This window comes from Serratia sp. AR11 (assembly GCF_056376275.1).
In genome coordinates this window covers 3,855,743-4,081,327 of sequence record NZ_CM150739.1, presented here as the reverse complement: position 1 = coordinate 4,081,327, position 225,585 = coordinate 3,855,743, and the positions used below count along the sequence as shown (strand labels likewise).

At 55.8% G+C, this 225,585-nt stretch carries 209 protein-coding genes, 7 tRNA genes, 1 pseudogene and 1 riboswitch (2 of these 218 only partly in view); of the genes and pseudogenes, 113 read left to right on the top strand and 104 right to left on the bottom strand.

Annotated features, from left to right (window positions below):
* Nucleotides 1-689, top strand: partial view of a glutamine-hydrolyzing GMP synthase gene (guaA, locus tag ACSOSI_RS19210; protein WP_012146303.1) — the 3' portion only. 889 nt of this gene lie to the left of the window's left edge; 689 of the gene's 1,578 nt are visible here — the last part of the coding sequence; its start codon lies off the left edge, out of view; its stop codon occupies nt 687-689.
* 176 nt (nt 690-865) lie between these two features.
* Complete coding sequence (locus ACSOSI_RS19205; protein ID WP_476705965.1) at nt 866-1,405, top strand: GNAT family N-acetyltransferase; 540 nt, start codon at nt 866-868, stop codon at nt 1,403-1,405.
* 11 nt (nt 1,406-1,416) lie between these two features.
* Here the strand turns inward: ACSOSI_RS19205 and ACSOSI_RS19200 are convergent, their stop codons facing one another.
* Entirely contained in the window at nt 1,417-1,791 is a 375-nt protein-coding gene (locus ACSOSI_RS19200) for a winged helix-turn-helix transcriptional regulator (protein ID WP_476705964.1), read from the bottom strand.
* Between the two features lie 126 nt (nt 1,792-1,917).
* Between ACSOSI_RS19200 and ACSOSI_RS19195 the strand changes: the two genes are divergently transcribed.
* Nucleotides 1,918-2,751: an enoyl-CoA hydratase/isomerase family protein gene (locus ACSOSI_RS19195; protein ID WP_476705963.1), complete on the top strand. Its 834-nt coding sequence runs from the start codon at nt 1,918-1,920 to the stop codon at nt 2,749-2,751.
* Nucleotides 2,752-2,827: 76 nt separating this feature from the next.
* Here ACSOSI_RS19195 and ACSOSI_RS19190 read toward each other — a convergent pair whose 3' ends face one another.
* Together ACSOSI_RS19190 and ACSOSI_RS19185 are read right to left on the bottom strand one after the other, a co-directional pair.
* Entirely contained in the window at nt 2,828-4,612 is a 1,785-nt protein-coding gene (locus ACSOSI_RS19190) for a hybrid sensor histidine kinase/response regulator (RefSeq protein WP_476705962.1), read from the bottom strand.
* Nucleotides 4,609-5,241 carry a response regulator transcription factor gene (locus ACSOSI_RS19185; protein WP_261131447.1) on the bottom strand — a complete coding sequence of 211 codons (633 nt, stop codon included), beginning with the start codon at nt 5,239-5,241 and terminating at the stop codon, nt 4,609-4,611. Before ACSOSI_RS19185 ends, ACSOSI_RS19190 begins: the two co-directional genes overlap by 4 nt.
* A 177-nt stretch (nt 5,242-5,418) precedes the next feature.
* On the opposite strand from ACSOSI_RS19185, the gene ACSOSI_RS19180 reads away from it, so the two are divergent.
* Both ACSOSI_RS19180 and ACSOSI_RS19175 read left to right on the top strand, forming a co-directional pair.
* Nucleotides 5,419-5,733 carry a lipoprotein gene (locus ACSOSI_RS19180; protein ID WP_012146296.1) on the top strand — a complete coding sequence of 105 codons (315 nt, stop codon included), beginning with the start codon at nt 5,419-5,421 and terminating at the stop codon, nt 5,731-5,733.
* 218 nt (nt 5,734-5,951) lie between these two features.
* The gene (locus tag ACSOSI_RS19175) at nt 5,952-8,972 is read left to right on the top strand and encodes an autotransporter outer membrane beta-barrel domain-containing protein (RefSeq protein WP_476705961.1); all 3,021 of its coding nucleotides are present in this window, start codon (nt 5,952-5,954) and stop codon (nt 8,970-8,972) included.
* Nucleotides 8,973-8,994: 22 nt separating this feature from the next.
* On the opposite strand, the gene rluF is transcribed toward ACSOSI_RS19175, so the two are convergent.
* The gene (gene rluF, locus ACSOSI_RS19170; RefSeq protein WP_476705960.1) at nt 8,995-9,795 is read right to left on the bottom strand and encodes a 23S rRNA pseudouridine(2604) synthase RluF; all 801 of its coding nucleotides are present in this window, start codon (nt 9,793-9,795) and stop codon (nt 8,995-8,997) included.
* Between the two features lie 198 nt (nt 9,796-9,993).
* On the opposite strand from rluF, the gene ACSOSI_RS19165 reads away from it, so the two are divergent.
* The 4 genes from ACSOSI_RS19165 (at nt 9,994) to ACSOSI_RS19150 (ending at nt 11,870) form a co-directional block, all read left to right on the top strand.
* Nucleotides 9,994-10,302, top strand: a complete 309-nt coding sequence (locus ACSOSI_RS19165) for a YcgJ family protein (protein ID WP_454889964.1) — start codon at nt 9,994-9,996, stop codon at nt 10,300-10,302.
* 49 nt (nt 10,303-10,351) lie between these two features.
* Entirely contained in the window at nt 10,352-10,699 is a 348-nt protein-coding gene (locus tag ACSOSI_RS19160; protein ID WP_476705959.1) for a TonB family protein, read from the top strand.
* A gap of 404 nt (nt 10,700-11,103) precedes the next feature.
* A complete protein-coding gene (locus ACSOSI_RS19155; RefSeq protein ID WP_476705958.1) occupies nt 11,104-11,463 on the top strand; it encodes a TonB family protein in 360 nt (119 codons plus the stop codon).
* A 17-nt stretch (nt 11,464-11,480) separates the two neighbouring features.
* Nucleotides 11,481-11,870, top strand: coding sequence for a colicin E1 family microcin immunity protein (locus ACSOSI_RS19150; RefSeq protein WP_476705957.1), 390 nt, complete (start codon nt 11,481-11,483; stop codon nt 11,868-11,870).
* A 14-nt stretch (nt 11,871-11,884) separates the two neighbouring features.
* Here the strand turns inward: ACSOSI_RS19150 and ACSOSI_RS19145 are convergent, their stop codons facing one another.
* Entirely contained in the window at nt 11,885-13,582 is a 1,698-nt protein-coding gene (locus ACSOSI_RS19145) for a colicin-like pore-forming protein (protein WP_476705956.1), read from the bottom strand.
* 388 nt (nt 13,583-13,970) lie between these two features.
* Here ACSOSI_RS19145 and ACSOSI_RS19140 point away from each other — a divergent pair.
* Nucleotides 13,971-14,279, top strand: a pseudogene (locus ACSOSI_RS19140) (Tn3 family transposase); the annotation flags it as partial.
* 10 nt (nt 14,280-14,289) lie between these two features.
* On the opposite strand, the gene ACSOSI_RS19135 reads toward ACSOSI_RS19140, so the two are convergent.
* A complete protein-coding gene (locus ACSOSI_RS19135) occupies nt 14,290-14,739 on the bottom strand; it encodes a winged helix-turn-helix transcriptional regulator (RefSeq protein WP_476705955.1) in 450 nt (149 codons plus the stop codon).
* A 95-nt stretch (nt 14,740-14,834) separates the two neighbouring features.
* Between ACSOSI_RS19135 and ACSOSI_RS19130 the strand changes: the two genes are divergently transcribed.
* The 4 genes from ACSOSI_RS19130 (at nt 14,835) to ACSOSI_RS19115 (ending at nt 19,253) form a co-directional block, all read left to right on the top strand.
* Nucleotides 14,835-16,070, top strand: coding sequence for an MFS transporter (locus ACSOSI_RS19130; RefSeq protein WP_218217426.1), 1,236 nt, complete (start codon nt 14,835-14,837; stop codon nt 16,068-16,070).
* 115 nt (nt 16,071-16,185) lie between these two features.
* On the top strand, nt 16,186-16,893 hold the full coding sequence (locus ACSOSI_RS19125; protein WP_017893664.1) for a UTRA domain-containing protein: 708 nt from the start codon (nt 16,186-16,188) through the stop codon (nt 16,891-16,893).
* 9 nt (nt 16,894-16,902) lie between these two features.
* A complete protein-coding gene (locus ACSOSI_RS19120) occupies nt 16,903-17,880 on the top strand; it encodes a sugar phosphate isomerase/epimerase family protein (RefSeq protein WP_476705954.1) in 978 nt (325 codons plus the stop codon).
* 107 nt (nt 17,881-17,987) lie between these two features.
* Entirely contained in the window at nt 17,988-19,253 is a 1,266-nt protein-coding gene (locus ACSOSI_RS19115; protein ID WP_112348643.1) for an MFS transporter, read from the top strand.
* A gap of 41 nt (nt 19,254-19,294) precedes the next feature.
* Here the strand turns inward: ACSOSI_RS19115 and ACSOSI_RS19110 are convergent, their stop codons facing one another.
* Nucleotides 19,295-19,720 (bottom strand): GNAT family N-acetyltransferase, encoded by a 426-nt coding sequence (locus ACSOSI_RS19110; protein ID WP_261429595.1) that lies wholly within the window; start codon nt 19,718-19,720, stop codon nt 19,295-19,297.
* A gap of 68 nt (nt 19,721-19,788) precedes the next feature.
* Nucleotides 19,789-19,880: riboswitch (TPP riboswitch) on the top strand.
* Nucleotides 19,881-19,916: 36 nt separating this feature from the next.
* Here ACSOSI_RS19110 and thiM point away from each other — a divergent pair.
* The 3 genes from thiM (at nt 19,917) to ACSOSI_RS19095 (ending at nt 22,053) form a co-directional block, all read left to right on the top strand.
* Nucleotides 19,917-20,711, top strand: a complete 795-nt coding sequence (gene thiM / locus ACSOSI_RS19105) for a hydroxyethylthiazole kinase (protein WP_261429597.1) — start codon at nt 19,917-19,919, stop codon at nt 20,709-20,711.
* Complete coding sequence (gene thiD, locus ACSOSI_RS19100; RefSeq protein WP_099062633.1) at nt 20,708-21,508, top strand: bifunctional hydroxymethylpyrimidine kinase/phosphomethylpyrimidine kinase; 801 nt, start codon at nt 20,708-20,710, stop codon at nt 21,506-21,508. Before thiM ends, thiD begins: the two co-directional genes overlap by 4 nt.
* An 86-nt stretch (nt 21,509-21,594) precedes the next feature.
* The gene (locus ACSOSI_RS19095; protein WP_112348646.1) at nt 21,595-22,053 is read left to right on the top strand and encodes an inhibitor of vertebrate lysozyme family protein; all 459 of its coding nucleotides are present in this window, start codon (nt 21,595-21,597) and stop codon (nt 22,051-22,053) included.
* Between the two features lie 85 nt (nt 22,054-22,138).
* Here ACSOSI_RS19095 and gutQ read toward each other — a convergent pair whose 3' ends face one another.
* From gutQ to ACSOSI_RS19015, 16 genes are all read right to left on the bottom strand, one after another.
* Entirely contained in the window at nt 22,139-23,110 is a 972-nt protein-coding gene (gutQ, locus tag ACSOSI_RS19090; RefSeq protein WP_112348647.1) for an arabinose-5-phosphate isomerase GutQ, read from the bottom strand.
* Complete coding sequence (srlR, locus tag ACSOSI_RS19085; protein WP_099062630.1) at nt 23,103-23,876, bottom strand: glucitol operon DNA-binding transcriptional repressor SrlR; 774 nt, start codon at nt 23,874-23,876, stop codon at nt 23,103-23,105. Before srlR ends, gutQ begins: the two co-directional genes overlap by 8 nt.
* Nucleotides 23,877-23,959: 83 nt before the next feature.
* The gene (gene gutM / locus ACSOSI_RS19080) at nt 23,960-24,316 is read right to left on the bottom strand and encodes a transcriptional regulator GutM (protein ID WP_112348648.1); all 357 of its coding nucleotides are present in this window, start codon (nt 24,314-24,316) and stop codon (nt 23,960-23,962) included.
* A gap of 52 nt (nt 24,317-24,368) precedes the next feature.
* Nucleotides 24,369-25,148, bottom strand: a complete 780-nt coding sequence (gene srlD / locus ACSOSI_RS19075) for a sorbitol-6-phosphate dehydrogenase (RefSeq protein ID WP_112348649.1) — start codon at nt 25,146-25,148, stop codon at nt 24,369-24,371.
* Between the two features lie 10 nt (nt 25,149-25,158).
* Nucleotides 25,159-25,521 carry a PTS glucitol/sorbitol transporter subunit IIA gene (srlB, locus tag ACSOSI_RS19070; RefSeq protein ID WP_099062627.1) on the bottom strand — a complete coding sequence of 121 codons (363 nt, stop codon included), beginning with the start codon at nt 25,519-25,521 and terminating at the stop codon, nt 25,159-25,161.
* Nucleotides 25,522-25,547: 26 nt separating this feature from the next.
* Nucleotides 25,548-26,528: a PTS glucitol/sorbitol transporter subunit IIB gene (srlE, locus tag ACSOSI_RS19065; protein WP_476705953.1), complete on the bottom strand. Its 981-nt coding sequence runs from the start codon at nt 26,526-26,528 to the stop codon at nt 25,548-25,550.
* A gap of 15 nt (nt 26,529-26,543) precedes the next feature.
* A complete protein-coding gene (gene srlA, locus ACSOSI_RS19060; protein ID WP_004941528.1) occupies nt 26,544-27,092 on the bottom strand; it encodes a PTS glucitol/sorbitol transporter subunit IIC in 549 nt (182 codons plus the stop codon).
* 266 nt (nt 27,093-27,358) lie between these two features.
* Nucleotides 27,359-28,408 carry a class I fructose-bisphosphate aldolase gene (gene fbaB / locus ACSOSI_RS19055; RefSeq protein WP_085118187.1) on the bottom strand — a complete coding sequence of 350 codons (1,050 nt, stop codon included), beginning with the start codon at nt 28,406-28,408 and terminating at the stop codon, nt 27,359-27,361.
* A 306-nt stretch (nt 28,409-28,714) separates the two neighbouring features.
* Nucleotides 28,715-29,401, bottom strand: a complete 687-nt coding sequence (locus ACSOSI_RS19050; RefSeq protein WP_476705952.1) for a GntR family transcriptional regulator — start codon at nt 29,399-29,401, stop codon at nt 28,715-28,717.
* A 127-nt stretch (nt 29,402-29,528) separates the two neighbouring features.
* Nucleotides 29,529-31,001, bottom strand: a complete 1,473-nt coding sequence (locus ACSOSI_RS19045) for a mannitol dehydrogenase family protein (protein WP_476705951.1) — start codon at nt 30,999-31,001, stop codon at nt 29,529-29,531.
* 57 nt (nt 31,002-31,058) lie between these two features.
* Nucleotides 31,059-32,348 carry an MFS transporter gene (locus ACSOSI_RS19040; RefSeq protein ID WP_012146274.1) on the bottom strand — a complete coding sequence of 430 codons (1,290 nt, stop codon included), beginning with the start codon at nt 32,346-32,348 and terminating at the stop codon, nt 31,059-31,061.
* Nucleotides 32,349-32,436: 88 nt separating this feature from the next.
* Nucleotides 32,437-33,453: a Zn-dependent oxidoreductase gene (locus ACSOSI_RS19035; RefSeq protein WP_476707283.1), complete on the bottom strand. Its 1,017-nt coding sequence runs from the start codon at nt 33,451-33,453 to the stop codon at nt 32,437-32,439.
* 14 nt (nt 33,454-33,467) lie between these two features.
* Nucleotides 33,468-34,682 (bottom strand): D-mannonate dehydratase ManD, encoded by a 1,215-nt coding sequence (gene manD, locus ACSOSI_RS19030; protein ID WP_259191043.1) that lies wholly within the window; start codon nt 34,680-34,682, stop codon nt 33,468-33,470.
* A gap of 181 nt (nt 34,683-34,863) precedes the next feature.
* Nucleotides 34,864-35,781: a lipid kinase YegS gene (gene yegS / locus ACSOSI_RS19025; RefSeq protein ID WP_476705950.1), complete on the bottom strand. Its 918-nt coding sequence runs from the start codon at nt 35,779-35,781 to the stop codon at nt 34,864-34,866.
* A gap of 486 nt (nt 35,782-36,267) precedes the next feature.
* On the bottom strand, nt 36,268-37,620 hold the full coding sequence (trhP, locus tag ACSOSI_RS19020; RefSeq protein WP_112364037.1) for a prephenate-dependent tRNA uridine(34) hydroxylase TrhP: 1,353 nt from the start codon (nt 37,618-37,620) through the stop codon (nt 36,268-36,270).
* 178 nt (nt 37,621-37,798) lie between these two features.
* Complete coding sequence (locus ACSOSI_RS19015) at nt 37,799-38,137, bottom strand: YegP family protein (protein ID WP_112364038.1); 339 nt, start codon at nt 38,135-38,137, stop codon at nt 37,799-37,801.
* Nucleotides 38,138-38,489: 352 nt separating this feature from the next.
* Between ACSOSI_RS19015 and ACSOSI_RS19010 the strand changes: the two genes are divergently transcribed.
* Together ACSOSI_RS19010 and ACSOSI_RS19005 are read left to right on the top strand one after the other, a co-directional pair.
* Complete coding sequence (locus ACSOSI_RS19010; protein WP_012146268.1) at nt 38,490-38,753, top strand: antitoxin; 264 nt, start codon at nt 38,490-38,492, stop codon at nt 38,751-38,753.
* A 2-nt stretch (nt 38,754-38,755) separates the two neighbouring features.
* Nucleotides 38,756-39,142, top strand: a complete 387-nt coding sequence (locus tag ACSOSI_RS19005) for a type II toxin-antitoxin system VapC family toxin (RefSeq protein WP_012146267.1) — start codon at nt 38,756-38,758, stop codon at nt 39,140-39,142.
* Here ACSOSI_RS19005 and baeR read toward each other — a convergent pair.
* The 6 genes from baeR to ACSOSI_RS18975 are packed head-to-tail and all read right to left on the bottom strand — an operon-like array spanning nt 39,139 to nt 50,115.
* Entirely contained in the window at nt 39,139-39,855 is a 717-nt protein-coding gene (baeR, locus tag ACSOSI_RS19000) for an envelope stress response regulator BaeR (protein WP_041418654.1), read from the bottom strand. The genes ACSOSI_RS19005 and baeR overlap by 4 nt on opposite strands.
* Nucleotides 39,855-41,237, bottom strand: a complete 1,383-nt coding sequence (baeS, locus tag ACSOSI_RS18995) for an envelope stress sensor histidine kinase BaeS (RefSeq protein WP_012146265.1) — start codon at nt 41,235-41,237, stop codon at nt 39,855-39,857. Before baeS ends, baeR begins: the two co-directional genes overlap by 1 nt.
* A complete protein-coding gene (mdtD, locus tag ACSOSI_RS18990; protein WP_476705949.1) occupies nt 41,234-42,667 on the bottom strand; it encodes a multidrug transporter subunit MdtD in 1,434 nt (477 codons plus the stop codon). Before mdtD ends, baeS begins: the two co-directional genes overlap by 4 nt.
* A gap of 10 nt (nt 42,668-42,677) precedes the next feature.
* Nucleotides 42,678-45,758 (bottom strand): multidrug efflux RND transporter permease subunit MdtC, encoded by a 3,081-nt coding sequence (gene mdtC, locus ACSOSI_RS18985; RefSeq protein ID WP_476705948.1) that lies wholly within the window; start codon nt 45,756-45,758, stop codon nt 42,678-42,680.
* Entirely contained in the window at nt 45,755-48,874 is a 3,120-nt protein-coding gene (locus ACSOSI_RS18980; RefSeq protein WP_476705947.1) for an MdtB/MuxB family multidrug efflux RND transporter permease subunit, read from the bottom strand. The genes mdtC and ACSOSI_RS18980 overlap by 4 nt, the downstream gene beginning before the upstream one ends.
* Nucleotides 48,874-50,115 carry an MdtA/MuxA family multidrug efflux RND transporter periplasmic adaptor subunit gene (locus tag ACSOSI_RS18975; RefSeq protein ID WP_261131470.1) on the bottom strand — a complete coding sequence of 414 codons (1,242 nt, stop codon included), beginning with the start codon at nt 50,113-50,115 and terminating at the stop codon, nt 48,874-48,876. The genes ACSOSI_RS18980 and ACSOSI_RS18975 overlap by 1 nt, the downstream gene beginning before the upstream one ends.
* A 270-nt stretch (nt 50,116-50,385) precedes the next feature.
* Here ACSOSI_RS18975 and ACSOSI_RS18970 point away from each other — a divergent pair, with 270 nt between their 5' ends.
* On the top strand, nt 50,386-51,339 hold the full coding sequence (locus ACSOSI_RS18970) for an aldo/keto reductase (RefSeq protein ID WP_476705946.1): 954 nt from the start codon (nt 50,386-50,388) through the stop codon (nt 51,337-51,339).
* Nucleotides 51,340-51,344: 5 nt separating this feature from the next.
* On the opposite strand, the gene ACSOSI_RS18965 is transcribed toward ACSOSI_RS18970, so the two are convergent.
* From ACSOSI_RS18965 to yegD, 3 genes are read right to left on the bottom strand one after another with little or no spacing between them, the layout of a single operon-like run.
* Nucleotides 51,345-51,854 (bottom strand): P-loop nucleotide/nucleoside kinase family protein, encoded by a 510-nt coding sequence (locus tag ACSOSI_RS18965; protein WP_261148457.1) that lies wholly within the window; start codon nt 51,852-51,854, stop codon nt 51,345-51,347.
* Nucleotides 51,848-52,411: a GNAT family N-acetyltransferase gene (locus ACSOSI_RS18960; protein ID WP_476705945.1), complete on the bottom strand. Its 564-nt coding sequence runs from the start codon at nt 52,409-52,411 to the stop codon at nt 51,848-51,850. Before ACSOSI_RS18960 ends, ACSOSI_RS18965 begins: the two co-directional genes overlap by 7 nt.
* A 48-nt stretch (nt 52,412-52,459) precedes the next feature.
* Nucleotides 52,460-53,812: a molecular chaperone gene (gene yegD / locus ACSOSI_RS18955; RefSeq protein ID WP_012146257.1), complete on the bottom strand. Its 1,353-nt coding sequence runs from the start codon at nt 53,810-53,812 to the stop codon at nt 52,460-52,462.
* Between the two features lie 166 nt (nt 53,813-53,978).
* Between yegD and alkA the strand changes: the two genes are divergently transcribed.
* Entirely contained in the window at nt 53,979-55,475 is a 1,497-nt protein-coding gene (gene alkA / locus ACSOSI_RS18950; protein WP_329908744.1) for a DNA-3-methyladenine glycosylase 2, read from the top strand.
* Nucleotides 55,476-55,480: 5 nt separating this feature from the next.
* On the opposite strand, the gene ACSOSI_RS18945 is transcribed toward alkA, so the two are convergent.
* The 3 genes from ACSOSI_RS18945 to ACSOSI_RS18935 form a co-directional block, all read right to left on the bottom strand.
* Entirely contained in the window at nt 55,481-55,831 is a 351-nt protein-coding gene (locus ACSOSI_RS18945; protein WP_012146255.1) for a DNA-binding protein, read from the bottom strand.
* Nucleotides 55,832-56,095: 264 nt separating this feature from the next.
* On the bottom strand, nt 56,096-57,529 hold the full coding sequence (gene mgtE / locus ACSOSI_RS18940; RefSeq protein WP_476705944.1) for a magnesium transporter: 1,434 nt from the start codon (nt 57,527-57,529) through the stop codon (nt 56,096-56,098).
* Nucleotides 57,530-57,719: 190 nt separating this feature from the next.
* Entirely contained in the window at nt 57,720-57,899 is a 180-nt protein-coding gene (locus tag ACSOSI_RS18935; protein WP_012146253.1) for a YfgG family protein, read from the bottom strand.
* Between the two features lie 398 nt (nt 57,900-58,297).
* Here ACSOSI_RS18935 and ACSOSI_RS18930 point away from each other — a divergent pair, with 398 nt between their 5' ends.
* The gene (locus ACSOSI_RS18930; protein WP_476705943.1) at nt 58,298-60,517 is read left to right on the top strand and encodes a GGDEF domain-containing phosphodiesterase; all 2,220 of its coding nucleotides are present in this window, start codon (nt 58,298-58,300) and stop codon (nt 60,515-60,517) included.
* 33 nt (nt 60,518-60,550) lie between these two features.
* Here the strand turns inward: ACSOSI_RS18930 and ppx are convergent, their stop codons facing one another.
* Both ppx and ppk1 read right to left on the bottom strand, forming a co-directional pair.
* The gene (gene ppx / locus ACSOSI_RS18925; protein ID WP_012146251.1) at nt 60,551-62,101 is read right to left on the bottom strand and encodes an exopolyphosphatase; all 1,551 of its coding nucleotides are present in this window, start codon (nt 62,099-62,101) and stop codon (nt 60,551-60,553) included.
* A gap of 10 nt (nt 62,102-62,111) precedes the next feature.
* Nucleotides 62,112-64,175: a polyphosphate kinase 1 gene (ppk1, locus tag ACSOSI_RS18920; RefSeq protein WP_012146250.1), complete on the bottom strand. Its 2,064-nt coding sequence runs from the start codon at nt 64,173-64,175 to the stop codon at nt 62,112-62,114.
* Nucleotides 64,176-64,569: 394 nt separating this feature from the next.
* Here ppk1 and ACSOSI_RS18915 point away from each other — a divergent pair, with 394 nt between their 5' ends.
* Genes ACSOSI_RS18915 through pstB form a run of 3 tightly spaced genes read left to right on the top strand, consistent with a single transcriptional unit; the run spans nt 64,570 to nt 69,234 of the window.
* Nucleotides 64,570-66,744, top strand: coding sequence for an ABC transporter permease subunit (locus ACSOSI_RS18915; RefSeq protein WP_476705942.1), 2,175 nt, complete (start codon nt 64,570-64,572; stop codon nt 66,742-66,744).
* A complete protein-coding gene (gene pstA, locus ACSOSI_RS18910) occupies nt 66,741-68,393 on the top strand; it encodes a phosphate ABC transporter permease PstA (RefSeq protein ID WP_115184052.1) in 1,653 nt (550 codons plus the stop codon). Before ACSOSI_RS18915 ends, pstA begins: the two co-directional genes overlap by 4 nt.
* Nucleotides 68,394-68,421: 28 nt before the next feature.
* Nucleotides 68,422-69,234 (top strand): phosphate ABC transporter ATP-binding protein PstB, encoded by an 813-nt coding sequence (gene pstB / locus ACSOSI_RS18905; RefSeq protein WP_012146247.1) that lies wholly within the window; start codon nt 68,422-68,424, stop codon nt 69,232-69,234.
* Nucleotides 69,235-69,312: 78 nt separating this feature from the next.
* Here pstB and speG read toward each other — a convergent pair whose 3' ends face one another.
* Entirely contained in the window at nt 69,313-69,867 is a 555-nt protein-coding gene (gene speG / locus ACSOSI_RS18900) for a spermidine N1-acetyltransferase (RefSeq protein WP_012146239.1), read from the bottom strand.
* A 144-nt stretch (nt 69,868-70,011) separates the two neighbouring features.
* On the opposite strand from speG, the gene relB reads away from it, so the two are divergent.
* Both relB and ACSOSI_RS18890 read left to right on the top strand, forming a co-directional pair.
* Nucleotides 70,012-70,206: a type II toxin-antitoxin system RelB family antitoxin gene (gene relB / locus ACSOSI_RS18895; RefSeq protein ID WP_012146238.1), complete on the top strand. Its 195-nt coding sequence runs from the start codon at nt 70,012-70,014 to the stop codon at nt 70,204-70,206.
* Nucleotides 70,207-70,209: 3 nt separating this feature from the next.
* Nucleotides 70,210-70,479 carry a type II toxin-antitoxin system RelE/ParE family toxin gene (locus ACSOSI_RS18890; protein ID WP_476705941.1) on the top strand — a complete coding sequence of 90 codons (270 nt, stop codon included), beginning with the start codon at nt 70,210-70,212 and terminating at the stop codon, nt 70,477-70,479.
* Nucleotides 70,480-70,529: 50 nt separating this feature from the next.
* Here ACSOSI_RS18890 and purN read toward each other — a convergent pair whose 3' ends face one another.
* Both purN and purM read right to left on the bottom strand, forming a co-directional pair.
* On the bottom strand, nt 70,530-71,168 hold the full coding sequence (gene purN / locus ACSOSI_RS18885) for a phosphoribosylglycinamide formyltransferase (protein WP_017893633.1): 639 nt from the start codon (nt 71,166-71,168) through the stop codon (nt 70,530-70,532).
* Nucleotides 71,168-72,205 carry a phosphoribosylformylglycinamidine cyclo-ligase gene (gene purM, locus ACSOSI_RS18880; protein ID WP_115184932.1) on the bottom strand — a complete coding sequence of 346 codons (1,038 nt, stop codon included), beginning with the start codon at nt 72,203-72,205 and terminating at the stop codon, nt 71,168-71,170. The genes purN and purM overlap by 1 nt, the downstream gene beginning before the upstream one ends.
* Before the next feature lie 255 nt (nt 72,206-72,460).
* On the opposite strand from purM, the gene upp reads away from it, so the two are divergent.
* Nucleotides 72,461-73,087 (top strand): uracil phosphoribosyltransferase, encoded by a 627-nt coding sequence (gene upp / locus ACSOSI_RS18875; protein WP_017893631.1) that lies wholly within the window; start codon nt 72,461-72,463, stop codon nt 73,085-73,087.
* Nucleotides 73,088-73,149: 62 nt separating this feature from the next.
* Complete coding sequence (gene uraA, locus ACSOSI_RS18870; RefSeq protein WP_112362991.1) at nt 73,150-74,442, top strand: uracil permease; 1,293 nt, start codon at nt 73,150-73,152, stop codon at nt 74,440-74,442.
* A gap of 50 nt (nt 74,443-74,492) precedes the next feature.
* On the opposite strand, the gene ACSOSI_RS18865 is transcribed toward uraA, so the two are convergent.
* Both ACSOSI_RS18865 and ACSOSI_RS18860 read right to left on the bottom strand, forming a co-directional pair.
* Nucleotides 74,493-74,741 (bottom strand): GlsB/YeaQ/YmgE family stress response membrane protein, encoded by a 249-nt coding sequence (locus ACSOSI_RS18865; RefSeq protein ID WP_006316897.1) that lies wholly within the window; start codon nt 74,739-74,741, stop codon nt 74,493-74,495.
* A gap of 29 nt (nt 74,742-74,770) precedes the next feature.
* The gene (locus ACSOSI_RS18860) at nt 74,771-75,286 is read right to left on the bottom strand and encodes a hypothetical protein (RefSeq protein ID WP_012146232.1); all 516 of its coding nucleotides are present in this window, start codon (nt 75,284-75,286) and stop codon (nt 74,771-74,773) included.
* 227 nt (nt 75,287-75,513) lie between these two features.
* Here ACSOSI_RS18860 and hda point away from each other — a divergent pair, with 227 nt between their 5' ends.
* Nucleotides 75,514-76,215, top strand: coding sequence for a DnaA inactivator Hda (gene hda, locus ACSOSI_RS18855; RefSeq protein WP_026142482.1), 702 nt, complete (start codon nt 75,514-75,516; stop codon nt 76,213-76,215).
* A gap of 51 nt (nt 76,216-76,266) precedes the next feature.
* Here hda and arsC read toward each other — a convergent pair whose 3' ends face one another.
* Nucleotides 76,267-76,620 carry an arsenate reductase (glutaredoxin) gene (gene arsC / locus ACSOSI_RS18850; RefSeq protein WP_476705940.1) on the bottom strand — a complete coding sequence of 118 codons (354 nt, stop codon included), beginning with the start codon at nt 76,618-76,620 and terminating at the stop codon, nt 76,267-76,269.
* Nucleotides 76,621-76,640: 20 nt separating this feature from the next.
* Nucleotides 76,641-78,104, bottom strand: a complete 1,464-nt coding sequence (bepA, locus tag ACSOSI_RS18845) for a beta-barrel assembly-enhancing protease (protein ID WP_012146229.1) — start codon at nt 78,102-78,104, stop codon at nt 76,641-76,643.
* Between the two features lie 348 nt (nt 78,105-78,452).
* On the opposite strand from bepA, the gene ACSOSI_RS18840 reads away from it, so the two are divergent.
* Nucleotides 78,453-78,995 (top strand): RrF2 family transcriptional regulator, encoded by a 543-nt coding sequence (locus ACSOSI_RS18840; RefSeq protein ID WP_017893627.1) that lies wholly within the window; start codon nt 78,453-78,455, stop codon nt 78,993-78,995.
* Nucleotides 78,996-79,142: 147 nt separating this feature from the next.
* Nucleotides 79,143-80,351 (top strand): NAD(P)/FAD-dependent oxidoreductase, encoded by a 1,209-nt coding sequence (locus ACSOSI_RS18835; RefSeq protein ID WP_476705939.1) that lies wholly within the window; start codon nt 79,143-79,145, stop codon nt 80,349-80,351.
* Between the two features lie 45 nt (nt 80,352-80,396).
* Here the strand turns inward: ACSOSI_RS18835 and ACSOSI_RS18830 are convergent, their stop codons facing one another.
* The gene (locus tag ACSOSI_RS18830; RefSeq protein WP_017893625.1) at nt 80,397-80,858 is read right to left on the bottom strand and encodes an Lrp/AsnC family transcriptional regulator; all 462 of its coding nucleotides are present in this window, start codon (nt 80,856-80,858) and stop codon (nt 80,397-80,399) included.
* Between the two features lie 193 nt (nt 80,859-81,051).
* Between ACSOSI_RS18830 and ACSOSI_RS18825 the strand changes: the two genes are divergently transcribed.
* Together ACSOSI_RS18825 and ACSOSI_RS18820 are read left to right on the top strand one after the other, a co-directional pair.
* Entirely contained in the window at nt 81,052-81,669 is a 618-nt protein-coding gene (locus tag ACSOSI_RS18825) for a LysE family translocator (protein ID WP_135345086.1), read from the top strand.
* Between the two features lie 167 nt (nt 81,670-81,836).
* Entirely contained in the window at nt 81,837-82,907 is a 1,071-nt protein-coding gene (locus ACSOSI_RS18820; RefSeq protein WP_017893624.1) for an AI-2E family transporter, read from the top strand.
* A gap of 49 nt (nt 82,908-82,956) precedes the next feature.
* Here ACSOSI_RS18820 and bcp read toward each other — a convergent pair whose 3' ends face one another.
* Both bcp and ACSOSI_RS18810 read right to left on the bottom strand, forming a co-directional pair.
* Complete coding sequence (gene bcp / locus ACSOSI_RS18815) at nt 82,957-83,421, bottom strand: thioredoxin-dependent thiol peroxidase (RefSeq protein WP_012146223.1); 465 nt, start codon at nt 83,419-83,421, stop codon at nt 82,957-82,959.
* Between the two features lie 2 nt (nt 83,422-83,423).
* Nucleotides 83,424-84,029: a glycine cleavage system transcriptional repressor gene (locus ACSOSI_RS18810; protein WP_197724626.1), complete on the bottom strand. Its 606-nt coding sequence runs from the start codon at nt 84,027-84,029 to the stop codon at nt 83,424-83,426.
* A gap of 110 nt (nt 84,030-84,139) precedes the next feature.
* Between ACSOSI_RS18810 and dapA the strand changes: the two genes are divergently transcribed.
* From dapA to ypfH, 6 genes are all read left to right on the top strand, one after another.
* A complete protein-coding gene (gene dapA, locus ACSOSI_RS18805; protein WP_012146221.1) occupies nt 84,140-85,021 on the top strand; it encodes a 4-hydroxy-tetrahydrodipicolinate synthase in 882 nt (293 codons plus the stop codon).
* A 16-nt stretch (nt 85,022-85,037) separates the two neighbouring features.
* A complete protein-coding gene (bamC, locus tag ACSOSI_RS18800) occupies nt 85,038-86,090 on the top strand; it encodes an outer membrane protein assembly factor BamC (protein ID WP_017893621.1) in 1,053 nt (350 codons plus the stop codon).
* A 126-nt stretch (nt 86,091-86,216) separates the two neighbouring features.
* Complete coding sequence (purC, locus tag ACSOSI_RS18795; RefSeq protein WP_012146219.1) at nt 86,217-86,930, top strand: phosphoribosylaminoimidazolesuccinocarboxamide synthase; 714 nt, start codon at nt 86,217-86,219, stop codon at nt 86,928-86,930.
* 164 nt (nt 86,931-87,094) lie between these two features.
* The gene (gene ypfJ / locus ACSOSI_RS18790; RefSeq protein ID WP_012146218.1) at nt 87,095-87,961 is read left to right on the top strand and encodes a KPN_02809 family neutral zinc metallopeptidase; all 867 of its coding nucleotides are present in this window, start codon (nt 87,095-87,097) and stop codon (nt 87,959-87,961) included.
* A 201-nt stretch (nt 87,962-88,162) separates the two neighbouring features.
* Nucleotides 88,163-90,175: a tRNA(Met) cytidine acetyltransferase TmcA gene (locus tag ACSOSI_RS18785; protein ID WP_476705938.1), complete on the top strand. Its 2,013-nt coding sequence runs from the start codon at nt 88,163-88,165 to the stop codon at nt 90,173-90,175.
* Between the two features lie 117 nt (nt 90,176-90,292).
* On the top strand, nt 90,293-90,982 hold the full coding sequence (gene ypfH, locus ACSOSI_RS18780; RefSeq protein WP_476705937.1) for an esterase: 690 nt from the start codon (nt 90,293-90,295) through the stop codon (nt 90,980-90,982).
* Between the two features lie 153 nt (nt 90,983-91,135).
* Here ypfH and ACSOSI_RS18775 read toward each other — a convergent pair whose 3' ends face one another.
* Genes ACSOSI_RS18775 through ACSOSI_RS18760 form a run of 4 tightly spaced genes read right to left on the bottom strand, consistent with a single transcriptional unit; the run spans nt 91,136 to nt 93,484 of the window.
* The gene (locus ACSOSI_RS18775; protein ID WP_012146215.1) at nt 91,136-91,321 is read right to left on the bottom strand and encodes a YpfN family protein; all 186 of its coding nucleotides are present in this window, start codon (nt 91,319-91,321) and stop codon (nt 91,136-91,138) included.
* A gap of 2 nt (nt 91,322-91,323) precedes the next feature.
* Nucleotides 91,324-91,998: a M15 family metallopeptidase gene (locus ACSOSI_RS18770; protein ID WP_476705936.1), complete on the bottom strand. Its 675-nt coding sequence runs from the start codon at nt 91,996-91,998 to the stop codon at nt 91,324-91,326.
* Nucleotides 91,995-93,122 (bottom strand): succinyl-diaminopimelate desuccinylase, encoded by a 1,128-nt coding sequence (dapE, locus tag ACSOSI_RS18765; RefSeq protein WP_012146213.1) that lies wholly within the window; start codon nt 93,120-93,122, stop codon nt 91,995-91,997. The genes ACSOSI_RS18770 and dapE overlap by 4 nt, the downstream gene beginning before the upstream one ends.
* Nucleotides 93,119-93,484 carry an ArsC family reductase gene (locus ACSOSI_RS18760; RefSeq protein WP_017893617.1) on the bottom strand — a complete coding sequence of 122 codons (366 nt, stop codon included), beginning with the start codon at nt 93,482-93,484 and terminating at the stop codon, nt 93,119-93,121. The genes dapE and ACSOSI_RS18760 overlap by 4 nt, the downstream gene beginning before the upstream one ends.
* Nucleotides 93,485-93,713: 229 nt before the next feature.
* Between ACSOSI_RS18760 and ACSOSI_RS18755 the strand changes: the two genes are divergently transcribed.
* Nucleotides 93,714-94,139 (top strand): GNAT family N-acetyltransferase, encoded by a 426-nt coding sequence (locus tag ACSOSI_RS18755; protein ID WP_012146211.1) that lies wholly within the window; start codon nt 93,714-93,716, stop codon nt 94,137-94,139.
* 90 nt (nt 94,140-94,229) lie between these two features.
* On the opposite strand, the gene ACSOSI_RS18750 is transcribed toward ACSOSI_RS18755, so the two are convergent.
* The 4 genes from ACSOSI_RS18750 to yncE all read right to left on the bottom strand — a co-directional run bounded on the left by ACSOSI_RS18750 (nt 94,230) and on the right by yncE (nt 98,533).
* A complete protein-coding gene (locus ACSOSI_RS18750) occupies nt 94,230-94,661 on the bottom strand; it encodes a GNAT family N-acetyltransferase (RefSeq protein WP_112362999.1) in 432 nt (143 codons plus the stop codon).
* Nucleotides 94,662-94,672: 11 nt separating this feature from the next.
* A complete protein-coding gene (locus ACSOSI_RS18745; RefSeq protein ID WP_017893615.1) occupies nt 94,673-95,152 on the bottom strand; it encodes a tetratricopeptide repeat protein in 480 nt (159 codons plus the stop codon).
* Between the two features lie 130 nt (nt 95,153-95,282).
* A complete protein-coding gene (locus ACSOSI_RS18740) occupies nt 95,283-97,454 on the bottom strand; it encodes a TonB-dependent siderophore receptor (protein WP_476705935.1) in 2,172 nt (723 codons plus the stop codon).
* Nucleotides 97,455-97,462: 8 nt separating this feature from the next.
* Complete coding sequence (gene yncE / locus ACSOSI_RS18735) at nt 97,463-98,533, bottom strand: 7-bladed beta-propeller protein YncE (RefSeq protein WP_476705934.1); 1,071 nt, start codon at nt 98,531-98,533, stop codon at nt 97,463-97,465.
* Between the two features lie 394 nt (nt 98,534-98,927).
* On the opposite strand from yncE, the gene ACSOSI_RS18730 reads away from it, so the two are divergent.
* Together ACSOSI_RS18730 and ypfM are read left to right on the top strand one after the other, a co-directional pair.
* Nucleotides 98,928-100,967, top strand: a complete 2,040-nt coding sequence (locus tag ACSOSI_RS18730) for a TonB-dependent receptor domain-containing protein (protein ID WP_476705933.1) — start codon at nt 98,928-98,930, stop codon at nt 100,965-100,967.
* A gap of 238 nt (nt 100,968-101,205) precedes the next feature.
* The gene (ypfM, locus tag ACSOSI_RS18725) at nt 101,206-101,265 is read left to right on the top strand and encodes a protein YpfM (RefSeq protein WP_112349006.1); all 60 of its coding nucleotides are present in this window, start codon (nt 101,206-101,208) and stop codon (nt 101,263-101,265) included.
* 120 nt (nt 101,266-101,385) lie between these two features.
* Here ypfM and acrD read toward each other — a convergent pair whose 3' ends face one another.
* Nucleotides 101,386-104,523: a multidrug efflux RND transporter permease AcrD gene (gene acrD / locus ACSOSI_RS18720; protein WP_017893611.1), complete on the bottom strand. Its 3,138-nt coding sequence runs from the start codon at nt 104,521-104,523 to the stop codon at nt 101,386-101,388.
* Between the two features lie 282 nt (nt 104,524-104,805).
* On the opposite strand from acrD, the gene ACSOSI_RS18715 reads away from it, so the two are divergent.
* A complete protein-coding gene (locus ACSOSI_RS18715) occupies nt 104,806-105,084 on the top strand; it encodes a winged helix-turn-helix domain-containing protein (protein WP_115184066.1) in 279 nt (92 codons plus the stop codon).
* A gap of 26 nt (nt 105,085-105,110) precedes the next feature.
* Here ACSOSI_RS18715 and narL read toward each other — a convergent pair whose 3' ends face one another.
* On the bottom strand, nt 105,111-105,743 hold the full coding sequence (narL, locus tag ACSOSI_RS18710) for a two-component system response regulator NarL (protein ID WP_012146202.1): 633 nt from the start codon (nt 105,741-105,743) through the stop codon (nt 105,111-105,113).
* Between the two features lie 162 nt (nt 105,744-105,905).
* Nucleotides 105,906-107,588, bottom strand: coding sequence for a nitrate/nitrite two-component system sensor histidine kinase NarQ (narQ, locus tag ACSOSI_RS18705; RefSeq protein WP_012146201.1), 1,683 nt, complete (start codon nt 107,586-107,588; stop codon nt 105,906-105,908).
* Nucleotides 107,589-108,137: 549 nt separating this feature from the next.
* On the opposite strand from narQ, the gene napF reads away from it, so the two are divergent.
* The 6 genes from napF (at nt 108,138) to nudK (ending at nt 113,215) form a co-directional block, all read left to right on the top strand.
* Complete coding sequence (gene napF, locus ACSOSI_RS18700; protein ID WP_476705932.1) at nt 108,138-108,635, top strand: ferredoxin-type protein NapF; 498 nt, start codon at nt 108,138-108,140, stop codon at nt 108,633-108,635.
* The gene (gene napD, locus ACSOSI_RS18695; RefSeq protein ID WP_012146199.1) at nt 108,625-108,891 is read left to right on the top strand and encodes a chaperone NapD; all 267 of its coding nucleotides are present in this window, start codon (nt 108,625-108,627) and stop codon (nt 108,889-108,891) included. Before napF ends, napD begins: the two co-directional genes overlap by 11 nt.
* Complete coding sequence (gene napA, locus ACSOSI_RS18690) at nt 108,888-111,374, top strand: nitrate reductase catalytic subunit NapA (protein ID WP_261097760.1); 2,487 nt, start codon at nt 108,888-108,890, stop codon at nt 111,372-111,374. The genes napD and napA overlap by 4 nt, the downstream gene beginning before the upstream one ends.
* A gap of 55 nt (nt 111,375-111,429) precedes the next feature.
* The gene (napB, locus tag ACSOSI_RS18685; RefSeq protein ID WP_012146197.1) at nt 111,430-111,879 is read left to right on the top strand and encodes a nitrate reductase cytochrome c-type subunit; all 450 of its coding nucleotides are present in this window, start codon (nt 111,430-111,432) and stop codon (nt 111,877-111,879) included.
* Nucleotides 111,880-111,890: 11 nt separating this feature from the next.
* Nucleotides 111,891-112,508, top strand: coding sequence for a cytochrome c-type protein NapC (gene napC / locus ACSOSI_RS18680; protein WP_012146196.1), 618 nt, complete (start codon nt 111,891-111,893; stop codon nt 112,506-112,508).
* 131 nt (nt 112,509-112,639) lie between these two features.
* Complete coding sequence (nudK, locus tag ACSOSI_RS18675; RefSeq protein WP_012146195.1) at nt 112,640-113,215, top strand: GDP-mannose pyrophosphatase NudK; 576 nt, start codon at nt 112,640-112,642, stop codon at nt 113,213-113,215.
* A 49-nt stretch (nt 113,216-113,264) separates the two neighbouring features.
* Here the strand turns inward: nudK and ACSOSI_RS18670 are convergent, their stop codons facing one another.
* The 5 genes from ACSOSI_RS18670 to cbp21 all read right to left on the bottom strand — a co-directional run bounded on the left by ACSOSI_RS18670 (nt 113,265) and on the right by cbp21 (nt 118,761).
* Complete coding sequence (locus ACSOSI_RS18670) at nt 113,265-113,687, bottom strand: helix-turn-helix domain-containing protein (protein ID WP_476705931.1); 423 nt, start codon at nt 113,685-113,687, stop codon at nt 113,265-113,267.
* Nucleotides 113,688-113,802: 115 nt separating this feature from the next.
* Nucleotides 113,803-114,351, bottom strand: coding sequence for an urease accessory protein UreE (locus ACSOSI_RS18665; RefSeq protein ID WP_165366710.1), 549 nt, complete (start codon nt 114,349-114,351; stop codon nt 113,803-113,805).
* Nucleotides 114,352-114,986: 635 nt separating this feature from the next.
* Nucleotides 114,987-116,981, bottom strand: coding sequence for a transketolase (tkt, locus tag ACSOSI_RS18660; RefSeq protein WP_261131506.1), 1,995 nt, complete (start codon nt 116,979-116,981; stop codon nt 114,987-114,989).
* Nucleotides 116,982-116,998: 17 nt separating this feature from the next.
* Complete coding sequence (tal, locus tag ACSOSI_RS18655; RefSeq protein ID WP_017893603.1) at nt 116,999-117,949, bottom strand: transaldolase; 951 nt, start codon at nt 117,947-117,949, stop codon at nt 116,999-117,001.
* Between the two features lie 218 nt (nt 117,950-118,167).
* The gene (gene cbp21, locus ACSOSI_RS18650) at nt 118,168-118,761 is read right to left on the bottom strand and encodes a chitin-binding protein/chitosanase CBP21 (RefSeq protein WP_218216890.1); all 594 of its coding nucleotides are present in this window, start codon (nt 118,759-118,761) and stop codon (nt 118,168-118,170) included.
* A gap of 405 nt (nt 118,762-119,166) precedes the next feature.
* Here cbp21 and ACSOSI_RS18645 point away from each other — a divergent pair, with 405 nt between their 5' ends.
* Nucleotides 119,167-120,108, top strand: coding sequence for a LysR family transcriptional regulator (locus ACSOSI_RS18645; protein WP_012146189.1), 942 nt, complete (start codon nt 119,167-119,169; stop codon nt 120,106-120,108).
* Between the two features lie 97 nt (nt 120,109-120,205).
* On the opposite strand, the gene chiB is transcribed toward ACSOSI_RS18645, so the two are convergent.
* The gene (gene chiB / locus ACSOSI_RS18640; protein ID WP_476705930.1) at nt 120,206-121,705 is read right to left on the bottom strand and encodes a chitinase ChiB; all 1,500 of its coding nucleotides are present in this window, start codon (nt 121,703-121,705) and stop codon (nt 120,206-120,208) included.
* Nucleotides 121,706-122,001: 296 nt separating this feature from the next.
* Here chiB and ACSOSI_RS18635 point away from each other — a divergent pair, with 296 nt between their 5' ends.
* The 5 genes from ACSOSI_RS18635 (at nt 122,002) to maeB (ending at nt 126,132) form a co-directional block, all read left to right on the top strand.
* The gene (locus ACSOSI_RS18635; protein ID WP_012146187.1) at nt 122,002-122,328 is read left to right on the top strand and encodes a phage holin, lambda family; all 327 of its coding nucleotides are present in this window, start codon (nt 122,002-122,004) and stop codon (nt 122,326-122,328) included.
* 10 nt (nt 122,329-122,338) lie between these two features.
* Nucleotides 122,339-122,719 carry an L-Ala D-Glu endopeptidase ChiX gene (gene chiX / locus ACSOSI_RS18630; protein WP_476707282.1) on the top strand — a complete coding sequence of 127 codons (381 nt, stop codon included), beginning with the start codon at nt 122,339-122,341 and terminating at the stop codon, nt 122,717-122,719.
* Nucleotides 122,716-123,099, top strand: coding sequence for a hypothetical protein (locus tag ACSOSI_RS18625; RefSeq protein WP_476705929.1), 384 nt, complete (start codon nt 122,716-122,718; stop codon nt 123,097-123,099). The genes chiX and ACSOSI_RS18625 overlap by 4 nt, the downstream gene beginning before the upstream one ends.
* Nucleotides 123,080-123,253 (top strand): Rz1-like lysis system protein LysC, encoded by a 174-nt coding sequence (gene lysC, locus ACSOSI_RS18620; RefSeq protein WP_037424075.1) that lies wholly within the window; start codon nt 123,080-123,082, stop codon nt 123,251-123,253. Before ACSOSI_RS18625 ends, lysC begins: the two co-directional genes overlap by 20 nt.
* A 599-nt stretch (nt 123,254-123,852) precedes the next feature.
* Nucleotides 123,853-126,132 carry an NADP-dependent oxaloacetate-decarboxylating malate dehydrogenase gene (gene maeB, locus ACSOSI_RS18615; RefSeq protein WP_012146184.1) on the top strand — a complete coding sequence of 760 codons (2,280 nt, stop codon included), beginning with the start codon at nt 123,853-123,855 and terminating at the stop codon, nt 126,130-126,132.
* 69 nt (nt 126,133-126,201) lie between these two features.
* Here the strand turns inward: maeB and mmuM are convergent, their stop codons facing one another.
* The gene (gene mmuM / locus ACSOSI_RS18610) at nt 126,202-127,140 is read right to left on the bottom strand and encodes a homocysteine S-methyltransferase (protein WP_476705928.1); all 939 of its coding nucleotides are present in this window, start codon (nt 127,138-127,140) and stop codon (nt 126,202-126,204) included.
* Nucleotides 127,130-128,539, bottom strand: coding sequence for an S-methylmethionine permease (mmuP, locus tag ACSOSI_RS18605; protein ID WP_012146182.1), 1,410 nt, complete (start codon nt 128,537-128,539; stop codon nt 127,130-127,132). The genes mmuM and mmuP overlap by 11 nt, the downstream gene beginning before the upstream one ends.
* 192 nt (nt 128,540-128,731) lie before the next feature.
* Between mmuP and ACSOSI_RS18600 the strand changes: the two genes are divergently transcribed.
* The 5 genes from ACSOSI_RS18600 (at nt 128,732) to ACSOSI_RS18580 (ending at nt 135,071) form a co-directional block, all read left to right on the top strand.
* A complete protein-coding gene (locus ACSOSI_RS18600) occupies nt 128,732-129,586 on the top strand; it encodes a ChaN family lipoprotein (RefSeq protein WP_476707281.1) in 855 nt (284 codons plus the stop codon).
* A gap of 98 nt (nt 129,587-129,684) precedes the next feature.
* The gene (locus tag ACSOSI_RS18595; protein WP_476705927.1) at nt 129,685-130,485 is read left to right on the top strand and encodes an energy transducer TonB; all 801 of its coding nucleotides are present in this window, start codon (nt 129,685-129,687) and stop codon (nt 130,483-130,485) included.
* Nucleotides 130,486-130,560: 75 nt separating this feature from the next.
* Nucleotides 130,561-132,696: a S9 family peptidase gene (locus ACSOSI_RS18590; RefSeq protein ID WP_476705926.1), complete on the top strand. Its 2,136-nt coding sequence runs from the start codon at nt 130,561-130,563 to the stop codon at nt 132,694-132,696.
* 195 nt (nt 132,697-132,891) lie between these two features.
* Nucleotides 132,892-132,945, top strand: a complete 54-nt coding sequence (locus ACSOSI_RS18585) for a hypothetical protein (protein ID WP_371257926.1) — start codon at nt 132,892-132,894, stop codon at nt 132,943-132,945.
* Between the two features lie 122 nt (nt 132,946-133,067).
* Nucleotides 133,068-135,071: a TonB-dependent receptor domain-containing protein gene (locus ACSOSI_RS18580; protein ID WP_476707280.1), complete on the top strand. Its 2,004-nt coding sequence runs from the start codon at nt 133,068-133,070 to the stop codon at nt 135,069-135,071.
* Between the two features lie 17 nt (nt 135,072-135,088).
* On the opposite strand, the gene ACSOSI_RS18575 is transcribed toward ACSOSI_RS18580, so the two are convergent.
* The 3 genes from ACSOSI_RS18575 to amiA all read right to left on the bottom strand — a co-directional run bounded on the left by ACSOSI_RS18575 (nt 135,089) and on the right by amiA (nt 137,433).
* Nucleotides 135,089-135,544 (bottom strand): YaiI/YqxD family protein, encoded by a 456-nt coding sequence (locus ACSOSI_RS18575; RefSeq protein ID WP_004947732.1) that lies wholly within the window; start codon nt 135,542-135,544, stop codon nt 135,089-135,091.
* A complete protein-coding gene (hemF, locus tag ACSOSI_RS18570) occupies nt 135,544-136,464 on the bottom strand; it encodes an oxygen-dependent coproporphyrinogen oxidase (protein ID WP_476705925.1) in 921 nt (306 codons plus the stop codon). The genes ACSOSI_RS18575 and hemF overlap by 1 nt, the downstream gene beginning before the upstream one ends.
* Before the next feature lie 69 nt (nt 136,465-136,533).
* Complete coding sequence (gene amiA, locus ACSOSI_RS18565; protein ID WP_112362325.1) at nt 136,534-137,433, bottom strand: N-acetylmuramoyl-L-alanine amidase AmiA; 900 nt, start codon at nt 137,431-137,433, stop codon at nt 136,534-136,536.
* Nucleotides 137,434-137,638: 205 nt separating this feature from the next.
* Between amiA and ACSOSI_RS18560 the strand changes: the two genes are divergently transcribed.
* On the top strand, nt 137,639-138,064 hold the full coding sequence (locus ACSOSI_RS18560; RefSeq protein WP_012146174.1) for a GNAT family acetyltransferase: 426 nt from the start codon (nt 137,639-137,641) through the stop codon (nt 138,062-138,064).
* A 43-nt stretch (nt 138,065-138,107) separates the two neighbouring features.
* Here ACSOSI_RS18560 and ACSOSI_RS18555 read toward each other — a convergent pair whose 3' ends face one another.
* Nucleotides 138,108-138,506 (bottom strand): YgiW/YdeI family stress tolerance OB fold protein, encoded by a 399-nt coding sequence (locus ACSOSI_RS18555; protein ID WP_012146173.1) that lies wholly within the window; start codon nt 138,504-138,506, stop codon nt 138,108-138,110.
* A 175-nt stretch (nt 138,507-138,681) separates the two neighbouring features.
* Here ACSOSI_RS18555 and ACSOSI_RS18550 point away from each other — a divergent pair, with 175 nt between their 5' ends.
* The 10 genes from ACSOSI_RS18550 (at nt 138,682) to ACSOSI_RS18505 (ending at nt 148,547) form a co-directional block, all read left to right on the top strand.
* A complete protein-coding gene (locus ACSOSI_RS18550; RefSeq protein ID WP_012146172.1) occupies nt 138,682-139,146 on the top strand; it encodes a DUF2919 domain-containing protein in 465 nt (154 codons plus the stop codon).
* Between the two features lie 133 nt (nt 139,147-139,279).
* On the top strand, nt 139,280-139,864 hold the full coding sequence (locus ACSOSI_RS18545; protein ID WP_153859522.1) for an RpoE-regulated lipoprotein: 585 nt from the start codon (nt 139,280-139,282) through the stop codon (nt 139,862-139,864).
* A 167-nt stretch (nt 139,865-140,031) separates the two neighbouring features.
* Nucleotides 140,032-140,931, top strand: a complete 900-nt coding sequence (locus ACSOSI_RS18540; protein WP_012146170.1) for a Dyp-type peroxidase — start codon at nt 140,032-140,034, stop codon at nt 140,929-140,931.
* A 201-nt stretch (nt 140,932-141,132) separates the two neighbouring features.
* Nucleotides 141,133-142,155 carry a sulfate ABC transporter substrate-binding protein gene (locus ACSOSI_RS18535; protein ID WP_261277629.1) on the top strand — a complete coding sequence of 341 codons (1,023 nt, stop codon included), beginning with the start codon at nt 141,133-141,135 and terminating at the stop codon, nt 142,153-142,155.
* The gene (gene cysT, locus ACSOSI_RS18530) at nt 142,155-142,988 is read left to right on the top strand and encodes a sulfate/thiosulfate ABC transporter permease CysT (RefSeq protein WP_012146168.1); all 834 of its coding nucleotides are present in this window, start codon (nt 142,155-142,157) and stop codon (nt 142,986-142,988) included. The genes ACSOSI_RS18535 and cysT overlap by 1 nt, the downstream gene beginning before the upstream one ends.
* Nucleotides 142,988-143,863 carry a sulfate/thiosulfate ABC transporter permease CysW gene (gene cysW, locus ACSOSI_RS18525; protein WP_476705924.1) on the top strand — a complete coding sequence of 292 codons (876 nt, stop codon included), beginning with the start codon at nt 142,988-142,990 and terminating at the stop codon, nt 143,861-143,863. The genes cysT and cysW overlap by 1 nt, the downstream gene beginning before the upstream one ends.
* The gene (cysA, locus tag ACSOSI_RS18520; RefSeq protein ID WP_012146166.1) at nt 143,853-144,941 is read left to right on the top strand and encodes a sulfate/thiosulfate ABC transporter ATP-binding protein CysA; all 1,089 of its coding nucleotides are present in this window, start codon (nt 143,853-143,855) and stop codon (nt 144,939-144,941) included. Before cysW ends, cysA begins: the two co-directional genes overlap by 11 nt.
* Nucleotides 144,942-145,445: 504 nt before the next feature.
* Nucleotides 145,446-146,327, top strand: a complete 882-nt coding sequence (cysM, locus tag ACSOSI_RS18515; RefSeq protein ID WP_261131531.1) for a cysteine synthase CysM — start codon at nt 145,446-145,448, stop codon at nt 146,325-146,327.
* A gap of 211 nt (nt 146,328-146,538) precedes the next feature.
* On the top strand, nt 146,539-147,219 hold the full coding sequence (locus ACSOSI_RS18510) for a response regulator transcription factor (RefSeq protein WP_476705923.1): 681 nt from the start codon (nt 146,539-146,541) through the stop codon (nt 147,217-147,219).
* A gap of 5 nt (nt 147,220-147,224) precedes the next feature.
* Nucleotides 147,225-148,547 carry an ATP-binding protein gene (locus ACSOSI_RS18505; RefSeq protein ID WP_112362337.1) on the top strand — a complete coding sequence of 441 codons (1,323 nt, stop codon included), beginning with the start codon at nt 147,225-147,227 and terminating at the stop codon, nt 148,545-148,547.
* 75 nt (nt 148,548-148,622) lie between these two features.
* On the opposite strand, the gene crr is transcribed toward ACSOSI_RS18505, so the two are convergent.
* The 5 genes from crr to cysZ all read right to left on the bottom strand — a co-directional run bounded on the left by crr (nt 148,623) and on the right by cysZ (nt 153,523).
* On the bottom strand, nt 148,623-149,132 hold the full coding sequence (gene crr / locus ACSOSI_RS18500; protein ID WP_012146162.1) for a PTS glucose transporter subunit IIA: 510 nt from the start codon (nt 149,130-149,132) through the stop codon (nt 148,623-148,625).
* Nucleotides 149,133-149,181: 49 nt separating this feature from the next.
* A complete protein-coding gene (gene ptsI, locus ACSOSI_RS18495; RefSeq protein WP_476705922.1) occupies nt 149,182-150,909 on the bottom strand; it encodes a phosphoenolpyruvate-protein phosphotransferase PtsI in 1,728 nt (575 codons plus the stop codon).
* Nucleotides 150,910-150,955: 46 nt separating this feature from the next.
* Nucleotides 150,956-151,213, bottom strand: a complete 258-nt coding sequence (gene ptsH, locus ACSOSI_RS18490; RefSeq protein ID WP_004936458.1) for a phosphocarrier protein Hpr — start codon at nt 151,211-151,213, stop codon at nt 150,956-150,958.
* Nucleotides 151,214-151,608: 395 nt separating this feature from the next.
* The gene (cysK, locus tag ACSOSI_RS18485) at nt 151,609-152,577 is read right to left on the bottom strand and encodes a cysteine synthase A (RefSeq protein ID WP_012146160.1); all 969 of its coding nucleotides are present in this window, start codon (nt 152,575-152,577) and stop codon (nt 151,609-151,611) included.
* 184 nt (nt 152,578-152,761) lie between these two features.
* The gene (gene cysZ, locus ACSOSI_RS18480; RefSeq protein ID WP_099063640.1) at nt 152,762-153,523 is read right to left on the bottom strand and encodes a sulfate transporter CysZ; all 762 of its coding nucleotides are present in this window, start codon (nt 153,521-153,523) and stop codon (nt 152,762-152,764) included.
* 221 nt (nt 153,524-153,744) lie between these two features.
* Here cysZ and zipA point away from each other — a divergent pair, with 221 nt between their 5' ends.
* The 3 genes from zipA (at nt 153,745) to ACSOSI_RS18465 (ending at nt 157,058) form a co-directional block, all read left to right on the top strand.
* Nucleotides 153,745-154,743, top strand: coding sequence for a cell division protein ZipA (gene zipA / locus ACSOSI_RS18475; RefSeq protein WP_476705921.1), 999 nt, complete (start codon nt 153,745-153,747; stop codon nt 154,741-154,743).
* 78 nt (nt 154,744-154,821) lie between these two features.
* Nucleotides 154,822-156,843: an NAD-dependent DNA ligase LigA gene (gene ligA, locus ACSOSI_RS18470; protein ID WP_115184114.1), complete on the top strand. Its 2,022-nt coding sequence runs from the start codon at nt 154,822-154,824 to the stop codon at nt 156,841-156,843.
* Nucleotides 156,843-157,058 carry a DUF3820 family protein gene (locus ACSOSI_RS18465; protein WP_261277627.1) on the top strand — a complete coding sequence of 72 codons (216 nt, stop codon included), beginning with the start codon at nt 156,843-156,845 and terminating at the stop codon, nt 157,056-157,058. The genes ligA and ACSOSI_RS18465 overlap by 1 nt, the downstream gene beginning before the upstream one ends.
* Before the next feature lie 34 nt (nt 157,059-157,092).
* Here ACSOSI_RS18465 and ACSOSI_RS18460 read toward each other — a convergent pair whose 3' ends face one another.
* The gene (locus ACSOSI_RS18460; RefSeq protein WP_115184115.1) at nt 157,093-158,085 is read right to left on the bottom strand and encodes a bile acid:sodium symporter family protein; all 993 of its coding nucleotides are present in this window, start codon (nt 158,083-158,085) and stop codon (nt 157,093-157,095) included.
* Between the two features lie 95 nt (nt 158,086-158,180).
* On the opposite strand from ACSOSI_RS18460, the gene ACSOSI_RS18455 reads away from it, so the two are divergent.
* The 3 genes from ACSOSI_RS18455 (at nt 158,181) to ACSOSI_RS18445 (ending at nt 160,677) form a co-directional block, all read left to right on the top strand.
* Nucleotides 158,181-159,101, top strand: a complete 921-nt coding sequence (locus tag ACSOSI_RS18455; protein WP_012146154.1) for a LysR family transcriptional regulator — start codon at nt 158,181-158,183, stop codon at nt 159,099-159,101.
* Nucleotides 159,102-159,221: 120 nt separating this feature from the next.
* The gene (locus ACSOSI_RS18450; protein WP_017893580.1) at nt 159,222-159,983 is read left to right on the top strand and encodes a hypothetical protein; all 762 of its coding nucleotides are present in this window, start codon (nt 159,222-159,224) and stop codon (nt 159,981-159,983) included.
* Nucleotides 159,976-160,677: an RES family NAD+ phosphorylase gene (locus ACSOSI_RS18445; RefSeq protein WP_476705920.1), complete on the top strand. Its 702-nt coding sequence runs from the start codon at nt 159,976-159,978 to the stop codon at nt 160,675-160,677. Before ACSOSI_RS18450 ends, ACSOSI_RS18445 begins: the two co-directional genes overlap by 8 nt.
* Before the next feature lie 21 nt (nt 160,678-160,698).
* Here ACSOSI_RS18445 and ACSOSI_RS18440 read toward each other — a convergent pair whose 3' ends face one another.
* Together ACSOSI_RS18440 and ACSOSI_RS18435 are read right to left on the bottom strand one after the other, a co-directional pair.
* Nucleotides 160,699-161,175, bottom strand: coding sequence for a FlxA-like family protein (locus ACSOSI_RS18440; RefSeq protein ID WP_476705919.1), 477 nt, complete (start codon nt 161,173-161,175; stop codon nt 160,699-160,701).
* Between the two features lie 59 nt (nt 161,176-161,234).
* Complete coding sequence (locus tag ACSOSI_RS18435; RefSeq protein ID WP_476705918.1) at nt 161,235-161,783, bottom strand: nucleotidyltransferase family protein; 549 nt, start codon at nt 161,781-161,783, stop codon at nt 161,235-161,237.
* Nucleotides 161,784-161,923: 140 nt separating this feature from the next.
* On the opposite strand from ACSOSI_RS18435, the gene ACSOSI_RS18430 reads away from it, so the two are divergent.
* Together ACSOSI_RS18430 and eutC are read left to right on the top strand one after the other, a co-directional pair.
* On the top strand, nt 161,924-163,309 hold the full coding sequence (locus tag ACSOSI_RS18430; protein ID WP_476705917.1) for an ethanolamine ammonia-lyase subunit EutB: 1,386 nt from the start codon (nt 161,924-161,926) through the stop codon (nt 163,307-163,309).
* Nucleotides 163,306-164,097 (top strand): ethanolamine ammonia-lyase subunit EutC, encoded by a 792-nt coding sequence (gene eutC, locus ACSOSI_RS18425; protein ID WP_476705916.1) that lies wholly within the window; start codon nt 163,306-163,308, stop codon nt 164,095-164,097. The genes ACSOSI_RS18430 and eutC overlap by 4 nt, the downstream gene beginning before the upstream one ends.
* Here the strand turns inward: eutC and ACSOSI_RS18420 are convergent.
* On the bottom strand, nt 164,076-165,035 hold the full coding sequence (locus tag ACSOSI_RS18420) for a LysR family transcriptional regulator (protein ID WP_012146147.1): 960 nt from the start codon (nt 165,033-165,035) through the stop codon (nt 164,076-164,078). The genes eutC and ACSOSI_RS18420 overlap by 22 nt on opposite strands.
* Before the next feature lie 379 nt (nt 165,036-165,414).
* Here ACSOSI_RS18420 and budA point away from each other — a divergent pair, with 379 nt between their 5' ends.
* From budA to ACSOSI_RS18405, 3 genes are all read left to right on the top strand, one after another.
* Nucleotides 165,415-166,194, top strand: a complete 780-nt coding sequence (gene budA, locus ACSOSI_RS18415; protein ID WP_012146146.1) for an acetolactate decarboxylase — start codon at nt 165,415-165,417, stop codon at nt 166,192-166,194.
* 39 nt (nt 166,195-166,233) lie between these two features.
* Nucleotides 166,234-167,919: an acetolactate synthase AlsS gene (gene alsS, locus ACSOSI_RS18410; RefSeq protein WP_115184119.1), complete on the top strand. Its 1,686-nt coding sequence runs from the start codon at nt 166,234-166,236 to the stop codon at nt 167,917-167,919.
* A gap of 139 nt (nt 167,920-168,058) precedes the next feature.
* The gene (locus ACSOSI_RS18405) at nt 168,059-169,654 is read left to right on the top strand and encodes an ABC transporter substrate-binding protein (RefSeq protein WP_126501797.1); all 1,596 of its coding nucleotides are present in this window, start codon (nt 168,059-168,061) and stop codon (nt 169,652-169,654) included.
* Between the two features lie 52 nt (nt 169,655-169,706).
* On the opposite strand, the gene ACSOSI_RS18400 is transcribed toward ACSOSI_RS18405, so the two are convergent.
* Entirely contained in the window at nt 169,707-171,986 is a 2,280-nt protein-coding gene (locus ACSOSI_RS18400) for a TonB-dependent siderophore receptor (RefSeq protein ID WP_261097802.1), read from the bottom strand.
* A 348-nt stretch (nt 171,987-172,334) separates the two neighbouring features.
* On the opposite strand from ACSOSI_RS18400, the gene fes reads away from it, so the two are divergent.
* The 3 genes from fes to ACSOSI_RS18385 are packed head-to-tail and all read left to right on the top strand — an operon-like array spanning nt 172,335 to nt 177,863.
* Complete coding sequence (fes, locus tag ACSOSI_RS18395; protein WP_261277621.1) at nt 172,335-173,705, top strand: enterochelin esterase; 1,371 nt, start codon at nt 172,335-172,337, stop codon at nt 173,703-173,705.
* Entirely contained in the window at nt 173,680-173,886 is a 207-nt protein-coding gene (locus ACSOSI_RS18390) for an MbtH family protein (protein ID WP_017893570.1), read from the top strand. The genes fes and ACSOSI_RS18390 overlap by 26 nt, the downstream gene beginning before the upstream one ends.
* A gap of 32 nt (nt 173,887-173,918) precedes the next feature.
* Complete coding sequence (locus tag ACSOSI_RS18385; protein WP_476705915.1) at nt 173,919-177,863, top strand: amino acid adenylation domain-containing protein; 3,945 nt, start codon at nt 173,919-173,921, stop codon at nt 177,861-177,863.
* Between the two features lie 73 nt (nt 177,864-177,936).
* Here ACSOSI_RS18385 and ACSOSI_RS18380 read toward each other — a convergent pair whose 3' ends face one another.
* From ACSOSI_RS18380 to fepD, 3 genes are read right to left on the bottom strand one after another with little or no spacing between them, the layout of a single operon-like run.
* Nucleotides 177,937-178,740, bottom strand: coding sequence for an ATP-binding cassette domain-containing protein (locus ACSOSI_RS18380; protein ID WP_218216869.1), 804 nt, complete (start codon nt 178,738-178,740; stop codon nt 177,937-177,939).
* Complete coding sequence (gene fepG, locus ACSOSI_RS18375; protein ID WP_476705914.1) at nt 178,737-179,762, bottom strand: iron-enterobactin ABC transporter permease; 1,026 nt, start codon at nt 179,760-179,762, stop codon at nt 178,737-178,739. Before fepG ends, ACSOSI_RS18380 begins: the two co-directional genes overlap by 4 nt.
* Nucleotides 179,762-180,835: a Fe(3+)-siderophore ABC transporter permease gene (gene fepD / locus ACSOSI_RS18370; protein ID WP_261131555.1), complete on the bottom strand. Its 1,074-nt coding sequence runs from the start codon at nt 180,833-180,835 to the stop codon at nt 179,762-179,764. Before fepD ends, fepG begins: the two co-directional genes overlap by 1 nt.
* Before the next feature lie 135 nt (nt 180,836-180,970).
* Between fepD and entS the strand changes: the two genes are divergently transcribed.
* Nucleotides 180,971-182,239: an enterobactin transporter EntS gene (gene entS, locus ACSOSI_RS18365; RefSeq protein ID WP_012146136.1), complete on the top strand. Its 1,269-nt coding sequence runs from the start codon at nt 180,971-180,973 to the stop codon at nt 182,237-182,239.
* On the opposite strand, the gene fepB is transcribed toward entS, so the two are convergent.
* Nucleotides 182,226-183,185: a Fe2+-enterobactin ABC transporter substrate-binding protein gene (gene fepB / locus ACSOSI_RS18360; protein WP_476705913.1), complete on the bottom strand. Its 960-nt coding sequence runs from the start codon at nt 183,183-183,185 to the stop codon at nt 182,226-182,228. The genes entS and fepB overlap by 14 nt on opposite strands.
* A gap of 198 nt (nt 183,186-183,383) precedes the next feature.
* Between fepB and ACSOSI_RS18355 the strand changes: the two genes are divergently transcribed.
* Genes ACSOSI_RS18355 through dhbA form a run of 4 tightly spaced genes read left to right on the top strand, consistent with a single transcriptional unit; the run spans nt 183,384 to nt 187,845 of the window.
* Nucleotides 183,384-184,592, top strand: a complete 1,209-nt coding sequence (locus tag ACSOSI_RS18355; RefSeq protein ID WP_411226870.1) for an isochorismate synthase — start codon at nt 183,384-183,386, stop codon at nt 184,590-184,592.
* Nucleotides 184,593-184,600: 8 nt separating this feature from the next.
* Complete coding sequence (locus tag ACSOSI_RS18350) at nt 184,601-186,229, top strand: (2,3-dihydroxybenzoyl)adenylate synthase (protein ID WP_476705912.1); 1,629 nt, start codon at nt 184,601-184,603, stop codon at nt 186,227-186,229.
* Between the two features lie 3 nt (nt 186,230-186,232).
* Nucleotides 186,233-187,087, top strand: a complete 855-nt coding sequence (locus ACSOSI_RS18345; protein WP_115184127.1) for an isochorismatase — start codon at nt 186,233-186,235, stop codon at nt 187,085-187,087.
* Nucleotides 187,087-187,845: a 2,3-dihydro-2,3-dihydroxybenzoate dehydrogenase gene (gene dhbA, locus ACSOSI_RS18340; RefSeq protein ID WP_476705911.1), complete on the top strand. Its 759-nt coding sequence runs from the start codon at nt 187,087-187,089 to the stop codon at nt 187,843-187,845. Before ACSOSI_RS18345 ends, dhbA begins: the two co-directional genes overlap by 1 nt.
* Nucleotides 187,846-188,091: 246 nt before the next feature.
* On the opposite strand, the gene ACSOSI_RS18335 is transcribed toward dhbA, so the two are convergent.
* The 4 genes from ACSOSI_RS18335 to ACSOSI_RS18320 form a co-directional block, all read right to left on the bottom strand.
* Nucleotides 188,092-188,167 (bottom strand) — tRNA-Lys (locus ACSOSI_RS18335).
* Between the two features lie 7 nt (nt 188,168-188,174).
* Nucleotides 188,175-188,250 (bottom strand) — tRNA-Val (locus ACSOSI_RS18330).
* 39 nt (nt 188,251-188,289) lie between these two features.
* Nucleotides 188,290-188,365 (bottom strand) — tRNA-Val (locus ACSOSI_RS18325).
* 40 nt (nt 188,366-188,405) lie between these two features.
* Nucleotides 188,406-188,481 (bottom strand) — tRNA-Val (locus ACSOSI_RS18320).
* Nucleotides 188,482-188,773: 292 nt separating this feature from the next.
* On the opposite strand from ACSOSI_RS18320, the gene gltX reads away from it, so the two are divergent.
* From gltX to ACSOSI_RS18305, 3 genes are all read left to right on the top strand, one after another.
* Nucleotides 188,774-190,183 (top strand): glutamate--tRNA ligase, encoded by a 1,410-nt coding sequence (gltX, locus tag ACSOSI_RS18315; RefSeq protein WP_017893563.1) that lies wholly within the window; start codon nt 188,774-188,776, stop codon nt 190,181-190,183.
* Nucleotides 190,184-190,443: 260 nt separating this feature from the next.
* Nucleotides 190,444-190,519 (top strand) — tRNA-Ala (locus ACSOSI_RS18310).
* A 60-nt stretch (nt 190,520-190,579) separates the two neighbouring features.
* Nucleotides 190,580-190,655: transfer RNA gene (locus ACSOSI_RS18305), tRNA-Ala, on the top strand.
* A gap of 144 nt (nt 190,656-190,799) precedes the next feature.
* Here the strand turns inward: ACSOSI_RS18305 and ACSOSI_RS18300 are convergent.
* Entirely contained in the window at nt 190,800-191,987 is a 1,188-nt protein-coding gene (locus ACSOSI_RS18300) for a NupC/NupG family nucleoside CNT transporter (RefSeq protein WP_012146129.1), read from the bottom strand.
* 378 nt (nt 191,988-192,365) lie between these two features.
* Here ACSOSI_RS18300 and ACSOSI_RS18295 point away from each other — a divergent pair, with 378 nt between their 5' ends.
* Nucleotides 192,366-193,598 (top strand): Nramp family divalent metal transporter, encoded by a 1,233-nt coding sequence (locus tag ACSOSI_RS18295; protein ID WP_476705910.1) that lies wholly within the window; start codon nt 192,366-192,368, stop codon nt 193,596-193,598.
* Nucleotides 193,599-193,819: 221 nt separating this feature from the next.
* Here the strand turns inward: ACSOSI_RS18295 and ACSOSI_RS18290 are convergent, their stop codons facing one another.
* Nucleotides 193,820-194,221 carry a DUF2502 domain-containing protein gene (locus tag ACSOSI_RS18290; protein ID WP_012146127.1) on the bottom strand — a complete coding sequence of 134 codons (402 nt, stop codon included), beginning with the start codon at nt 194,219-194,221 and terminating at the stop codon, nt 193,820-193,822.
* Between the two features lie 230 nt (nt 194,222-194,451).
* Nucleotides 194,452-195,441: an L-glyceraldehyde 3-phosphate reductase gene (gene mgrA, locus ACSOSI_RS18285; RefSeq protein WP_112363867.1), complete on the bottom strand. Its 990-nt coding sequence runs from the start codon at nt 195,439-195,441 to the stop codon at nt 194,452-194,454.
* A gap of 247 nt (nt 195,442-195,688) precedes the next feature.
* Here mgrA and ACSOSI_RS18280 point away from each other — a divergent pair, with 247 nt between their 5' ends.
* Complete coding sequence (locus ACSOSI_RS18280) at nt 195,689-197,350, top strand: alpha-keto acid decarboxylase family protein (protein ID WP_476705909.1); 1,662 nt, start codon at nt 195,689-195,691, stop codon at nt 197,348-197,350.
* Here the strand turns inward: ACSOSI_RS18280 and ACSOSI_RS18275 are convergent.
* On the bottom strand, nt 197,326-198,216 hold the full coding sequence (locus ACSOSI_RS18275) for a LysR family transcriptional regulator (RefSeq protein ID WP_476705908.1): 891 nt from the start codon (nt 198,214-198,216) through the stop codon (nt 197,326-197,328). The genes ACSOSI_RS18280 and ACSOSI_RS18275 overlap by 25 nt on opposite strands.
* Before the next feature lie 99 nt (nt 198,217-198,315).
* On the opposite strand from ACSOSI_RS18275, the gene ACSOSI_RS18270 reads away from it, so the two are divergent.
* Nucleotides 198,316-198,768: a multidrug/biocide efflux PACE transporter gene (locus tag ACSOSI_RS18270; RefSeq protein ID WP_012146123.1), complete on the top strand. Its 453-nt coding sequence runs from the start codon at nt 198,316-198,318 to the stop codon at nt 198,766-198,768.
* A gap of 66 nt (nt 198,769-198,834) precedes the next feature.
* Nucleotides 198,835-199,527 (top strand): aspartate/glutamate racemase family protein, encoded by a 693-nt coding sequence (locus ACSOSI_RS18265; protein ID WP_476705907.1) that lies wholly within the window; start codon nt 198,835-198,837, stop codon nt 199,525-199,527.
* Here ACSOSI_RS18265 and ACSOSI_RS18260 read toward each other — a convergent pair.
* Nucleotides 199,524-200,771, bottom strand: a complete 1,248-nt coding sequence (locus tag ACSOSI_RS18260) for an ion channel protein (protein WP_476705906.1) — start codon at nt 200,769-200,771, stop codon at nt 199,524-199,526. The genes ACSOSI_RS18265 and ACSOSI_RS18260 overlap by 4 nt on opposite strands.
* A gap of 340 nt (nt 200,772-201,111) precedes the next feature.
* Here ACSOSI_RS18260 and glk point away from each other — a divergent pair, with 340 nt between their 5' ends.
* Complete coding sequence (gene glk, locus ACSOSI_RS18255; protein WP_112363913.1) at nt 201,112-202,077, top strand: glucokinase; 966 nt, start codon at nt 201,112-201,114, stop codon at nt 202,075-202,077.
* Nucleotides 202,078-202,140: 63 nt separating this feature from the next.
* Here the strand turns inward: glk and ACSOSI_RS18250 are convergent, their stop codons facing one another.
* From ACSOSI_RS18250 to ACSOSI_RS18235, 4 genes are all read right to left on the bottom strand, one after another.
* Nucleotides 202,141-203,367 (bottom strand): L-lactate MFS transporter, encoded by a 1,227-nt coding sequence (locus tag ACSOSI_RS18250; RefSeq protein WP_012146119.1) that lies wholly within the window; start codon nt 203,365-203,367, stop codon nt 202,141-202,143.
* A 324-nt stretch (nt 203,368-203,691) separates the two neighbouring features.
* Nucleotides 203,692-204,426, bottom strand: a complete 735-nt coding sequence (locus ACSOSI_RS18245; protein ID WP_112363872.1) for a LytR/AlgR family response regulator transcription factor — start codon at nt 204,424-204,426, stop codon at nt 203,692-203,694.
* Complete coding sequence (locus ACSOSI_RS18240) at nt 204,423-206,114, bottom strand: sensor histidine kinase (RefSeq protein WP_112363873.1); 1,692 nt, start codon at nt 206,112-206,114, stop codon at nt 204,423-204,425. The genes ACSOSI_RS18245 and ACSOSI_RS18240 overlap by 4 nt, the downstream gene beginning before the upstream one ends.
* A 109-nt stretch (nt 206,115-206,223) precedes the next feature.
* Nucleotides 206,224-207,471 carry a DUF1479 domain-containing protein gene (locus tag ACSOSI_RS18235; protein ID WP_476705905.1) on the bottom strand — a complete coding sequence of 416 codons (1,248 nt, stop codon included), beginning with the start codon at nt 207,469-207,471 and terminating at the stop codon, nt 206,224-206,226.
* Between the two features lie 188 nt (nt 207,472-207,659).
* On the opposite strand from ACSOSI_RS18235, the gene ACSOSI_RS18230 reads away from it, so the two are divergent.
* A complete protein-coding gene (locus tag ACSOSI_RS18230; RefSeq protein WP_476705904.1) occupies nt 207,660-208,196 on the top strand; it encodes a GNAT family N-acetyltransferase in 537 nt (178 codons plus the stop codon).
* A 121-nt stretch (nt 208,197-208,317) separates the two neighbouring features.
* A complete protein-coding gene (alaC, locus tag ACSOSI_RS18225; RefSeq protein WP_012146114.1) occupies nt 208,318-209,553 on the top strand; it encodes an alanine transaminase in 1,236 nt (411 codons plus the stop codon).
* 233 nt (nt 209,554-209,786) lie between these two features.
* Here alaC and ypdK read toward each other — a convergent pair whose 3' ends face one another.
* Nucleotides 209,787-209,861, bottom strand: a complete 75-nt coding sequence (ypdK, locus tag ACSOSI_RS18220; RefSeq protein WP_112349011.1) for a membrane protein YpdK — start codon at nt 209,859-209,861, stop codon at nt 209,787-209,789.
* Nucleotides 209,862-210,419: 558 nt separating this feature from the next.
* Entirely contained in the window at nt 210,420-210,860 is a 441-nt protein-coding gene (locus ACSOSI_RS18215; RefSeq protein WP_476705903.1) for a type II toxin-antitoxin system HicB family antitoxin, read from the bottom strand.
* A gap of 289 nt (nt 210,861-211,149) precedes the next feature.
* Between ACSOSI_RS18215 and mltB the strand changes: the two genes are divergently transcribed.
* On the top strand, nt 211,150-212,235 hold the full coding sequence (gene mltB / locus ACSOSI_RS18210) for a lytic murein transglycosylase B (protein WP_026142471.1): 1,086 nt from the start codon (nt 211,150-211,152) through the stop codon (nt 212,233-212,235).
* 243 nt (nt 212,236-212,478) lie between these two features.
* Here mltB and ACSOSI_RS18205 read toward each other — a convergent pair whose 3' ends face one another.
* On the bottom strand, nt 212,479-213,630 hold the full coding sequence (locus ACSOSI_RS18205; RefSeq protein ID WP_017893547.1) for a porin: 1,152 nt from the start codon (nt 213,628-213,630) through the stop codon (nt 212,479-212,481).
* A gap of 422 nt (nt 213,631-214,052) precedes the next feature.
* On the opposite strand from ACSOSI_RS18205, the gene ACSOSI_RS18200 reads away from it, so the two are divergent.
* The gene (locus ACSOSI_RS18200; protein WP_476705902.1) at nt 214,053-214,343 is read left to right on the top strand and encodes a hypothetical protein; all 291 of its coding nucleotides are present in this window, start codon (nt 214,053-214,055) and stop codon (nt 214,341-214,343) included.
* A 90-nt stretch (nt 214,344-214,433) separates the two neighbouring features.
* Complete coding sequence (locus tag ACSOSI_RS18195; RefSeq protein WP_026142470.1) at nt 214,434-215,357, top strand: DMT family transporter; 924 nt, start codon at nt 214,434-214,436, stop codon at nt 215,355-215,357.
* A 337-nt stretch (nt 215,358-215,694) separates the two neighbouring features.
* Here the strand turns inward: ACSOSI_RS18195 and dsdC are convergent, their stop codons facing one another.
* The 4 genes from dsdC to ACSOSI_RS18175 all read right to left on the bottom strand — a co-directional run bounded on the left by dsdC (nt 215,695) and on the right by ACSOSI_RS18175 (nt 218,669).
* Nucleotides 215,695-216,624 carry a DNA-binding transcriptional regulator DsdC gene (dsdC, locus tag ACSOSI_RS18190; protein WP_017893544.1) on the bottom strand — a complete coding sequence of 310 codons (930 nt, stop codon included), beginning with the start codon at nt 216,622-216,624 and terminating at the stop codon, nt 215,695-215,697.
* A gap of 185 nt (nt 216,625-216,809) precedes the next feature.
* Nucleotides 216,810-217,349: a DUF2058 domain-containing protein gene (locus ACSOSI_RS18185; RefSeq protein WP_041419001.1), complete on the bottom strand. Its 540-nt coding sequence runs from the start codon at nt 217,347-217,349 to the stop codon at nt 216,810-216,812.
* A 185-nt stretch (nt 217,350-217,534) separates the two neighbouring features.
* Nucleotides 217,535-217,609: transfer RNA gene (locus tag ACSOSI_RS18180), tRNA-Arg, on the bottom strand.
* 130 nt (nt 217,610-217,739) lie between these two features.
* Complete coding sequence (locus ACSOSI_RS18175; protein WP_112363883.1) at nt 217,740-218,669, bottom strand: formate/nitrite transporter family protein; 930 nt, start codon at nt 218,667-218,669, stop codon at nt 217,740-217,742.
* A gap of 251 nt (nt 218,670-218,920) precedes the next feature.
* Between ACSOSI_RS18175 and ccmA the strand changes: the two genes are divergently transcribed.
* From ccmA to ccmI, 9 genes are all read left to right on the top strand, one after another.
* Entirely contained in the window at nt 218,921-219,553 is a 633-nt protein-coding gene (gene ccmA, locus ACSOSI_RS18170) for a cytochrome c biogenesis heme-transporting ATPase CcmA (RefSeq protein ID WP_476707279.1), read from the top strand.
* Nucleotides 219,553-220,212 (top strand): heme exporter protein CcmB, encoded by a 660-nt coding sequence (gene ccmB, locus ACSOSI_RS18165; protein ID WP_012146103.1) that lies wholly within the window; start codon nt 219,553-219,555, stop codon nt 220,210-220,212. Before ccmA ends, ccmB begins: the two co-directional genes overlap by 1 nt.
* A 118-nt stretch (nt 220,213-220,330) precedes the next feature.
* A complete protein-coding gene (locus ACSOSI_RS18160) occupies nt 220,331-221,068 on the top strand; it encodes a heme ABC transporter permease (RefSeq protein ID WP_012146102.1) in 738 nt (245 codons plus the stop codon).
* Nucleotides 221,065-221,301, top strand: coding sequence for a heme exporter protein CcmD (gene ccmD / locus ACSOSI_RS18155; protein WP_261434175.1), 237 nt, complete (start codon nt 221,065-221,067; stop codon nt 221,299-221,301). The genes ACSOSI_RS18160 and ccmD overlap by 4 nt, the downstream gene beginning before the upstream one ends.
* Nucleotides 221,298-221,792 carry a cytochrome c maturation protein CcmE gene (gene ccmE, locus ACSOSI_RS18150; RefSeq protein WP_012146100.1) on the top strand — a complete coding sequence of 165 codons (495 nt, stop codon included), beginning with the start codon at nt 221,298-221,300 and terminating at the stop codon, nt 221,790-221,792. Before ccmD ends, ccmE begins: the two co-directional genes overlap by 4 nt.
* The gene (locus tag ACSOSI_RS18145; RefSeq protein WP_476705901.1) at nt 221,789-223,759 is read left to right on the top strand and encodes a heme lyase CcmF/NrfE family subunit; all 1,971 of its coding nucleotides are present in this window, start codon (nt 221,789-221,791) and stop codon (nt 223,757-223,759) included. The genes ccmE and ACSOSI_RS18145 overlap by 4 nt, the downstream gene beginning before the upstream one ends.
* A complete protein-coding gene (locus ACSOSI_RS18140; protein ID WP_012146098.1) occupies nt 223,756-224,307 on the top strand; it encodes a DsbE family thiol:disulfide interchange protein in 552 nt (183 codons plus the stop codon). The genes ACSOSI_RS18145 and ACSOSI_RS18140 overlap by 4 nt, the downstream gene beginning before the upstream one ends.
* A complete protein-coding gene (locus ACSOSI_RS18135; protein WP_476705900.1) occupies nt 224,304-224,777 on the top strand; it encodes a cytochrome c-type biogenesis protein in 474 nt (157 codons plus the stop codon). Before ACSOSI_RS18140 ends, ACSOSI_RS18135 begins: the two co-directional genes overlap by 4 nt.
* Nucleotides 224,777-225,585, top strand: the 5' portion of a protein-coding gene (gene ccmI / locus ACSOSI_RS18130) for a c-type cytochrome biogenesis protein CcmI (protein ID WP_012146096.1). Its footprint extends 403 nt past the window's final position; the window shows 809 of its 1,212 coding nt (coding positions 1-809); it begins with the start codon at nt 224,777-224,779; its stop codon lies beyond the right edge, outside the window. The genes ACSOSI_RS18135 and ccmI overlap by 1 nt, the downstream gene beginning before the upstream one ends.

Sequence of the window (225,585 nt, the reverse complement as noted above, 5' to 3'; positions counted from 1 at the left end):
CCCTGGCCGGTGTTGACGAGCCGGAAGCCAAGCGCAAAATCATTGGTCGCGTGTTCGTTGAGCTGTTCGACGAAGAAGCCTGCAAGCAATCTGAAGTTAAATGGCTGGCGCAGGGCACCATCTACCCGGACGTGATCGAATCCGCCGCTTCTGCCACCGGCAAAGCGCACGTGATCAAGTCGCACCACAACGTGGGTGGCCTGCCGAAAGAGATGAAGCTGGGCCTGGTCGAGCCGCTGAAAGAGCTGTTCAAAGACGAAGTGCGTAAAATTGGCCTGGAACTGGGCCTGCCGTACGACATGCTGTTCCGCCACCCGTTCCCGGGGCCAGGTCTGGGTGTGCGCGTGCTGGGCGAAGTGAAGAAAGAGTATTGCGACCTGCTGCGCCGCGCCGATGCCATCTTCATTGAAGAACTGCACAAGGCCGATCTGTACAACAAGGTCAGCCAAGCATTCACCGTGTTCCTGCCGGTACGTTCCGTTGGCGTGATGGGCGATGGCCGTAAATACGACTGGGTTGTTTCACTGCGCGCAGTGGAAACCATCGACTTTATGACCGCGCATTGGGCGCACCTGCCGTATGATTTCCTCGGCCGCGTATCCAACCGCATCATCAACGAAGTGAACGGTATTTCCCGCGTAGTTTATGACATCAGCGGCAAGCCACCGGCTACCATTGAGTGGGAATGATTTAGTGGCCGGTCTAGGCCGGCACTAAATAACAGCCATCACATCTAATCCCGCGTAACTGCGGGATTTTTTATGAAGTAAAAGAATTTTATGGAATTACCTGGCGTAGGTTCACAACGCATCTAAACCACAGTACTTTATATCTTTGCATCAGTGACTGGTTTGAAGGAGATTCGATGACGACATTGCCAACACGAATACCGTTACCTGAAGAGCTTTACGCGTCATTAAGGCCGCTGAGATTAGACGATGTTGATGCGTGGTCGGCGTATTTGAGTAAATCTGGCGTGATTGAACATACCAGTTGGGGGGATGTCGGCCCGACCAACCTCGAAAAGTTGATTGCTGACTATGCCGAAGGCAAAGACTCTCTTCGTTGGGCCATTGTGGATCAGAGTGACGGTTTGCTCGGTACGGTTGGGTTGAACGAAATATCCCGCGATCATGGCCGGGCGGAAATTGCCTACGATCTTGACCCGAGCCACTGTGGCCGTGGCTTGGCGACTGAGGCGGCGAGTGCCGTTATTCATTGGGCGCACACCGTTCTGGGCCTTCAGCGTGTTCAGGCTACGGTTCTTGATAGCAATATATTGTCCATTGCCGTCCTGGAGCGAGTGGGCATGCAGCGCGAAGGTTTAATCAGGCAATACCGCCGCGTGCGCGGGCAGGCCCGAGATTATTGGATGTACGCGGCCATTAATCGCGCAGGGAATTGAGGTTGCCAACCTCAATTTTCATCCTGTTGGCTTTGCTCATCATATTTTTTCTGGCAGTCCTGAATCGTCTCCATATTCCCCAGCGTCCAATTAAACAGGATTGCAAACGGCTCCTGTAATGATTGGCCGAGTGGGGTCAGTGAATACTCGACGCCCAGTACCCGCCCATCCAGAACCCTGCGTTTCACCATGCCGTTGCGCTCAAGTTTACGCAGTGTCTGAGTCAGTACGCGCTGAGTGACGCCGCCAAGGCGGCGCTTAATCGCGTTGAAACGCCGTGGCTCGCGAAGCACTTCCAGCACCATCATCGACCATTTATCTGCGATCTGGTCGAGAATGATTCGGCTTGGGCAGTCGGCCCGGTAGATAGGATCTGTCTCGTTCATAGGTATTCTCCAGCATCCCTGGGATGTTTAAAGTGCGTAATTGACCCTAGGTATGCGAAGTATACCATGCGGTGAACAGCACCCAAACCCGCTGCCACTTTATTCCCCACCACCCAGGAAATTGACATGACAGATACAGATTTCGGCAGGCTGAGTATTTCCCATGACCATAGTGTATCGACGATCACGATCGACAATCCTCCGGTCAACGTGCTTGATGTGTCTTTGATGTCGGAGATCAGCCGCTTTCTTGTTGCTGTTCGTGACGATCCGGACACGCGAGTGTTGGTATTCCAGAGCGCAAATCCCGAGTTTTTTATTGCTCATGTCGACATGACCTTAATCGATGAGCCGCACGCTTTCGATGAGCTTGCACGCCATGCTCCAGAAGGCCTTAATCCGTTCCAGGCATTCGGCGAGCTTCTGCGGGAGCAGCCGCAGGTCACGATCGTCAAGCTTGCCGGGCTGGCACGCGGCGGTGGTGCCGAGTTTGTTGCGGCGGCCGACATGGCGTTTGCCGCCGAGGGGTTGGCGGGGCTTGCCCAGTGTGAGGCCTTGATGGGCATCACGCCCGGCGGTGGCGCTACCCAGTATCTGACCAGCCGGATGACGCGCGGTCGTGCGCTTGAAGTGATCCTGGGTGCCGAGCTGATCGACGCCGCTACGGCGGAACGTTACGGATGGATCAATCGTGCATTACCTGCTGCCGAACTCGATGATTTCGTCGATCGGTTGGCTCGCAACATCGCGGCATTGCCCGAGGGCGTTATTGCTGCTGCCAAACAGGCGATGCCTGCACCAGATCTGCGGGAAGGCTTTTATCGTGAGCACGATGCCTGGGCAGGGCTGTTCGCACGGCCCGCAGCAGAAAAACTCATTCGGGGCGGATTGAAGGCAGGTGCTCAAACCCGGATTGGCGAGCGCAACCTTGAGGGCCTGCTGCGCGGCCTCGAGATCTAAAGGAATGCCACTCCTGAAATCGGACCCATGCGGAAACGGAATTCCGGCATGGGTTCACCGGTATAAAGCCGACCGGCTAACTGGCGGCTGCCCATTGCGACAGCAATGCATAGAGTTTCGCGGGTTCCAGCGGTTTTCGCAGTACCAGATAACCTTCCTGCTCGGCCTCTTGCAAAGTGGGTGAGTTAAATTCCCCGCTGACCATGGCACCGCTGGTATCCGGCAGGCGTTCAAACAGCGCTTTCAATATATCGAACCCGCTCTCGCCAGAGCGGAGCCGTTGATCGCACAGCACGGCAAAAGGGCTGAAGCCTTCATCGATAATCGCAAATGCCTCCTCTGCACAGGCCGCACAGCGTACGGTGAGGCCCCAGGTGCTCATCAAACTCGACCAGGCGGAAGTCACCAGTGGGTCATCGTCCACCACAAGGCAGGAACCGTACAGCGGCGCATAGCGGATGGGAGTGAGGCTATTTGAGTAACTGTTTGCGCTTTCTGGTAGCTCGCATTCGCCGTTGTAAAGGGCAAAGCGCATCCAGAAACGGGAACCCTTGCCTTCAACGGATTGCATGCCGTATTTCACCTTCATCAGTTTGGCGCAGCGTGCCACTACCGCCAGCCCTAATCCATGGCCGGCACTATCGATTTTCCACGCCAGCTCAGGGCGATAATAGGGGGAAAAAACTTTGCCTTTCTCTTCGTCGGCGATGCCAACGCCGGTGTCCCAAACTTCAATTAAGCATTCTGCTCCCTGAGGGCGGATGGCTATCAGCACGCCTCCTTTTTGCGTATAACGCAGTGCATTTTGTATCAGGTTAATCAGTGATTGCCTGATGAGTAGCTGATCGCCCATCACATAAATTCGGCGCTTGGGCCGCCATGCCCGTAATGATAATGCCCGGCTGTTCGCCTCTTCGCGAAACAGGGTCATCACCGAGTCGAGCAGCATTCCAATGTCCACATGGGTCGTTGCCGTGCTGACGTTGCCGGATTCAATCTTGCTGAGATCGAGTAAGGAATTAAACATAAGATGCACGGATCTTACGCTTTGCTGCAGATCCAATAGCTGGGGGATGAGCGTGACATCGCGGTTTTTATGGATAATGGCTTCGATCAAAAAACCCATGGCGTGCACCGGTTGACGCAAATCATGACTGGCGGTAGTAAGAAATTGGTTTTTATCCAATAACGCCTGCTCTGCTTCCTCTTTGGCCTGCCTGAATTGCTCCGCAAGACGGGAGCTTTCCTCTTCGAGGCGGGCTTGCTGGATAAAGAATTTATGGGAGCTTAATGCGTGGCGGTAGATGGCGAACCCATAAAGCAGGTTAAGCATCAGCACAATAAGCATGACATCGTTTAATCGCCAGATGATGCCAATATTCAGTATGCTCCAGCAGGAAAAGAAAAACAGGGTAAAGGTGCTAATTATTGGCGTTAAATGTGTTGCGTTGGCCGCAACGATAGCCGCGATACTGATGTTCAATAATAAGAAAAAGTCAAAATTGTTTATTTGTGGCGTGATTATATATAACGAAGAAATACCCAGCCCATGAACGAAGGCAACTTTATTGATATGGGGTAGCCAGCGGCGAAGAATAACGTCCGCATCTTTTTTTATTGTTTCTTTCTTATAGCTGCGATGCCATAACCTGATGGCGACGGCGCAGAACAAATATAAAACTATCCAGAGGGTAATCGGCCATAGGTTTTCACCCAGTAAATAAATCCAAATAGCGAAAGGAATACCAACAAAGGGCACTGCGCTGAAGCTAAATACCAGGCGTATAAATGTATTGTCCAGCAGACGGATTTGCGCACGGGGAGAAATACCATCATCTTGTAAAGATTGAAGTAACTTCATTGTAATGGCCCCGATCTGCCGTGGAGCAGGGTGATCGCCTCTACCCGACTATTCACCCCTATTTTTTTCAGAATATTACTGATGTGCTCTTTAACTGTGGGTTCTGAAATTGAAAGTTGCGAGGCTATTCTTTTATTAGGAAAACCACGCAACATCATGGCAAGCACTTCAACCTGTCGCGGCGTTAGATTTAAATGTTGCAAATGGTTTTGGACGGGCGTTACACCCGTCGCATTATCCTGAGGAAACCATAGTCGATTGTCTGTGAGTGTGGCTACGGCTTTGGCGAATAATTCAGGAGATTCATTTTTAAGCACGAAACCGTGACCACCGGCTGCTCGAACCTTTTGCCATATTTCATTGTTGTCGTCGCCACTGACCACCAATAAGCGAATTTGTGAATAACGTTCATTCATCTCTTTGAGGAATTTAAGCGCCGTGCCATTGGATAGCCAAAAATCTATAACCATTAAACGAGGAGGGCCATTTAGCATAATGTGGCGATAGCAATGATCTTCGTTGGTCGCCATGTGGACATGTTTAAATCGACAATGCGTATTAAGAAAATTGGCGATGCCACTTGCCACCAAAGGATGGTCATCAACGACCAGTGCATACTCCTGTCCCAAAGCTAGCTCCTTCGTATAAACGTATCGGATGGTTCCGGTAATCTCTTATTATCCACCCTCCCTACTTTAGGAGGGTTTTTTCGTTTAGGAAAGAGAAATATATTATGCGGGGATTTGGATAAGATAAAACATAGAGCCATTCAGCGTTTGGATCTGTTTGGTTGAAAAGGATAATTTATGAAGAAACCATTTATCGCTCTGGCCGTTACTTTACTGGTCGCCGGTTGTTCAACGTTGAAAACCGATCAGGCAATACCTTTGCTGCAGGCGGAAACGGCTAAAATGCTGGGTCTGGGCTCATCAGACGAAATTACCGTGACCAATGTTAACGGCGCCCAGCCCGACGCACTCGGTGGACAAAAACTCACTTACCGCGCCACCACTGAAAAAGGGCGAATTTTCGACTGCTCTTCGATGATGATGCCAGGGTTTTTAGGATCTGCGCCATCGCTGACCGCCCCGAGCTGTACCCCGGTTGTCACGCATAAATAATCTCCTGTGGGCGTGAGCCGTGGGGAAAAATCAGTATTGACCCGCAAGCCCAATAAGTTTGGCATCGAGGCGTTAGCGCTGGGGGGCAATAAGCTTGCGTCTCGATGGCAATCAGTTTGTGTTTGCGGCATTACGCACTCTACACCCTCTAATACATTGAATTTTTCATATAAATAATAATTTTGATGGCTCTAAGTTAATTAGGCCGGAGAGAAAACATGAAAGATAAAATATCGCATCATTTAGCGGTAAGAAAACCGCTTTCCAAAATTTACCTCGCACTTTTCTCCGCGCCATTGCTATTGATGGGGTCTGCCGATATGGCTCGGGCCGACGATGTCATATTCGATGGTGAATCCAAAGTGACAGAACCGTTAGCCTACAGCGGGAATGTTTACGTCGGTCGCAATCAAAGTGGAAACCTGTTGATAGATAATGGCCAGGTCGGCGGCTATAACATCAATATCGGCACCCGCTCAGACGGCAAAATTTATGAAAGCCTGGTCACGGTCAGAGGACCTAATGCGGTATTGAGTGCCGTAAACGATCAAAATGTTCTGCGTGGCAGTTTAAACCTCGGCCAGGGGACATTGCGGGTTGAAGATGGCGGGCTGGCCAGTGCGAAAGAAATTATCGTCGGCACTACCGGGGGTTACGACAGCCATTTGAATGTTAAAGGTGCCGGTTCCAAAGTTACCAGCGACAGGCTTGGCATCGGTTTCGGACAGGGCGCGCGTTCCACCCTGCTGATTGAAGATGGCGGGGTGGTGACAACCACGGCCGCCGCCAGAATAGACAGCGGATTCAAGCCTGATGAGGCCGACAAGCTGAACCCCAAAGCCACGGTGACGGGTAAAAACTCGCAGTGGAACATCAGCCAAACGCTCACGGCCAACGGCGATGTGGACGTGCTCAATGGCGGCGTGGTTAACGTCGGCAGCGCGGAAATTGCCGGCGTTTCTGGCTCGCGCAAAACTGCCGAGCTTTATATCGCTGGTGAAGGCTCGCGCTTTACCAGTGCCGGCAGCGTCAACGTGGGAGATTATGGCAACGGCGTGCTGTCGGTGGTGGACGGCGGAACATTCTCCGCCGGGGCTAACGAGCTGCGGTTGGGCGATACCGGTTCCGGTTCGAACAGGGGCGCGCTAATCATCGGCAGCCGCGGCAATATGGATACCGGCACCGGCCTGACCGAACCCACGCTCGGTGCGGCGGGCGGCGCGGGTACGCTCGATGCCCAAACGGTGGTCAATCTGCGCGGTGGGTTGTTCGGCAGCTATGTGTACTTTAACCATACCTCCGACAACTATGATTTCCGCAATAAGATGGTTGGCGAAGGTGAGGTGATCAACACCGCCGGGCAGACGACGCTGAGCGGGGATCTTACCCAGCTTAAGGCGAACGTAACCGCCCGTGGCGGTAAAATCATCATTAACAGCGATATCAATACGCAGCCAGAAGACAGTCCTTTCGACGTGCAGACCCTGAGTGCCGAGAATGGCGGTACGTTGATTCTTAATGCAACAGCCGGTTCTGACGTCAGCAATGGTCTGGGTTACAGCAGTGCTGCGTCAATTAAATCCGGCGGCACGCTGGGCGGCAATGGCACTTTAGGTCAGACAGAAATTCAGTCCGGTGGTCACATTTCCCCTGGCGACGGGAATATTGGCACTCTGACGCTGAAACGCTATCTGAACTTCATTGGTGAATCTTTCTACGACGTTGATATCGCCGGTGATGGCAGTAGTGACAAACTGCTGGTTACGGGGAAAACCACTATCAGCGATCAAGCGAAGGTGCAGGTGACTGCGCTGGACCCGCAAACCAGCTATCAGACCGGCCAAAGCTATCGTATTTTAACCTCGGAAGGGGGAATTGACGGGCAGTTCGCCGAAGCGGTCTCAAAATCTGCGTTCCTGGATGTTGCGCTCAAACACGAGGCTAACGCCGTGGATTTGACGATTGCGCAGAAAGGCGGCGGTGAAAATCCGGGGGGTGAGAACCCAGGCGGCGAGAACCCAGGCGGTGAAAATCCGGGAGGCGAAAACCCTGGCGGCGAGAATCCGGGGGGGGAAAACCCAGGCGGTGAGGGGCCGGGAGAAGGCAGCGGCAAGCCAGGTATTTTCCAGACGGTGGCACAAACCGACAACCAATGGAATACCGCGGGTGCGCTCTCGACTCTGGCGCAAGGTGGCCCTTCATTGGCCCTGTACAACTCACTGTTGTTATTGAGTGCACCCGAAGCTCGTGAGGCATTCAATCAACTTTCTGGTGAGGTCTATCCCTCCATGCAATCTAACCTGATTGCCGGCAGCACCATGCTGTTCAATGTGCTCAATCAGCGCATGTTGCGCGCTTTTGATAACGATACGTTGCCCATTCCGCCATTGGCGATGACGCTGGTTCAACCGGCGCAGGCCGAAAACAGTGGCGTGTGGGGGCAGACGTTTGGCTCATGGGCAAGAAACAGCGGTAACGACAACGTTGGAAAACTCGATGGCAACACCAGCGGTTTCCTGCTGGGGGCAGACCATAAATTAGCGGATAGCAGTGTTCGCGTTGGTGGATATTTTGGTTATAGCCGCGGTGATTATGATATCGATAGCCGCAGCTCCAAGTCCGACAGCGATAATTATCACCTCGGTCTGTATGCCGCAGGGCAGCAAGGCGCTTTCTCGTTACGTGGCGCGTTGGGTTACACCTGGCACCGGCTGGAAAATGAGCGCAACGTTAACTTCGGTAATTACTCGGATCGGCTTAAGGCAGACTATGATGCCGACTCGCTGCTGGCGTTCACCGAAGCGGGCTACCGTTTTGGGCCGTCGGACGCGAACCTTGAGCCATTCGTCAATCTGAGCTACATCCGTCTGCATACGGATAACTTCGAGGAAAGTGGCGGTGCCGCAGCGCTTAGCGTGCGTAATGAAACGATGAATACCTTCTATTCCACGTTGGGCGTGCGCGGTACGGTTGAACTGCCGCAGAACGTCAGTCTTTACGGCTCACTGGGTTGGCAGCATGCCTACGGCGATAAAACCACCTCTTCGCGTATGGCCTTTGCCGGCAGCGATGCGTTTACCACGCAGGGCACCGCGGTTGATGACAACCTGATGGTGGCGGACGTCGGGGTGAGCGTGAAGCTGTCGCGATCCACTAGCCTGGATCTCGGCTATCAGGGGCAATACGGTTCCGATACCCAGGTTAATGCCGTTAATGCCAACATCCGATGGTCATTCTGATTTCTTGATAAATTCGGTTTTGTTATAACGGGGTATCGTTGGGTAACAGATTATCGTTGCCTGGCGGTATCTCGTCTCTCTGTGGCAGGTCTGGGTCCTCAGACGAAGAGTGCTCAAGCAGATTAAATAACTCGGTTCGTTCATCCTCGGTCAAGTCCCGCCATTCGCCCAGTGCTAACCCTTCCAGACTGATGTTCATAATGCGCACGCGCTCAAGTTTGGTGACTTGATAGCCAAAGTATTTACACATACGGCGGATTTGGCGGTTAAGCCCCTGCACCAGCGTAATGCGAAACACCTGCGCAGTTTCCTGCGCCACCTGGCATTTATGGGTCACCTTGCCCAATATCGGCACGCCCGCTCCCATGCCCTGAATAAACTCATCGGTCAGCGGTTTGTCGACGGTGACCAGGTACTCTTTTTGGTGATTGTTGCCGGCGCGCAGGATCTTATTGACCAGTTCACCGCGGTTGGTCAGAAAAATCAGCCCCTGAGAGTCTTTATCCAGGCGGCCGACGGGGAAGGTGCGCTGGCTGTGGTTAACGAAATCACCGATGTTGTTCGGCACGTGTTTACCCATGCTGGTGATGATGCCCACGGGTTTATTCAGCGCGATCAGCACCAAATCTGCATCATTACGCGGCTCTATCCGTTGCCCGTTAACATTCACAACATCCCCAATAAATACCGGCGCACCCACCTCGGCCAGGTTATCGTTGATAAAAACCTTACCCAGTTTGATATAGCGATCGGCCTGACGGCGGGAACAGATACCGCTGTCGCTAATGTATTTATTCAGGCGAATGGATGATTGAGTTGGCATGGTGTCCCCGTAAAACGCGGACTATACATTACCCGGGGGGCATTGCGAAGATTGCTTAAAATTGCACATCGTCAAAGGCCTGTTTTTCATGGCAGTATAGTGCTCCAAATAACGGGCGCTCTGCCATTAAACGAGGCTGACTCATTGAATAAAATAGCACTTTCGTTCTCACTGACCCTGCTGCTTGCCGCATCCGTGATGCCTGCACAGGCGAAGCAAAACTCATCCCTCAAGTCACCGGCATCAGGCGTGTTGTGCGACCGTTATGTCTGTGCGAATGGTACCGATGGCATTTCCCGCCCATTGACCGAAAAGTATCTCGGCAAGAAAGTCGCTAGCAAACTGTCTTCGCAAGGTGAGTTCGACCCGACCGAATTCACCTTTGCCAATGGCATTTTCTGCGATGTCAAAGAGCGACTGTGCCGCGAGGATCGCTACTACGGCGAAGGCGGTAAACGCACCGGCGCCGTTTCCAAGAAATACACCGAGCTGCTTTTCGGCCACTAAACTGCCAGAGCCTGGCAGTTGCACGAGCTAACTTAAGGAGTGAGTTGCAATGATAAAATCTACGGCCAAGGTGATGTTGTTAGTGATTTTTTCGTTATCACTGACGGCTTGCACTGGAACTGGCAGTGAGAAGACCGCTCGAACGCCATCAAATTCAGTAACCGACCCGCAGGAACCACAAACCGATTTTGCCAGGGTTAAATTTGACGTTGATGCAGATGGGCGTGTCCAGAACATTCGCATTCTTGAGTCTCATCCCAGCGGTATTTTTGACAATGAGATGAGGTTGGCAATGCAGAAGTGGCGTTATGAAAGCGGTAAACCTACGAAAGATCTCATTGTTAATATCCGTTTTAAAAAAGAGAGACCGGCAGTAGCAGTAGATGAATCATTTTAGTTTTCTCTGCACGGCTATCGATGACACTCATGAGTTTTACGTCGATGGGGTAACCTCGATATATATCGCGCACAGGATGTCCTGAATGGCTTGGTTATTAAACTGCAGATAAGGGGGATTAGGGTGAATGCTTTTGTGCATCGGTCAGGTTATCTTCCCCGGGTCGTAAGGTGGCGCCAGACTGTTAAGAAGCAGCTTGGCGTTCGGAATATATTGCTCAGTTGGTTGACGTCAGTGGTGTCCACATTCGGCCGACCAGACATGCTGCAAAGCGGCCTTGATTACCGTGATCATCGAGGTACTGAGTTAGCAAAGCAACATGTTAATATCTGTCCTATATTTAATGATGACCGCTGATGAGCGGCCTTATATAAACTGATCATTTTTAATCAATGGATCATCACATGAGACAACATACGTTTGCCGCCATCCTATTGCTGTGCGTGACGCCTGCGCTGGCGCTGGGTGCAGAACCGACCCCCAAAGCGATCAGCAAAACCGCCCCTGTTTATCCTGAACAGGCCCTGTTGAACAAAACCGATGGCGTCGTCAAAGTGAAGTACGATATAGAGCATAACGGCACGGTAAGCCACGTGCGTATTTTGCAGGCTAAGCCCGTCGGTGTATTTGACCAATCAGTGCTGACAGCCATGAAGACATGGCGCTTTGAAAGCGTTCAGCCGGTGAAGAACCGGGAGTTTACGTTTAATTTCACCACCAAACCGCACAACACGATCTATGGCAATGGTATTCCGTTTCGCTAGTCGCCAGCTAAACACGAATGATGACAAGCAAGAAAAATGAAAAAGACCTTATGACCAGGGATGCGCTAATGACCAAAGAGTATTATTGGAAAAGTCAGATTTGGGGAGTGGTCTGTTTTTTTACTGCACTCTATTACCTGTATTCCTTTCAGGACAACGTGGATGTCACACACTATCTGATCATCGCCATCCTGAGTTTCTTGCTGTATCCCTATGCCAAAAAAGGCATTGAAACGTTCGCCTTGCGATTCACAAGTAGTGCATTTTGGCACCGTGGGTTATTCGCCGATACCATTGGTAAAAATGGCGCACTGGTCGTGTATTATGCCTTCTGTTTTGTCATGGCATTGCCGATAGGCATCATTTATCTGTTTGCCCTGTTCATGGACAATAAAAAGGCCGTGTAAACGGCCTTTGTACGTTAAATACCTATCGCTTTGTTGACCTTCTCCATGAGCTTTTCATCTACCAGTACGCTGACCAAGGTCATTATGATGGCAAACCCGAAAAGGCCCAACGGTGTGCCAAGAATAATGCTGTAGGCAAACGCCGTCAGTGCAGTCGCCGACATACCTGCGCCGATGGTCTCTAATTTCACGAAGAACGCCCTAAAGTTTTGCGTTCTGATCGCCTTCGGTAACTCGACGATGAAGACATCGTAGAAATCGATGGCCTTGCCCGTGTAATTGAACGCCTTGCTAAACTTGGCGAGGTTCTGTGCAATATGCTCACGGCGAACCGATTCGAGCGCCTTGGCGACCGCCTCACGATCGGCGACACTGAATTTCTTGTTCAACGAGTCCTTAGACTTTTCAAATGCCTTCAGTGCTTCATCCGCATTTTTGAGGGTTTTACCCTTGGCCGCATCGGCCAATTCTTTTGCCACCTTGGCGGACTGCTCACCAAATTTCTCAGTCAGTTCCTTGTAAAAGTCAGCCGTCGTCTTAATGGCGTCTTTCACCGCATCTTCCTCTTTTTTCTTGGCTTCTGCGGCTTCCCGTGCCTGCCGCTCTGCTCGCAGCGCATTAAGCCGGTTTTCTGCCTCCACTTTTTCTCGCTGAGCCTGTTCAATCCGTTGTTGTGCCGAGCTTGCTACATTCTTTGCCGATTCAATAGCAGCCTTTTGCGCATTGACTTTGTTGCCAGCATCCTCAGCATCACCTCGAGTTTTCGCCTGAGAAGTCTTACCGCCTCGTTTCGATATTGCAATAAGTCGGTCCCATTCTGCAACTAGCACTGGAAGCTGCTTTTCAAACTCAGCGGCACGGCTCTCTGCGCCTGATTTCTCTATATTTGCTGTGTTGATTCGCTGCTGAGCTTCATTAACCTTACGCTGTTGTAACTGCTCATTATTCTGAGCATCCAATTCGGCTTGTTTACGTTTAGCTTCTTCCTCTGCGCGCCGTTTGGTTTCAGCTTCTGCCGCCTTACGTTTTGCCTCTTCCGCGGCTTTACGTTTGGCTTCCTCTTCTGCTTTACGTTTAGCTTCTTTTTGTGCAATATCTTGCTGCTCTTTTTTCCATTGTTGGTACGCATTGGTAAGGGAAGGAACAGTAATATTGGTTTTTCTGTATCCGGTACGGTCATTTCCTTTACCGCCTCCGTTGATCTCATATTTTTGCGTAATTTCGGTCATGACATTGTTGTTATCAAGCCAAAATCCAGGTGGTATTTCACCTCGCCGAACCGCCGTATAGATATTTAGTGGAACGGAATACTCGGCAACCGGGTTTTTACCAGAATAGCGTCCATCCGTGACGCTGGCGTTATTGCCAAAATTCTTTCCGGTCGGTGGGTTTGCGTCCAGTATTGAATTCAGTACGCGGGTCGCGCCGCCCGCACCATCATCCACTAACGATGAATTCTCATAATTCATGACGATACCATTCATCGTGGCCTGGCCCTGGGCATTGATAACCACCTTGCCATATTTGCTGATATTTACATCACCGGGCTTCATTTCAAACCAACTGGTACTTCCGGTACTACCACTGCTGTTATCGTGGCCGCCCGCATTACCACTGGGCCCTGTTGGGCCAGGGCGATCACCCGTTACCGTCATGCTGTCCTCATTGCTCGGGGCAAGGAACTTAAACTTAGTGTTTGCATTAAAAAACATGTGCTACCTCCGTAATTTAATCTGTACGTATGTACAGTGGTTGCAACTTATAGGCAATGTATTCCTGTGACAATACAATGATAGGTATTCTCATTTGTGCAATGTCTGGTACAACATTCATTGAGGATGACGAGTTACTAATGAAAAGTGACCTGTGCCAGCCTGATCCGGAGCTGATGGGCGGGAAATAAACAATGATATGATTATTTAATAATATGCACGTAAATATATCTAATATTAAAATACAAAATTATTAATTTATAATATTTGATATTGTTTATGATGTTATACACAACTATGAATTGTAATATAATTTTAAAGAACAGCCTCTGTGTGGCCGCTTTGAACAATTCCATGGCCGTGACGAGTTTTTGGCGGCGTCGCGGCAGGAAACGCCCGTGATCGTTATCGCGCCAGTGGACTGAGATTGATGAAGGCAGCGATCATCTTGTTGAATACGATATATAGAAAGAGCTATTGGGCACTGAGGTGAAAGGGTATCCAGATTAGTGAACAAAGGGTTTCTCACCTGTCGCCGCTAGGTTGGGAATATTTCAATCTGACAGGGGATTATGTTTGGCGTAATAACGTTAGGTTGGGGTCTGGTAAATATCGGTCATTACGCGCGGTTGATGTCAGTGTGTACAAAAAAGAGGCTTGGCGTGGGATATTTTCCGTTTTCCAAGCGGACCCCTAGTCACAGGATTTCATTCATCACCGACCTTCACCACCAAAGTATTCAGCGGCGTAAGAACCTGCCCGGTGCTGCTGGTCGGCGTCATGCGCGGGATCGGTTGGCGGGTGTCGCTTTCTACCAGCGTTGATTTCGCCTCTTGCGCGTCAAACAGATAATCCTCCCCCCACTGGCGCAGGCCGACGATAACCGGGAACAGGGCGCGCCCCTTGTCGGTGAGAATATATTCCTGATAGGCACTGCCGTCCGAAGCGGGGGCAATCTCCAAAATGCCGTGCGCCACCAGGGTACGTAGCCGGGTGGAGAGGATATTCTTCGCCATCCCCAGTCCCTTTTGAAACTCACTGAAGCGGCGCACGCCGTCGAAGGCATCGCGCACAATCAGCAGCGACCACCAGTCACCAATCACATCCAGCGTACGTGCCACCGGGCACTGTGCATCTTCCAGACTTTTACGTTTCATGGCTTTCCATTCCTGTAGCGATATCTGGTTGCATTATAAAACCTCTGTGCGTAAAGTTCATTGAGTTTAATAATGAAACCACATTGGAGCGAACGATGAGTGATAAAACGCTGGATCCGATTTGTGCCGCGCAGGGCGGAGCGCTGAGTCGCCTGCCTGCGTCGCTGGTGTTATTGCTGGCGGGAGCCAGTGCCTTTAGCGTGGCGAATGTGTATTACGCACAACCTTTACTGGACGCCATTGCTCAGGATTTTCATATCAGCCTGGCGTCGGTGGGCATGGTGATCACCGTCACGCAGTTAGGCTGCGCATTGGCATTGTTGCTGGTGGTGCCGTTGGGCGATCGGGTTAATCGTCACCGGCTGTTGGCGGTTCAGCAACTGCTGCTGATCACCGCACTTTGTGTGGTCGGTTGGGCGAACAGCAGCCTGCTATTACTGGTCGGCATGCTGCTGGTGGGGTTACTGGGTACCGCTATGACCCAGGGGTTGGTCGCCTTCGCCGCCACCTTGGCAGCGCCGCATGAGCGGGGACGGGTAGTGGGTGCCGCGCAAGGCGGGGTAGTTCTCGGGTTGTTATTGGCGCGCACGCTTTCCGGCGCAATGGCGGATATCGGCGGCTGGCGCGCGGTTTACTTTTTCTCTGCGGCGGTAACCCTGCTCCTGTTGCCGGTGCTTGCGCGTCTGTTGCCCGTCCCGCACACAGCGCCTTCAACACTCAGTTATCCGGCGCTGTTGCGATCAATGCTGACGTTGCTGTGGCGCGATCGCACGCTGCAGATCCGCGGCATGCTGGCGCTGCTGATGTTTGCGGCATTCAGCATTTTCTGGAGTGCCCTGGTTCTGCCACTCAGTCAGGCGCCGTTTAATTTTTCACATTCGGTGATTGGTGCCTTTGGTCTGGTGGGGGCGGTGGGTGCGCTGGCGGCGGTTCGTGCCGGACATCTGGCCGATCGCGGTCTGGGGCAGTTGGCAACCGGTATCTGTCTGTTGCTGTTGGTGCTGGCCTGGTTGCCGCTCGGCCTGCTGAGTTACGGGCTGGGATGGCTGATTATGGGCATTGTACTGCTCGATCTGGCCGGACAGGCCATTCACGTGTTGAATCAGAGTCTGATTTTCAGCGCTCATCCGCAGGCTCATAGCCGGTTAGTCGGCTGCTACATGCTGTTCTACGCGGTGGGTAGCGGGCTGGGTGCCTTTGCCAGTACCCACGTATTCGCTCTGGCGGGCTGGTACGGCGTGTGTTGGCTGGGGGCGAGCGTCAGCCTGGCGGCCTTGTTGTTCTGGGGGCTGACGCTGCGTGCCATGCCAGCCTCAAATGCGGCGCATTAGCGGCATCCTTTCGGTTCTGGGACAGGAGTCACATATAAAATTCAGTACCCCCATTGTTTGTCATAATTCACCGCGATACTGTTATGCAATCTGGTTTAAACCAACAAAGTGAGCTATGGAAAACAACTCTACCGTTGAACTGGCCAAGCAAAGGCTTAATGACTGGCTGAGTCAGGGCGCGATAGCCCCTGGCGACAAGCTTCCTTCGGAGCGAGAGCTGGGGGAATTGCTGAACATTAAACGCATGACGCTGCGTCAGGCGCTGCTGTTCCTGGAAAGTGAGTCGAGGATATTCCGTAAGGATCGTCGGGGTTGGTTTGCAGCATTGCCACGCTTTAACTACAACCCCAATTCGTCTACCAGCTTCAAACAGGCGGCCATTGAGCAGGGCCGTTCTCCCTCCTGGGGCTATATGACCAAGGAGCGGGTTTTGACGGCACCGGCGGCCATTTGCGATTTACTGCAGCTTAGTGAAGGGGCGGAGATCTACAAAATCTGTGGCTGGGGAGCGCTGGATAATCACATCGTGTTTTATCACGAAACCTTTATCAGTCCGCGGGTGGCACCCGACTTCATCGAACGCCTGGGTGAGAACTCGTTTGCCGATGTATGGGAAAACGCCTACGGAACCGCGACTCGCACCCATCATTTGGCTTTTAAACCGACCCGATTGTCCGGTGATGCCTGCAAGGTGATGGGCGGCAACGCCAGCACGCCGTCGATTCTGGTAGAGAAGCATCGTGCCGATGCCCAGCGCCGTATCGTGCAGGTGGATATCGAATACTGGCGCTTCGAGTCGGTGGATTTTTTCATTAACTTATAGGTGAACACCATGGATCGCTTAACGGCGGAGAAAGTTCTTCTGCGGGCGCAGAATTTGCCGCTTTATCTGCATGCCTACGCCTTTCATCTCAATATGCGCATGGAGAAAATCCTGCCTGAGGATCTGCTGACCATTGCTCATCAGCAGCAACTGCGCGGCGTGAAAGTGCATGTATTGGATGGGGAAAGTCAGGCGCTTTGCCACGCCGATGATGCCCGCCTTCGCAACTTTGGTGAGCAGGCACAGAGCTATGGGTTGGATATCCATATCGAAACCAGCGCTTCCGACTCGCAGACCATCGATCAGGCGGTGAACATTGCCCTTAAATCCGGTGCCAGTTCGGTGCGCTTCTATCCGCGCTATCAGGGGGCATTGCAGCAAGTGTTGGCGCGTATTGCCGAAGATATTCAGTACATCAAGCAGCGTTATCAGCACAGCGGTCTGAGCTTTACTTTGGAGCAGCACGAGGATCTTAAAAGTCATGAACTGGTTAGCCTGGTTCGGGCGGCAGATTTCCCGCAGCTTTCCCTGTTATTTGATTTCGCCAACATGATCAACGCCAATGAAGAGCCGCTGACGGCATTGGCGGTAATGGCTGAAGATATCACCCAGGTACATATCAAGGACGCACTGATCGTGCGTGAAGATCAGGGAATGGGGCACCGGGCCTGTATTTCCGGGCAGGGGGATTTGCCCTTCCGGGAATTGTTGCTGGGGCTAATTTGCCTGGGCGAAGAACGGCCGCAGGTTACCGCTTATGGGCTGGAGGAAGAAGTGGATTATTACGCGCCGCCATTTCGTTTTAACGGAGAGGGCGATAACCCGCATATTCCATGGCGGGAGATGAGTGAAACCGCGTTACCGGAACATGGGCTGGAGGAACGGCTTAAAAAAGAGGTTCAGGATGCATTAAATCAAATTCACCATGTTCGCACCATTACTGACAGTTTGATAAAGCAAGCCCGGGAGCTGCTAACCCCGGCATAATATAATAAATAAATTTATAAATAACACATTCTCAATGATGTGGAGAGACACTCGTCCCGTCACTGAGGTAACAACACCGCTTATTATTTAATGGCTGTGAGGGGATTATGCTGACTAAAAAAAGATGGGCACTATTTAGCTTGTTGGTCTTATGTGGCGGGACAATATATAAATTACCCTCCCTTAAGGATGCGTTTTATGTGCCGATGCAAGAATACTTTCACCTGAGTAACGGGGAAATTGGTAACGCCATGTCGGTCAACTCGATTGTGACCACCATTGGCTTCTTCTTGTCGATTTATTTCTCCGACCGTCTGCCGCGCCGCTTTACCATGTCGTTTTCACTGATTGCCACCGGCTTGCTTGGTATTTATCTGTCCAGCATGCCGGGTTACTGGGGCATTCTGTTTGTCTGGGCGTTGTTTGGGGTCACCTGTGACATGCTGAACTGGCCGGTACTGCTCAAATCGGTGAGTATGCTGGGGGATAATACCCAGCAGGGGCGGCTGTTCGGCTTTTTCGAAACCGGTCGTGGCGTGGTGGATACCGTGGTGGCGTTTTCCGCACTGGCGTTGTTTACCGCTTTTGGCAGCGGCTACCTTGGCTTCAAGGTTGGGATACTGTTTTATTCAGCGATCGCCATTATCGTCGGGATTATTATTCTGTTAGTGATGAAGGAAAGCCCGGAGGAGAAAACACCATCGAAAAGCGCATTGCCGGTTGATAAAAAACCGGGCATGAGCAGCGTATTAAAAAATAAAACGGTCTGGCTGATTGCCTTCAGCGTTTTCTGTGTTTATGCGGTGTATTGTGGGCTGACGTTCTTTATTCCTTTCCTGAGCCATGTCTATGCATTACCGATTGCACTGGTTGGGGCCTATGGGATCATTAATCAGTATTGCCTAAAAATGGTGGGTGGACCTATTGGCGGGTTGATTGCGGACAAAGTATTAAAATCCCCCAGCAAATATTTATTCTACACCTTTATTATCAGCGCCATTGCGCTGGCATTATTGATCCTATTGCCGCATGAGCAAATGCCGGTCTATCTGGGCATGGCCTGTACGCTGGGATTTGGTGCGGTGGTCTTTACCCAACGTGCAGTGTTCTTCGCACCGATCGGTGAGGCGGGGATTGATGAGGAACACACCGGTGCGGCGATGGCGCTAGGCAGTTTTATCGGTTACGCCCCGGCGATGTTTTGCTTCAGCCTGTACGGCCATATTCTCGATGCCTTCCCCGGACTAACCGGCTACAAGATTGTCTTCGGCCTGATGGGCATGTTTGCCTGCGCCGGGATCATCGTGTCAGGGTTGTTGGTTAGAAATATCCGCGCACGCGGCAAATTGACCCCGGCGGTTTCTGCCGCCTGATTTGAGGACTATGGATGGGCACGGTACAGCATGCCGTGCCCTTACTTGGTCGGCGAGTGCATCAGGTAATAGTCTTCCGCGCCGTCATTGCCGGTGGCGATCGTCCGCCAGCCGTGTTTATGGTAAAACGCCAGCGCCTTCTCATTCTTGACCAGACATTTCAGCGAGCCGGTGGCGGTAAACGTCTGCTCCGCTGCCTGCAACAGCGCGCTGCCGACGCCCAGGGGCGGCAGGTGAGGGTCGACATACAGATTGTGAATAAAGTTATCCTGACGATAAATCGAGACAAACCCCAGTCGCTTTCCCCTTTCTTCCGCCACCCAAATATCCTCGCCCAGTGTCGAACGATCGAAATCTTCCAGTCGGTAATCTTCGGTATCACGCCAGGGGAACGCTGCTTTGCGCGATGCCAGATACAGGGTGCGCAGGAACGGACGGTCGGCTTCCTGGTATTTTCTTATTTGCATGGCGTCTCCTTTTTATTTTTTGACACTATAGCGCGATTGACCTCACCGGCGGCAACCCCAATAATGGCCGTCTTGACTCGGGGTGCCTCTAGGGGCTGAGATTTTACCCGTATTACCTGATCTGGATTATGCCAGCGTAGGGAAGTCTCGGTGCCCCCACCGGTACCCGCCTTCTTGAACGCCGGTTGGGAGGAATATGTTCACTCGACCTGATGCTTTACCCGGCGCTCACGCCGCGGCTTGTTTGACCCAATTTAAACGCCAATCCCCCTTGATTCATTGCCTGACCAACGAAGTGGTGCAGGAACTGACGGCTAACGTGTTGCTGGCGCTCGGCGCTTCCCCTGCGATGGTGGTGGAACCGACCGAAGCGGCACAGTTCAGCCGGCTGGCGGATGCTTTGCTGGTCAATATTGGCACCCTCAATGCCTCGCGGGCCGAATCCATGCTGGCAGCGGTAGAGGCCGCCAATGCGGCGGGCACCCCCTGGACGCTGGATCCGGTCGCCGTCGGCGGGCTGGTGTATCGCACTGCATTTGCCCAGCGTTTGCTGGGGGAAAAGCCGGCGGCGATCCGCGGCAATGCCTCTGAGATCATGGCGCTGAGTGGCTTGCAGGCGAACGGTCGCGGCGTCGACAGCGCTGACGATTCACTGGCGGCGTTACCGGCGGCGCGTGAACTGGCGCGGCTCAGCGGGGCGATAGTGGCAGTGACCGGCGTGGTGGATTACATCACCGATGGCCAGCGTGACTGGGCGGTCGCCGGAGGGGACGTGCTGATGACGCGAGTGGTGGGCACCGGTTGTGCGCTTTCGGCCGTGGTGGCGGCATTCTGCAGCCTGCCGGGCGATCGGCTGGACAACGTAGCCACCGCCTGCCGGGTGATGTCACTTTGCGGTGAGCGGGCGACGCGTGGCGCGGCTGGGCCGGGCAGTTTCACCCCGGCGTTTCTCGATGCTCTTTACCAACTGCGTCCGGAGGATCTGCAATGAAACGGATTAACGCGTTGACCATCGCCGGGACCGATCCGAGCGGTGGGGCCGGTATCCAGGCCGACCTGAAAGCCTTCTCCGCGCTAGGGGCCTATGGCGCCTCCGTGATCACCGCGCTGGTGGCACAAAACACCCGCGGCGTGCAGTCGGTGTATAACATCGAGCCGGCTTTTGTCGCCGCTCAACTTGATTCCGTGTTCAGCGATCTGCGTATCGACAGCACCAAGATTGGCATGCTGGCCAACGCCGACATTGTGCAGGCGGTGGCGGAGCGTTTACGTCACTATCAGCCGTCGTTTGTGGTGCTGGATACGGTGATGCTGGCGAAAAGCGGTGATCCTTTGCTGGCACCGGAGGCGGTGGAGTCGATTCGCCGCGAACTGTTGCCGCTGGTGTCGATCATCACGCCGAACCTGCCGGAAGCTGCGGCCCTGCTGGAATGTGCCCCGGCGGAAAACGAAAGCCAGATGCGTGAACAGGGGCGGGCACTGTTGGCGATGGGCTGCCAGGCGGTACTGATGAAGGGCGGCCATCTCAGCGAAAGTGAAAGCCCGGACTGGCTGTTCAGTGTGGGGCAGGAGCAACGCTTTACTGCACCCCGCGTAGCGACCCGCCATACGCACGGCACCGGCTGCACGCTGTCTGCTGCATTGGCCGCGCTGCGTCCGCGCCACGACGACTGGGCAGGTACGGTCGCTGCCGCCAAGGATTATCTGCAAAAAGCCTTGCAGCAGGCCGATACGCTGGAAGTGGGGCACGGCATCGGGCCGGTGCATCATTTTCACGCCTGGTGGTGAGTCAACTTTTTAGCCGTGCTGTGGTCTGACTAGATTCAGGCCCGGTTTTGGCCGGGTGCGATCGAATTCAATCAAGGGAGAAGGCCATGACAGGACAAAACGCACTTCGCGGCGCCATCTTCGGCGCGTTACTCAGCTTCAGCGTGGGCAGCCTCGCCCAACAGATTGTCACCACTTCGGACGTGATCCAGCAGCCGGGCTATCAGACCAGTTGGCAGAACATGGTGAAGGGGCAGGCCCGTTTACCGGGCTGGGCGCGCAAAGGGGTAGGGACTTCAACCCCGGCGCAAAGCCTGAGCTGGAAGGGCCAGGATTATTTGGTGGGCAATGTGTGCAAGCCCCACGACTGTGCCAACAACTTTATGATGGTGGCGTTTAAAGAAGATAAGTCGCAGGCCTGGGCGGTGCGCGTTGAAGTGGCGAACAAGCCGGAAGCGGTTGATCATCCGAAGAAATACGCCAAATACCAATGGCTGGGCAAGCCGGATGAGGACATGAAGGCGCTGCTGAAACAACAGTTTGAGAATAATCCGGACTGGAAATAAGTGGGCTTTAGCGTCGTACGAATCCCCTCACCCTAACCCTCTCCCAAAGGAGAGGGTACAAACGGGCAAGCATTAGTTAATGCGGTCAGCCGATACCGGCCTGATGCAGGTCGTGCAGGTTGATCGCGCCCACCAGTACGCCATCTAGGTTGACCACCGGCGCGGCGCTAATGTGCTGTTCGTGCAATGCTTCCAGTGCTTCTCCGGCGCGCCATTGTTCCGGCAAACGGTAGCCGGGCCGGGTGATCGCCGGGCTTAATGCATCCTGCAGGCTATTGCCTTTCACCAGCCAGCGACGCAGGTCGCCGTCGGTAAACACCCCCACTACTTTCTGCTGTGCGTCGCACACTGGCACCAGTCCCAACCCGGTACGGCTCAGTTCCAGCATCGCTTCCATCACGTTGGCATTTTCACTGACCTGCGGCAGGCGATCGCCAGTGCGCATCAGGTGATGTACCCGGTTCAGCAGGCGTGCGCCCAGGCTGCCGCCCGGATGCGAGCGGGCAAAGTCTTCGGCGTTGAAACCGCGTTGGCGCATCAGCGCCATTGCCAGTGCGTCGCCCATCATCAGCGTATTGACCGCACTGGAGGTCGGTGCCAGCCCCATCGGGCAAGCCTCACGCTCAACGCTGATGTCCAGCATGCAGGCCGCTGCCTGTGCCAGCGGTGACTCTTTGCCACCGGTAATAGCGATCACCGGGATATTATTCTCCGCCAGTAGCGGCAGGATCAGATCCAGTTCTTTGGCGCGGCCGGAGTAGGAGATAAACACCACCACGTCGTCGGCACCGATCATGCCGAGATCGCCGTGCAGTGCCTCCGCCGGGTGGACGAAGAAAGACGGGGTGCCGGTACTGGCCAGCGAGGCGGCAATTTTTTTACCGATATGACCGGATTTACCGATGCCGGAAATCACCGCCTTGCCGCGGCAGTTCAGCAGCAGTTCGCAGGCGCAGACGAAGTTGTCGTCCAGTCGTGCCAGCAGGCGTTGTGCTTCGGTCAACTCAATTTCCAGCGTTTCGCGGGCAAAGGCCAGCAGGGCAGCGGCGTTACTCATCAAAATCTCCTACCAGAATGATATTGATCCCTTTCGCTTGTAGCGCGGCGAGGTAATCCGGGTTGATGTTTTTATCGGTAATCAGCGTGTCTACGGCGCTCAGGTCGCAGACCACGTTCGGGCTTTTGCGGCCAAATTTTGACGAATCCACCAGCAGGATAATACGGCTGGCGGCTTCGCACATCGCCTTGCTGACGTTATGCACTTCGTTAAAGGTGGTGACACCGGCGTTAAGATCCACGCCGTCCGCACCGATAAACAGCTTATCAAAGCTGAACTGTTGGAAAGCCGATTCGGCCAGGCTGCCGTGGAAGGACGCCGATTTTTTGCGGTAAGTGCCGCCGGGCATCAGGATGGTCTGGTCGTTATCCAGCTCTACCAGCGCATTGACGATATGCAGGCTGTTGGTCATCACCGTGATGTTATTGAACTGCGCCAGATGCGGCACCATTTGCAGCACCGTGCTTCCGGCATCGAAAATCAGCGAGTCGCCGTCGTTGATCAGCTTAATGGCGGCGTAGGCGATTTGGCGTTTCTTTTCGGTATTGATGTGGGTTTTGCGGTCGATGGGCTGGTCGCCATCGTCGCGGCTGAGCACCACGCCGCCGTAGGTGCGGATCACCTCTCCTTCGTCTTCCAGCAGGGTGAGATCTTTACGAATGGTGGTGCCGGTGGTGGCGAAATGTGCCGCCAGGGCATCCACTGCCGTTTTGCCATGTCGCTGCAGATATTCAAGGATAGCGGCCTGTCGCTGCTTTGGTTTCATAGCCCGTCCTGTTCACAAGAGTTGAGCATTTCCCTTCAACGAATAATTCAATATGAAAGGTAATGTCTTTTAATGTGAAAATATCATGATTTAGGGGCAATCGCTAACGATAGTGCTGTCTGGCATGCGCGATCCTCGGGGAAGATCACATCCGGGCGCAGATCCCGCTGGTACAGGCCATGCAGCCGGGCGAGCGACCGAGGCTGGGCAAAAATGGTCAGGCCGCGCATCAACATGCTGCCGCAGACCCGTTGTTCGGTATCGAAGGCCAAAGCCAGCACCACCCGTGGCCGAAAGCGCCCGCCAGAACGTCCGACACCGACGCGGCCCAGTTGGCACAGGCCGTCGAAGGCACGGTTGAAACGCTGGAGCTGCCACCAACCGAGCGCGATTTGCAGCAGCCAGGCCAGTACGGCGAAGATGATCAATGCCTGGGTCATAGTGTTTCCTGTTTATTTTCCCTCTCCAGACGGAGAGGGAGGCGTAACCCAATCAGAACATTACCTGACCGCCGGTGATGTTAATCGACTGGCCCGTGCAATAAGACGCTTTATCGCTGGCGTAAAACAGCAGGGTATTCAGCACGTCCTGGTAATCACAACCGCGTTTCAGCGGCACCTTGTCGGTGTAATATTTTTCAACTTCATCCGGCGCAATCCCCAGTTTTTGTGCGTACTGCGGCAGCAGTGACTGGAACATGGGCGACTTCAGCAGGTTGCCGAGCATCAGCGAATGCACGGTGATGCCGTACTCCGCCAGATCGAGCGCCAGTGACTGGGTCAGCCCGACACCGCCGAATTTGGCGGCGCTGTAGCCTGAGTTGTGCTTGCTACCGACCTTGCCGGACTTGGAGTTGATCTGAATGATGCGCCCGGCAACGCCGTCGCGGATCATCAGGCGGGAAAACTCGCGGGCGCAGAGGAAATAGCCCACCAGATTGACCTGCAGCGAGCGATCGAAATCCCCTAGTGGAAAATCGGTGATCGGCGCGGCCTTGGCGATACCGGCGCTGTACACCAGCAGATTGGCCAGGCCAAATTGGCTATCCACCGCTGCCGCCAGGGCAATGACGCTCTGCTCATTGGTGGCATCGGCCTGGAAACCCTGTGCGCAGCCTGCGCCGTATTGGTCGTTAATCTGCTGCGCCACCTGTCGGGCGTTATCCGCGTTTAAATCGGCTACCGCTACGCGGTAACCCGCCTGCGCCAGTCCCAGGCACAAAAATGCACCTAATGTTTGGCCTCCGCCAATCACTACAGCTACTTCAGACATGGTCTACTCCTTATGCGATAAATTTCAGCGTACTGCCTAACGGGATATCAACCGGCGTGGTACCGGCAACGTGGATAGAACCGGGGAATTCGGCCTGATTTTCCCCGTCAAAACGCACGGTAAGGTGGCCCAGTTCACGCAGATTTTGGCTGGCGACCTCGCCAACGGCGGTAATCGGATAACGCTGCTCCGCCAGCTCCATCCAGCCGCCGGTCTGCAGCTCGCCGAGGGTATTGCCGTGCCGGTGGATGAAGCAAAACTCTTCGATGTCTGCCGGTGCCCCCTCACGGAAGGTGATCAGCATGTCGTCCAGCAATGCATCGCGGGCACTGTCGCCAATTTGGGTGATGGTGGTTTGGAAAATGGTGTTCATAGCTAGCCCCTGGCAGTAAGTAAAAGTTATTGGTAGATGAAGGCCGAGGCGGCCCAGGCGATCAGCACCGTAGGTGCGCCGGTCAGGAAACGCCCGACCAAGACCGAAGGGACACCGACCCGCACCGTGTCCTGCTTGGCTTCCGCCAATGACAGACCCACCGGAATAAAGTCACAGGCGGCCTGCGCGTTAATCGCGAACAGGGCGGGCAGCGCCAGCTGCGGCGGGATATGACCCAGACCGATTTGCACCCCGACCAGTACGCCAATCACCTGAGCGATCACCGCGCCAGGGCCGAGGAACGGCGACAGCAGTGGGAAAGAGCAAATCAGTGCCAGCGTCACCAGGCCAATCGGGCTGCTGGCCAATGGCGTCAGGCCGTGGGCGATAAAATCCCCCAAACCGGAGGCCATGATGATGCCGATCAGCGCCGAGACGAACGCCATAAACGGCAGAATGGTTTTCAGTACCGTGTCGATAGTGTCGCGGCCCGACTGGAAGAACACTGCCACTACCGATCCCATGCCCATGCCGACTTTCGCCAACAGGCCGTCGCTCTGTTCGGTGATTTTTTTGCTGGTGTCGTAATCCCGTCCCTTGAGTTGCGGGGCGGGTGCTGCTTGCGCTGTCTCCGTTGCCGATTCCACCCGGCTGATGTTGCTATCACGTACCCCGGAGACGTAAATATCCTCAAGGATAAATTTCGCCAGCGGGCCAGATTGACCGGTAGCGTGGATATTGACCGTTGGAATACGGCGTTTGGGGTACAGGCCGCAGCGCAGGGTGCCGCCACAGTCGATCACCATGACGCCAATTTCATCGGCCGGCGGTTCACCTTCCTTAAAGCCGTCGACGGCCGGCCAGCCGGTCAGTTCACTAAGCCGATCGACGATTGACGGACGGGTACCGGCAGTGATGTACACCACTTTTTTTCCCGGCTCGATCGGTAACTGCAACGGGCCACCCCAGCCGCTATCGCCTTTCTCAATACGGATATAAGCACTCATGCTGTACTCCACGGATTAAAGTTGCACCTGACGGTCCAGGCGGATGCCCATCTTGCGTTCGAACAGGCTGGTGGTGAGATCGGTTACCCAACCGCGGAAAAAGTTGGTAAACAGCCCGACCAGAAAATAACTCACCGCCAGCGGCCCCAGCGGCAGGCCGAGGGTAGTCAGTCCGCTGGCGATCCCGAGGTAAACGAACAGTTCGCCGGGGTTGATATGCGGGAACAGGCCATTCATCGAGTGGCAGCTGTAGGATGCCGCCGCGTAGTAGCTGGGTTTGTATTTCTCGGGCATAAAGCGGCCGAGGCTGAGGGTCATCGGGTTGCAAAACACAAAGGTGCCGATCAGCGGCAGCAGCAGATAGCGTGAAACCGGGTTCCCCGCACAGCGCTGCGCCAAGCGTTCTATACGTTCCTGGCCAACAAATTTGATCAGCGCGTTCATAATGACCAACAGGCTGATTAACAAAGGTAAAATGCCGGTCACCATGCCGACAAACACTTCACCGCCTTTCTGAAACAGGCCGATAAACCATTCGGCGCCGTGGGTGATTAGCTCAATCATTATTGTTCTCCTGAGATGGAAGGTATGGCCTGGAGCGAATGGCAGCTCTGTCGCCATGGGCCTTACACTAATCACTTTATGGATTAATTTGTTTTAAATAGATCACAGTTTGAAAGATAAATATTTTATTGTGAAAGTTAATTATGAAAGAAAAATAACATTAAAGCGCGGTAGCCGTTAGGCAAGGAGGAAAATGGCAGCAGATTAAGGGCATAAAAAAGCCCGGCGAACCGGGCTGGAGGTAACAGATTTTGCGAGTGACGGGATCAGGCGATGGTGACTTTCTTATCCAGATAGGTGTCCTGAACCGCGTTGATCAGCGCGACACCTTCTTTCATCGATTTCTTGAACGCTTTACGCCCCAGAATCAGTCCCATGCCACCTGCGCGCTTGTTGATGACCGCGGTGCGCACCGATTCCTGCAGATCGTTTTCACCAGCGGCCCCGCCGGAGTTAATCAACCCGGCGCGGCCCATATAGCAGTTGGCCAACTGGTAACGCACCAGATCGATCGGGTGATCGGTAGTCAGCTTGCTGTAGACGCGGTCGTCGGTATAACCGAATTTCACCGCGCGGTAACCGCCATTGTTTTCCGCCATTTTCTGCTTAACGATATCGGCACCGATGGTGGCGGCAATATGGTTGGCCTGGCCGGTGAGATCGGCGCTGGAATGATAATCCACGCCGTCTTTGGTAAAGGCTGGATTACGCAGATAAGCCCACAGCACGGTGACCATACCCAGTTCGTGGGCGCGCTCGAAGGCGCTCGAGATCTCTTCAATCTGGCGGCGTGACTGTTCGGAACCAAAGTAAATGGTGGCACCGACCGCGACGGCACCCATGTTGAAGGCCTGCTCGACGCTGGCATACAGGGTCTGGTCGTATTGGGTCGGATAGCTCAGGGTTTCGTTATGGTTCAGTTTGACCAGGAACGGAATTTTGTGGGCATAGCGGCGCGATACTGATGCCAGCACGCCGTAAGTCGAGGCGACGCAGTTACAGCCGGCCTCAATGGCCAGTTCGACGATGTTTTTTGGATCAAAGTACAGCGGGTTGGCGGCGAAAGACGCGCCGGCGGAGTGCTCAATACCCTGATCGACCGGCAGAATCGACAGGTAACCGGTGCCGGCCAGGCGGCCGTGGTTGAGCAGGTTTTGCATCGAACGCAGAACGGTGTTGGGACGGTTATTATCGATCATGATCCGGTCGACAAAGTCGGCGCCCGGCAGGTACAGATTCTCAGCAGGGATGGTAGTACAGCGGTGTTGCAACAGGTCTTCCGCTTCCTTTCCTAACAACTGCGCAATATCAGTCATGATTGTCTCCTGATTAGCTTCTTCATACACCGACAATAAAAACCATAGGGGATATTTATTCACCGGCGTAGTAAAAAGCGGTGATTGAAGCTGTAAAAACGATAGTAATGAAATCCTGATAGCAAGGAGAAACAATAGATGCGATTGAGAGGAAATGCCATTTGCAAAGCCAAATAGCGGGGGACGATCGCTTAATACCGGTCAGTTAAGCAAAGTTCTGAATAAGAATGTATGACGTTGTTTAAGTGGGCGTCCCCCTCTCCAGAGGGAGAGGGCCGGGGTGAGGGGCTTTTGCGTTGTGCTTGACTATTCGGCGTCGAACCACTCGGTATTTTGCAAAGAGATGGGGGTAATGGAGTAGATCATCTCTTGCAGGTGCTCATGGATGGCACGCTCGGCGGCATCGGCATCCTGCGCTTTCAGCGCGGCAAAAATGCGGTAATGCTGCTGCAGCAGGCTTTCCGGCGGTGATACTTCGCTCAGGCTGAGAAAACGCACCCGGTCCATGGTGGCCTTGATGGTTTCTATGGTCTCCCAGGCTAACGGGCATTCGGCAAACTGGGTAAGCAACTGATGAAATTCATCGTCCAGCGCCAGGAATTCACGCGTCTGCTTGTTCTGCGCCGCCAGCTCCTGACGGTGCAAATTATGCTCCAGCGTCATCAACTGTTCCGGTGTGATGCGTTCCGCCGCGCGACGTACAACAGCGCATTCTACGGCCTGACGGATAAAACGCCCATCGGCTACCCGTTTGGCCGAAATCTTCATCACGAAAGTCCCGCGCTGCGGCAGGATCTGCACCAGTCCGGCCTCCGCCAGCTTGATAAAGGCTTCGCGCACCGGTTGGCGTGAAACGCTAAAGCGGGTGGAAATCTCTTTCTCTGACAACAGCGTGCCGGGGGGAATGGTGCAGTCGACGATGTCCTTACGCAGGAAACGGTAGATTTGCTGATTAACCGGAAGGCTATTGGTGAGGCTGTAGGATTCAGACATGGAGACGATCGGTCATCTGGCTGGGATTCGGATGCCACCATACTAGCAGATTATCTTGCTGCCGCGGCGGATAATTCCTAATGCAGCAACCTAACGCTGAGTGGATTCACCCAGCGTTTTATACAGATCAAACTGGCAGTAATCTGGCCACACTCTCTTTGGCACCCTGCGCTAGCAACGCCAGATAGGCATCGGTTACGGCACTGACGAATCGCGGGTTATCAGGAAGATCGTGGCCAAACACCGTATCAAGCTGCAGCAGCGCCAGCACCCGCGGCGGGCCTTCGTGGCTGTTGCCGACCAAATCGGCGAGGCGTTCACTTAAGGGATCGCTGATCTCAATCGTCCGGCCCTGTTCATCCTTGCCACCGACGTAGCGCATCCAACCGGCGACGCCTAAAGCCAGACAGCTGAAATCGCTGCCGTGCGCCAGATGCCAGCGAATGGCGTCCAGCATGCGCTGCGGCAGTTTCTGCGTGCCGTCCATGGCGATCTGCCAGGTTCGGTGCTTTAGCACAGCATTGCGGTAACGGGCCAGGAGTGAGTCTGCGTATTGCGTCAAATCCAGGTCGTGGACCTGCAGCGTCGGTGCCTGCTCTGCCAGCATCAGGTGCCGTGCGGCATTAACGAAACCTTCGTCCTGCATGCAGTCGCTGATATGCGTATAGCCGGCCAAATAACCCAGATAAGCGAGAAACGAATGGCTGCCGTTGAGCATCCGCAGCTTCATTTCTTCGTAGGGCAGCACGTCGCTGACCAGTTCGGCACCGGTCTTTTCCCATGCCGGACGTCCCTGCGGAAAGTTATCTTCGATCACCCATTGGTGGAAGGGCTCACAGGCGACGGCAACCGGATCGGCGATGCCACCGAGTAAAGCCTCGATGTGTTGTCGTGTTTCCACCGTGACAGCCGGGACAATGCGGTCAACCATGGTTGATGGAAACGCGACCTGTTGTTCGACCCAGGTGGCCAGTTCCGCATCCTGCTGCTGAGCCAACTGGCTGAGCACGTTGCGGGTCACCTGACCGTTGGCCGGCATGTTGTCGCAGGACATCACGGCAAACGCCGGCAGCCCTCGTTCCCGCCGTCGCCGCAGTGCGGCCAGGATCAGACCAGGGGCAGATTGCGGGTGCAGCGGGTGGGCTATGTCATGCTGGATATCAGGATGTTCCGCCAGTAACTGGCCGCTGGCAGGCTGGTAACAGTAGCCTTTCTCACTGATGGTCAGCGAAACGATGGCAACCTCCGGCTGCGCCATGGCCTCGAGCACGGCTTCCAGTCCGTCAACCTGCAGGTGTAACGCCTGCCTGACAACGCCGATCACCTGGCCGTGCCAGCCGTCGTTGTCCATTTCGGCGACCGTATACAACAAATTCTGCTGCTGCAGGTCGGCGATTTTTTGCCGGCCGTTGTGCATGCTGATTACGCAGTAACCCCAGTCGCTGGCGTGCTCGTTAGCCAGTTTTTCGGCGTAAACTGCCTGATGCGCACGAAAAAACGCGCCAAAGCCAAGGTGCACGATGCGCGGTTTAATCCTTTCGCGTGAGTAACCCGGTTGCGCAACTGCCATCGGCAGCAGGCTGTTGCTGGAAAGTGTCATGCTGGAGTTCCTGAAAGTGAGGCAGAAAACGGGGCGACATTTGCCACCCCGGATGCGTTAGGGTTTTGAGATTTGCGGTTGCACGCTATTGCGTGGCGCTTTGATCACCAGCAGTACCAGCACCGCCCCGAGCGCGGCCACGCCACCCGCCAGCATAAAGGCGCTGTCGAACTTGCCGGTGTTTTGCACAATGTAGCCGGTCACCACCGGGCCAATGATGCCGGAAACGCTGCCGACCAGATGGATAAAGCCGCTGGCGCCACCGACCCGGGATTTATGCACCACGTCCTGGATAATCGCCCAGTAAATCGCGCCGGTGATGTACAGGAAGAAGATCGACACCGACATCAGCATGACCGCAGGTACCACGCTGCTGACGGTACCTGCCAGCGCCACGCAGACAGCCGCCGCCAGCAGGCTGGTGACCAGCACAATCTTGCGTGACAGCAACAGCTTGCCGGTGATATTGAAGATCTTGTCGGAGATATAGCCACCGAGCGCCAACCCGACAAAGCCGACAATCCACGGGATCATGGTGGTGAGGCTCATTTCCTTGATGTTCAGGTTATGCGCCTGCACCAGGTAAGACGGGAACCAGCTCAGGAAGAAGAACAGAATATAGTTGTAGCAGAAGAAGGCGAACGCGGTGACCAGAATGATGGGCTGCTTCAGGTAGTAACCCAGGCCGTGTGCGGCGTTGCTCAGCTCTTCTTCGGCGCTGTGGGTCTCTTCCTTCATCTGGTTAATCAGCGCCAGTTCCTTATCGCTGACGCGTTTGCTTTTCGCCGGGTTATCCGCCACCACGAAGAACCACACCAGCATCCAGACGATGCCGATCGAACAAATAATCATAAACGCCGGCCGCCAGCCGAACGCCAACGCCAGGTAGCCGACGATCGGCCCGGCCACGGCACCGCCCAAAGGGGAACCGGCACTGAGCAGGCCCATTGCGGTCGCCGCCTGTTTCTTCGGGAACCAGCCGTTGATCATTTTATTGGCGGAGGCGCAGATCGGCCCTTCTGCCATGCCGAACAGCACGCGCAGGATCAGCATGGAATAGAAGCCGGTGGCTAATGCCGTCATGCCACAGAAGATGGACCACAGGCCGACGGCGATGCCGAGTACTAACGTCGGGCCGAACTTGTCTACCGCCAGCCCGCCGATAAAGTTAAAGATGGCGTAACCGAAGAAGAAGCTGCCAAAGATGATGCCGAACTGCTCGGCATTCAACATCAGATCCTTTTCGATCATAGGTACGGTGATCGACAGCGCGACGCGGTCGAGGTAGTTGATCATGTAAACCATAAACAGCAGGAATACGATGGTCCAACGCAGGTTTTTAAACATAAATGCACTCCACTTAATGTTGTTTTAATCGCGAAGTTTCATGGTTGTAGAGGGCGCTTTCCTGCCGCCCTCAGCCCTGGTAAATCAATCAGTCAAATTGCAGCAACACCTTGCAGCAGGTGCGCTGATCTTTTTCGAACATCAGCATCGCCTGTTCGACCTCGTTGGCCGGCACGCAGTGAGTAATGAGTTTCTGCGGGTCGATTTTCCCGCTGGCCATCCAATCGATAACCTGTGGGAAGCGTGCACTGTTAAGACGTGAGGAGAAAATCGACAGCTCTTTACTGGTGATGCTTTGTTGGGTAATGGTGCAGGCATCGCCGGAGAACCCCATGATGCCGATGCGCGCTGCTGGAGAGGCAAGATTGATCGCCTCTTGCAAAATGGCCGGATGGCAGGCGGCGTCGACGATCAACGTCGGGCGAATACCGCGCCGTTCCAGCTCGGCAGGCAATGACGCTTCGGCATTGTTGAATGTCCAGTCGGCGCCGTTTTCCTGTGCCATCACCAGTCGTTCATGGATGCGATCGGTGACGATCACCTGCTTCACGCCGTAGACGCCTTTCAGCGTTTGGATCACCGTTAATCCCATCGGCCCGGCCCCGTAGATCAACGCGATATCATCGGCGTTGGGCTGCAGATGGGCAGTGATATTGGCGGCAATGGTGAAGGGTTCGACCATGGCGGCGTGGCGATCGCTGATGCTGTCCGGAATAGGGTAGGCGTTGCCCGCTGGGGCACAGGCATAATCACTGAAGCCGCCGTCACGATGCACACCGATCACCTGCAGCTCCGTGCAGACGTTGGGACGACCGATAGAGCAAGGATAGCAATGGCCGCAACTGACAACCGGATCGACCGAGACGCGTTCACCGAGCCGCAGTGCGCTGACATCGCTGCCTACCTGATCAATCACGCCAAAAAACTCATGGCCGATCACTCGTGGATAGCGGGCGAACGGGTTATGCCCATGGTAAATATGCACATCAGAACCACAGATACCGGCAAATTTAACCTTTACCCGCACTTCGTTGGCCGCCGGTTGCGGCAGGGGGCGCTGCTGGATAGCCAGCAGGCCGGGCTGTTCAATGACCACGCTTTGCATGGCGCTTTCTCCTGTTACCAGTTCCATAGGGTGCCATCCTCCAGGCGCGCGACCGGCAGATAAGCCGGTTCGTACGGATAACGGGCGGCCAGTTTTTCGTCGAACTCAATGCCCAGCCCCGGTTTGTTGCCAGGGTGCATATAGCCGTCGTTAAAGCTCCAGCTATGTGGGAACACTTCAAGCATTTGTTCGGAGTAACCCATGTATTCCTGGACACCGAAGTTCGGCACCCACAGATCAAAGTGCAGCGCCGCAGCCATGCAGATTGGCGACAGATCGGATGGTCCGTGTGACCCGGTGCGTACCTGATACAGCGAAGCAAAATCGGCGATACGGCGCATGCCGGTAATGCCGCCGGCATGGGTGAGGGTGGTGCGGATATAGTCGATCAGTTGTTCTTCAATCAGCTGTTTGCAGTCCCAGATGCTGTTGAACACTTCGCCGACGGCGATCGGCGTGACGGTGTGCTGGCGGATCAGGCGGAAACATTCCTGATTCTCCGCAGGCGTTGGGTCTTCCATCCAGAACAGGCGGTACTGCTCAATGCTTTTACCGAAGCGCGCCGCCTCGATGGGCGTCAGGCGATGGTGCATGTCGTGCAGCAAGTGCTCATCAAAACCAAAGCGGTTGCGCACCGCTTCGAACAGTTTGGGGGTGAAATCGAGGTATTTCTCCGTTGACCACAGCTGTTCTTCCGGCCAGTTGCCCTTGGTGGCAGGCTCGTAAGCCAGCCCCTTGCCTTTGGCCATGCCGTAGGTGGTTTTCATGCCCGGCACGCCACACTGGGCGCGAATGGCTTTAAAACCCAACTCTTTATGCTTGGCGTAGTCGTCGAGCACTTCGTCGATGGAATGGCCGGTGGTGTGGCAGTAAACCATTACGCCGGTGCGCGATGCGCCGCCGAGTAACTGATACAGCGGCATGTTGGCGGCCTTGCCCTTGATGTCCCATAGCGCCATGTCTACGGCGGAGATGGCCGACATGGTGACCGGGCCGCGCCGCCAGTAAGCGCCTTTATAGAAGAACTGCCAGATGTCTTCGATCTGGTGGGCATCACGGCCAATCAACTGCGGGCAGACGTGATCTTTCAGATAGGACGCCACCGGCAGCTCGCGGCCGTTCAGGGTGGCGTCGCCAATGCCGGTAATTCCGTCGTCAGTGGTAATCTTCAGCGTGACAAAATTCCTGCCAGGGCAGGTCACAAAAACCTCTGCGTTGATAATCTTCATACGTCTAATCCTGTTCCCATGGGGCATCATAATGGACGAAAAATACGCCATGAACTAACTACCATACAAGTATGATTTAATGAATTTGCCGGGGAAGATCACATTTTGTCGTGGAAAAAGAGGGGCAGAACAGAAGACCAACAGGGGGCTCAGCGCACAGGCTGAGCCCTATATTCAGCGGTTATTGGGAAGGCTGGGTTTGCCCAAGCAGCTCGCAGTTGGGGGGCAGACGGCATTCGATGGCGTTCGGCAGCACTTCAATGCGGAAATGCCTGCCTTTGAGCGGTTCGCCGTCGAGATTAAAGGTCATTTCATGGGGCGCATCGATTTCCAGCCACGGCAGGGCAGCACCGATCACGTTTTTGTTTTCTTCATCGTTAAACAGGCTGGCGATCAGTGTCGGTAACAGTTCGTCAGCAGTCAGCAGCCGCAGTTGCAGCAGGCCATCATTGATCAGTGCGTCCGGGCATAATTGCTGCCCGCCACCGGCCTGTTTGCCATTACCGATACCAATCACCAAAGCGTCACCGGACCAATGGAAATCCGGACCGCGGATCTCGCAGCGATCGGCTTTGAGCGTGTCCATGCGGAGCAAGCCGTGGATAAAGTAGGACACGCCGCCCAACGCGGCCTTCAGTTTTTCCGGCGTTTCGGTGGTGATTCGGGTACCAAAACCGCCGGTCGCCATATTGATGAAATAGCGTTGATCGTTAACTTTTGCCAGATCTATCGGGACGGGACGGCCTTTGACCGCCAACCGCAGCGCCTGTTCCGGCATCAGCGGGATATTGCAGGCCATGGCGAAGTCGTTGGCAGTGCCCAACGGCAGAATGCCCAATACCGGCCGTCCTTTAGCCGGTAACGCGGCCAATGCTGCAGCCACCTCATTGATGGTGCCATCGCCACCACCGGCAATCAGCGTGGCCACCCCAAGTTGACAGGCCTCCTGCACATAGCGCGCGGCGTCACCCTGTTCCCAGGTGACGCGAACGTGCAGGGTTTGGTTCTCATCCCGCAATTTCTGTACCGCCAGGCGAACTTCTTCGTTGCCGGCGCCTTTGCCGTTGATGATAAGTAGCGCTGGTGCTGGTGGATGCATTCCCAATATCTCCCGGCTGTTAACAGATAGTGGGCAACGATAAACTACCCATCAGTGGCAATCCATCAGAATATTCAGTTAATTCTGGCTGGTTGCCGTCTGGCAGAGATTATTCCTGCATAATTGACTTAATTTGAGATATGCGAGCTAGATAAGTTAGCGATTATTGTTAATGAAATAAGTAATCGCTGTAGCATTATATTTATATCGCTACAGGGGAAGGTTTTATAAAAATAGATAAAATAACGCTTTGAAAATAGGTGGGTTATATTGGCGGCGCTATAGCGGATATTGAGTTGAAACCAAAGAAAAAGCCAGTCCAAGGGAGATTGGACCGGCTAAGGAGGTGGTTCCTAGTATTGCTATGCAAATATTTTTCGTTCTTAGTTTTAAGCAGCCTGATGTTAACCAAGCTGCGCACTAATTGATGTGATCTAATTCTAATATTTGCCAAAAACCAGCATTAAAAGATAGCGGGCAGAATTTTTACACCGCAGGACTATTGGTCTCCGGCAAATTTCGGATCAGCAATGCGTAATTGAGATCGATATCTGACGGAATGGGTAAATAAACGATATGCCCGTTGCCCGGTGCCACGTCGATCGCTTCACCTTTCTTATTTTGCATGCTCTCCAGGGTAAACAATACGTTACCGCCGGGAGTCATCATCTCGACACTATCGCCGACCATGAACTTGTTTTTCACATCCACTTCTGCCCAACCGTCACGGCGGACGCCGGTGAATTCACCGACAAACTGCTGGCGTTCAGACAGTGAGGAACCGTAATCGTAGTTTTGCTGGGCTTCGTGCACATGACGACGCAGGAAACCTTCGGTGTAACCCCGGTGGGCCAGACCTTCCAGCGTGGTGAGCAGGGTGGGATCGAATGGTTTGCCCGCGACGGCGTCGTCGATGGCGCGGCGATAGACTTGTGCGGTGCGCGCGCAGTAGTAGAAGGATTTGGTGCGGCCTTCGATTTTCAGCGAATGCACGCCGAGCTGAGTCAGGCGTTCCACATGCTGGATGGCACGTAAATCCTTCGAGTTCATGATGTAGGTGCCGTGTTCATCCTCAAATGCGCTCATGTACTCATCCGGTTTTTGCGCTTCGGACAGCATAAACACTTTATCGGTCGGCGCACCGATGCCCAACGTCGGCTCTACGGTTTGTACCGGGATCGGCTCATGCATATGCACGATGTTACCGGTCTCGTCCTCTTTGCCTTCTTCCGCTTTGTACTGCCAGCGGCAGGCGTTGGTGCAGGTGCCCTGATTGGGGTCGCGTTTGTTGATATAACCGGACAACAGGCAGCGGCCGGAGTAGGCCATGCACAGGGCACCGTGGACGAAGATTTCCAGCTCCATTTCCGGTACCTGGGTGCGGATCTCGGCGATCTCCTCCAGCGACAGCTCACGCGACAGGATCACTCGCGTCAGCCCCATTTGCTGCCAGAATTTCACCGTCGCCCAGTTAACCGCGTTCGCCTGTACCGACAAATGAATGTCCATCTGCGGGAAGGCTTCGCGCACCATCATGATCAGGCCTGGATCGGACATGATCAGCGCGTCCGGGCCCATGTCGATCACCGGTTTAAGATCGCGCAGGAAGGTTTTCAGCTTGGCGTTGTGCGGGGCGATATTCACCACCACGTAGAATCTTTTGCCCAGCGCGTGGGCTTCGTTAATCCCCTGTGCCAGATTCTCGTGATTGAATTCGTTATTGCGCACCCGCAGGCTGTAACGCGGTTGGCCGGCATAAACGGCGTCCGCACCATAGGCAAAGGCGTAACGCATGTTTTTCAGCGTCCCCGCCGGGGAGAGGAGTTCCGGTGTAAACATAATGAGTCTCGGTCTGATTTCAGGTCAGTACTGCACCACCAAATGGCGCAGTAAAAGCGGGGGATTGTAGCGACAGAGTGGCAAGAAATCAGCAGGTAACCGGATTTATTACAGGGAGATTGATCCTGGTCATAAGAAAAACGCGCGATGGCGACCATCGCGCGTCGCTCAGATGATGTTATGCGCTCAAATCGCGCACGTCGGTGCTCGGGCCGTTTTTGATTACCGACTGAATGCCGTTTTTTGCAGCAGTTTCAGAGCTGTACATTTCGCTGACGCCGATCACCTGATGGTTTTTGGCCTTCAGCACAAAGTAAGGCTGATTGCTGGTACTGTGCTTGATTTCATATTGCGCTTCGTGGGGAGAATTGGTTTGCACCGAGGCAATGCCATTCTCCGCCGAGGCCTTGCTGGCGTACATCTCACTGGCCAGAATGATTTCGCCATTACTGGCTTTCAGGTTGAAGTGGTACTGTCCATTCTTTGCTTTTTTCAGCTCATAGTGACCGATTGCCATGGTTCCTCTCCTGTGGGTTCCGATAAGTGATGTAAGTGTAGCCAATAGCTTGAAATTGGGCGGCTAATAAACCTGACTTGCGCACCATAGCGCAAAAAACAGGCGATTTTTTTGCGCTGGCGTTGAGTTTCAGCCAGCGAAAAGTGCTGTAGCACGAGAAGCTAATGGCGGATTGTGATGCTGAAAGTTTGCGCAGCTGGCCGCATTATTGCCAAGGCAGTATTTCGCCGGCGGCGATGACGCGCTAAGGTTGGCCCGCTGTGCAAGTGGTGGTTAAAAAATGATCGCAGCATCTTGGCATCGAAGCTCAACAGGCATATGCTTAGGCCTATGCCTGTCAGAGGAGATGAAAATGGAAAGAGTCGCGAAGCTGTTTAAAAACGGCAGAAATCAGGCGGTGAGATTACCCGTGGAATTCGAATTCGATACAGATCGCGTGTATATCCGCCGCGATCGGGAGGGAAACGTGATTTTATCGAAATATCCGGCGAAACCTGATAGTTGGGCTCCGCTGCTGCAAATGATCGCACAAACGCAGGTACCGCAGGACTTCCTGACCGCGGAGGATCGTCAGCAAGGGATGGCCACCCGCGATCCCTTTGCCGGGGAAGAATAATCATGTATATGTTTGATACCAATACGGTCAGCCAGCTCTTTCGCAGGCACCCTCGTCTGCTCGGCTTAATGGAAAAGATCCCGCCTTCTGCGGTCTGCATTTCCAGTATTACCGAGGCTGAATTGCTCTATGGTGTCGCCAAACGGCAGAGTCTGACGCTGAAAGCGACGGTTGCGGCATTCCTTGATTCCGTGACGGTCTATGCCTGGGACAGTGAAGCCGCGCATTGCTATGGCGCTATGCGGGCGGAGATGACAAAAAACGGGCGGGTGATGGGGGCTTTGGATCAGCTTATTGCCGCACACGCGCAGAGCCGCGGTGCGACGATTGTGACTAACGATAAGGCGTTCGCCATGGTGCCAGGCCTGGCAGTGGAAGACTGGACTTAAAGCCCATTCACCAGCCGGCAAGGCTCGGCTTCCCAGCGATAGCCCACGCCGTACACCGAACGGATAAAGGACTTCTCGCCGTCGATCAGTTCCAGCTTGCGCCGCAGGTTTTTGATATGGCTGTCGATGGTACGGTCGGTGACGACCCGGTAGTCGTCATACAGATTATTCAGCAGTTGCTCACGTGAGAACACGTTGCCCGGTTGGCTGGCCAGCGTTTTCAGCAGGCGAAATTCTGCCGGGGTGAGATCCAGCATTTGGCCCTGATAGCTGGCCTGAAAGCGTGGTTCATCAATGTGAAGCTGAGTTTCTTCCTGCGTATTATCCAACGGGCGGTAGCAACGGCGCAGAATGGTTTTCACCCTGGCGACCACTTCACGCGGGCTGTAAGGTTTACAGATGTAATCATCTGCGCCGATCTCCAGCCCCAGCAGGCGATCGATCTCCTCGATTTTCGCCGTCACCATCACCACCGGAATATCGGTAAAACGGCGCAGTTCGCGGCAAACCGTTAACCCGTCGCTGCCCGGCAGCATCAAATCCAGCAGGATCAAGGCAGGGGAATGGGCATGTACCGCCGGCACCACCTCACTGCCATTGGTCAGCCAGTGCGTGGCGTATCCCGCAGCCTGCAGGTAGTCCACCAGCAGTTGGCCGAGCTTGGGTTCATCTTCAACAATCATAATTTGCAACGGCTGGTTCTGGGTTTCCATCATGACGCCTTATTCATTACCGGGGTGGCGAATTCTACAGTAATCCGCACGCCGCCCAAAGGCGAGTGCTGTGCGTAGATCTTCCCGTTGTGTGCTTCCACTATGTTTTGACAGATCGATAGCCCCAGTCCGGAGCCGCCGCTGGCGCGATTACGCGAACCTTCGGTACGGTAGAAACGTTCAAAAATGAGTGCCAGCTGCTCGTCATTGACGCCCGGTGCGCTGTCCTGCCAATAGATTAGCAGGCGGCCCGGCAACGATTCTGCACCGATCTCCAGCTTACCCTCGGCATCGGTATAACGCAGGCTGTTTTCCAGCAGGTTATTAAACAGTTGATTAAGCCTGTCGGGATCGCCAAACAGCGGTGCCTGCTCTGGTAGCAGTGTCACGATCTCCAGCCCTTTAGCGTGGAACCGGTCGCGGAAGCTGGCGACCGCAACTTGCAGCAGGTGCACACAGTCGAGCGGTGATTTACGGTAGGCGAGCGCGCCGAGATCGGATAACGACAGTTGATGCAGGTCATCGACCAGCTTGGTCAGGGTGGCGACTTCCGCCAGCAGTGAGCTGAGTGAGGCCGGGGTGGGCTGACGCACGCCATCTTGCAAGGCTTCGAGTTCGCCACGCAACACTGCCAGCGGGGTGCGTAATTCGTGCGAGACGTCGGCCATCACGGCGCGTCGCATCTGCTCATTTTTTTCCAGTGAGGTGGCAAGCTGGTTAAAGTCCAGCGCCAGTCGCCCCAGTTCATCCTGGCTGCTGACCGCCACGCGGGTGCTGAAATCTCCCGCCGCCAGCCGATGGGTACCCGCTACCAGGCGTTTGACCGGCGCCAGTAATCCGCGCGACATCAGCCAGGTCACCGCCGCAGCCAACAGGGTGGAGAGGGCGACAATCATCCAACTGGTGCGTCTTTGCTGTTGGTCGAAGTTGATGTCGGTATTGCGCGTCAGCCTCTCTACCGGGGTGGTGAGCACCCAGCCGACAATTTCATTGTTGTAGCGGATGGGATGACGCGGGCCTTCCTTTGGCAGCGGGCCGGAATGCCCCACCAGCCGGTTAAACTGGCTGTCCACCACCCAGAACTGGGTACGCCAGCCCTTGGGCGGCAGATTGTGGCTGCTGTCGCTGTTTTGTTCGAACGAACGCATGATCTGGTAAACCACCTGATCGTTATTACGCAGAAAGACCCAGTTACCGTGGTGACTGTATTGTTCTTCCAGCGCTTCACTCAGCATGTTGATGCGCTGCTCGTTACTGTTCTTGATGTAGTCGATAAACCCGCGTTCGAAGCTGACACGCACACCCCAGTGCATGGTGATTAACACCAGCATGCAGGTGGCGAAAATCGCCATGAACAGTTTACCGGTAATGCCTATTTTCATTGTTGCAACCTCGTGGAGCCTGTGCCCGGCTCTTTGGTCAGCGTACGGTTAGTGGTGGTATCCGCCGGGACGCGGGCGAAGGCCAACGCAGGCAGGGCGATGATTAATGCCATGCAGCAGTAGCTGTAAATAAACGCGCTGTGGATAGCCGGGCTGTCGGTGATCACCTGATGATGGGCGAAGCTGCCGATCAGAATACCGGCGATACTGACGCCAAGGCTCATCGACAGTTGCATCACCATCGACAGCAGGCTGTTGCCGCTGCTGGCCAACCGGTCCGGTAAATCTTTCAGCGTCAGGGTATTCATCGCCGAGAAGCGCAGTGAGTTAACCATGCCCTGGAAGAACAGCACCACCGGCAGCAGCCAGATCCAGCCGAGCATGGCCACCAGCGGGAAACTCAGGCTGATCAGCGCCAGCATCAGCGTCGCGGCTACCAGCACGTTGCGGTACCCAAAACGGTTAACCACGCGCACCACTATGCGTTTCATCCCCATGCTGCCGATGATCATCGGGATCATCATCAGCCCGGCGTGGAACGGGGAAAAGCCCATCCCGACCTGCATAAACAGCGGCGTCATAAACGGCAGCATGCCGCTGCCGATACGGCCCAGCAGGCTGGCTGTCAGCCCGACCTTATAGGTCCGGTTTTTGAACAGCCGCAGCGAGAACAGGGCCCGGCTGTTGCCGTGTGCATGCCACCAGTATCCCGCTAGCGCCGCTACGCCAGCCACCACCAGCCCGGCGATGGCGGTAGCGGACAGCCCCATGCCTTTGTGGCCGTCAAGCGCCAGCGTCAGCGTCGCCATCCCGACTGCCAGCAGGATAAAGCCGCTGATGTCGAAGCGCCGGGTCTGCATGCGGTAGTTGGGCATTAGCAGCAGCGTGGCGATGGCCCCGGCGATCCCCACCGGAATATTAATCAGGAAAATCCAGTGCCAGCTGGCGTACTGCACCAAAAAACCACCCAGCGCCGGCCCCATCAGCGGGCCGATTTGGCCGGGCAGGGTGACGAAGGTCATCGCCGCCATATACTGTTCGCGCGGGACGATTTTCATCACCGTCAACCGGCCGACCGGCACCATCATTGCGCCCCCGATGCCCTGAACCACGCGTGAGGCGATCAGTTCGTTGAGCGTTTCGGAACGGGCGCACAGGATCGAACCCAGCGTGAACAGCACGATAGCGCTGAAGAACACTCGCTGGACGCCAACCCGATCCGCCAGCCAGCCGCTGGCAGGCAACATGACCGCCACCGTCAGCACATAGGAGACGATCACCGACTGCATGCGCAACGGGTTCTCCCCCAGGCTGACGGCCATCGACGGCAGGGCGGTGTTGACGATGGTGGTGTCCAGCGTCTGCATAAAAAAGCCGAATGCCACAATCCAGAGTTGCCACTGTACGGAGGCGGTGTGTTTTATAAGCATCGATCAGCCATTATTGGGGCAAAGGATCCAGTTTCTTGCCGCGACGGAACTTCATCTGCAGCCGGTCAAAATACAGGTAAACCACCGGGGTGGTGTAGAGCGTCAACAGTTGGCTAACGATCAGGCCGCCCACGATGGTGATACCGAGCGGTTGACGTAACTCTGCGCCGTCGCCGTGGGTCAACACCAACGGCAGTGCGCCAAAAAGTGCCGCCAGTGTGGTCATCATGATCGGCCTGAAACGCAGCAGGCAAGCCTGGAAAATGGCGTCATGTGCGCTGATACCGCCGTTGCGTTGTGCATCCAGGGCAAAGTCGACCATCATGATGGCATTTTTCTTCACAATGCCGATCAGCAGCATAATGCCAATCAGCGCAATCAGGCTGAACGGCGCGCCGAACAACTCCAGCGCCAGCAGTGCGCCCACGCCGGCAGAAGGCAGGGTGGACAGGATGGTCAGCGGGTGAATATAGCTTTCATAGAGGATGCCTAGCACGATATACACCGTGGCGATGGCGGCGGCGATCAGCAGCAACTGGGATTTCAACGTTTCCTGGAATACCTGCGCGGTACCGGCAAAGGCACCACGTACCGTAGCCGGGACGCCGAGCGCCGTCATGGTGCGCTCTACGGCGGCGGTGGCGTCCGACAGGCTACCGCCATCCGGCAGGTTAAACGAGATGGTCGAGGCGGCGGACAGCCCCTGATGGTTGACCGACAGCGGTGCATTGGCCGGACGCCAACTGGCGAAGTAGGACAGCGGGATCGCTTTGCCGTCGCTGTTAATCACGAACATCTTGTCCAGCGAACTGACGTCCTGGGTATAGGGTGGCGCGACTTCCATCACCACCTTGTACTGATTGAGCGGCTGATAGATGGTTGAGATCTGGCGCTGACCGAAGGCGTTATTCAGCAGGTTATTGGCATCGGAGACCGAAATCCCCAGCCGGGCCATGGTTTCGCGATCGTAAACCAGGTCCATTTCCGAGCCTTTGTCCTGCTGATCGGAGTTGACGTCGGCCAGCTCCGGCAGTGCGGCCAGCGCGGTGCGGATCTTCGGTTCCCACTCGCGCAGTGCGGCGAGGTCATCTGCCAGCAGAGTGTATTGGTAGCTGGCATTAGCCTGCCGGCCGCCGACGCGAATATCCTGTACGGCCATCAGGAACAGGCTGGCCCCCGGCTCTTTGGCCAATTTGGCGCGCAGGCGGGCGATCACTTTCTGTGCATCATCGCTGCGCACCGACAGGGGTTTCAACGAAATAAACATCGAGCCGCTGTTGGTGCGTGAACCGCCGGTAAAACCGGTGACGTTTTCCACATCCGGATCTTCACGCACGATTTTCATGAAATCTTCCAGCTTAACGCGCATAGCCTGGAAGGAAATGCTCTGATCGGCCTGGATAAAGCCCATCAGCCGGCCGGTATCCTGTTCCGGGAAAAAGGTTTTTGGAATACTGACGTACAGCCACACGTTGAGTGCGATGGTGGCCAGAAACACCGCCAGCACCCAGCGCGAGTGGCCAAGCACCCAGCTTAGCGAACGGCCATAACCCTTTTGCAACGCCAACAGCATTTTACCGAAGCCGCGAATGCGCCGCTGCGAGCGCGGCGGCTGGTGGCGCAGCAGGTAGGCGCACATCATCGGCGTCAGCGTCAGCGAGATAATCAGCGACAGCCCGATCGACACCGACAGGGTGACGGCGAACTCGCGGAACAGGCGGCCAGGCAGGCCTTCCATCAGCAGCAGCGGAATAAACACCGCCACCAGCGACACGCTCATCGACAGCACGGTGAAGCCCACTTCACGCACCCCGACCAGCGCCGCATTAATGGGTTTCATGCCGGCCTCGATGTGGCGAGAAATATTCTCCAGCACCACGATAGCGTCGTCGACCACGAAGCCGGTAGCGATGGTCAGTGCCATCAGCGACAGGTTATTCAGACTGAAGCCGCACAGATACATGGCGGTGAAGGAGCCGATCAGCGAGACCGGCACGGCGACCGCTGGGATCAGCGTAGCGCGGCCGGAACGCAGGAAGATGAACACCACCAGGATCACCAGCCCGATGGCGATCACCAGCGACTGTTCGACCTCGGCCAGTGAGGCGCGGATGGTCGGTGAGCGATCCTGGGCGATATTCAATTGGATCGACGCCGGAATATTGTCTTGCAGCGCGGGCAGTTCGGCGCGGATCCGATCGACGGTTTCAATGATATTGGCGTCCGGCGCCCGGCTGATGGCCAGAATAATCGCCGGTTTGGCGTTGGTCATCCCGGCGTTGCGGACATCCTGCACCGAATCGTTAACCTCGGCCACGTCGCTCAGGCGCACCGCCGAACCGTTGTTGTAGTGGATAATCAGCGGCCGGTAGACCTCGGCGGTTTTCAGCTCGTCGTTGGCCTGGAGCTGCCAGCGCTGCTGTTGATTTTCCACCGACCCTTGTGGCCTGCGTACGTTGGCATTGCTGATGGTCTGGCGCACCGCATCGAGCGATATGCCCTGATTGAACAGGGCGCTCGGGTTGAGTTCGACCCGCACCGCAGGCAGCGAGCTGCCGCCGACCGAAACGTCACCCACCCCTTCGGTCTGGGCGATTTTTTGCGCCAATTGGGTAGAGGCAAAATCGTAGAGTTGGCCCTGGCTGTAGGTATCCGAGGTTAGCGTGAGGATCATGATCGGCGCGTCGGATGGGTTGACCTTACGGTAGCTGGGGCGGCTTGGCATGCCGGTGGGCAACAGGCTTTGTGCGGCGTTGATTGCTGCCTGCACGTCACGTGCGGCCCCGTTGATATCACGATCGAGATCGAACTGCAGAATCACCCTGGTGCTGCCCAGTGAGCTCATCGAGGTCATTTCATTGACCCCGGCAATGCGGCCCAGCGCCCGTTCCAGCGGCGTCGCCACCGACGAGGCCATGGTCTCTGGATCGGCACCCGGCAGCGAAGCGCTGATCGAAATCACCGGGTAGTCGACCTGTGGCAGCGGCGAGACTGGCAGCAGGCTGAAGCTGATCACGCCGCTGATGGCGATAGCCAATGTCAGCAGCGTGGTGGCGACCGGCCGATAGATAAACAGGGCGAAGAATTTCACGGCAGCTCCTGCGCATCCGGCTGACGGCGGGTATTGCGCGCCAGCTTGTCAAACAGCAGGTAGATCACCGGCGTGGTGAACAACGTCAGGATCTGGCTCATCACCAGCCCACCGACCATACAGACTCCGAGTGGGTGGCGCAGCTCCGCGCCGACGCCGGTGCTGAGCATCAGCGGCAGTGCGCCCAGTAACGCGGCCAGCGTGGTCATCAGGATTGGCCTAAAACGCAGCAGGCAGGCCTGATAAATCGCGTCATACGGCGTCATTCCCTGTTCACGCTCGGCGGCCAGGGCAAAGTCGATCATCATGATGGCGTTTTTCTTCACGATGCCGATCAGCAGGATGATGCCGATAATGGCAATCACGTCCAGTTCGCTGCCGGCCATCATCAGTGCCAGCAAGGCACCGACCCCGGCGGTGGGCAGGGTGGACAAAATGGTCACCGGGTGAATAAAGCTCTCATACAGCACGCCCAGCACGATATACATCGCCACCACCGCCGCCAGGATCAGCCACAGGGTGCCGCCCAGCGCTGCCTGGAACGCCAGCGTCGCGCCCTGGAACTGGGTGGTGATGTCTTTCGGCAGGTTGAGGTTTTTTTCTGCCAGAGTGATGGCGTCAACCGCTTCACCGAGGGAATAATTTCCTGCGACGTTAAAGGAGATGGTGGCCGCAGGGAATTGATCCAGATGGTTAACCGACAGCGGCCCGAAGCGCTGTTCAATTTTGGCGATGGTGCTCAGTGGCACTATGGTGCCGTTGCTGCTGGTCAGACGGATATCATTCAGCGCCGACAGCCCTGGCGTAGTGCTGACGTCATGTTCCAGCACCACGCGGTACTGGTTGGCCTGGGTGTAAATGGTGGAGATCAACCGCTGACCGAAGGCGTTGTACAGCGCATTATCCACGTCGCTCATGCTGATGCCGAGGCGAGAGGCCGAATCGCGATCGACATTGACATAGGCCACCAGCCCCTGATCCTGCCAGTTACTGGTCACGTCCGCCAACTGCGGCGTTTGTTGCAGTTCCGCCATCAGTTTCGGTACCCACAGGCTGAGATCGTCCAGCGACATCGCCTGCAGGGTGAACTGGTATTGGGTGCGGCTGACCTGAGTATCGATAGTCAGATCCTGTACCGGCTGCAGATACAGCTTCACACCGGGGAACTGGGTACTCATCTGTTGCAGTCGGGTGATGATGGCCGGAATACGCTCGCTGCGTTCGCTTAAGGGCTTGAGGTTGATCTGCAAGCGGCCGCTGTTGAGCGTGGAATTACTGCCATCGACGCCGACAAACGACGTCAGGCTTTCCACCGCCGGATCCTTGAGAATTTCTGCCGCCACTTGCTGCTGGCGTTCGGCCATATTGCTGAATGACACCGACTGTGGTGCCTCCAGCGTGCCCTGAATGATGCCGTTGTCCTGCACCGGGAAGAAACCTTTCGGGATCAGCAGGTACAGCAAGATGGTGAGCAGCAGCGTGCTGAACGCCACGCCGAGCGTCAGCCACGGGTGGTTGAGCACCGTTTTCAGCCATTTGCCGTAGCGGGCGATAACCCGATCAAAGAAACGCTCGGAAGCCGCGGAAAAGCGGTTCTGCTTACGCAGCGATTCGTGGCTCAGCATGCGCGCGCACATCATCGGCGTCAGCGTCAGCGAAACCACGGCGGAAATCAAAATCGCCACCGCCAGCGTCACGGCAAACTCGCGGAACAGTCGGCCGACGATATCGCCCATAAACAGCAGCGGGATCAGCACCGCCACCAACGAGAAGGTCAGTGAGATAATGGTGAAGCCGATTTCACCGGCCCCTTTCAACGCCGCATCGAGCGGTTTTTCCCCCTTTTCGATATAGCGCGAAATGTTCTCAATCACCACGATGGCGTCATCGACCACAAACCCGGTGGCGATGGTCAATGCCATCAGCGTCAGGTTGTTAATTGAAAAGCCGAGGAAGTACATGGCGGCAAAGGTACCGATCAACGACAGCGGTACCGCGACGCTCGGAATAATGGTGGCCGGTACGTTGCGCAGGAATACATAAATCACCATTACCACCAGTGCCACCGCCAACAGCAGTTCGAACTGCACGTCGCTGACCGAGGCGCGAATGGTGGTGGTGCGATCGGTCAGTACCTTGACGTCGACCGATTTTGGCAGGCTCTTGATCAACTGGGGCAGCATCTCGCGGATGCTGTCGGCGGTGGTGATCACGTTCACCCCCGGCTGACGCTGGATGTTCAGCACAATCGCCGGTTGTTTATTGGCCCAGGCTGCCAGCCGGGTATTTTCTGCGCCTTGTTCGATGGTGGCGATATCCTGCAGGCGGATCGCCGCGCCGTTTTGGTAGGCGACAATCAGTTGGCGGTAATCGTCGGCGGACTTCATCTGATCGTTGGCGGATAGCGTGACCGAGCGCGTCGGGCCATCCAGGCTGCCTTTGGCGGAGTTGACGTTGGCATTGCTGATGGCGGTGCGGATGGTTTCGCTGTCCAGGCCGTAGGCGGCAACGGCCGCGGCATTAAGTTTTACGCGCACCGCCGGCCGCTGACCGCCGGAGATTGTGACCAGCCCGACGCCGGTGACCTGGGAGATTTTCTGCGCTACGCGGGTTTCCACCATGTCTTCCACCTGAGTCATAGGCATGGCGGATGAAGTCACGGCCAGCGTCAGGATCGGTGGATCTGCAGGGTTAACCTTGCTGTAAATCGGCGGGTAGGGCAGATCGCTCGGCAACAGGTTGGTGGCGGAGTTGATCGCGGCCTGTACTTCCTGTTCGGCGACGTCGAGCGGCAGCTCAAGCTGGAATTGCAGCGTCACTACCGAGGCGCCGCCGGAGCTTTGCGATGCCATCTGTTTCAGGCCGGACATCTGGCCAAACTGGCGCTCCAGCGGGGCGGTAATGGCCGAAGTGACCACATCCGGGCTGGCACCGGGGTACAGCGTGACCACCTGAATGGTCGGATAGTCAACTTCCGGCAGGGCGGAAACCGGCAGGGCGCGATAACCGATAATCCCCGCCAGCAGGATCGCCACCATTAACAGCGTGGTCGCGACCGGGCGCAGAATAAACAGGCGGGATGGGCCACCGCCGGGGTTAGGTGGCATCACCTGCATCAGGATTTCCCCTGAGCGCGAGTTGGTTGGCTCGGTTTAGTCGCTGCCGAAGCCGCCTGCGGCGTCACCACTTCTACCTGCATGCCTTCAGTCAGGCGATCGATACCGTCGGTGACCACCCGATCGCCGACGTTCAGGCCGGCGGTGATCACCACCTGTTGGCTATCCTGCATGCCGGTGGTGACCAGGTGTTTGTTGACTTTGTTCTCTTCACTCAGGGTCCAGACGAAGTTGCCTTCGTTGCCCATCTGTAGCGCTGCGGTCGGGATGACCATGGCATCGTGCAGCGTCGCCACCTTCAAACGTGCATTCACAAACTGGTTGGGAAACAGCGCATCGTCCTCGTTGGTGAAACGCGCCTTCAGTTTGATGGTGCCGGTGGTGGTGTCGATTTGGTTATCCAGGCTCAGTAATGAACCGGTGGCCAGTTGATTTTGGTTGGTGCGATCCCAGGCTTCGACGCTAACCGGGCCGGCTTTTTGCGCTTTGATCAAATCGCTGATATTGGCTTCCGGCAGGGTAAACACCACGTCGATAGGATGAGTTTGGGTGATCACCACAATGCCGGTGGTGCTGCCGCTGGTGATGTAATTGCCGACATCCACCAGTTTCAGGCCGACGCGACCGTCGATCGGCGCGGTGATGCGACTGTAGGTGATTTGCAGTCTGGCGCTGTCCACCGTGCCCTGATCGGCTTTGATCGCCCCCTCAGTCTGTTGCACCAATGACAGTTGGGTATCCAGATCCTGCCGCGAGACCAGATTGGTTTTCGCCAGTTGCTGGTAACGCGCCAAATCGCGCCGGGCATTAGCGAGCGTGGCCTGGTCTTTTGCCAGTTGCCCCAATGCCTGAGTCAGTTGCACTTCAAACGGGCGCGGGTCGATTTCCACCAGCAGATCGCCTGCCTTGACCTGTTGGCCTTCGGTAAAGTGGATAGCCATCAGTTGGCCGTCAACCCGGCTGGTGACGGTCACGGTGTTGGCGGCGGTGGCGGTGCCCAGTCCGGAAAGATAGCGTGGTACCGTCTGCTGCGTGACGGTGGCCGCCTGCACCGGTGACATCGGTGCCCCACGTCGGCCAGCGGCCGCCTGGCCTTTACCTGCGTGGCGCGCATGCGGTGCAGCATCCGTGGCAGGTTGCGCAGCGCGGAAGTGACGCCAAATCAGCACGGCGGCAATAGCCACAATGACCACCACCAGCAGGCGCAGTATCAGTGAACGACGTGGGTTTTTTGCAATCATGGTGGTGAAAATATCTCCAAAAGGCAGGCGTGCGGGCACTCATTGCCAAAAAAGTTACACTCCTTACAGGATACTAGTTTAGCCAGTCAAGACGGCATAAAAATGAAGGAAATATGGAGTAACCGTCAGCATTGTCCTAATAAGTTGCAGATTTGTGCATGCCCGCCTTATAAGAGACTTAATCCGGCATATAGCCAATACGTTTTGGCCTATTTCTCGGTTTGGCGCTAATAATTACCCTGCGAATCATTAATTCCCTTGGAGCATACAATGAGCAACAGAGAACTGGGCCGTTCGGGCATTAAAGTACCGGCATTGACCTTCGGCGGTAACGTGTTTGGTTGGACTGCCGATCGCGAAACCTCATTTAGCCTGCTGGATGCGCTGGTGGAGAACCAGCTCAATTTCATCGATACCGCCGACGTGTATTCCAGTTGGGCGCCGGGCAATCAGGGCGGAGAGTCGGAGACCACCATTGGACAATGGCTGAAAAAAACCGGTAAGCGCGACCAGGTCATCATTGCCACCAAAGTGGGCAAGCCGATGGGCGAAGGCAAACAGGGGCTGTCGCCGCGCTATATCCAGCAGGCGGTTGAGGATTCACTGCGCCGTTTGCAGACCGATTATATCGACCTTTATCAATCGCATGATGACGACCGGGACACGCCACTGGCAGAAACTCTGGCGGCGTTTGATGCGCTGATCAAGGCCGGCAAGGTGCGAGCGATAGGTGCTTCCAACTATCAGGCCGATCGTCTGGAAGAAGCACTGAACGTCAGCGAGCGGGAAGGGTTGGCGCGTTACGAAACCCTGCAGCCGGAATATAACCTGTATGCGCGAGAAGGCTATGAGCAGGGGCTGGAGGCGGTGGCGCAGCGCCATGGACTGGGCGTGATTAACTTCTTCTCGCTGGCCAGCGGTTTCCTGACCGGCAAATATCGTAGCGAGCAAGATATCGGCAAGAGCCAGCGTGGCGACAGAGTGATTGGGCAATATCTTAATCCGCGCGGTTTAAAAATTCTGACGGCGTTGGATAGCGTTGCGGCGAAGCACCAGACTTCACCCGCGCAGGTTTCATTGGCCTGGCTGATAGCGCGGCCCAGCATTACTGCACCGATCGTCAGCGCAACCTCGTTAACGCAGTTGGATGAGTTGGTTAGCGCTACCCGTCTGCGGTTGGATGCCGAGGATATCAGCACCCTGAACCAGGCCAGCACCTGGTAATCGGGTTAGCTGCGCACGGCGTTAATCAATGACAGCAACTGCGTCAGGCAGGCTTCAACGGTGCGCCCAGCGGTATCAATCGTCACCACCGGTGTGCTCCAGGGCGTGTAATCATGGGCGGTGACACTTTCCCAATTGGGCAACCGTAACCCGACAATATCACCGTCGCGGGTTTCGACTCGTCGGCGGTGTTCCGTGCGGTTGGAACAGACCACTTCAATATCCAGGCAGGCGGTGCCAGCCCGTAGTGCAACGCTATGCCAGTCCTCACGCGTGACCGGCAGCGGATTGACTGAGTCGGCAATCACGGTGTGACCAAGACGCAGGTTATCTTCGGCGACGCCATAAGCGGCAAAATATCCCGCCGGGCCAATGTCATTGGCCAGAGCTCCGCTGTTGCGGATCGCTTGTTCAAGGGTATCGATTCGCAGATGCATTGCGGGTAATGCGCTAGCCAGCGCCCGCGCCAGTGTAGTTTTACCGCTGCCCGGCAGACCGGAAAAAACGATCAGCATTGTTGCTCCCGCCAGTTTTGTTGTGTCAGCCGATACAGGACATGTTTTTGCAGCGGATGGCCCTGCGGCAACCGTGGATGCAGGAAGTTTTCACCGCTGGAGGTCATGCCAATACGTTCCATAACCCGGCGTGATGGCCCGTTGTTTTCGGCGGTAAAAGACACTACTTCAGCTAAATCCAGCCGTTCGAAAGCGTAGCACAGTGCGGTGCGGGCGGCCTCAGTGGCGTAGCCTTTTCCCCAGTGCGTTGCCGCTAACCGCCAGCCGATTTCTACGCAGGGAGAGCAGGGCAGATCGTCCGCCGGGATCGCCAACCCGACAAAACCGATAAAAGGCGCGCCGTCTTTTTCTTCCACCGCCCACAAACCCCAACCGTTCTGCTGCATGAATTGACGAATTTTGTCAGCCTGCGCGTGGCTTTGTTCGGCTGTCAGCGGGGCAGGGAAATAACGCATCACCTGGGGATCGGCGTTGAGGGCGGCGAATGCCGGCAGATCTTGGTCGCGCCAGGCGCGCAATAGCAACCGGTCGCTTTCCAGGGGGAGTATTTCATACATAACTGACCTCCAATGACCAGGGGCGCGGCAGGCCGCGCCCTCGGACGATTAACGGAACAGCGTTTGCGCCCAGCGTGCCAGCCCGGCGGTGACCGAGCCAAAATCGTTGCCCCCAACGATAGGAATGCCCGGCAACTGCTGTTGCAGCGCGGCGCGCAGCAGCGGTGAACGTGCGCTGCCGCCGGTGAGATAAATCACCTGTGGCGCGGTCTGGCTGCTGGCCAGTGCGGCGCTGACCTGTTCCTGAATACGCAGTAGCGGCTGCGAAATAGCTTCGGCAAGCTGATCCTGGCTGATGGTTTCCGTCAAATCAGCCTGGACGAAAGCCAGCGGTGCGCTGATGTTTTGCTGTGCGGACAGGGCGATTTTACTCTCCTCCGCCGCGCGCACCAAACGGTAGCTCAGACGTTGCTGGTGAACTTTCAGCAGGCGTTTGACCTTTTCCGGCTCGGCGGCATCGCGGATCAGATCGCGCAGCATGCGGCCGTTGGCGACGCTGTAAAAGTCGTTCTGCGCCGGCACGTCGTTGGTGGCGACGGCGTTCCAGTAAGGCAGCGCAGGCAGGGCGATACCCTTGCCGGTTTCGCCGCCCATGCCGAACAGTGGCATCAGCTGTTTGAATGCCAGCATGATATCCAGGTCGTTACCGCCCACGCGGCAACCGCTGTGCCCCAGCAGGCTTTGCTGGCGTTCGGCGCGGTCACGCCATTGTGGCCCCATCAGCAGCACCGAGCAGTCGGTGGTACCGCCGCCGATGTCTACCACCAGCACGGTCTTCTCTTCGGTCAGCGTGGCTTCGAAGTCCAGTCCTGCCGCGACCGGCTCGAACTGGAATTCAATGTCTTTGAACCCGGCACGCTCGGCAGCGCGTTGCAAAATGCCCTGCGCCTGCTGGTTGGCATCTTCACCGCCCATGCCCTGGAAGTTGATCGGGCGACCGATGACCGCCTGACTGATGCTGTCCTGCAGGACGTTTTCCGCCTGGCGCTTGATGTGGAACATCATGGCACACACCAGATCTTCAAACAGCGCGATCTGCTGTGGCTTCAGGCCGTTGGCGCCGAGGAAGGATTTCGGTGAACGAACAAAATACACCTCTTCCGGATCTTCAACGTAGTGTGCCAGCGCTTGCAGGCCGAACAGCACGCTGTTGCTGGCGACCGGGATGTCTTCTTCACGGTTGTAGTTGATTGCCCGGCGCAGCAGTTGCTGGTTCTCTTCGCTGCCGGTGGGCACTTGCCAGTGACGGTGCAAGCACTCGCTCACGGCTTCACGCGTCGGTGCGCACAGCATCGACGGCAGATAGGGTTCGTTGTTTTCCAACGTCAGCAGCTCGGGGCCGTTATCACGCATCACTGCAACGGAACAGTTGGCCGTTCCGTAATCGAATCCAATAAACATGTCTTTTCTCACTCCCCATGCCGATGAAGGGGGGCGACTTTACCCGAGACTTGCCCCTCGGGCAACGTGCCAGCGCATAACTGACGAAAATTTTAGTGACTAACGGGAGCGCGTGCTTAACTTAATGTCCGAATCCCGCACGTCAGCGCACCAGCCGAGTCGCATAATGAACAAAAAACTGACCCCGAGCCTAGCCATGAAAAACCAACAACAAGCGCTGTATCAGGCACTGAGTGCGCGCGATCGTAAATTCGACGGCCGCTTTTTTGTCGGCGTTTCTTCGACCGGTATTTATTGCCGCCCGGTGTGCAGTGCCCGCACGCCGAAAATCGAGAACTGTACCTTTTACCCTAGCGCGGCGGCGGCAGAGCTGGCCGGGTTTCGCCCCTGCCTGAAGTGCCGGCCGGAGTTGGCGCCGGGGCTGGCGTTGATTGATCTGGGCAATCGCTATGCCCAGGTGGCGGTACAGTTGATTGAACAGGGCTATCTGTCGGAGCATAGCTGTGAGCAACTGGCCGCGCGGTTGGGCATTTCCGACCGCCACCTGCGGCGTATCTTTGCCGATCAGTTTGGCGCGTCACCGATTGATTATGCCCAGTCGCACCGGCTGTTACAGGCCAAAAGGCTGCTGGCGGATACCGATATGCCGCTAAGTGAGGTGGCGTTTGCCGCCGGTTTCGGCAGCCTGCGGCGTTTCAACGAGTTGTTCAAGGCACGCTACCGGCTGATCCCCTCGGCGCTGCGCAGCAGCAGCGGCCGTAATGAACGCACCGTCGCCAGCGGGCTGGTCTTTCATCTGGGTTACCGTCCGCCCTATGACTGGCCGCGTATGCTGAGTTTTTTGCAAACCCGTGCGGTAAGCGGAGTGGAAAAGGTGGAGGGGCAACAGTATCTGCGGGCGATCGCCATCACCCAGGGCGGCATTGATTATCACGGCTGGGTCAGCGTGCAGCCGGAAGAGAGCCACAATCGAGTGCGGGTGGAGATTGCCCCAGCCCTCAGCCGGGTGACCACGGAAGTGCTGCGGCGCATCCGCCAGCTGTTTGATCTGGACGCGGCGCCAGATCTGATCGTCCAGGCCTTGGGGCAGCTTGCCGCCGATGCGCCGGGCCTGCGTTTGCCCGGCTGCGTCAACGGCTTTGAGCAGGCGACCCGGGCGGTGCTTGGGCAGTTGGTCAGCGTCAAAATGGCGGCGACCTTTGCCGGACGCATGGCTGAACGTTGGGGAACGCCGCTGGAACAGCCTTACGCCGGCATTACCCATGTGTTCCCCAATGCCGAACAGGTGGCGCGGTTGCAACCCGAGGAACTGCGCCCGCTGGGGGTGCAACTGAAACGCGCAGCGGCGCTGATCGCCATCGCACGGGCGGTCACCGAAGGGCGGTTACAGTTGGAAAACGTGCTGGATATTGAGCAAGGGATCAAGGCGCTGACCGCGTTGCCGGGGATTGGCAGTTGGACGGCCTGTTACATCGCGATGCGTGCCTGGTCATGGCCGGATGTGTTTCTGACAGGGGATTATCTGATCAAGCAGCGCTTTCCTGGGATGACGCCACGCCAGATTGAAAACTATGCCGAACGCTGGCGGCCCTGGCGCTCTTACGCCACGCTGCATCTGTGGCATAACCAGGGTTGGGTGCCGTCAACGGACACTGACGAGTAGCCGCGTTATTCTTCGGCAGCAATCAGCGCCAGCAGGCTGTCGATCCCTTCACGCATCAGGAAGGTGAGTACTTTTTCGCGCTCGCTTTCGCTCAGGTGATAGTAATACTCAACCCAGACTGCCAACGGATCCTGGCGTTCAAGTTGATATTCTGCGGGATCTTCTTGCAGTACCAACAGGCTGCGCGCGCCGATCGGCAGGCTATTGATGTGGTATTCCACCGCTTTGCCCTGCACGCCTTTTCGGCGGCGACTGATCCAGCCTTCGCGGCGGGCCATCAAATTGATTCCCTGCGGCGAGGAGGGCAGTCCTGCAATGCCGGTAAGCTCTCTGGCGGCAAACCACTCGTTTTTCATAGCCATTATCCCTGAGCAATCACGTTTAAAGATGGTGGTGGAAATTAACGCGCGTGCTGATTTCCGTATCGAGGTTTTGTTCAAACGATTAACTTTAACTCGTTAGTTATACCACTAACCTCAGGTTGGCTAAGCAAAAAAAACGTGATCGGGGGCATGTGGCCGATGACGCCACGGCCTGAAAGACTGGAGAATGAGGCTGAATGGAGGGGGCGGTGTTAGTGAGCGGTCGCAAAAGCCGGCGTTGCCGCCGGCCATCAGAGATTACAGCAGGAAGAGGGTGGCCAGACCGAGGAAGATAAAGAAGCCGCCGGTGTCGGTCAGCGCGGTAATCAAGACGCTGGAACCGACCGCCGGATCTCGTCCCATTTTTAGCATCGCCATCGGGATAACCACCCCCATCAGCGCCGCTACCAGCAGGTTGAGGATCATTGCCAGCGTCATTACCCCGCCCATCGCCCAATCGCCATACAACAGCCAGGTGACGATGCCCATGATACCGCCCCAGACCACGCCGTTGATGATGGCGACCCCCAGTTCCCTGAACATCAGGCGGGAGATATTGCCGACTTCGATTTGATGCAGGGCCAGTGCGCGGACGATCATGGTGATGGTCTGGTTACCGGTGTTGCCGCCGATACCGGCGACAATCGGCATCAATGCCGCCAGCGCCACCAGTTGTGAAATGGTGTGTTCAAACAGGCCGATAACGCGCGAAGCGATAAATGCGGTACACAGGTTGATCGCCAGCCATGCCCAGCGGGTTTTCACCGCTTTGCTGACCGGGGCGAACACGTCTTCTTCCGGGCTTAAGCCCCCCATACGGCGCAGGTTGCTGTCGCTTTCCTCGTTGACCACGTCAACGATCTCTTCAATGGTCAAGCGGCCCATCAGCTTGCCTTTGGCATCGACCACCGGGGCGCTGATCAGGTCATAACGTTCGAACGCGCTGGCTGCAGCCTCGGCTTTCTCTTCCGGCAGAAAACGGGTGGGATCGCTGTCCATCACCGCCTGTACCAGAGTTTCCGGGTCATTGAGCAGCACCGCGGTGAGCGGCAACTCACCCAATAGCGTATTTTTACGGTCGGTGACAAAGAGCTTATCGGTGGCCGCCGGTATGGTTTTGCGCAGGCGCAGGAAGCGATGCACCGCACCGAGGGTGACGTCCGGGCGCACCGTGACCAGTTCAAAATCCATCATCCAGCCGACGGTGTCCTTGCCGTAGTGGATCATCTCGCGCACCTGAGCGCGCTGCTCCGGCTCCATCGAGGTCAGCAGGCGGCCCATCAGGTTACGCGGCAGGTATTGCGCCAGATAGGCCTGTTCATCAACGTCCAGCGTTTTGATGGCTTTGAGCAGGTCTTTATCGCTCATTTCTTCGATCAGGCTGTCCCACACCGGCTCGGCGACTTCCACCAGTGCCTGGCCGCGCTTGGCGTTACCCACCAGCCGCCACAACGCCAGACGTTCGTCCTGCGGCAGCGCTTCGAGCAAGTCAGCCAAATCGGCGGCATGCATATCGTCGAGCAGGCCGGTAATTTCAGCGGTCTGGTTGAGCAGCTCACTTTTGCTAAGGGCGTTTTCGTCACCCGGTCGGCCGAGAATGCCGTCGACCAGGTCTTTGTTATTTAACAGCAGAGAAATAATGCGCTGGCGGTGCTCAGCGACTTTTCTAACATTATGCGTTGCGGCTGACATGATATTCCTTACTGGCACTCAGGGGTCCTTACAGACAAGCTCTGAACAACAGAGAGCTTAGTGAATGCAGACGTCATTTTTATGAAATGGCAGCAGAAGCTGAGGAATAAGTAAGGGGCCTGGCATGCCGAAACGCCGGCAGGCTGCTTAACTATTCGCAAGCCCTGCAAAATAGCCTGGGTCTTTGAAGTCAGGGAGCGGTGCCCTGGTTTTCGCCGCCTGTTTCGGTGGTTGTTTGATAAGGGGCGAGCTTTTTTTCCTGATGATGGGGTACTGCGACCACCGCAGCATACAGCAGACGGCCAACCAAAATGATAAAGCTGACAAACAGTACTATTTTTGTCATCTGTCCGGTGGTTTTTTTACGCATATATCACCCGGCATGCCGGTTTCCTGTGTCATTCAACGACGGTGAAAGCCGATAAATTGTAAACGGAATTTTAGCTATCGATGACAAATATTGTCCATTTATTTCCAGTTGGTACCGTCGGATATTTCACTTATGTTTAGCATGAGTTTTAGTTTGTCTATTGGATCATGGGCTTAAGGAAATACCAAAAATAGGCTTACACATATTTACCCAACTTTTCCTCCATGATTGATCGCAGTCAAACCCTTGCTGACCCTGCCGCATAAAATTCCACTCCATTCTCCTGTCGCATATGTTACTTTCACTTTGCCTCATGAATGGATAGAGGTACGTAAAGGAACCTGCCTTATTACCTGAACGCGCGAATGGAATTGCGCTCTGACGGACTCGTTATTTTTATGGTTAAGCCAATATTCTGGAAGCATTTACGCGAGCGCTGGTGGGGTTATCCCCTCATCTGGGGCTTGTTGTTGATCCCGTTCGCCGGTTGGTTGTCGCCGCGCATTATGTTGCCAGAGGGCAAAGTCTATCTGCTCTATCTGCCACTGGCAGCCTGCATTGCGTTGTTGATGGTCTACGACTGGCGGGCGCTGCCGGGCATTACCCTTGCCATCATGGTGCGATACGCGAGCCGACTGGGGCTGGAGAGCGGCATATTGGTCACCTCGTTGTATCTGCTTTGTCTGATCCTGTGCTGGTTGGGCTATCGCAGCCAGACTCAGCGTCGTTGGTGTGCGGCTCCCGGCGTACCGACATTGGTCAAAGCGAGGTTGATCTGGTTGGTGGTGCTGCCGGCGTTGCTGTTTGTCTTCGGCCTGAAACTGCTGGTCGCTCTGGCCCAATTGCCTGACGAACTGGGGATGATGCCCGGTAATAGTGATTATTTGTTGGCCCTGGTCAATTTTCAGGCGCTGCTGCTGGGTTGCCTGTCCGCTATGCCGCTGTTCTACTTTATGTTGCGTCTATTGAACAAGCCCAGGTTCGCACTGACGCTGTGGCGACGTTTTGGCCGTGAAATGGCTCCCCAGGCCGATAAAAAAGAGTTGTCTCTGTGGTTGCTGGTGCTGGTCAGCATGGTGGCCTTGCTGTCTTACTACGCCAAAAATTCCAATCCTCTGCTGCTGGGGGGCTATGGCCTGATCCTGTTGCTGCCGGTGATGCTGTATGGCGCGATGCGCTTTGGCTACCAATTCAACTGCATTATCTGGTCTTCTTCGCTGCTGGTGCTGTTTTTCCATTATCCCGGCTATGCGCAGCGCGACAATTTATTGCATAACCTGGCAGTCATCTCTTCGATGATGGTGGTGTTTACCCTGTGTATTTACCTGATGTCGGCGCTCAATACCCGCCAGCGATTAAGTCATGCCAGGGCGCAAAGCGCTGCGCTGCAAGATCCGGTGATTGGCTTGCCTAACCTGCGCGCCCTCAAGCGCGATCTGACCTTGTCATTACCCTCAACGTTGTGTTTCCTGCGCGTTAGCGAGCTGGATTTGCTGAGCCGCAACTACGGTATGCAATTGCGCATTCGTTTCAAACAGCAGTTGGCGGCGCTGCTGCATCAGGTATTGGCACCCGGTGAGGGCGTATATCATCTGCCGGGTTATGATCTGTTGCTGCGGGTGGATGGCGAAGACAGCGAAGAAAAGGTTTTGCAGATCTACCACGCGCTGGAGAAATTCCGTCTGATATGGAACGGGTTGCCGCTCCATCCGCCGCTGGGGTTAGGTTATTGCAGCGTGAATGCGGATTTCGAACATCTCTACCTTCTGCTGGGGGAACTTAGCTCGTTGGCGGAAGTATCGTTGACCAGCGGCAAACCGGAGAGCGTGCAAAACGGCGGACAATGGGTGCAGGAAGAAATTAAGCGCAAAGTCGAGTTACTGCATGGTGTACAGCATGCGTTGGATAACGATGGGTTCATTCTGATGGCGCAGCCGATCGTGGGCCTGCGCGGTGACCGATATCATGAAATTCTGCTGCGCATGCGTGACGTGTGCGGAGAGATCATATCGCCTAATGATTTTCTGCCGGTGGCACATGAGTTCGGTCTGGCGTATCGGCTGGACCTGTGGGTGTTGCGCAATACGCTGAAATTTATGGATCAGTACCGTGCCGAACTGCCCAGTGCGCGTTTCGCGGTTAATCTGTCACCTTCTTCGCTGTGCCGGCCTATGCTGCGCCACGATGTCAACAGCCTGCTGGAGCAGTACCAGATTGAGCCCTATCAATTGACGCTGGAAGTGACCGAATCGCATCTGTTGCAGGATACGGCCTATGCCGGGGCCAACTTGCAGGCACTGCGTGAGATGGGGTGTCGCATTGCGCTGGATGACTTCGGCACCGGCTATGCCAGCTACGATCGGCTGAAGATGCTGCCGGTCGACATGTTGAAAATCGACGGCAGTTTCGTGCGTGACATGCTGACCAATCCGGTGGATTTCCAGGTCATTACGTCTATCTGCAAGGTTGCGCGCATGAAACGGCTGGCGATAGTGGCTGAATATGTGGAAAGCATGGAGCAGTTGGTCGCGCTGAAAGGGGTTGGCGTGGACTATATGCAGGGCTACTTCATTGGCGAGCCACAACCCTTGCTGGCGCTGTTACCGACACCGCGTTGAGTGTTGCCCCCCGGCAGGCAGGGGGCGAAAGACTCAGGCAGTACGTTGCTCGTTTTGGGTCTCTTCTTCTTCGCAAATCAGCTTCCAGCCGACGACGTCATTCCAGTAGGCCTGCTCACGTTCAAGATCCAGTTGTACCAGGTTGTTTAACGCCAGATAACCGGCCGGGAAACGCAGCGTCCAGTGATTATCGTCAGTACTCAGGCGCAGCGTCTCGGGGGTGGTGGTCGACTGACGCTGGTTATTGAGCAGGGTGCTCAAACGCAGCAGTTGGATCAGCGGCAGGTAATGCTTTTTCTTGAACAGGTTCAGCCGCGGCAGTTCTTCCAGCTTGATACCCTTACGGTGGAAACGCACCAGCGCCGCCAGCAGCAACTGCTGTTCCTGATTAAAGCCGGGCAGGTTGGTGTTTTGCAGAATATAGGCCGAGTGGCGATGCATGCCGCTGTGGTTGATGCTCAGCCCCACCTCATGCAACATGGCGGCCCATTTCAACAGCGCTTCCAACTGCGGATTTGCCAGCTTGGTGTTTTGCGCCATCCATTGGGCGTACAGCAGTTCGGTGGTGTCCAGCACCCGCTTGGCCTGCTCACGGTCGATATTGTAGTGATCGGCCAGGCTTTTGGCGGTACGGCTGCGGATATCCTGATGGCGGAAACGGCCCTCCATTTCGTACAGTACGCCTTCGCGCAGTGCGCCGTCAGAAAGACGCAGGTCGCGGATTGCCAACGCGTCGAACACGCCGCACAGGATAGCCAGACCCGGTACAAACACCGACTGACGGTCTTCCGACAGCCCCGGCAGGCTCAGGGAGCTGAAGCTTTTAAACTGCAACACCTGCTCCGTCAGCATCTCCAGCCGTTCCAGGGTGATCAGGCCGTCTTTTTCGCCCATCGCCACCAGCACTTCGTGTGCGGCCTTGATGGTACCGGACGCGCCCAGAGCATACTGCCAACCCTGAATACGGTACTGCCAGGCCAGGGTTTCCAGCTTCTGTGCCGCTGCCAGGCGCGCACGCTTGAAATTGTTTTTACTGATTTCACCGCCTGGGAAAAACTGCTGGGCGAAACTGACGCAGCCCATACGGCGGCTTTCCGCCAGCAGCGGCTCAAAGTCTTCACCGATCACCAGCTCAGTAGAACCACCGCCGATATCGATCACCAGCTTGCGGCCTTTTTCCGGCTGGGTGTGCTCCACACCCATAAAGATCAGACGCGCTTCTTCCTGTCCGGCGATGATTTCAATCGGGTAGGGGATCACTTTAGCTGCACGTTTGAGAAACACTTCCGCGTTAACGGCCTGACGCAGGGTATGAGTACCGACGATGGTGACGTTATCCGCCGGGAAGCCCTGCAGCCGTTCGGCAAACAGCGCCAGGCAGGCCAGTCCACGTTCTATTGCCTCTTCACTGAGCACATTGTTGCTGTCCAATCCATCGGCGAGGTGGACCCGTTGTTTTAAACGGCCCAATACCTGTAAAGCGCCGTTGACGACGCGGGCAATCACCATATGGAAGCTGTTCGACCCGAGGTCGATGGCAGCAATTTCCTGCGGTTTATTTGTTGCAGTGCTTTTTAGCGGCATAGTTGCTGGCCTACTGTCCTGGTTGTTCCAGAGCTTTTAAATACTCGTAAATGGCAACCTGAGAACGGACTTTACGGCGGTTGCCGCGCGGTACGTACTGGTTGCTCAGTTCTTTATCGAGGTAACGTGCCTTGACCGTGTCGCTGAACAGGATTTCCAGAATATCCAGAACTCGTTGTTTCAGCGTTGGATCCAGCAGCGAGACCGCGACTTCGATGCGGTAATCTATGTTACGGGTCATCCAGTCGGCAGAGGACAGATAAACCAGTTTGTCACCTTTGTTTTCGAAAACGTAAACCCGGTCGTGTTCCAGATAGCGGTCGACGATGCTGATTACTTGAATATTGTCACTGATCCCCGGCAGGTTGGGAATCAAAGAACACATACCTCGCACCAACAGGCGGATTTTTACACCGGCGCCGGATGCGGTATATAACCGATCTACCAGCCCTTTATCCACCAGATTGTTGATTTTCAGCATAATGCCGGCGGGAAGCCCGGCCTCGGCATTGGCAATTTCCCGGTCGATTAACTCATACAGCTTCAGGCGCGAGTTCTGCGGCGACACCATCAGGTTGTCGAAGGTGACCGGCCGGTACGGGTTTTCGATAAAGTTAAACACCCGACGCACTTCGTTGGTGATGCGTGAGTCGGCGGTCAGCAATGAATAGTCGGTATAAATACGCGCGGTTTTCTCGTTAAAGTTGCCGGTACCGATATGAGCATAGCGCACAATCTCGTCGCCTTCACGGCGTGAGATCAGGAACAGTTTGGCGTGGATTTTCAGGCCTGGAGCTGAGAAGATTACGTGCACGCCGGCTTCCGTCAGGCGCTTGGCCCAGTGGATGTTGGCCTCTTCATCAAAACGTGCCTGCAGCTCTACCACCACCGTGACTTTCTTGCCGTTGTGGGCGGCGTGGATCATCGATTCGATAATACGTGAGTCTTTCGCCACGCGGTAAATATTGATTTTTATCGCCAGCACACTGGGGTCAAATGACGCCTGACGCACCAGTTCCAGCACGTGTTCAAAGGTGTGGTATGGGTAGTAAAGCAGCACGTCCTGTTCGCGGATGGCGTCAAAACCGTTGCGGAACTTTTCGAACCAGGTATGGCGCAGGCGTGGCAGCGGTTTGTTGACCAGATTGGCCTTGCCGACGTTCGGGAAGCCGATAAAGTCTTTAAAGTTATGATAGCGGCCGCCGGCGATCACCGAGTCATAGTTGGATATACCCAACTTGCCGCGCAGCAACTCCACCATTTCATTCGGCATGTCGCGCTGATAAACAAAACGTACCGGCTCGGCGGTCAGGCGCTGTTTCAGGCTGGAGGACATCAGTTCCAACAGGCTCGATTCCATCTCAGTGACCAGATCGTATTCCGCGTCGCGGGTCATTTTCATCGAATAGGCATTGAGCGCGTCGTAGTCGAAGAAGCCCTTGAAAATATCGTCCAGGCAGTAGCGCAGAATGTTGTCCAGCAGGATCATCGGTTTGCGACGGCGCGGGGCTTCCGGCGGCAGGTTGACGAAGCGCGGCACCTTATCGGACGGGATCTCCAGCAGCGCATAATCGATGCGTATGCCGCGAATAATCTCCACCGCCAGATAGGTGTAATCGTCTTTCAGGAACTGCACCAGGTTGGTTTCGTGATTGATCAGGATGGGCGTGATGTGCTGACGCAGGTGCTGTTTGAAGTATTGTCGCAGCCAAATTTGCTGGTTCTCCGACACCTGACGTTCGTTGATCAGGAAGATCTGATTACGCGCCATTTCCAGCAGCAAATCGTTATACAGGCTGTCGAATTCTTGATCGGTTTTTAATACCTTGGCCTGGATCTTTTTCAGCAGATGGCGTGAAGCGCCGCCAGAGCCTTGCTCTTCGCTGATCAGAATGCGTCGTTTGAGATCGGCAAAGCGGACCTTATAGAACTCGTCAAGGTTATTGGAGTAAATGCCCAGAAAACGCATGCGCTCAATCAGGGGATTGCTCTTATCTGCGGCTTCCTGCAATACGCGTTCATTAAAGGATAACCAGCTTAGTTCTTTTTCGATGTAGAGCTTTTCCTGACCCATTGCCACTCCAGTTCAATTTTAGAAAAGGATCCGGGACGCAGCCCGGATGCCGCTTCAGTGTCCTTCATCATTATTGCGAGAGATTGACAGGAAAGTCCAACATATCCATTACCCTGGCGCGAGGCATTTTAAGGCGTAAAAATATTTTCTGCGGCGTCGGGACTGCGTGCCATTACCAACTGGCATAAAATGCCGCATTTCATGCTTTGTGTTTATAGATGTGATCGGGTTTATCATCATTTTTCAGCAATATATGTGATTAATAATGCTTATGTGTAGCCTAAAGTTCGACGGACTCGGCGGGCAACTTTGTCATGCAAACGTCATAAAACTGACATAAGATGCCCGGTTATTCTATGGCGCAAGCCTGCTTACATCAGCGACAGCGAGAGACATGGCACAGACTACGGTAAACCAACATCCCCGGGATCGGCTGCGTGCGCGCATCGACCGTAGCGTGCAGGCGGCCGTGACCGTCAGCGGGCTGCTGGTGCTGATGACGTTAATGCTGATCTTCGTTTACCTGCTGTTTGCGGTGCTGCCGCTGTTTAAACCGGCGGCGATGGGGCAGGCAAAGCCGTTGCCGATTAGCGCCACCGCGCCTGCGCTGGCGCTGGGTATGGATGTGCAGCAGCGTATCGGCTATCGCATTGATAAGCAGGGTGCAGGGCAGTTTTACTCCCTGACGCAGCAGGAGCCCGCCGGCACCGGCAAGCCATTAACGCAGCAGCCATTGCTGACCAAACCGGCGTTGCTGACCCAGGCGGCCGGGGAACGTGACCTGTTTGCTCTGGCGCAGGCCGATGGTCGTTTTATCATCGCCAGTGCGGATTTTGCCGCTGCGAGCACCTCTGCACCACAGTGGCTATTCCCACTGGGGCAACGACCATTGGCGCTGGATAAACAGGGGCGGCCTCTGGCATTGTTGGCACTGTCCGAAGCGCGGCACGGGCAGTATCTGCTGGCCGGGGTTACCGAAGACCGGCGTTTGGTGTTTGGCCGTTTTGGCAGCGACCAGGCGCCGCAGCTTAGCGAAAGCCCGCTGGAGAGCGCGGTACAACAGTTGGTGCTGACGCCGGACGGCCGTCAGTTGTATCTGCTGTCGGGTAACCGACTGGCGCGCTATCAAATTAACGACACTCAGTTACAGCTTAAAGAAACGCGTATTCTCGGCGATCGCACTCCTTATCAACTGACGGCCTTGCCCGGTGGCAGCGCCTTATTGATTGAAGCGGCTGATGGCAGCCTGCGTGAGTGGTTTGATGTTGAAAAAGGGCAGCGCTGGCAACTGACGCCGGTGCAGCATTTCGACCATCAGTCCGAACCACGGGATTTGCTGGTGGCTGAACCTTATCGTCGGGTGTTCGCCACACTGAGGCCCGACGGGGGCTTCTCGCTGTTTTCCAGCATTCAGCCACAGCCGTTGTTGAATGGCAGGTTGAGCACCGGGGTGCAACAGATGGCGTTTGCTCCACGTGGTGACGGCCTGCTGCTGGAAACGGCGCAGGGTTGGCAGCATTATCCGATCGATAATCCTTATCCCGATGTCACCTGGCGCTCGCTATGGCACAAGGTGTGGTATGAAAATTACCCCGAGCCCGCCTATGTTTGGCAATCCACCTCCGGTGAAGACAGCTATCAGGCCAAGTTCAGCCTGATGCCGGTCATTTTTGGCACCTTTAAGGCGGCGGCTTACGCCATGCTGTTTGCCATTCCGCTGGCATTGGCCGGGGCTATTTATACCGCCTATTTCATGTCGGCCGGGCTACGGCGGGTGATCAAGCCGGCGATTGAGGTGATGGGTGCACTGCCAACGGTGGTGATTGGGCTGGTGGCCGGTATCTGGCTGGCACCAGTGATTGAACACTATCTGCTGGCGGTGCTGTCACTGCCGCTGTTGTTGGCGGCAGTGGTGCTGGCCTGCGGCGCTCTGGTGAACAAGTTGGCACCGCGCCGCTTGCCGCCGGGCATGGATCTGCTGATCCTGCTGCCGTTGATGATACTGACCGTCTGGTTGGCGTTCAGCGTGGGGCCGTGGCTGGAGGTAAAACTGTTTGGCGAGCCGCTGCATTTTTGGCTGGGCGATGATTACGACCAGCGCAATGCGCTGGTGGTGGGGGTGGCAATGGGGTTTGCACTGGTGCCGATCATCTTCTCACTGGCGGAAGACGCCTTGTTCAGCGTGCCGGCTACCCTGAGCCAGGGATCGCTGGCGTTGGGTGCGACCCAGTGGCAAACCGTGATGCGGGTTGTCTTGCCTTCGGCCAGCGCCGGTATTTTTTCGGCACTGATGATCGGCTTTGGGCGTGCGGTGGGGGAAACCATGATTGTGCTGATGGCGACCGGCAACACGCCGGTGATCGACGGTAGCCTGTTCCAGGGCTTGCGCGCCCTGGCGGCCAATATCGCCATCGAAATGCCGGAGGCGGTGGCCGACAGCAGCCATTATCGGGTGCTGTTCCTGACCGCACTGGTGCTGTTTATTTTCACCTTTGTCTTCAACACGCTGGCGGAAGCGATCCGTCTGCGCCTGCGTGAGCGCTATACCCTGAATCAGGAGGCGCCATGAGGCTTTGGGCCAAGAGCGGCTCGCCGTGGATCTGGCTGACAGCCGGATCGGTGGCCGTCAGCCTGCTGGCGTTGATCGGCATTATGCTGCTGCTGGCCGGGCAGGGGATGCGCTATTTCTGGCCCAGCCCGGTCTACCAGTTTGAACTCAATCAGAGCGCCGCAGGATCGGTGACCATGATTGGCGAACTGTACCAACAGCAGAGCATTCCGCGCCGTCAATTGCAGGAGTCCGGGATTGCCTTGCCGCCAGGAGATGCGCAGAGTTTTGAGCGCTATCTGATCAAAGTGGGTAATCGTGACAGCGAAGGGCAGGACTTCCGTACGCTGCTGGCCGGTGACATTCTTCGCAAGAGTACGCCGCGCAATTTGCTGGTACTGGAGCGCAACAGTAATGGCACCGCTTATGGTTATCTGGCGGGCATGCTGGAGGACGGCCAGCCGTTGACCGGGCGTAATCTCAGCCAGGCGCTGTTGCAGCGTTTGCCGCAAATTGCCGCGCTTTCCCGTCAGGCGCATGATATTCAGTTCCGCGATATGGCGCGTATCAACCAACGGTTTGATGCGCTGCGCCTGCGGGAGAAAAGCCTGCAGCATGACGACAAGCTCGACGCCCGTGCGCAGGCGTCCATCAACGCTGAGAGACTGGAACTGCAACGTCAGTATCGGTTGTTGTCTGACCGACTGGAAGGCTTGAACCGCGATCGTCACCGTGATGCGCTGCTGCTGCGTGATATGCACGGCCAGGTTCATACTATTGCGCTTAGCCAGGTGCGCGATGCCTGGTATCCCAATGCGATGAATACCACCCAGAAGCTGGTGCACTGGGGCGAGCAGGTCAAGAAATTCCTTACTGACAGCCCACGTGAGGCCAATACCGAAGGCGGCGTATTCCCGGCCATTTTTGGCACGGTGTTGATGGTGATCCTGATGTCGATTGTGGTGATGCCGTTCGGCGTCATTGCCGCGGTTTATCTGCACGAGTACGCCGGTAATAATTTGCTGACACGGCTGATCCGTATTGCGGTGGTGAATCTGGCTGGCGTACCCTCGATTGTCTATGGGGTATTTGGTCTGGGCTTCTTTGTTTATATGATTGGCGGCACGCTCGATCAACTGTTCTTCCCTGAGTCGCTGCCCAACCCGACCTTTGGCACGCCGGGCGTGCTGTGGGCGGCATTGACGCTGGCGCTGCTGACCTTGCCGGTGGTGATTGTCGCCACCGAAGAAGGGTTGTCACGCATTCCTGCCTCATTGCGTCAGGGATCGCTGGCATTAGGTGCCAGCCGGGCGGAAACGCTGTGGCGCATTGTTCTGCCAATGGCAGCACCCGCGATGATGACTGGCCTGATCCTGGCGGTAGCGCGCGCCGCTGGAGAGACCGCACCGCTGATGCTGGTGGGCGTGGTGAAATCCGTGCCGGTGTTGCCGGTGGATGATATTTTCCCGTATCTGCATCTGGAGCGGAAGTTTATGCACCTGAGCTTCCAGATTTACGATATGGCCTTCCAGAGTCCGAGCGTAGAAGCCGCCCGGCCGCTGGTGTTTGCCACCGCCTTCCTGTTGGTGGCGATCGTGGTGGGGTTGAATCTGGCGGCGATGGGCATCCGACATTCGCTAAGGGAGCGGTATAAAGCATGGTCGCAGTAACAATGAAGCTATTGCTGGAGAGTGCCCAATGGGTTTGATGACGCCAGGCAGCTTGCCCCGGCTGGATGTCCAGCATCTTGATGATGAAGATACCGCGTTGGCGGTAAAGGATCTCAAGTTGTTTTATGGTGAGAAGCAGGTACTGCACGATATTTCACTGCGTATCCCGAAACACCGGGTGACGGCGCTGATCGGCCCCTCCGGCTGCGGTAAATCGACGCTGCTGCGTTGTTTCAACCGCATGAATGATTTGGTGGACAACTGCCGGATTGAAGGCGAACTACAACTTAACGGCCAGGGCATCTCGGGAACGCAGATCGACGTTGCGGCACTGAGGCGGCGGGTCGGCATGGTGTTCCAGCGCCCGAATCCCTTCCCGAAGTCGATTTATGAAAACGTGGTTTACGGCCTGCGGCTGCAGGGCGTGCGCGATCGACGCATCCTGGATGAGGCGGTGGAACGTTCGCTGCGTGCCGCGGCGCTGTGGCACGAGGTAAAAGACCGGCTGCGCGAGAACGCGTTTCGCCTTTCCAGCGGCCAACAGCAAAGGTTGGTGATTGCGCGGGCGATTGCCATCGAACCGGAAGTGCTGCTGCTCGATGAACCGACCTCGGCGCTGGATCCGATCTCTACGCTAACCATCGAAGAGCTGATTTCCGCGCTAAAACAGCACTACAGCGTGGTGCTGGTGACGCATAACATGCAGCAGGCGGCGAGAGTATCCGATTACACGGCGTTTATTCATCAGGGCCGATTGGTGGAATACAACGATACCGACGATATCTTTACCTCGCCGCGCCAGCGCCGTACCGAGGATTATATTACCGGGCGCTATGGTTAAGGGAGTTAGCGCTTTCTGCCGGTGAAATAACCTCCAGGCCTTAATTCAGTTGAAAACCCGCTTTCGCGGGTTTTTTGCTTACTTCACCAGAGGTTTATCGCTGGCAGCGGTTTTGAATTTTGCCATGTACTGCGGCTGGAAGATGCACATGCGCAGCACGGTGCGGTATTCACCGTTAACGAAGAATTCGTCAATCAGCTCACCTTCTACCTCGAAGCCCAGCTTGCTGTAAATGTGGATCGCCTTCGGGTTCTCTTTGTCGACGATCAGGTACAGCTTGTACAGGTTCAGCACCGAGAAACCGTAATCCATCGCCAGCTTGGCGGCGATAGTGGCGTAACCTTTACCCTGATGAGTCGGATCAATAATGATCTGGAATTCCGCGCGGCGGTGGATGTGGTCGATCTCCACCAGTTCCACCAGCCCGACTTTGGCGCCCTGGTGTTCGATAATAAAGCGGCGTTCGCTCTGGTCGTGGATGTGCTTGTCGTACAGGTCGGAAAGCTCAACAAAGGCTTCGTAAGGTTCTTCGAACCAATAGCGCATCACGCTGGCGTTGTTGTCCATCTGGTGGACGAACGTCAAATCATCCCGTTCCAGTGGGCGTAGCTTGACGTTGGTAGGGCTGGACATGGGGGTTCCTTATGTCGTGGAGGGTACCAATGATAATACTGCACAATACATTATGGTCAGGATGAAGGCCTGAGTCGCGTATTTTTTCGTAAACAAAGCCGTTATACTGCCTGAAATATAGACAACTCAGAGAGGACGTATTCCATGGCGATAAAACCTCCACTTTCTACCTTGCCGGTGCTGGGTTCGGCCGAACAAACAGAGAGCTACGATCGGTGGTATCGGGCCAAGGTTGAATCAGCCATTAACAGTGAGCAGCCAAGAATTCCGCACGAACAGGTGATGACTGAACTGCAAGCTCGTTTAGCAGCAAAGAAAAAATTGCGCAAAATGGGATGATCAATGCGGATAGAATGGAGCAGTGAAGCTCAGGAAGAGCTATGGAGCATTATTGATTATATCGATGACAGAAATCCGCAGGCGGCGCGAAGATTGCATCGCAAAATCGAGGCGGTAGTCCTTTCTCTGCCGTTAAACCCCTTAATGCATCGTTTGGGTAGGGTAGATAATACGCGTGAAATTGTCGTCCATCCCAACTACCTGATTGTTTATAGAATCATCGGGCATATAGAAGTTCTTAGTGTTATTCACGCCAAGCGGGAATATCCGTGAATAAAAAACCCCGGCTGAAAGCCAGGGTTTGAAGAAACTCAAGATGCATTTTAGTCCGCCGCATGCCCTTGTTCGGGCAGGCGCTTGCCATCGAGCCAGGCCGCGTCATCACGCATCGCCAACCGACCTTCGACAAACCAGTTCACCACCAGCGGGTAAATCAGGTGTTCCTGTGTTTGCACTCGCTCGACTACCTCATCCTCCTCGTCACCGGGGAAGATCGGCACCTTGGCTTGCAAAATCACTGGGCCGCCGTCGAGCTGTTCGGTCACGAAGTGCACCGAGGTGCCGTGTTCGCTGTCACCGTTGTCGATGGCTTGCCGGTGGGTGTGCAACCCAGGGTATTTTGGTAGCAGGGAAGGGTGAATGTTCAGCATGCGTCCGGCAAAGTGCTGCACGAACTGCGGGCTGAGAATACGCATATAACCCGCCAGCACCACCAAATCCGGTTGATACTGGTCAATGGCTTCTGCCAGCGCGACGTCAAACGCCGCACGGTCGGCATAGGCCTTGGCATCCAGCGCATGGGCGGCAATGTCTGCCGCTTGCGCACGTTGCAGGCCATAAGCCTGCGCCCGGTTGCTGAATACCGCCACAATTTCGGCGGCAATCCGGCCCTGCTGGCAGGCATCAATCAGCGCCTGGAGATTACTCCCCTGGCCGGAGACCAACACCACGATCTTTTTCATCAGTTGATGACCACTTGTTGTTCGTCAGAAGAAGCGGTCAGTTTACCGATCTTCCACGCTTTTTCACCGGCTGCGGTCAACAATGCGATGGCGGATTCAACCGATTCTTCCGGCAGAGCGATCACCATGCCCACGCCACAGTTAAAGGTGCGGTACATTTCGTGACGGCTGACGTTACCGGTTTGCTGCAGCCAGTTGAAGACGGCCGGCCACTGCCAGCTGGATTCGTCGATCACCGCCTGCATGCCTTCCGGCAGTACGCGTGGGATGTTTTCCCAGAAGCCGCCGCCGGTCAGGTGAGCGATAGCGTGCACGTCGATTTTTTCGATCAGCTCCAGCACGGATTTCACATAAATTTTGGTTGGTGCCAGCAGATGGTCAGCCAGTGGTTGGCCTTCCAGAACTGTAGTGGTTGGGTCGGTGTTGCTGACTTCCAGAATTTTGCGCACCAGCGAGTAGCCGTTGGAGTGCGGGCCGGAAGCGCCGAGGGCGATCAGGGCATCGCCGGACTGCACCTTGCTGCCGTCGATGATTTCGGATTTCTCGACCACGCCGACGCAAAAGCCGGCCACGTCGTAATCTTCGCCATGATACATGCCTGGCATTTCGGCGGTTTCACCGCCCACCAGCGCACAACCGGACTGCTTACAGCCCTCGGCGATACCGGTGATCACGCTGGCCGCGGTGTCCACGTCCAGCTTGCCGGTCGCGAAGTAATCCAGGAAGAACAGCGGCTCAGCGCCCTGTACCACCAAATCGTTCACACACATTGCAACCAGATCGATGCCGATGGTGTCGTGTCGTTTCAGGTCCATCGCCAGACGCAGCTTGGTGCCTACGCCGTCGGTACCGGAAACCAGTATCGGCTCGCGGTATTTCTGCGGCAACGCACACAGGGCGCCAAAACCGCCCAGACCACCCATGACTTCAGGGCGGCGGGTCTGTTTAACTACACCTTTGATGCGGTCTACCAATGCATTGCCAGCATCGATATCGACACCTGCGTCTTTATAGCTGAGAGAGGTTTTGTCGGTCACTGCGCGATCCCCACGACGGTTTGCGGTTTGAAAACTGTGCATCCGGCATTGATTCCGGACTAAGGCGCGGCAATTCTAACAGCGCAGGCAAACGTTTGCGAGTGGCTTGTGAACCAGCTCCGATTTTTCGTCATCTATACTGTTATTCAATCTTTTGTTGATCCCGATCGGGCTATTGTGGGTGGCGCAGTCGGCAAAAGGAGGTATAATCCGGCGATTTTTTTGGCCGTCAACCACCTTAATAGGAGAAAAATGATGAAGATCGTTGAGGTGAAACACCCGCTGGTGAAACACAAGCTTGGTCTGATGCGTGAAAATGACATCAGCACCAAACGCTTCCGTGAGCTGGCTTCGGAAGTGGGTAGTTTGCTGACCTATGAAGCGACCGCCGATCTGGAAACGGAGAAAGTGACCATCGATGGCTGGTGTGGTCCGGTTGAAATTGACCAGATTAAAGGGAAAAAAATTACCGTCGTACCTATCCTGCGTGCCGGTCTGGGCATGATGGAAGGAGTATTGGAAAACGTTCCTAGCGCGCGCATCAGCGTAGTGGGCGTTTACCGTGACGAAGAAACCCTGGAGCCGGTACCTTATTTCCAAAAGCTGGTTTCCAACATCGAAGAGCGTCTGGCGCTGGTGGTTGACCCGATGCTGGCGACCGGTGGCTCGATGATCGCCACTATCGATCTGCTGAAGAAAGCCGGCTGCAACAGCATCAAGGTGCTGGTACTGGTCGCGGCACCGGAAGGTATCGCTGCGCTGGAGAAAGCGCACCCGGACGTCGAACTCTACACCGCTTCTATCGATCAATGCCTGAATGACAAGGGCTACATCGTGCCGGGCCTGGGTGATGCGGGCGATAAGATATTTGGTACCAAATAAAAATTGAAGCCGACGATGAGTCGGCTTTTTTTTGACCGGAAAATAATTAGAGGAAAAACCCCATGACACGTCGCGTCATCGGCGTCAGTGAACGCCCGCCGCTACTGCAGACCATTCCGCTCAGCTTCCAGCATCTGTTCGCCATGTTTGGTGCAACCGTGCTGGTGCCAATCCTGTTCAAGATTAACCCGGCGACGGTGTTGCTGTTTAACGGCATCGGCACGCTGCTGTATCTGTTTATCTGCAAGGGCAAGATCCCAGCCTATCTCGGTTCCAGCTTTGCCTTTATCTCCCCGGTACTGTTGCTGCTGCCATTGGGTTATGAAGTGGCGTTGGGCGGGTTTATCATGTGTGGGGTGCTGTTCTGCCTGGTGGGGCTGCTGGTCAAAAAAGCCGGTACCGGCTGGCTGGACGTGATATTCCCGCCGGCGGCGATGGGGGCGATTGTCGCGGTTATAGGTCTGGAATTGGCGGGCGTGGCGGCCAATATGGCGGGCCTGCTGCCAGCCGACGGCGTCAGCGCGGATACCACGACCGTAACCATTTCCCTGGTGACGCTGGGCGTGACGATCCTCGGCTCAGTGCTGTTCCGCGGTTTTCTGGCAATTATCCCGATATTGATTGGCGTGCTGGTGGGCTATGCGCTGTCGTTCTTTATGGGCGTGGTGGATTTAACCCCGATCCGCGAAGCGCACTGGTTTGCACTGCCGACTTTCTACACGCCACGTTTTGAATGGTTTGCCATCTTTACCATCCTGCCCGCGGCGCTGGTGGTGATCGCCGAGCACGTCGGCCATCTGGTGGTGACGGCCAATATCGTGAAAAAAGACCTGCTGCGTGACCCTGGTTTGCACCGTTCCATGTTTGCCAACGGCATCTCGACGGTCATCTCCGGCTTCTTCGGATCAACGCCCAACACCACCTACGGTGAGAATATCGGCGTGATGGCCATCACCAAGGTTTACAGCACCTGGGTGATTGGTGGCGCGGCGGTTCTGGCGATCCTGCTATCCTGCGTTGGTAAGTTGGCGGCGGCCATTCAGGCGGTGCCAGTGCCGGTAATGGGCGGTGTATCTCTGCTGCTGTACGGGGTGATCGGCGCGTCCGGTATTCGCGTGCTGATTGAATCCAAGGTGGATTACAACAAGGCACAGAACCTGATCCTGACTTCGGTGATCCTGATTATCGGCGTCAGCGGGGCCAAGGTGCATATCGGAGCCGCCGAGCTGAAAGGTATGGCGTTGGCGACCATTGTTGGCATCGGTCTCAGCCTGCTGTTTAAGGTGATCAGCCTGTACCGCAAGGAAGAGGTCGTGCTCGAAGAGCCGGATGAAACCACCGAACAGAAAAAATGAATAAAAAACGGGCAGCCCATGAGCTGCCCGTTTTATTAATGTGCCAGGAATTAGCTGCGGATTTTACGGTAAACAAACAGCACCACGATGGCACCAATCACTGCCACCACGAAGCTGCCGAAGTTGAAACCGTCCACTCTGCCGTAGCCAAAGAAGGTGCTGATATAGCCCCCAACCACGGCGCCGACAATACCCAACACTATGGTCAGGATAAAACCGCCACCGTCTTTGCCCGGCATGATCCACTTGGCTAAAATACCGGCGATCAGGCCGAAGATGATCCAGGAAATAATTCCCATTGACTGCTCCTTTCTTTGATATCAACTAATTATTGTTGTGTCGCCGGCTGAGTACTGTTTGCTCCTGCAGCGTCGGCATCACTTTTTAATTCTTCTGCTTTATTCTCAGCGCTATTTTTAATCGCTTCGGTTTTCGCTTTCGCCTGTTCGGTCAGGTCGTTGGCACCATTAATGGCGTCGTTCTTAATGGCTTTGGCCTGATCGACCAACTGCTGGCTTTGTTTGCTGGCGTCGTCTTTGATGGCATCAGCCTTGGCTTTGGCATCATTGGTGATGGCATCCGCCTGCTTGCTGGCATCGTCTTTAATCGCCGAGGCCTTGTCTTTAAGCTGGTCCGCCTGAGTGGTAGCCTCTTTCTTGATGTCCTTGGCCACGGCTGCGGCTTTATCAGTCAGATCGTCCGCTTTTTTCTGGGCGGCGTCTTTCATTTGCTCTGCGCTGTCTTTGGCTTTTTCAAGATTGGCGTCGACCTTGGATGAGTCATCACAACCGGCAAGCACTAGCCCAATGAGTGAAGCCAAAAGCACTTTATTCCATACTTTCATCGTCTATATCCTTGTAGAAACCTTGTTTATGGTAACTGCGTTTCGCCTTTCTATACTAGGATAAGTCTTGGATAAAATACAAATTTTACCCATGCCCCCTTGGGGAACTTGGCTTTCCCAGGCGCCTTTGCTCACTATTACGGCATAAAATCCTGCCGGTTCAACAGAGCCAGCTTTCTGTGGTAGACTTACCGCGTTTTCCTGCCAGTTTTGGTTGAGGTGCTTTTCTGAATACGCCGGCACAGCTTTCACTGCCACTTTATCTTCCCGATGATGAAACTTTTGCCAGTTTTTATCCGGGGGAGAACCCATCCCTATTGAGCGCGATCCAGTCTGCCGTTCGTCAGGAACATGGCAGCTATATCTATTTCTGGTCACGCGAGGGCGGTGGGCGCAGCCACCTGTTGCATGCGTCCTGCGCGGAGCTTTCGCTGCGTGGCGAGGCCGTAGGCTATGTGCCACTGGATAAGCGAGCCTATTTCGTGCCTGAAGTATTGGATGGCATGGAGCAGCTGGCCCTGGTGTGTATCGATAATATCGAATGCATTGCCGGTGACGAAGAGTGGGAAATGGCCATCTTCAATCTCTACAACCGCATTCTGGAAACCGGCCGTACGCGCCTGTTTATTACCGGCGATCGCCCGCCACGCCAATTGAATCTCCATTTGCCCGATCTGGCTTCACGCCTGGACTGGGGGCAAATCTACAAGTTACAGCCGCTTTCGGATGAAGAGAAACTGCTGGCGCTGCAACTGCGTGGCAAACTGCGCGGTTTTGAATTACCGGAGGACGTGGGGCGTTTCCTGCTCAAACGCCTGGATCGCGAAATGCGCACGTTGTTTATGACGCTGGATCAACTCGATCACGCCTCTATCACCGCCCAGCGCAAGCTGACCATCCCGTTTGTAAAAGAGATCCTGGGGCTATAACAGCTTCACTTCGAAAATTTTGGGCACCATAATCAGTGCCTACTATCACGTTTACAGAATTTCCAGCACCTGCTCCGGCGGTCGGCCGATACGCGCCTTGTTGCCGTTAACCACAATAGGGCGTTCGATCAGCTTCGGATTCGCCACCATGGCCGCTAACAACTGGGCTTCGCTCAGGCTTTCATCCGCCAGTTTCAATTCCTTGTACAGATCTTCTTTTTTGCGCATCAGCTCGCGTGCCGAGGTGAAACCCAGTTCCTTCAACAGTTTTTTCAACTGATCCAGTGACGGCGGCGTCTCCAGGTACAGCACCACTTCAGGGGTTACGCCATGCTGTTCCAGCAGCGCCAGGGTTTCGCGGCTCTTGGAGCAGCGCGGGTTGTGGTAAATAGTGACGTTTTTCAATTAACTCATCCTTTTCAAAATCAGCTGCGCTGGTACTGGCGGAAACGCTCCTGCAATTGGCGCAACTGGTCGATGCGCGCATCATAGCGCGCCTGTTTCAGACTGCCGAGTTTTTGCAATGAACTGGCATTGCTGAGCAGGCCTATGGCCTGATCGAGACGGCCGGTTAGCGCCAGGCTTTCAGCGCGGGCGGAAAGTTCTTCATCGCGCAATCCCTGCGCGGCGCTGGCCTGGGCCAGCAGATCCCAGGCATTGGGATCGTCAGGGTGGGCGAAGGTATAACGGTTAAGAATTTTGGATGCCTGAGCCGGCTGGTTGCCTTCAACATAGGCGTTAGCCAGGTTGAGCTGCAGCACCGGATTGTTGCTTTGGGCCGCATTGGCGGCCTGCAGACGTGCGATGGCCTGCGGCGCACGTTTCTGACCGAGGTCGATGTCGGTCATCAGGTCGAGCAGCCAGACGTTTTTTGGATCTTGCGTCAGAAGTGGCTGAATGATGTTACGGGCGTCGTCATATTTCTTCGCCTCATAGAACAAAATGGCGCGGCCATACTTGGCGGCGGCCTGCTCACGGATATTGCCTTTGCTGTAGGTATCGAGCAGTTCTTCGCGCAGCCCGTAACCTTCGGAGCTGTACATCCCCAGAGAACGCACTTTGGCCATCAGGTAATCCTGGGTGGACTGCACCAGATGCTTGGGCATCTGGTTGGCGCGGTTGCGTGCGTCAGACAGGCGGCTGTCAGGTAATGGGTGGGTCAGCAGCATTTCCGGCGGTTTAGACGCGTAGCGCGACTGGTCAGACAGTTTTTGCAAGAAGTCAGGCATGGCTTCCGGATCAAATCCGGCACGTTGCAATACCTGAATGCCGATGCGGTCGGCTTCCTGTTCGTTCGACTGGGTAAAACTGATCATGCCCTGTTGGGTACCGGCCAGGGTACCGCTGAGCGCCGCCATGCCCATGGTAGGGTTGGCCATCGCCAGCAGGATTGAACCGAGGGCACCGACCCAGGTCAGCGGGGCATTGCGTTGCTGGTCTTCCATCGCCCGCGCCAGGTGGCGTTGGGTCACGTGCGAGATTTCATGCGCCAGCACCGAAGCCAGCTGGCTTTCGTTGTCGGTTTCGCGGAACAGGGCAGAGTGCAGCACTACGTTGCCGCCGAAGAAGGCGAAGGCGTTGATTTCGTCGTTACGCACCAGATAGAAATGGAATGGCGTACGCACCGAATAGGCGCTTGCCACCAGCCGGTTGCCCAACTGGTTAATATATTGAGTCAGCAACGGGTCATTGATCAGCGGTGCGCTGGCGCGAAGCTGACGCACGTAAAAATCCCCCATGGCCATTTCCTGGCCAATGCTTAGGGTACCGCCCGCAGAGGTGCCCATATCCGGCAGTTGATCCTGGGTTTCCGCCAGCACCGGCGCCGTGGCGTTGAGCGTGCCAAGCAACAGTACTGCAATCGCTGTTTTGGTCAACCGGGTGGTCATAGTCAGGCGTTTCCCTTAAATAGTCATTTCTAAGACGTCAGCATCACCTAAGAGTTCTTGTTCCCTGCCGGACTCGCCAAAACAATCAGTGCGAAAGCGTGTTGGCTCACAAAAATGCACGCGTTGCGGCGGCCAGTTGGCAGTTAACATCATAGTCAGCCGGATGCGACAATGAAACTTCTGTTCGGCAATATTCGACCAGAAATGCTTTATTTTTCATTTCTCAATATTGCCATTCGGGTCATCAGATTAAACGAAGACAATGTTTGTCCGTGTTTTAATTGACAGGATAAACGTGGACTAATATAGTCTGTGTTATTGAATTCATAGGTGCACCTCAAATCCAATATGGCTTACATCACTACCAGCGTTGAATATGGCATTCACTGCCTGCTTTGGTTAGTCGGCGACAATCAGCGCGCGCTCAGCAGCCGTGAACTTGCTGAACTGCAGGGGATCTCACCGAGTTTTCTGGCCAAAATTTTCCCCAAGCTGGAGAAAGCGGGGATCGTCGCCGCGAGCGAAGGCGTACGCGGCGGCTATCGGTTGGCCCGTCCGGCCGATGAGATCACTTTCCTGGAGATCATCGATGCCATTGAAGGGCACAAGCCGTTGTTCGATTGCCAGGAAGTGCGCGGCCGTTGCGCGGTGTTTGACGACAACCCACCCGACTGGGCGCTGTCCGGCAAGTGTGCGATCCATGCAGTGATGCTGCAGGCCGAAAAGGCCATGCGCGATGCACTGGCGGTACAAACTCTGGGGGCCGTCGCCACCCGCTTCGGGCGCAAGGCGCCAGAGGGTTTCTTTGGTGAGGTTAACCTGTGGATGGATGAACGCATGAGCGAACGTACCACCCGCAGCGGCAAATCGGCCCGCACCAAGCCTAAATAACGTCTCAGCAGTTTCTCTGATTCTTTTTCCCGCCTGTGTGCCACAGGCGGTAGCCCTTCTGCGCCCTTTTAACAGGCAGCGGAACGGCGCCACTCGCCTGGAAAATAGTACGGGCATCTGATTAAACCTGTAGGAAGGAGTTATTCCATGACGCAAAAAATAGTGATCGCCGGTTCTGGTTTTGCTGGTTTTTGGGCTGCAGTTTCCGCCATGCGAGCGATAGCGCAGGCCGGTAAGGAAGGGGAGATCGAAGTCACGATGGTTTCGCCGACGCCGAATGTCACCATTCGTCCACGCTTGTATGAAGCGGTGCTGGAGAACATGAGCCCGGATATCTCGGCACAGCTCGCCGCTATTGGCGTTCGCCATTTGGCCGGTTTGGTTGAGCAGATAGACAGCGAAAACCAGACTCTGGGGGTAACCAGTGCCGAGGGGCAAAAGCTCCAACTGGATTATGACCGTTTGGTTCTGGCGACCGGCAGCCAGCTTTCTGTTCCACCGGTTGCCGGTTTCGCCGAGCATGGGTTCAATGTGGATACGCTGCAAAGCGCGCAACGACTGGATGCGCATTTGAAGGCATTGGCTGCACAACCGGAAACGCCGGCGCGTAACACCGTGGTGGTGGTCGGTGGTGGGCTAACCGGGCTGGAAAGCGCCGCCGAAATGCCAATGCGCCTGCGTGCCATTCTGGGTAGCGAAGCGAACATCCGCGTGGTGATTGTTGATACTGCGGCGGAAGTGGGGGCGGGTATGGGGGCCGAACCTGGCGTGGTGATCCGACAAGCATTGGAAGAATGCGGCGTTGAGCCACGGGCCGGGATGCGCGTGACGGCGATCGATGCTGACAGCGTAACGCTGTCGAGCGGTGAGCGTATTGCAGCCAACACGGTGATATTGGCTGCCGGTGTACGGGCAAATCCTTTGGTCGCTCAAATTCCGGGTGAGCGCGACGGCTCTGGCCGCATTGTCGGCGATGCCTTCTTGCATGCGCCGGCGGCGGCTGGCGTTTTTGTTACCGGAGATACGGTCAAGGCAGCGACCGACGCGTTGGGCAACCATAATCTGATGACCTGCCAGCATGCGATGAGCCTGGGACGCGTTGCCGGGCACAATGCCGCAGCGGAACTGGTTGGACTGCCGCTGCACCCTTATAGCCAACCCAAGTATGTGACTTGCCTCGATCTCGGTGCCTGGGGTGCGCTTTACACCGAAGGCTGGGATCGTCAGGTGCTATTCACACGTGCAGAGGGCAAAAAGATCAAACAGGAAATCAACACCCAGTGGATTTACCCACCGGCAGCGGATCGCGATGCTTTGTTTGCCGTCGCCAATCCAGATTTTGTGATTGTGCCTTAAGGCTTGAGTCTTAAGTCTCCAACGGGAGCGGAAACGCTCCCGTTGTTATTTCCCCAGGGGTAAAAAAGAGCGCTCCGGCACCACGGTTTTCATCACCAGCGTGGAGCTGAGGCGCTGAACACCGGGCAGGGCAGAGAGCTTCTCGTCATACAGCTGCTGGAAAGCGGGCAGATCGCGGGAGATCACATGCAGCAGGTAGTCTGGGTCACCGAACAGCCTTTGCGCCTGAACCACCTGAGGAATATCGGTCATCGCATCCTCAAAGGCGGCGACGGCATGGCGATCGCCTTCTCTCATGGTGACGAAAACCAATGCGGAAAAGTTAAACCCCAGGCTGGTGGGTTCAAGCTGGGCGCGATAGCCCCTGATCACCCCTGATTCTTCCAGAGCCTTCACCCGGCGGTGGCAGGGCGAAACGCTAAGCCCGACACGTTCGGCCAGTTCGGTGACAGAAAGTCGCCCATCCGTTTGTAGTTCGGCAAGAATTTTGCGGTCTATCTTATCCATTTAGAAAAATTTCCCCGAATTTGTGGTTTTCAGGCAAGTCATTGGCAGCACATTTTAACGCCCTAAAGATATTCTTTCCAATAATTAAGCGGCCGGGGCCGATCGCACTCAACGCGATTTGCAGGCCCTATGATGAGGAAAGTCAGGTGAAAATACGTATAACAGAACAATCTCGGCAGTGGGGCAATCTGTCATGACGCTGGCCATTTTTGCCGCCTTCTGGGCCGTTTCGATTCTGTTTGTCATCACGCCGGGCATGGATTGGGCATACGTGATATCGGCGGGTATACGCGGCAGGGTGGTAGTACCGGCAGTCGCCGGATTACTGTTTGGGCATCTGCTGGCGATTGTGGTAGTGGCGGCCGGTGTCGGCGTGTTGGTTGCCGGTAACCCGCTGATCCTGACGGGGCTTACCGTCGTGGGTGCAACCTACCTGCTGTGGATAGGTATCAATCTGTTGCTGAATCCTCCGGTCCCCAGTTCCGCCGAGAAACAGAGCTCAGATTCATGGATGCGCTGGGCAGGCAAAGGAATTTGCATCAGTGGCATGAATCCAAAGGTCTTTTTGTTATTTCTGGCCCTGTTGCCGCAATTCACCGATCCACATGCCCTGTGGTCGATTCCGACGCAGATCCTGGCACTCGGCCTGCTGCATCTGGTCAGTTGTGGGCTGGTTTATCTGCTGGTGGGTTATGGTTCGCAGTCAGTATTACAGACGCGCCCGCAGGCGGCGCGGGTTGTCAGCCGTATTTCCGGTATCGCGATGACCCTCATCGCCGTTGTCTTGTTAGCCGAGCAGGCGCTTAAATGAGGGCGAATATTTAGAATGATTCGACAGTGATAGCTGGATGGCAAATGGCCGGCATGGTACAACGATACGCTTGAACCCCGGTTAATACCGGGGGAGTAATAAGTTAAAAAATATCCCACCACAGGAACCGCAATGCCTGCCAGTCAAACCTCTAGGAGCACTCTCTGATGCTGGAGATGTTATTACAGTGGTACCGTCGTCGTTTTACCGATCCGCAGGCCATCGCGCTATTGGTGATCCTGGTTGTCGGCTTCCTCATCCTCTATTTTCTGCATGGCATTCTGACCCCACTGTTGGTGGCGATAGTGCTGGCGTACCTGCTGGAGTGGCCGACCGCACGCCTGCAACGTATCGGTTGTTCGCGTAACTGGGCGGCGAGCATGGTGATGATCATGTTTGCCGGCATCGCAATGCTGCTGGTGTTTGTGGTGGCGCCGACTGCGTGGCAGCAGGGCATTAACCTGATGACCGATCTGCCGGGGATGCTCAATCAGTTCTATAACTTTGCCGCGACGCTGCCGAAGCGTTACCCGGCGCTGGTGGATGCCGGCATCATCGATATGATGGCGGAAAACCTGCGTGGACGTCTGTCGGGCATGGGCGAGTCGGTAGTGAAATTCTCACTGGCCTCTCTGGTCGGGCTGCTGACCCTGGCGATTTACCTGATCCTGGTGCCGATGATGATGTTCTTCCTGCTGAAGGACAAAGAGCAGATGCTCAACGCGGTACGCCGTGTGTTGCCGCGTAATCGCGGGCTGGCCGGACAGGTATGGATCGAGATGAATCAGCAGATCACCAACTATATTCGCGGCAAGGTGCTGGAGATGGTGATTGTCGGCGTCGCGACCTATCTGGTGTTCGTGGTGCTGGATATGCGCTATTCGCTGCTGCTGGCGGTGTTGGTCGGTTTCTCGGTGCTGATCCCCTATATCGGTGCGGTGCTGGTGACCATTCCGGTGGTGGTAGTGGCGATGTTCCAGTGGGGTGTCGGTGCCGACTTCTGGACGCTGATCGTTGCCTATCTGGTGGTGCAGGGGCTGGATGGGAATCTGCTGGTGCCGATTCTGTTCTCTGAGGCAGTTAATCTGCATCCGCTGGTGATCATTTTGTCGGTGATTATTTTCGGCGGATTGTGGGGGTTCTGGGGCGTGTTCTTCGCTATCCCGTTGGCGACCCTGGTGAAGGCGGTGATCCACGCCTGGCCGGACGAACTGCGGGTGGAAACGGAAGCGGAATAAGCGGGAAAACCGAAGCGCAGCAGGATCAGGTCGCTGCGCTTCGGTTCAATTATTGCTGCAGATAGCTCAGAACGATGTCGTGATGATTGGTGGTCTTGAAATCATCAAACACTTTTTCAACCTTGCCTTTGCCGTCGAGCAGGAAGCTGATGCGGTGAATACCATCATAGGTTTTACCCATAAAGGTTTTCTCACCCCAAACGCCGAACTGCTGCGCTACCTGGTGATCCTCATCAGATAACAACGTGAAGTTTAACAACTCTTTCTCGGCAAAACGCGACAGCTTCTCTGGTTTATCCGTGCTGATGCCCAGAACTTCGACACCTGCTTTTTTCAGTTCATCCATGTTATCCCGCAAACCGCAGGCCTGTACGGTACAGCCCGGCGTCATCGCCTTGGGATAAAAATAAACCAGTACTCGTTGTCCCTGGAAGTCGGCCAGATTAATTTCCTCACCGTCCTGGTCAGGCAAACTAAAGTTTGGCGCTGTGTCACCGGCTTTCAATGGGGTCATCACTACTCTCCATCTTTCTCATCATGCTGTGGATAGTTCACAACGCTAATACTGCCTTGTGCTTTCAATTCTGTACATAGGCGATGAAAGGCTTGCTCAATATTTGATGCATCGGCGTTGCCAGGGCTGTGTGCGGTGATCTGGATATGAAGCTGGGGCGGCAGGTCGCTTTCTGCCGGTTGGGTGCGCGACACCAGCTCGGCAATGTTCATCTGGCTGGAGTGGAACAGATCGGTAAAACGCTCAATGATGTGCGGGGAGTCCTTGACCTCAACCTGCACCCACACCGTAGCCGGCATCGGCGGCCTCTCGTGCGAGTTGGTGCGCTTCATCACAATCAGCAGTTCCAGCTCCGCCCCTTTTTGCGGCAGGGTAGATTCAATCAGGGTAATGGCGTTCCAGCTACCGGAAAGCAGCATGATGAACGTGAACTCCTCACCCAGCATGGCCAGACGGCTATCTTCGATATTGCATCCGCAACTGCTGACGTGGCGGGTGATGGCATTGACGATCCCGGGGCGGTCGGTACCGAGCGCGGTAATCACGAGATAGTGTTCATCTGGCTTAGGCAAAATGGGGCTTCCTGTCGTGCACAATGGGGTTACCATGGTAAACATAAAAAAAACCGCCTGCCAAGCGCTTACAACACCGTTGTTTGCTTGCTTTTGGATAGGCAGCAAAAGTACCATGAGTGACTTGTTTGTGGAGGGGACGGCCAATGTTTACGGGAAGTATAGTTGCACTGGTTACGCCGATGGACGACACAGGTGCTGTCGATCGCGCGAGCCTAAAAAAATTGATTGATTATCATGTAGCCAGTGGAACTGCGGCCATCGTTTCCGTAGGGACTACCGGCGAGTCTGCAACGCTTGCCCATGACGAGCACGTTGACGTGGTATTGCAGACGCTGGAACTGGCCGCAGGCCGCATTCCGGTGATCGCCGGTACCGGCGCCAACGCCACCGCCGAAGCCATTTCGCTGACCCAGCGCTTCGAAAATAGCGGCGTAGTGGGTTGCCTGACGGTCACGCCTTACTACAATAAACCGACTCAGGAAGGGCTGTATCAGCACTTCAAGGCCATTGCCGAAAGCACCGCACTGCCACAAATCCTCTATAACGTGCCTTCTCGCACCGGGTGTGACATGCTGCCGCCGACGATTGCGCGCCTGGCAAAAATCAAGAATATTGTTGCTGTTAAAGAGGCAACAGGGAACTTAAGTCGTGTAAGTCAGATCCAAGTGCTGGTTGATGATGAAGATTTCATTTTGCTGAGCGGCGATGACGCCAGCGGTCTGGATTTCATGCAACTGGGTGGCAAGGGCGTGATTTCCGTGACGGCCAACGTGGCCGCACGTGAAATGGCGCAACTTTGCGCGCTGGCAGCACAGGGCAACTTTGCTGAGGCACGCCGCTTAAATCAACGCTTGATGCCGTTGCATCAGGATTTGTTCGTAGAAGCAAACCCAATTCCGGTGAAATGGGCCTGTAAGGCATTGGGATTGATGGCAACCGATACGATGCGTCTGCCTATGACGCCGTTGACCGACGCTGCCCGTCCGGTAGTGGAACGCGCGTTGAAAAGCGCCGGTTTGCTGTAACTCTAAGGGAAATTTGATGGTTTATTCATTGCAAAAGTCGACGGTAGCAAAAGTCGTGGGTATTTCGCTGGTTATGATGCTGGTCGGTTGTACCACCGACCAACGCTACAAACGCCAGGTTAGCGGCGATGAGTCTTACCTCGACGCGTCGGTGCTCAAGCCACTGAACGCACCCGCAGGTATGATCCTGCCGGTGCAAAGCGGTAATTATGATGTTCCGGCCACCACGCTGAAAGGCGGCGTCGGCAAGCAACTGGATATTCGTCCGCCGGTACAGCCACTGGCATTGCTGAGCGGTTCACGCGCGCAATATGCCGGCGACAGCGGTACGTTGCTGCTTGAAAACAGCCCGCAGAACCAGAACCTGTGGTCACGCGTTACCAGCATGCTGCAAACGAAAAACATTGCGATCGCCTCACGTCAGGACGCTACTCAGACCCTGACTACCGACTGGGTGAAGTGGAACCGTCTGGATGAAGACAACCAGTACGAAGGCCGCTACCAGATCAGCGTACAGCAGCAGGGTTACCAGCAGGCGCTGGTAGTGAAAACCGTCGGCCTGCAGCAGCAGGGTAAAACCGATCAGGTGACCGACCCGTCTGAAGTTCAGCGCTACAACGGCATGATGATGAACACCATCGTCGAAGGCCTGGACAAGCAGGACAACCTGGCGAGCAACCAGTCGGCCAACCGTTTCGGCGCGCTGGACGTGCAGAGCGGCGCGGATGATACCGGCCTGCCAATGTTGGTCGTGCGTGGTCCGTACACCGTAGTGTGGGATCGCCTGCCGGCGGCGTTGGAAAAACTGGGGATGAAAGTGGGTGACCGCAGCCGTCCGCAGGGTACCGTTGCCGTGACCTACAAATCCCTGAGCAGCAGCGACTGGGATGCGTTGGGCGTCAAGGATCCTGAACTGAAAGAAGGCGATTACAAACTGCAGGTCGGTGACTTGAACAACCGCTCCAGCCTGCAATTTATCGATCCTAAAGGGAAGCCATTAACCCAGTCGCAAAACGACGGCTTGGTTGCGGCATTCCAGTCAGCATTCAGTAAAACCAGCGTTAAATAACGGAGAAGGGGCTACGGCCCCTTTTTTCTTTGTTCAATACGGTATCGTTTGCGTCACGGATTTGGCACAATAGACCCCATCATCCTTGCAGCGTTTTTAAATAATTCTTTTATTGGAGTAAGTCAGATGCAAAAGCTAGCTGAGCTGTATCGCGGAAAGGCAAAAACCGTCTACACCACTGAAAATCCTGATCTGCTGGTGTTGGAATTCCGCAATGATACGTCAGCACTGGATGGTCAGCGCATTGAGCAATTTGATCGCAAAGGTATGGTAAACAACAAGTTCAACCATTTCATCATGAGCAAACTGGAAGAAGCCGGCATCCCGACGCAAATGGAACGCCTGCTGTCAGACAACGAAGTTCTGGTGAAGAAGTTGGACATGGTGCCGGTAGAGTGCGTGATCCGCAACCGTGCTGCCGGTTCACTGGTGAAGCGTTTGGGCATTGAAGAAGGCCTGGTACTGAACCCACCGCTGTTTGACCTGTTCCTGAAAAACGATGAAATGCACGATCCCATGGTCAACGAATCCTACTGCGAAACCTTTGGTTGGGTGAACAAACAGCACCTGGCACGCATGCGTGAGCTGAGCTACCAGGCGAACGACGTGTTGAGCAAGCTGTTTGACGACGCAGGCCTGATCCTGGTCGACTTCAAGCTGGAGTTCGGCTTGTTCAACGGCGAAGTGGTACTGGGCGATGAATTCTCGCCGGATGGTAGCCGCCTGTGGGACAAAAACACCCTGGACAAGATGGACAAGGACCGCTTCCGTCAGAGCCTGGGTGGCCTGATCGAAGCCTACGAAGAAGTGGCTCGCCGCATCGGCGTCAAACTCGACTAAGCCCTTTTCCGCTATACGGGGCCGTTTGGCCCCGTCATTTCCCTGACTTTCCCCGCCGTCTGTTCCTTCTGTCTGCATTTCCAGAAAAATTCTACATTTCCTTTGCCGCTGAGCATTTATAATGATCTACGTAATATGACAAAAACCTAATCTGGAGTTTACTTATGCGTTGGCAAGGGCGTCGGGAAAGTGACAATGTTGAGGATCGTCGCGGGCAGTCTTCAGGTCTGGGTGGCGGCGGTGGCGGTTTCCGCGTGCCTCGCGGCAAGGGCGGTATCGCCATTCTGGTGGTGGTGTTGGTGGCCGGTTATTACGGCATCGATCTTTCACCGCTGTTGAACGGCGGGGACGTTAGCCCGCAAACACAGCAACAGAGCGCCAGCATCAGTCCAAAAGACGATGAGCTGGCCAAATTTACCTCGGTGGTGCTGGCCTCTACCGAAGATAACTGGAAAGAAGTTTTCCAGCGCATGGGTAAAACCTATCAGCCACCCAAATTGGTGATGTATCGCGGCGTAACGCGTACCAGCTGCGGCACCGGTCAGGCGGCGATGGGGCCATTCTATTGTCCGGGCGACAAAACGGTGTATATCGACCTGTCGTTCTATCAGGATATGAAAACCAAACTGGGTGCTGGCGGTGACTTCGCCCAGGCTTATGTGGTGGCGCACGAGGTGGGCCATCATGTGCAGAACCTGTTGGGCATTGAGCCTAAAGTGCGTCAAATGCAGCAGGGTGCCAGCCAGGCAGAAGTGAATCGTCTGTCGGTGAAAATGGAACTGCAGGCGGACTGCTTTGCCGGCGTGTGGGGCAAATATGCCGAGAAGCAGCAAATGTTGGAAGAGGGCGACCTGCAGGCGGCATTGAACGCTGCGCAGGCGATCGGCGACGATCGTTTGCAGCAACAAGGGCAGGGGCGCGTGGTACCGGACAGCTTCACCCACGGGACTTCACAGCAGCGCTACACCTGGTTTAAACAGGGCTTCGACAGCGGTGACCCTAACACCTGCAATACCTTCGCATCCCGTTAACATGCATGCCGGAGCCTGACTCCGGCATTATGTTGTTGACAAAGTGGGGAAAAAGCGTGGTTTTTCCCCACTTTGTGGCTATCAGCCGAAAATCAATAAATTGATTTTCCTGGGTTTTTAGTTTGTGAATACTGACATTCCAGCTTTCCGTTGGGGGTGTCAGCGGTCTGGGCACTTTTTTAGCTCTGGGTCTGGATACTGATGTTACAGGCAATGCAACAACTTATGCAGCAGCAGGGCATCAGACGCCTGCTGGTGCTCAGTGGCGAGCCGCAATGGTGTCGCCAGCAAGCACACCGGCTGGCGACAACCCTGCCGGGTGACTGGCCGTGGGTGGGGGAAAACCCGCCCAGCGGCATGCAGTCGCTGGCCAGTGGTGCGGTACGGACATTGCTGGGGCAGGAACGATTACATGCCGTGTATGACGCGACCGATGGTTTGGATGTTGAAGCGCTGGCCGCGCTGGCCGGTACGCTGCGAGCCGGCAGTTGGTTGTTGCTGTTAACCCCACCCTGGCAGTCCTGGCACCAACAGCCGGATAGCGACAGCCTGCGCTGGAGCGATTGCCCACAGCCAATCACTACCCCAAACTTCATTCATCATCTGCAGCAACACTTGCTGGCGGACAGCGAAGTCACGCTCTGGCGACAGGATGAGCCGCTGACGTTGGCACCTTTGCCGGTCCGCCCGCAGTGGCTGGCGCCAAATGGCCAACCGACTTTCGAGCAGCAAGCGTTGTTGACGCAATTACTCGGCGCCGAGCCAGGCGTTTGGGTGCTGACCGCCGCCCGTGGGCGCGGCAAGTCAACGCTGGCGGGGATGCTGGTGGCCAACACGCCGCTGACCTGCTGGCTCACCGGGCCCAGCCGAGCGGCTACCGAGGTTACTGGTGAATGGGCGCAGGGCCGCGCGCAATTCTGGGCACCGGACGCGCTGCTGGCCCATTGTCGCGAACATGATGTCAGCGACGTGGGCTGGCTGTTGGTGGACGAGGCGGCGGCGATCCCCGGCCCGTTATTACGGCAGTGGGTTAACCATTTCCCCCGCATTCTGCTGACGACCACGGTACAGGGCTATGAAGGCACTGGGCGGGGTTTCTTGCTCAAGTTTTGCGCCGGGCTGCCTGAGTTTCAGCCGCTGGAGTTGCAGCAACCCATGCGTTGGGCGCCGGGTGATGCGCTGGAGCGTGTCATCGATAACGCGCTGCTGTTCAACGAACTCCCGCCGTGGCAGGCAACGGATCGGCCCGTCAGTATCACTGGAGCCGAACAAAGGACGCTGTGTGCCGATCCTCAACGATTAATGCGTTTTTACGCCCTGTTGAGCAGCGCCCATTACCGGACTTCACCGCTCGATTTACGGCGGTTGATGGATGCACCGGGTATGCATTTTGGCCTGGCGCAGGTTGAGGATGAGGTCGTCGGCGCGTTGTGGCTGGTAGAAGAAGGCGGGCTGAGTGCCGAACTGGCGCACGAAGTCTGGGCCGGCAGGCGGCGACCGCGTGGCAATCTGGTGGCCCAATCGCTGGCGGCGCACGGTGGCCAGTGGTGGGCACCGACGCTGCGTTCAAGACGCATTACCCGCATTGCGGTATTACCCGCTATGCGTCAGCAGGGCATCGCCCGCAGGCTGATCGAGCAGCAGCGTCAGCAGGCACAAGGGCTGGATTATCTTTCGGTCAGCTTTGGTTACACCGAGCCGCTGTGGCGCTTTTGGCAGTCCTGTGGCTTTGAGCTGGCGCGCATCGGCAGCAAGATCGAGGCCAGCAGCGGCTGCTACAGCGTCATGGCTATTTTGCCCTTGAGCGAGCAGGGTGAGGCGCTGCGTCATGCGGCACACAAGCATCTGGCGCGTGATTGGCGCTGGTTGCAGCCGCGCATCGATCTGCAACTGGAAATCACCGGTGACGACGGCGACACCCGGCTGGGCGAGGACGACTGGCGTGAACTGGCCGGATTCGCCTTCGCCCATCGGCCGCTGGAGGCCAGCCTGGGGGCGTTACAGCGTTTATTGTTAGCCAGCGCTTTGCCGCTGCCCGCACTGCGCCAGCATCTGCAACAGCAAACGACATCGGCAGGTTGCGTGGAGCTACTTGGCTTCAGCGGCCAGAAAGCCTTGCTGCGTCGCTGGCGACAAGAGACGGGAATGGCGCTTGAACAGCTCGATGCGCAGCATTGCCTGCGCTGGCACGACTGGTCGCAGTCATTGCAATAAATTGAAGATGTTGCTCAATAAAACCCGATTTTCCTGAATTCTCAGCGGCGTATAGTAGCTGGCAGGAACCGGGGCATCTGGCGCCGGGCAGAATTTGATCAACACGAGGAGTCACCGATGAAACATGAGCATTTTGTTGTACAGAGCCCGGCAACCCCGGCTGCGCAGCTGATCCTGCTGTTTCACGGTGTTGGCGATACTCCGGTGGCGATGGGCGAGATTGGCAGCTATTTCGCCAAAGACTTCCCGCAGGCGCAGGTAGTCAGCATTGGTGGCCCTTTTGCCTTCGGTAACGGTGGCGGCCGCCAGTGGTTTTCGGTGCAGAGTGTGACCGAGGAAAACCGTGCCGAGCGCATTGCTGAAGTGATGCCGAAGTTTATCGAAACCGTGCGTTACTGGCAGCAACAAAGCGGCGTGAATGATGCCGGTACCGCGCTGGTCGGTTTTTCTCAGGGCTCAATCATGGCGCTGGAAGCCTTGAAGGTGGAACCCCGGCTGGCTGGCCGCATCGTGGCTTTCAGCGGGCGTTTTGCCGGTTTGCCTGATAAAGCGTTCGGTGACAGCGTGGTGCATTTGATCCACGGCGAACAGGATGCGGTGATTAGGGTGCAACATGCCAGGGCGGCGGCTGAGCGGCTGCAGGCTATCGGCGTCGATTTCACGCTGGACGTGGAAGACGACGTGGGGCACGCCATCAATCAGGGCATGATGAATGATGCCCTGGAACGGTTGCATTACTACGTCCCGCAACGCTACTGGGACGAAGCGATGTTTGGCAAGCGCGGCGATTTGGTGGCCTTTAAATAAACTTCAGGGCGCTTATACCCGTCGCCTTTCAAGTTGCAGCGTTGTTACCTGCACTCGCTCACCCCAGTTACTTACTCGAGTAAGCGCCTGGGGATGAGCGAGCTGGGCGCCTAACTGCAACTTGAAATTCATAGGGTATAATGCGCCCTGATATCATTTTTTCTTCGGCCAGTCGTCGTCGTCGTCCCACTCGGCGTTATTATCGCGGTGCGGAGGCAACTCCGGCTTATCGGCCAGATAGCGTTTGACGTCAACGCGGCGTAGCTCTTTGATCCCGCTGATAATCATCCCGACCAGAATCAGCAGGATAATCCACCAATAATCTGCTAACCATTCCATATTCACTCCTTTCCTTCAGGGCGTATAAAACGCGAAAATAGCGATGGCAAATGCTCTTCAAGCCATTGGGCACCGGCGACGTCCTTATTTTTCCAGGCCGCCAGCAGCAGCTCCGGCGTCAGCAGATGCTCGGCTTCAAGCGCCAGCGGACGGTAGCTCAAATGCCAGGGCTCTACCGCCACGCCGTCTCCCTCTTCGGTGAACGGCCGGTAAAAGCCAAATTCGGCCATATGTTCCGTCATCCACTGATTGAGTGGATAAAAATAGCCGCCTTGTTGGTATTCCCATGGCTCCAGCTGCAGTTTTTGCCCGGTAGGCAAGAGTAAAGGATCGTAGACATCCAGATCGCTGCCCCAGTGATGGCGACTGGCGCCCGGCAAGGCCGACCAGCGCAGGATCGCTTCGCAAAGTTCGCCGGTAGACAGCAGCGTAATGTCGATTGGCTGACTGTCCTTATCTAATACTGGGCGCTTGCCGCAGAATTTTCCATTCCAGATCGCCTGTTGCCGGCCAAAATCACGAAATGTGCTGGCGGGCTGCAGATCAAAACCGGCCTCCAGCGCCGCCTGTTGCATGGCGAGGAATGCAGCCACCGCGGCGGGCTGCAGCCGGTGATTACCGCTCAGCGGTGCCAGATGCTCGGTTGAGCAGCCGGTCAACATTTCCGGTGTGATCATGCGACCAATTGCTCCATGATGCGCTGGTACATACGGCTCAGTAGTTGCAAATCGGCCGCGTGTACGCATTCGTTGACCTTATGGATCGTCGCGTTGACTGGCCCCAGCTCAACCACCTGCGCGCCCATCTGGGCGATAAAGCGGCCGTCGGAGGTGCCCCCGGTGGTCAGCAACTGCGGCGTCAGCTCAGAGTAGTGTTCGACGGCGTTAACCACCGCATCCACCAGCGCGCCGCGCGCGGTCAGGAAGGGTTGGCCCGACAGACGCCATTCGATGCTGTAGTTCAACTGATGGCGCTCAAGCAGTTCCTCTACGCGCTGTTTGATCGTCGCGTCGGTCGATTCGGTACTAAAGCGGAAGTTGAACTGAACGAACATCTCGCCCGGGATCACGTTGTTGCTGCCGGTACCGGCCTGCACGTTAGCAATCTGCATGCTGGTCGGCGGGAAGAATTCATTGCCGCGATCCCACTCGATCGCCACCAGCTCATTGAGGGCCGGCATGGCGCGGTGCACCGGGTTATCCGCCAGATGTGGATAGGCAACGTGGCCCTGAATGCCGTGAATATGCAGGTTGGCGGTGATTGAGCCGCGACGCCCGTTCTTCACCACGTCGCCGACGCGTTCGGTACTGGACGGCTCACCGACCAGGCAATAATCCAGGCGCTCATTGCGCGCCATCAGCGCTTCCACCACTTTCACCGTGCCGTGGGTCGCGCTGGCTTCTTCATCGGAGGTGATCAGAAATGCCAAACGGCCCTGATGATGCGGATTGGCCGCGACGAAACGTTCGGCCGCCACGACCATTGCCGCCAGCGAGCCTTTCATGTCTGCCGCGCCACGGCCATACAGCATGCCGTCGCGGATAGTCGGCTCAAACGGCGGGTTGTCCCAGCGTTTTTCGTCGCCGGTCGGCACGACGTCGGTGTGGCCGGCAAACGCCAGGGTTTGGCCTTCGCCACGCCAGGCCCAGAAATTCAGGGTATCGCCGAAAGGCATCGGCTCAACGGTAAAACCAATGGCCTCCAGACGTTCAATCATCAGTGCCTGACAGCCTTCATCGTGCGGGCTGAGCGACGGGCGCTTGATCAGCTGTTGAGCCAGTTCGATAACCGGGCAAGTCATGCTGCCACCTCGGAAATAAATTGCTGGTAGCCTTCGGCGCTGAAGCCGAGCAGGGCGTGCCCGTTGCCGTCGTCCAGCAGTGGGCGTTTGATGATCGCCGGCTGTGCCAGCATCAGCGCGATGGCCGCATCGGCATTGTTGCAGGCGGTGCGCTGCGCTTCATCCAGCTTGCGCCAGGTGGTACCGCGGGTATTGAGCAGCGGTTCCCAACCGAGACGTTCGACAAAGCCGCGCAGTTGCTGTTCGTCCAGCCCGTCGGCGCGGTAGTCGTGAAATTGATAAGCCACACCCTGTTCTTCCAGCCAGCGGCGTGCTTTTTTGATGGTGTCACAATTTTTGATGCCGTACATGGTCAACGTCATGGAGTAAGAACCTTCTCTGCAACCTGACACCGGCGCGTGGGGCCGGTGGTAAACCGCCGGTGGCGGTGAAATAAATGCCAGCGACCAGCATGCCGAAAAATGGCGGGGAGTTCCACCGTACAATGGTCTGAAAGACCGGGGAAAGCTGAAAAAATCCCGATCGCGTTTATTGCGGTGCTTTTTTGCTAATCTCAATGTGCTACTCAGTTACCCTACATAGAAGAAGACCATGGAAAATTACCGAATTGAAGTTACCGAAAGCGGCATTGACGAAATAGAAGCGCTGATTGCAGAAGGGCTGAATCAATATAACGATGAAGTTACCGGCACCAACGATCGTCGCCCGTTGGCGGTGGTGGTGAGAGACCCGAACAGCGGCGAGGTGCTGGGCGGGATTAGCGGGCGTTCATCGTTGGGCATGCTGTTTGTCGATCTGTTTCATCTGCCAAAATCGCTGCGTGGCTCAGGATTGGGCAGTGAGTTGCTGCGTCGTTTCGAATTGGAAGGGCGGCGCAGGGGCTGCGTTTCCGCGGTGTTGTACACCATCAGCTTTCAGGCACCAAAGTTTTATGAGTTGAACGGCTGGACGCGCTTTGGTGAGGTGCCCTGTCTGCCGGCAGGCACCAGCCGAGTCTTTATGATGAAGACGCTGTAGATGACTGGCCGGAAATTATTCTCCGGCCTGAAGTAATTTATAACTCAGGCTTTTTTCTGATCTTGGGAGCAATGTTCCTTTAAGGTTTTTTCAGCGGACATAACCATTGTGCTGCAGGCGTTCCAAAGCCGCGCTATCGGCATAGACCATGCCGGTGGTCAGCTCACGGAAGTGATACTTTTTGTAGAACTCCAGCTTGTCGGGTACCGAGTAGATAAACACTTTGCCGAGCGGGGCCAGATCCTGCATCACCCGATCCATCAATTGTCGTCCCAATCCCCGCCCCTGAAAATCCGGATGCAGGGCTACGTCGGCCAGATAGGCCACCGAAGTCATGTCGCTAATGGCGTGGGCGGTGGCGATCAGTCGGCCATCCAGGTAGCCCCAGTAGCAAAATTGGCTGTGCTGATAAACGCGCTGCAATACCTGCGGATCGCGCTGGCCCAATCCGGCGGTTTCCAGTAGCCCGGCCAACTGCAGCCAGTCGACGCCGTAGCGGTTCGGGTCAGTCACTATTTCCATATCAGCCTCGCTTAGCCAATCCGATCCAGATCGGCGGCGTATTGACGGATCGCACGCTGGTAACTGCTGATGTCGCTATGCGAGGAAGTTTCCGCCAGCAGTAACAGCAAATCCGCGACCGCCTGTTTGGTTTCACCCAGGTTATACAGCGTCATGGCGCGGAACAGCGTGAGTTCTTTGGCCTGCGGGAACTCGCTCAACCCGTCGTCGAAGGCGGCCAGCGACTGCTGGTACAGGCCGAGCGCCCGGTAGGTACTACCCAGGCCAAGCCAGGCTTCCTGCCGCTGCGTCGCCGGTAAATTGCGCGCCAGTGCCGCGAGGTAGCAGGGAATGGCCTGCTGCTCAAACCCCTGTACGTCGTACAGGCAAGCCAATTGGTAGTGCAGCCCGGCGGCTTCCGGTTGTTGCAGTAACTGTTGTTGCGCCAGTTCGGTCGCTTCCTGATAGCGGCCCAACTCTTTCAATTGTTCGATGGTCAGCGTAGGAGACATCATATGGCCTTGGGTGAGTAAGGTTTTTGTATCTTTTGCACGCTACTACGGAAGAATTCATCGCACAAGGGCTAAGGCATTACAGAGGGAAGGTTGGCCCCGTAGTCTGGGGCCAGTTTACTGCGGATGATCAGAACTCGTGTTTGAGCGTAAGCATGAAGTTACGCGGTTCGCCATAGTTACGGGTACTGTAGAAATTAACCTGCGAGTAGTATTTCTGGTCGAAAACGTTGTTCAGGTTAAGTTGCACCGAGGTTTGCGGCGTTAGCCTGTAGCGTGCCATTGCATCGACCAGGACATAAGATCCTTGCTCGGCTTTGCGCTGCACCATTTCACCGTTATCTGCCCCGCTAACGTTGGCGTAAACCTTGCTCTGCCAGCGTGCACCGCCGCCCAGCGTCAGGTCGCGCAAGGCACCCGTCAGTTGGTAGGTGGTGAACAGGTTGATGCGCGTGCGCGGCTGCTCGGTGTTGAGATCAACCTTATCCTTGTCCTTCAGCGAGAAGTGCGTGATGCCAAACTGCGCGTTCCAGCCCTGGGCCAGCTCACCGTTCAGTTCGAACTCGATGCCCTTGCTGGTGGCACCCTGGCTCTCATGATAGGTCTGCTGCAGCCAGTCCAGATTGGCGGTGTCTTCGTCCAGCACGCCCAGGTTGTCCTGCGTGATGCGGAATGCCGACAGCGACAGGTTGAGCCGGTCATTGAGCAACGCGGCTTTGATACCCACCTCTTTGTTCACCCCTTCGATCGGTGCCAGATAGTGGCCACTGCTGTCGAGCAGGTTCTGATCCTTGAAGATGTCGGTGTAGCTGGCATAGGCAGAGACCTGATCGGTCAGCTTATAAACCGTGCCGACGAACGGCGTGACCTTGTTTGCGGTGGTGGTCGTGGTGTTTTTAAAGCTGTTGAAGCGGGCGCCGAGCACCAGATCCAGACGGTCGGTTAGCGAAAAGTCAGCGCTGCTGTAGAAGCCGATTTGCCGCGTGCGGTAATCCATCTGTGGCATTTTGTCCGACCACTCGGGTTCACCCAGGCCACCGTTCCAGTCCAGTAAGCTACCGCTAAACAATTGTGAGGCGCTGGCACTACGATAGGTGCTGTAACTGTGCTGCCAGGCGGAAGAACTGCCCACCACAAATTTGTGGTTGCGGCCCAGCAGGCTGAAATCACCGTTCAGTTTCAGGTCGACCGCATGCTGATCGCGGTAACCCTCATAACGCCCGGCATAAGGGCTTGAAGGTTTCACCGCCCAGGTATCGGGATCGATCAGCCCACCAAGACTCATCGCCATTTTGGCATCGAAAGCCTGACGGCTATGAGTGTAGTTGGCCACGCCTTTCCAGTCGTTATCGAACTGGTGCTCCAGCGTCGCGAACTGGGTGCTGAGCGTGGTATCCCAGCTCGACCAGTCAGAGGCGCCACTGTAGTGGCGATCCCAATTGATCTCGCTGCCGTCGCTGAACCAACCGGTCGGCAGGGCACCGCCCCAGGTGGAGGCTTTAGGCCGGTTTTGCTGATAATCCGCCCCCAGCCGCAGCAACGTATCGCTGCTCAGATCGGCTTCCAGCGTGCCATAGATAGTGCCTTTACGTTCCTGATGCCTGTCCATAAACGAGTGGCTGCGTTCGCCGGCGGCCGCGACGCGCACCCGGACGGTACCTTCGTCGTTGAGCGGTGTGCCGACATCGACCGTGGTGCGGTAGTGATCCCAGGAACCGGCGGAGAGTTCGACGCGGGCAAAAGGAGAAAGGCTGGAAGCCTTCTTTCTAACCAGGTTGATGGCCGCCCCCGGATTACCGACGCCGTTCAGCAAACCGGCGGCACCCCGGACGATTTCGACATGATCGAGGGTGATCGAGTCAATTTCTGACTCACCGCCGGAATAGCCGGAATCAAAGAAGGTGGGCACGCCGTCGTATTGATAATTATCGACGCTAAAACCGCGGTAATTGAACGAGGAGCGTTCGCTATCGTAGTTACTCTCGCTGACGCCGGTGGACCAGCGCAGAATATCCTTCAGCGAATAAGCGTTGATATCGTCAATTTGCTGGCGGGTGATGACCGAAACCGACTGCGGCGTATCCTTGATGCTCAGCGGCAAGCCGGTCGCGGTGGTCATCTGGCTGGTGGTGTAGGAGCCGGTGTTCTCGGTGCTGCCGTCATCGTTGAACGGCGAAGCGACCACCTCCAGGGCTTCTTCTTTCTGTGGGCGGGGAGCCTGCTCGGCCCCCGTAGCCTGCGCCACCATCACCGGCAGGCACAGCAGTGCGCCACCGGAGAGGCGAATCATAAAACTCGTCATTACCTGCCTCATAGTTCGCCGAGATTAATCTTGAGCAGATAATCCTGCTTTTTCTCCATCTCTTCCTTGGACTGCTTGATGCTGGCAAAGAGGGTATTGCCGTCCGCAGAAAGGGCCAGGCTGTTAGGCAGTGCGGTGGTGAGGATGCTGTTTTTGACCTGGTAGCTGTTGCTGTCCACGATGCTGATGCGTTTGGCCTCGCGGTGCGTGATGTAGATTTCGCTGCGTGCCGGGTTGAACAGCACGGCCAGAGAGTTGATCACCTCAATCTGGTGCAGGATTTTGCCGCTGTTGATATCGACAACCAGCACCTTCGGCAGGTCAGGATCGGTGAGGAAGGCACGGCCGGTTTTGCTGTCCAGGCTGATATTCAAGAAGAAGTGTTTTTTAGTGGGTTCCACCACCAGACGCTTGAGGATTTTGTGGCTGGTGGCGTCCAGGGTAATCAGTTCACCGCCGCCGTTAACGCAGTAGATATGGCCACGTTCGGTGTCCAGAGCAAGACCGGTAGGGTATTCCCCAACGTTGCTGATGGTGGCAATTTTTTCCCGTTTGGCGGTATCGATCACCCACAGTACGCCTTTCTGAGCGGTGCCAGAGACATACAAACGCTGATTTTTCTTATCGAGCACCATTTCACGCGTCGGGACGAATTGGTCTTCTTTCATGCTTTCACTGAGCTGGACGGTAGCGAGTTCTTTACCGCTCTGGGTATCGATCATCGTTACTGAACCGTCAACGGTATTGCCGATGTACAAGACATGGCGTTCTTCATCCAGCGCGGTGGCGAAGGCGCGGCGTTGGGTGATGATTTTCCCATCGGTGGCCAGCGTGGCCGGATTGATGCGGTAGACAATGCCGCTGTTTTTATCTTTGGCGAATGAAGGGGTAGAGGCGGCAAACAGGCTGTTGTTTTGGCCATCAAATGCCAGCTCATACAGGCCGTATCCCACCGGTTTGGTTTGGAAATGGCTTTCTGGCAGCTCAGCCGCCAGCGTTGAGCAAGACAGCAGCAGCATGGCGGAGGTCAGGGTGCTGAAAGAGAAACCTTTGCCTGGGGTGAACAGGGATAATTTCATATACATTCCTTTACATCAGTTTACGATTCAAGGATGCTAATGATATTGATAATTAATATCAATATCATTTAATTAATCATACAGTGATAGTTGTGTTTGTATTTGAAATATAAGTAATTTATTCGTTTACCCTTATAAAATAGGCTTATTAAGCGATCTTGTTTCCCGTTTGTTTAATGAATGTAATGATTTTCATTTCGTTTTAATGCGGGAAAATATCCGCTATATTCGCCGCCAACTGTTAAGAACTGTAAATAAAAATACTATCAACAGGGGTTATCCGGTGATGTGCGCAGTGGGCAGGTATTGACCACTCACTTCTTGTTACGCCGCCGTTTTTGGATGCTTTGCGGGCTACAACACCAATCGGAAACAGGTTTTATTAGGAATAGTTATGATTGATCAACACTTCATGGGAAAACGCAGCCAAATAGCCAGAGCGATGGCGCTGGTATTGATTATTGCCCCTCAGGCTTATGCGCAGGAAGGGGAGGCAGAGCAGAAAAATAACGCCTCGCAGGAAGACCAACTGGTGGTCACCGCTTCCGGATTCAAGCAGAACAAGAAATATGCCCCGGCCAGCATTTCGGTTATCGATCAAAAGACGCTCGAGAAGCAGAACAGCCACGATGTGGCCGAAGCGGTTCAGGATATTTCTGGCGTGTCGGTCAGCAATGGTGCCGGCACTGAGGTTTCCGGCGACGTTATGATCCGCGGTATGGACTCGAGTTACACCTCGTTCATGGTCAACAGCATCAAGCAGAATACCGGCGAATCCCGTCCCTATGGCCAGAATGTCGGCACTGAAGCCGGCTTTTTACCGCCGGTGGCGGCCATCGATCGTATTGAGGTGATCCGTGGCCCGATGTCATCGCTGTACGGCTCGGACTCCATCGGCGGCGTGGTCAACGTCATTACCAAAAAGCCGTTTGGCGTACGAGAATGGATGGGCTCGATCGCTGCAAACAGTTTCCTGCAACAACATCAGGAGTTCGGTAAGACCCAACAGACCAACCTGTTCCTGATGGGCCCACTGGTACCCGATGTTCTGGGACTCAGCCTGTCGGCAGATTATCTCGATCGACGCGAGGACGAAAAACCCAACTCGTTCAGCAAGAACAACAAAAAGTCGATCGACATGACGCTCGGCTTTGCCGCCAATGAGACCAATTTGTTCGATCTGAACCTGGTCAAAGGGGAGAAAAAACGTAGCCGGACGGAGAAAGGTGGCGGTACGCCCTGGGGTTGGGATTTTGATCGTGACGCCCTGAGCCTGACCCACTCGGGTTGGTATGCGGAAGATAGCGTGGCCACCACCAGCTATTTCCAATACGAAAAAGGCGAGTCGACCTTCCACACCAGCACGCTGGCGCCACAGCATATTCAGAGCGAGAATTATGTGCTGAACAGCCAGGCCAAGCTAAGCCTGGGTGAGCACAACCTGACCCTTGGCGCCAACTACAGCCGTGAAACGCTGAATGACGATTTTTATGCTGACAGCAAGCGGGCACCAGGGATTGAGCCCGTCACCAAAATCTCGCGCGATGGCTGGGCGCTGTTCGCCGAAGGACAATGGAATATTGATGATTTTTCACTGACTACCTCGGCGCGTATGGATCGCGATAACTACTTTGGCACCCACATTAGCCCGAAACTCTATGGCAACTGGATCCTCGATTCAGCCTGGGCGCTGAAGGGCGGTGTTTCTTCCGGCTATAAAAAACCGTCGCTGCGGGAAAACTCCGATCAATTCATTACGCCGCGTGGCAGTAACCCGCCTTATCCCTATCTGTCGGTGGGCAACAGCGAGTTGAAACCGGAAACCAGCCTGAACACCGAACTGGGGCTGTACTGGAACAACAATCGCGATCTTTCTTTTGACGCAACGGTGTTTTATACCGACTTCAAGGACAAGATCGCGGAGGTGAATATCTGTGAAGCGAGCGCGAACCACCCCTGCGTGGTTAACGGGTATAGCGCAGAATCCATCGATAAGTATTTCAATATTGGCAAGGCCAACGTCTACGGTCTTGAGCTTAACGCAGACTGGCAGGCCACGGACCTTCTGAGTTTTAGCGCCAACTACACCTTCAACAAAAGCGAACAGAAAAACGGCGTTAATAAGGGTTATGCCCTGAATGACTTCCCGAAACACATGGCCAACTTATCCGCCAAGTGGGCAGCGACATCGGCGCTGGACGTCTGGTCCAAAGTCAATTATCGCAGCCGCAATGAGGAGACCGGCGACCATACCCGCTATGGCGCTTATGCTTTGCTCGATAGCGGGGTAATTTACCACTTCGACAAACACACCCAGGTGATGGCGGGCGTGTACAACATTTTCGATAGTGCGCCAAAGCGCACCACCAGTTGGGGAGAATATCCGCAGTTGGAAGGCCGTCGTTATAACCTCGGCTTACGTGTCGATTTCTAACTTTTGCCGAGCAAATTACCCGGCCGCTTGCCAACTGCGGCCGGGTTAGATCTTTTCTGCCGCTGATTTGATGAGTTAATACCGGAAGGGAATAGTCGGGAATATCCATTGATCAGATAAATACGAAAATGTGCACTATCCCCGGTTTTCGTGGGTGGCATCGTTCCCGAAACTCTTCACTTGCTCAAAAAACAGGCGTAGAATTCGCTTCGTCTATTAATTGAGGTTGTAAATTATTATGGTTGATCGTGAGTTGGGAAACTGGAAAGACTTCATCGAAGAGATGTTAGGCAACTGACACTGCGTTGAGGTTGATAACAAGGTTGGTGTATTTGTTCGTGATTAAAGCACCCTGGGAACGAGACACTCGTTCGAGATAAAGCAGCATCGGTTTCCCGACGCTGCTTTTTTTTGCCTGCTATTGCGCGACGTCTTGCGCTTTGGCGGTGGCTGCCGGCTTGCCTGGGAAGCGGCGGCGTACCAGCACAAAGAACAGCGGTACGAAGTAAATTGCCAGCAGGGTGGCGGAAATCATACCGCCCATCACCCCGGTACCCACCGCATGCTGGCTGCCTGAGCCGGCCCCACTGCTGATGGTCATCGGCAGTACGCCGAAGATAAAGGCCAGCGAGGTCATCAGGATCGGCCGCAGGCGCATGCGTGAGGCTTCCAATGTGGCTGACATTAAATCCTGACCTTTCTGGTTTAGCTCGTTGGCGAATTCGACGATCAAAATGGCGTTTTTCGCCGACAGCCCGATGATGGTCAGCATCCCCACCTGGAAGTAAACGTCATTCTCCAGTCCGCGCAGCCAGGTAGCGGCAACGGCACCAATCAGGCCCAGTGGCACCACCAGCATCACCGAGAACGGGATCGACCAGCTCTCATACAGCGCCGCCAGACACAGGAACACCACCAACAGCGAAATGGCATACAGCGCCGGTGCCTGCGAGCCGGACAGGCGTTCCTGGTAGGACATGGCGGTCCATTCCAGACCGAAGCCGGTCGGTAACTGGCTGACAATCTTTTCCATTTCGGCCATTGCGGTACCACTGCTGACACCCTCTGCCGCTTCGCCCACAATTTCCAGCGCTGAGCTGCCGTTATAGCGTTCCAGACGTGGAGAGCCATATTCCCAGTGGGAGGTGGCAAAGGCGCTGAACGGCACCATGCCACCCGCGCTGTTGCGCACGAACCATTTATCGATGTCGCCAGGCAGCATGCGGAACGGTGCGGCGGCCTGCACATAGACTTTTTTCACCCGACCGCGGTCGACGAAGTCGTTAACGTAGGTGGAGCCCCAGGCGGTCGACAGCGTGTTGTTAATGTCATCAATTGAAACACCCAGCGCCTGGGCTTTGCGTTGGTCAATATCAATTTGCAGCTGCGGGCTGTCATCCAGGCCATTGTGGCGCACGCGGGACAGCAACGGGTTAGCGGCGGCCAGTTGCAGCAGTTGATTGCGTGCCGCCATCAGTTTGTCGTGACCCAGGCCGGCGTGGTCTTCAAGTTCCATATCGAAGCCGGAAGAATTGCCCAGACCGGTAATCGCCGGTGGACTGCTGGCAATCACCCGCGCCTCGATAATCTGGTTAAATTCCTTGGTGGCGCGATCGATGATATCGAATGAGCTGTTGGCACCGGAGGTTCGCAAATCCCAGTCTTTCAAGCGAATAAACATGCGTGCCACGTTCTGCCCGTTCCCGCCGGGGCCGGCGCCAATGGTGGAGAACACTGACAGCACGTCCTGTTTTTCTTTGGTCAGGAAATAGTGTTCAACTTTTTCCACCACTTTGGTGGTCTGCTGCAGGGTTGAACCCGGCGGCAATTGCACCTGGACGGTGAATACGCCACGGTCTTCCTGCGGCAGGAAGGAGGTCGGCAACTTGATAAACAGTAACGCCATGCCGCCGAGCAGTAACAGGTAAATCACTATATAACGCACACTGGAGTGCAGCACCCGCGCCACGCCGCGCTCATAGCGGTCGGCGTTGCGGTTGAACATGCGGTTGAACCAGCCGAAGAAGCCGCGCTTGCCGTGATGGTGGCCTTTGGCAATGGGTTTGAGCAGGGTGGCGCACAGGGCAGGGGTGAGGATCATCGCCACCAGCACCGACAGCACCATGGCAGAAACAATGGTGATCGAGAACTGGCGGTAAATGGCGCCGGTGGTACCGCCGAAGAACGCCATTGGGATAAACACCGCCGACAACACCATGGCGATGCCGACCAGCGCACTCTGGATCTGCCCCATGGATTTGCGAGTGGCATCCCTGGGCGACAGGCCTTCTTCACTCATCACGCGTTCGACGTTTTCCACCACCACGATGGCGTCATCCACCAATAGCCCGATGGCCAGCACCATGGCGAACATGGTCAGGGTGTTGATACTGAATCCGCAGGCCGAAAGAATGGCAAAGGTGCCCATCAACACTACCGGCACGGCGATGGTCGGGATCAGCGTGGCGCGGAAGTTCTGCAGGAACAGGTACATCACCAGGAACACCAGCACAATGGCTTCCAGCAGGGTTTTTACCACGTCTTTGATTGAGGCCTTAACGAACGGGGTGGTTTCATAGGCGACCTTCGCCTCCAGCCCATGCGGGAAATACTGCGACAGCTCGGCGATTTTATCCTTCACCAACTGATCGGTTTGCAACTCATTGGCACCGGAGGCCAGCTTGATGTTCATGCCGGCGGCCTGCATACCGTTATAGCGGCTGAGATAGTCATAGTTTTCGCCACCCAGTTCGATGGTGGCAACATCGCCAAGCGTGACTAATGAACCGTCCTGGTTGACTCGCAGGGTAATTTTTTGGAATTGTTCAGGTGTTTGCAACTGAGACTGTGCATTGATGGTGGCGTTAAGCGCCTGTTTATCGACGGAGGGGGTACCGCCGAGCTGACCGACGGCGACCTGGGCGTTCTGCGATTGGATCGCGCTGACGACGTCCTGGGTGGTGAGCTGGTAACTGTTAAGTTTGTTGGGATCGAGCCAGATGCGCATGGCGTATTGCGAACCGTAAACGTCCATACTGCCCACGCCGTTGATGCGGCTGAGCGGATCCTGCAGATTGGAAACGATGTAATCGGCAATGTCCTGCTTGTCCATGCTGCCGTCGGTGGAAACGAAGGCCACCATCATCAGCGTGGTATCACCGGATTTCGATACCGTTACGCCCTGGGTCTGCACGGCCTGCGGCAGTCGTTTAATCGCCGCCTGCAGTTGGTTTTGTACCTGCTGCATCGCCTCGTTGGGGTCGGTGCCGGCTTCAAAGGTCAGCGTTACCGTGGCTCGCCCGGTGTTGGTGCTCTGCGACGACATATACATCATGTTGTCCAGGCCCGTCATGTTCTGTTCGATAATCTGGGTGACGGTGTTTTCCAGCGTCTGTGCCGAAGCACCTGGATAGGTGGCGCTAATGCGAACGTTCGGCGGCGCCAGATTCGGGTATTGTTCCACCGGTAAGGAAAAAATCGCCAAAGCGCCGGTCAGGCAAAGAATAATTGCCAGGACCCAGGCGAAAATCGGGCGATCAATAAAAAAATTGGCCATGCAGCGCGAACCTCGTTATGACTTGTTCTATCTTTAAGACGCATCGGAATTGCGTTTTCTCAGTGGCTGGGAAGGATTCCGGCACTTATGCACTTTACGCGTGAAGGGGGGGGAAAGCGTGGAGAAAAAAAGGAGATAATGTAAATAACGGTAGAAGAAACCCCTAATTACACCGTCATTACCGTTAACGGCGCGATTAAGACAATTTAATGACAATCAATGGCCTGAGTATTCGGGGTTGTCAAAAAATAATCAGGACTCACTTTAATGCAGGAGCAAGGCATGGAAATTAACCCGGTATTTGCCCGTCGTCTTTATCTGTGCTGGCTGATCAGCCATAGCGAACGGCCAAACGTCCCGCGTCTGATGGAGCTGACCGGCTGGCCGCGCCGGACCCTGCAAGACGTGTTGAAAGCCTTGCCCGGTCTGGGGGTAGAGCTGCAGTTTATTCAGCAGGGCGTACGTAATAACGACGGTTTCTATCAGTTGGAAAACTGGGGACCGATCAACAAGGGCTGGGTTCACCAGCATCATCAGGCGCTGCTTGCCGCCATCGAATAAAGCCTCCCCGGCATGCCGGGGAGAGATTATTGACTCTTGTGCTCCAGGTACATCACCGTTGCCGCCACGCGTGAACGTACATCCAGTTTGCGCAGCATATTGCGAATATGTACTTTCACCGTCTCTTCAGAAATGTGCAACTGGGCCGCTACCTGCTTATTGGAAAGGCCACGCGCCACTTCCTGCAGCACGTCCAGCTCGCGTTCGGTCAGTTCGGCAAAGGGGTCGTGTTGTTCACTACGGGATGACAGGTAGTCCGCCACCGCGTCGCTGATCACGTTCTTTCCTTCCGCCGCCGCGCGAATGTGTTCCAGCAACTGTTCCGGTTCGCTGTCTTTCAGCAGGTAGCCGTCGGCACCGGCGTCGATCAACGCGTACACGTCGCTGCGTGAGTCTGACACCGTCAGCACGATAATACGGGCATCCACACCTTCATTACGCAGCGCTTTCAGCGTGTCCAGGCCGGACAAACCCTTCATATTCAGATCGAGCAGGATCACGTCCGGCGTGTGTTGCAGCGCGAGCGTAATGGCTTCGTTGCCGTTGCTGGCTTCGGCCAGCACGCTAAACAGCGGATCCAGCCCCAGCAGTTGTTTGATGCCGCGGCGCATCAGCGGGTGGTCGTCGACGATCATCACTCGGTAATTCTTCATCACCATGAAATATGCTCCCTGTAGCGAGTAAAGCCACTCAAACGCGCCGTGCAGCACGCTTCACAGTGGGACAGACTCTTATAAAATAGTGGCGATTGGCGCCACGAACATCCTGAAATAGACCGTTAGACTCAGCTAAACCGTAACGAAGAGTGAACAGTCCTGATTTTATGGCGGGAATGTCAGGCGGACTTCCGTGCCGTCCGGCTCACCCCGCTGGATGCGCAGCGTTCCTCCCAGTCGCGCAGCGCGCTCGCTCATGATGGTCAGACCATAATGACCTTCAGGTTCATTCAGGCTGGCGATGCCGCAACCGTCGTCAGCGATGCTGATGCTGTTATCACCCTCGGCCGTCATTTCGCAGCGAATGACGATTTCCTGTGCCTGGGCATGTTTGATGGCGTTAAGCACCGCTTCGCGCACAATCTGTAGCGCATGCACCTGCTGCTGGGCATTGAGCGCCTGGGAAGAAAGCCGACAGTGTAACTGAATCCGTGCGTCAGTAAGAACCTTTAATGGCGCCAGCAACTGGTGCAGCGCGGTGTTCAAATCGGCCTCCTGAATGTTCAGGCGGAAGGTGGTCAGCAGTTCGCGCAGTTGGCGATAGGCGTCGGCCAGCGCCTGGTCAAAATCGCTAATAATCTCTTGGGCTTCAGGGGTGCTGTCCGCCAGCGTGCGCCTGAGCAGGGTTAACTGAATACGCAAGAACGACAGCGCCTGTGCCAGAGAATCGTGCAGCTCGCGGGCGATGGTGGCACGTTCTTCCATCAGCAAGAATTGCATATGCTGTTTCTGCGCGCGGTTAAAATAAACCCCACGACTCAGCATATTGGCCACGCTCTGCATCAGGTGCGGATGTGGTGGCTGTTCCTTATGCTGCCAACTCAGTTCACCCAGCGGTTTGTCGCCCTGGATAATGGTCAGCGATTGCCAGGCCAGCGTCGGCGAAGGGCGGCCGCTGCGCAATTGCCATTCGCTGAGGCTGTCCGCCACGTTTAGCCGGATGCAGTGCAAATCTTCACTTTGGCGCACGATGTGCAGGATCTTCTCAAATGCCTGCTGGTCTATCTGCCGCACGTTAAGTGCTTGCGAGCAGTTGTACAGCACCTCCAGCGTCTTGTTCGCCTGTTGCAGACGCTGGGTTTTCTCCTGCACTTTCTGCTCCAGCGACTCATACAACTTGGCCAGGTCGCCCGACATGGCGGTAAAGGCCTGCGACAAAACGCCCAGCTCATTCGGCAGGGCGGTATCCAGCGGTGGGTGGTTAAAGTCCCGCTGTTGCACGCGCTGGCTGGCATCCACCAGATGCTTCAGCGGTGCCACCACCTGACGGCGCATAAAACGGATGCAAAACAGCACCAGGCCGATGATGGCGATAAAGCCCAGCACGCTGATGGCCGCCACAATAGTCAGTTTCAGCTCGGAATAACGCTGTAGCGCCAACACGAAATGGTCAATCTGGTTAACGTAGCCGGCGATATTGGCCTGATAGTCGGCCGACTGGCCGGCCTGGATCTGCTGCGCCAAGGGTTGCCAGGCATGCTGCAAAGACAGGTACTTTTCCCGCACTTCCGCAGGCACGTAAAAACGATCCAACTTCTGCAACGCCGGGGCCTGCAAGGATTGCCGATATTGTAATAGATGCTGTTCCAGCTCCGGAGCCGGGCCAGTGAGATCGTAGGCCAGCCGGTAGCTCTGCATGCGCAGCGAACCGGCAATGTTGACCGCTTCGGCGTCACGCAGGCTGTCAGCCACGGTGGTTAGCGCCAGCCCGGTAGAGAGCACGGACAAAATCACAATGCAAAACAGCGCCTTGGCCAGGCTGCTGGTCACTGAACGTTTAACAAGCAATCATGCATCCTTTTCTCGCGGGCGATGAGCATCACCGGGTTTCATTCGAAAGCAAAATTATAAGTTTTGCAACTAAAATGCGTAGCGTTTTGCATGAAATTGGCTGCCATCGTCACAAAAGGTGGCCGCTGTATAATCAACTAGATAGCGAGTAAGTGGAAATCGCAGGGCTAAAATTCCGCCCCCCATCGGTAATTGATTGATCTGGCGCAAACTACTCCTGCATTTACCCCTTTAGGGGGATTATATACCCCCCGAACTGATATTATCTTACCCCCGTGTTTATCAAGGTTTATGCCTGCCGTTTTTAATGTCTTTAACGACAACTGGAAACTCCTTGGTAACGACTACAATAACAATACAAAAACAGGTTCTATACCCTATACCCTATAGCTTTCAAGCTGCAGCTAGGCGGCCAGCTCGCTCATCCCCAGGCGCTTACTTTAGTAAGTAACTGGGGTGAGCGAGTGCAGGTAACAACGCTGCAGCTTGAAAGATGACGGGTATATTTACGCGCGATGGCGTGTTTGCAATGTCGAGGATAACAGCATGACCGTATTGTCACGGCGTAACCTGCTCGGTGGACAATGGCGTCAGCCAGCCGCAGCGATCCGCCCCCCGTGGTCGCTGCGAGAATCCCTTTTTATTACCGGTTGCACTCGCTGCCAGGCCTGCGTTCGCGCCTGCGAAACCGGGGTGCTGATTAGCGGCAGCGGCGGTTTTCCCGAAATTGATTTTCAACGAGCAGAATGTACCTTCTGCGGACGCTGCGTGCAGGCCTGCGAAGAACCGCTATTTCGCCCGTTGGCAGAAACACCCTGGCAACAACATGCGGTATTCGGTAGCGGTTGTCTGGCGCAGCGGGGTGTGGAATGCCGCAGTTGTCAGGATAGCTGTGAGACCCAGGCGATCCGCTTTCGGCCCCGTCTGGGCGAAATGGCTCAACCCGTGCTGGAGATCGCGGCCTGCACTGGCTGTGGCGCCTGTGTCGCCGGTTGTCCGGCCGATGCCGTTACCCTAACCCAGAGCGAAAATAATGATGAATAACGAATGGCACGTCAGCGGGCTGGTGGTGCAGGCACGGCCGGAAAAAATTCCAAGGCTGGTCGCTGACTTGCTGGCGATCGCAGACACGGAAATTCCGGCCCAGGACCAGCAGCACGGCAAGCTGGTGGTGGTGATGCAGGCAGCTTGTTCCCATCAGCTGCTGGAAAAAATTGAGTCGGTACGCAATTTGGATGGCGTGCTGGCGGTATCGCTGGTTTATCACCAGCAGGACACTCAAGGTGAGGTAACGCCATGAAACTCAGTCGTCGAGACTTCATGAAAGCAAACGCCGCGGTCGCCGCTGCGGCAGCCGCCGGGCTGACTATTCCTACGGTGGTGCAGGCGGCGGCAGGCAGCGCCGACTCTATAAAATGGGACAAAGCGCCCTGTCGTTTCTGCGGCACCGGTTGTGGCGTGCTGGTCGGTACCCAGAACGGCCGCATTGTGGCCTCACAGGGCGATCCGGAAGCGGCGGTCAACCGTGGGTTGAGCTGCATCAAAGGCTATTTCCTGCCAAAGATCATGTACGGTAAAGATCGTCTGACTCAGCCACTGCTGCGCATGAAGGACGGTCAGTACCACAAGGAAGGCGAGTTCACGCCGGTCAGTTGGCAGCAGGCTTTCGACATTATGGCCGAAAAGTTCAAGCAGGCCCTGAAAGAGAAAGGCCCAGAGGCCGTTGGCATGTTCGGTTCTGGTCAGTGGACGGTGTGGGAAGGCTATGCCGCCGCCAAATTGCTCAAAGCCGGCCTGCGCTCCAATAACCTGGATCCTAATGCCCGTCACTGTATGGCGTCAGCGGTAGTGGGCTTTATGCGCACCTTCGGCATGGACGAGCCGATGGGCTGCTATGACGATATCGAGCAGGCCGATGCCTTTGTGCTGTGGGGCTCCAACATGGCGGAGATGCACCCGATCCTGTGGTCGCGCATCACTGACCGCCGCCTGAGCAATGAGAAGGTCAACGTATCGGTCCTGTCGACTTTTGAGCATCGCAGCTTCGAACTGGCGGACAACGGCATGGTGTTCACGCCGCAGACCGATCTGGCGATCATGAACTACATCGCCAATTACATCATTCAAAACAACGCGGTAGATCAGGACTTCCTTAATCGGCACGTCAACTTCCGCCGTGGCGCGACGGATATCGGCTATGGCCTGCGCCCAACCGACCCATTGGAAAAAGCGGCGAAAAACCCCGGTAGCGACGCTTCGGATCCGATGAGCTTCGAAGAATACAAAGCCTTTGTCGCGGACTACACGCTGGAAAAAACGGCCAAAATGAGCGGCGTGCCGGAAGACCAACTGGAAGCGCTGGCAAAACTGTATGCCGATCCGAACATCAAGGTGGTGTCGTACTGGACCATGGGCTTTAACCAGCATACGCGCGGCGTATGGGCCAACAACCTGTGCTACAACCTGCATCTGTTGACCGGCAAAATCTCCAAACCGGGCTGTGGGCCGTTCTCACTGACCGGCCAGCCTTCCGCCTGCGGCACCGCCCGTGAAGTGGGCACCTTTGCCCACCGTTTGCCGGCCGACATGGTGGTCACCAACGAAAAACATCGGCAGACCGCCGAGCAGAAGTGGCAACTGCCGGCCGGTACCATTCCAGCCAAAGTTGGGTTGCATGCGGTAGCGCAGGATCGCGCGCTGAAAGACGGCACGCTGAACGCTTACTGGGTGATGTGTAACAACAACATGCAGGCCGGGCCGAACATCAATGAAGACCGGATGCCGGGCTGGCGCGATGCGCGCAATTTTGTGGTGGTGTCGGATCCTTACCCGACCGTCAGCGCCCTGGCAGCCGATCTGATCCTGCCGACCGCCATGTGGGTGGAAAAAGAGGGGGCCTACGGTAATGCGGAGCGCCGTACTCAGTTCTGGCGCCAGCAGGTGAAAGCGCCGGGCGAGGCCAAATCCGATCTGTGGCAGCTGGTGGAGTTCTCCAAACGCTTTACGGTGGAAGAAGTGTGGCCGGCCGAACTGTTGGCACAGAAACCGGAATATCGCGGTAAAACGCTGTACGACGTGCTGTTTGCCAACGGTGAGGTCAATAAATACCCGCTGACGGAGATCCCGGCGGATCAGCTTAACGATGAAGCTCGCGACTTCGGCTTCTATCTGCAAAAAGGGCTGTTTGAAGAATATGCCGGTTTTGGTCGCGGTCATGGGCACGATCTGGCGCCGTTCGATAGCTATCATCAGGCTCGCGGTCTGCGCTGGCCGGTGGTGGAGGGTAAAGAGACGTTGTGGCGCTACCGCGAAGGGACTGACCCCTACGTTAAAGCCGGAGAAGAAGTGCGTTTCTACGGCAAGCCGGACGGCAAGGCGGTGATCTTCGCGCTGCCATTCGAACCGGCGGCGGAAAGCCCGGATAAAGAATATGACCTTTGGTTATCCACCGGTCGGGTGCTGGAACATTGGCATACCGGTTCGATGACGCGCCGGGTACCCGAGCTGCACCGTGCCTTCCCGCAGGCGGTGGTGTTTATCCATCCGCTGGACGCCAAAAGCCGCAACCTGCGCCGTGGCGAGAAGGTCAGGGTGCTGTCGCGCCGTGGCGAATTGATCAGCACGGTCGAAACTCGCGGCCGCAACCGTCCGCCAAGGGGGCTGGTGTATATGCCGTTCTTTGATGCGGCGCAGCTGGTCAATAACCTGACGCTGGACGCTACCGATCCGCTTTCCAAAGAGGTCGATTTCAAGAAATGCGCGGTGAAGTTGGAGAAGGTGTGAGGCTGACGAATTGCGCGATGAACACCTTATTTAATGACCCGGGAGCCAAATAAAAATGAAAAGCCCTGTTGTGAAAAAGACGTTTGCCCTGTGGGTGACCCTGTTGTCGCTGGCCTTTGCCGGCCTGGCGTTTGCTGCCAGTGATGTCGATCTCAGTAAGTCTCCGGAAGTGTCCTCGACTGCCAGCGGGCCGATCTCGATGCCAAAGCAGCAGGAACGGATGGCGCTGAACTACGTTAATCAGCCGCCGATGATCCCGCATAGCGTGGATGGCTATCAGATCAGCAAGAACACCAACCGCTGCCTGCAGTGCCACGGCGTGGAACATTACCGCACCACCGGTGCACCGCGTATCAGCCCGACGCATTTTATGGACCGGGACGGCAAGGTGCTGAGTGAAGTCGCGCCACGTCGCTATTTCTGTCTGCAGTGCCACGTACCGCAAACCGATGCGGCGCCGATTGTCGGCAATGATTTCCAGCCCATGCCGGGCTTTGGGCATTAAGCGGGGGAGCTATGAGCGAAGACAAACACACCACCACTGAAAAAAAGCCCGGCCGCCTGTTGCGGATCTGGCGCTGGTGGCGCAGGCCAAGCCGCCTGGCGCTGGGTACGCTGCTGTTGCTCGGCTTTGGCGCCGGCATCATCTTCTGGGGCGGTTTTAATACCGGCATGGAAGCAGCGAATACCGAACAGTTCTGTATCGGCTGTCATGAAATGCGCGAAAACGTCTATGAGGAATACATGGGCACGGTGCATTACAACAACCGCAGTGGCGTGCGCGCCACCTGTCCGGATTGCCACGTGCCGCATGAGTGGGGGCCGAAAATGCTGCGTAAGATTAAGGCCAGCAAGGAGTTGTACGCCAAAGCGTTCGGGCTGATCGATACGCCACAGAAATTTGACCAGCATCGGTTAGCGATGGCGAGCAATGAATGGGCACGAATGAAGGCCAATGACTCGCAAGAGTGCCGCAACTGCCATAATTTTGAATATATGGACTTTACCGCGCAAAAAACCGTGGCGGCGAAGATGCACGACAAGGCGATAACCGAAGGCAAAACCTGTATCGATTGCCACAAGGGGATCGCCCATAAGCTGCCGGATATGCGCGACGTACCCAACGGCTTCTAAATACTTTTGAGGGTAAAAACCCCGTGGTTCTGTATGAGCTACGGGGTTTTTTGTTGCAAATCCGTTGTCACTTCGAAGCTTAATCGCGGTATCATTTTTGCGTTTCAGCTAACGGAAAAGAAGAAGGGTTCATGTCGGCGAAAATTGAGAATGTGAAAAAAGAGCTGTTGTCGGATAACTGGTATGTACTGCACAAATATACTTTTGATCTCAAGCGCAAGGATGGCGGTTCCGTTCAGCAGATGCGCGAAGTCTACGATCGCGGTAATGGCGCAACCATTTTGCTGTATAACCGCGCCAAGGGCACGGTGGTACTGACCAATCAATTCCGCATGCCGACCTATGTTAACGGCAATGAGAGTGGCATGCTGCTGGAAGCCTGTGCGGGCCTGCTGGATGCGGATTCACCGGAACAGTGCGCGCGACGTGAAGCGGTGGAAGAAACCGGTTTTCAGGTCGGTGAGGTGAAGAAGGTTTTCGAAGCCTATATGTCGCCGGGTGGCGTGACTGAAATTATTCATTTCTTTATCGCCGAATACCATGACGACGAACGTCATGCGGCCGGTGGCGGTATCGAAGACGAAGATATTGAAGTGGTGGAACTGCCCTTCACCGAGGCGGTGGCGATGATCGCCGACGGGCGCATGAAAGACGGCAAGACCATTATGCTGCTGCAGTACCTGCAAATTCACCGCATTATGGACTGAGACAGACTATTCATCTCGCCGGCGAACGGCGAGATGAATCCAATGTGCGTTAGTTAGGCTTGTGGGCGTTAGGCTGGATTGTCGAGGGTTTTTGCACCATCGTCGGCATGTACAATGAGTAACAGAGCCGGTTATTGTTTAATTGCTTGCTTCTCCTCAGCTCGCCTGGCGTGGTTTTTAACTGTTTTTTGAATGTCCGAGTAAAAACCTGTTGAGAGTCAAAGCCATAATCCAGTGCGATATCCATGATTTTTCTGTCGGTAAATCTCAGTGCGATCGCCGCCTCAGTGACGCGCCGCATTCTGATATCTTGGGCAAGCGTTAGCCCTGCATGCAACTTGAAAAGCCGTTGAATGTGGAATCTGCTGTAGCCGGATTTTTTTGCAATGGTCTTTATATTCAGCTCGGCTCCCAAATTGCCCTCTATCCATTTAAGCATCTCATTAATAAAAATCTTCATATTAATTGCCATGGAAAACTCCTTTTATCGCATAGACTTTTGGGGGCGTTCATGTTCTGTCGTTTTGGGTGAATGACCTCTGATTTATAAAAAGAATGCTGGCGGTGTACGGGGTGAGACCCTGACGTCATACATGGCGATAGGGAAAGATACCGTCGAATAGGAGATCAATTTCATTAGGGGTTAACAGCGATGAAATATCGGTGCCGTTGACATACCAATAGGACAGCGAGTGGAAACTGTTCTCTTTGAACATGGCGTCTAACGTGCTGGTGGCGATAGTGATCGGGACATAAACCAGATTATTCTTTATCATGGCGTGCAGCTTATGTTGTCCTAAAATCAAACCCAGTTTGAATGCATAGTGAATGATGGCATCTGAATTGGTGGAGAGCAGGCGTTGCAGGTTAATCACCATAATGTCATGTGAGATAACCTTCACGATAACGGCGATTTCGGTCTCTTCATCCCAGATTAAAATATCCCCATCCGCCAGCCTGCTGTTGGGTGGCATAAATATGGCCAGTTTCAGCCCATCATGGGTAGAGTGTTGATGACATTCTTTTTCCAACTGTGCCGAATCCAGGATGAGGTAGTCTGGAGAGGTTCCACGGATCTTGTCTTGCCACTCTTTGTTCTTATTTATGTTTCCAAGTATTTCACTGATAATAATCATGGCGCTTCCTTCATGTTGAGTGTAACTATCCATGTGTAATTGTTCTTGGTGATTCCAAATGCGGAAGGATACATTTTCTTTTTGTTTTTTTATTTTGATATTTCTGACTATTTAAAATAGGAATGAAAATTACACGCTATATTCGTATCGTTCAATCTATTAATTTCTTTCTTTTGATCGATTAAATCTATCGGTATCATCGATCAAAAAGTAAGTTTCGATAGCCATTGACTATTGTATTATGATGCTTTTATTTATAACGATATGATTGTATTGAATGTTTTATTTTTTCTATTTAAATGTGCCCGACTTGAACGAAGGATCAAAGTCTCATTGGTTATATGAGGTGTTTATTAATGTGCTGTTTTGCAATAAAAATAATGGCATTAAAAATCAATAAATGGCACCGCAACTGATTTCTTAATAAACTATCGCGGGAGTTATTTTATTTTAATTATATCTTTATGGTTGCTGTGACGTCAGTTTTAATAAAACAAAGGTATAAGATACCTGATTATGATTAACTCAATTGGGGGTAAGGGGGAATATGAGATATAAAAAGAGCTTCAGCCAGAACGAAAAAGCCCGGCAATGTGCCGGGCTGATGGCTTCATCCTCTCCAGGGGGAGAGGGAACTATTTCAGCAGTGCCTGCGCCTTGGCCACCACGTTGTCCACGGTGAAGCCAAACTCTTTGAACAGCTGCTCTGCCGGGGCTGACTCACCGAAGCTGGTCATGCCCACGATGGCGCCGTTCAGGCCAACATACTTGTACCAGTAGTCCGCGATACCCGCTTCCACTGCCACGCGGGCAGTCACTGCCGCCGGCAGCACGGATTCACGGTACGCCGCATCCTGCTTGTCGAACGCGTCGGTAGACGGCATGGAGACCACGCGCACCTTACGGCCGGCCGCAGTCAGCTGGTCTGCCGCTTCCACGGTGATACCCACTTCCGAACCGGTGGCAATCAGAATGACGTCCGGTGTCCCGGCGCAGTCTTTCAGCACATAACCGCCACGGTAAACGTTGGCCAGTTGCTCTGCGGTACGTGGCTGCTGGGTCAGGTTCTGACGGGAGAAAATCAGCGTGGTCGGGCCGTCGTTGCGCTCGATGCCGTACTGCCAGGCTACCGCCGATTCCACCTGGTCACACGGACGCCAGGTGCTCATGTTCGGGGTCACGCGCAGGCTGGCCATCTGCTCAACCGGCTGGTGCGTCGGGCCGTCTTCGCCCAGACCGATGGAGTCATGGGTGTAAACGAACACGTTGCGGATTTTCATCAGCGCCGCCATACGCACCGCATTACGGGCGTATTCCACGAACATCAGGAAGGTCGCCGAGTACGGCAGGAAGCCGCCGTGCAGCGCGATGCCGTTGGTGATGGCGGTCATGCCGAACTCGCGCACGCCGTAGTGGATGTAGTTACCCGCCAGGTCTTCGTTGAGTGGCTTGGAGCCGGACCACATGGTCAGGTTGCTTGGTGCCAGGTCAGCGGAGCCGCCGAGGAATTCCGGCAGCACCTTGCCGAAGGTTTCCAGTGCGTTCTGCGAGGCCTTGCGGCTGGCGATATTGGCCGGGTTGGCCTGCAGTTTTTCCACGAAGGCTTTGGCTTCGGCTTTCCAGTTGGCCGGCAGTTCACCGTTCACACGGCGTTTGAACTCGGCAGCCAGTTCCGGGAAGGCTTTCGCGTAGGCGGCGAACTTGTCGTTCCAGGCCGCTTCTTTGGCCTTGCCGGCTTCTTTGGCATCCCACTGGGCATAGATGTCCTGCGGGATTTCGAAGGCGGCGTATTTCCAGCCCAGCGCTTCGCGGGTGGCGGCCACTTCGGCGGCGCCCAGCGCAGCACCGTGCACGTCGTGGGTACCGGCCTTGTTCGGGGAACCGAAACCAATCACGGTTTTGCACATCAGCAGCGACGGCTTGTCGGTGACCTTGCGGGCTTCTTCAATGGCGGCCTTGATGGCGTCCGGGTTGTGGCCGTCAACGTGACGCACCACGTGCCAGCCGTAGGCTTCAAAGCGCTCGGCGGTGTTGTCGGTGAACCAGCCTTCGACGTGACCGTCGATGGAGATGCCGTTGTCATCGTAGAACGCGGTCAGTTTGCCGAGCTTGAGGGTACCGGCCAGCGAACAGACTTCGTGGGAGATGCCTTCCATCATGCAGCCGTCGCCCATAAAGGCGTAGGTGTGGTGGTCGACGATGTCATGACCCGGGCGGTTGAACTGCGCGCCCAGGGTGCGTTCGGCAATGGCGAAACCGACGGCGTTGGCGATACCCTGACCCAGTGGGCCGGTGGTGGTTTCCACGCCTGGGGTGTAGCCGTATTCCGGGTGGCCCGGGGTTTTGGAGTGCAGCTGGCGGAAGTTTTCCAGCTCGCTCATCGGCAGGTCGTAGCCGGTGAGGTGCAACAGGCTGTAAATCAGCATGGAGCCATGGCCGTTGGAGAGGACGAAGCGGTCACGGTCAGCCCAGTGCGGGTTGGTCGGGTTGTGGTTCAGGTAGTCACGCCACAGGACTTCGGCGATGTCCGCCATGCCCATAGGTGCACCCGGGTGGCCGGAATTTGCTTTTTGTACGGCGTCCATGCTGAGTGCGCGGATGGCGTTGGCAAGCTCTTTACGAGAGGACATGTTTTACTCCAGTGTGATTACAGTTCAGCGGCCAGCATATCTTCCAGCTTTTGCTGGTCAACGGCGAACAGGCGGATACCTTCGGCCAGTTTTTCAACCGCCATGGCGTCCTGATTGTGCTGCCAACGGAAGTCAGCTTCGGCCAGTGGGGCAGGCTGATGGAAACCTTCGGTGGATGGCGTCAATTTACGCTCGACCGGTTGCTCGCTGTGCTTGAGTTGTTCCAGCAGGTTTGGTGCGATGGTCAGGCGATCGCAGCCGGCCAGGGCCAGAATTTGCTCTACCTTGCGGAAGCTGGCACCCATGATCACCGTCTGATAACGGTGCTGTTTGTAGTATTCATAAATGTTGCGCACTGATTTCACGCCAGGATCCTGCTCTGCGTCGTAGTCAGCCGCAGGCTGTTTAGCCTGATACCAGTCATAGATACGGCCAACGAAAGGTGAAATCAGGAACACGCCGGCTTCGGCGCAGGCGCGGGCCTGGGCGAAAGAGAACAGCAGCGTCAGGTTGGTATTGATGCCTTCTTTTTCCAGCTCCTCGGCGGCTTTGATGCCTTCCCAGGTAGAAGCCAGTTTGATCAGAATACGTGACTTATCGATGCCCTGTTGCTGATACAGCGCGATCAGTTTGCGTGCCTTGGCCACGCACATACCGCGGTCGAAGGACAGGCGGGCATCCACTTCGGTGGAAATGCGGCCCGGTACGCTTTTCAGGATTTCGACGCCGATATTGACCGCCAGTTTGTCGCAGGCATTAATCAATTGGGTTTCTTTGCTGCCACCTTGCTGGCGGGCATAGCTCAGGGCTTCGAGGATCAGTGGCTTATACTGAGGCAGTGCAGCGGCCTTCAGGATCAGTGAAGGGTTGGTGGTGGCGTCTTGCGGTTCGAACTGGCGGATCGATTCGATATCGCCGCTGTCGGCTACCACCGTGGTTAGCTGCTTGAGTGCATCCAGTTGATTCATTTATAAGCTCCTTGACCAAACGTCAATGTAGGGAAATGAGAACGTTTTCCATCGTAGGCTGCACACACTGCATCAGAAGCCCGCCGATTAAAATGCGCTTTTTCTGATTGTTGCAATGGATAAGAACTATGGATCCCCGAAAACCAGGCTTATAGCGGAGACAGACAATAAAAAAGGGTTCAGCACCCGGCTGAACCCTGCGGTATTCCCCCTCCTTATTATTTAGTCAAATTAACGTCAATTGCCTGATAGAAGGCATTGGCCGTATCTGCCACATCCCACACGGCGAGGATCACGTGCGAACCACTACGGTCTGCCGGTATGTTGCAGTGGTGGGTGACCTGCGCTGCAGGGATCGCGCCGCCGTCGTTCTGTTGGCAGAACGGCGTCAGGTCAAACGATGCACGGGTCAGCGGCTGGGAGGCATCCCAGTTTGGTTTGGTAATGAAATAACGCCAGCTGGTGGTGCTATGGCGAGCCGTAAGCGTCCAGGTGAAGGAGTTGGCACCGGTGTGCAGGTTGATCTTGTTCCAGCGGGTCGGCGTTTGCTGATCCAGCTCGAAGAAGGTGGATTTGTCGGCGCTGGCGATATGCCCATCTGCCGGACCGGCCTGTGGGAAGCCTTTCAACCCTTCAACACTCTGCGGTTCGTATTGCACGCTGCCGCACTGGGTATTGAGCTGCAGCTTGCACTGGTAGGAACGACTGGCCGGGGTTTCGACATAGCCGTGGGCGGAAGCCTGCTGTGATACGCCGAACAGTGCGGCGCTCAACAGGCCAAGAGACATAAGGGTACGAGAAGTATTGTTCATAAGTCACTCCTGACTGAAGTTGTATTGTAAGTGGGGTTTATTTCACCGGTGAAATGAGAGGTTATTAACGAAATTAAAAACATCATTCTTGGCGGCTTGTTTTATTTTTACTCTTAGTCTCGGCTGTCAGGATGGAATGTTTTATAGGCTATTAACTAAAATTATTATGATGATTGCCTTTCGTTTCTTGGTTGAATTTATTTAAATACTGCTGTCTAAAAAAACGGCGTCATGATGAATTTTATTTAAAGGTTCGATGAATAGTCTTTCAGATGACGCTCTCCGATATGGAGTATATTGCTTGTGGTTTTACTTACTCTTGTGTGACTTGAACGATTTTTACGCGCCAACCACTTGGGAATTTAGTGTCAATTTTTTCTTATTTTATTTCAAAGAGGAATTTGTATGACTAGATTATCCCTGGATGCGATTAAAATAATCAGCACCATAAAAAGTACCGGCTCTTTCTCAATGGCGGCGGAGGCACTGCATAAAACGCCGTCGGCGATATCCTATAGGGTTTCCAATATTGAAAGTAAACTCTGCGTGAAACTTTTTCATCGTAATGGCCCGATGATTACCCTGACAGATGAAGGGGAATTCCTGTTGCAAGAGGGCAGCTGGATTTTAAATGCGGTGCAGGATCTTGAGAGTAGGGTAAGAAACATCCCGAAATTCGATAATAATATCCGCATCGTCGTCGATAATTTCTTTCCACTGGAAACTATCACCCAGGATATCCGTGACTATATCCAGCACAGCCCAAATGCCAACATTTCCGTACAGCGTGAAGCACTGAATGGTACCTGGGACGCCCTGAAGAACAACCGGGCGGATTTGATTATCGCCATCGGTCAGATCCCGGACAGCGTGCAGGCCAAAACGCTGATGCTCGGCAAACTGAATTTTGTGCTCTGTGTTTCACCTTCGCATCCCTTTGCGGCGCAGAAAAAGCCGGTGGATAAAAACCAGCGGCTGAACGATATCGTGGTGGTGATTGCCGACAGCAGCCACGAACTGCCCAAGCGTAACCACGGCACCATGCCGTTACAGCGCCAACTGGTGGTGTGCGACGTCGAAAGTAAGCTGTCGCTGTTGAAGCGCGGCATTGGCCACGGCTTCCTGCCACCGGCGCTGATAGAAAAAGAGTTGGCGAGCGGTGAGCTGGTGACGGTGCCGGTCGATATGCAAAAGGGGGACGAAATGATTTGGCTGGCCTGGCACCCGGCCAGCAAGGGCGCCGGATTTAGTTGGTGGCATGAGCGACTGACGCGTAAAAGCGACGTCTTTAGCCTGATGGGACGCGAAGTGATACGTGACGGGGGTTACCCTTGGTGTAACAACTGAGGGAATTGACCACGAAGGGATGCGAAAATTAAACGTTTAATGCAATAAAAACCCCGTTGCCATCGGCCCCGGGGTTTTTTAATGCGGCAACCTGCCGTTATGCCACGCGGCCCACTTTCAGCCAGGCGCTGTCCGAGCCGGGTACGGAAGTGATGAAGCCCCACTTGGTCTGCCAGACATAGCCAAGATAAGACACCAGCGCCCCCTGGTTATAGGTGGTACCGGCAACGTAAGCCGGGGCGCTCATGATCGGTAAATTACCCGGACCAACGCCGGTATAACGCAGGCCGGTGCCCATATCCAGTTGACTGTCATCGTAGTCCGCCGCGTTGAAATAGCGGTCCAGCGACGCCAGCAGGTCACCGTTACGGTTATCCTGACCCAGATGCCAGAACATCACGCCGCCCAGTTGCTGCTGCTTGATGTACTTCGCCTTGTACTTGAAACTTTCGACGTCGTCGTAGGTGACGAACAGGCCATTGGCCGCGTGATACAGGTACGGCGTTTTGGTCTTGTCGTTCCACAGGCGCTGATAGCCGTAGTTGCCCAATAGCATTTGTTCCAGTTGGCGGTAGGAGGCGATGCGCGGATCCTTATCGCGCACACACTCTTCACAGCCCACCAACCAATAGTCGGTGCCCGGGAACGGATCTTCCCCCGGGGTGCTGTGGCTGCTGTACTGGCCGCCGTTGCTGCTGCTGACGCCCTTGAACGCGCGACCGTAGAACGGCACGCCCATAACGATCTTGTTGCTTGGCACGCCTTCCAGCATCAGATGCTGTTGCACCGCCGCATCTACCGTCAGGCTGAACGGGCTGGGGAAGGCGCGGGTCAGTTCTTCCCAGCTCCAGCCCAGGTTGGCTTCACGCAGCGCGTTATAGAAGGTTGGCCCGGCGCTGTCGCCGAACAGTCCCGCCTGGTGGTTGGTGATTTTCTCCCACGGGCCGGCCAGATCGTAGGTCATCAGGTTGATGTAATCGAGTGAGGCGACGATCTGCGGCAGCTTGCTGTAGTAACGCGACAGGAAGAAAGCGCCGCCGGCCCCGGCAATGGTCAGTTGGTAAGGCAGCGCCTGACGACCGTCAGCCTGGGTTTGCTGGTTCAGCAGGGTGCGGATCTCCTGCAGCGCGGCGACAAAGCCGTCCACCTCGCTGCTTTGCGGATATTCCCAGTCAATGTCTACGCCGTCAAAACCGTAATCTTTCATGATGCGGACGCAGGATTGAGCGAATTTGGTACGTGCCGCCGGGGTTTTCACCGCGTTGACATAGTTGGCATGGGAAACGCCCAGGTCGTTGGAGTAATACCAGCCACCGATGGAGAACATGATCCGCAGGCTGGGGTTGTGTGCCTTCAGCGCGGTTAACCGGCTGACCACGTCGCGCGCCTTGGCGTCGTTAGTCGCCGGGTCCCAGGCGCACTCCAGATTGCTGTTAATGTCGAGGAACGAGAAATTAATGTGGGTCAGCTGTTTGGCCTTGGCCGGTGTGATGTTGGACACCGGGAATGGCACAATTGAAGTATCAGACTCGGTATAGTTATTAATTTGGTTGGTCGGAATAAAATAATAACCAATAACGGCTTTACGTTCGGACATGGTATTTCTCCAGGGTTGAGGTTTGTTGTTATTGAGAGCCATTCTCTCGCCGCTATTAATGTTTATTTTTCCAATAAAGAGAAGTCGAAAAAAATCACAGTAAAGATGAATTTTTTATCGCTCGACGCCGTTATTTCCCACGAGTTGTTGTGCCATGGCTGAGCATGAATCAATTTGAACTTAGAGGCTGTATTTATTCATTTGCTTTGTTATAGCATCCTTAACTAGATTCTGAATGTACCGATATCCCACCGGCCGTGATTGGCAGTTAATTAAAATAAAATAGGAGTTCAGCTATGTCCAGTTTAGAGCCAGACGCTGTTGGCTTAATTATCCAGCGAGCATGTGAATATCTGCAGCCGGTGATGAATGCCATTTTGGCGGGCATCATGGCGTTATTGCACGGAGCTTACCGCAACGTAGGTATGCGGCGCCGACTATTAAATGCCGGCATGTGCGCATTATTGGCCTGGACGGTACGCGATGCATTAGCGCTGGCCGGGCTGGAATTAAAGTGGGCGAATCTTGCCAGCGTACTGATTGGCTTTCTTGGGGCCGATTATATCAGCGCATTAATTAAAAAAATCATAGGAAAAAAAACGGGGCTTAAAAATGATAAATGAAATTGAAGATATTCGGTTTACCGCACGCAGTGAGGCGAACTTAATTGGCGTTCACCCGGATCTGGTACGGGTGATACGGCTGGCACTGCATTACTCGTTGGTGCCGTTTTCCATCACCGAGGGGCTGCGTACCATGGCGCGTCAGCGTGATCTGGTACGCGGTGGTCAAAGCCAGACGTTGAAAAGTCGGCATTTAACCGGTCACGCGGTGGATGTGGTGGCGATGCCGGCGGGAGTGGTGTCTTGGGAATGGGACTACTACGCGCAAATCGCGGTGGCGGTGCGCCGTGCGGCACGCGAATGTGCGGTTAACGTTGAGTGGGGGGGCGAATGGAAAACGCTGAAGGACGGGCCACACTTCCAGCTTTCCTTCAGGGATTACCCGGCATGAGCGGCTGGCTGAGCCGGTTGGCGCAGGGGGGATTGTTGCTGCTGCTGTTGGCAGCCATCTGCCTGGCCGCTTATAGCTCGATGTTGTCGCATCGGCTGGATCTGATGCGACAGCAGGCAAGTGAACAGCAAAAGACCCTGGCGCAGCAGGCGGGGTTGATTGCCACGCTGCAAACTCAGGATGCACAGAACCGGGCGCTGATGGCGGCTCAGCAGCAGCAGGAACAGCAGTTGCGTCAGCAAAGCGACGTCTACCAGAGGAAATACCGTGAAGCGATTAAAAATGATGCCTGTGCTGGGCAGCCTATGCCTGGCGCTGTTATTGAGCTCCTGCGCCCAACCCCCGCAGACGGCAGCACCGGTGGTGCTGTTGCCTCCTGAGTCGGTGTTTACTCCGTGCGAGCAGCCGCAGCTGCTGGGTAACACCTGGGGCGATGCGCTGAGTTACACGCTGGCACTACAAACCTCGTTACAAATTTGCGCAGGCCGGGTGGCGACGCTCAATGCCTGGCGTGCCCAACTGCCGTCGCACTGACGGTATTCAGACTACTGATGATGCCCGATATTAGGGAGAGCGTGCCGAAGGGGTCGTAGCAGCCTTGGCTGCCGGAGCGCCCCTCGGTGCGCTAGGCCCGGGTATCTCGAGCTAAAAAACAACTTTGTTATCAAACTCACTATCAGTCGCACTGACGGCAGTGTTTTTCTTTTCCCTCCTGTGGTACTTCTTTTTTTACTTTTAAAAAACTATTTCGATCAAGGTTATGGCCCGCTTCAAAGTTTGTGACGTTTCTCTCACTATACTTAAAGGCTGTGCCCTGCCATTGTACGTGAGCGCCGCTGGCGGTCATTTGGACGCGCAGCAAGGCGCGGGTCGTGAGGTTTGGTGGGCCAAATAAGCGACTCGTAACACAGATGCGCGTTCAAATGGCCCCAGCCCTTCGGGTCGCGCCCCAAAAGCCCGTACTCCGCGTTGTCGGGTTTGAACATAGGCCCGCTATGCTCTGCTCCCTCTGCCTTGATTACGGGCTTTTGGGTCTGCGACGGCGCCACGGACAATGACAGGACGCAGCCTCATAGCCTTAAAGGTTTACAAGTCTTACCTCAACATAAAAGCAAAAAGCATAGGAACCCATAATGGACGAACAGCTCAAACAGAGTGCGCTTGATTTTCACCAGTATCCGACCCCAGGGAAGATCCAGGTATCTCCAACCAAACCGCTGGCAACGCAACGCGATCTGGCGCTGGCCTACTCGCCGGGCGTTGCAGCCCCTTGTCTGGAAATTGCTGCCGATCCTCTCGCGGCCTACAAATACACCGCACGCGGCAACCTGGTGGCGGTGATTTCCAACGGTACGGCGGTGCTGGGGCTGGGTAATATCGGTGCCTTGGCCGGTAAGCCGGTAATGGAAGGGAAAGGCGTCCTGTTCAAGAAATTTTCCGGCATCGACGTGTTTGATATCGAAGTGGATGAGCTAAACCCTGACAAGCTGATCGACATCATCGCCGCGCTGGAGCCCACCTTTGGCGGCATCAACCTGGAAGACATCAAAGCGCCGGAGTGTTTCTACATCGAGCAGAAACTGCGTGAGCGCATGAAAATCCCGGTATTCCATGACGATCAGCACGGCACCGCCATTATTACCACCGCCGCAGTGCTGAACGGCCTGCGGGTAGTGAAAAAGAATATTTCCGACGTGCGACTGGTGGTTTCCGGTGCCGGCGCGGCGTCGATCGCCTGTTTGAACCTGCTGGTAGCGCTGGGGTTGCGCCAGCAGAACATTACCGTCTGCGACTCCAAAGGGGTTATCTACAAAGGTCGCGACGCCAACATGGAACAGACCAAAGCGGCCTACGCCATCGAAGACAACGGCCAGCGGACGCTGGGGGATGCTATCCCGGATGCCGATATCTTCCTCGGCTGTTCCGGTCCGGGCGTGTTGACCCAGGATATGGTGAAAACCATGGCCAGGGATCCGTTGATCATGGCGCTGGCCAACCCGGAACCGGAGATCTTGCCGCCGCTGGCGAAAGCCGTGCGTCCGGATGCCATTATCTGTACCGGCCGTTCCGACTACCCGAACCAGGTCAACAACGTCTTGTGCTTCCCGTTCATCTTCCGCGGTGCGCTGGACGTGGGCGCGACCACCATCAACGAAGAAATGAAGCTGGCCTGCGTGCATGCGATTGCCGATCTGGCACTGGCAGAACAGAGCGACGTGGTGGCTTCGGCCTATGGCGATCAGGACCTGTCATTTGGTCCTGAATACATCATTCCAAAACCTTTCGATCCGCGCCTGATTGTTAAAATCGCCCCGGCGGTTGCCAAGGCGGCGATGGAGTCCGGCGTGGCGACACGTCCGATCGAAGACTTTGATGCCTACGTCGAAAAACTGTCCGAGTTCGTCTACAAAACCAACCTGTTCATGAAGCCGATCTTCTCCCAGGCGAAGAAAGAAATGAAGCGCGTGGTGATGGCGGAAGGGGAAGAGGAAAGGGTACTGCATGCGACTCAGGAACTGGTGTCGCAGGGGCTGGCCTATCCAATCCTGGTCGGTCGTCCGAGCGTGATTGAAATGCGGCTGCAAAAACTTGGCCTGCAACTGACGCCGGGTAAAGACTTTGAAGTGGTGAACAACGAGTCCGACCCACGCTTTAACGAATACTGGGGCGAGTATTACCAGATCATGAAGCGTCGTGGCGTATCTCAGGAACAGGCGCGCCGTGCGGTGATTGGTAACCCAACGCTGATCGCTGCCATCATGCTGCATCGCGGCGAGGCGGATGCGATGATCTGCGGCACCATCGGCAGCTATCACGAGCATTACGACGTGGTCGAGAAAGTGTTTGGTTTCCGCGAAGGGGCGCACGTTGCCGGGGCGATGAATGCGCTGCTGCTGCCAAGCGGCAACACCTTTATTGCCGACACCTATGTCAATGACGATCCGACGCCGGAGCAACTGGCAGAAATCACCCTGATGGCGGCGGAAACCGTGCGCCGTTTCGGGATTGAACCCAAGGTGGCGCTGCTGTCTCATTCCAGCTTTGGCTCTTCCGATAACCCGGCGGCCTGCAAGATGCGTAAAACGCTGGAGCTGGTGAACAAGATGGCACCGGAGCTGGAGATTGACGGTGAGATGCACGGTGATGCCGCGCTGGTGGAAAGCATCCGTAACGATCTGATGCCGGATAGCCCGCTGAAAGGGGCGGCCAACGTGCTGATCATGCCGAATATGGAAGCGGCGCGTATCAGCTACAACCTGTTGCGCGTATCTTCTTCCGAAGGCGTTACCGTGGGGCCGGTGCTGATGGGGGTATCGAAACCGGTACACATCCTGACGCCAATCGCCTCGGTACGCCGCATCGTCAATATGGTCGCGCTGGCCGTGGTGGAAGCGCAGACCACGCCGTTATAAGCCTTGAGTGACTATAAGCCTTAAGTGACTACAAGCCTCCAGCGTTTCGGCGCCGGAGGTTTTTTTATTTTATGCCCTGCAGCGTGTGGCGATCCGGTGGATATCCTGCGGTGTCGTGCGGCAACAGCCGCCAATCAGCCGGGCGCCGATGCGTTGCCATTCGCCAATTTGATCAATCAGGCTGCCGTGTGCCCCCCCACAGGCATGCCAGGTTTTACTTACCGCGTCGTAGTGTTCACCCGAGTTCGGATAGACCAGCAGCGGCTTGTCAGCCAGTGCGGCAAATTGCTGCAGCGCCGGGGCCACATTTTCCAGCGCAATGCAGTTAATGCCAATCGCCAGCACCTGTGGATTCGCCTGCAGCGCTGCCATGACCTCGGTCAGCGGCGTCCCGTCGCTGAGGTGTTGACTGTCGCGCAGGGTGAAAGCGAACCAGGCACCGAGGGTTGGGAACTCTTCCAACAGCGTCAGCAACGCCTGCAGTTCGCTGAAGGATGGCAAAGTCTCGCAGGCCAGTAAATCCACCCCGGCCTCGGCCAGTGCGCTGATGCGCGGGCGGTGGAAGGCGATCATCTCTTCCTGCGGCAGCGAGTAATCACCGCGATATTCAGATCCATCGGCCAGATAAGCGCCATAGGGCCCCACCGAGCCGGCAATCAGCAGCGGTGCGGCCTGTGGGTGTTGTGCCAGATAATCGCTGCGCGCCTGCTGTGCCAACTGCACGCTTTTGGCGATCAGCGCCAGTGACTGCGCTTGATCCAAACCACGGCGCAGAAAGCCTTGTGGCGTGGCCTGATAGCTGGCGGTGATGGCGCACTGCGCTCCGGCGTTGAAATAGTCGAGATGCACCTGATAAATCAGCTCAGGGTTTTCAATCAGCACTTTTGCCGACCACAGCGGATCGCTCAGATCGCAGCCGCGGGCTTCCAGTTCGGTGGCCAGTGCACCGTCTAAAATCAGCGTAGGGTGGGCGCTCAAGAGTGTGGCGACAGGGTTGTTAACCGACATGATTCTCTCCCAGAGAGGTTTTTTGCCCGGCACGGCGGGTCAGGTAATAGGCGATGTAGCACAGGGCGACAAAAGGCAGCCCGCAGTAAAGCGCAATGCGCTGCTCCGGATCGAACGCCAGCCCGACGCAGGCCAGCAGGCACAGGGTGAAACCAACGATCGGCGTTAGCGGGTAACCCGGCGCGCGGTATTTAAGACCGGAAATGGGCTGGCCGCTGCGGACATAATGACGGCGGAAAGCGAAGTGCGAGGCACAGATGCTCAACCAGACCACCACCACTGCAAAACCGGAAATTGCCGACAGCGCCACGAACACCGTGTCCGGGGCGATCACGCTGGTCAGCAATGCCAGTACGCCGCCGAGCATGCTGAAGGTCAGCGCGTTGATCGGGATACCGCGTTTATTCACGCGGGAGAAATAGGCCGGCAGGGTGCGCTGGTTGGCCAGCGACCACAGCATGCGGCCCGACGCGTACAGGCCCGAATTGGCTGCCGACAGGATGGCGGTCAGGATCACGAAATTAAAGATATCGGCGGCATAGGGCACCCCGATGCGTTCAAACACCAGCACAAACGGGCTTTTGACAATCCCGGCCTGATCCATCGGGATCAACGCTGCCAGAATAAATACCGTACCGATAAAGAACAGCATCAGGCGGATCACCGTGGTACGTATCGCCCAGGGCACCACCTTTTCCGGGTTCTCGGTTTCACCGGCGGCAATGCCGATAAGCTCAGTGCCGGAGAATGCGAAATTCACGGCCACCATGGTCATCAGGATCGGCAAGGTGCCGTTTGGCAGCCAGCCGGAGGCGGTCAGGTTATGCAGGAAGGGCGCTGGCGTGCCGTCTTTCATCGGCAGCAGGCCGAACATGGCCGCACCGCCGAGGATGATAAACGCCAGAATGGTAACGACCTTGATCAGCGAGAACCAGAATTCGCTCTCAGCAAAGAAGCGGGTCGTGACCACGTTAAGCAGGAAAATCGCCGCGCAGAAGATCAAACACCACAGCCACACCGGTGATTGCGGGAACCAATACTGCATGCAGAAACCGGCGGCGGTCAGGCTCGAACCCAGTGCGACTGTCCATGTCAGCCAGTACAGCCAGGCGACGGTGTAACCGGTGGCCGGGCCAAGATAGCGAGATGCGTAGACGTGGAAGGCGCCGGTTTCCGGCATCGCCACCGACAGTTCACCCAGGCACAGCATCACCAGATAGACCACCAATGCGCCGATCAGATAGGCCAGCAGGGTGCCGAGAGCACCGGTAGTGGAAATGATATAGCCGGTATTGAAGAACAGCCCGGTACCAATCACGCCGCCCAGCGACAGCATCACCAGATGTCGGGCCTTCATGGTGCGTTTGAACTGCCCTTCGGCGGGAACGGCTGAGTGCATAATATTCTATCCGTATAGACGTCTAAACAGCTAAATGGCCATCAGTTATACCCGCAATACTTCATGAAATCAATGTGTGAGCGGAAACCATAAAGCAAAAACCGTTATCAGCGTCTCAGGACAGGTGGCTTTCTATATGCAAATGATAATTATTATCTATAATATCGCCACTTTTATTACAAGGGCAGCATGATGAGATTTTTGATTTTATTGGCCGCGCTGGCACTGGGCGCCTGTAGTCAGGCGCCGGTTTCCTCGCCGAAAAACAACCTTGATAACCTGGGGAAAATTACCGACTTGCGCAGCGGCGAAAGTTTGTCACCCGAGCAACTGCTGACCCGATTGGCCGCTCAGCCACGGGTTATCGTCGGAGAAAAGCATGACAACCCCTACCACCACCAGATTGAACTGTGGCTGGTGGAAAACTTACCGCAGAAGCGGCCGCAGGGCAGCGTACTGATGGAGATGATTAACCCGAGCCAACAGGCCAAAGTGAGTCAGGTGAAGCAGTGGCTGCAGAGTAATCCGAGAGTGCGTGATGAGCGCGTGGCGGAGTTGATTGACTGGCAACCAGGCTGGAAATGGCCGCTGTACGGGGATTTGACGATGGCGGCGATGCGCGCACCGTACCCGCTGTGGTCGGCCAACCTGGATCGCGATGAAATCATGGCGTTTTATCAGCAGCCGGTTTTCCCGCAGGGCCAACTGTCAGTGCGTCCTGCGGTGCAGAAAGCGCTGGAAGAGACTATCCGGACTTCGCACGGTGGGAAAATTGAGCCTCAACAACTGCATGCCATGCTGGCGATCCAGCAGCAACGCGATCGACGTATGGCCGAACGTTTACTGGCCGCGCCGACACCGACGCTGCTGATTGCCGGCGGTTATCATGCTTCCAAATCGGTGGGGGTGCCGCTACACGTGCAGGATCTGCAGCCGACAGCCGTGCCAACCGTGTTGATGCTGGTTGAGCCCGGTGTACAGGTCGATAAGCAGGTGGCGGATTACCTGTGGGTTACCCCAGCGGTTAACCCTGAGGTAAATGATTAGGTTAAGACGGTGAAAAGAACTGTTAATACAAATTACAAATGATTATCATTAGCAAATGAGATCTAAAATCATTCGTAATTAAGTAATCTAATATCCCTATGCCGAGTCTGTCTTTATCTTATCCGCTCGCCTCCATGCCACAGCCGCGCTGGGCACGCGGATTTTTATGTGCGATAGCGGCACATGTGGCGCTGGTACTGCTGTTTTATTGGCCACCCCAGCCGCTGCCGCCGATGCCGTTAGCGCCACCGGCGGTGATGATGAGTTGGGCGGCGCAGATTGAAGCACCGGAAAGCCCCAAGCCGCTGCCGTTGGGTGTGCAACAGGCCGAGTCTTCTGCGGCACAACCGGCCGAGCCGCAGGAGCAGCCGGACTTGCCGAAGTTGGCGCGGGCCGAAAAGACCAAAATCAGCGTGGCTGAGAAAAAGCGAACCGAACACCAGCCACCGCAGAAAGCCCAGCCGAAGCCGGAACAGCAGGTGAAAGAGATCAGGCACGCCGCTGCATCCAGCGCTGCCGCACCGAAAGCCTTGAACATAGCCCGGCAGACGGCCGCACCGCTGAACAGCGATTCCGCAAGCAGCGAACAGGTCAGGCTGTCGTGGGAAAGCCGGGTAAAGGGAATGCTAAACCGCATCAAGCGTTACCCGCCGGATGCGCAGCGCCGCCGCCGTACCGGTATGCCGCAGGTGTCTTTTTCCGTGGATGCACAGGGACGGGTTTTCGATCTGACCTTGCATGCCCCGTCGGGTACCGCCTCGCTGGATCGTGAGGCGCTGGCCGTGGTCATGCGGGCGCAGCCACTACCGCCACCGCCGGTCGAAATGCTGCGGCAGGGCAACGTTCAGGTAACGATGCCCATCGATTTTAATCTGGCGGCGCTGGACGCCAGCCAATAATTTATTTCGTGAGCCGCGTTCTTTTGTTTACCCAAACAAAAGGGAGCTGCTGATGCCAAACTATCGTGAGGGACCATGAAACAAACACTTCTGTCGGGCCGCCAGCGTTGGCGTGCGGCCACCTATGCCGTGATTTCATTAAGCTTATTGGGCCAGGCCGCCTGGGCGCAGCCGTTGGCGCCCAGCGCCGAGATTATCCCGCACCCATTAACCGCCCAGGGGGAAACCCGGGTGGATGATTATTATTGGCTGCGTGACGACAGCCGGCAAAATAAAAAGGTGCTGAATTATCTGACGGCGGAAAACCGTTATACCGAACAGATGATGCAGCCGTATAAAAAACTGCGCGATAGCCTGTATCAGGAAATGCTGGGCCGCATCAGCCCGGAAGATCGCTCGGTGCCCTACCAACTTAATGGGTATCGCTATCAGGAAAGTTACGCGGCAGGTAAAGACTTTGCCCTGTATCAGCGTCAGGCCCTGACTGCCGATGCGCCGTGGCAAACCTTGCTGGACGCCAATCAGCGTGCGGCGGGGCAGGATTATTATCGCTTGGGTGGGATGGCGATCAGCCAGGATAACCAGCAAATGGCGATTGCTGAAGATCTGCAGGGGCGCAGGCAGTACCGTATTTCGCTGCGTGAAATCGATAGCGGAAAATGGGCGCCGGAAGTGATTGAAAACACCTCCGGTGACATGGCGTGGGCCAATGACGGCAAGACGCTATTTTATATTCGCAACCACCCGCAGACCCTGTTGCCATATCAGGTTTATCGCCATCAGTCCGGCACGCCGGTTGCGGACGACAAACTTGTCTATCAGGAAAATGATGGCGGGTTCTATTTGAGCCTGGGTCGTTCTTCTTCACGTGACTACGTCATTATTACCATCAGCGGCAATACCACTTCCGAGGCGCGGCTGATTGACGCTAATCAGCCTCTGAGCACGCCGGTGTTGTTTGCCGCGCGCAAGAACGGCCACGAGTATTATGTAGACCACTATCGCGGTGAGTTCTATCTACGCTCCAACCACCAAAGCCCGCATTTTGGTCTGTATCACACCGCGGCAGTCGGCAAGCCATGGCAGGCGCTACTGGCACCACAGGAAAAGCGCGAGGTGGAAGACTTCACGTTGTTCCGCGACTGGCTGGTAGTGAAGGAACGTGCTGATGGCCTAGTACAGCTACGGCAAATCAGTTGGGACGGTAAAACCCAGCGCAGTATTCCGTTCGACGACGCCAGCTATATGGCCTGGCTGGGCTATAACCCGGAGCCGGACAACCAGCAGCTGCGCTATGGCTATTCGGCGATGACTACCCCGACCCGCACATACCAATGGAATCTCAACAAAGGCGAGCGCACCCTGCTAAAACAGCAGGAAGTGAAGGGAGTGGATCCCAGCCAGTACCACAGCGAGCGGGTGTGGATTAACGCGCGTGACGGTGTGAAGGTGCCGGTCTCGCTGGTGTACAACAAAGCCATGTTCAAACCGGGGCACAGCCCGCTGCTGGTGTACGGTTATGGTGCCTATGGCATGAGTATGGATCCGGCCTTTAGCGCCAACCGCATTAGTTTGCTGGATCGCGGTTTCGTTTATGCGCTAATCCACGTGCGCGGTGGCGGTGAACTGGGGCAGAACTGGTACCAACAGGGCAAGTTGACTCATAAGCCAAACACCTTCAATGACTTTATCGACGCCACCCAGGCATTAATCCAACAGGGTTATGGTCAGCCGGGCCGTATTTACGCCATGGGGGGCAGTGCCGGCGGGCTGCTGATGGGGGCGGTGATTAATCAGGCACCGCAGTTATATAACGCAGTGGTGGCGCAGGTACCTTTTGTTGATGTGCTGACCACCATGCTGGACGACAGCATTCCGCTGACGGTCGGTGAATACGAAGAGTGGGGCAATCCGAATCAGCCGCAGGCCTATACGTTGATGAAGTCCTATAGCCCGTATGACAACCTGGCTAAACAGGCTTATCCGAACCTGCTGGTCACCAGCGGCCTGTATGACTCGCAGGTGCAATATTGGGAACCGGCCAAATGGGTAGCCAAACTGCGTCGTTTTAAACAGGGTGATTCAGTGTTGCTGCTGGCGACCGATATGACGGCCGGCCACGGCGGAAAATCGGGCCGCCTGACGCGGCTGGAAAATAACGCGCTGGAATACAGTTTTATTATGGCGATGGATCAGAAAACACAGAAATAACCACTTTCACCGTCGGGTAATAAGCCCGGCGGTTTATTAAAACTATAAAAAATAAATTTACCGTCGATTCCGGCGGGCTTTTTGCTGGGCATTGTCGGCCATAAAATCTTTTTGGCAATTTCTGGGGATATATGAAAATCAAATTAATAGTAAGCCTGATCGGCGCGGGAATAGCGCTGAGCGGGGCGGCGACGGCTGCGCAGAATGGGGCAGAAGAGGGAAAGGGCAAGGTCGTTTTCAGCCCGTTGAATGTTTCGGCGGCACAGAGCAGTTCCGGCAGCAGTGAAAAAGAAGCGCTGGAAAAACCCGGCGCTTTCAGCTCGCGTGGGGAAAATAAGAATCTGGAGTCGGTGGACAGCATTCTGCGCAGTATGCCAGGCACTTATACCCAGATCGACCCCGGCCAGGGTTCGGTCAGCGTCAATATCCGTGGCATGAGCGGTTTTGGCCGCGTTAATACCATGGTTGATGGCATTACCCAGAACTATTATGGCAGTTCACCCAGTGACGCGGCGCATGGCGGTTTGCCAACCAGCCAGTTTGGTGCGCTGATCGATCCTAACTTTATCGTCGGCGTTGATGTGGCACGCGGTAATGCGACGGGATCCGCCGGTGTCAATGCGCTGGCAGGCAGCGCCAACTTCCGCACCATTGGCGTGGATGACGTAGTGTTTTCGGATAATCCTTTTGGCGTGCGCACCAAGTTTTCTGTAGGTAATAACGGTATTGGCCGCAGCGGTATGATCGCCGTGGGTGGGAAAACCGACGCATTCGGCGAAGGCGGTAGCCTGGGAGCCATGGCGGCAATCAGCGGCAGTTCGATCACCTCTAATTATAAGAACGGTTCCGGCTTTGACAGTGAAGAGTTTAATGTCGATAAAACCTATCGCCAGAATCCCAAATCTCAGTTATTTAAAGTGGATATTAAACCCGACGCTTTTAATAGTATTGAACTGTCGGCCAGAACTTATCAAAACAAGATCACCCGTCGCCATATCGACAGTAATGACTTCTATATTAAATATCATTACGCCCCGTTTTCAGAGCTGATTGATTTTAATCTGACTGCCAGTACCAGCCGGGGTGAGCAGAAGTTTATGTCCGATAATATGGCGGGATTTAGCGACAGCACCGCAAAAAATATCTCGGACGCGCTGGACGTCAATAACACCAGCCGTTTCAGCCTGCAGGAGATCGACTTTGCCTTTAGCTATGGCGGCAAGCTGATCCGCAATGAATACAAGAAGCGCGCCTCCGGGCTGGTGACAGATGAAGGCCAGGCGGAAAGTTCGCCGGTGGGCATTGCAGGCAAACAAAATATAGCCAGCCTTTACAGTGGGCTGCAGCTTAATTACGGCATCTGGCAGGGTAATTTTGACCTGAACTACAGCGCCTATGATATCTCCGGCTATAAACCGGCCTGTGATGAACGCGTGGCCTGCTTCCCGCAGGGGGCCAGCAACATCAATTTGAAAGAGCACGGCTTTAACCCGGCGGTGATGTTGTCCGCACAGGTAACACCGTGGCTGCAGCCGTTCGTCAGCTACAACAAATCGATGCGTGGGCCGAATATTCAGGAAGTGTTCTTCGCCAACAGCGGCGGGCAGTCGATGAACCCGTTCCTTAAGGGGGAAACGGCAGAAACCTATCAGGCGGGTTTTAACGCCAATGCTCATGACCTGCTGTTTAAACAGGACAGCTTCCAGCTGAAGGCGGTGTATTTTGAGTCGAAAATCAAAAATTACATTTCCAGCCAGAGCTACATGGTGTGCAGTAATCGCCAAAAATGTAATCGTGCCCAGACTAGTCAGGAGGAATGGGATAACGCCGATGTGAATGTCGCCATGACCATGTACAGCAACTCATACGAGCCAGTCAGGTCGCGTGGGGTGGAAGTGGAGGCGATGTACGACGCCGGTTTTGCCTACACCAAACTGTCCCTGAGCAAGGAACACACCAGCCAGCCGACCAATCAGGCCAGCAATGTGTTCGGTGCCGGTGACATTAGCGAGCTGCCGGAGTTGTACTTCACGCTGGATACGGGTGTGCGTTTACTGGATGAGAAATTGACGCTGGGCGGGCTGGTGAAATACACCGGCAAGGCTGTGCGCCTTTCTCCCGATTCTAACGTCGATGAGAATGAGCAGTTGCTGAAAGAACCGGCGCCGCATATTCCGACCGTTATCGATCTTTACAGCACCTATCAGTTCAACCGGAATCTGCTGTTAAAATTCAGCGTGCAGAACCTGATGGACAAAGACTATTCCGATGCATTGAACAAGATGAACGCCATGCCATCGCAATCAAGAGACTTCTCACCGACCAACACCGCCCGCGGCCGAACCTATATCTTCGGCGGGGAGGTGCGTTTCTAAACGGGATGCGGGCGCAATTACTGCGCCCGTTTTGCCTGCTGCAACCACTTGTCCAGCTCATTGGCGAACTGCTGGCGATCGCGCTGGTTCAGCGTATTCGGGCCGCCGGTCTGGATGCCGCTGGAGCGCAGGGTGTCCATAAAGTCACGCATGTTCAGGCGCTCACGAATGGTGTCCGGGGTGTAGCGTTCACCGCGTGGGTTCAGCGCCACTGCCCCTTTTTCTATCACTTCCGCTGCCAGTGGGATATCGGCGGTGATCACCAGATCGCCTTTCTCACAGCGGCGCACGATTTCGTTATCCGCCACGTCAAAACCGGCCGCCACCTGCAGGGTGTGGATGTGTTTTGACGGTGGCGTTCTCAGCGGCTGGTTCGCCACCAGCGTCACCGACATTGCGGTACGCTCCGCCGCCCGAAACAGCACTTCTTTAATTACGTTGGGACAGGCGTCCGCATCAACCCAAATCTGCATCATTCCGGCTCCTTCAGCCAATCGCGTACCGGCAGGAAATCACGGTACAGCGCCGCTTCCGGGCTGTCTTCCGCCGGTTGATAATTGTATTCCCAACGCACCAGCGGCGGCATCGACATCAGGATGGATTCGGTGCGGCCACCGGTTTGCAGGCCGAACAGCGTGCCCCGGTCCCAGACCAAATTGAATTCCACGTAGCGGCCGCGACGATACAGTTGGAACTGGCGCTCGTGATCGCCCCAGCTCAGCGTTTTGCGTTTCTCTACGATCGGCAGATAGGCCTCGAGGAAGCCTTTGCCCACCGCCTGGGTAAACGCGAAGCAGGTGGCGAAGTCCGGGGTGTTCAGGTCATCAAAGAACAGGCCGCCGATGCCGCGTGCTTCGTTACGGTGTTTGATAAAGAAATAGTCGTCGCACCACTTTTTGTATTTGGGATAGACCTGCTCACCGAAGGGCGCACACAGCCGTTCGGCGGTGCGGTGCCAGTGAACGGCATCTTCTTCAAAGCCATAAAACGGCGTCAGGTCAAAGCCGCCGCCAAACCACCACACCGGCTCTTCGCCCGGCTTTTCAGCAATGAAAAAACGCACGTTGGCGTGGCTGGTCGGAATATAAGGGCTGCGCGGATGGATCACCAGCGACACGCCCATCGCCTGGAAACTGCGTCCGGCCAGTTCGGGGCGATGCGCGGTAGCGGAAGCGGGCAGGGTAGCGCCGGAGACGTGTGAGAAGTTGACGCCCGCCTGTTCGAACACCGCACCCTCGGTCAACACCCGGCTGCGGCCACCGCCGCCTTCTTCACGCGTCCAGCGGTCTTCGTTGAAAACGGCGCTGCCGTCGGCCTGGGCCAACTGCGTGCAGATGCGGTCTTGCAGCGCCAGCAGGAAGGATTTTACTTCTGCGATGGTCGATAAACTCATACGGGATAATTCACAGCGTCTGACTGAACAAGGCGCAGAGTATACCTTTATTCACCGCGGCTGGCAGTATCAGCCGGGTTTTCGTTGGTGTGAATCGTAATAGCTGAAGAAACTGATCACCCCGTCGGCAATGGCGCGGGCGATTTTCTCGCGGAATGCGGTGGTGCCCAGCAGGCGCTCTTCTGCCGGGTTGGTAATGAACGAGGTTTCGACCAGCACCGACGGGATAGACGGGGATTTCAGCACCGCAAATGCCGCCTGTTCCGTACTGTTGCTGTGCAGGTGGTGTACCGGCCGGATTTGGCCGAGCACGTGGCGGCCGAGCGTCAGGCTGTTGTTGATGGTATCGGTCTGCACCAGATCAAACAGCACCTGTTGCAGATAGTTGTCCTGGTTTTTGTACTTGCCACCGGCCACATCATCGGCGGCGTTTTCACGGTTGGACAGGTAACGTGCCATGGCGCTACTGGCCCCGCGATTGGACAGGGCAAACACCGAAGCGCCTGAGGCTTCCGGGCTGGTAAAACCGTCGGCGTGAATCGAGATAAACAGATCGGCCTGATGCTGGTGGGCAATCTCCACCCGTTGGAACAGCGGGATAAATTCGTCTTCTTCCCGTGTCAGACGGACTTCGACGTGTTCCTGTTCGTGCAGGATGCGGCGGACGTGGTTGGCAATCTCCAACACGACGTGCTTTTCCTGTGAGCCTTCACTGCCAACCGCGCCGGAGTCGATACCGCCATGGCCAGGGTCGATCATCACCAGCCTTTTGCTGCCGGAGGGTTTAGGCGCTGGTTTAGCGGTCGGTTTGGGATGTTGGTTGCGCAGCATGCCACCGGACTCGGCTTCGGCGCTTTGGCTTTTGCTGCCGAGCAGCACCAACGCCAGGCCGGAGAGCAGTAATTGACGTCGCGTGGGGGAAACGGAGAGCGGCTTAAAATTGAGGAATTGTTTAACCTGCTTTTTCATAACGCTACGCTCCGTCGACAAATTCTATTTTGCGACGTTATATCGTATTGATAATCATTAATCGACCTGATAACTATGTCCATTTATTACGCGGGTAACCGATCATTTCTGGATAATTGCTGGGGTAAATCGCAGTTTGATATTGCGTAAGTGAATAATCACGCGATAATCAGATAAACATCTTAATTAACAGCGGCGAACATCGATGGAAATTCGCGTATTTCGGCAAGACGACTTTGAAGAAGTCATTACTCTGTGGGAGCGCTGCGATCTGCTGCGCCCGTGGAACGATCCTGAGATGGATATCGAGCGCAAACTGAATCACGATCCGGGCCTGTTTCTGGTCGCCGAAGTGGGCGGCGAAGTCGTAGGGTCGGTGATGGGCGGTTACGATGGCCATCGCGGTTCGGCGTATTACCTGGGGGTACACCCGGATTATCGCGGGCGCGGTATTGCCAATGCGTTAATTAACCGTCTGGAGAAGAAACTGATCGCGCGTGGGTGTCCGAAGATCCAGCTGGTGGTACGTGAAGACAACGACACGGTGATCGAGATGTATGAAAAACTCGGTTACGAGATCCAGAACGTGACCAACCTGGGTAAACGGCTGATTGAAGATCAGGAGTATTGAGTCGTCATTCGGGCGGTGAGGCTTCACCGCCCGTTGCTGCGTGTTAAGGCAGTTTTTTGATGTTCTTCACATCCACTTCCACACTGCTCCAGTCTTTATCCACTTTCCCTTCCAACTGCACTTTATCTTTCGGGGTGATGGTCTGGCCGTTCCAGCGTTTTCTGTCGATCTCCACCGTCAGGGTGCCGCTGGCGTCACGGAAGGTATAGGTGTCGTCGCCGACGCGCTGCTCAATGTTGCCCTGCAGCATCACCCAGGTGTCATCACTCATCGACTTCACCTTGTCTACCGTGGTCAGCGCCGCGCTGGGGCCGGAGAAGCCGCCCTGTTGGGTATTTTGCGTTTGTGTCTGCGGCGCGGCAGGGTCGAGGAACCCGCCTTGCTGTGCCAGAACCGGTGCGCTGCACAGAGCGATTAATGCGGCCAGGGTATATTTTTTCATCTTAAGCTTCCTTATCTCAATCGCGAATTAAAGCCCTGCCAATCAGGACTGCTGGTTTGATGGGGTTAAGTAAAGCATGAAAATCTTAAGGGGTTCTTAAGCGAGTACATTGAAAACAATAAATCTGGCTCCCATTTGAAGGAGTAAGAATAATGAAATTGGCAAGGAATCGACGTTGAAGCCACTCCCACACCGTTTTTCCCCCGACGATTACGATCATCACGGTGCGCTGCGTTTGCCGCTGTGGTTTTGGGGCGTGCTGGTTTTACAGGCCCGGACCTGGATTTTGTTCGTGATGGCCGGTGCTTCGCGCCAGCAGGGTGAAGGGCTGCTGCAGCTGTTTTACCCTGACACCCAAAGATTCTGGTACGGCATCATGCTGGGGTTGCCGGCGGCGTTGGCATTTCTGTTGGCTCCACGGCGTCACCAATGGCCACGATTGTGGCGTGCCTGGCGTTGGGTGCTTTGTCTCTCGCTACTGGCGGCACTGGGCGGTTCGCTGTTCAGCCTGTGGCAGCAGGCCGACAATCAGCCACCGCTGGATGCTGTCCTGATACTGCTTGATGCGCTGGCCCTGGCCTATCTGTTGCTGAACCAGCGGCTGAAAGCCTGCTTTACCGTACAGAACGAAGCGGGGTAATTGCCGCCTGCGGCGGCACTTTTCCTATTTTCTGCACTCCAAGCTCGCAACCGATGGCGAAGCGTGGGCAGTTGTGAGAGGCTGGCACGCAGCAAAACGCCGGGCCCATGCCTTTGATGTTAAGGAGCTAGAGATGAATATTCGCCCACTATTGTTAGGGCTCCCGCTGTTACTGACCGGCTGTTCGACGATGTCGAACTTCTCCTGGTCGAGCCTGTCGCCGCTTAACTGGTTTGGCAGCAGCCTTGAGGTCAGCGCCAAGGGCGTTGGCGATTTGAACGCCGGCACCCCGATGTCGGAAAGCGCCATCAACGACGGGTTGAAAGGCGATTACCGCCTGCGCGGCGGCATGGCCACCAGCCAGGGCCAGATAGTTTCTTACTATCAGGCGATGGACGGCAATGACGTGAAACTGGTGATCACCGGTGAGCCCAAGGGCCACGTGCAGCGTGTGGACGTGATGGACAGCAAGGTGGCGACCGAGTGGGGCAGCAAACTTGGCACGCCGTTCAGCGACCTGTACAGCAAGGCGTTCGGTGCCTGTAAACCGGCCACCGGTGACGATGCCGGCAAGGTGGAATGTGTGGCGGAACAGAGCAAGTACGTGACTTACATTTTCAACGGCAAGTGGGCCGGCCCGCAGGACATCATCCCACCGGATGACACGTTGAAAAGCTGGACGGTCAGCAAGATCATCTGGCACGCCAAACCTCAGTAAACCCTTCTTTTGGGGCGTCCGATCTGCGGCGCCCCAGCTTCCTTCATCTTGACGGATATCCTTATTTTCTTTGCGTTCGGGCAAGGCAAATACCCCTGCTTGCGGTATGATGCTGCGCATTCGTAACAGGCTACTGTTACCCGATTCTGCTATTGAGGATAACGACAATGACACAGGTTCAGAGCGGCATTTTGCTGGAACACTGCCGTTTCGCCATTTTTATGGAAGCCACGGTACAGGGCGAATTTGCCGAACTTCGTCAGGGCTGCAAGCAGTTTTGCCAGACGTTGACCGAGCTGCAACAGCAGTTCCCCGATGCGCATTTGGGCGCGGTGGTTGCCTTTGGCTATGACGTTTGGCATGACCTGTCCAGCGGTCAGGGCGCCAAAGAGCTGAAGCCATTCACCCCGCTCGGCAAAGGGCTGGCACCGGCCACCCAGCGCGACCTGCTGATCCATATTCAATCCCTGCGTCATGATGTTAACTTCACGCTGGCCCAGGCCGCGCTGGCGGCGTTCGGCAACGCCATCAAAATTGAAGAAGAAACCCATGGTTTCCGCTGGGTGGAAGAGCGTGACCTGAGCGGCTTTATCGACGGCACGGAAAACCCGCAGGGCGACCAACGTCCGGAAGTGGCGGTGATTGCCGAAGGCGAAGAAGACGCAGGCGGCAGCTACGTGCTGGTGCAGCGTTACGAACACAACCTGCGTCAGTGGCAGCGTTTCACCACTGAACAGCAGGAGCAGATTATCGGACGTACCAAACATGACAGCGAAGAACTGCCGCCGGAGCAACGCCCGGACACCTCGCACGTCAGCCGCGTTGATCTGAAAGAAGACGGCAAGGGGCTGAAGATCCTGCGCCAAAGCCTGCCTTATGGCACCGCCAGCGGCAAGCACGGGCTGTATTTCATCGCCTACTGCGCGCGTCTGCATAACATCGAAAAGCAACTGCTGAGCATGTTCGGCGATCTGGACGGCAAACGCGACGCGATGCTGCGTTTCAGCCGTGCGGTGACCGGCAGTTATTACTTTGCGCCATCACTGACGCGCCTGCTGTCGCTGTAACACCTCTACCGGGGCTGGCTACGTCGGCTCCGGTTTTACTTCCCCCCTCTGCCATGCCGCTCCGCTCCTGCCTTATAGCGTTTGATGCTTGAAAATCACTAAACGGTATATAAAAGCGTTACAGCTCCGCACCTAGTTATAAATACACTGGTCAACATCAGGGCGAAAGCCCGACGGATTGACTCAGTGATAAGGTGCACAATGAAACAAACGCGGGTTAAAAATATCGTATTGAAAGGATGCTTGGCGGCGGCGCTGTTAGCCAGCGGCCCGCTGTCGGCAACCGAATTGCTGAACAGCTCCTATGACGTTTCCCGTGAATTGTTTACCGCGCTGAACCCAGGTTTTGAGCAGCAATGGAACCAACAGCACCCTGGCGACAAACTGACTATCAAACAGTCCCACGCCGGCTCCTCCAAGCAGGCGCTGGCGATCCTGCAGGGCTTGCGCGCCGACGTAGTGACCTACAACCAGGTGACCGACGTGCAGATCCTGCACGATCGCGGCCAACTGATCCCGGCTGACTGGCAGACCCGTTTACCGAACAACAGCTCTCCTTTCTATTCCACCATGGCTTTCCTGGTGCGTAAGGACAATCCAAAGGGCATTCATAACTGGAATGATTTGGTACGTGACGACGTGAAGCTGGTGTTCCCGAACCCGAAAACCTCCGGTAATGGCCGTTATACCTATCTGGCCGCCTGGGGCGCTGCCAATCAGGCGGATGGCAATGATCAGGCCAAAACCCGCGCCTTTATGACCCGTTTCCTGAAAAACGTTCTGGTGTTTGACACCGGCGGCCGCGGCGCGACCACTACCTTCGTCGAGCGTGGCCTGGGCGACGTGCTGATCAGTTTTGAGTCGGAAGTGAACAATATTCGCAAGCAGTATGGCGAAGACAAATACGAGGTGATCGTGCCGCCGGTCGATATTCTGGCGGAGTTCCCGGTGGCCTGGGTCGATAAAAATGTGGCAAGAAACGGCACCGAACAGGCGGCCAAAGACTATCTGAATTATCTCTACAGCCCGGCAGCACAGCAGGTGATCACCAGCTACTACTATCGCGTTTACGACAAACAGGCGATGGCCGCGGCCAAAGGTCAGTTCCCGGATACCAAGCTGTTCCGGGTGGAAGATCAGTTTGGTGGCTGGCCGCAGGTGATGAAAACGCATTTCTCCACCGGTGGCGAGTTGGATCAGCTGTTAGCCGCAGGGCATAAGTAATGTTGTCGTTGACCAGCAAGCGGGTTTTACCTGGGTTTGGCCTCAGCCTGGGGAGCAGCCTGTTTTATACCTGCCTGATCCTGCTGTTGCCGCTCAGCGCGTTGGTGATGCAGTTGGCGCAGATGAGCCTGGCGCAGTATTGGGAAGTGATTTCCAATCCGCAGGTGGTGGCGGCTTATAAGGTCACGCTGCTGGCGGCGGGCGTTGCCAGCCTGTTTAACGCGGTGTTCGGCATGCTGATGGCCTGGATCCTGACCCGCTATCGTTTTCCCGGTCGCACGCTGCTGGACGGTCTGATCGATCTGCCGTTTGCCCTGCCGACCGCGGTAGCCGGCCTGACGCTGGCGGGACTGTTTTCCACCACCGGTTGGTATGGCCAATGGCTGGCGCATTTTGACATCAAGGTGACGTTTACCTGGCTCGGCATTGCCGTGGCGATGGCCTTTACCAGCCTGCCGTTCGTGGTGCGCACCGTACAGCCGGTGCTGGAAGAACTGGGGCCGGAATATGAAGAGGCGGCAGAAACCCTGGGCGCGACTCGCTGGCAGAGTTTTCGTCGCGTGGTGATCCCTGAGCTGGCCCCGGCGCTGTTGGCCGGCACGGCAATCTCCTTTACCCGCAGCCTGGGCGAGTTTGGCGCGGTGATCTTTATCGCTGGTAACATCGCCTGGAAGACGGAAGTGACCTCGCTGATGATTTTTGTTCGTTTGCAGGAATTTGATTATCCGGCGGCCAGCGCGATTGCTTCGGTGATCCTGGCGGCCTCGCTGCTGTTGCTGTTCAGCATTAACGTTCTGCAGAGCCGCTTTGGCCGACGCATCGGGGGGCACTGATGGCGGATATCTCTGAGTTTAACGGTGTTGAACGCCCGCGCATCAACTGGGGCAAGTGGACGCTGATCGGTATCGGCGTGCTGTTTTCGGTACTGCTGCTGGTGGTGCCGATCATTTCGATTTTCGCCGAGGCCTTTTCCAAAGGTATTGGTGCGATGTGGGGCAACCTGGTCGATCACGACATGTTGCACGCTATCTGGCTGACGGTGTTGATCGCCTTGATTACCGTGCCGTTCAACCTGATTTTCGGCACGCTGTTGGCCTGGCTGGTGACGCGTTTTACCTTTCCGGGGCGTCAGCTGTTACTGACGTTGATCGACATCCCGTTCGCCGTTTCGCCGGTGGTAGCGGGGCTGATTTACCTGTTGTTCTACGGCAGCAATGGCCTGCTGGGCGGTTGGCTGGATGCGCATAATATCCAGCTGATGTTCTCCTGGCCGGGCATGGTACTGGTGACCATTTTCGTGACCTGTCCGTTCGTGGTACGTGAGCTGGTGCCGATGATGCTCAGCCAGGGCAGTCAGGAAGACGAGGCCGCCATTTTGCTGGGCGCTTCTGGTTGGCAGATGTTCCGCCGGGTGACATTGCCAAACATTCGCTGGGCACTGTTGTACGGCGTGGTCTTGACCAACGCGCGCGCCATCGGTGAGTTCGGCGCGGTATCGGTAGTGTCCGGTTCTATTCGCGGCGAGACTTTCAGCTTGCCGCTGCAGGTTGAGTTGTTGCAACAGGATTACAACACGGTCGGTTCCTTTACCGCCGCCGGTTTGCTGACCCTGATGGCGATAGTGACCCTATTTTTGAAGAGTGGCCTGCAATGGCGTCTGGAACGTCAGAATGCACGTCTCGAGCGGGAGGAAAATCATGAGCATTGAGATTAACGGTATCAATAAGTTTTTCGGTCGTACCAAGGTATTGAACGATATCTCGCTCGACATTGCCTCCGGTGAGATGGTGGCACTGCTGGGGCCGTCCGGCTCCGGTAAAACCACTCTGCTGCGTATTATCGCCGGGCTGGAAAGCCAGAGCGGCGGCAAGCTGGGTTTCCACGGCACCGACGTCAGCCACGTGCATGCCCGCGATCGTCGAGTGGGCTTCGTGTTCCAGCATTACGCGCTGTTCCGCCATATGACGGTGTTCGATAATATCGCCTTTGGCCTGAGCGTGCTGCCGCGCCGTGAGCGCCCGAATGCCGCGGCGATCAAACAAAAAGTGACTCAGTTGCTGGAAATGGTGCAGTTGGCCCATTTGGCTAACCGTTATCCGTCACAGCTTTCCGGTGGTCAGAAGCAGCGCGTGGCCCTGGCGCGTGCACTGGCGGTCGAACCGCAAATTCTGCTGCTGGATGAACCCTTCGGCGCGCTGGATGCGCAGGTGCGTAAAGAACTGCGCCGTTGGCTGCGTCAGCTGCATGAAGAACTGAAATTTACCAGCGTGTTTGTCACCCACGATCAGGAAGAGGCAATGGAAGTCGCCGATCGTATCGTGGTGATGAGCCAGGGCAATATTGAGCAGGTCGGTTCGCCGGAAGAGATTGTACGTGAACCGGCCAGCCGCTTCGTGCTGGAATTTATGGGCGAAGTGAACCGCCTGAGCGGCGAGATCCGCGGTTCGCAGCTGTTCGTCGGTGCGCACCAGTGGCCGCTGTCGTTCCAGCCAATGCACCAGGGCCGCGTGGACTTGTTCCTGCGCCCGTGGGAAATGGAAGTCGGTACCGAGAGCAGCGACCGCTGCCCGCTGCCGGTGCAGGTGCTGGAAGTCAGCCCACGCGGCCATTTCTGGCAGATGACCGTGCAGCCGATTGGCTGGCATCAGGAACCTATCAGCGTGGTGCTGCCGGAGGGTAACGAACCGCCGGTACGAGGTGGCCGCTACTACGTTGGCAGCCTGAATGCGCGCCTGTACGCCGGTGACCAACTGCTACAACCTGTTGCGTTAGCTAAAAGCGCCTGATAATTTAGGCTGTTTCCCGCAATAGTTCGTGGTGCCGTCGCAGACCCAAAAGCCCGTAATCAAGGCGAAGGGGGCAGGGCATAGCGGGCCTACGTTCAAGCCCGACAACGCAGAGTACGGGCTTTTGGGGCGCGACCCGAAGGGCTGGGGCCATTTGAACGCGCACCTGTGTTACGAGCCGCTTATTTGGCCCACCAAACCTCACGACTCGCGCCTTGCTGCGCGCTCAAATGACCGCCAGCGGCGCTCACGAACTATTGCGGGACACAGCCTTATAGTCCCCAACAGCATTTTAAAGGCAACCCTGGGGTTGCCTTTAAGTTTGATGGCAAAGTTGTCTTTGAATCCGAGATACCCGGGCCTAGCGCACCGAGGGGCGCTCCGGCGGGCAAGCCGCTACGACCCCTTCGGCACGCTCTCCCTAATAACGGGCTTTGTCAGTAGTCTGAAAGGTAACCCCGGGGTTGCCTTTTTACTTTTCGCACTTCAACACAGGCAAAGATCGTGACAACGCTTGAACAATGCATCGGTAATACCCCGCTGGTAAAATTACAACGACTGGCTGCAGGCTTGGGCAGCGAGGTTTGGCTCAAACTGGAAGGCAATAACCCGGCGGGTTCGGTAAAGGATCGCGCCGCGCTGGCGATGATCCAGCAGGCGGAGCTGCGCGGTGAGATAAAGCCCGGCGATCGGTTGATCGAGGCCACCAGCGGCAACACCGGCATTGCACTGGCGATGATAGCGGCGCTCAAGGGCTATTCGATGACCCTGCTGATGCCGGAGAACATGAGCCTGGAACGTCAGGCGGCGATGCGTGCCTATGGCGCAGAGTTGATCCTGGTCAGCCGCGAAGTGGGGATGGAAGGCGCACGCGATCTGGCGCTGGAAATGCAAAATCAGGGACAGGGCAAGGTGCTGGATCAGTTCAATAATCTGGACAACCCTTACGCCCACTTCACCACCACCGGTCCGGAAATCTGGCAGCAGAGCCATCAACGGGTGACCCATTTCGTTTCAAGTATGGGCACCACCGGCACCATTACCGGAGTGGGAGGCTACCTGAAGAGCCAAAACCCGCAGGTGCAGATTATCGGCCTGCAGCCGGCAGAAGGCAGCAGTATTCCCGGTATTCGCCGCTGGGCACCGGCTTATATGCCGGGGATCTTCCGGCCGGACCTGGTGGATCGGGTGCTGGACATTGAGCAAACCGACGCTGAACAGACCATGCGTCAGTTGGCGCAGCGGGAAGGTATATTCTGCGGCGTCAGCTCCGGCGGGGCAGTAGCCGGTGCGCTACAGATTGCGGCGGCCAATCCGGGCAGCGTGATCGTGGCTATCATCTGCGATCGCGGCGATCGTTATCTCTCCACCGGTGTTTTTGCTTAAGGGTTATCCCCTTTCCAACGCCTGTATCAGATCCATCCCGGCGGCGCGTTTCGCCGGGAAGAAATCAAAATCCCCCAATATCTCTTCTATAACGCGCCGTCGGCCGGGCTGTGGTTAACTGGCGTTCAGGAATATGTAAGGATTGAGTAAAACCGGCTGCGAAGCAGACAAATAGGCGTGAAAATGGCGAAAATCCGCGAAGGAGCAAGGCATGAAAATTTTATTGGTCGATGATGACCTCGAACTCGGCACCATGCTGAGCGAATACCTGACCGGCGAAGGCTTTAACGCCACGCTGGTGCTGACCGGCAAGGCCGGGGTGGAAGGCGCGCTGTCAGGTGATTACACCGCAATGATCCTCGACATCATGCTGCCGGACATGAGCGGCATCGACGTGCTGCGCGACGTGCGCAAGAAGAGCCACATGCCGATCATCATGCTGACGGCCAAGGGCGATAACATCGATCGGGTCATCGGTCTGGAAATGGGCGCCGACGACTATATGCCCAAGCCGTGCTATCCCCGCGAACTGGTGGCGCGCCTGCGTGCGGTACTGCGCCGCTTCGACGAGCGTCCGGATGAGGTGGACGATGAGATTGCGATTAATTTCGGTGAACTGACCCTTAACCCATCGACCCGCAGCAGCGAATGGCGCGGCAAGGCGTTTGATCTGACCGCTTCCGAATTCAACCTGTTGGAGTTACTGCTGCGCGCGCCGGAGCGGGTGGTATCAAAAGACGAGCTGTCAGAAAAAGGTTTAGGCCGCCCACGAGAAGCCTATGACCGCAGCGTCGACGTGCATATCAGCAATATCCGCCAGAAGCTGGGGGCGTTGACGGACAACGCGCTCAGCATTGAGACGGTGCGCAGCATCGGCTATCGCATCCGATAATGCCTATGCGTGGAAGACTGTTCTGGAAAATCCTGCTCGGCTTCTGGCTGACCTTTATCATCATGACCCAGGCGTTGTGGGTCGCTTTTTCCTTGTATGGCGATCGCTACGAGCCACCGGAAAGTTCGATGGCCCGACGGGTGATTGGGCTGCAGCTGACGTCGGCCGCCACGCAGCTGCGCAGCGGAGGGATGCCGGCGTTGGACGCGATGCTGAAAGACTGGTCGGATGATGACCGGCGCTTGCTTTCCGTGACCCCGCTGGCTCAGCCACCGGCACCGGTAACTGAGGAGCCGGCGTTTGAAGGCCGTCGGATGCCGAAAGCAATTACCACATGGGTGGCAGGTGAGGGCGGCAAGGGCTATTTACTGAGTTATGACATGCGCAGCCTGCGGGACGAGTATCGCCCCAAAAAACGCTCGCATTTTTTCAATATTCCCGAGCCAATGATTTGGGTGGGCGGGTTAGCCGGGCTGTTGTTCAGTGCGGTACTGGCCTGGAACCTGACCCGGCCGATGCGCAAACTGCGTGATGGTTTTGATCGTGTGGCACAGGGCGACTTGTCGGTGCGCCTGTTCCCGGCGATGCGTCGGCGGCATGACGAGCTTTCTGAGGTGGCGCGTGACTTTGACAGCATGGCGGAAAGGCTGGAACTGTTGGTCAGCGCCCGTGAGCAGTTGCTGCATGACGTTTCGCACGAACTGCGTTCGCCGCTGGCCCGCTTGCAATTAGCGATTGGCCTGGCGCGGCAGAATGCGGGTAACGTAGAGAATTCGCTGCAGCGCATTGAGCACGAAGCGGGGCGGCTGGATAAAATGATCGGCGAACTGTTGGCGCTGTCGCGTGCCGAGAGCAACAGCCTGCCGGATGAAGAGTATTTTGACCTGTACGGGCTGGTGGATGCGGTGGTGAGCGATGCGCGCTACGAAGCACAGATACCCGGCGTAGACATCGTGCTGCAGGCCAGCTCGGACGTGGATTACACCGTCAAGGGCAATGCCGAACTGATGCGGCGTGCGGTGGATAATATCGTGCGTAATGCGTTGCGCTTCTCCAGCCACGGGCAGCGGGTGACGGTGGTGCTGACGCGTATCGAGCAGTTGTTCCAGATTGAGGTCAGCGATCAGGGGCCGGGTGTGGAAGAGTCAAAAATTTCCAGCATTTTTGATCCGTTCGTCAGGGTGAAATCGGCAATGTCAGGCAAGGGCTACGGGCTGGGCCTGGCGATCACCCGCAAGGTGGTCCTGGCGCACGGTGGTCAGGTTGAGGCGCGTAACGGCGAACGGGAAGGGCTGGTGATTACCCTGCGAATTCCACGCTGGAGTTAATTGCCGTTGCGATTGGCTTGAATGACAGACATAAAAAAACGGCGCCGAGGGCGCCGTTCTTGCGTTCATCCGCTCTTACTTCTTGATGCGGATGATCGGGGTCTCACCAACGGTGACGTTACCGGTCAGTTTGATCAGTTCTTTGATCTCGTCCATGTTGGAGATAACCACCGGCGTCAGGATAGACTTGGCTTTCTCTTCCAGCAGGGCCAGATTGAACTCGATAACCACATCACCTTTCTTGACGCGTTGGCCTTCTTCAGCGATGCGTTTGAAGCCTTCGCCTTTGAGTTCAACGGTGTCGATACCGAAGTGGACAAACAGCTCGATGCCGCTGTCGGATTCGATAGAGAAAGCATGGTTGGTTTCGAAAATTTTACCGATGGTGCCGTCAACCGGAGCAACCATTTTGTTGCCCGTTGGTTTGATGGCAATACCGTCGCCAACGATTTTTTCAGCGAATACTACGTCAGGTACATCTTCGATATTAACGATTTCGCCAGAAAGTGGAGCTACGATCTCGATAGTGCCCGTGTCTTTCTTGTCATCAGAAACCAGAGATTTCAATTTATCGAACAAACCCATGATCTTCTCCTAAGCATTAAATTGGGCGGCGTTCCAGTGTCGTGGAAGTTTAGCAGAGCGTCTTTTCTTCGATGAATTTATTCACGCAATTCATCAGATCTTGCGCCGTTGGCTGTGCCAAGGCTTGCGCTGCCAACGCCTTCACATCTTCGAAATTAGTATTACGTATAATTTTCTTGATGCGCGGGATTGAAATCGCACTCATGCTGAACTCATCCAGCCCCATGCCCAATAACAACAGTGTAGCACGCTCATCGCCAGCCAGTTCACCGCACATACCGGTCCACTTGCCTTCTGCATGAGATGCATCAATAACCTGTTTGATCAGGCCAAGCACTGATGGGGACATCGGGTTATAGAGATGAGAAATCAGCTCGTTGCCGCGATCTACCGCCAGAGTATACTGGGTTAGATCGTTTGTCCCAATACTAAAGAAGTCGACTTCTTTCGCCAGGTGATGAGCAATCACCGCCGCGGCCGGTGTTTCCACCATCACGCCCACTTCAATTGTTTCGTCAAACGCCTTGGCTTCTTCACGCAATTGCGCTTTCAGCGTCTCGATTTCGCCTTTCAGATCGCGAACTTCTTCTACCGAAATGATCATCGGGAACATGATACGCAATTTGCCGAACGCGGAGGCGCGCAGGATGGCACGCAGCTGGGCGTGCAGGATTTCTCTGCGATCCATGGCGATACGGATGGCGCGCCAGCCGAGGAACGGGTTCTCTTCTTTCGGCAGGTTCATGTACGGCAGGTCTTTGTCGCCGCCGATGTCCATGGTGCGTACGATCACTGCCTGTGAGCCCACGGCTTCCGCAACGGCTTTATAGGCCTGGAACTGCTCGTCTTCGGTCGGCAGTGAGTCGCGGTCCATGAACAGGAATTCGGTACGATACAGGCCGACACCTTCAGCGCCGTTGCGCTCTGCACCTGCGACGTCGCGCACGGTGCCGATGTTGGCACAGACTTCAACCTGATGCCCGTCCAGCGTAATCGCCGGCAGGTCTTTCAGCTTGGCCAGGTCGTTTTTCTCGGTCACGTACTGGTTCTGTTCGGCTTTCAACTGATCGATAACGTCAGCGGTTGGGTTAACGTAAATTTTATTGTTAACCGCGTCCAGAATCAGGTAGTCGTCGTTCTTCACCTGCTTGGTCACGTCGCTGGTGCCCACGATTGCCGGCAATTCCAGGGAGCGCGCCATGATGGAGGTGTGTGAAGTACGGCCGCCGAGATCGGTGATGAAGCCCAGAACCTTGTCCAGGTTCAACTGCGCGGTCTCAGACGGGGTCAAATCGGTAGCAACCAGGATCACTTCGTCCTGAATTGAGCTCAGATCGACGATAGCCAGGCCCAGAATGTTCTGCAGCAGGCGTTTACCGATGTCACGCACGTCGGCCGCACGCTCTTTCAGGTACTCATCGTCGAGTTCTTCCAGCGCTTTCGCCTGGCCTTCGATGATGGTGTAGGCAGCCGCGTCCGCAGAAGCCAGATCGTCTTTGATTAGGGCTATGATTTCCTGCTCAAGCTCTTCGTCTTCCAACAGCATGATGTGACCTTCGAAGATAGCTTCTTTCTCTTCGCCGAAGGTTTCGCCAGCTTTGGTCTTGATCGCTTCCAACTGCTCGGACGCTTTGGCGCGGCCGGCAAGGAAACGTGAGACTTCCTGCTCTACAGCGTCTGCAGAGATTTTCTTCCGGTTGATGACAATTTCATCTTCTTTCAGTAGGAGAGCCTTACCAAAAGCGATACCCGGTGATACTAAAATGCCTGAAATCATAACCCTACCTTACTCTTGACTGGTGTTAACTAAGAAGACGGGCCGATTACTCAAGCTCTGCCATCAGTTTTACCAAGTGTTCAACGGCTTTCTGCTCGTCTTCACCTTCAGCGGAGATGGTCACTACGGTCCCTTGAGTCAGCCCCAGAGTTTGCAGTTTGAACAGGCTTTTGGCGCTGGCGCTTTTACCGTTAGAGGTCACGGTGATGTCAGACGTGAAGCCTTTGGCTTCTTTCACGAACTGAGCGGCAGGGCGAGTGTGCAGACCATTCGGAGCGGTAATAGTAACTTCTTGCTGGAACATTGATGTTTCCCCAACTTATTGGTGTGTTGTGGAGCTAAAGTTTAGCCCAAGGGTATGACTTTAGCTTGTCTGGTTAGCGCCTGACTATGGTACAGGGGCGAGCATTGATGCAACAGAAAACGACGAGTTTGGCACTTCAGATCAAAAAAACCGGCTTCTTCCGTCGTTTAAATCCGCTCTCCATTATGCCGTGTTTACCGCATCCGCGACAAACGAGTAAATCGATTCAGCCTAAACAACGAATGGAGGGTGATTAATTTCGCGCATCGAAATAATGCACCGTTAAATACTAAAGCTGGCGGGTAAAATCAATCTTCGACTGCTATAAACTTTGATCCAGTCCACAAAAAAGCACCCCGTAAGGTGCTTTTTTAGCGATTAGTGCGCGGCTGGCACTACTGTTGCAATTCTTGTTCGGTGAACAAATCGGCGAACAAGGCGGTGCTCAAATAGCGCTCGCCGGAGGAAGGTAATATCACCACGATGGTTTTGTCGGCGAACTCTGGTTCTTCAGCCAGTTTCACCGCTGCGGCTACGGCGGCCCCGGAGGAAATGCCTGCTAGAATCCCTTCTTCGTCCATCAGGCGGCGTGCCATGCTGATGGCTTCGTCGTTGGTGATTTGCTCGACGCGATCAACCAGGTCGAGATCCAGGTTGCCAGGGATAAAACCTGCGCCGATGCCCTGAATCTTGTGCGGGCCCGGTTTGATTTCTTCACCATTCAGCGCCTGGGTGATTACCGGTGAGTCGGTAGGTTCGACCGCCACGGTGGTAATTGCCTTGCCTTTGGTGTTTTTGATATAGCGGCTGACACCGGTCAGCGTACCGCCGGTACCGACGCCAGAGATGAAAACGTCAACTTCGCCATCGGTATCTTCCCAGATTTCCGGGCCGGTGGTTTGTTCGTGGATCGCCGGGTTGGCCGGGTTGCTGAATTGCTGCAGGATGAGGTAGCGGTTGGGATCGGTGGCGACAATTTCTTCCGCCTTGGCGATCGCGCCTTTCATGCCTTTAGCGCCTTCGGTCAGCACCAGGTTGGCGCCCAGCGCCTTGAGCAGTTTGCGGCGTTCGATGCTCATGGTTTCCGGCATGGTCAGCGTCAGCTTATAGCCGCGTGCGGCGGCGACGAACGCCAGTGCGATACCGGTGTTGCCGCTGGTTGGCTCCACCAGTTCTTTGCCGGCGACCAGGACGCCGCGTTTTTCTGCGTCCCAAATCATATTGGCACCGATGCGGCACTTGACGCTAAAGCTCGGGTTGCGTGATTCAACCTTGGCCAGAATGCGTCCGTTGCCGATACGGTTCAGACGAACCAGCGGCGTATGGCCGATCGTTAATGAGTTGTCTTCATATATCTTGCTCATAGCCCGTCCTTTAACTCTATGAAAAATGTGGGGAACGTCGAAAGCATACGCTAACAGTACCGGCAGGGAAGTAAAGAATTGGTATATCTATATGTTATTAGGAAATAAGTTTTAAGCACAAGGATAAGGGCGCAAATTGCGCGCCCTGTCGAAGAATTAATCGTAATGTGGCCGATAAAACGGCTCAGGAACGAACGAATTGTGGGCGGTAACGATCAACCCACATCGCCGTGGCACCGCAAACCGCGACCGGCAGGATCACCAGATTGAGGATCGGGATCATGGTGAACAGGCTGACCATAGCGCCAAACTGCAGATTGTCGGTCTTATGCTGGCGCAGTGCGCGGCGCATATCGGCGAAGCTTACCTTGTGGTTATCGAACGGATAGTCGCAATACTGGATGGCCAACATCCAGGCGCTGAACAGGAACCACAACACCGGTGCCACCGTCTGGCCAATGCCCGGAATGAAATAGAGTATCAGCAGCAGTAGCGCGCGCGGCAGGTAGTAGGCCAACTTGCGCCATTCACGCGCCATAATGCGCGGCAAATCTTTCACAATGCCAAAGATACCGGTGTCCGGCAGCGGCTTGCCGGTCAGGCTGCCCTCGAGGTGTTCGGCCAGCAGGCCGCAGAAGGGGGCGGCAATCAGGTTGGTAATGGTGCTGAACAGATAGCTGAACACCAGCAGTACGGAAATGACCGCCAGTGGCCACAGCAAATAGCTAAGCCACTGCAGCCAGGTGGGCACATGGCTCATCATGCTGGGGATCCAGTCGCCGAGCTGGCTGAACAGCCACCAGAAGGCGGACCCCATCAGCAGTACGTTGACCAGTAACGGCAATACGACATAGCGTTTAATCCCCGGGCGCGAAATCAGGCGCCAGCCTTCGGCAAAATAATGCAGGCCGTTGGTGGAGTGAGAAGGTGACTGCGTATAGGACATATCTTAAGTTATCTCTTTGTCTGAACAGGCTTAGCTATCATATCGGGATGATTTTCTACTGGCTAGGGTGACATTGGCTGAAAAAACAGCAAAAAAAGGCAGTATAATCATCTTTATTGGCATAAAGTTCAGCACGGACTTGCACTTGTGTGCTCGGGCAAATAGAGTTAAAGAGTGAATGTTTGCCGCGGTGGCAATGTATTGGAACAACAGAGATAGCAATGATGCAGGATTTGCGTCTGATATTAATCGTTGTTGGCGCGATCGCCATAATAGCGTTGTTATTGCACGGTCTTTGGACCAGTCGTAAGGAACGCTCATCGCTTTTTCGCGATCGCCCAGCCAAACGTTCCAAAAAGGAACGTGAACAATCCCCGATCGACGAACTCGATGAAGGTGTGGGGGAGGTGCGTGTACGCTCCGCTCACCCGGAAGACGAGCCGTCCTTTGGTCATTTTGATGCCGCTCGCGAAGAACCCGTGGTTGCGCCCAAGCCCGCTCCGGCGGCTGAGCCAGCACCGCGTGCCGTTCAACCGGCTGCCCATCAGACTCCGCCACCGCTGTCTCAGCGGCCGGATTATGATGACATCCTGTTGGACAACTACGCGCAGGAAGAAGACGACGAGCCGCAGCAGCCTGCGCCGCGCCGTGAACCGCGCGTTGACGATCTCCCGCCTGTGGCACCTGCAGCGGAGCCGGCGTTCCATGCCGAACCTGCTCATCAGCCGCAGCCGGAAGTGAAACCAGCGGTGGCGCACGAGCCTCAGCCTGCTCCAGCTGCCATCAAACAGGCAAAACTGAAAGAAACCGTACTGGTGCTGCACGTTACCGCACATCAGGGTGGCGTGATCGGCGGCGAAATTCTGCTGCAGAGCGTGCTGCAGGCGGGCTTCCAGTTTGGTGAAATGGGTATCTTCCATCGTCATATCAGCCCTGCGGGCAGCGGTCCTGTGCTGTTCAGCCTGGCGAATATGGTTAAGCCAGGGTCCTTTGATCCTGAGATGATGTCCGATTTCTCTACGCCGGGCGTATCGATGTTCATGATGGTGCCGTCTTATGGCGACGCTAATCAGAACTTCAAGCTGATGCTGCAGTCGGCACAGCGAATCGCGGACGACGTGGGCGGTGTGGTGCTGGACGATGAGCGCCGCATGATGACCCCGCAGAAGCTGGAAACCTACAAAGCGCGCCTTCGTGAAGTGTTGGAAAACAACGCCTGACCGACGGCCACGCGCACTGAACATCCGTAACAACAAAGCCCCCGCCTGCCGGGGGTTTTTTATCTTTGATGGTGAGCCATGGAATCGATAATCCAACAAATCAATCAACTACGAACCTCACTGCGCCATCACGAATATCAATACCATGTGCTGGACGCGCCGGAAGTACCGGATGCGGAATACGACCGCCTGATGGGGGAACTGCGTGCCCTGGAAAGCGCACATCCGGAGCTGATCACCGCCGATTCTCCGACCCAGCGCGTGGGTGCCGCCCCGCTGGCGGCGTTCGATCAGGTACGTCATGAAGTGCCGATGTTGTCACTGGACAACGTTTTCGACGAAGAAAGCTTCCTGGCATTCTACAAACGAGTGCAGGATCGCCTGAAGAGCAGCGATCCGCTGACCTTCTGCTGCGAGCTGAAGCTGGACGGTCTGGCGGTCAGCCTGCTGTACGAAGATGGCGAACTGGTTCGCGCGGCAACCCGTGGCGACGGCACCACCGGTGAAAACATTACCTCTAACGTGCGCACCATCCGCGCCATTCCACTGCGACTGACCGGTGACAATATCCCACGCCGGCTGGAAGTGCGCGGCGAAGTGTTTATGCCGCAGGCCGGTTTCGAGCAGATGAACGAAGAGGCGCGTCGCAAGGACGGCAAGATCTTCGCCAATCCGCGTAACGCCGCCGCCGGTTCGATTCGTCAGCTCGACCCGCGTATTACCGCCAAACGCCCACTGACCTTTTTCTGTTATGGCGTTGGCCTGCTGGAAGGCGGCGAATTGCCTCGCAGCCACTGGCAGCGCCTGATGCAGTTCAAAGACTGGGGGTTACCGGTCAGCGATCGCGCCAAACGTTGTACCGGCAGCGACGAAGTGCTGGCGTTCTACCGCCAGGTGGAGCAGGACCGCACGCAACTCGGATTTGATATCGACGGCGTGGTAGTAAAAATTGACGATATCGACCTGCAGGAAACGCTGGGCTTTGTGGCGCGAGCGCCACGCTGGGCGACGGCATTCAAATTCCCGGCGCAGGAACAGATTACCCAGGTGCGCGAGGTGGAGTTCCAGGTTGGCCGTACCGGTGCGATTACGCCGGTGGCAAGACTGGAGCCCGTGCTGGTTGCCGGGGTGATCGTCAGCAACGCCACGTTGCATAACGCCGATGAAATTGAACGTTTGGGCCTGCGCATCGGTGATACGGTGATTGTGCGCCGTGCCGGCGACGTGATCCCGCAGGTGGTGGGGGTGATAGCCGAACGTCGTCCAGCGGACGCGCGTGAAATTTTGTTCCCGCAGCATTGTCCGGTATGCGGTTCCGACGTTGAGAGAGTGGAAGGCGAAGCGGTGGCACGTTGCACCGGCGGGCTGATCTGCGCTGCACAACGCAAAGAAGCGCTGAAGCACTTTGTTTCCCGTCGGGCGTTGGACGTCGACGGCATGGGGGACAAAATCATCGAGCAGTTGGTGGAAAAAGAGTACGTGAAGAATCCGGCCGATCTGTTCCGTCTGTCCGCCGGCATTCTGACCGGGCTGGATCGCATGGGGCCGAAATCGGCGCAGAATCTGGTCAACGCGCTGGAAAAATCCAAGCAGACCACCTTTGCCCGTTTCCTGTATGCGCTTGGCATCCGTGAAGTCGGCGAAGCCACAGCGGCCAATCTGGCTGCACACTTCGGTACGCTGGAAAAACTGTTAGCCGCCGATATCGAGGCGTTGAAAGAAGTGCCGGAGGTCGGTGAAATCGTGGCGAAGCACACGCGTCATTTCCTTGACGAAGAGCTCAACCAACAGGTGATCCAGGAACTGGTCAGCGACGAAATCGGTATTAACTGGCCGGCCCCGGTGGTGATAGTAGCGGAAGAGATCGACAGCCCGTTTGCCGGAAAAACCGTGGTGCTGACCGGCTCGTTGAGCCAGCTATCACGTGACGAGGCCAAAGATCGTCTGACGGCGCTGGGCGCCAAGGTCAGTGGCAGCGTATCGAAGAAAACCGATCTGGTGATTGCAGGTGAAGCCGCCGGTTCCAAACTGGTGAAGGCCCAGGAACTGGGCATTGAGGTCATTGACGAAGCGGAAATGATCCGCCTGCTGGGGGCCTGATGGAAAAAGAGAATCTGTTGGAAATTGCCAATACGGTAATGCCATTCGGCAAGTATCAGGGGCGGGTGCTGATTGACCTGCCCGAAGAATACCTGCTGTGGTTTGCCCGTAAGGGGGAGTTTCCCCAGGGCAAGCTTGGTATGCTGATGGAAATGACGTTGGCGATTAAAATTGAAGGGCTAGACCACCTGGTCAAGCCGCTGAAGAAAAATTGAGTTGCCGGGTGCGGTATCCGCCGCACCCATTTTCCTATCCCCGCGCGGTTTCCACGTTGGGCGCCGCCTGTTGTTCCTGCTGTTTTTTCTGATAGCGTCGTGCCAATACCGCGCAGGTCATCAGTTGCACCTGATGAAACACCATCAGCGGTAGTACCATAATTCCCACGGTTGAGGCCGGAAACAGGATATTGGCCATCGGGATACCGTTCGCCAGGCTTTTCTTCGAACCGCAGAACACGATGGTGATTTCGTCGGCTTTGCTAAAGCCCAGCCAGCGAGCCATATAAGTGTTCACCACCAGCACAATAGTCAAAAGCACCAGGCTGCCCACCACAATAAATACCAGCGAACCGATGCCGACCTGATGCCAGATGCCATGCGTCACCGCTTCGCTAAAGGCGGCATACACCACCAGCAGAATTGAGGTCTGGTCGGTCTTGCCGATCAGCTTGCGGTTGCGTTCAATCCATTTGCCGATCAACGGTCGTGACAGATGACCGGCGACAAACGGCACCAGCAGTTGCAGCACGATGGAGCCTACCTGTTGCAGGCTGCCAGTTTCCCCGTGCACATTCATCAACAGCCCCACCAGCAGTGGCGAGACGAAAATCCCCAGTAGGCTTGAAGCCGAAGCGCTGCACACCGCAGCGGCCACGTTGCCGCCCGCCAGCGAAGTAAAGGCGATGGCCGACTGCACGGTGGCGGGCAGAATGCACAGGTAGATAAAGCCGGAATAGAGTTCGGGGCTGACGTTGACCGGCGACCACCATTTAAACAGCACGCCAAGCGTCGGGAAAATAATAAAGGTGCTGAACATCACCCACAGGTGCAGCCGCCAGTTATTGCTGCCGGCCAGAATGGCTTCGCGCGACAGCTTGGCACCGTGCATAAAGAACAGCAGGGCGATGGCGGCGATGGTCAGCGCGTTCAGCCAGCCGACGAACTCGCCGCGCGCCGGCAGAAACGAAGCCAGCAGCACGGTGGCGATCAGCGTCAGGGTAAAGCGATCGGGCAAAAATCTCATGGCGGCGTACTCGAAGAAAAATCAATGCGCCCATTGTCGCGCGACCGGATATAATAATTAAATTGATTTATTTAATTAATATATGAATAAAAAACATGAATTACTCGATTAAGCAACTCAAAGTCTTTGTCGCTATTGCCCGGCACCGCAGTTTCAGCCGGGCCGGCGAGGCCATTGGCCTGACACAGTCGGCGGTCAGCCACAGCGTGAAAGAGCTGGAGGCGGAGGTCGGCGTTCGCCTGCTCGATCGCACCACCCGTGAAGTGCTGCTGACCGACGCCGGACAACGGCTGGCCAACCGGGTTGAACGTTTACTGGATGAGTTGCAGTCGTCATTGTTGGATGCGCGCAGTTTTGGCGTGCTACGCAGTGGTACGGTGCGGGTGGCATCGAGCCAGACCATCTCCGCGCACCTGATGCCGCAGTGCATTGCCGCCGGGGAAAAGCAGTATCCGGATATCCGCATCATGCTGCGTGACCAGGCGCAACAGCAGGTGCTGCACAGCATTCGCAACGCCGAGGTCGATTTTGGCATCGTGGTCGATCCGGTGCAGGCGTTGGATCTGGACTGTGAACCGATCCTGCACGAACCTTTCCTGTTGCTGTGCCGTAACGATCACCCGTTTGCCGAATTGCCAGAAGTGCACTGGTCGGCGCTGAACGGCAGCCGTTTGGTGTTGCAGGATTATGCTTCAGGTAGTCGGCCACTGATTGACAGCGCGCTGCGCCAACAAGGGGTGGAAGCGACGGTAGTGCAGGAGATTGGCCACCCGGCCACGCTGTTTCCTATGGTGGCGGCGGGTATCGGCATCAGTATTTTCCCGGCGCTGGCGTTACCCTTACCGGAGGGCGGCCAATTGAAGGTTCGCCGATTGGTGCCGGAAATCAACCGTGCGCTGATGCTGGTACGGCGTAAAAACCGCTCGCTGACACCGGCAGCAGAGGTCATCTGGCAGGTGGTGGGGCAGCAGGCGGCCTTGCTGCAACAGCAGCGTCAGCGGCAGGCAGATTACTGAGTCAAATATACACATCCACGGCGTTGTGCGCGGTAGCCTGTTTATTGAACAGCATTGACGGTCGGGTTAATCGGTGTACCATAACGAATATAAGCGATATCACGATATTCAGGCGGTAATATGGTCATTAAACAGCGGACACGTCACGAAGTACAAACGTCATTGAACATTCAGACGATTAGCGGGGCTGAGCTTCGCAAGCTTGAAACCAAATCAAATGCTGAGTATTTGGTGGTAGAGCTTGGCGATTTAACAGGACATATTCCGCATTTTGCTGACGCCATCAAAGCGGCGATGAAAGCGGCTATTACTTCCCTGGCGACGGCATTCTCTGGCTGTGCAGATGATACATCATCTTCTCTAACGCCCCGAAAAGCGGAGAATAGCACCGATAAAACAGCCAAATTAACAACAGTGGCGAAAGATAAAACGCCGACTGTTCAAGCAAGAACCCGCCAAGATGAAAAAACTGAACGTCAACGTCGTCATGCAGAACGCTTAGCGAAGCACAATGCCGCCATCATAGAAGATTCGGTGTGGTTAACTGCGCATGATTTGTCGCAAAAAACGGGTTTTACATCAGCAAATCCTAGCGCGGGCCCGCATCGTTGGAAATCATCAGGTAAAATTTTTGCCATTCAGTTGCAGGGGAAGGATTTTTATCCGGAATATGCTTTGGATGAAGGGTATCGCCCGCTGCCGATAATTAAAAAAATAATCCTGATGTTTGGTGAAAGGAAAACATCATGGGGGCTGGCCACCTGGTTTGGGGCTGACAATAGCTGGTTGGGTGGCCGTAAGCCCAAAGACATGTTGATCAGCGCGCCGGAACAGGTGTTGCTTGCGGCCAGAGAGGAAACGTTGAGGGGAACTCATGGATGACAGTAAGGGCGAAAATGACGTTGAACGTCGGATCCCGCCGCCAATTAGCGATCTGCAGGTAAACTTTTTTACCTGGCCGGCAGGACAACATATTTATCGCGTACATTCTATCTGCTATACCGCCATACAGTTCAATCCTGGAGCGCGGGGAAGTGCCAGATTTAGCCCTGTGTACGACAGCCTGAGGCGACGAGTTCCCACGATTTATGGTGGTGTCAGTACCGGAGTTGCGGTGATGGAAACCCTATTTCATGACCTCCCGGAACATACTGACGGGGTGGCTTATGATATGGGCAATCTTCAAGGGTTGGCACATTCGGTTATTGCGCCAAAAGTTGATTTAAATCTGGTCGATCTCAATCCTAAGACCATGAAAAAAATGGGCGTCAATAGAGCTCAGCTCCTGGACTCGACAGCCGATCAGTATATTTATACTCAGGAATATGCAACTGCGATTCATGCAGCCCACCCCGCAGCACATGGGTTGAAATGGTCATCCAAGCAGCATGGCGACAGTGCCTTAATGCTGTTTGGCGATCGGATTAAGGGGGAGCAGTTGGATGTCATCGTCGAATCTGAAGTGATTATTGATTCGGACACCGTGCTGGAAGTGATTGACGAGGAGGCGGATCAACTCGGTATTGTACTTATAAATGACGGTGATGAGCCTGATATGGCAGGCTCAATCAAGTGATTTATCAGTGCAAAAAGCCTGTCAAATATACACATCCACGGCGTTGTGCGCGGTGGGGCGGTTGATGCCATCGCCCTTGGTCGGCGCGATACTAGCGGCAGCTTTAGCCGTTTGCTCTGCCTGCTGTTTTTCCATCTCTTCTTTCTGAATGCGCGCGATCTCGGCCTGCAGCATTTTGATCTGCGCCTGAATCAGCTGTTTCTGTTTTTCAATTTCTTTGGGATCGGCGTCCGAGTCTTTCAGGTCTGCCAGTTTCTGTTGCAGCCCCTGGATTTGCTTGTTCAGCGCCTTGATACGCGCTGAAGCGCTGCTGTCGGCCACTTTCACTTGTTCGTTACCCTCAGCCTCCCTGGCCTCTTTCATCTTGCCGCCTTCCGGCTGCTGGTTGACCGGCTTGGCCATCAGCAACTGACCTTGGTTACCGGGTGCGCTAAAAACGTTGCTGATGCCGGGTACGGTGTTTTTCACCGGGACAATCATGGTAATGCTGGTCGACATAACACTCTCCCTGAGTTTGGATTTCGCTGCTCAGGGTATCGGCAGAATGGGGTAAAACTTTACCCGCGGATTTGCCGCAGGCGTGGCCAGCGCTGCAACCAGCCTTTGCTGGCCACCCGTAGTTCATAGGCGTCGAGGTCGCCATTTTTGGCATTGAAGGTGATGGTGTTTTCGAACAGCCCGTCGAGGCCAAAGGGAGCCACCAGCTGTAGGCTGTCATCCGCATTCAGCCGCACGCCTACCGCCGTTTCCAGCTCGGTCCAATAGCTGATGGCGTCTTCGCTGTTAAGGTAGGGCACCCGACCGCTGCGCAGGTGCATGCGCGCCTGATTTTTCACTGACCAGGGCTGCGGCAACCATTCTTGTAACCGTGCTTCCAGCATCTGGTCACGCTCTGCCTCCGGGCGCTGTGCGTCAAAATGGATCACGTCGATGTCGTTGAGCGGCGTTGGCATGGCGTAATCGTGCAGCCGATCCCATACCAGATTACGCACAAAGCCGGCACCCAGGCACCAGTCATTCAGACCGAGCCGACGGGCGGTGCGCAATATCGTCATCCTTTCACTATCTTGCTGTAACCATTGGATAATTTGTTGTTGCCGGGTCATTACCTCTCCTTTGTTGCGGCTACTGTAACCTGAAGCGGCCGTGGGCGAAACCGCAGGAGAATATATTCGCCGGTCGACTGACTACACTTGGTACAGGGTTTGCAACTTCAGGTAAACATTCAGGCAGAACAGGGGACGCTATGTATCAGGTAACGCTTAGCCGGCGCAGCTATCGTTTCAGCGATTTACGTCAGTTGATGGCCAAGGCATCACCGGCCCGTTCCGGCGACTATCTGGCGGAAGTGGCGGCGGATAGCGCAGAGGAACGTATGGCGGCACGCATTGCGCTGGCGGAGGTACCGCTGAAAACGTTTCTCCAGCAGTTACTGGTGCCCTATGAACAAGACGAGGTCACTCGGCTGATTATCGACAGCCACGATGCATTGGCCTTTGCGCCAATTTCGCACCTGACGGTGGGGGATTTTCGTGACTGGCTGCTGAGTGAACAGGCGGACAGTGCGATGTTGGCGCAGGTAGCCCCCGGCATTACGCCGGAAATGGCGGCGGCAGTGAGTAAGTTGATGCGCAATCAGGATCTGATCCTGGTGGCCAAAAAATGTCGGGTGATTACGCGTTTTCGTAACACTATTGGCCTGCCGGGCCACCTGAGCGTGCGGCTGCAACCGAACCATCCCACCGACAGCTTACAGGGCATTGCGGCCAGCATGCTCGATGGCCTGCTGTACGGCAGCGGTGACGCGGTGGTGGGCATCAACCCGGCCAGCGACAGCCTGCCGCTGCTGGAAAAACTCAATCACATGCTGGACGACGTGATCCAGCGTTTTGCCATACCGACCCAATCCTGCGTGCTGACGCACGTCACCAATACGTTACGCCTGATCGAACGCGGCGCACCGGTGGATTTGGTGTTCCAGTCGATAGCCGGAACCGAGGCGGCCAATAGCGGTTTCGGCATTAATCTGGCGCTGTTGGCGGAGGCTCAGCAGGCGGCGCTGAGCCTCAATCGCGGTACTCTGGGCAATAACGTCATGTACTTTGAAACCGGGCAGGGCAGCTGCCTATCGTCCAATGCGCACCATGGCGTCGATCAGCAAACCTGCGAAGCACGTGCTTACGCGGTGGCGCGACATTTCTCCCCGTTGCTGATCAACACCGTGGTCGGGTTTATCGGCCCTGAGTATTTGTATGACGGCAAGCAGATTATCCGTGCCGGGTTGGAGGATCACTTCTGCGGCAAGCTGCTCGGCCTGCCGCTGGGTTGTGACGTGTGTTACACCAATCACGCGGAGGCGGATCAGGACGACATGGACACCTTGTTGACGCTGTTGGCTACCGCCGGACTGACCTTCCTGATTGGCGTGCCGGGAGCGGACGACATCATGCTCAATTACCAAAGCACTTCATTCCATGATGCACTGTACATCCGCGAACTGCTGGGCTTGAAGCACGCGCCGGAGTTCGCCGACTGGCTGACGAAAATGCAGATCACCGACGATCTGGGCCGGCTGCGCGACACCGCGGCCAATCACCCGTTGTTGCTGGCGTTACAGGGAGAGCAACCATGAGCAAGCCGGTTCACGTTAACCGTTGGGATGCACTGCGCGCCTTTACCGATGCGCGCATTGCGCTGGGGCGAACGGGATCCAGTTTACCGACCCAGGAGTTGCTTAAATTTGGTCTGGCGCATGCGCAGGCGCGTGATGCGGTGCACCAGCCGTTCGACAGCGATACGTTGGGCGGGGCGTTGCAGGATCAGGGCTGGGCAACCTTGACGGTGCACAGCCAGGCAGCCGACCGTACCGCTTATCTCAGCCGACCGGATCTGGGACGTCGGTTGGCCGCGGACAGCCGTAGTCTACTGTTGGGCTTGCCTGACAAGCCGGTGGATTTATTGCTGGTGGTGGCAGACGGTTTGTCCTCCAAGGCGGTACATCGGCAGGCACTGCCGTTGTTGCAGGCACTGCGGCCTTATCTCGAATTATTGGGGCTTTCAGTCGCACCGGTGGTGTTGGCGCATCAGTCGCGGGTGGCGTTGGGGGATGATATTGGCGAATGTTTAGGGGCCAGAGCTGTGGCGATGTTGATTGGTGAGCGACCGGGCCTGTCATCCCCGGACAGCCTGGGGATCTACCTCACCTGGGGGCCGAACACCCAGCGGCGTGAGTCGGAACGCAATTGCATCTCCAACGTCCGTCCTGAGGGGCTGAATTACCCGCAGGCGGCGTTCAAACTGGCGTGGCTGCTGGAACAGGCTTTCCAGCGTCGCCTGACCGGAATAGACCTGAAAGACGAAAGCGACAACCCGGCGTTGTATGGCCGGGTATCACCGCTTCACTCCCAGCTCGGGGGCTGACCGATACTTTGCTTGAGCAACGTGATGAACAGGTTAAGCCGGGCCGACACCTTTGCCACCGGGCGCAGCAGATAAATCCCCTGTTGTTCCTGACGCGGATCCTCGAGCACCGGCAGCAAGCGACCGGCCTGTATATCCGGCCCAACCACCCAGTTGGGTAAAAAGGTGATCCCCAACCCCAACAGCGCCGCCTCGCGTTGAGCGGTAAAGTCGTCACAGCGCAATACCAGGCTGCAGCGGTCCATCAAGGGGGCGCTGAGAATTTGCGCCCAGCAGGCCGGCTGTTGCTTGTGGTAGCGGGCAATCAGCCGATGCTCCGGCAACGCGTTCAGATCGGCAGGCCTGCCATAACGGGCGAGATAAGCCGGGCTGGCGCACATCACCCAGCGCTGGGTGGCTATCCGGCTGGCGTACAACCCACTGTCTTTCTGCTCGCCGATGCGAATGGCGGCATCCAGCAATTCCTGCGTCGGATCGGTCTGGCGCTCCGTCAAATCCAGTTCAACAAACAGCTGCGGATAACGTTCAGCAAGCAGAGGCAGCAGCGGCAGGATATAGGTTTTGCCGAAGGTCGGCAGACAACTGATACGTAGCGTGCCTTGCGGCCTGTCGCTAAGTGAAGCCAGCTCGGCGCGGATATCACTGATGTCCGACAGCAGCGTTGCCGCGCGCGCCTGCAGCATTTCCCCGGCGTCCGTCAGCATCAGGCCACGGGTTGAACGGATAAACAGCGTAGCGTCCAGGGCACTTTCCAGCGCATCGACGTGGCGCACCAGTGAAGAAGGCACCATTCCCAGTTTGCGGGCGGCGGCGGAGAAGCTGCCCAACAGGGCCACCTCGAGAAATATCGGCAGATGTTCAACATAACGGGCATCATTCATTTTTGCATTATATGCAAAAGCGTTTCTTATGAATACCAGGTTCTCCGTCTGGCGCATTACGGCTACTCTTTTTGGGTGTTCACGGCGAGTAACAAGGTGCCGTGATCTCACCGCGCAGAGCAATAATGCATAAAGCACGCGGTTTTTAGAACGTTAGATAACTTGTTTTCCCCAGGCCTTGCTGTGTGCCTGCGGTATTGATCGCTGCTTCAACACCAGATTAACCGTTCAATTTGGCGTCCTGTTTAACAATAATGGTTAGTGAAACTAAACCGTTGTTGACATTGGGCGCCGCCGGCCTGCCGTGCCGGTTTTTTTGTCGCCGATGGCTGAATCGTTCCAACAGAACGGGTTGCCGGCGACATCTTTGCTCACTCTCTGGTGAGCATTTTGAACGCACGGGGCATTTCACTCCGTGCTGGTGGAGGAGTAGGTTATGAACGAAGATCACGGGTGTGCCTGTGCGCAGCATTTGGCGCAGGGCTTTGCCAGGCAGTCGCTGAGCGTTGGGGAGGGCGAGATCTACCAAATCTCGCTGATGAGCGCGTTAATCAGCGGTGTTTACGAAGGGGAGGTCACCATTGCCGAGTTGCTCAGGCACGGCAATTTTGGCCTGGGGACTTTCAACCACCTGGACGGTGAACTGATCGCCTTCGACAAGGAAATACACCAGTTGCGTGCCGACGGTAGCGCGCGACCGGCCAGTCTGCAGCAGAAAACCCCATTTGCCGTCGTCACCTTTTTCCAACCCAGCGTCACCCAACATTTCGATCGTCCGATCACCAAGGCGCAGCTGCACCAATGCATTGATGAACAGGTGGCTTCGCCGAATCTGTTCTGTGCAGTGCGCGTCGACGGCGAGTTCAGCCACGTGGAAACCCGGACTGTGCCCCGTCAGGAACGCCCCTATCGCCCAATGCTGGAGGCGATTGAAGAACAGCCCACCTTTGCCTTTCATCATTGCCAGGGCACGCTGGTCGGTTTTCGCTCGCCTGACTATATGCAGGGCGTTGGCGTGGCCGGCTATCACGAGCATTTTGTCACCGAAGACCGCAACGGCGGTGGGCATGTGCTGGATTACCAGCTCGACCATGGCCGTCTGCAATTTGGTGTGATCACCCGTCTCAATCTTCAGTTGCCGCATGACGCGGATTTTCTGCGCGCCGACCTCTGTCCAGAGGATTTGGATCGCGCAATTCGTTCTGCCGAGGGTTAATTCCGCGACAGTCTTGGGTTAGTTTTCAGGAGGTATTCCATGAACAAGGCAAAAACAGACAATAACTGGGCATGTGGCGCAGATTTAGTGGTGAAAAATCTGGAGGCGCAGGGGGTTAAGCACGTATTCGGCATCCCGGGGGCCAAGATTGACCGGGTATTTGATTCTCTGGAGGATGCGCCGTCGATAGAAACGGTGGTGGTGCGTCACGAAGCCAACGCGGCATTTATGGCGGCGGCGGTCGGGCGCCTGACCGGCAAGGCCGGGGTGGCGCTGGTGACCTCCGGGCCGGGCAGTTCTAACCTGATCACCGGGCTGGCGACGGCGACCTCGGAAGGGGATGCGGTAGTGGCTTTTGGCGGTGCGGTGAAACGTGCCGATAACCTGAAACAGACTCACCAGAGCATGGACACCGTCAGCATGTTCCGGCCAGTGACCAAATACTGTGCCGAGGTGCATGCCGGTTCGGCGATTTCAGAAGTGATCGCCAACGCCTTCCGCCACGCCGAGTTCGGCCGTCCGGGGGCCTCTTTTATCAGTCTGCCAATGGATATCGTCAATGAGCCGGTCAGTGCGCCGGTGCTGGCGGGATGCCGGTTGCCACGCATGGGGGCGGCGGCGGCCGAGGATATTCGCGCCGCGGTCAAATTGATCCAGCAGGCAAAATGCCCGGTATTGCTGTTGGGTTTGCAGGCCAGCCGTCCGGAAAACAGCGAGTCGGTACGCCAGTTGCTGCATCGCACCCATATGCCGGTGGTGGGCACTTATCAGGCGGCGGGGGTGATTGACGTTAACCACTTTGCGCGCTTTGCCGGGCGCGTTGGCTTGTTCAATAACCAACCCGCCGACCAGCTATTGCAAAAGGCCGATCTGGTGGTCAGCGTCGGTTATGGCCCAATTGAATACGATCCCTGCATGTGGAATAGCCAGGGCAGGTTGAAACTGGTGCATATCGACGTACTGCCGGCGGATATCGACACCTGCTATCGCCCGGACATTGAGCTGGTGGGCAATATTAGCGCCACTCTCGACATGATGACCGAAGCCTTTAGCGGAGCGGTGAGCGTGCCGACGGAGGTGGAATTGATCCTCAGCGATCTGGGCCGTCAGCGCCATGAACTGGCGGAACGGGCTGCCCGGCGCGGCGGCATGCCGATCCACCCGTTGCGCATCGTGAAAGAGCTGCAGGATATCGTCAGCGACGACGTGACGCTGTGCGTGGACATGGGCAGTTTCCACATCTGGATTGCACGTTATCTTTACAGTTTCCGCGCGCGCCAGTTACTGATTTCCAACGGCCAACAGACCATGGGGGTGGCGTTGCCGTGGGCGATCGGTGCGGCGCTGGTGCGCCCGGGGGACAAAGTGGTCTCTATCTCCGGCGACGGCGGTTTTATGCAGTCGAGCATGGAGCTGGAAACCGCAGTACGCCTGAAAAATAACATCGTGCACGTCATTTGGGTGGATAACGCCTACAACATGGTGGAAATGCAGGAGGTGAACAAATACCGGCGCAAATCCGGGGTGGAATTCGGCCCGATTGATTTTAAAGCCTATGCTGAAGCCTGCGGCGCGGTCGGGTTTGCCGTGCAGTCGGTAGAAGACTTGCGACCGATGCTGCGTAAGGCAATGGAAATTCAGGGGCCGGTGGTGGTGGCTATTCCGGTGGATTACGCCGACAACTACAAACTGATGGCGCAGATGAACTTCAGCCAGATGATTTAATTTCAGCAAGTCGCTAAACCACGGGGAATGCCGCATGAGGCACTCCCCGTTTTTGATGCTCAGAATTTGTGCTTTACATCCCTAACTGCATGATTTATTGGTATCCCTCGAGTCTGTTTTCTACTCTGGGGATGGCACAATGAATAAAAAAGCAATAACAATGACGTTGGGACTATTGGCTCTAACGGTGATGGGCGGCGCTCGCGCCAGCACGCTGGTTTATTGTTCCGAAAGCTCGCCGGAAGGGTTTAATCCGCAGTTGTTTACCTCCGGCCCGACGGTAGATGCCAGTTCGGCGACGATTTACAACCGGCTGGTGGACTTTAAAGTCGGTACCGTCGAGCTTCAACCCAGCCTGGCGGAAAGCTGGCAGGTGAGCGAAGACGGCAAGCAATACACTTTTCATCTGCGCAAAGGGGTGAAATTCCAGAGCAATAAATACTTTACCCCCACCCGCGACTTCAACGCCGACGACGTTATCTTCTCCTTTATGCGGCAAAAAGACGCCAACAACCCCTATCACAAGGTCTCCAACGGCGCTTACACCAACTTTGAGTCGATGGAGTTTGGCACGCTGATCAACAACATTGTCAAAGTGGATGACAACACCGTGCGTTTTGAGCTTTCGCGTGCCGAAGCGCCGTTTGTGGCCGATCTCGGCATGTATTTCGCCACCATTCTCTCGGCCGAATATGCCGATGCGATGCTGAAGGCCGGCACGCCACAGCGGGTGGATAACGATCCTGTCGGCACCGGGCCATTCCAACTGGTGCAGTACCAGAAGGATGCGAAGATCCTCTACAAGGCGTTCGACCAGTATTGGGAGGGCAAACCGAAGATAGACCGGCTGGTGTTCTCGATCACCCCGGATGCGGCGGTCCGCTTTGCCAAACTGCAAAAGAATGAATGTCAGGTGATGCCGTTCCCCAACCCGGCGGATCTCAAGCGCATGCGCGAGGACAAAAATATCCAGGTGATGGAGAAATCCGGGCTGAACATCGGGTTCCTGGCGTTCAATACCCAGAAAAAACCGCTGGATAACCTCAAGGTGCGGCAGGCGCTGGCGCTGGCGGTGAACAAGCCGGCTATCCTCGAGGCGGTATTCCACGGCGCAGGCCAGCCGGCGAAGAACCTGCTGCCGCCAACCCAGTGGGGCAGCAATGACCAGATTGAGGACTATCCGTACTCCCCGGAAAAAGCCAAACGGTTGTTGCAAGAGGCCGGGCTGGGGCAGGGGTTCGCCATCGATCTGTGGGCGATGCCGGTACAGCGGCCGTACAATCCGAACGCCAAACGCATGGCGGAGATGATCCAGGCCGACTGGGCGAAAATCGGCGTGAAGGCCAAGATTGTTACCTTTGAGTGGGGCGAATATTTGCAGCGGATAAAAAACGGGGAGCATCAGGCCGCGTTGATGGGCTGGACCACCGCCAACGGCGATCCGGATAACTTCTTCGGCCCGCTGTTTACCTGCGTTTCGGCCAACGGCGGTTCAAACTCGGCCAAATGGTGCTATCCGCCGTTCGATAAGCTGATCCAGCAGGCGCGTGAAGAGAACGATCACGCCAAACGGGTGGTGATGTATCAGCAGGCGCAGGTGATGATGCATGACCAAATGCCGGCGATGATGATTGCTCACTCAACCATTTTTGAGCCGGTACGCAAGGAAGTGAAAGGCTACGAGATTGACCCGTTCGGCAAGCACATCTTCAAACAGGTTTCGCTGGAGAAATAAATAAACGGGGGCTGCATGGCAGCCCCCGTTTCATTACCGGTTTATCCCACGATTAGAAATGGGTATTCACGCTCATATAGTAAGTCCGGCCCGGTTCGTTGTAGGTGGCTGCGCCTGCACCGGCGATATTAATCGCGCCGGTGGTCGGGTCACCTACGTTCTGCGAGTTACCTTCACGGAACTGGCGTTTGTCGAACAGGTTGTCGATACCGGCCGTCAGGCTGACGTTCTTGGTCACATCATAGGTGGCGCTGGCGCCCACGACGGCGTAAGGGCTGACTTCCTTGGTTTCGGTTCCGCTAACCGGTTTGCCCTGATAGTTGTACTTCTTCGGCTTCTGACGGCCGTACCAGGTCAGGGTCGACTGCATCGACAGCTCTTCGGTGGCCTGCCAGCTCAGGGTCGAGTTGATGGTGAATTCAGGAATAATCGACAGGTAGTCACCGGTAGTCTTATTCTTGTTTTCAATCATATAGGTGGCATTGTTGGTCCAGGAAACGGTCTCGCTGACCGGCACGTTCAACGTGCCTTCCAATCCCTGTACTACCGCTTTAGGTACGTTTTCCCATTGGTAGATAGCGGTACCGGTGCTGCTGGTGCCGATTCGGGAGTTACCCGCTTCGATTTTGTTGTGGTAGTCGTTGCGGAAATAAGTCACGCCGGCCAGCCAGCCGTCGTTATGGAACTCCAGACCCACTTCTTTGTTGACGCTGGTTTCCGCCTTCAGATCGTCGTTACCCAACAGGTAACAGCCATTTTTGACATCGCTGGACGAGCAACCCTGGCCTTTGCTGTAGAGCAAATAGTTTGGGTTGGTCTGGTACAGGTTCGGTGCCTTGTAGGCGCGGGCGATGCCCATCTTCAGGGTGAAGAAGTCACCCAATTCCTGCGACAGATTCAGCGACGGGCTCCAGTTGTTGCCGGCCTCGGAGTGCAGGTCGTAACGCAGGCCTGGCGTCAGCATGGTGCTGTCGGTCAGCTCCATATTGTCTTCAGCAAACAGCGAGAAGATATGCGCGGAGGCATAAGGGCTGCGGGTACCGTTTGCCTGACCAGGAATGGTGCCGCCCATCAGGGTTTGGCTGGTGGAGGAACCGTCTTTCATCTTCTGCTGGTTCCATTCGGTGCCCAGCGTCGCGGTTTGTGTCACGCCCAGTTCAAAGGGAACGCTGATTTCGCTGTGTGCCAGGAAATCGTCCAGTTTGGTGGTGCCAAACCCTTCGTTTTTGGTATCGAAGATGCCTTCGGTACCGCCGGCCAGGCCTTCGTTCAGACGGGTATTACGGGTGCGTTCGAACTGAATATAGTTGTTGGTACTAACGCCACTATCCCAGGCGCCCCGGTGGTTAAGACCGAAGGTTTCGCGGTAAATACGGTTGGTTTCTTTACCGTAGTTGCTTTGCACCAGCGGGTTGGAGTTGGTGTTTTGAGTATCCCCGGCATACAGGTTGCCCTGACGACCGTAGGCATACTCAAACTCCAGTGACTGCAGGTGAGCAAAATCCCAATGCAGCATGGCATCGATGTTTTTGTCTTCCACGCCCTCACGCCCGGAGGGGGTGCTGTTGGCGTAAATGCCTACGCGCTCGGATTTATGCGCTTCGTTGATATCCCAGGCGTCGGCCTGAGTTTTGCTGTAGCCACCGAACAGGCGGAAGCTCAACTCGTCGGTCAACGGGCCGGACAGGCTAAAGTCGGTGCGCTTGGTAGAGCCTTCCTGCTTGTGCTGCGGCACGTCGAAGTAGGCATTCAGCGAGCCGTGCAGCTCTTTGGTGTTCTTTTTGGTGATGATATTGACTACGCCGCCGGCGGCGCCATTGCCGTAGCGTGCCGCCGCCGGGCCGCGCAGCACTTCGATGCGTTCAATCATCTCCGGTGGCACCCAGGCGGTATCGCCGCGGGTATCACGTTCGCCACGCCAACCCTGACGTACAGAGTTGCGGCTGGTGGCGGGTTTGCCGTCGATCAGGATCAGGGTATTTTCCGGGCCCATGCCGCGAATATCGATCTGGCGGTTGTTGCCGCGCTGGCCGCTGGTGGAGTTACCGGTCAGGTTAACGCCCGGCATGGTGCGGATCAGTTCGCTAATATCGCGTGCCGGTGGGCGTTTTTTGATTTCGTCGGCGGTAATGGTCGAAACCCCGGGCGCCTGCAGGTTCTGCTTGGCGGCGGTGACAACAATGGTGTCCTCGGCGGCTTCTTTTTTATTTTTGGCGACGGAGTCTGTTTCTGCGGTGGTTTCTGTTTGCTGTGCGGCGTGCGCAAAGGCGGACGCGCCTAATCCTAACCCGATGAGTGTGGCTAAGGAATAACGAGATAATTTGCGGTTCATGTGAGAGTTCCTACCTTGCTGCCTTTCCCGGAGCACCGAAAGCAGGCCTCCGGCAGTAGAGAAGGGCGGTTGTAGTTTTTGTGTTTTCGGAAATAAAAATCCAACCGGTCGGATGCGACATCACCGACATTGGATCCAGCGCTATACCCTGCAACTTGAAAGATGACGAGTATAAAATTCGGTATCCATCCCTGTTGAACATACCTGCCCGGTTTGCGAGCCTACACACACTATTGCAAACGCAAATAATTATCAATAGTATTCGGTTTACCGTTTTCTTGGGCAGCGCCTCGCGCCGCGAATTTACCGGCTTTCCTGAAGCTGCCAGCTAAATAGTGAATAGGCGTTTTGAAAACAAAATCCGAGTCAGAAAGCAGCAGATTATTATCGAGCAAGCACGCAGGGCGCCATGGATGGTGGCTGACTATCGCCAAACGCGGCACGCCGCTGGTGGAACTGCAGGGGGATGGGCGAGGGAAGGTCACATTTTTATGGCGCGATCCGCAGGGATGTGAACTCACTTCAGCCTATCAACGCGTCTGGATCCACATCAATTGCCTGACCGACCACCACCAGTCGTCGCCGCCGCAGAGCCTGCAACGGCTGGAAGGGACCGACGTCTGGTACTGGCAAACCGAACTGAGCGCCGACTGGCGTGGCAGCTACTGCTTTATCCCCTGTATGGACGACCGACCGCTGGAACACAGTGGCGACGATGCACACGCCAATATGCATTCGATCCGTCACTGGTGGCATCAGGTGTTTGCCGGTGCCACTCAGGATCTGCTGAATCCTCATCGTTCATGGACCGGTGTTGGCGGCAACGTGCTGTCCGGGCTGCATATGCCGGAAGCCCCAGCGCAAGCGGCCTGGCAGGATTTTGATCGCTACGCCGTGGCCAGTGGACGTTGTACGCCAGCGCCACCGGCCAGACTACAGCGTCACAGTTGGCACAGTGAGCGGTTGGGTAATACCCGCGACGTCTGGGTTTACACCACCGGCGACAGCAACCCGGCGCAGCGACCGCTGGCGGTATTGCTGGACGGCCAGTTCTGGTCGAGCAACATGCCGGTCTGGGATCCGCTGATGCAGTTGACCCGTGAAGGCCAATTGCCGGAAGCGGTTTATCTGCTGATCGACATTATCAGTCTCAAACACCGCAGCCAGGAGCTGGCCTGCAATGAAGATTTCTGGCTGGCGGTGCAAGAAGAACTGCTGCCGCAGGTGGCCGAATGGGCACCTCACAGCCGTGACCCTGCCACGACGTTGGTATGCGGCCAGAGTTTTGGCGGCCTGTCGTCGCTGTATGCCGGGTTGAACTGGCCACAGTGCTTCGGTGGAGTGATCAGCCAGTCCGGTTCATTCTGGTGGCCGCGCCGTGATATGTATCAGCGTGAAGCAATACCGGCCGATGCCGGCTGGCTGCTGCATCAGGTAGAGCAGGGAGTCGGTCAGGGTAAATTGAAGGTATTTATGGAAGCCGGCGTGCACGAAAAAGTGGCGCACCGGGTGAATGACCGAATGGCAGAGTTGCTGCGTGACGCCGGGCATCGGGTGCAATACCGGACGGTGGCGGGCGGCCATGACTACCTGTGCTGGCGCGGCGGCCTGATCGACGGGCTGCAAGCGCTGTGGTCGGATAGCCTTCCTGCCTCTGCGGCCAAACTCACCTTCACCGTCCAGGGAGTCCGTGATGGAAACTCAGAACCCGTTCGATGACGAACAACAAATTTGCCTGATTGTGTGCAATGACCAACTGCAGTACAGCCTGTGGCCCGAATTTAGCGCAGTACCGGCGGGGTGGACGCCGGTATTCGGTCCGGCGGCGCGGCCGCTGTGCGTGCTGTGGCTGGAACAACATTGGCAGGATATGCGGCCCGCATCACTGCGCAAGGCGTGATGGCAATAATACCGAGAACAGGAGTCAGTCCCTTGTCAGACAGCACTTTATTATCGACCGAACAGCCACTCGCCACTGAGTTGCCGTTGGTCGCCGCGCAACCCGGGATCTGGGTTGCCGATCAAATTTCACCGCACGCCAACGCCTATGCGGTTTCCCACTATATCGAGCTCTGCGGGGCGCTGGACCAGGATTGCCTGCTGCAGGCGATCGCGCAGGGGCTGTCCGAAGTGGATACCCTGCAGTTCCGTTTTGAAGAGCGTGACGGGGTGCCGATGCAGTGGCATGACCCGCAACTGGCGATCCTGCCGGTTGAGCTGATTGATCTGCGAGACTCCCCTGATGCAGCAGCGGCAGCGCGTGCCTTGATGCAGCTGGATATGTCCGGTGATTTACGCATCGGCAGCGGCAATGCACTGTATCGCCATATGTTGATCCGCCTGTCGGATCAGCGTTGGTTCTGGTATCAGCGCTATCACCATATTCTGGTGGATGGCTTCAGTTTCACCGCCATTGCCCGCAGAATTTCCCATATTTACACCCGGATGTCGCGCAATGAGCAGCCGGACCCGACGCCGTTTAGTGCCTTCAGTGAAGTGGTTGAAGAATATCAACGCTACGCACAATCGGCGACTTGCCAGCGTGACGCGGCCTTTTGGCTGAACAAGGCAAAGCAGTTGCCTGCGCCAGCCACACTCTGTCCGCAGCCACTGGCCGGCCAGACGCCGACCACCCGCATTCATCGGTTATCACAGCTGTGCGACCGCCAGGACTTCAGCCAACTGGTGAACGCCGGTCAGCAGCAGTTCAGCGTGGCAGATATGGCGTTGGCGCTGGTGGCGCTGTGGGTGTCTCGCCTGAGCGGTCACGCCAGCTTCAGCGCCGGCTTTATCTTTATGCGCCGTACCGGCTCGGCCGCGTTATGCGCCAACGGCCCGGTGATTAACGTGCTGCCGATCGAAATGCACCTCGATCCTCAGGCGACGCTGAGCGAGGTTGCCGGCAATATCGGCCGTGAGCTGAAAAGCGTCCGTCGCCATCAGCGTTACGAGGCGGAGCAGGTGCAGCGTGATCTGGGGCGGATCGGTGATGCCCAGCCGCTGTATGGCACCGTTTTCAACTTTAAGATGTTCGATTTCCAGTTGGACTTTGGCGATATCGAAGGCATTACCCATGAGCTGGCCTCCGGGCCGGTGCGTGACCTGGAGATTGCGCTGTATCTTGATGAGGCCGGTACGCTGAAGGTCGATCTGCTGGCCAATGCCGAGCGTTATCAGCGGGATGAGTTGGCGGCCCATCTGCAACGCCTGCCGTTGTTGTTACGTCAGTTCGCCGCTCAGCCGCAAATGCCTATCGGGGACGCCGACTTGCTCACCGGGCAGGATCACCAATTATTGGCTCGGGTCAACGACACTGCTTATCCTGTGGCGCCGCAAACCCTCAGCGGCTTGCTGGCGCAGCAGGCGCAGAAAACCCCGGATGCACCGGCGCTGGCCGATGCGCAGTATCAATTTAACTACCGCGAGACCCGCGAACAGGTCAGCGCGTTGGCGCGCCAACTGGTCGCTCAGGGCGTGCAACCCGGCGATATCGTTGCCGTCGCCTTGCCGCGCTCGGTGTTTCTGTCGCTGGCGTTAATGGCCATTGTCGAGGCGGGGGCGGCTTATTTACCGTTGGACACCGGTTACCCGGACGAACGCCTCAGCATGATGCTGGAGGACGCTACGCCGCGTCTGATTATCACCGAAGCCAGCCAGCAGGCACGTTTTGTCGGCAAGGGTGACATTTTTCTGTATGACGCGCCGCTGGCGGCAGACAGCGCGACGGACGTGGTGCTCAGCGGACCCACGCCGCACCATCCGGCCTACATTATCTTTACCTCAGGTTCGACCGGGCGACCGAAAGGCGTGCTGGTGGGGCACCAGGCAATCGTCAACCGTCTGCTGTGGATGCAGCATCAGTATCCAATGGCGGCGGGCGATGTGGTGTTGCAGAAAACCCCCTGCAGTTTTGACGTCTCGGTATGGGAGTTTTTCTGGCCGTTGATGGTCGGCGCCCAGTTGGTGATGGCACCGCCGGAGGCGCATCGCGATCCGGAACAGCTGCTGCAACTGATTGATCAACACCGCGTCACCACGATGCACTTTGTGCCTTCGATGCTGGCGGCCTTTGTCGGTGCGCTGGACAATCGGCAGGCGGTGGCGTGCTGCGCGCCATTACAACAGGTGTTCTGCAGCGGCGAAGCGCTACCGGCCGAGCTGTGCCGTCTGTGGCAGAGCCGCACCGGGGTGCGACTGCACAACCTTTATGGCCCGACCGAAGCGGCGGTGGACGTCAGCTGGCACCCTGCCTGGGGTGAGGCGTTGGCCGCCGTCACCGGTGCCAACGTGCCTATCGGTCTGCCGGTATGGAATACCGGATTGCGTATTCTTGACGCGCGCTTACGGCCGGTGCCGCCGGGTGTCGCCGGGGATTTGTATCTCACCGGTGTACAGCTCGCACACGGTTATCTGGGGCGACCTGAACTGACCGCCAGCCGCTTTGTGGCTGACCCGGCGGGCGACGGTGGGCGGATGTATCGCACGGGTGACGTCGCGCGCTGGTTACCGGGCGGCGAAGTGGAGTATCTCGGTCGCAGCGACGATCAGCTAAAAATTCGTGGACAACGCATCGAACTGAGTGAAATCGATCATGCGTTGTTGTCATTGCCGGGCATCAAGCAGGCGGTGACTCATGCGCTGGTGTTGGACAATACGCCGACAGATCCGGCCGGTGGTGATGCCCGCCAACTGGTGGGGTATCTGGTAGCGCAGCCGGGTGTACGCCTAGATCTGGAGGTGCTGCGTGCCGCGCTGGCCGATCGCCTGCCGCCACATATGGTGCCGGTGGCGTTAGTCGAAATGGACGCCTTGCCGCTGAGTGCCAATGGCAAGCTGGATCGCAAAGCGTTGCCGCAACCGCAAAGCGGGGTCAGGGCCGCAGGACGCGAGCCTGAAGCAGGACTGGAAACGGCGATCGCGGCGGTATTCGCCCGTTTGCTACAGCGTGAAACGGTGTTTGCCGATGATGATTTCTTTGCCCTTGGGGGTCACTCGCTGCTGGCGATGCGCCTGGCGGCGGAGCTGCGCCGTGAACTGGGTAAAGCGGTTTCGGTCGGGCAGGTGATGGTGGCTTCCCGTGTGGAGCAGCTGGCGCAACTGCTGGCGGAAGATCGCACGCAGGAAGAGGCCGATCAGACTGGTTTCGACAGCGTATTGCCGCTGCGCACTACCGAAGGCCCTACGCTGTTTTGCCTGCATCCGGCTTCCGGATTCTCATGGCAGTTCAGCGTGCTGCCGCGCTATATCGACCAGCATTGGTCGCTGGTGGGTATTCAGTCACCGCGCCCCGACGGCCCGCTGGCGCTGAGTGAGAATATGGATCAGGTATGCGACGCGCATCTGGAGCAGGTATTGCAGGTACAGCCGCAGGGCCCGTATCACTTTATCGGTTATTCACTGGGCGGCACCCTGGCGCAGGGTATCGCCGCCAGATTGCAGGCGCGGGGGGAAGAAGTGGCCTTCCTGGGGCTGCTGGATACCTATCCGCCGGAAACCCAGAACTGGGACGTGATGCTCGACGACAACGTGCTTAAAGAAGTCCAGCGCGAGCGCGAGCAGTTCCTGGCCGTTTCCGAAGATGCGCTTGATCCTGCATTGGGCGAAACCCGGGTGGCGATGTTCGATAATATCGAAGCCAACTATGCCGACTCAGTGCGCCTGCTTTCAGCCACCCATACGGCGAACTTCAAAGGGCAGGCGACGCTGTTTGTCGCGCGTCAGACGTTGCAGGAGGGAATGGACGTGCAGCAAACCTGGTCGCAATACGTCGATGCCTTACAGGTGCATGAGCTGGATTGTGCGCACGTAGATATCGTTTCACCAACGTCGTTCAAGGTGTTGGGACCGTTGCTGAACCGTATTCTAAGAGCGCTGTAATACCCGTGACGGGTAGGGAGCGAATAGATTCGCCCCGATTAACGCGGGCCCAGCATGCTGGGCCCTACAATATTTATGACTTACCCAGTGGTACCACCAACGGTGTATGCGAAACCGGATCGTCAATGATCATGCAGCGCAGGCCGTACACCTCTTCGATCAGTTCCGCGGTCACAATATCCTTCGGCGCCCCTTCGGCCACCACCTTACCGTCGCGCATGGCAATCAGATGCGTGGCGTAACGACAGGCATGGTTGAGGTCGTGCAGCACCACCACCAGCGTATGGCCGTTTTCACGGTTTAGCTGACGCATCAGCTCCAGCAGGTCGATCTGATGGCTGATGTCCAGCCAGGTGGTCGGCTCATCCAGCAGCAGCAGCGGCGTTTGCTGCGCCAGCACCATCGCAATCCACACTCGTTGCCTTTGCCCGCCGGAGAGGGTGTCGACCGGCTGTTCGGCCAGTTCGAATACGCCGGTGGAGCGCATCGCCTGTTCCACAGCCTGCTGATCCGCTTCGCCCCAACGACTGAACAGGCGCTGATGCGGATAGCGACCGCGCGCCACCAGATCAAACACGGTGATATCACCCGGCGCGGTGGAGCTTTGCGGCAGCAGCCCCAACTGGCGCGCCACCTCTTTAGTGGCGTATTCGCTGATGTGTTTGCCGTTCAGCCAGACAGCCCCGGCCTGCGGCTGCATCAGGCGGCTAAGGGTGCGCAGCAGGGTGGATTTGCCGCAGGCGTTTGGCCCGATAATCACCGTCAGTTCGCCGTGCGGTATAGCGACGGAAAGGTCGCTGGCGACAATCTTTTTGTCGTAGCCCAGCGTCAGGTGTTCGGCGCGCAACGGCGCGGACTGCAGGGGTTCAGCATTCATTTTTTACGTGACTCACGGATTAATAGCCAAATCAGATAAATGCCACCCAGGCTGACGGTCAACACTCCGACCGGCAACTGATAAGGCATAAACAGGCGCTGCGCAGCGACATCGGCGAGCAGCAACAGCAGGGCACCGATCAGGGCCGTCAGCAGCAGCACGCTGCGGTTGGCACACAGGCGTCGCGCAATCTGCGGGGCCACCAGCGCAATAAAGGAGATTGGCCCGGCGACGGCGGTGGCTGCTGCCGTTAGCGTTACGCCGATCAACAGCAGCATGACGCGCGAACGTTCAACCGGGACGCCCAGCGCGCAGGCGGTATCGTCACCCATCTCCAGCAGGCGCATGCGGCGGGTCAGGGTCAGTAACAGCAGACAGCTCAGCGCAATCACCGCCAACACCGGCAGGCTTTTCGCCCAGTTGATGCCATTAAGTGAACCGGCGCTCCACAACCCGGCGGTCATGGCCGACTCCAGCGAGGCGCTGATAATAAGCCAGGTATTGCCGGCCACCAGCAGGGCGCGCACGGCGATGCCGACGATAATCAAACGGAATGACTCGACGCCGTTGCGCCATGCCAGCAGATAAATCAGCGCGGCGGTTAACAGGCCGCCGGCCAGCGCCCCGGCGGTAATGCCGATAACGCCACCGTTAAACAGCACTATGGCCACCAGCACGCCGCTGTAGGCACCGGTATTAAAGCCAATCACGTCCGGGCTGCCGAGCGGGTTGCGCAGTATCGACTGGAAAATGGCCCCGCTGAGGCCCAGTGCCGCCCCCAGTAACAGCGCCATCACCACGCGTGGCAAACGCCACTGGGTGACGATTACCGCCAGATTGGCCGGGCCTTCGCCGCGCAAGGCGTCGATCACCTGGGTAGCCGTCAGTGACAAGGCACCTGAACCCAGAGCGTAAATCGCCAGCGCCAAAGCAGCCAACAGCAGCAGCAGGGCGGTTAGCGTCGGGCGCGACAGGGCGCGCATTTTGTGAATGGTCATCAGACGGGCCGCGGACGTCGACATTAGCGCTGCCTCCTGAACATATGACGTTGTCGCACCAGCATGATCAGCAGTGGGGCGCCAATCAGGGCGGTGACGATGGACACACGCAGTTCACCGGCCACCAGGAAGCGACCGATCAAATCGGCGCTCAACAGCAGGATGGGGGTCAGTACCAGCGTCCATGGCAGCATCCAATGCAGTTCGGAACCGCCCAGCCGACGGGCGATGTGCGGCATCATCAGGCCGACAAAGGCTATCGGGCCAACGGCAGCGGTAGCCCCGCCGCACAGCAGAGTAATCGCCAGCAGGCCCAGCAACTGAGTACGAACAATGCCGGTACCCAGCGCGGTGGCTAATTCATTACCCATGCTCAGGCTGTTCAGCGACTTGCTCATCCACAGCGTAATCAGCGTGCCCAACAGGATCGGCAGGGCGACGGTGCGCACCACCTGCATATTTTGAATATCCAGCGAACCGGCCTGCCAAAAACGGAGCTGGTCGAAAACCAGTGGATTCAACAGGGAAATCCCGGAGGTCATGCCTTCCAGCACCGCCGCCAGCGCGACACCGGCCAGCGTCAGACGCACCGGGTTGAGGCTGCTGCCACCCAGAGCGCCGATTAGCGCGACCAGCAGTGCGGCGAACATCGCACCGGCAAAGGCGAACCACAGATATTGGCTGACGTCGACGGCACCAAAGAAGGTGATCCCCAGCACCACGGCAAAGCCTGCACCGGCGTTAACCCCGAGAATGCCCGGATCGGCCAGTGGGTTGCGGGTGAGGGTTTGCATCAGCACGCCGGACAGGCCCAGCGCAATACCGGCCAGAATGCCAACCAGCGTACGTGGCAGCCGGGCGTTGGTGATGATGGTGCAGTCCGCACCGCTGCACTGGCCTTTCAGCGCCTGGATCACCGTGTCGAAGGGAATAGATTTAGCGCCGAGTGACAGGCTGAGCAGCATAACGATCAGCAGCGCACCAATGGCAATCAGCAGGCCAAAAAGCCTGCGACGAAATGAACGGGAAGTGCCGCCAATAAGACGCTCCTGGGGAGCGGGGACGGGCTGTGTGCCTGGGCGTGTAATCCGTAACATACCAATCCATTATTCAATTGAATATAAATGAGTTTTATTATCATTATTGATTGCTTTCATCTATGGTACCATGAGTCCCTTCGCTATTGCAGCCCAGACGCTGCCCCTTTTTCTTTAGTTTTGGTGAGAAAGCTCATGAGTAAGCCCTCTATTTTGCTTGATTTTGGCCTGCTTAAGACCAATGGCGCTTTTCGTGCCGTTTTTTGCGCGCGCTTTATTTCCATTTTAGCGCTGGGGTTGATGGCCATTGCGATCCCGGTGCAGATCCAGGCATTGACCGGGTCGACGTTGCTGGTCGGGCTATCCGTAACGCTGGCGGGTAGCGGCATGTTTGCCGGTTTGCTGATGGGGGGCGTGCTGGCCGACCGCTATGAACGCCGTCGCCTGATATTGTTTGCCCGCTCCACCTGCGGCATTGGCTTTGTCGGCCTGTGCCTGAACGCCGCACTGCCCACGCCTTCATTAACGCTGATTTACCTGCTGGCAGTATGGGACGGCTTTTTCGGTGCGGTTGGCGTCACGGCGCTGCTGGCGGCGACACCGGCGTTGGTGGGGCGTGAAAATATTGTGCAGGCTGGGGCCATCAGCATGCTGACGGTGCGTTTTGGTTCGATCCTCTCTCCGGCGATCGGCGGGTTGGTGATCGCCAACGCCGGTGTGGCATGGAACTACGGTCTGGCCGCATTTGGCACCTTGCTGACGCTGATCCCGTTACTGCGTCTGCCACAGTTGCTGCCGCCGCCGCAGCCGCGTGAGCACCCGCTACGTGCGCTGGCCGGTGGCTTTGGTTTCCTGTTTCGCAACCGGGTGATTGGTATGGTGGCGCTGATCGGCGCGCTGTTGACCATGGCCAGTGCGGTGCGGGTGCTGTATCCGGCCATGTCCGGTATGTGGCAGGTCAGTGCGGCTCAACTGGGCTTTATGTATTCCGCGGTGCCACTGGGCGCAGCCATCGGTGCCTTTACCAGCGGCCGGGTGGCTCATGTCGCGCGTCCGGGCTGGATGATGCTGATGACGGCGATTGGCGCTTTCGTCGCTATCGGCCTGTTTGGTCTGATGCCGTGGTACGGCCTGGCGCTGTTCTTCCTGGTGGTTTTCGGCTACCTGAGCGCGCTGAATTCACTGCTGCAGTACGGCTTGATCCAGAACCTGACGCCGGATGCGTTCCTCGGCCGTATCAATGGTCTGTGGACGGCGCAAAACGTGGTGGGTGATGCACTGGGCGCGCTGCTGCTGGGGGCCATGGGGGCGTTTATGCTGCCGGCGATGACCTCCACCAGCTTTGGTTTTGGCGTGGCGCTGCTCGGTGTGGTGCTGGCATTTGCGATGCGCGGTTTGCGTCAGGTGGGCAGTGGCGGGCAAGAAAGCGATCTCCAGCCCGCCGCGGGATCTACTGAGAAGTAAACTGCTTTTCCAACAGCGTCAGCAGGTTGCTGGCGCTGTAGTAATCGAGTCGGAAGGTGTCGCTGCCCAATGCGTAAACCCGCTTGTGCTGCACCGCCGGCAGGTCCGCCAGGAAAGGATTGGCCATCAGCCGCTCGACGTCGCCGTCATTGTTGGCGAACAGCATTAGCGTCTGGCCGTTCAGCCCTTCCGCCAGGTTCTCACCGGCCAGTTGAATAATGTCCTTACGCATCCCCATGCTGCGGCTGTTGTTCAGCTTGGCCGGTAGCGTCGCCAGTGTAAAACCCAGCTGTTTGAGCATTTGCCCCTGGGAGGATGCGGCGGTCCACAGGTTGGCGGATTTGCCATCGGCGTTGAAGACCAGGGCGGAAACCGGTTGTTCCGGCAGTTTCATACGCTGCTTCAGCGATTGTTCACGTGCGTCGAAATCATTGACGACTTTCTGCGCCTGGGCCTCATGGCCGGTGGCCTGGCCCAGTTCGAGTGCCAGTGCCTGCCAGCTTTTGTCGTCGTAATTGACCACCAGCACCGGGGCAATGGCGGAGAGCTGATCGTACAGACGCAGAGCGGAATCGGCACCGGTCGCCGAGATGATAATCAGATCGGGCGCCTCACCGGCAATGGTTTCTGCGTTGGGCTCGCCGATATACAGGCGTTTAACGCCGCGCTGCGTCGCGACAGCGCTCCATTGATGGAAGAACCCTTGTGAGTCTGCCACCCGGTTGTTGGGGGTAGTTGCGCCACTGGCGATCACCGGGGCATCAATCGCCAGCAGGGTTCCGGTAACGGTAACGCTGGTAGAAACGATGCGGGCAGGGGCTTGCGTGAGGGTCACGACGCCGTGTGAGGTTTCGATTTTACGCGGCCAACCGGCGTCTGCGGCATGGGCCGTGCCAATCAGCATCAGCCCAAACAGCATCAGGCTGAAGACGGGGTTCTTCTTCATAAAGCATTCCTTAGAAGTTAAATAGTAATACTTATCATTTATATAATTAAAACTGCTGGTTTTATATCACGATTATGAATGGAAGAACTGTTTACATTTATTGACATAGCATATTCACGAGGGTAATTTAACGCGATTCAATACAAATGATAATCATTATTATACAGGTTATTGTTCATGATACGAAAGGGAGCACCGATGAGCGTTACACTAAACAGTACCGGGCAAAAGAAGCCGCAAAGCAAGGATAGCGAACAAGCTGCTGCAAATGTGTCGCCGACCTCCGGCTTTTTCTTTACCTCTCCTTTCCGTAGCCTGAGCACCCAAGGCTGCTTTGCCAAAATCACGATGCCGGCCCATAACGGGGACCAGCTTAACGGTGAGTTCCAGCAGGCGGTACAACATGCTTTTGCCGAAGCGAAACTGGCGGGGGTTAAAAACCCGGTTCTGTGCGGCGCGATCCCGTTTGATACTCATCAACCCTCCGCTCTGTTTATTCCCCAGCAAACCCAATGGTTTGAGCGCGATGCCTTTCTGGCTGGCGTAACTTCCCCGCAGGACGCGCTGCCGGAAATTATCCGCCAAAATGAAGTGCCTGCCCAACAACCCTTTATGCAAATGGTGGCGGATGCGGTGGAAGCGACCCGCGGCGACCAGTTGGATAAAGTGGTGTTGTCGCGCCTGCTGGAGATTGAAACGCGTGAGCCGGTAGACCGCCAGGCGTTGATGGCGCGGATCATCGCCCAGAATCCTCATGGTTTCCACTTCCATGTCCCGCTGGAACAAGGGGCATTGCTGGGGGCCAGCCCGGAATTGCTGCTACGTAAATCCGGCGCACAGTTCTACTCCAATCCGCTGGCCGGTTCTGCCCGTCGTGATGCCGATCCGCAGCGGGATCTGGAAGTCAGCCAGCAGCTGTTGGTGTCCGAAAAAGATCGCTATGAGCACCAGTTTGTCACCGAAGGCATGCGGCAGGTACTGGCCGAGCGCTGCCGCTATCTGAATATTCCCACCGTGCCTGAATTATTGAGCACCACCACGCTGTGGCACCTGTCCACGCCTATCGACGGTGAAGCCGCCAGCCGCGCTGAAAATGCGCTGTCGCTGGCCTGCCTGCTGCACCCGACACCGGCGCTGTGCGGTACCCCGACCGCGTTGGCGCATCAGGTGATCAAGCAGTTGGAGCCGTTTGATCGCGGCCTGTTTGGCGGCATCGTCGGCTGGTGTGACGCCGAAGGCAACGGTGAGTGGGTGGTGACCATCCGTTGCGGCACGGTGCAGGGCAATCAGGTGCGACTGTTTGCCGGTGCCGGCATTGTGCAAGACTCTTCGCCGGAATCCGAATGGCATGAAACCGGCACCAAACTCAGTACCATTTCGCGGGCGTTTGGCCTGAACCAAGGATAGACATTCCCATGACCATTGCTTTTACCCCCTGGCCTGAGGCGTTAGCCCATCGTTATCGCGAACGCGGCTATTGGACCGACCGGCCCCTGACCGACATCATCACTCGCCAGGCCAAAAATGACGCTATCGCGCTGATCGACCCGGAGCGCAGCCTGAGTTACCGCCGGCTTAATCAGCTCTCCGATCGGTTGGCTGCCGCCCTGCAGCGCCGCGGCATTCAGAGCGGAGATACTGCGCTGGTGCAGCTGGGCAACGTGGTCGAGTTCTATGTAACCTTCTTCGCGTTGTTGAAAATTGGCGTGGTACCGGTGAACGCGCTGTTCAGTCATCAACGCAATGAGCTGAACGCCTACGCCGTACAGATCAAACCAGCATTGCTGATTGCCGACCGTCAGCATGGCCTGTTTGGCAACGACGAATTTCTGACGGCGTTTCGCGCCGAGCATCCTTCATTGCGCGTGGTGGCATTGCGCAATCAGGACGGGGGCGAGCAGTCGCTGGCGGCCTGGCTGGAAGAGGACAGCAGTGGTTTTGTTGCGACGCCAAGCCCGGCCGACCAGGTGGCGTTTTTCCAGCTTTCCGGTGGCAGCACCGGAACGCCAAAGCTGATCCCGCGGACTCACAACGATTACTACTACAGCATTCGCCGCAGCGTGGAAATTTGCCATTTCGACGTCGATACCCGCTACCTGTGCGCGCTGCCGGTGGCCCATAACTATCCGATGAGTTCTCCGGGCATCCTGGGCGTGTTTTATGGCGCCGGGCTGGTGGTGTTTGCCAGCGACCCGGATGCCGGACAATGTTTCCGTTTGATCGAGCAGCATCAGATTAACGTGACGGCGCTGGTGCCACCGGCGGTGACGCTGTGGCTGCAGGCGATTGAAGAGTGGGGCGGTTGCCAGCAACTGGCCAGCCTTAAGCTGTTGCAGGTGGGCGGCGCCAAGCTGGGCGAAACCCTGGCGGCACGTATTCCGGCCGAGATCGGCTGCCAGTTGCAGCAGGTGTTCGGCATGGCGGAAGGCCTGGTGAACTACACCCGTCTGGACGATGACGACCAGCATATTCTGACCACTCAGGGCTGCCCGATGTCGCCGGATGACGAGCTGTGGGTGGCTGACGAAGATGGCAACCCGCTACCGGTGGGGGAAACCGGGCGTCTGATGACCCGTGGCCCTTATACCTTCCGCGGCTATTACCAAAGTCCGGAGCATAACGCCGCCGCCTTTGATAAGGACGGTTTCTACTGTTCCGGCGATTTGATCAGCCTGACCGAAGATGGCTATGTGAAAGTTGAAGGGCGACAAAAAGATCAGATTAACCGTGGTGGGGAAAAGATCGCTGCGGAAGAAATCGAAAACCTGTTATTGCGCCATCCGGAAGTGATCAATGCGGCGTTGGTGTCGATGCCGGACGAACTGATGGGGGAAAAAAGCTGCGCCTATATTATCGCGACCAGCGCGATGAAGCCGGTGGTGTTGCGCCGCCATTTACGCGGCGAGGGCGTGGCCGAATTTAAATTACCCGACCGTTTTATACAGGTTGATACGCTGCCGCTCACCCCGGTTGGCAAAGTGGATAAAAAACTGTTGCGCCAACGCCTGGAGGCGCAACAACTGACTCTGGTCCAGGGAGAATAAGTCATGGCCATTCCAAAACTGAATGATTACGCGTTGCCGACTCAGGCTGAACTGCCGACCAACAAAGTGAGCTGGACGGTGGAACCGCAGCGCGCTGCACTGTTGATCCATGATATGCAGCAGTATTTCCTGAATTTCTGGGGTGAAGACAGCCCGTTGATCAGGCAGGTGGTGGAGAATATTGCCAACCTGCGTCGTTACTGCAAATCACAGGGGATCCCGGTGTTTTACACCGCGCAGCCTAATCAGCAGAGCGATGAAGACCGTGCATTACTCAATGACATGTGGGGGCCGGGCCTGAATAAGCACCCGGAACAGCAGGCGGTGGTCGCCGCTCTGGCCCCGGAAGAAGACGATACGGTGTTGGTGAAGTGGCGCTACAGTGCCTTCCACCGCTCACCGCTGCAGGAAATTCTGCAGGAGTCGGGGCGCGATCAGTTGATCATCTGTGGTGTCTACGCCCATATCGGCTGTATGACTACGGCGATCGACGCCTTCATGCGCAATATTCAGCCGTTTATGGTGGCTGACGGCCTGGCCGATTTCTCCCGCGAAGAGCATCTGATGGCGCTGCGTTATACCGCTGGCCGTTGTGGCCGCGTGGTGACCACTGCCGAACTGTTGCCGGGCATTGCCAGCAAGGCTGCCTTACGTCAGCAAATCATGCCTTTCCTCGATGAAGACAGTGAAGATATGGGCGACGATGAAAACCTGATCGACTACGGTCTGGATTCAGTGCGCATCATGGAGTTGGCGGCGCGCTGGCGTAAAATTCGTGGCGATATTGATTTTATCGCACTGGCCAAGAACCCGACCATCGATGGTTGGTGGACGTTGCTGTCGGAGGGAAAAGCCTGATGGAACAACGGGGCGATTTCGCCGGTAAGCGAGTCTGGGTCACTGGTGCTGGGGCCGGGATTGGTCTGGCAACGGCATTGGCGTTTGTGCAGGCCGGTGCCGAAGTGATTGGCTTTGATAAACATTTTGGCGAGCCGGAATACGCATTCCGCACCGAAGTGCTGGATATCGCCGACAGTGATGCGGTAGATCGGGTTTGCGGACGTTTGCTGGCGGAGCAGGGGGCGTTGGACGTGCTGGTCAACGGCGCCGGTATTCTGCGTATGGGGCTGGCGGATGAAACCAGCACCGCAGACTGGCTGGCTTGCCTGACCGTCAATGCCGGTGGGGCATTTAATATGTTCCGCCACGCTTTGCCGGTATTCCGTCGCCAACGACGCGGTGCGATTGTCAGCGTGGCATCTAACGCCGCGCATGTGCCGCGCGTCGGTATGGCGGCCTATTGTGCTTCCAAGGCGGCATTACGCAGCCTGTGCAACACCGTAGGGCTGGAGATGGCCCCTTATGGCGTACGTTGCAACCTGGTTTCGCCAGGATCGACCAATACGCCAATGCAGCGCGGCATGTGGCAGGATGAAACCGGTGAGCAGAACACCATTAACGGTTTCCCGGAACAGTTCAAACTGGGGATTCCGCTGGGTAAAATTGCTCAGCCACAGGAAATCGCCGATGCCATTTTGTTCCTGGCTTCCGATCGCGCCAGCCATATCACCATGCAGGATATTGTGATTGATGGCGGGGCGACGCTGGCGGCCTGATCATCAGGTTCTACCTTGTGGCTAATAGTAGGGGCGCCGCATGCTGCGCCCATTGGTATAACTAATGGGTTAAGTCGGGACGAACATGTTCGTCCCCTACGGGTTAAGCTCTTATGCGGGTTTGTTAATTATGAGGTGCTGCTTGCAGCGCCTTTTTTATTGGCGTCGCAGGAAGGGTTATAGGGGTTTTGAATTGTTCCGGACGTCAGATGCGAAAAAAGCGCCCAAAGGCGCTTTTTTCTGTAATGGTGGGTCGTGCGGGATTCGAACCTGCGACCAATTGATTAAAAGTCAACTGCTCTACCAACTGAGCTAACGACCCGCAGAAGTGGTGGGTGATGACGGGCTCGAACCGCCGACCCCCTCCGTGTAAAGGAGATGCTCTACCAACTGAGCTAATCACCCACTTCAGAACTTCCGGGTACTGCCAAACAAGAGAATGAGTGGTGGGTGATGACGGGCTCGAACCGCCGACCCCCTCCGTGTAAAGGAGATGCTCTACCAACTGAGCTAATCACCCTCATTCTTCTCATTTCTTACTGCTTTACTGCTCAACAAGATGGTGGGCGATGACGGGCTCGAACCGCCGACCCCCTCCGTGTAAAGGAGATGCTCTACCAACTGAGCTAATCGCCCCGTCTTGTTGGAGTCGCATTATAGGGATAGTTGAAAGTGAGTCAACGGTTTTTAAAATGATTTCAATCGTTCGCCGCAAATTTAAACAGGATGCGATATTTATCGCCTGCAATGTCGAATCTTTGCACATTGTTATGCGTAAAGCGCCGCAGAGATGATGAAATCAGCCATGGCAATATCGTGTCAGCGTTGAGGAATTAGCGCGTGGTGGTACAATGTTGCCCACTTTTTTAAATTCCGAGCAATCGTCGGCAACCGCCGACACGCGTTGCGTAATAAGGCAGTGAAACCAATGAAAATCAAAACCCGTTTTGCACCGAGCCCAACCGGCTATCTTCACGTCGGTGGCGCCCGTACTGCGCTTTACTCCTGGTTGTTCAGCCGCCATGCGGGCGGTGAGTTCGTTCTGCGTATCGAAGATACCGATCTGGAACGCTCAACCCAGGACGCGATCGACGCAATTATGGATGGCATGAACTGGTTAAACCTGGATTGGAATGAAGGCCCGTACTTCCAGACCAAGCGTTTTGACCGCTATAACGCGGTGATTGACGACATGCTGGTGCAGGATACCGCCTATAAATGCTATTGCTCGAAGGAACGTCTGGAAGCGCTGCGTGAAAAGCAGATGGAAAACGGCGAAAAACCGCGTTACGACGGCCACTGCCGCGACAGCCAGTGCAGCCATACCGATGACGAGCCACACGTGGTGCGTTTCCGTAACCCGCAGGAAGGCTCGGTGATCTTCGACGACAAGATCCGCGGCCCGATCGAATTTAGCAACCAGGAGCTGGATGACCTGATCATCCGCCGCACCGACGGTTCACCAACCTATAACTTCTGCGTAGTGGTAGATGACTGGGATATGGAAATCAGCCACGTGATCCGCGGCGAAGACCACATCAACAACACCCCGCGCCAGATCAACATCCTGAAAGCGCTGGGTGCGCCGGTGCCGGAATACGCGCACGTTTCGATGATCCTCGGTGACGACGGTAAAAAACTGTCGAAACGCCACGGTGCGGTAGGGGTGATGCAGTACCGTGACGACGGCTACCTGCCGCAGGCGCTGCTGAACTATCTGGTGCGTCTGGGCTGGTCTCATGGCGACCAGGAAATCTTCTCTATTGATGAGATGAAAGAGTTCTTTACCCTGGAAGCGATCAACAAATCCGCCAGTGCCTTCAATACCGAGAAGTTGCAGTGGCTGAACCACCATTACATTAACCATATGCCGGCTGAAGAAGTGGCAGTGCACCTGGCGTGGCATGTTGAGCAACTGGGTATCGAAACCCGCAATGGCCCTGAGCTGAAAGATATCGTTAAGCTGCTGGGCGAGCGTTGCAAAACGCTTAAGGAAATGGCCGAGTCTTGCCGTTACTTCTACGAAGACTTCAGCGAGTTCGACGCTGACGCTGCCAAGAAGCACTTGCGTCCGGTTGCTCGTCAGCCACTGGAAGCGGTGCGCGCCAAACTGGCCGCTATCACTGCCTGGACGCCGGAAAACGTGCATGACGCCATTCAGGGCACGGCAGATGAGCTGGGCGTAGGTATGGGCAAGGTAGGTATGCCGCTGCGCGTGGCGGTTACCGGTGCCGGTCAGTCACCGGGTATGGATGTCACCGTTCATGCCATCGGTCAGAGCCGTTCTCTGCAGCGTATCGACCTGGCGCTGGCTTATATTGCCGGGCGTGAAGCTTAAGGCTGAGCGTTTCCCTGCCAGTTAATGACAAAGCCCCGTGGAGCAATCCCGGGGCTTTTTTGTATCTGCTACTTGATGGCGAATTCCTGGTACGCCGCGGCAGGGTCATGGTTTGGGTCATAATGCTCAATTTTTAGCAGCAAACGCGCTGATTTGGCGGCTTTTTCAGCGCTTGAAGCAGGAATGCAATTTAGCCGTTGACAGCTTAGAGTGGGTTTCATATTATGCGCCCCGTTCACAGGATTTTGTGATTGTGGATTGGGGCTATAGCTCAGCTGGGAGAGCGCTTGCATGGCATGCAAGAGGTCGACGGTTCGATCCCGTCTAGCTCCACCAACCTTTATCTCAGAAGGGTTGGGGAATACCGTAACGCCGGTTAAAGCGTACCACTTTTGTGGGGCTATAGCTCAGCTGGGAGAGCGCTTGCATGGCATGCAAGAGGTCGACGGTTCGATCCCGTCTAGCTCCACCACCATTTAAAAAGCCGACCTCAGGGTCGGCTTTTTGCTTTCTGTCTTTCCTTACTGTCTTCCCTTTCCCATGCACCGAATTGCAGGCATTAAAAAAGGCCGCCGAAGCGACCTTTATCTTACTGATATCTTACTGACGTTTCGGCTTAGCCCAGAACCAGGCCTGCGATGGACGCAGACAGGATGCTGACCAGCGTTGAACCGTAAACCAGCTTCAGACCAAAGCGAGAAACCACGTTGCCCTGATGCTCGTTCAGCCCTTTAATCGCACCGGCAACGATGCCGATGGAAGAGAAGTTGGCGAAGGAAACCAGGAACACCGACAGAATACCCATGCTGCGAGGAGAGAGTTCAGCAGAGATTTTCTGCAGTTCCATCATCGCCACGAATTCGTTGGATACCAGTTTGGTTGCCATGATGCTACCCACCTGCAACGCTTCGTGCTTAGGAATACCCATAATCCAGGCGAATGGATAGAAGAAGTAGCCCAGAATTTCCTGGAAGCTCAGGCCGAAGATGGCGCTGAACAGGCCGTTTAGCGCGGCGATCAGGGCGATAAAGCCGATCAGCATCGCAGCAACGATAATAGCTACTTTAAAACCAGCCAGAATGTATTCACCCAGCATTTCGAAGAAGCTCTGGCCTTCGTGCAGATTGCCCAGGTGCAGTTCTTCTTCTTTACTGGTGTCATACGGGTTGACCAATGACAGCACGATAAAGGTGCTGAACATGTTCAGTACCAGTGCCGCGACCACAAATTTGGCGTCCAGCATGGTCATGTAAGCGCCGACGATGGACATGGAAACCGTAGACATCGCGGTCGCTGCCATGGTGTACATGCGCTTTTCAGACATCTTGCCCAGAATATCTTTATAGGCAATGAAGTTTTCCGACTGGCCCAGGATCAGCGAACTGACGGCGTTGAACGATTCCAGCTTGCCCATACCGTTGACTTTTGACAGCACGGTACCAATGATGCGGATGACAAACGGCAGTACTTTAATGTATTGCAGAATACCGATCAGCGCGGAGATGAAGACGATCGGGCACAGTACCTTCAGGAAGAAGAAGGCCAAACCTTTATCACCCATACCGCCGAATACAAACTCAGTCCCTTGCCCAGCAAACCCGAGCAGCTTGTCAAACAGCGCTGCGAATCCTTTTACAAAGCCTAAACCCGCTTCCGAATGCAGGAAAAAATAGGCCAGCAGTACTTCAATAACCAACAGTTGAATAACGTAGCGAATGCGGATGCTTTTACGATCGCGGCATACTAAAAGTGCCAGGATCGTGACCACCACCAACGCTAACGCGAAGTGCGCAATATGGGACATGTTTGCTCCAAACTTGAGGCAGGCTGAATTTCGGATGTCATTTTATGTAACGCCACGTTTAAAAACGAGAGGTCTATTGCAAATATGGAAATTCATACTGGGAAACGTCTTAAATTATTACGGTAAAGCATAAAAAATCAAGAGCTTAATGAAGTCATATGAAATTCCTATTCCTCCACTAATTTGATTATAAGACGCATTGTGCTCTGAATCTGGCCCGGCAGAGTGCGGAAAATGTTCATCTACCCGCTAAACCTTTCGTTAAATCCGTGTTTTTTCCCTATTGCAGAGATAAGTATTACCGCCACAAATGCACTTGATAATTATTATCATTTACATAAGATAACCCCAGGCTTATTAGAAGTAAGGGTTCAGAACATGCTGAACAGTCGCGTGGTTGAGACCACCCCGCGCTCATCCAGGAAGATCAAACTTTCCCTGATGGGCCCCGCATTTATCGCGGCTATCGGCTACATTGACCCCGGTAATTTCGCCACCAATATCCAGTCCGGTGCCTCTTTTGGTTATACCCTGCTGTGGGTGGTGGTGTGGGCCAATGTGATGGCGATGTTGATCCAACTGTTGTCTGCCAAACTGGGCATTGCCACGGGTAAAAACCTGGCGGAGCATATTCGCGATCGTTTCCCGCGTCCGGCGGTGTGGGCTTATTGGGTTCAGGCAGAAATTATTGCGATGGCCACAGATCTGGCCGAATTTATCGGCGCGGCTATAGGTTTCAAACTGCTGTTGGGCGTGACTTTGCTGGAGGGAGCGATCCTGACCGGCATCGCGACTTTCCTGATCCTGCTGTTGCAACAACGTGGGCAAAAACCGTTGGAATGGGTGATTGGCAGCCTGCTGCTGTTTGTCGCTTTGGCTTATATGGTGGAACTGGTGTTTTCCCAACCGCAGTTAGGCCCGCTATTAACAGGCATGGCGCTGCCGGATTTGCCGAACGGTGATGCGGTGTTTCTGGCCGCCGGGGTGCTTGGTGCCACCATTATGCCGCACGTGATTTATCTGCATTCGTCGTTAACTCAGGCGGCCGGGGAAAACTCAAAGGCCGACAGGTATGCTGCCACCAAGGTCGATGTGGCCATTGCCATGACCATTGCCGGGTTTGTTAACCTGGCGATGATGGCTACCGCCGCCGCGGCCTTTCACTTTAATGGTCACAGCGGTATTACCGATCTTGACCAGGCCTATCTAACGCTGCAGCCCTTGTTGGGGCAGGCGGCGGCCACGATCTTCGGGCTGAGCCTGGTAGCCGCCGGGTTATCTTCTACCGTGGTGGGCACGCTGGCGGGGCAGGTGGTGATGCAGGGGTTTGTGCGTTTTTACATTCCGCTGTGGGTGCGTCGTGTGGTCACCATGCTGCCATCGTTTATCGTCATTATGTTGGGGATGGACGCCACGCGCATTTTGGTACTGAGCCAGGTATTACTGAGTTTCGGTATTGCACTGGCATTGGTGCCGTTGCTGTCGTTCACCGGGAATCGTGAGTTGATGGGTGAGATGGTGAACAGCCGCACCATACAGACGATAGGTAAGTTGATCGTGGTAGTCGTGGTGGGGTTGAACGGTTATCTGCTGATCGGTGGCCTGCTGTGAGCGCCTATTAAATCAAAGGCCGGCAGTGCCTAATGCCGGTCAGCTAAGCAAAGTTCTGAATAATAATGTACGACTTTGCTAAAGCGATAGTCCCCCTCTCCAGAGGGAGAGGGCCGGGGTGAGGGGCTTTCGCGTAAGTATGTATCCCCTCACCCTAACCCTCTCCCAAAGGAGAGGGAACAATTTCACCTTAGCTGGCAGGCATTACGGCATGATGCCTGTCAGTCGTCGTGATCATGGTGACGATGATCACGGTCATCATGATGTTTTTTCTTCCAGTGGTGCTTTTCATGATGCTTGTAGTAGTGCTTATCGTATTTGCGATAGCGGCCTTCATGATAGTAATAATTTTTGCGCCAGTAGTCGTTGTCGCGCCAGCGATAACCGTCCCAGTTGTAGCCCCGGCGGTTGCGGTCACCCAGGTAGCGCCCCTGATGGCCCTGCCACCAGTCACGGTCACGCCAGTCATAACCGTCCCAGTAACGGCCGCGGTTGTCTTGTTCGCCGATGCGTAATGAAACGCCCGGCATCAGATCGATACTGAGGCCGTCAGCCTGGGCTTGCTGCATGGCTGGCAGTGTCGACGCCACCAACAGGGCGGCCAATAACAGAGGTTTAAACATGAATTCTCCTTTCCGCCGCAGCGGCCCGGCCCTTTTTATAAGTAATGAAGCGCGTTCATCAGTTTATAAAATGGCCTTATAGTTTTACCTGCAATAGCGGCATCTTAGCCTTTGCGGATAGGGTTGAATCTTAGAGAGAATCTGAAAAACGATCGGGGGCGAGTGATTTAAGATTTGTCTGGCCGAAATAGGGTATCGCCGGTGGGGAAACCGGCGAGAATTGTAAGCGATTACATTAGTATTTGTTCGATCTGAGTTATTTCGTCATCGCTGAAGCTGCGATTAGCCAACATGCCGACGGCATCTTCAATCTGGCCAGTCTTGCTGGCGCCGATCAGTACCGAAGTGACGCGGTCGCCACGTAATACCCAGGCCAGTGCCATTTGCGACAGCTTCTGCCCGCGCTGTTGCGCCAGCGCATCGAGCCGACGCACCTTATCCAACTTATCGTCGGTGAGTTGGCCGGGTTGCAGGAATTGGCTGCTGCTGGCGGCGCGTGAATCTTGCGGGATCCCCTGCAGATAGCGATCGGTCAGCAGGCCACCGGCCAGCGGTGAGAAGGCGATGGAGCCTACGCCGTGTTCTTCCAGCGTGTCCAGTAATTCTGGCTCAACCCAACGTTCGAACATTGAGTATTTCGGCTGATGGATCACGCACGGCGTGCCAAGTTTTTGCAGAATAGCAAACGCCTGGCGTGCGCGGTCGGCCGGGTAGTTGGACAGCCCGACGTACAGCGCCTTGCCCTGACGCACCAGCAAGTCCAGCGCCGCCATGGTTTCTTCCAGCGGCGTATCCGGATCCGGGCGATGGTGGTAGAAGATGTCCACATAGTCCAGCCCCATGCGCTGCAGGCTTTGATCCAGGCTGGCAACCAGATATTTTTTCGATCCCCAGTCGCCATAAGGGCCTGGCCACATGGTGTAACCGGCTTTTGAGGCGATGATCAGTTCATCGCGCCAGGGCTTCAGGTCCGCGCTGAGAATACGGCCGAAGTTTTCCTCGGCGGAACCGGGTGGCGGGCCATAGTTGTTGGCCAAGTCAAAATGAGTGATCCCACGGTCGAAAGCGCAGTGGATCAGTTTACGCGCGTTGTCATACAGCGTGGTGTCGCCAAAGTTATGCCATAGGCCGAGTGAAATGGCCGGCAGTTTCAGGCCGCTACGGCCGCAGCGGCGATATTCCATATTTTGGTAACGTGAAGAATCAGCCTGGTAGAGCATAGGAACCCTTTTCAGCAGAGGTGAAATGAATTTTAGTGTATGCGTTTTCACAAGAGTTGTCAGAGTTCCCGATCACGCTTAATCGCCATAACGGGACAAATACAGCGGGGAGGTATTCCCCATGCCTGCCAATAGGGCGTAGATGTAACGCTGGGTTGCCAGTCGTTTTTTATACACAAAGCTCGAAATTCATACCACATCTTCGATACTTAATACTGACAATCTCAAATGTTGGCAGGTGATGATCATGAATACGACCTATAGAGTGGCTGATTACCTACTCGATCGTTTGGCTCAGATCGGCATCCGACATTTCTTTGGCGTGCCGGGTGACTACAACCTGCAGTTTCTCGATCATGTCATCAGTCATCCACAAATTACCTGGGTAGGCTGCGCTAATGAACTCAATGCCGCCTATGCCGCAGATGGTTACGCACGCTGTAAACCGGCCGCCGCTTTATTGACCACCTTTGGCGTGGGCGAACTGAGCGCGCTCAACGGTATTGCCGGCAGCTACGCCGAATATCTGCCGGTGATCCACGTAGTGGGTGCCCCAACGTTACGCGCGCAGCGGGCCGGTGATTTGCTGCACCATTCGCTGGGGGACGGTGACTTTGGCCACTTTGCCCGTATGGCGAAAGAGGTGACCGTCGCGCAGGCCAGCCTTACCCCCGACAACGCCGAGGCGGAAATCGACCGCCTGCTGACCATCGCGCTGTTTGAGCACCGCCCGGTCTATATAGTGTTACCCAGTGAGGTGGCGGAAGCACCGTTGGCATCCCGGCCTGCGCCGCTGGTGTTACGGCAGGCGCATCTTTCCCAGGCGTCGCTGCAAGCTTTTATCGCCGCCGCGCGGCAAATGCTGTTACCGGCCAGGCGGGTTTCCCTGCTGGCGGATTTTTTGGCGGAACGTTTTGGGGCGGAAAAAGTACTGGAACAGTGGATGAATGAGGTTGAGATACCGCATTCAACCATGCTGCTGGGCAAGAGTGTATTGGATGAAACCCATGCCTGCTTTACCGGCACTTACGCCGGTGCCGCCAGCGATCCACAGGTGAAGCAACTGATTGAAGGGGCCGATGTGGTGATTAACGTCGGCGTGCGCTTTACCGATACCATTACCGCCGGCTTCAGCCATCATCTGCCTGCGGAAAAATGCATTGATCTTCAGCCGTTTGAAGTACGGGTAGGGCAGCAGGTATTTAGCCAAATCCCGCTGCGTGATGCGGTAATAGCACTGCACCAGTTGACGCTATCGTTGGCAAAACAATGGCCAGTACCGGCCATTAAACGCCCGACGTTGCCCGATCCGAACGGCAGCGGCCTGGATCAGCACGGTTTTTGGCAACAGATACAGGACTTTCTGCGCCCGGGCGATATTTTGATCGCCGAACAGGGCACCGCCTGCTTTGGTGCTGCGGCTCTTGGTCTGCCACAAGGCTGCCGGTTTATCGTCCAGTCGCTGTGGGGCTCTATCGGTTACACCCTGCCGGCGGCGTTCGGTGCACAAACGGCGGAGCCGGATCGGCGGGTGGTGTTGCTGATCGGCGATGGTTCGGCTCAGCTCACGGCGCAGGAACTGGGTTCGATGCTGCGTGATGGACAAAAGCCGGTGATCTTCCTGCTCAATAATGAGGGGTATACCGTTGAACGGGCCATTCACGGCCCGCAACAGCGTTACAACGACATCGCCCAGTGGAACTGGACGCAGTTACCGCAGGCGCTGGCGGGCGAGCATCAGGTGAAAACGCTGCGGGTCGCCGATCCGCAGCAGTTGCGCCAGGCGCTGAAAGAAGTTGGCGACAGCCCACAACTGGCCTTTGTGGAAGTGATGCTGCCGAAGATGGATATTCCCGAACTGCTCGATAGCGTTTCACGCGCCATTCACTCGCGTAACGCGGCCGCCTGATCCACTGCGTTTTCCAGCAGGCGTTCCAGCAACCAATACCCCGCCGGCCCCGGCGGGGTCAGTTTCGACCATACCGCATCCACTGAAATCAGCTTCGGCCAGCCGCGGGGTTTGAGCTCGGTCAACTTGTCATGGCCGTATTGTTTTACCAACCAGTTCGGCAGTACGGCCCAGCCAAACCCTTGTTCCGCCATTTCCAGCAATAGCAGGTAGCTGGGAGCTGACCACACCAGACCGCCGGAGCGGGCGGCTTCAGCGCCGCTATAGGTATTGAGGATGAGTTGGCGCGTGCTGGACAGTTGTTCGGGCGTGGGGGAGGCCGTCTGCGCCAGCGGGTGCGAGTGGGTGACGAACAGCCCCATTTCCGTTTGTTCCGGCAGCCGCGCAAAACCGATGTCCGGCGGGTAACTGGCCTGAACCTCCACCATGCCGAGATGCGCGCGGCCGCTTTGCAACAGGTCAAGCACGTCGCCGTCTTCGGCGATCATCCACTCCAGTTCGATATCCTGATAGCGCTGCTCGAAAAGTTGCATCAGTCGATCATGGTGTTTCGGCTGATAGGTATCGGAGAACACCAGGCTGAGGCGCGGCTCGATATTGTCCGCCAGCCGAATGCTCAGTGCGTCCAGCCGTTCGCTGGCGGCAAGGATCTCCTGCACATGGCCCAGTACTTTGTGGCCGGCGGCGGTCAACACCGGTTGGCGCGCCTGGCGATCGAACAGGAGCAGCCCAAGATCGGCCTCCAGGTTGGCAATGGCGGTACTGATGGTGGACTGGCTTTTGCGCAATTTGCGTGCGGCGGCAGAGAACGAGCCGAGGGCGGCAGCTTCAACAAACGCCTGCAGGGCTTCGGGTGAATAGCGCATGATGTATCTACTTTATCGATGGAACCTATTTTTAATCTACCCAAAAAATCGATGATAATCACCTGACTTTAGCAATAACAGTAAAAAAACAGGTGATGTATGCAACTGCAAAACAAGTCTTTCATTGAACGTATCGTCCACGCCGTCGGTTTTGAAGCCATCGCAGTGATGATCTGCGCCCCGCTGGGCGCGTGGTTGCTAAACCGTTCGATGGTACAGGTCGGTGCGTTGGCGGTGATGTTGTCCACCGTCGCCATGGTATGGAACATGGTTTATAACACCGTTTTTGACCGCCTGTGGCCAGTGGGCCGCGTGGTGCGTAATCTTAAGGTGCGGGTGTTTCATGCCCTGGGTTTTGAGGCCGGGTTTGTGTTGATCGGCGTACCGATTGCCGCCTGGATGCTGAGCATCTCTTTTGTGCAGGCGTTTATGCTGGAACTTGGTTTCTTCCTGTTCTTCCTGCCGTACACCATGTTCTATAACTGGGCGTACGATACCCTGCGTCAGCGCTGGTTCGAGGCGCGCCAGCCGGTCAATTCCTCGGCTAAATAAGGCGTCGTCATCACTGCGATTCTCAGGTAATGTCGGATCATTGCAGCAATGACGGAGGAGCAAACGATGAAAGTGTTGGGCCTGCTGGGCGGCATGAGTTGGGAGTCGACCATACCTTATTACCGCATGATCAATGAACAGGTGAAAGAGCGCCTCGGTGGCCTGCATTCGGCCAAAATTGTGCTCTACAGCGTCGATTTTCACGAGGTTGAACGCCTGCAGCATCAGGGCGACTGGGACGGCGCGGGGCATTTGTTGGCTGCCGCTGCGGCCTCGCTGCGTGCCGCCGGTGCGCAGGCCATCGTCATTTGTACCAACACCATGCACAAGGTGGCGGATGCGGTTGAACAGGCCAGCGGCTTGCCGTTGATTCATATCGCCGACGCCACGGCACTGCAGGTGCGCCAACAGGACATTCGCCGCGTCGGGCTACTCGGCACGCGTTTTACCATGGAGCAGGAGTTTTACCGTGGACGCTTGCAGGAAAAATACGGCATCGAAGTGGTGACCCCGGTGGCGGCCGATCGCGACATTGTGCACCGTATTATTTATGAAGAGCTGTGCCTGGGGAAAATCCGTGATGCGTCGCGCGATGAGTACCGCCGCATTATCGGCGACCTGGAACAGCAGGGGGCGCAAGGCATCATTTTCGGCTGCACCGAGATTGGCCTGCTGGTCAGCGCGCAGGATGCATCAGTGCCGGTCTTCGACACCACCGCCATCCATGCGCGCGCCGCAGCGGAATTCGCGCTCGCTTAATCGTCCTGCGCAGAGTGGCGCTTGCCCACCAGCATCAGCGGTTTGCCCGCCAGCACCAGCCAGGCGGGCAACATCACCACACAGAGTATGGGCAACAGGTGCAGTTCCGGCACCACGGCAACGGCCATAAACAGGCTGAGCCAGCCGTCACGCGTGACCACCAATACCAACCCCATAATGGCGCAGGAAACGGTAATCGCCGCCGGTACCGCCGGAACATGCTGATGCAGCATCAGGCCCAGCGCTACCCCGACAAACACCGCCGGGAAGATACGTCCACCACGAAAGCCGCTGGCGGCAGCAATCACCAGAGCCGCCAATTTGCTCAGTGTAATCAGCAGTAGCTCCGTGACAGAATAATTCTCGCCCATCGCCAGCCGCTTCATTTCATCGAGCCCTTTAAACAGGGTGATGTCGCCACCGATTAACGCCAGCAACCCAAGCACAAAACCGCCCAATCCCAGCATCAGCACCGGATTTTTTATCGAGTGGAACAGACGGTGGGCGTGTGGGAAGCTCCATAGCGCCACCATGCCCAGTGCGATGGCGATCAGGGCGACGATGGAACCACTGAAAATATCCGTCAGTCGGGTGACGGTGTAGGGATCAAGCTGCAGGGCAAAGTTCGGCGTGAAAAATAACTGTGTAGTGACCGCACCGGCCGCTGCCGCCATTAACGGGGCAAATAGCCGATCCCACAGCGGCACGTCATTATTGCCTGCCAGCGTTTGCGAAAAGATCAGTGCAGCGGCAACCGGGGTACCGAACAGTGCGCCGATGGTGCCGGCCGCGGCCAGAATAATCCAGTCCATGCGGGGGACTTTTGGTAGCAGGCGCGAACCGATAGCCACCACCAGCGCAATATTGATGGCGGTGATCGGGTTTTCCGGCCCCAGACTGACGCCACCCACCAGGCCAACGATCAGCGCCAGCGTAAGACCGGGCAGCGCCGAAAGCGGCAGCGGCATCCCGATCAAAGATTCAGTGGCCGGATCAGGCCCCGCATGACCAGGCATATAGCGGATTATCAGCCCAACGGCGACGCCGGTCAGCGTCAGAATGCCGATCAGCCACCAGGGCGAATGAGTATCGATATTCATAGCCGCAGGAATATTTACCCACAGCAACCGCTGCAGCGCATCGGCGAACTTCATCACCAGAATGAGCACCAGGCTTGAGGCCGAACCGATAACGAGAGCGGGCAGAGCGAAAGCCAACATGGCATTGGCGCGCGGGTGCAGCATGCAGGGATCCCTTTTCAATGGCGCTGGATGGCAGGCCGAACGGGTGATGGTTATGGCCACAGCTTGCCAGACAATCGGCACTCTGGCACGCAATGTTATTTCCGGCCGGGCGTGAAGGCCGCAGCCGGTTAATAGTGCCTTTCTGTCATGACGGTTAACAGTGACTATGGCGCGTTTTTTGCCGCAATTTGTTTCAGATGGGGCTGAAAAGGGTTGGCTGAAACGTTTTTTGTGATCCGGATCGCTAATGGATGGCCGCGCAGCGGATGGTGATTGTTGTTTTTGCAGCGGGATTTTACAGTGTGGGCAGCTTTCTATTATTCATTTCGCGGAGAAGATACTGATGACTTATGCCCTCGTAGGTGATGTAGGCGGCACCAATGCCCGCCTGGCGTTGTGCACTGTGGCGACGGGTGAAATTACCCAGGCGAAAACCTATTCCGGCCTGGAGTTTGACAGCCTGGAGGCGGTAATCCGCCAATACTTAAAAGATCAGGATATCCAGGTACAGGACGCCTGTATTGCCATTGCCTGTCCGGTCACTGAAGACTGGGTGGCGATGACCAATCATACCTGGGCGTTTTCGATTAAACAGATGAAGGCCAGTCTGGGGCTGAGCCATCTGGAAGTGATCAACGACTTTACCGCCGTTTCGATGGCGATCCCGATGCTGTCACCAGAGGATGTATTGCAGTTCGGCGGTGGGAGCGCGCAGAAAGACAAACCTATTGCGGTGTATGGTGCCGGGACGGGTTTGGGGGTGGCACATCTGGTGCACGTTAATCGTCGCTGGGTGAGCCTGCCGGGCGAGGGTGGCCACGTTGATTTCGCACCGAACAGTGAAGAGGAAGATATCATTCTGGAGGTGTTACGCGCTGAAGTGGGCCATGTGTCTGCCGAGCGAGTGCTGTCCGGGCCGGGGCTGGTCAATCTTTACCGCGCTATCGTCAAGTCCGATAACCGCCTGCCGGAAAAGCTGGAGCCGAAGGACATTACCGAGCGCGCACTGGCTGACAGTTGTATCGACTGTCGCCGCGCCCTGTCGCTGTTCTGCGTTATTTTGGGGCGCTTCGGCGGCAATCTGGCGCTGAACCTGGGCACCTTTGGCGGCGTTTACATTGCCGGTGGCATCGTGCCGCGCTTTATGGAGTTTTTCAAAGCCTCCGGTTTCCGTGCGGCGTTCGAGGATAAAGGGCGTTTCAAGGATTACGTGCACGACATTCCGGTCTTTATGATCACCCATGGACAACCCGGTTTGCTGGGTGCCGGCGCTCACCTGCGCCAGACGCTGGGTATGCATCTGTAATAATCGCAGCAATTAAAAAAGGGGCGCAACCGTTAAGTTGCGCCCCTTTTATCGTTTTAGGCGTTAGGCTTTTGCCAACTGCGCCTGCGAGAAGTGTTCTTCTTCCTGCGCTACCGCTTTCGGTGCCTTGATGAACAGGGTGATTATCAGAGAAGCCACTGACAGCACGCCAATCACGATGAAGGTCGCATGGAAGCCGCCGAAGTATTTGGCGACAAACGAACCGGCCAGTGCGCCCAGACCGAAGCCCTGATAGATAATGCCGTAGTTTTTGCTGTGGTTTTTCAGGCCGAAGAAGTCACCGACAATCGCTGGGAATACGGTGATGTTGCCACCGAAGCAGAAGGCGACGGCACCGACGCAGATGAAGAACAAGGTGTGGTTCAGCGTCAGGAAGCTCAGCGCCACAATCGCCAGAACGGTGACCAGCATGGTAAAGCTGATGACGCGCATGCGGCCCACTTTATCGGACAGCGTACCCAGAATAATACGGCCTGCGGTGTTAAAGATGGCGACGGCGGAAACGGTGTTGGCGGCGGTAGCCAGGTCCATCCCAGCCAGTTGTACGCCCATGTCTTTCACGATACCAATCAGATACAGACCACTCATACAAGCCGCGAAGAAGATGATGAACAGCAGGTAAGCTTCTTTGGTCGCCAGCATTTGGCGGACGCTGAAGTCATTGCCCAGGCCGCTGGTCCCTTGCTGTGCAGACTGGCTCACCAGTACCGGCTCTTTCAACAGCAGGGAGCCCAGTACAATCAGCGCCATCACAATGGCACCCCAGTAGAAGAAGGCAGAGGAAACACCAACGTCGGCAATCAACGCGGCGTTAACGTATTTGAACAGCAGGCTACCGCTACCGAAAGCCCCCACCGAGATACCGGAGATCAGCCCTTTGTTGGCCGGGAACCATTTGATCAGGTTGGACAGGGTAGAGATATAAGCGATACCTACCGCGAAACCGACCACCACCCCGGCCAGCAGATAAACCATATTCAGTGAGCTGACGTAGGCGCTGGCAATCAGGCCCAGACCCACCAGGATGCCAGAGCACAGGGTCAGGTTACGGATCCCGAAGCGTTCCTGCAGTTTGCCGGCAAATAAAGTGGCGAAGGCCAGGAAGAAGCTGGTGATGGAGAAGGTGGTGGCGACGTCAGCGAGGCCCCAGTGGAACTTGTCGACCAACGGCTGGTTGAACAGACTCCAGGTATAGATAGTACCGAGACCCATCTGGCAGATGATGGTACCCAGAACGATTAAGCTGCGATTTGCCGGTTTGGTGTTCATGGCCGGGCTCCTTCCTGTGTGTGCATTGCCGGGCGTTAGCCGTTGGCTGAAATTTGCGGGCGCTGTCTTGAACCCCGCGGTATGGGCATATTATATGGCTGGTAGTACCAGCCGGCGGCGGATCGGGAATGAGTTGCACAAGGGAAGGAATGAAATGCATCTATCGCGGCATGAGTTGCCGTTTTAAGGCTTAAAAGGGGATGAAATGCAGCGGGTGGCGCGTGATCTAAATCAAGAATGTTAGCGATTTATCGCCGATCACCCGCAGGCGATCGCGATAATCACGGTCATTATTGGACGGTAGCCGCTGGTAACGGCCGGCGATTATAAACGCATCAGTTTGCGAAAATCTTTCACCTTGCTGCGGCTGACCGGCACTTCAAAATCCAGATCGCTCAGCCGCAGAATATAAGTGTTGTTGAACCAGGGCACGATCTCGCGGATTTTAGACAGATTGACGCAGTAGGAACGGTGGCAGCGGAAGAAATGCTCTTCAGGCAGGCGCCCGTAAAACTCGGTCAGGTTCATCGGCATCACAAACTCCTCGCGCCGGGTATAAACCCGCGTCACTTTCTCATCGGCGGCGGCATAGTAAATGTCGTTGATGTCGGTAACGATAATGCGCTCGTCTTTGATCAGGTTAATGCTGTGGCTGCTGCGATTCGGTGCGCTGGCCTGCTCCGGTAAAGTGGCGGGGCGGTTATGCAGCGCTTCCAGCTTCTGCAGCATGGTGACGATACGCGCTTCGTGATAGGGCTTGAGAATATAGTCAAAGGCCTCGATTTCGAATGCTTCCACCGCATGCTCTTTATAGGCGGTGATAAACACAATAGAAGGACGGTGCGCGAATTTGCTGATGTTCTGCGCCAGCAGTACCCCGTCCAGCGACGGGATATTGATATCGAGAAAAATGGCGTCAACCTGATGGGTCTGCAGGTATTTCAGCACGTCCAGCCCGTCCTCGAAGGTGGCTTCGATAACGATATTGCTGTGTTTTTTAATCAGGTAACTGAGTTCTTCCTGCGCGAGGAACTCGTCTTCAACGATGATGGCTTTCATGATAGCTCCCCGGCCGGCAGTATGTTGTTCTCTACCGGCAGTTTGCCGCCATTTTTGCTGATGTAAAAGGCAATTTCGGTGCCGGGTTCCAGGCGACGGATGCGAAGCCCTTCGCCGTACAGCAGGGACACCCGATGATGCACGTTCAGCAGACCGATGTTGTGCCCTGGCATCTCGTTGCGGGCCACCCGTTCGATGACCTGTGGGTCGATGCCGTGGCCGGTATCTTTGACTGAAATCTTGACCCGGTCACCCTGATCTTTCACCGCAATCACCACCACGCCTTTGCCTTTACAGGGTTGGATACCGTGCACGATGGCGTTTTCCACCAGTGGCTGGATCAGCAGGCTGGGGATGCGTACCGAAATATCGTCATCGATGTCATAAATCACCGTCAGCTTGGCGCCGAAGCGCGCCTGTTCGATGGCAATATAATCCTGGATTTGGTGCAACTCTTTGCGGATGTCGATTAACTCGTCATTCAGCTCCAGGTTATAGCGCAGGTAGCGTGACAGGTTGATAATCAGTTGGCGCGCGGTGTCCGGATTGGTGCGGATCGAGGACGAAATGGCGTTAAGCGCGTTGAAAAGGAAGTGCGGGTTGATCTTGCTTTGCAGGGCGCGCATTTCCGCTTTGTCCGCCATCTGGCGCAGATGCTCAATGCGCGAGACTTCCATTTGGGTGGAGATAATCTGCGACAGGCCGACCGCCATCACTTTCAGCGTATTGGTGATCTGATGGGCGTGGCAGTAGTAAATTTTCAGCGCGCCGGTCACTTCGCCTTTCTCCCACAGCGGGATCACCAATTGCGAGTGGATCTGCGGCGTGGCCGGGTTTTCCAGATTATTTTTGATGATGATCTTGCCGTGCCGGATGCTTTCACGGGTCACGCGACTCAGGCCTTCACGGCCAATCGGGTAGGCTTCTTCCCCCACCCCGACATAGGCCAGCACCTGATGGGTATCGGTGATGGCAACCGCGTCGGCCTGAATGTCGTGGCGAATGATGTCGCAGATGGTGGCCAGCGTTTCACTGTTGATATTGCGAAAATACGGCAGCGTTTTGCGGGCAATATCCAGCGCCAGTTTGGCCTGGCGGGCAGCGATCACTTCTTTTTCGTCTTCCACGCTCTGCACCAGCAGCACGATCAGGCCAATGCACACCGTGCCGAGGATCATCGGCAGGGCAATTTTGGAGACGATATCCAGCCCCAGTTCGGTCGGCCTGGCCCACAGCACGATCAGCAGCATGGTCAGGCATTCACACAGCATGCCGCCGATGATCCCGGCGCGCCAGCGCTGTTCTTTCTTCACCTTCAGGTTGATATACCCGGCACCGATCCCGGCAATGATACTGGTGATCAGGCAGGGAACCGAGGTAATGCCATCGATATCTATCAGGTAGCGATGCACCCCGGCAATGATGCCGGTAATGATCCCTACCCAGGGGCCGAACAGAATGCCGCCGGCCATGATGGCGATCACCCGTACGTTGACCAGAGAACCTTCAACGTTAACGCCGGAATAGGTGCTGAACAGGGCAAACAGCGAGAAGATGGCGGTGACCATGGCCAACTCCAGCGGCGTATGGTCCTCTTTTTGCAGCAACTGGCGGAACAACCGGGTGCGGGTGAGGAAAAACAGGCAGATCAACATCAACGCGGCGCGATCAAATACCGCTAACAGCATTTCAAAAAAGGGGTGCACGGCGGGCTCTCGCTGCGGCGGAAAGATACCGGGAGTATATCACAGCCAATTGACCCCGTGACGGCCGGGCGGCGCGCCACGGGGCAGCGTATTATTTATTAATGCCCAACTGTTCCTTGCCGAGCGCTGTCAGCAGGTCAACCGTGGCCCGGCCGACGAAGTCCACTTCGAAATCATCAGGGGCGAAATCCGGCGGGGTTTTGCCGGCGATAAAGCTCGGCAACTGACGTTGCAGGTAGGCATCATTTTTCTCGCAGCCCGGCGCGGCAGCGATGTACATTACGTTGCTGTCGAATTCGCCGTTATGCTCATTTTCCACCGCGTGGATCACGTCGCAGTGCCAGAAAACCGTATCACCCGGCTCTAAATCGGGAATAGGGGAAATCCCACTGATTAAAAGGGGATGCCATTTTTCGGAGATCGAAAGTGCCCGTCCTGGGGCGGCATCGCACAGATCATCGTCGGCGACGTCATCCTGCAGCGCACGCAACAGCACATAAGCCATGGCGTTGGCCACCGGCACCAGGTTCAGCGTGCCGGCATTGGTGCGCTGCGGCGTCAGCGCCGTCCAACCCTGGAAGGTGCGGAACATCGAGCACACCGCCGGTGAAGCGATTTCACGCACTTCGGTGCGGCCGTCGGCGGCGAACGGATCATAATCCTGCCAGTTGCCGGAGAACACGTGGCGATAGACGTAACGGAAGTTTTCATCCAGCCAGCGCTCAATGGTGCCGCTGTCTACGTGCGGCGACAGGCCCAGCGAAGAGGAGTTCGGCGGACGGCGACGGGTGCGATCGGCGTAGGTGGCGACGCGCGTCGGGTCAAAATGCTGTTTTCCGTTGCTTTCGGTTTCCCACAGGCTGTTAAGGAATACCTGTACCGCGTGCATGCGGGCGTCCTGGCGGGCTTCCACCTGCGGTTTTGACCAGTAAATGCCGTAGATTTGGGGCTTGCTGGCGGCCAGTTTGCCGAAGTAGTTGTCTTCGGCGGCCCCTTTCAGGCGTTCGACGAAGTTGTTGCGGTCGAGGTAGTCGCCGATTTCCCGGTTCCAGGCCGTAGCCTTGTCACGGGGAAAAACGCCGCGAATGGCGCAGGCACCACGCTGTTTGATCAGCGCTTTTTGCTGCTCGCTAACGCGCTGTTGCAGGATATCTTCGGCATCGATTTGCGGCACCGGGTTTTGACCGGCGGCCAGCTCCTGGCGGATTTGTTCGACCTGCTGACGGATATTGTCTTCCAGTGCCAGGAAGGTCTCACGGTAATTCGGTAATGCCTGGCGCAGTTGTTGTTTGACGGTTTTAATTGCGCCTGGAATATCGTCAATCTGTAAGGAAGCCATGGTGTTCTCCTCGTGTTGCGGGTGGGCAACGACGGACGGTTGTAGGGGACCGGGTAAGGCGTTATGGTTTTGTTGTTTTGACGTTAATGATTATCTGGATTTAATAGGGGAAAATAAAGGGATATCTTTCATTCGTAACTTCCCCATTTTCGTTTTTCGGAGATCTTTGTTTTTAGGAGACAGAAGCAATGAAGTTGGTAACTGAGCGTTTGACCCTGGAGTCGTTGACTGCCGATGACTGGCCGCTGTTTTTAAGCCTGTATAAGGATCCTGATGTGATCCGTTACATCTCCGACCCGTACAGCGATGAGGGCATCCTCAGTCGTTTCGAGGCCCGTTTACCAACCTGGGACAAGCATTTGGATCAATGGTTGTGCCTGGTGTTGCGAGAGAAAGAGAGCGGCGAAGTGGCTGGCATGACCGGTTTTCGTCCGATGTGGCAGCCTAATCAACAGGCGGAAGTGGGGTACGCCTTGCTGCCGTCCGCGCAAGGTAAGGGCTATGGCAAGGAATCACTGCGTGCGGTGCTGGACTTTGGTTTTAATGGCTGCGGTTTCCATAAGCTGACCGCGACGGTGACCGCAGGCAATATTGCCTCGCGCCGGTTGCTGGAGTCCTGCGGCTTTCTGCTGGAAGGTACGCTGCGCGATAATTACCGGCTGGCGGAGTGGTGTGATGACTGGCACTTCGGGCTGCTGGCGAGGGAATTTAAGGCCGGGGAATAAAAAAGTTGTACTGGGTCTCGACAAGCCAGTCGAGGCTGGGATATGTTCAATATCCGGTCAATCTTTAGGTTGGCCAGCGTCGCTCGGATGGTCCGGGCGCTAACGTCTCTTCGAGGTATCTATGGCTGATAATAGTCCGCAACGCCGTTTCACGCGTATTGAACGTCTTCCCCCTTACGTATTCAACATCACCGCCGAACTCAAGATGGCTGCGCGCCGTCGTGGCGAGGATATCATCGATTTCAGCATGGGCAACCCCGACGGGCCAACCCCGCCGCACATTGTGGAAAAGCTCTGTACCGTTGCCCAGCGTGACGATACCCATGGCTACTCCACTTCGCGGGGGATCCCGCGTTTGCGCCGTGCCATTTCACGCTGGTATGCCGATCGCTACCAGGTGGAGATCGATCCCGAAAGCGAAGCCATTGTTACCATAGGTTCAAAAGAAGGGCTGGCACACCTGATGCTGGCGACACTCGACCACGGTGATACCGTGTTGGTGCCGAATCCGAGCTACCCGATCCACATTTATGGTGCGGTGATTGCCGGCGCTCAGGTGCGTTCGGTGCCGCTGGTGGAGGGAGTGGATTTCTTTGGTGAGCTGGAGCGCGCCATTCGTGAAACCATTCCACGTCCGAAAATGATGATCCTCGGCTTCCCGTCAAACCCGACCGCCCAGTGCGTAGAGCTGGACTTCTTTGAACGCGTGGTCGCGCTGGCCAAACAGTACGATGTGCTGGTAGTCCACGATCTGGCCTATGCCGATATCGTTTATGACGGTTGGAAAGCGCCCTCGATTATGCAGGTACCCGGCGCCAAGGATATCGCGGTGGAGTTTTTCACACTGTCGAAAAGTTACAACATGGCGGGCTGGCGCATCGGCTTTATGGTCGGTAACCCGGAGCTGGTCAACGCGTTGGCAAGGATTAAGAGTTACCACGACTACGGGACCTTCACCCCGTTGCAGGTGGCTGCCATCGCCGCGTTGGAAGGCGATCAGCAGTGCGTGCGGGATATTGCGGAACAGTACCGTCAGCGCCGCAATGTGCTGGTGAAAGGGCTGCATGAAGCGGGCTGGATGGTGGAAAACCCGAAAGCGGCGATGTATGTCTGGGCCAAAATTCCCGAGCCTTATGCGCATCTCGGTTCACTGGAGTTTGCCAAACGTCTGTTGGCGGAAGCCAAGGTGTGCGTATCGCCGGGCATTGGCTTTGGTGACTACGGTGACACCCATGTGCGTTTCGCGCTGATAGAAAATCAGGATCGTATCCGTCAGGCCGTTCGCGGCATCAAAGCCATGTTCCGGGCTGATGGGCTGATCAAACCGGCCAAGAGCAGCCCGGCAACCACCAAATAATCACTTCAGGCCGGCGTATTCACGCCGGTTTTTTACTGATGTTGGTTCGGTGGGATTGCGTCGGCGGCATGGCACACCGGCTACCACTCGCCGCTCGAAGAGTGGCAGGTACCGCAGTCGATAACACTCTGCGCCGCATGATGCCGGGGAAATAGCCCCATTCAGAAACAACAAAGGGGCGCTGTGCGCCCCTTTATCTATATTCCCGATCTTTATTCCCGGTTATGCCTTGGTTATGCAACCATCAGCATAAAGGTGCCAATCCATGTAACCAACATGAATGAAACGCCAAATACGAAATATTTCACTGAACAACTCCCTTCTGGAGTCCCTCGCAAGCCAATGATCCCGATTGTTGTGCTGAGTATTTTGTGGATAGTCGGTGGTGGAGAGGCGGATCCTTCAAGAGGAAGAACAACGTCCTTGACCACAGATTACCCGGTTGTCGTGCTTCAAAGTCCGTGAGGTAAAACATGAACCACGACAGGATCGGCGTTAATGTACTCCCAATCTCAGCCTGATTACAATACTGTGTTTTTGATCACACTTTTTGACGGTTTTTTAACCAGGTGTGACTGTTTCTAAACGATTTTTATTTACCTTTTTCATCAGGCAAAAAAGGATTAGCCCGCTGAAGCGGGCTTTATAATTATGCTTGCTGTGATGTTATGAAAAGGGATCAGGCGACGGCGTTGGCACCGGTCAGCAGGATGGCCCAGAAGACAAGGCAACACAGCAGAATTACGGCCCAGATATTGCGGCGGCTCCACTCCATTTTTAGCCTTCACTTTTTGCTCTTGATGATTCGGTAATGAACACATCGGCGAAAAATGGAGAAAATTTAGCCCCCGAATAAAATATTTTTCTTATTGCTGGCGGATCTCTGCTACCGAGGTTTTTACCTCATATCCCAACAGGTAAAGAGCCTGTTCCAGCGCTTCTACTTTGGAGGCATAGGCCACATCCAACAGGCGGTCCATTTGGCCGGCGTTAAAGCCCAGTTTACGCGCCAGGCTGGCTTTGGACGTGGTATCGGCCAGCATGATGTTATGCAACTCGAGCTTGAGTTTAACCAGCACCGGCAGGTGGATCGCCAGCTCATCCGGCAAGGCACGAGAAGGGGGCGGTACCGGGCGGCCTTCTTCCATTTCCAGCGCGATGGCAATCAGCAGGCTTTCCTGTGCTTCCAGTTCGATGTCTTCACGCTTATAGCAGGCAGCCTGTTGCTGAGGAAAATCACGAAACTGAATCTGCCAGGCGTCGCTGTCGTTATCAAAGGTGTATTGGGCGGGGTAGTGGCAAGACATGGTATTTCCTGTTTGGGCCGGGAGTGGTGCGGCATTGTGACCGCTTGGCCCGCAGATAGCCAGTGTTGTACCGGGTGGAGATGATAGTTGTTCTCATTGGCAGCGGGTATTGGTTGCCGTTGGTGCAGCTACTTACCCTAAGTCTTTCGTTGTTTCTGTGCTGCCCGTCACGTTTTCTTGAGTTTTGGCTTGTGGCGGTGTGATCGGCGACATAATCCGGTTTGTTCGCACCTGACAATGGATTAACATAACCCACACTTATCACTGGCCTGGCTTATATGGATATCCGATGCGTCATTTAGTTGTTCTTCTCCCTCTGCTTACCTTACTCACTGCCTGTAGCAGCGGGCCGAAGTCGACCCCAGCCACGCCTCAGGACAACACCGTGAAAGGCGGTTTTCTGCTGACACCAGCGCATTCCGGTCAGCCGTTGGGGGGCGATTTTGCCAACAATCCGAACACCGCCCGTTTTATCGATAAAATGGTGCAGGAACACGGTTTCGATCGGCAGCAGTTGCATGACGTGCTGGCCCAGGCCAGGCGGTTAGACTCTGTACTGCGGCTGATGGATCGTCAGGCGCCGACGCCAACGACCCAGGCACCGTCCGGCCCTAATGGTTCCTGGCTGCGTTACCGCAATAAATTTATTACGCCGGATAACGTGCAAAACGGCGTGCAGTTCTGGAATCAGTATCAGGACGCGCTGCAGCGTGCTTATCAGACCTATGGCGTGCCACCAGAGATCATTGTCGGCATTATCGGCGTTGAAACCCGTTGGGGCCGCGTGATGGGTAAAACCCGCATTATCGATGCGCTGTCTACTCTGGCGTTCGACTATCCGCGCCGTGCCGATTACTTTGCCGGCGAGCTGGAAACCTTCCTGTTGATGTCACGTACCGAAGGGGATGATCCGCTGGAGCTACGCGGCTCCTTCGCCGGCGCCATGGGTTACGGTCAGTTTATGCCGTCCTCGTTCAAGAGTTATGCGGTTGATTTCAACGGTGACGGGCACGTTAACCTGTGGGATCCGGTGGATGCCATCGGCAGCGTCGCCAACTACTTTAAAGCGCACGGCTGGACCAAGGGTGAACCTGTGGCCGTGCCGGCCAGCGGCCAGGCACCAGGGTTGGAAAATGGCTTTAAAACCCGCTATTCGGTGGCCAGTTTGTCGGAAGCTGGGCTGACGCCGCAAGGGTCGCTTGGTGGCAATCAGGAAGCCAGCCTGCTGCGCCTGGATATGGGGACCAGCTACCAGTATTGGTACGGTTTACCCAACTTCTACACCATTACCCGCTACAACCACAGTACCCATTATGCGATGGCGGTGTGGCAGTTGGGCGAAGCGGTGGGCCGTTCGGCGCGCGGCGGATTCTGATGTCGTGTCATTAATGGAAAAGGCCGCGGAAGCGTAATGCTTGTAAGTTAAGGTGATATTGTTCCCTCTCCTTTGGGAGAGGGTTAGGGTGAGGGGATACCTACTTACGCGAAAGCCCCTCACCCCGGCCCTCTCCCTTGGGAGAGGGGGACGCCCACTTAAACAACGTCGTACATTCTTATTCAGAACTTTGCTTAACTGATCGGCATTAAGCGGAAGCGGCCTTTTTTACGTCGGTAGCGATTAGAAATCGTAACGCAGACGCACCAGCGTCATATCACCGAGGTTGTCAGTGCTTGACGTCAGCACGTGTTCCACATCGACGCGGAAACCGTAATCAAATTGTACGGTCACGCCCAGGCCGTTATCAATACGCTGATAGTCACGGCCACTGACGTACTGCAAACGGTCGCCCATAAAGTACGGCATCACGGATTTCACCGCATATTGCCCTACCGGCACGGTGTAACCGGCCAGATATTCAATACCCCAGGCGTCACCGGCAAAGTAGTCGTTAACGTCGGCTTTTTTGGTGGTCAGGAAGTTGTTGTACCAGCCGCCGCCAAAGGTCAGCGTCCAGTTATCCGGTTTCCAGCTCAGCGCGGTACCCAGGATGTTCTGGTCATAATCTTTCGTAGCGTGGGTGGCAGGGTCACGCATCTCGGCGCGGGTATAGTTCCACGCGGTGCCCCAGGTCAGGTCCGGCGTCAGGTGGTAATCCACACCCAATGAACCGCCGCCCTCGCGCTTGTAGCGCAGGCCATTCCCCGGCAGATACTCGTTATCGCTGAACAGATAGGAGGCATACACATCCGCATCGCCGAAGGTATTTTTGTACTTCAGCATTTTACGTGAACGGTAAGATCCGTCGTAATCCCCGTTGATGCCGTTCCCCGGAGCCTGGGCCAGCATGTCGTAATCCCAGATATCGGTTTTGGCGCCAACCACGTCGTAATACACGCTGTTTTGTTGGCCAAAGGTCAATTGTCCCCAGGTTTTGCTTTTCAAACCGGTGTACAACATACGGCGGCTGGTGTTGTTGGCGCCCTCTGCATAGTGGTTATCCCAGTTGAACAGCGCAGGGATATTCACCCCCAGCTCGTAGTAGCTGATCCAGCTAATGTCGTCGAACAGGTAGTAATCGGCGGCGAAGCGGAAGCGGGTTCCGCCGTCAAAACCGTTACGTTTGTAAGAGCCTTTATCACCATCGCCGGTCATATTGTTGAACTGCGGACGGATGCTGCCGCCGACGGTAAAATTAAGACGGCTCAGCGGATCGCCCGCCTGTGGATCCTGCTTTAGCAGGGTAATTTCAGCCTGGGCGGCGAAAGAAGCACTGCCAACGACCAGTCCCAGAGCAATTGCCTGGGTTAATGCGCGCAATTTGTATGTCATTTTTTATCCCTGTGTGTACTTGCCGACCTCACTGAACCTTCTGGCATCAGTGATTTGCTCAGGAAATTTTCTGAGCGTTTTCATTGCTTTTAGCGTGGGTAAAGCGAAATGCATATGTAACACAATGTGCGTCACAAAAAGTTACTTTTCCTGCTAATTATTGGTTTTTTCTGTAACTGTCAGCAGGGAAGTGTCGCGATGCCGCCAGGCGGTGTAAAAACTTAACTTAATGGCGCAGCAATGACGATGATGTTCGGATGAATTCAGCTAACACGAAGGTTTATATTTTTCACTTGTCAGTGAATGGTATATATCGTGTAATTTCATCGCGCAGAAAAATATTTAAATAAGCGGATATGACGTAATTAACCAAGGTAATATCTGCGAAATGGATAAGGTTAATAAGAGGCATGGAGAGGGCTATGAAAAAGTGTTTAATGTTGATTGTCGGTCTGTTGCCATTACCCTTGATGGCGGCTGAGTCGCACGTTTGCCAGTCACAAGTTTATGATTATGCAAGTATTGGTAATCTCAGGCTGAGTGATGACACGGTCTTTACCTGTCGTGATATTGGGCGCGTCACCATCCCTGAGTTGGCCAAGCGGGGCTGGAAGGTGACCCACGTGGCGCAACAAACGGAATATACCGGTGAAGTCGACAGTGATAATGAAGTCATTAAGATGTACCAGGAAATAGTGGTTTATAAAGACTAACCTTTTATATTTTTCTCGGATTTATCCATCACCTTTTTATTAGCGGTGAGGGAAGGGTGTGTTTTTATTTAAGCGGCTTGAGGTGGTGTGATGAGTGCCAGAAAAAACATAGATAGCAGAGCTGCCGCCGCCATGATGATGATATGCGCCATATGGGGGCTGCAGCAGGTGGCGATCAAGGCCGCCGAGCCGGACATTTCTGCCGTACTGCAAATCGCCATTCGGTCGGGCATTGCCGCTTTGGCGGTTTATCTCCTGGCGCGTTATCGTCGCGAAAAGTTCGTATTTGATCGCCCCACGCTGTTAGCAGGTCTGTGCGTTGGTTTTTTATTCGCGTTGGAATTCTTCTTCGTTTCCGAAGGGTTGCGCTATACCAGCGCATCGCATATGGCGGTATTTTTGTATACTGCCCCCTTGTTTTCCGCCATCGGGCTGCATTTTGTTATCCGCCATGAGCGGCTGTCGTTGATACAATGGGTCGGTATTGCCATCGCCTTTGGCGGCGTGGTGCTTGCCATCTCCGGGATGAGTGACAGTTCGGGCGCAGAGAACTCATTGCGTGGCGATATTTACGGGCTGTTGGCGGGAATGTCATGGGGCGGCTCAACCATTGTCATTCGCACTACCGGGTTGGCAAACTGCTCATCAAAACAAACATTATTGTTTCAGCTCTCGGGAGCCTGCATTTTGTTATCTCTGCTGGCGATAACCACGCAGAGCGTTCATTTCAACCTGACGGCATTGGCCTGGACCAGCCTGATATTCCAAACGCTGGTGGTTTCTTTTATCAGCTATTTGATCTGGTTTTCTCTGCTGCGTGATTATCAGGCGTCCTCGTTGGGCATTCTGACCTTTATGACGCCCATTTTTGGTATTTTAGCCGGGGTAGTGATATTGGGGGAGCCGCTGCAGATTGAATTTGTATTGGGTTCTATCCTGATCGTTTTAGGTTTGATTGTCGTGAGCTGTTCTTATTTATTTTATCTCAACAGAGGGATTGTACCTAAAATATAAACTATGGATGTTGATGTTAATACCTATCAAATAAGTTGTGAAAGCCAATTCACCATCACTATGCAAATATCGAAATATGCCTGGGGTTATCCTTTGATCACGCTCAGTGATAATGGCGATTTTTTTGTGGTGAAAAGTACTAAGCGTGGTCGGTTATCTAACCAGACGCCGGTCGAGATAATAAAATTTTCCAATAACTATACTGTGGTATGGGATAACAGCCGCAAACATATTTATTACTCAAAGGCCGGGCAGTTATACAGCTGCGCACTCGATTTTTCTTATACTCCCAAGACTTGGTAATCCTTTTTAAACCACCGGCCAATGCCTCTGGCAATCAGACCAGAGGCTCTATTTTCATCATCCACTGTTTGAACGCGATAATCTTCGGCCACTGACGTTCGGAAATGGTCGACACAAAATAGCAGTGTTCGCAGGGCAGGGTCATGTTGGTAAAGGGGATAATCAGTTCACCGCTTTTGATCCAGTCTTGCACCAGATTGAGTCGGCCCATGGCGACGCCAAGATGCTGTGTCGCCGCCAGCACCGCCAAATCTGAGCGATCGAACTCCATGCTTTTGCTGTCGGTATCCAGCCCTAAATCAAAATGTTGTGCCCAGGTCAGCCATTCGTCTTCACCCGAATTATACCGGTCATGCAACAGGGTGCAGTGCGCCAGGTTTTCAGGAGCATTGTAGAGGTCATGCGTTTTGGCGTATTGCGCAGTGCAGATCGGCACCATGGACTCCGACATAAAGGTTTCGTCCAGCTGTTTGCCTGACGGCAGAAGCCCAAAGTACAGTGCTAAATCAACGCCCCGGTTGGCCAGGTTGATATTCTCCTGCCCGGTGAGAATGTTCAAATGAATGGTGGGGTACTGGGCAATAAATTCGCCGATCCGCGGAATCAGCAAGCATTGGACGATGGAGGGGTGGGAATAAATGGTCAGGGTGCCCGTCAGCTCACGGTTTTTAATATCAAGAATTTCCTGAGTCAGGGCATCGAAGGAGTTGCTTAACGACCATTGCATCCGCTCTCCTTCCGGTGTGAGCGTAATTCTGCGGTGAAAACGCTGAAATAAAAGAAAGCCCAGCTCTTTTTCCAGTAGGTTGATTCTGTGACTTACAGCGCTGGGGGTAATTGACAGTTCTTCCGCCGCCAATGAAAAGGAGAGGTGACGAGCGACGCATTCAAAAGTATGCAACCGTGAAAATTGATAGCTGGTTAACGGATTGGCCCGTTGTGAATATTTCTTGTTGGGGAACATGCTATTACTCCATTCGCGACACAGAGCAATATTAACATTTTAATCAGTGGAACTAAAATACGATTTATTCTTGGATGACTGTGAGAATAGGGTCTTTTGAGGTAAGGCAATGGTCACAGCCCATTGCCCTAAACTAACATGCCGCAATATATGACAGCTATGTGATAGCAGTACGTGCTTTTTTCCTACCACATCAAATCATCAGGAACAACAAAGTCGGCATAAGGATCTTCTTCGTCCTGTGCTTCCTGACTAAGCGCTGCATTTAACACAATACTGCTCGCATCACGTTGCGCAATTTTATCGGCCACGATCGCGGGTATAATTGCGTATTCGCTATCAACGCCATTCTCCGCAAGCAGACGCGCAATGGCGAGACGACCATTAATTAGCTGAGTTTGAGTCGTTTTATCCACATTGATATTTTTAATTAAATTATTGTCTGTGAAGTTATAGCTGATATTTCCTTTTGAAATAACGATCCTGTTCATTTCAATTAACTGTTTTACCTGAGCCTTATACTCTTTAGACAGGGCAGCTTGCTTTTGTTGCTCACTCAGCTGTTTATCACGTTCGATTTGTGCCTTTTTATTGACTTCCACCGCCTCTCTGGCCTCACGAGCCTGAACGCGTGATTTTTTAGCGGTTTTTTGCACTTTCGCCAGTTTCTTACTGTTGACCAATCCGGCTTTAAGCATCTGCTCTTGTAATGTTAGTTTTGTCATGTTCGTTTCTAAAATCGAGTAAATAGTATCTGCGATTATACCTTTAATCCTGGAATCTGTGCCAGATTGTGGGATGTGCTCACGCATCATGCTGATAACACCGAAGTATTTAGACGACGAAAATGGCTTAAGGTCTTGTGTGGCGCGGTTTTTGCGGATTTCGATAGTGGGGGGTAATAGGCTTATGGTGTCCCCGACTGGAATCGAACCAGTAACTAGCCCTTAGGAGGGGCTTGTTATATCCGTTTAACTACGGGGACGCTGCGGGCTGGCAACCTGAGGCTGCCGGGGCAGTATACCTTTTTTTACCCGCAGAATAAGCGCTTAGCGGTGCGTTTGCTCATTCCATCGCCAATATGCACTGATTTTCGCGTGCTGCACTGACCGCGATCACGGTTTTCTCGCCCTGGCAGTCTGTTTTTCTGCCTCCAGCCGCGCCGCTTTGTTTTTATCGCTCATATCATTGCGGATCTGCGCATGGCTGATTAACGCAAAGATAAAGGTGCCGCCGATAATGTTGCCGGCCAGCGTCGGAATGGCGAACGGGTAGATAAAATCTTGCCAGGGGATGACACCGCTAAACACCAGATAAAGGATCTCTACCGATCCGACCACGATATGGGTCAGATCGCAGATCGCCACCAGATAGGTCATCAGGACGATCACCCAAATCTTGGCGGCCCCGGCGGAAGGGAACATCCACACCATGGTGGCGATGATCCAGCCGGCCAAAATACCGTTGGCGAACATTTCTGACGGTGAGTTTTGCATCACTTCTTCCGACAGGCTAACGAAGGCGCTGCGAGTGTTTTCATCAAAAATCGGCATGTGAATAAACGCCAGTGACACCAGCCCGGTGCCAATCAGGTTGCCGAGCAACACCACGCCCCACAGGCGAAACAGGATGACGAAATTTCTCGGCGTCGGTTTGTGCATGATCGGCAGTACGGCGGTTACGGTGTTTTCGGTAAACAGCTGCTGGCGGGCCATAATCACGATGATAAAGCCAAAGGTGTAGCCAATATTCTCGATAAAGAAGCGGCTGGGGTCGTCCGGCAAACGGGCGTGAAAAATACCCTTGGCCATCAGGGAGGCCCCCATCGACAGCCCGGCGGCCACCGCCGACCACAGCAAGGCCAGCCAGTCACGCTCCAGTTCTTTCTCACCCTCCATGCGGATCTGTTCATGCACCGCCGCCGCGCGTGAGGGCAGGTTCTGCTCCTTTACTTCGATTTCACTCTTGCCCTGTTCATGCTCTTTGCTCTCCACCTGCAGAGGATCGTCGCTGTCCGTCTTCGGGCGCTGTTGTGAGTCGCTCATTATCTGCTCTCTCCTTAAACTGCTGCCGGGGTCACGGATTAAGCATAGCTGGCCCATCGGTAGGCCGAAAGCCAGGTCGCAAATTGCAGAAAAAAGTAACAAGAGTTTAACGCCGCCGGTTTTTTCTTCGCATTATTGATCTGGGGCGCAATATTACCCCTATTGGAGTAGCTGAGTGCCCTGCGGCGGGCTACGTGCCGCAGATGGCTTATGCTATGATCGCTATCCCAAAGAAAAATATGAGTTCTCCGATGCTGGAAGCTAAAAATCTGAGTTGCGTCCGCGATGAACGCACCCTGTTTAGCGCGTTAAGCTTTACGGTGAAACCGGGCGATATTATTCAGGTGGAAGGGCCGAACGGTGCGGGCAAAACCAGCCTGCTGCGCATTTTGGCCGGCCTGGCGCGCCCGGAGGGCGGTGAAGTCCACTGGCACGGGCAAAATACATTGCGCCATCGTGAACGTTACCATCAGGATTTGTTATTCCTTGGCCATCAGCCGGGGATTAAAACCATGTTAACGCCCTTTGAGAACCTGCAGTTTTACCAGGCGGTGAGTAGCGTTCCCGATCGTCAGGCCATTTGGCAGGCGCTGGAGCAGGTAGGGTTAGTGGGTTATGAGGATTTACCGGTGGCGCAGCTTTCCGCCGGGCAGCAACGCCGGGTTGCCCTGGCGCGTTTGTGGCTCAGCGACAGCCCGTTGTGGATCCTGGATGAGCCGCTGACGGCCATCGACAAGCAGGGCGTGGCTGAATTAATTAGCCTTTTTGAGCAACATACGCAGCAGGGCGGCATGGTATTGTTGACCACCCATCAGGATTTGGCCGGCGTAACTCAGGCGGTAGGTAAAATCAGCCTGACGGAAAACCGCATGGAGACTGTTTGATGTTTTTGACCGTATTGCGCCGCGAGCTGAAGATTGCCTTTCGCAAAGGGTCGGAAATCGTTAATCCGCTGTGGTTCTTTCTGATTGTTATCACGCTGTTTCCGTTAGGGATTGGGCCGGAGCCGCAGTTACTGGCGCGTATATCGCCGGGGATTATTTGGGTCGCTGCGCTGCTGGCGGCGCTGTTGTCGCTGGAACGCTTGTTTCGCGATGACTTTCTTGATGGCTCGCTGGAGCAACTGCTGTTGCTGCCGACGCCGCTGCCAATGACGGTGTTAGGCAAAGTATGTGCTCACTGGGTGGTAACAGGCCTACCCCTGTTAATCCTGTCGCCGCTGGTGGCGTTGTTGCTGTCGTTGGATATCAATACCTGGCTGGCGGTGGCATTTACGCTGCTGCTGGGTACGCCGACGCTGAGTCTGATTGGCGCTATCGGCGTGGCGCTGACCGTCGGGCTGCGCAAGGGCGGCGTGCTGCTTAGCCTGCTGGTGCTGCCGTTGTATATCCCGGTGTTGATATTTTCCACCGCGGCCATCGATGCCGCCTCTATGGGGATGCCAATAGACGGTTACCTGGCAATTCTGGGTGCCATGCTGGCGGGCAGCATCACGCTGGCACCGTTCGCTACCGCAGCAGCGCTGCGAGTGAGCGTGCACTAGCTAACATATTGAAATGCGGGTTAACGCCATCAAGAGCGTGTTGCACCGCACCAGTAATTTTCGTCGCCTTGGTCAACAGGGCGGCCACCGTATAAATTTACCGTGAGCAATGACGACAATGTGGAAATGGTTACATCAGTTTGCCCAGCCTGAACGGCTGTATCGTGTCTGTGGCCGCTTTATCCCCTGGCTGGGGCTGGCCGGAGCGGCCTGCCTGCTGTTGGGTTGGGTATGGGGCTTTGGTTTCGCACCCAAGGATTATCAGCAGGGCGACAGCTTCCGCATCATGTATATCCATGTGCCGGCCGCCATGTGGTCGATGGGGATCTATGGCTCCATGGCAGTAGCGGCATTTATCGGCCTGGTGTGGCAGATGAAAATGTCCGATACGGTGGTCGCGGCGATGGCGCCGGTCGGCGCGGTATTTACCTTTATTGCCCTGGTCACCGGTTCTGCCTGGGGCAAGCCGATGTGGGGCACCTGGTGGGTGTGGGACGCGCGCCTGACCTCCGAGTTGGTGTTGCTGTTCTTGTATATCGGCATTATCGCGTTGTACAACGCCTTTGAGGATCGCCGCCTGGCGGGCCGGGCCGCCGGTATTCTGGTGCTGGTGGGGGTGGTGAACATCCCGATTATTCATTTCTCGGTCGAATGGTGGAACACGTTGCATCAGGGGTCGACCAATATGCAACAGAGCATCGCGCCAAGCATGCGCACCCCGCTGCGCTGGGCGATCCTCGGCTACCTGCTGTTCTTCATTACTCTTACTTTGATGCGCCTGCGCAATTTGATTTTGTCTCAGGAAAGTCAGCGTCCGTGGGTCGCCGGGCTGGTCAATAAGGAGCGCCAACCATGAATGCCGCATTTACTTCCTGGCAGGCGTTTTTCGCCATGGGGGGCTACGCCTTCTACGTCTGGCTGGCGGTGGCCATTACGCTGCTCTCGCTGCTGGGCCTGGTGGCGCATACTTTCTGGCAGCGCCGACAATTGCTCGATGAGATCGGCCGCCGTCAGGCGCGCGAACGACGCATTCGTCAGTCGCAGCAGTCGAAACAAAAATCCGCCAACCCGCGGGAGAAATCATTGTGAATCCACGTCGTAAAAGTCGCCTGTATCTGGCGATCGTAGTGCTGATCGGTGTTGCGCTTACCGCGACCCTGATGCTGTATGCGCTGCGCTCCAACATCGATCTGTTTTATACCCCGAGCGAAATTCTGCAGGGCAAGGGCGAAAATCATGAGAAGCCGGAAGTGGGCCAACGCCTGCGTATCGGCGGCATGGTGATGCCCGGCTCGGTAAAACGCGATCAGAAAACGCTGCAGGTCAGCTTCAAGGTCTACGATGCGCGCGGCGCGATCGATGTCACCTACACCGGTATTTTGCCGGACTTGTTCCGTGAGGGGCAGGGCGTGGTAGCGCAGGGCGTATTGGGCGAAGGCAACGTGGTGAACGCGCGTGAAGTGCTGGCGAAACACGATGAAAAATACACTCCGCCGGAGGTGGCCGACGCAATGAAAGAAAACCATAAGGGGCCGGCTTCGGCTTACGCCACCCCGCAGAACGAGGGCGCTAAATCATGATGCCGGAAACGGGAAGTTTTCTGCTGTGTCTGGCGCTGGCGATTTCGCTACTGCTGAGCATTTACCCGCAGTGGGGCGCAGCGCGTCAGGATCGCCGCATGATGGCGGTGGCGCGTCCGCTGACCTACGGCATGTTTGCCGCTATCGCGCTGGCGTTCATCTGCCTGGTGCATGCTTTTGTGGTCAATGATTTTACTGTGGCTTATGTGGCCGCCAACTCCAACACGCAACTGCCGGTGTATTACCGCATCGCCGCCACCTGGGGCGCCCATGAAGGGTCACTGCTGCTGTGGGTGTTGCTGCTCAGCTGTTGGTCACTGGCGGTGGCGTTGTGCAGCCGTGCGATGCCGCAAGACGCGGTGGCGCGCGTGCTGTCGGTGATGGGCATGATTACCGCGGGTTTCCTGCTGTTCATTATCATGACCTCCAACCCGTTCACCCGCACCTTGCCGAATTTCCCGATCGACGGCAGTGACCTCAATCCACTGCTGCAGGATATCGGCCTGATTTTCCATCCGCCGCTGCTGTACATGGGCTATGTCGGTTTCTCGGTGGCCTTTGCTTTTGCTATTGCCTCACTGATGGCCGGCCGGCTGGATACCGCCTGGGCACGCTGGTCGCGTCCCTGGACTACCGCGGCCTGGGTGTTTCTCACCATGGGTATCGTGCTGGGTTCTGCCTGGGCTTATTACGAACTGGGCTGGGGCGGCTGGTGGTTCTGGGATCCGGTAGAGAACGCTTCATTTATGCCGTGGCTGGCCGGTACGGCGCTAATGCACTCGCTGGCGGTGACCGAAAAACGCGGGACTTTCAAGGCCTGGACGGTGCTGCTGGCGATTACCGCCTTCTCGCTGTGCTTGCTGGGCACCTTCCTGGTGCGTTCCGGCGTGCTGGTGTCGGTACACTCCTTTGCCTCCGATCCGGCGCGCGGCATGTTTATCCTCGCCTATCTGGTGATTGTGATCGGCGGTTCGTTGCTGCTGTACGCGGTCAAAGGCGGCCAGGTGCGCAGCCGGGTGCAGCATGAAACCTTCTCGCGTGAAACCTTCCTGTTGGGCAACAACGTACTGTTGATTGCAGCGACGCTGGTGGTATTGCTGGGCACGCTGTTGCCGCTGGTGCATAAACAGCTTGGCCTGGGCAGTATTTCTATCGGCGAGCCGTTCTTCAATACCATGTTTACCTGGCTGATGGCCCCGATGGCCTTGCTGATGGGCATCGGCCCGTTGGTGCGCTGGCGCCGTGATGAACCGACCAAGCTGTGGCGTCGCCTGAGCGTGGCGCTGGTGATTACGCTGGTGCTGTCAGCCCTGTTGCCGTGGCTGTTGCAAGACAGCATCGCCGGTATGACGGTGGTGGGGCTGATTATGGCGGTCTGGGTCATTATCCTGACGCTGATGGAACTGCACGAACGTGCTACTCATCGCCACGGTTTTTGGCGTGGCCTGAGCCATCTTTCCCGCAGTCACTGGGGCATGGTGCTGGGTCACCTTGGCGTCGCGGTGACGGTAATCGGTATTGCCTTTAGCCAGAACTACAGCGTGGAACGCGACGTCCGCATGAAGGCTGGCGACAGCGTGGATATCCATAACTATCACTTTGTGTTCCGTGATGTGCACGATATCCGTGGGCCGAACTATACCGGCGGCGTCGGTATCATCGACGTCACGCGCAACGGCAAGCCGGAAGCGACGCTGCACGCGGAGAAACGCTACTACAGCGTGGCGCGCAGCATGATGACCGAAGCGGCTATCGACGGCGGCTTCAGCCGTGACCTGTATGCGGCACTGGGCGAAGAGCTGGACGACGGCTCCTGGGCCGTGCGGTTGTACTATAAACCCTTCGTACGCTGGATCTGGTTCGGTGGGGTATTTATGGCGGTCGGCGGTATCCTGTGTATTCTCGACCCGCGCTACCGGATGAGCAAAAAACTCAAGCGTGAAGGCAAGCTGGAGGAGCAGGCATGAACCGTAAACTGCTGTTTATCCCGTTAATCCTGTTCCTGCTGCTGGTGGCAGCGTTTATGGTGCAACTGACGCGCAATGCCGGTGGCGAGGATCCGACCATGCTGGAGTCGGCGTTGATCGGCAAACCGGTACCGGCCTTCAAACTGGAATCGCTCGAAAGCCCCGGCAAGACTTACGATCAGGCGGTGCTGCGCAATGGCAAACCCATGCTGCTGAACGTCTGGGCCACCTGGTGCCCGACCTGCCGTGCCGAACATCAATATCTCAATACGTTGGCCGCGCGCGGTATCCGCGTAGTGGGGCTGAACTATAAAGACGATCGTAGTAAGGCGGTGACCTGGCTAAATTCGCTGGGTAACCCTTATGCGCTCAGCCTGTATGACGGCGACGGCATGCTGGGGCTGGATCTGGGCGTGTATGGCGCGCCGGAAACCTTCCTGATCGACGGACAAGGCATTATTCGCTATCGCCACGCCGGGGATATGAATGAGCGCGTCTGGCAGCAGGAAGTGTTGCCGCTGTACAAAAAATACGGGGGTGAGGCATGAGGCTGATGACCCTGGTCTTCGCTCTGCTGCTGAGCTGGAGCGCGGCTGCGGCTATTGATACCTATCAGTTCAAATCGGTGGAGCAGGAACAGCAATACCGTGAGCTGACCGAGCAGCTGCGCTGCCCGAAATGCCAGAACAACAGCATTGCCGACTCTAACGCCATCATTGCGGCGGACATGCGCACCAAGGTGTATGAGCTGATGATGCAGGGGCAGAGTAAGCCGCAGATCATCGACTACATGGTGGCGCGCTACGGCAATTTCGTCACCTACGAACCGCCGGTGACTCCGGCGACGCTGATCCTGTGGCTTGGCCCGTTGCTGTTTGTGCTAATCGGCGGTGCGGTAGTGATACTGCGCACTCGCCGTCGCCGCGCCGGTGCTGCTAACGCTAACGATGAATTCTCCGAGCAGGAGCAACAGCGTTTGGCAGCGCTGCTGAAAGAGACTGACAGGAAGAAAACCTAATGGCTTTTTGGCTGATTATTATTGTATTGCTGGTCGGCGCTGCGGCGTTACTGGTGGTGCCGGCGATGCGCCAAAGCGACAAAAGCACTGCCGCTAGCCGCGATACGCTGAATAAAGCATTTTATCAGGATCGCCTGCACGAACTGGAGCAGGACGAAGATCAGGGCGTGGTTACCGAGCGTCCGGAGATGGTGAAGGAACTGCAGCAAAATCTGCTCAATGATATCCCCGGTCAGCAGGACGTGCAGGCGAAGCCGATCAACCGTTGGGCACTGGTGCCCGGCGTAGCGTTACTGGTGGTGGTCACCCTGGGGTTCTATCTGAAAACCGGTGGGTTGGCGCAGGTGCTGGACTGGCAGCAGGTGGAAGCTCAAATGCCGGAACTGCGCGCTCGGGTTAGCAATGAGCGCGCCCAACCGCTGAGCATGGAAGAGATTGCTCGTCTCGGCCTGGGGCTGCGTACTGCGTTGCAACAGGACGACCGCAATATCAACGACTGGATGATGCTGGGCCGGGTCGGCATGGCATTGAATAACGCCACCACCGCCACTCAGGCATTCGCCCATGCTTATCAGCTCGATCCGAATAGTCTGGAAGTGCGCCTCGGTTATGCGGAAGTCTTGACGCGCTCCAACGATCCAGAGGATAACAAGCAGGCCACCCAGATGCTGCGCAAGATGATCGCCGAAGATCATACCAATCTGCGCGTGTTGAGCCTGTTGGCGTTTAATTCCTTTGAGCAGGGCGATTTCAAGCAGGCTATTGGTGCCTGGCAGGTCATGCTGAAACTGTTGCCGGCCAATGATCA

What these genes read in the sequence shown, in the direction of transcription:
- ACSOSI_RS19205 (WP_476705965.1), top strand. Translation starts at nt 866, where the DNA reads ATGACGACATTGCCAACACGAATACCGTTACCTGAAGAGCTTTACGCG.
- ACSOSI_RS19200 (WP_476705964.1), bottom strand. Translation starts at nt 1,791, where the DNA reads ATGAACGAGACAGATCCTATCTACCGGGCCGACTGCCCAAGCCGAATC.
- ACSOSI_RS19195 (WP_476705963.1), top strand. Translation starts at nt 1,918, where the DNA reads ATGACAGATACAGATTTCGGCAGGCTGAGTATTTCCCATGACCATAGT.
- ACSOSI_RS19190 (WP_476705962.1), bottom strand. Translation starts at nt 4,612, where the DNA reads ATGAAGTTACTTCAATCTTTACAAGATGATGGTATTTCTCCCCGTGCG.
- ACSOSI_RS19180 (WP_012146296.1), top strand. Translation starts at nt 5,419, where the DNA reads ATGAAGAAACCATTTATCGCTCTGGCCGTTACTTTACTGGTCGCCGGT.
- ACSOSI_RS19175 (WP_476705961.1), top strand. Translation starts at nt 5,952, where the DNA reads ATGAAAGATAAAATATCGCATCATTTAGCGGTAAGAAAACCGCTTTCC.
- rluF (WP_476705960.1), bottom strand. Translation starts at nt 9,795, where the DNA reads ATGCCAACTCAATCATCCATTCGCCTGAATAAATACATTAGCGACAGC.
- ACSOSI_RS19165 (WP_454889964.1), top strand. Translation starts at nt 9,994, where the DNA reads ATGCCTGCACAGGCGAAGCAAAACTCATCCCTCAAGTCACCGGCATCA.
- ACSOSI_RS19160 (WP_476705959.1), top strand. Translation starts at nt 10,352, where the DNA reads ATGATAAAATCTACGGCCAAGGTGATGTTGTTAGTGATTTTTTCGTTA.
- ACSOSI_RS19155 (WP_476705958.1), top strand. Translation starts at nt 11,104, where the DNA reads ATGAGACAACATACGTTTGCCGCCATCCTATTGCTGTGCGTGACGCCT.
- ACSOSI_RS19150 (WP_476705957.1), top strand. Translation starts at nt 11,481, where the DNA reads ATGATGACAAGCAAGAAAAATGAAAAAGACCTTATGACCAGGGATGCG.
- ACSOSI_RS19145 (WP_476705956.1), bottom strand. Translation starts at nt 13,582, where the DNA reads ATGTTTTTTAATGCAAACACTAAGTTTAAGTTCCTTGCCCCGAGCAAT.
- ACSOSI_RS19135 (WP_476705955.1), bottom strand. Translation starts at nt 14,739, where the DNA reads ATGAAACGTAAAAGTCTGGAAGATGCACAGTGCCCGGTGGCACGTACG.
- ACSOSI_RS19130 (WP_218217426.1), top strand. Translation starts at nt 14,835, where the DNA reads ATGAGTGATAAAACGCTGGATCCGATTTGTGCCGCGCAGGGCGGAGCG.
- ACSOSI_RS19125 (WP_017893664.1), top strand. Translation starts at nt 16,186, where the DNA reads ATGGAAAACAACTCTACCGTTGAACTGGCCAAGCAAAGGCTTAATGAC.
- ACSOSI_RS19120 (WP_476705954.1), top strand. Translation starts at nt 16,903, where the DNA reads ATGGATCGCTTAACGGCGGAGAAAGTTCTTCTGCGGGCGCAGAATTTG.
- ACSOSI_RS19115 (WP_112348643.1), top strand. Translation starts at nt 17,988, where the DNA reads ATGCTGACTAAAAAAAGATGGGCACTATTTAGCTTGTTGGTCTTATGT.
- ACSOSI_RS19110 (WP_261429595.1), bottom strand. Translation starts at nt 19,720, where the DNA reads ATGCAAATAAGAAAATACCAGGAAGCCGACCGTCCGTTCCTGCGCACC.
- thiM (WP_261429597.1), top strand. Translation starts at nt 19,917, where the DNA reads ATGTTCACTCGACCTGATGCTTTACCCGGCGCTCACGCCGCGGCTTGT.
- thiD (WP_099062633.1), top strand. Translation starts at nt 20,708, where the DNA reads ATGAAACGGATTAACGCGTTGACCATCGCCGGGACCGATCCGAGCGGT.
- ACSOSI_RS19095 (WP_112348646.1), top strand. Translation starts at nt 21,595, where the DNA reads ATGACAGGACAAAACGCACTTCGCGGCGCCATCTTCGGCGCGTTACTC.
- gutQ (WP_112348647.1), bottom strand. Translation starts at nt 23,110, where the DNA reads ATGAGTAACGCCGCTGCCCTGCTGGCCTTTGCCCGCGAAACGCTGGAA.
- srlR (WP_099062630.1), bottom strand. Translation starts at nt 23,876, where the DNA reads ATGAAACCAAAGCAGCGACAGGCCGCTATCCTTGAATATCTGCAGCGA.
- gutM (WP_112348648.1), bottom strand. Translation starts at nt 24,316, where the DNA reads ATGACCCAGGCATTGATCATCTTCGCCGTACTGGCCTGGCTGCTGCAA.
- srlD (WP_112348649.1), bottom strand. Translation starts at nt 25,148, where the DNA reads ATGTCTGAAGTAGCTGTAGTGATTGGCGGAGGCCAAACATTAGGTGCA.
- srlB (WP_099062627.1), bottom strand. Translation starts at nt 25,521, where the DNA reads ATGAACACCATTTTCCAAACCACCATCACCCAAATTGGCGACAGTGCC.
- srlE (WP_476705953.1), bottom strand. Translation starts at nt 26,528, where the DNA reads ATGAGTGCTTATATCCGTATTGAGAAAGGCGATAGCGGCTGGGGTGGC.
- srlA (WP_004941528.1), bottom strand. Translation starts at nt 27,092, where the DNA reads ATGATTGAGCTAATCACCCACGGCGCCGAATGGTTTATCGGCCTGTTT.
- fbaB (WP_085118187.1), bottom strand. Translation starts at nt 28,408, where the DNA reads ATGACTGATATTGCGCAGTTGTTAGGAAAGGAAGCGGAAGACCTGTTG.
- ACSOSI_RS19050 (WP_476705952.1), bottom strand. Translation starts at nt 29,401, where the DNA reads ATGTCTGAATCCTACAGCCTCACCAATAGCCTTCCGGTTAATCAGCAA.
- ACSOSI_RS19045 (WP_476705951.1), bottom strand. Translation starts at nt 31,001, where the DNA reads ATGACACTTTCCAGCAACAGCCTGCTGCCGATGGCAGTTGCGCAACCG.
- ACSOSI_RS19040 (WP_012146274.1), bottom strand. Translation starts at nt 32,348, where the DNA reads ATGTTTAAAAACCTGCGTTGGACCATCGTATTCCTGCTGTTTATGGTT.
- ACSOSI_RS19035 (WP_476707283.1), bottom strand. Translation starts at nt 33,453, where the DNA reads ATGCAAAGCGTGGTCATTGAACAGCCCGGCCTGCTGGCTATCCAGCAG.
- manD (WP_259191043.1), bottom strand. Translation starts at nt 34,682, where the DNA reads ATGAAGATTATCAACGCAGAGGTTTTTGTGACCTGCCCTGGCAGGAAT.
- yegS (WP_476705950.1), bottom strand. Translation starts at nt 35,781, where the DNA reads ATGCATCCACCAGCACCAGCGCTACTTATCATCAACGGCAAAGGCGCC.
- trhP (WP_112364037.1), bottom strand. Translation starts at nt 37,620, where the DNA reads ATGTTTACACCGGAACTCCTCTCCCCGGCGGGGACGCTGAAAAACATG.
- ACSOSI_RS19015 (WP_112364038.1), bottom strand. Translation starts at nt 38,137, where the DNA reads ATGGCAATCGGTCACTATGAGCTGAAAAAAGCAAAGAATGGACAGTAC.
- ACSOSI_RS19010 (WP_012146268.1), top strand. Translation starts at nt 38,490, where the DNA reads ATGGAAAGAGTCGCGAAGCTGTTTAAAAACGGCAGAAATCAGGCGGTG.
- ACSOSI_RS19005 (WP_012146267.1), top strand. Translation starts at nt 38,756, where the DNA reads ATGTATATGTTTGATACCAATACGGTCAGCCAGCTCTTTCGCAGGCAC.
- baeR (WP_041418654.1), bottom strand. Translation starts at nt 39,855, where the DNA reads ATGGAAACCCAGAACCAGCCGTTGCAAATTATGATTGTTGAAGATGAA.
- baeS (WP_012146265.1), bottom strand. Translation starts at nt 41,237, where the DNA reads ATGAAAATAGGCATTACCGGTAAACTGTTCATGGCGATTTTCGCCACC.
- mdtD (WP_476705949.1), bottom strand. Translation starts at nt 42,667, where the DNA reads ATGCTTATAAAACACACCGCCTCCGTACAGTGGCAACTCTGGATTGTG.
- ACSOSI_RS18980 (WP_476705947.1), bottom strand. Translation starts at nt 48,874, where the DNA reads ATGCAGGTGATGCCACCTAACCCCGGCGGTGGCCCATCCCGCCTGTTT.
- ACSOSI_RS18975 (WP_261131470.1), bottom strand. Translation starts at nt 50,115, where the DNA reads ATGATTGCAAAAAACCCACGTCGTTCACTGATACTGCGCCTGCTGGTG.
- ACSOSI_RS18970 (WP_476705946.1), top strand. Translation starts at nt 50,386, where the DNA reads ATGAGCAACAGAGAACTGGGCCGTTCGGGCATTAAAGTACCGGCATTG.
- ACSOSI_RS18965 (WP_261148457.1), bottom strand. Translation starts at nt 51,854, where the DNA reads ATGCTGATCGTTTTTTCCGGTCTGCCGGGCAGCGGTAAAACTACACTG.
- ACSOSI_RS18960 (WP_476705945.1), bottom strand. Translation starts at nt 52,411, where the DNA reads ATGTATGAAATACTCCCCCTGGAAAGCGACCGGTTGCTATTGCGCGCC.
- yegD (WP_012146257.1), bottom strand. Translation starts at nt 53,812, where the DNA reads ATGTTTATTGGATTCGATTACGGAACGGCCAACTGTTCCGTTGCAGTG.
- alkA (WP_329908744.1), top strand. Translation starts at nt 53,979, where the DNA reads ATGAACAAAAAACTGACCCCGAGCCTAGCCATGAAAAACCAACAACAA.
- ACSOSI_RS18945 (WP_012146255.1), bottom strand. Translation starts at nt 55,831, where the DNA reads ATGAAAAACGAGTGGTTTGCCGCCAGAGAGCTTACCGGCATTGCAGGA.
- mgtE (WP_476705944.1), bottom strand. Translation starts at nt 57,529, where the DNA reads ATGTCAGCCGCAACGCATAATGTTAGAAAAGTCGCTGAGCACCGCCAG.
- ACSOSI_RS18935 (WP_012146253.1), bottom strand. Translation starts at nt 57,899, where the DNA reads ATGCGTAAAAAAACCACCGGACAGATGACAAAAATAGTACTGTTTGTC.
- ACSOSI_RS18930 (WP_476705943.1), top strand. Translation starts at nt 58,298, where the DNA reads ATGGTTAAGCCAATATTCTGGAAGCATTTACGCGAGCGCTGGTGGGGT.
- ppx (WP_012146251.1), bottom strand. Translation starts at nt 62,101, where the DNA reads ATGCCGCTAAAAAGCACTGCAACAAATAAACCGCAGGAAATTGCTGCC.
- ppk1 (WP_012146250.1), bottom strand. Translation starts at nt 64,175, where the DNA reads ATGGGTCAGGAAAAGCTCTACATCGAAAAAGAACTAAGCTGGTTATCC.
- ACSOSI_RS18915 (WP_476705942.1), top strand. Translation starts at nt 64,570, where the DNA reads ATGGCACAGACTACGGTAAACCAACATCCCCGGGATCGGCTGCGTGCG.
- pstA (WP_115184052.1), top strand. Translation starts at nt 66,741, where the DNA reads ATGAGGCTTTGGGCCAAGAGCGGCTCGCCGTGGATCTGGCTGACAGCC.
- pstB (WP_012146247.1), top strand. Translation starts at nt 68,422, where the DNA reads ATGGGTTTGATGACGCCAGGCAGCTTGCCCCGGCTGGATGTCCAGCAT.
- speG (WP_012146239.1), bottom strand. Translation starts at nt 69,867, where the DNA reads ATGTCCAGCCCTACCAACGTCAAGCTACGCCCACTGGAACGGGATGAT.
- relB (WP_012146238.1), top strand. Translation starts at nt 70,012, where the DNA reads ATGGCGATAAAACCTCCACTTTCTACCTTGCCGGTGCTGGGTTCGGCC.
- ACSOSI_RS18890 (WP_476705941.1), top strand. Translation starts at nt 70,210, where the DNA reads ATGCGGATAGAATGGAGCAGTGAAGCTCAGGAAGAGCTATGGAGCATT.
- purN (WP_017893633.1), bottom strand. Translation starts at nt 71,168, where the DNA reads ATGAAAAAGATCGTGGTGTTGGTCTCCGGCCAGGGGAGTAATCTCCAG.
- upp (WP_017893631.1), top strand. Translation starts at nt 72,461, where the DNA reads ATGAAGATCGTTGAGGTGAAACACCCGCTGGTGAAACACAAGCTTGGT.
- uraA (WP_112362991.1), top strand. Translation starts at nt 73,150, where the DNA reads ATGACACGTCGCGTCATCGGCGTCAGTGAACGCCCGCCGCTACTGCAG.
- ACSOSI_RS18865 (WP_006316897.1), bottom strand. Translation starts at nt 74,741, where the DNA reads ATGGGAATTATTTCCTGGATCATCTTCGGCCTGATCGCCGGTATTTTA.
- ACSOSI_RS18860 (WP_012146232.1), bottom strand. Translation starts at nt 75,286, where the DNA reads ATGAAAGTATGGAATAAAGTGCTTTTGGCTTCACTCATTGGGCTAGTG.
- bepA (WP_012146229.1), bottom strand. Translation starts at nt 78,104, where the DNA reads ATGACCACCCGGTTGACCAAAACAGCGATTGCAGTACTGTTGCTTGGC.
- ACSOSI_RS18840 (WP_017893627.1), top strand. Translation starts at nt 78,453, where the DNA reads ATGGCTTACATCACTACCAGCGTTGAATATGGCATTCACTGCCTGCTT.
- ACSOSI_RS18835 (WP_476705939.1), top strand. Translation starts at nt 79,143, where the DNA reads ATGACGCAAAAAATAGTGATCGCCGGTTCTGGTTTTGCTGGTTTTTGG.
- ACSOSI_RS18830 (WP_017893625.1), bottom strand. Translation starts at nt 80,858, where the DNA reads ATGGATAAGATAGACCGCAAAATTCTTGCCGAACTACAAACGGATGGG.
- ACSOSI_RS18825 (WP_135345086.1), top strand. Translation starts at nt 81,052, where the DNA reads ATGACGCTGGCCATTTTTGCCGCCTTCTGGGCCGTTTCGATTCTGTTT.
- ACSOSI_RS18820 (WP_017893624.1), top strand. Translation starts at nt 81,837, where the DNA reads ATGCTGGAGATGTTATTACAGTGGTACCGTCGTCGTTTTACCGATCCG.
- bcp (WP_012146223.1), bottom strand. Translation starts at nt 83,421, where the DNA reads ATGACCCCATTGAAAGCCGGTGACACAGCGCCAAACTTTAGTTTGCCT.
- ACSOSI_RS18810 (WP_197724626.1), bottom strand. Translation starts at nt 84,029, where the DNA reads ATGGTAACCCCATTGTGCACGACAGGAAGCCCCATTTTGCCTAAGCCA.
- dapA (WP_012146221.1), top strand. Translation starts at nt 84,140, where the DNA reads ATGTTTACGGGAAGTATAGTTGCACTGGTTACGCCGATGGACGACACA.
- bamC (WP_017893621.1), top strand. Translation starts at nt 85,038, where the DNA reads ATGGTTTATTCATTGCAAAAGTCGACGGTAGCAAAAGTCGTGGGTATT.
- purC (WP_012146219.1), top strand. Translation starts at nt 86,217, where the DNA reads ATGCAAAAGCTAGCTGAGCTGTATCGCGGAAAGGCAAAAACCGTCTAC.
- ypfJ (WP_012146218.1), top strand. Translation starts at nt 87,095, where the DNA reads ATGCGTTGGCAAGGGCGTCGGGAAAGTGACAATGTTGAGGATCGTCGC.
- ACSOSI_RS18785 (WP_476705938.1), top strand. Translation starts at nt 88,163, where the DNA reads ATGTTACAGGCAATGCAACAACTTATGCAGCAGCAGGGCATCAGACGC.
- ypfH (WP_476705937.1), top strand. Translation starts at nt 90,293, where the DNA reads ATGAAACATGAGCATTTTGTTGTACAGAGCCCGGCAACCCCGGCTGCG.
- ACSOSI_RS18775 (WP_012146215.1), bottom strand. Translation starts at nt 91,321, where the DNA reads ATGGAATGGTTAGCAGATTATTGGTGGATTATCCTGCTGATTCTGGTC.
- ACSOSI_RS18770 (WP_476705936.1), bottom strand. Translation starts at nt 91,998, where the DNA reads ATGATCACACCGGAAATGTTGACCGGCTGCTCAACCGAGCATCTGGCA.
- dapE (WP_012146213.1), bottom strand. Translation starts at nt 93,122, where the DNA reads ATGACTTGCCCGGTTATCGAACTGGCTCAACAGCTGATCAAGCGCCCG.
- ACSOSI_RS18760 (WP_017893617.1), bottom strand. Translation starts at nt 93,484, where the DNA reads ATGACGTTGACCATGTACGGCATCAAAAATTGTGACACCATCAAAAAA.
- ACSOSI_RS18755 (WP_012146211.1), top strand. Translation starts at nt 93,714, where the DNA reads ATGGAAAATTACCGAATTGAAGTTACCGAAAGCGGCATTGACGAAATA.
- ACSOSI_RS18750 (WP_112362999.1), bottom strand. Translation starts at nt 94,661, where the DNA reads ATGGAAATAGTGACTGACCCGAACCGCTACGGCGTCGACTGGCTGCAG.
- ACSOSI_RS18745 (WP_017893615.1), bottom strand. Translation starts at nt 95,152, where the DNA reads ATGTCTCCTACGCTGACCATCGAACAATTGAAAGAGTTGGGCCGCTAT.
- ACSOSI_RS18740 (WP_476705935.1), bottom strand. Translation starts at nt 97,454, where the DNA reads ATGACGAGTTTTATGATTCGCCTCTCCGGTGGCGCACTGCTGTGCCTG.
- yncE (WP_476705934.1), bottom strand. Translation starts at nt 98,533, where the DNA reads ATGAAATTATCCCTGTTCACCCCAGGCAAAGGTTTCTCTTTCAGCACC.
- ACSOSI_RS18730 (WP_476705933.1), top strand. Translation starts at nt 98,928, where the DNA reads ATGATTGATCAACACTTCATGGGAAAACGCAGCCAAATAGCCAGAGCG.
- acrD (WP_017893611.1), bottom strand. Translation starts at nt 104,523, where the DNA reads ATGGCCAATTTTTTTATTGATCGCCCGATTTTCGCCTGGGTCCTGGCA.
- ACSOSI_RS18715 (WP_115184066.1), top strand. Translation starts at nt 104,806, where the DNA reads ATGGAAATTAACCCGGTATTTGCCCGTCGTCTTTATCTGTGCTGGCTG.
- narL (WP_012146202.1), bottom strand. Translation starts at nt 105,743, where the DNA reads ATGGTGATGAAGAATTACCGAGTGATGATCGTCGACGACCACCCGCTG.
- napF (WP_476705932.1), top strand. Translation starts at nt 108,138, where the DNA reads ATGACCGTATTGTCACGGCGTAACCTGCTCGGTGGACAATGGCGTCAG.
- napD (WP_012146199.1), top strand. Translation starts at nt 108,625, where the DNA reads ATGATGAATAACGAATGGCACGTCAGCGGGCTGGTGGTGCAGGCACGG.
- napA (WP_261097760.1), top strand. Translation starts at nt 108,888, where the DNA reads ATGAAACTCAGTCGTCGAGACTTCATGAAAGCAAACGCCGCGGTCGCC.
- napB (WP_012146197.1), top strand. Translation starts at nt 111,430, where the DNA reads ATGAAAAGCCCTGTTGTGAAAAAGACGTTTGCCCTGTGGGTGACCCTG.
- napC (WP_012146196.1), top strand. Translation starts at nt 111,891, where the DNA reads ATGAGCGAAGACAAACACACCACCACTGAAAAAAAGCCCGGCCGCCTG.
- nudK (WP_012146195.1), top strand. Translation starts at nt 112,640, where the DNA reads ATGTCGGCGAAAATTGAGAATGTGAAAAAAGAGCTGTTGTCGGATAAC.
- ACSOSI_RS18670 (WP_476705931.1), bottom strand. Translation starts at nt 113,687, where the DNA reads ATGGCAATTAATATGAAGATTTTTATTAATGAGATGCTTAAATGGATA.
- ACSOSI_RS18665 (WP_165366710.1), bottom strand. Translation starts at nt 114,351, where the DNA reads ATGATTATTATCAGTGAAATACTTGGAAACATAAATAAGAACAAAGAG.
- tkt (WP_261131506.1), bottom strand. Translation starts at nt 116,981, where the DNA reads ATGTCCTCTCGTAAAGAGCTTGCCAACGCCATCCGCGCACTCAGCATG.
- tal (WP_017893603.1), bottom strand. Translation starts at nt 117,949, where the DNA reads ATGAATCAACTGGATGCACTCAAGCAGCTAACCACGGTGGTAGCCGAC.
- cbp21 (WP_218216890.1), bottom strand. Translation starts at nt 118,761, where the DNA reads ATGAACAATACTTCTCGTACCCTTATGTCTCTTGGCCTGTTGAGCGCC.
- ACSOSI_RS18645 (WP_012146189.1), top strand. Translation starts at nt 119,167, where the DNA reads ATGACTAGATTATCCCTGGATGCGATTAAAATAATCAGCACCATAAAA.
- chiB (WP_476705930.1), bottom strand. Translation starts at nt 121,705, where the DNA reads ATGTCCGAACGTAAAGCCGTTATTGGTTATTATTTTATTCCGACCAAC.
- ACSOSI_RS18635 (WP_012146187.1), top strand. Translation starts at nt 122,002, where the DNA reads ATGTCCAGTTTAGAGCCAGACGCTGTTGGCTTAATTATCCAGCGAGCA.
- ACSOSI_RS18625 (WP_476705929.1), top strand. Translation starts at nt 122,716, where the DNA reads ATGAGCGGCTGGCTGAGCCGGTTGGCGCAGGGGGGATTGTTGCTGCTG.
- maeB (WP_012146184.1), top strand. Translation starts at nt 123,853, where the DNA reads ATGGACGAACAGCTCAAACAGAGTGCGCTTGATTTTCACCAGTATCCG.
- mmuM (WP_476705928.1), bottom strand. Translation starts at nt 127,140, where the DNA reads ATGTCGGTTAACAACCCTGTCGCCACACTCTTGAGCGCCCACCCTACG.
- mmuP (WP_012146182.1), bottom strand. Translation starts at nt 128,539, where the DNA reads ATGCACTCAGCCGTTCCCGCCGAAGGGCAGTTCAAACGCACCATGAAG.
- ACSOSI_RS18600 (WP_476707281.1), top strand. Translation starts at nt 128,732, where the DNA reads ATGAGATTTTTGATTTTATTGGCCGCGCTGGCACTGGGCGCCTGTAGT.
- ACSOSI_RS18595 (WP_476705927.1), top strand. Translation starts at nt 129,685, where the DNA reads ATGCCGAGTCTGTCTTTATCTTATCCGCTCGCCTCCATGCCACAGCCG.
- ACSOSI_RS18590 (WP_476705926.1), top strand. Translation starts at nt 130,561, where the DNA reads ATGAAACAAACACTTCTGTCGGGCCGCCAGCGTTGGCGTGCGGCCACC.
- ACSOSI_RS18580 (WP_476707280.1), top strand. Translation starts at nt 133,068, where the DNA reads ATGCCAGGCACTTATACCCAGATCGACCCCGGCCAGGGTTCGGTCAGC.
- ACSOSI_RS18575 (WP_004947732.1), bottom strand. Translation starts at nt 135,544, where the DNA reads ATGCAGATTTGGGTTGATGCGGACGCCTGTCCCAACGTAATTAAAGAA.
- hemF (WP_476705925.1), bottom strand. Translation starts at nt 136,464, where the DNA reads ATGAGTTTATCGACCATCGCAGAAGTAAAATCCTTCCTGCTGGCGCTG.
- amiA (WP_112362325.1), bottom strand. Translation starts at nt 137,433, where the DNA reads ATGAAAAAGCAGGTTAAACAATTCCTCAATTTTAAGCCGCTCTCCGTT.
- ACSOSI_RS18560 (WP_012146174.1), top strand. Translation starts at nt 137,639, where the DNA reads ATGGAAATTCGCGTATTTCGGCAAGACGACTTTGAAGAAGTCATTACT.
- ACSOSI_RS18555 (WP_012146173.1), bottom strand. Translation starts at nt 138,506, where the DNA reads ATGAAAAAATATACCCTGGCCGCATTAATCGCTCTGTGCAGCGCACCG.
- ACSOSI_RS18545 (WP_153859522.1), top strand. Translation starts at nt 139,280, where the DNA reads ATGAATATTCGCCCACTATTGTTAGGGCTCCCGCTGTTACTGACCGGC.
- ACSOSI_RS18540 (WP_012146170.1), top strand. Translation starts at nt 140,032, where the DNA reads ATGACACAGGTTCAGAGCGGCATTTTGCTGGAACACTGCCGTTTCGCC.
- ACSOSI_RS18535 (WP_261277629.1), top strand. Translation starts at nt 141,133, where the DNA reads ATGAAACAAACGCGGGTTAAAAATATCGTATTGAAAGGATGCTTGGCG.
- cysT (WP_012146168.1), top strand. Translation starts at nt 142,155, where the DNA reads ATGTTGTCGTTGACCAGCAAGCGGGTTTTACCTGGGTTTGGCCTCAGC.
- cysW (WP_476705924.1), top strand. Translation starts at nt 142,988, where the DNA reads ATGGCGGATATCTCTGAGTTTAACGGTGTTGAACGCCCGCGCATCAAC.
- cysA (WP_012146166.1), top strand. Translation starts at nt 143,853, where the DNA reads ATGAGCATTGAGATTAACGGTATCAATAAGTTTTTCGGTCGTACCAAG.
- ACSOSI_RS18510 (WP_476705923.1), top strand. Translation starts at nt 146,539, where the DNA reads ATGAAAATTTTATTGGTCGATGATGACCTCGAACTCGGCACCATGCTG.
- ACSOSI_RS18505 (WP_112362337.1), top strand. Translation starts at nt 147,225, where the DNA reads ATGCGTGGAAGACTGTTCTGGAAAATCCTGCTCGGCTTCTGGCTGACC.
- crr (WP_012146162.1), bottom strand. Translation starts at nt 149,132, where the DNA reads ATGGGTTTGTTCGATAAATTGAAATCTCTGGTTTCTGATGACAAGAAA.
- ptsI (WP_476705922.1), bottom strand. Translation starts at nt 150,909, where the DNA reads ATGATTTCAGGCATTTTAGTATCACCGGGTATCGCTTTTGGTAAGGCT.
- ptsH (WP_004936458.1), bottom strand. Translation starts at nt 151,213, where the DNA reads ATGTTCCAGCAAGAAGTTACTATTACCGCTCCGAATGGTCTGCACACT.
- cysK (WP_012146160.1), bottom strand. Translation starts at nt 152,577, where the DNA reads ATGAGCAAGATATATGAAGACAACTCATTAACGATCGGCCATACGCCG.
- cysZ (WP_099063640.1), bottom strand. Translation starts at nt 153,523, where the DNA reads ATGTCCTATACGCAGTCACCTTCTCACTCCACCAACGGCCTGCATTAT.
- zipA (WP_476705921.1), top strand. Translation starts at nt 153,745, where the DNA reads ATGATGCAGGATTTGCGTCTGATATTAATCGTTGTTGGCGCGATCGCC.
- ligA (WP_115184114.1), top strand. Translation starts at nt 154,822, where the DNA reads ATGGAATCGATAATCCAACAAATCAATCAACTACGAACCTCACTGCGC.
- ACSOSI_RS18465 (WP_261277627.1), top strand. Translation starts at nt 156,843, where the DNA reads ATGGAAAAAGAGAATCTGTTGGAAATTGCCAATACGGTAATGCCATTC.
- ACSOSI_RS18460 (WP_115184115.1), bottom strand. Translation starts at nt 158,085, where the DNA reads ATGAGATTTTTGCCCGATCGCTTTACCCTGACGCTGATCGCCACCGTG.
- ACSOSI_RS18455 (WP_012146154.1), top strand. Translation starts at nt 158,181, where the DNA reads ATGAATTACTCGATTAAGCAACTCAAAGTCTTTGTCGCTATTGCCCGG.
- ACSOSI_RS18450 (WP_017893580.1), top strand. Translation starts at nt 159,222, where the DNA reads ATGGTCATTAAACAGCGGACACGTCACGAAGTACAAACGTCATTGAAC.
- ACSOSI_RS18445 (WP_476705920.1), top strand. Translation starts at nt 159,976, where the DNA reads ATGGATGACAGTAAGGGCGAAAATGACGTTGAACGTCGGATCCCGCCG.
- ACSOSI_RS18440 (WP_476705919.1), bottom strand. Translation starts at nt 161,175, where the DNA reads ATGTCGACCAGCATTACCATGATTGTCCCGGTGAAAAACACCGTACCC.
- ACSOSI_RS18435 (WP_476705918.1), bottom strand. Translation starts at nt 161,783, where the DNA reads ATGACCCGGCAACAACAAATTATCCAATGGTTACAGCAAGATAGTGAA.
- ACSOSI_RS18430 (WP_476705917.1), top strand. Translation starts at nt 161,924, where the DNA reads ATGTATCAGGTAACGCTTAGCCGGCGCAGCTATCGTTTCAGCGATTTA.
- eutC (WP_476705916.1), top strand. Translation starts at nt 163,306, where the DNA reads ATGAGCAAGCCGGTTCACGTTAACCGTTGGGATGCACTGCGCGCCTTT.
- ACSOSI_RS18420 (WP_012146147.1), bottom strand. Translation starts at nt 165,035, where the DNA reads ATGCGCCAGACGGAGAACCTGGTATTCATAAGAAACGCTTTTGCATAT.
- budA (WP_012146146.1), top strand. Translation starts at nt 165,415, where the DNA reads ATGAACGAAGATCACGGGTGTGCCTGTGCGCAGCATTTGGCGCAGGGC.
- alsS (WP_115184119.1), top strand. Translation starts at nt 166,234, where the DNA reads ATGAACAAGGCAAAAACAGACAATAACTGGGCATGTGGCGCAGATTTA.
- ACSOSI_RS18405 (WP_126501797.1), top strand. Translation starts at nt 168,059, where the DNA reads ATGAATAAAAAAGCAATAACAATGACGTTGGGACTATTGGCTCTAACG.
- ACSOSI_RS18400 (WP_261097802.1), bottom strand. Translation starts at nt 171,986, where the DNA reads ATGAACCGCAAATTATCTCGTTATTCCTTAGCCACACTCATCGGGTTA.
- ACSOSI_RS18390 (WP_017893570.1), top strand. Translation starts at nt 173,680, where the DNA reads ATGGAAACTCAGAACCCGTTCGATGACGAACAACAAATTTGCCTGATT.
- ACSOSI_RS18380 (WP_218216869.1), bottom strand. Translation starts at nt 178,740, where the DNA reads ATGAATGCTGAACCCCTGCAGTCCGCGCCGTTGCGCGCCGAACACCTG.
- fepG (WP_476705914.1), bottom strand. Translation starts at nt 179,762, where the DNA reads ATGTCGACGTCCGCGGCCCGTCTGATGACCATTCACAAAATGCGCGCC.
- fepD (WP_261131555.1), bottom strand. Translation starts at nt 180,835, where the DNA reads ATGTTACGGATTACACGCCCAGGCACACAGCCCGTCCCCGCTCCCCAG.
- entS (WP_012146136.1), top strand. Translation starts at nt 180,971, where the DNA reads ATGAGTAAGCCCTCTATTTTGCTTGATTTTGGCCTGCTTAAGACCAAT.
- fepB (WP_476705913.1), bottom strand. Translation starts at nt 183,185, where the DNA reads ATGAAGAAGAACCCCGTCTTCAGCCTGATGCTGTTTGGGCTGATGCTG.
- ACSOSI_RS18355 (WP_411226870.1), top strand. Translation starts at nt 183,384, where the DNA reads ATGAGCGTTACACTAAACAGTACCGGGCAAAAGAAGCCGCAAAGCAAG.
- ACSOSI_RS18350 (WP_476705912.1), top strand. Translation starts at nt 184,601, where the DNA reads ATGACCATTGCTTTTACCCCCTGGCCTGAGGCGTTAGCCCATCGTTAT.
- ACSOSI_RS18345 (WP_115184127.1), top strand. Translation starts at nt 186,233, where the DNA reads ATGGCCATTCCAAAACTGAATGATTACGCGTTGCCGACTCAGGCTGAA.
- dhbA (WP_476705911.1), top strand. Translation starts at nt 187,087, where the DNA reads ATGGAACAACGGGGCGATTTCGCCGGTAAGCGAGTCTGGGTCACTGGT.
- gltX (WP_017893563.1), top strand. Translation starts at nt 188,774, where the DNA reads ATGAAAATCAAAACCCGTTTTGCACCGAGCCCAACCGGCTATCTTCAC.
- ACSOSI_RS18300 (WP_012146129.1), bottom strand. Translation starts at nt 191,987, where the DNA reads ATGTCCCATATTGCGCACTTCGCGTTAGCGTTGGTGGTGGTCACGATC.
- ACSOSI_RS18295 (WP_476705910.1), top strand. Translation starts at nt 192,366, where the DNA reads ATGCTGAACAGTCGCGTGGTTGAGACCACCCCGCGCTCATCCAGGAAG.
- ACSOSI_RS18290 (WP_012146127.1), bottom strand. Translation starts at nt 194,221, where the DNA reads ATGTTTAAACCTCTGTTATTGGCCGCCCTGTTGGTGGCGTCGACACTG.
- mgrA (WP_112363867.1), bottom strand. Translation starts at nt 195,441, where the DNA reads ATGCTCTACCAGGCTGATTCTTCACGTTACCAAAATATGGAATATCGC.
- ACSOSI_RS18280 (WP_476705909.1), top strand. Translation starts at nt 195,689, where the DNA reads ATGAATACGACCTATAGAGTGGCTGATTACCTACTCGATCGTTTGGCT.
- ACSOSI_RS18275 (WP_476705908.1), bottom strand. Translation starts at nt 198,216, where the DNA reads ATGCGCTATTCACCCGAAGCCCTGCAGGCGTTTGTTGAAGCTGCCGCC.
- ACSOSI_RS18270 (WP_012146123.1), top strand. Translation starts at nt 198,316, where the DNA reads ATGCAACTGCAAAACAAGTCTTTCATTGAACGTATCGTCCACGCCGTC.
- ACSOSI_RS18265 (WP_476705907.1), top strand. Translation starts at nt 198,835, where the DNA reads ATGAAAGTGTTGGGCCTGCTGGGCGGCATGAGTTGGGAGTCGACCATA.
- ACSOSI_RS18260 (WP_476705906.1), bottom strand. Translation starts at nt 200,771, where the DNA reads ATGCTGCACCCGCGCGCCAATGCCATGTTGGCTTTCGCTCTGCCCGCT.
- ACSOSI_RS18250 (WP_012146119.1), bottom strand. Translation starts at nt 203,367, where the DNA reads ATGAACACCAAACCGGCAAATCGCAGCTTAATCGTTCTGGGTACCATC.
- ACSOSI_RS18245 (WP_112363872.1), bottom strand. Translation starts at nt 204,426, where the DNA reads ATGAAAGCCATCATCGTTGAAGACGAGTTCCTCGCGCAGGAAGAACTC.
- ACSOSI_RS18240 (WP_112363873.1), bottom strand. Translation starts at nt 206,114, where the DNA reads ATGCTGTTAGCGGTATTTGATCGCGCCGCGTTGATGTTGATCTGCCTG.
- ACSOSI_RS18235 (WP_476705905.1), bottom strand. Translation starts at nt 207,471, where the DNA reads ATGGCTTCCTTACAGATTGACGATATTCCAGGCGCAATTAAAACCGTC.
- ACSOSI_RS18230 (WP_476705904.1), top strand. Translation starts at nt 207,660, where the DNA reads ATGAAGTTGGTAACTGAGCGTTTGACCCTGGAGTCGTTGACTGCCGAT.
- alaC (WP_012146114.1), top strand. Translation starts at nt 208,318, where the DNA reads ATGGCTGATAATAGTCCGCAACGCCGTTTCACGCGTATTGAACGTCTT.
- ACSOSI_RS18215 (WP_476705903.1), bottom strand. Translation starts at nt 210,860, where the DNA reads ATGTCTTGCCACTACCCCGCCCAATACACCTTTGATAACGACAGCGAC.
- mltB (WP_026142471.1), top strand. Translation starts at nt 211,150, where the DNA reads ATGCGTCATTTAGTTGTTCTTCTCCCTCTGCTTACCTTACTCACTGCC.
- ACSOSI_RS18205 (WP_017893547.1), bottom strand. Translation starts at nt 213,630, where the DNA reads ATGACATACAAATTGCGCGCATTAACCCAGGCAATTGCTCTGGGACTG.
- ACSOSI_RS18200 (WP_476705902.1), top strand. Translation starts at nt 214,053, where the DNA reads ATGAAAAAGTGTTTAATGTTGATTGTCGGTCTGTTGCCATTACCCTTG.
- ACSOSI_RS18195 (WP_026142470.1), top strand. Translation starts at nt 214,434, where the DNA reads ATGAGTGCCAGAAAAAACATAGATAGCAGAGCTGCCGCCGCCATGATG.
- dsdC (WP_017893544.1), bottom strand. Translation starts at nt 216,624, where the DNA reads ATGTTCCCCAACAAGAAATATTCACAACGGGCCAATCCGTTAACCAGC.
- ACSOSI_RS18185 (WP_041419001.1), bottom strand. Translation starts at nt 217,349, where the DNA reads ATGACAAAACTAACATTACAAGAGCAGATGCTTAAAGCCGGATTGGTC.
- ACSOSI_RS18175 (WP_112363883.1), bottom strand. Translation starts at nt 218,669, where the DNA reads ATGAGCGACTCACAACAGCGCCCGAAGACGGACAGCGACGATCCTCTG.
- ccmA (WP_476707279.1), top strand. Translation starts at nt 218,921, where the DNA reads ATGCTGGAAGCTAAAAATCTGAGTTGCGTCCGCGATGAACGCACCCTG.
- ccmB (WP_012146103.1), top strand. Translation starts at nt 219,553, where the DNA reads ATGTTTTTGACCGTATTGCGCCGCGAGCTGAAGATTGCCTTTCGCAAA.
- ACSOSI_RS18160 (WP_012146102.1), top strand. Translation starts at nt 220,331, where the DNA reads ATGTGGAAATGGTTACATCAGTTTGCCCAGCCTGAACGGCTGTATCGT.
- ccmD (WP_261434175.1), top strand. Translation starts at nt 221,065, where the DNA reads ATGAATGCCGCATTTACTTCCTGGCAGGCGTTTTTCGCCATGGGGGGC.
- ACSOSI_RS18145 (WP_476705901.1), top strand. Translation starts at nt 221,789, where the DNA reads ATGATGCCGGAAACGGGAAGTTTTCTGCTGTGTCTGGCGCTGGCGATT.
- ACSOSI_RS18140 (WP_012146098.1), top strand. Translation starts at nt 223,756, where the DNA reads ATGAACCGTAAACTGCTGTTTATCCCGTTAATCCTGTTCCTGCTGCTG.
- ACSOSI_RS18135 (WP_476705900.1), top strand. Translation starts at nt 224,304, where the DNA reads ATGAGGCTGATGACCCTGGTCTTCGCTCTGCTGCTGAGCTGGAGCGCG.